This is a genomic window from Blastococcus haudaquaticus (genome assembly GCF_900230285.1).
Lineage (GTDB): Bacteria > Actinomycetota > Actinomycetes > Mycobacteriales > Geodermatophilaceae > Blastococcus_B > Blastococcus_B haudaquaticus.
On the sequence record NZ_OCNK01000001.1, the window covers coordinates 55345 to 284810 of the forward strand.

The 229466-nt window shown below is 73.2% G+C and carries 220 protein-coding genes and 5 tRNA genes (2 of these 225 only partly in view); 77 read left to right on the forward strand and 148 right to left on the reverse strand.

Annotated features, from left to right (window positions below; genetic code table 11):
* The 15 genes from rplS to CRP30_RS00365 form a co-directional block, all read right to left on the reverse strand.
* A protein-coding gene (gene rplS, locus CRP30_RS00300; protein ID WP_097181998.1) for a 50S ribosomal protein L19 crosses the window boundary here: on the reverse strand, positions 1 to 119 show its beginning. 238 nt of this gene lie to the left of the window's left edge; 119 of the gene's 357 nt are visible here — the first part of the coding sequence; its start codon is at positions 117 to 119; its stop codon lies off the left edge, out of view.
* A 144-nt stretch (positions 120 to 263) separates the two neighbouring features.
* Positions 264 to 776 carry an NUDIX hydrolase gene (locus CRP30_RS00305; RefSeq protein WP_097181999.1) on the reverse strand — a complete coding sequence of 171 codons (513 nt, stop codon included), beginning with the start codon at positions 774 to 776 and terminating at the stop codon, positions 264 to 266.
* Entirely contained in the window at positions 773 to 1519 is a 747-nt protein-coding gene (gene trmD, locus CRP30_RS00310) for a tRNA (guanosine(37)-N1)-methyltransferase TrmD (protein WP_097182000.1), read from the reverse strand. Before trmD ends, CRP30_RS00305 begins: the two co-directional genes overlap by 4 nt.
* Positions 1516 to 2061, reverse strand: a complete 546-nt coding sequence (gene rimM, locus CRP30_RS00315) for a ribosome maturation factor RimM (protein ID WP_097182001.1) — start codon at positions 2059 to 2061, stop codon at positions 1516 to 1518. Before rimM ends, trmD begins: the two co-directional genes overlap by 4 nt.
* 12 nt (positions 2062 to 2073) lie before the next feature.
* Positions 2074 to 2310, reverse strand: coding sequence for an RNA-binding protein (locus tag CRP30_RS00320; protein WP_089336030.1), 237 nt, complete (start codon positions 2308 to 2310; stop codon positions 2074 to 2076).
* A gap of 3 nt (positions 2311 to 2313) precedes the next feature.
* A complete protein-coding gene (gene rpsP, locus CRP30_RS00325) occupies positions 2314 to 2814 on the reverse strand; it encodes a 30S ribosomal protein S16 (protein WP_097182002.1) in 501 nt (166 codons plus the stop codon).
* Between the two features lie 270 nt (positions 2815 to 3084).
* Positions 3085 to 4833: a proline--tRNA ligase gene (locus CRP30_RS00330; RefSeq protein WP_097182003.1), complete on the reverse strand. Its 1749-nt coding sequence runs from the start codon at positions 4831 to 4833 to the stop codon at positions 3085 to 3087.
* Between the two features lie 58 nt (positions 4834 to 4891).
* Entirely contained in the window at positions 4892 to 5287 is a 396-nt protein-coding gene (locus CRP30_RS23180; RefSeq protein ID WP_200814571.1) for an SDR family NAD(P)-dependent oxidoreductase, read from the reverse strand.
* On the reverse strand, positions 5188 to 5688 hold the full coding sequence (locus CRP30_RS23185) for an SDR family NAD(P)-dependent oxidoreductase (protein WP_255407320.1): 501 nt from the start codon (positions 5686 to 5688) through the stop codon (positions 5188 to 5190). Before CRP30_RS23185 ends, CRP30_RS23180 begins: the two co-directional genes overlap by 100 nt.
* A 23-nt stretch (positions 5689 to 5711) precedes the next feature.
* A complete protein-coding gene (locus CRP30_RS00340; RefSeq protein ID WP_235003078.1) occupies positions 5712 to 6809 on the reverse strand; it encodes an amidohydrolase family protein in 1098 nt (365 codons plus the stop codon).
* The gene (ffh, locus tag CRP30_RS00345) at positions 6806 to 8380 is read right to left on the reverse strand and encodes a signal recognition particle protein (protein ID WP_097182004.1); all 1575 of its coding nucleotides are present in this window, start codon (positions 8378 to 8380) and stop codon (positions 6806 to 6808) included. Before ffh ends, CRP30_RS00340 begins: the two co-directional genes overlap by 4 nt.
* 69 nt (positions 8381 to 8449) lie before the next feature.
* Positions 8450 to 8641 carry a hypothetical protein gene (locus CRP30_RS00350; protein ID WP_097182005.1) on the reverse strand — a complete coding sequence of 64 codons (192 nt, stop codon included), beginning with the start codon at positions 8639 to 8641 and terminating at the stop codon, positions 8450 to 8452.
* 76 nt (positions 8642 to 8717) lie between these two features.
* A complete protein-coding gene (locus tag CRP30_RS00355) occupies positions 8718 to 11099 on the reverse strand; it encodes a [protein-PII] uridylyltransferase (RefSeq protein ID WP_097182006.1) in 2382 nt (793 codons plus the stop codon).
* A gap of 187 nt (positions 11100 to 11286) precedes the next feature.
* Entirely contained in the window at positions 11287 to 11625 is a 339-nt protein-coding gene (locus tag CRP30_RS00360) for a P-II family nitrogen regulator (RefSeq protein ID WP_091980408.1), read from the reverse strand.
* Positions 11622 to 12971, reverse strand: a complete 1350-nt coding sequence (locus CRP30_RS00365; protein ID WP_097182007.1) for an ammonium transporter — start codon at positions 12969 to 12971, stop codon at positions 11622 to 11624. The genes CRP30_RS00360 and CRP30_RS00365 overlap by 4 nt, the downstream gene beginning before the upstream one ends.
* Before the next feature lie 314 nt (positions 12972 to 13285).
* On the opposite strand from CRP30_RS00365, the gene CRP30_RS00370 reads away from it, so the two are divergent.
* Positions 13286 to 13777: an SRPBCC family protein gene (locus CRP30_RS00370; RefSeq protein ID WP_159961478.1), complete on the forward strand. Its 492-nt coding sequence runs from the start codon at positions 13286 to 13288 to the stop codon at positions 13775 to 13777.
* 12 nt (positions 13778 to 13789) lie between these two features.
* Here CRP30_RS00370 and ftsY read toward each other — a convergent pair whose 3' ends face one another.
* Positions 13790 to 14995: a signal recognition particle-docking protein FtsY gene (gene ftsY / locus CRP30_RS00375; RefSeq protein ID WP_097182009.1), complete on the reverse strand. Its 1206-nt coding sequence runs from the start codon at positions 14993 to 14995 to the stop codon at positions 13790 to 13792.
* 80 nt (positions 14996 to 15075) lie between these two features.
* On the opposite strand from ftsY, the gene CRP30_RS00380 reads away from it, so the two are divergent.
* Positions 15076 to 16764, forward strand: a complete 1689-nt coding sequence (locus CRP30_RS00380) for an alkaline phosphatase D family protein (RefSeq protein ID WP_097182010.1) — start codon at positions 15076 to 15078, stop codon at positions 16762 to 16764.
* A gap of 12 nt (positions 16765 to 16776) precedes the next feature.
* Positions 16777 to 17592 carry an endonuclease/exonuclease/phosphatase family protein gene (locus CRP30_RS00385; RefSeq protein WP_097182011.1) on the forward strand — a complete coding sequence of 272 codons (816 nt, stop codon included), beginning with the start codon at positions 16777 to 16779 and terminating at the stop codon, positions 17590 to 17592.
* A 2-nt stretch (positions 17593 to 17594) separates the two neighbouring features.
* Here the strand turns inward: CRP30_RS00385 and CRP30_RS00390 are convergent, their stop codons facing one another.
* The 13 genes from CRP30_RS00390 to CRP30_RS00450 all read right to left on the reverse strand — a co-directional run bounded on the left by CRP30_RS00390 (position 17595) and on the right by CRP30_RS00450 (position 30696).
* Positions 17595 to 18026: a hypothetical protein gene (locus tag CRP30_RS00390; RefSeq protein WP_097182012.1), complete on the reverse strand. Its 432-nt coding sequence runs from the start codon at positions 18024 to 18026 to the stop codon at positions 17595 to 17597.
* 58 nt (positions 18027 to 18084) lie between these two features.
* The gene (smc, locus tag CRP30_RS00395; protein WP_097182013.1) at positions 18085 to 21651 is read right to left on the reverse strand and encodes a chromosome segregation protein SMC; all 3567 of its coding nucleotides are present in this window, start codon (positions 21649 to 21651) and stop codon (positions 18085 to 18087) included.
* Between the two features lie 102 nt (positions 21652 to 21753).
* Positions 21754 to 21945 carry a hypothetical protein gene (locus CRP30_RS00400; RefSeq protein ID WP_097182014.1) on the reverse strand — a complete coding sequence of 64 codons (192 nt, stop codon included), beginning with the start codon at positions 21943 to 21945 and terminating at the stop codon, positions 21754 to 21756.
* Positions 21946 to 22094: 149 nt separating this feature from the next.
* Positions 22095 to 22361: an acylphosphatase gene (locus CRP30_RS00405; protein ID WP_097182015.1), complete on the reverse strand. Its 267-nt coding sequence runs from the start codon at positions 22359 to 22361 to the stop codon at positions 22095 to 22097.
* Positions 22358 to 23248, reverse strand: coding sequence for a bifunctional DNA-formamidopyrimidine glycosylase/DNA-(apurinic or apyrimidinic site) lyase (gene mutM, locus CRP30_RS00410; protein WP_097182016.1), 891 nt, complete (start codon positions 23246 to 23248; stop codon positions 22358 to 22360). The genes CRP30_RS00405 and mutM overlap by 4 nt, the downstream gene beginning before the upstream one ends.
* A gap of 3 nt (positions 23249 to 23251) precedes the next feature.
* Complete coding sequence (gene rnc / locus CRP30_RS00415) at positions 23252 to 23998, reverse strand: ribonuclease III (protein WP_097183037.1); 747 nt, start codon at positions 23996 to 23998, stop codon at positions 23252 to 23254.
* 50 nt (positions 23999 to 24048) lie between these two features.
* On the reverse strand, positions 24049 to 24228 hold the full coding sequence (rpmF, locus tag CRP30_RS00420) for a 50S ribosomal protein L32 (RefSeq protein WP_097182017.1): 180 nt from the start codon (positions 24226 to 24228) through the stop codon (positions 24049 to 24051).
* A gap of 2 nt (positions 24229 to 24230) precedes the next feature.
* The gene (locus tag CRP30_RS00425; protein ID WP_235003079.1) at positions 24231 to 24755 is read right to left on the reverse strand and encodes a YceD family protein; all 525 of its coding nucleotides are present in this window, start codon (positions 24753 to 24755) and stop codon (positions 24231 to 24233) included.
* 243 nt (positions 24756 to 24998) lie between these two features.
* Complete coding sequence (locus CRP30_RS00430) at positions 24999 to 25688, reverse strand: SPFH domain-containing protein (RefSeq protein WP_097182019.1); 690 nt, start codon at positions 25686 to 25688, stop codon at positions 24999 to 25001.
* 73 nt (positions 25689 to 25761) lie between these two features.
* Positions 25762 to 26250 (reverse strand): pantetheine-phosphate adenylyltransferase, encoded by a 489-nt coding sequence (gene coaD, locus CRP30_RS00435; RefSeq protein WP_097182020.1) that lies wholly within the window; start codon positions 26248 to 26250, stop codon positions 25762 to 25764.
* Complete coding sequence (rsmD, locus tag CRP30_RS00440; protein ID WP_097182021.1) at positions 26247 to 26801, reverse strand: 16S rRNA (guanine(966)-N(2))-methyltransferase RsmD; 555 nt, start codon at positions 26799 to 26801, stop codon at positions 26247 to 26249. Before rsmD ends, coaD begins: the two co-directional genes overlap by 4 nt.
* 58 nt (positions 26802 to 26859) lie before the next feature.
* Complete coding sequence (gene recG / locus CRP30_RS00445; protein WP_097182022.1) at positions 26860 to 29061, reverse strand: ATP-dependent DNA helicase RecG; 2202 nt, start codon at positions 29059 to 29061, stop codon at positions 26860 to 26862.
* Between the two features lie 21 nt (positions 29062 to 29082).
* A complete protein-coding gene (locus CRP30_RS00450; RefSeq protein ID WP_097182023.1) occupies positions 29083 to 30696 on the reverse strand; it encodes a DAK2 domain-containing protein in 1614 nt (537 codons plus the stop codon).
* A 191-nt stretch (positions 30697 to 30887) separates the two neighbouring features.
* On the opposite strand from CRP30_RS00450, the gene rpmB reads away from it, so the two are divergent.
* Together rpmB and CRP30_RS00460 are read left to right on the forward strand one after the other, a co-directional pair.
* Positions 30888 to 31070 carry a 50S ribosomal protein L28 gene (rpmB, locus tag CRP30_RS00455; protein WP_425427062.1) on the forward strand — a complete coding sequence of 61 codons (183 nt, stop codon included), beginning with the start codon at positions 30888 to 30890 and terminating at the stop codon, positions 31068 to 31070.
* A gap of 91 nt (positions 31071 to 31161) precedes the next feature.
* A complete protein-coding gene (locus CRP30_RS00460; RefSeq protein ID WP_097182024.1) occupies positions 31162 to 31692 on the forward strand; it encodes an MOSC domain-containing protein in 531 nt (176 codons plus the stop codon).
* Positions 31693 to 31718: 26 nt separating this feature from the next.
* Here the strand turns inward: CRP30_RS00460 and CRP30_RS00465 are convergent, their stop codons facing one another.
* From CRP30_RS00465 to CRP30_RS00475, 3 genes are read right to left on the reverse strand one after another with little or no spacing between them, the layout of a single operon-like run.
* Complete coding sequence (locus CRP30_RS00465) at positions 31719 to 32357, reverse strand: cytidylate kinase-like family protein (protein WP_097182025.1); 639 nt, start codon at positions 32355 to 32357, stop codon at positions 31719 to 31721.
* Positions 32345 to 32899, reverse strand: a complete 555-nt coding sequence (locus CRP30_RS00470; protein ID WP_097182026.1) for a GNAT family N-acetyltransferase — start codon at positions 32897 to 32899, stop codon at positions 32345 to 32347. Before CRP30_RS00470 ends, CRP30_RS00465 begins: the two co-directional genes overlap by 13 nt.
* Positions 32883 to 33920: a thiamine-phosphate kinase gene (locus CRP30_RS00475; protein WP_097182027.1), complete on the reverse strand. Its 1038-nt coding sequence runs from the start codon at positions 33918 to 33920 to the stop codon at positions 32883 to 32885. Before CRP30_RS00475 ends, CRP30_RS00470 begins: the two co-directional genes overlap by 17 nt.
* Before the next feature lie 92 nt (positions 33921 to 34012).
* On the opposite strand from CRP30_RS00475, the gene CRP30_RS00480 reads away from it, so the two are divergent.
* On the forward strand, positions 34013 to 34246 hold the full coding sequence (locus CRP30_RS00480) for an Lrp/AsnC family transcriptional regulator (RefSeq protein WP_097182028.1): 234 nt from the start codon (positions 34013 to 34015) through the stop codon (positions 34244 to 34246).
* Positions 34225 to 34863: a DUF3515 domain-containing protein gene (locus CRP30_RS00485; RefSeq protein ID WP_235003080.1), complete on the forward strand. Its 639-nt coding sequence runs from the start codon at positions 34225 to 34227 to the stop codon at positions 34861 to 34863. Before CRP30_RS00480 ends, CRP30_RS00485 begins: the two co-directional genes overlap by 22 nt.
* 8 nt (positions 34864 to 34871) lie before the next feature.
* Here CRP30_RS00485 and CRP30_RS00490 read toward each other — a convergent pair whose 3' ends face one another.
* Both CRP30_RS00490 and CRP30_RS00495 read right to left on the reverse strand, forming a co-directional pair.
* A complete protein-coding gene (locus tag CRP30_RS00490) occupies positions 34872 to 35537 on the reverse strand; it encodes a DUF7373 family lipoprotein (protein WP_097182029.1) in 666 nt (221 codons plus the stop codon).
* A complete protein-coding gene (locus CRP30_RS00495; protein WP_200814483.1) occupies positions 35534 to 36670 on the reverse strand; it encodes a D-alanine--D-alanine ligase family protein in 1137 nt (378 codons plus the stop codon). Before CRP30_RS00495 ends, CRP30_RS00490 begins: the two co-directional genes overlap by 4 nt.
* A 41-nt stretch (positions 36671 to 36711) precedes the next feature.
* Here CRP30_RS00495 and CRP30_RS00500 point away from each other — a divergent pair, with 41 nt between their 5' ends.
* Positions 36712 to 37500, forward strand: coding sequence for a CDP-alcohol phosphatidyltransferase family protein (locus CRP30_RS00500; RefSeq protein WP_200814484.1), 789 nt, complete (start codon positions 36712 to 36714; stop codon positions 37498 to 37500).
* Here CRP30_RS00500 and CRP30_RS00505 read toward each other — a convergent pair.
* From CRP30_RS00505 to CRP30_RS00515, 3 genes are read right to left on the reverse strand one after another with little or no spacing between them, the layout of a single operon-like run.
* Positions 37474 to 38610: a cystathionine gamma-lyase gene (locus CRP30_RS00505; RefSeq protein ID WP_097182031.1), complete on the reverse strand. Its 1137-nt coding sequence runs from the start codon at positions 38608 to 38610 to the stop codon at positions 37474 to 37476. The two genes, CRP30_RS00500 and CRP30_RS00505, sit on opposite strands and share 27 nt — an antisense overlap.
* On the reverse strand, positions 38607 to 39602 hold the full coding sequence (locus tag CRP30_RS00510) for an NAD(P)H-dependent glycerol-3-phosphate dehydrogenase (protein WP_097182032.1): 996 nt from the start codon (positions 39600 to 39602) through the stop codon (positions 38607 to 38609). Before CRP30_RS00510 ends, CRP30_RS00505 begins: the two co-directional genes overlap by 4 nt.
* On the reverse strand, positions 39599 to 40423 hold the full coding sequence (locus CRP30_RS00515) for a lysophospholipid acyltransferase family protein (RefSeq protein WP_097182033.1): 825 nt from the start codon (positions 40421 to 40423) through the stop codon (positions 39599 to 39601). The genes CRP30_RS00510 and CRP30_RS00515 overlap by 4 nt, the downstream gene beginning before the upstream one ends.
* Before the next feature lie 118 nt (positions 40424 to 40541).
* Here CRP30_RS00515 and cofC point away from each other — a divergent pair, with 118 nt between their 5' ends.
* From cofC to CRP30_RS00530, 3 genes are read left to right on the forward strand one after another with little or no spacing between them, the layout of a single operon-like run.
* Positions 40542 to 41171: a 2-phospho-L-lactate guanylyltransferase gene (cofC, locus tag CRP30_RS00520; RefSeq protein ID WP_235003081.1), complete on the forward strand. Its 630-nt coding sequence runs from the start codon at positions 40542 to 40544 to the stop codon at positions 41169 to 41171.
* A gap of 58 nt (positions 41172 to 41229) precedes the next feature.
* The gene (locus tag CRP30_RS00525) at positions 41230 to 43302 is read left to right on the forward strand and encodes an RNA degradosome polyphosphate kinase (protein ID WP_235003082.1); all 2073 of its coding nucleotides are present in this window, start codon (positions 41230 to 41232) and stop codon (positions 43300 to 43302) included.
* Complete coding sequence (locus tag CRP30_RS00530) at positions 43286 to 44215, forward strand: NUDIX hydrolase (RefSeq protein WP_235003083.1); 930 nt, start codon at positions 43286 to 43288, stop codon at positions 44213 to 44215. The genes CRP30_RS00525 and CRP30_RS00530 overlap by 17 nt, the downstream gene beginning before the upstream one ends.
* Positions 44216 to 44240: 25 nt before the next feature.
* Here the strand turns inward: CRP30_RS00530 and leuD are convergent, their stop codons facing one another.
* Both leuD and leuC read right to left on the reverse strand, forming a co-directional pair.
* Positions 44241 to 44846 carry a 3-isopropylmalate dehydratase small subunit gene (gene leuD, locus CRP30_RS00535; RefSeq protein ID WP_097182035.1) on the reverse strand — a complete coding sequence of 202 codons (606 nt, stop codon included), beginning with the start codon at positions 44844 to 44846 and terminating at the stop codon, positions 44241 to 44243.
* A 5-nt stretch (positions 44847 to 44851) separates the two neighbouring features.
* On the reverse strand, positions 44852 to 46264 hold the full coding sequence (leuC, locus tag CRP30_RS00540; RefSeq protein WP_200814485.1) for a 3-isopropylmalate dehydratase large subunit: 1413 nt from the start codon (positions 46262 to 46264) through the stop codon (positions 44852 to 44854).
* Positions 46265 to 46324: 60 nt separating this feature from the next.
* On the opposite strand from leuC, the gene CRP30_RS00545 reads away from it, so the two are divergent.
* The 3 genes from CRP30_RS00545 to CRP30_RS00555 are packed head-to-tail and all read left to right on the forward strand — an operon-like array spanning position 46325 to position 48387.
* Positions 46325 to 47026: an IclR family transcriptional regulator gene (locus CRP30_RS00545; RefSeq protein WP_097182037.1), complete on the forward strand. Its 702-nt coding sequence runs from the start codon at positions 46325 to 46327 to the stop codon at positions 47024 to 47026.
* A 54-nt stretch (positions 47027 to 47080) separates the two neighbouring features.
* On the forward strand, positions 47081 to 47587 hold the full coding sequence (locus CRP30_RS00550) for an ArsR/SmtB family transcription factor (protein WP_097182038.1): 507 nt from the start codon (positions 47081 to 47083) through the stop codon (positions 47585 to 47587).
* Complete coding sequence (locus CRP30_RS00555; protein ID WP_097182039.1) at positions 47584 to 48387, forward strand: M23 family metallopeptidase; 804 nt, start codon at positions 47584 to 47586, stop codon at positions 48385 to 48387. Before CRP30_RS00550 ends, CRP30_RS00555 begins: the two co-directional genes overlap by 4 nt.
* Before the next feature lie 7 nt (positions 48388 to 48394).
* Here the strand turns inward: CRP30_RS00555 and CRP30_RS00560 are convergent, their stop codons facing one another.
* The 10 genes from CRP30_RS00560 to CRP30_RS00605 all read right to left on the reverse strand — a co-directional run bounded on the left by CRP30_RS00560 (position 48395) and on the right by CRP30_RS00605 (position 56797).
* Positions 48395 to 48709 carry a hypothetical protein gene (locus CRP30_RS00560; RefSeq protein ID WP_097182040.1) on the reverse strand — a complete coding sequence of 105 codons (315 nt, stop codon included), beginning with the start codon at positions 48707 to 48709 and terminating at the stop codon, positions 48395 to 48397.
* Between the two features lie 17 nt (positions 48710 to 48726).
* The gene (locus CRP30_RS00565; protein WP_097182041.1) at positions 48727 to 50412 is read right to left on the reverse strand and encodes a sodium:solute symporter family protein; all 1686 of its coding nucleotides are present in this window, start codon (positions 50410 to 50412) and stop codon (positions 48727 to 48729) included.
* Positions 50413 to 50435: 23 nt separating this feature from the next.
* Positions 50436 to 51605: a galactokinase gene (gene galK, locus CRP30_RS00570; RefSeq protein ID WP_200814486.1), complete on the reverse strand. Its 1170-nt coding sequence runs from the start codon at positions 51603 to 51605 to the stop codon at positions 50436 to 50438.
* A complete protein-coding gene (gene galT, locus CRP30_RS00575; RefSeq protein ID WP_097182042.1) occupies positions 51602 to 52687 on the reverse strand; it encodes a galactose-1-phosphate uridylyltransferase in 1086 nt (361 codons plus the stop codon). The genes galK and galT overlap by 4 nt, the downstream gene beginning before the upstream one ends.
* Positions 52688 to 52838: 151 nt before the next feature.
* Positions 52839 to 52911, reverse strand: a tRNA-Glu gene (locus CRP30_RS00580).
* Between the two features lie 110 nt (positions 52912 to 53021).
* Positions 53022 to 53094: transfer RNA gene (locus CRP30_RS00585), tRNA-Glu, on the reverse strand.
* A 34-nt stretch (positions 53095 to 53128) separates the two neighbouring features.
* Positions 53129 to 53200 (reverse strand) — tRNA-Gln (locus CRP30_RS00590).
* Positions 53201 to 53277: 77 nt separating this feature from the next.
* The gene (locus CRP30_RS00595; RefSeq protein ID WP_099459135.1) at positions 53278 to 54309 is read right to left on the reverse strand and encodes a CPBP family intramembrane glutamic endopeptidase; all 1032 of its coding nucleotides are present in this window, start codon (positions 54307 to 54309) and stop codon (positions 53278 to 53280) included.
* 194 nt (positions 54310 to 54503) lie between these two features.
* Positions 54504 to 55988 carry a glutamate--tRNA ligase gene (gene gltX / locus CRP30_RS00600; protein WP_097182044.1) on the reverse strand — a complete coding sequence of 495 codons (1485 nt, stop codon included), beginning with the start codon at positions 55986 to 55988 and terminating at the stop codon, positions 54504 to 54506.
* Positions 55985 to 56797: a fumarylacetoacetate hydrolase family protein gene (locus tag CRP30_RS00605; RefSeq protein ID WP_097182045.1), complete on the reverse strand. Its 813-nt coding sequence runs from the start codon at positions 56795 to 56797 to the stop codon at positions 55985 to 55987. The genes gltX and CRP30_RS00605 overlap by 4 nt, the downstream gene beginning before the upstream one ends.
* A 45-nt stretch (positions 56798 to 56842) precedes the next feature.
* Between CRP30_RS00605 and CRP30_RS00610 the strand changes: the two genes are divergently transcribed.
* Both CRP30_RS00610 and CRP30_RS00615 read left to right on the forward strand, forming a co-directional pair.
* Complete coding sequence (locus CRP30_RS00610) at positions 56843 to 57223, forward strand: VOC family protein (RefSeq protein WP_097182046.1); 381 nt, start codon at positions 56843 to 56845, stop codon at positions 57221 to 57223.
* Between the two features lie 117 nt (positions 57224 to 57340).
* A complete protein-coding gene (locus CRP30_RS00615; protein WP_097182047.1) occupies positions 57341 to 57670 on the forward strand; it encodes a putative quinol monooxygenase in 330 nt (109 codons plus the stop codon).
* A gap of 4 nt (positions 57671 to 57674) precedes the next feature.
* Here the strand turns inward: CRP30_RS00615 and CRP30_RS00620 are convergent, their stop codons facing one another.
* From CRP30_RS00620 to serA, 5 genes are all read right to left on the reverse strand, one after another.
* Positions 57675 to 59309 (reverse strand): thiamine pyrophosphate-dependent enzyme, encoded by a 1635-nt coding sequence (locus CRP30_RS00620; protein ID WP_097182048.1) that lies wholly within the window; start codon positions 59307 to 59309, stop codon positions 57675 to 57677.
* Between the two features lie 3 nt (positions 59310 to 59312).
* Positions 59313 to 60293 (reverse strand): ABC transporter substrate-binding protein, encoded by a 981-nt coding sequence (locus tag CRP30_RS00625; protein WP_097182049.1) that lies wholly within the window; start codon positions 60291 to 60293, stop codon positions 59313 to 59315.
* Between the two features lie 154 nt (positions 60294 to 60447).
* Positions 60448 to 62049 carry a citramalate synthase gene (gene cimA, locus CRP30_RS00630; protein WP_097182050.1) on the reverse strand — a complete coding sequence of 534 codons (1602 nt, stop codon included), beginning with the start codon at positions 62047 to 62049 and terminating at the stop codon, positions 60448 to 60450.
* A gap of 205 nt (positions 62050 to 62254) precedes the next feature.
* A complete protein-coding gene (locus CRP30_RS00635) occupies positions 62255 to 63277 on the reverse strand; it encodes a 3-isopropylmalate dehydrogenase (protein ID WP_097182051.1) in 1023 nt (340 codons plus the stop codon).
* 34 nt (positions 63278 to 63311) lie between these two features.
* Positions 63312 to 64925, reverse strand: coding sequence for a phosphoglycerate dehydrogenase (serA, locus tag CRP30_RS00640; protein WP_235003084.1), 1614 nt, complete (start codon positions 64923 to 64925; stop codon positions 63312 to 63314).
* A gap of 132 nt (positions 64926 to 65057) precedes the next feature.
* Here serA and CRP30_RS22625 point away from each other — a divergent pair, with 132 nt between their 5' ends.
* Positions 65058 to 65873, forward strand: a complete 816-nt coding sequence (locus CRP30_RS22625; protein WP_200814487.1) for a hypothetical protein — start codon at positions 65058 to 65060, stop codon at positions 65871 to 65873.
* 302 nt (positions 65874 to 66175) lie between these two features.
* On the forward strand, positions 66176 to 66544 hold the full coding sequence (locus CRP30_RS00650; RefSeq protein WP_097182052.1) for a hypothetical protein: 369 nt from the start codon (positions 66176 to 66178) through the stop codon (positions 66542 to 66544).
* A 111-nt stretch (positions 66545 to 66655) separates the two neighbouring features.
* On the opposite strand, the gene ilvC is transcribed toward CRP30_RS00650, so the two are convergent.
* The 6 genes from ilvC to ilvD form a co-directional block, all read right to left on the reverse strand.
* Entirely contained in the window at positions 66656 to 67684 is a 1029-nt protein-coding gene (gene ilvC, locus CRP30_RS00655) for a ketol-acid reductoisomerase (protein WP_097182053.1), read from the reverse strand.
* Positions 67685 to 67729: 45 nt separating this feature from the next.
* Positions 67730 to 68257, reverse strand: coding sequence for an acetolactate synthase small subunit (gene ilvN / locus CRP30_RS00660; protein ID WP_097182054.1), 528 nt, complete (start codon positions 68255 to 68257; stop codon positions 67730 to 67732).
* A gap of 96 nt (positions 68258 to 68353) precedes the next feature.
* Complete coding sequence (locus CRP30_RS00665; RefSeq protein ID WP_097182055.1) at positions 68354 to 70252, reverse strand: acetolactate synthase large subunit; 1899 nt, start codon at positions 70250 to 70252, stop codon at positions 68354 to 68356.
* A gap of 186 nt (positions 70253 to 70438) precedes the next feature.
* Positions 70439 to 73183 (reverse strand): putative bifunctional diguanylate cyclase/phosphodiesterase, encoded by a 2745-nt coding sequence (locus tag CRP30_RS00670; protein ID WP_097182056.1) that lies wholly within the window; start codon positions 73181 to 73183, stop codon positions 70439 to 70441.
* Positions 73180 to 75822, reverse strand: coding sequence for a putative bifunctional diguanylate cyclase/phosphodiesterase (locus tag CRP30_RS00675; RefSeq protein ID WP_097182057.1), 2643 nt, complete (start codon positions 75820 to 75822; stop codon positions 73180 to 73182). The genes CRP30_RS00670 and CRP30_RS00675 overlap by 4 nt, the downstream gene beginning before the upstream one ends.
* A gap of 117 nt (positions 75823 to 75939) precedes the next feature.
* Positions 75940 to 77649 carry a dihydroxy-acid dehydratase gene (gene ilvD / locus CRP30_RS00680; RefSeq protein ID WP_097182058.1) on the reverse strand — a complete coding sequence of 570 codons (1710 nt, stop codon included), beginning with the start codon at positions 77647 to 77649 and terminating at the stop codon, positions 75940 to 75942.
* Positions 77650 to 77735: 86 nt separating this feature from the next.
* Between ilvD and CRP30_RS00685 the strand changes: the two genes are divergently transcribed.
* Together CRP30_RS00685 and CRP30_RS00690 are read left to right on the forward strand one after the other, a co-directional pair.
* Entirely contained in the window at positions 77736 to 78557 is an 822-nt protein-coding gene (locus CRP30_RS00685; protein ID WP_097182059.1) for a helix-turn-helix transcriptional regulator, read from the forward strand.
* 23 nt (positions 78558 to 78580) lie between these two features.
* Complete coding sequence (locus CRP30_RS00690) at positions 78581 to 78958, forward strand: PH domain-containing protein (protein WP_235003085.1); 378 nt, start codon at positions 78581 to 78583, stop codon at positions 78956 to 78958.
* A 4-nt stretch (positions 78959 to 78962) separates the two neighbouring features.
* Here the strand turns inward: CRP30_RS00690 and CRP30_RS00695 are convergent, their stop codons facing one another.
* The gene (locus CRP30_RS00695) at positions 78963 to 79910 is read right to left on the reverse strand and encodes a 2-hydroxyacid dehydrogenase (RefSeq protein ID WP_200814488.1); all 948 of its coding nucleotides are present in this window, start codon (positions 79908 to 79910) and stop codon (positions 78963 to 78965) included.
* A gap of 42 nt (positions 79911 to 79952) precedes the next feature.
* Here CRP30_RS00695 and CRP30_RS00700 point away from each other — a divergent pair, with 42 nt between their 5' ends.
* Positions 79953 to 81116, forward strand: a complete 1164-nt coding sequence (locus tag CRP30_RS00700) for a PQQ-dependent sugar dehydrogenase (protein WP_097182061.1) — start codon at positions 79953 to 79955, stop codon at positions 81114 to 81116.
* Positions 81117 to 81167: 51 nt separating this feature from the next.
* On the forward strand, positions 81168 to 82715 hold the full coding sequence (locus CRP30_RS00705) for an HNH endonuclease signature motif containing protein (protein ID WP_099459137.1): 1548 nt from the start codon (positions 81168 to 81170) through the stop codon (positions 82713 to 82715).
* 13 nt (positions 82716 to 82728) lie between these two features.
* On the opposite strand, the gene gatB is transcribed toward CRP30_RS00705, so the two are convergent.
* The 4 genes from gatB to gatC are packed head-to-tail and all read right to left on the reverse strand — an operon-like array spanning position 82729 to position 86256.
* Positions 82729 to 84231 carry an Asp-tRNA(Asn)/Glu-tRNA(Gln) amidotransferase subunit GatB gene (gatB, locus tag CRP30_RS00710; RefSeq protein WP_097182063.1) on the reverse strand — a complete coding sequence of 501 codons (1503 nt, stop codon included), beginning with the start codon at positions 84229 to 84231 and terminating at the stop codon, positions 82729 to 82731.
* The gene (locus CRP30_RS00715; RefSeq protein ID WP_097182064.1) at positions 84228 to 84422 is read right to left on the reverse strand and encodes a hypothetical protein; all 195 of its coding nucleotides are present in this window, start codon (positions 84420 to 84422) and stop codon (positions 84228 to 84230) included. The genes gatB and CRP30_RS00715 overlap by 4 nt, the downstream gene beginning before the upstream one ends.
* The gene (gene gatA / locus CRP30_RS00720) at positions 84419 to 85945 is read right to left on the reverse strand and encodes an Asp-tRNA(Asn)/Glu-tRNA(Gln) amidotransferase subunit GatA (protein ID WP_235003087.1); all 1527 of its coding nucleotides are present in this window, start codon (positions 85943 to 85945) and stop codon (positions 84419 to 84421) included. Before gatA ends, CRP30_RS00715 begins: the two co-directional genes overlap by 4 nt.
* The gene (gene gatC, locus CRP30_RS00725) at positions 85942 to 86256 is read right to left on the reverse strand and encodes an Asp-tRNA(Asn)/Glu-tRNA(Gln) amidotransferase subunit GatC (protein ID WP_097182065.1); all 315 of its coding nucleotides are present in this window, start codon (positions 86254 to 86256) and stop codon (positions 85942 to 85944) included. The genes gatA and gatC overlap by 4 nt, the downstream gene beginning before the upstream one ends.
* 183 nt (positions 86257 to 86439) lie before the next feature.
* Between gatC and CRP30_RS00730 the strand changes: the two genes are divergently transcribed.
* Positions 86440 to 87114 (forward strand): ACT domain-containing protein, encoded by a 675-nt coding sequence (locus tag CRP30_RS00730; protein ID WP_097182066.1) that lies wholly within the window; start codon positions 86440 to 86442, stop codon positions 87112 to 87114.
* Here CRP30_RS00730 and ligA read toward each other — a convergent pair.
* The 16 genes from ligA to CRP30_RS00810 form a co-directional block, all read right to left on the reverse strand.
* Positions 87111 to 89282 carry an NAD-dependent DNA ligase LigA gene (ligA, locus tag CRP30_RS00735; RefSeq protein ID WP_235003088.1) on the reverse strand — a complete coding sequence of 724 codons (2172 nt, stop codon included), beginning with the start codon at positions 89280 to 89282 and terminating at the stop codon, positions 87111 to 87113. The two genes, CRP30_RS00730 and ligA, sit on opposite strands and share 4 nt — an antisense overlap.
* Positions 89283 to 89338: 56 nt before the next feature.
* A complete protein-coding gene (locus CRP30_RS00740; protein WP_235003089.1) occupies positions 89339 to 90349 on the reverse strand; it encodes a methionine synthase in 1011 nt (336 codons plus the stop codon).
* Between the two features lie 10 nt (positions 90350 to 90359).
* Complete coding sequence (gene mnmA, locus CRP30_RS00745; RefSeq protein WP_097182068.1) at positions 90360 to 91457, reverse strand: tRNA 2-thiouridine(34) synthase MnmA; 1098 nt, start codon at positions 91455 to 91457, stop codon at positions 90360 to 90362.
* Between the two features lie 10 nt (positions 91458 to 91467).
* A complete protein-coding gene (locus CRP30_RS00750; protein ID WP_097182069.1) occupies positions 91468 to 92658 on the reverse strand; it encodes a cysteine desulfurase family protein in 1191 nt (396 codons plus the stop codon).
* Positions 92655 to 94052: an MFS transporter gene (locus CRP30_RS00755; RefSeq protein WP_235003091.1), complete on the reverse strand. Its 1398-nt coding sequence runs from the start codon at positions 94050 to 94052 to the stop codon at positions 92655 to 92657. The genes CRP30_RS00750 and CRP30_RS00755 overlap by 4 nt, the downstream gene beginning before the upstream one ends.
* 145 nt (positions 94053 to 94197) lie before the next feature.
* A complete protein-coding gene (locus CRP30_RS00760) occupies positions 94198 to 95160 on the reverse strand; it encodes an electron transfer flavoprotein subunit alpha/FixB family protein (RefSeq protein WP_097182071.1) in 963 nt (320 codons plus the stop codon).
* A 33-nt stretch (positions 95161 to 95193) separates the two neighbouring features.
* Positions 95194 to 95973 carry an electron transfer flavoprotein subunit beta/FixA family protein gene (locus CRP30_RS00765; protein WP_097182072.1) on the reverse strand — a complete coding sequence of 260 codons (780 nt, stop codon included), beginning with the start codon at positions 95971 to 95973 and terminating at the stop codon, positions 95194 to 95196.
* A gap of 116 nt (positions 95974 to 96089) precedes the next feature.
* Positions 96090 to 97103 (reverse strand): hemolysin family protein, encoded by a 1014-nt coding sequence (locus CRP30_RS00770; protein WP_097182073.1) that lies wholly within the window; start codon positions 97101 to 97103, stop codon positions 96090 to 96092.
* The gene (locus CRP30_RS00775; protein WP_097182074.1) at positions 97100 to 98482 is read right to left on the reverse strand and encodes a hemolysin family protein; all 1383 of its coding nucleotides are present in this window, start codon (positions 98480 to 98482) and stop codon (positions 97100 to 97102) included. Before CRP30_RS00775 ends, CRP30_RS00770 begins: the two co-directional genes overlap by 4 nt.
* 152 nt (positions 98483 to 98634) lie before the next feature.
* The gene (cds1, locus tag CRP30_RS00780; RefSeq protein WP_235003092.1) at positions 98635 to 99723 is read right to left on the reverse strand and encodes an L-cysteine desulfhydrase Cds1; all 1089 of its coding nucleotides are present in this window, start codon (positions 99721 to 99723) and stop codon (positions 98635 to 98637) included.
* Between the two features lie 29 nt (positions 99724 to 99752).
* Positions 99753 to 100847, reverse strand: coding sequence for an ABC transporter ATP-binding protein (locus CRP30_RS00785; protein ID WP_097182076.1), 1095 nt, complete (start codon positions 100845 to 100847; stop codon positions 99753 to 99755).
* A complete protein-coding gene (locus CRP30_RS00790; RefSeq protein WP_200814489.1) occupies positions 100844 to 101722 on the reverse strand; it encodes an ABC transporter permease in 879 nt (292 codons plus the stop codon). The genes CRP30_RS00785 and CRP30_RS00790 overlap by 4 nt, the downstream gene beginning before the upstream one ends.
* Entirely contained in the window at positions 101719 to 102567 is an 849-nt protein-coding gene (locus CRP30_RS00795) for an ABC transporter permease (RefSeq protein WP_097182077.1), read from the reverse strand. The genes CRP30_RS00790 and CRP30_RS00795 overlap by 4 nt, the downstream gene beginning before the upstream one ends.
* A 71-nt stretch (positions 102568 to 102638) precedes the next feature.
* Entirely contained in the window at positions 102639 to 103781 is a 1143-nt protein-coding gene (locus tag CRP30_RS00800) for an ABC transporter substrate-binding protein (protein WP_097182078.1), read from the reverse strand.
* 150 nt (positions 103782 to 103931) lie between these two features.
* Positions 103932 to 104711 carry an enoyl-CoA hydratase/isomerase family protein gene (locus CRP30_RS00805; RefSeq protein ID WP_097182079.1) on the reverse strand — a complete coding sequence of 260 codons (780 nt, stop codon included), beginning with the start codon at positions 104709 to 104711 and terminating at the stop codon, positions 103932 to 103934.
* 81 nt (positions 104712 to 104792) lie between these two features.
* Positions 104793 to 105605, reverse strand: coding sequence for an ABC transporter ATP-binding protein (locus CRP30_RS00810; protein ID WP_097182080.1), 813 nt, complete (start codon positions 105603 to 105605; stop codon positions 104793 to 104795).
* Positions 105606 to 105667: 62 nt separating this feature from the next.
* Here CRP30_RS00810 and glgX point away from each other — a divergent pair, with 62 nt between their 5' ends.
* Entirely contained in the window at positions 105668 to 107824 is a 2157-nt protein-coding gene (glgX, locus tag CRP30_RS00815) for a glycogen debranching protein GlgX (protein WP_200814490.1), read from the forward strand.
* Between the two features lie 69 nt (positions 107825 to 107893).
* Here the strand turns inward: glgX and CRP30_RS00820 are convergent, their stop codons facing one another.
* Complete coding sequence (locus CRP30_RS00820) at positions 107894 to 108856, reverse strand: FHA domain-containing protein (RefSeq protein ID WP_097182082.1); 963 nt, start codon at positions 108854 to 108856, stop codon at positions 107894 to 107896.
* Between the two features lie 122 nt (positions 108857 to 108978).
* Positions 108979 to 111528, reverse strand: a complete 2550-nt coding sequence (gene glgP / locus CRP30_RS00825) for an alpha-glucan family phosphorylase (RefSeq protein ID WP_097182083.1) — start codon at positions 111526 to 111528, stop codon at positions 108979 to 108981.
* Positions 111529 to 111677: 149 nt separating this feature from the next.
* On the opposite strand from glgP, the gene CRP30_RS00830 reads away from it, so the two are divergent.
* The 6 genes from CRP30_RS00830 to CRP30_RS00855 all read left to right on the forward strand — a co-directional run bounded on the left by CRP30_RS00830 (position 111678) and on the right by CRP30_RS00855 (position 122787).
* Entirely contained in the window at positions 111678 to 113711 is a 2034-nt protein-coding gene (locus CRP30_RS00830) for an alpha-1,4-glucan--maltose-1-phosphate maltosyltransferase (RefSeq protein WP_097182084.1), read from the forward strand.
* Positions 113712 to 113762: 51 nt separating this feature from the next.
* Positions 113763 to 115595 carry a maltose alpha-D-glucosyltransferase gene (gene treS / locus CRP30_RS00835; RefSeq protein WP_097182085.1) on the forward strand — a complete coding sequence of 611 codons (1833 nt, stop codon included), beginning with the start codon at positions 113763 to 113765 and terminating at the stop codon, positions 115593 to 115595.
* Positions 115592 to 116977 carry a maltokinase N-terminal cap-like domain-containing protein gene (locus tag CRP30_RS00840; protein ID WP_097182086.1) on the forward strand — a complete coding sequence of 462 codons (1386 nt, stop codon included), beginning with the start codon at positions 115592 to 115594 and terminating at the stop codon, positions 116975 to 116977. The genes treS and CRP30_RS00840 overlap by 4 nt, the downstream gene beginning before the upstream one ends.
* A 46-nt stretch (positions 116978 to 117023) precedes the next feature.
* Positions 117024 to 119840 (forward strand): 1,4-alpha-glucan branching protein GlgB, encoded by a 2817-nt coding sequence (gene glgB, locus CRP30_RS00845; protein WP_097182087.1) that lies wholly within the window; start codon positions 117024 to 117026, stop codon positions 119838 to 119840.
* Between the two features lie 149 nt (positions 119841 to 119989).
* The gene (locus CRP30_RS00850; RefSeq protein ID WP_097182088.1) at positions 119990 to 121375 is read left to right on the forward strand and encodes a neutral zinc metallopeptidase; all 1386 of its coding nucleotides are present in this window, start codon (positions 119990 to 119992) and stop codon (positions 121373 to 121375) included.
* A 38-nt stretch (positions 121376 to 121413) separates the two neighbouring features.
* Positions 121414 to 122787 carry a neutral zinc metallopeptidase gene (locus tag CRP30_RS00855; RefSeq protein WP_097182089.1) on the forward strand — a complete coding sequence of 458 codons (1374 nt, stop codon included), beginning with the start codon at positions 121414 to 121416 and terminating at the stop codon, positions 122785 to 122787.
* A 19-nt stretch (positions 122788 to 122806) separates the two neighbouring features.
* Here the strand turns inward: CRP30_RS00855 and CRP30_RS00860 are convergent, their stop codons facing one another.
* The 4 genes from CRP30_RS00860 to CRP30_RS00875 are packed head-to-tail and all read right to left on the reverse strand — an operon-like array spanning position 122807 to position 126437.
* The gene (locus CRP30_RS00860; protein WP_097183048.1) at positions 122807 to 123760 is read right to left on the reverse strand and encodes a tetratricopeptide repeat protein; all 954 of its coding nucleotides are present in this window, start codon (positions 123758 to 123760) and stop codon (positions 122807 to 122809) included.
* 47 nt (positions 123761 to 123807) lie between these two features.
* The gene (locus tag CRP30_RS00865) at positions 123808 to 124176 is read right to left on the reverse strand and encodes a VOC family protein (RefSeq protein ID WP_097183049.1); all 369 of its coding nucleotides are present in this window, start codon (positions 124174 to 124176) and stop codon (positions 123808 to 123810) included.
* 26 nt (positions 124177 to 124202) lie between these two features.
* Positions 124203 to 125882: a coenzyme B12-dependent isobutyryl-CoA mutase large subunit gene (gene icmA, locus CRP30_RS00870; protein WP_097182090.1), complete on the reverse strand. Its 1680-nt coding sequence runs from the start codon at positions 125880 to 125882 to the stop codon at positions 124203 to 124205.
* Between the two features lie 36 nt (positions 125883 to 125918).
* On the reverse strand, positions 125919 to 126437 hold the full coding sequence (locus CRP30_RS00875) for a MarR family winged helix-turn-helix transcriptional regulator (RefSeq protein ID WP_097182091.1): 519 nt from the start codon (positions 126435 to 126437) through the stop codon (positions 125919 to 125921).
* Positions 126438 to 126829: 392 nt separating this feature from the next.
* On the opposite strand from CRP30_RS00875, the gene CRP30_RS00880 reads away from it, so the two are divergent.
* Positions 126830 to 127540, forward strand: coding sequence for a DUF559 domain-containing protein (locus CRP30_RS00880; protein WP_235003093.1), 711 nt, complete (start codon positions 126830 to 126832; stop codon positions 127538 to 127540).
* 71 nt (positions 127541 to 127611) lie between these two features.
* Here CRP30_RS00880 and CRP30_RS00885 read toward each other — a convergent pair whose 3' ends face one another.
* From CRP30_RS00885 to CRP30_RS00895, 3 genes are read right to left on the reverse strand one after another with little or no spacing between them, the layout of a single operon-like run.
* A complete protein-coding gene (locus CRP30_RS00885; protein ID WP_097182093.1) occupies positions 127612 to 129081 on the reverse strand; it encodes a phytoene desaturase family protein in 1470 nt (489 codons plus the stop codon).
* A gap of 37 nt (positions 129082 to 129118) precedes the next feature.
* Positions 129119 to 130144, reverse strand: coding sequence for a methylmalonyl Co-A mutase-associated GTPase MeaB (gene meaB / locus CRP30_RS00890; RefSeq protein WP_097182094.1), 1026 nt, complete (start codon positions 130142 to 130144; stop codon positions 129119 to 129121).
* Positions 130141 to 131346 carry an acetyl-CoA C-acetyltransferase gene (locus tag CRP30_RS00895; protein ID WP_097182095.1) on the reverse strand — a complete coding sequence of 402 codons (1206 nt, stop codon included), beginning with the start codon at positions 131344 to 131346 and terminating at the stop codon, positions 130141 to 130143. The genes meaB and CRP30_RS00895 overlap by 4 nt, the downstream gene beginning before the upstream one ends.
* Positions 131347 to 131557: 211 nt before the next feature.
* Between CRP30_RS00895 and mce the strand changes: the two genes are divergently transcribed.
* The 4 genes from mce (at position 131558) to CRP30_RS00915 (ending at position 136289) form a co-directional block, all read left to right on the forward strand.
* Positions 131558 to 132016 (forward strand): methylmalonyl-CoA epimerase, encoded by a 459-nt coding sequence (gene mce, locus CRP30_RS00900; protein WP_200814491.1) that lies wholly within the window; start codon positions 131558 to 131560, stop codon positions 132014 to 132016.
* A 104-nt stretch (positions 132017 to 132120) separates the two neighbouring features.
* Positions 132121 to 133452, forward strand: coding sequence for a crotonyl-CoA carboxylase/reductase (gene ccrA / locus CRP30_RS00905; protein ID WP_097182097.1), 1332 nt, complete (start codon positions 132121 to 132123; stop codon positions 133450 to 133452).
* A gap of 147 nt (positions 133453 to 133599) precedes the next feature.
* Positions 133600 to 134868 carry a coiled-coil domain-containing protein gene (locus CRP30_RS00910; RefSeq protein ID WP_097182098.1) on the forward strand — a complete coding sequence of 423 codons (1269 nt, stop codon included), beginning with the start codon at positions 133600 to 133602 and terminating at the stop codon, positions 134866 to 134868.
* A gap of 77 nt (positions 134869 to 134945) precedes the next feature.
* Positions 134946 to 136289 (forward strand): class F sortase, encoded by a 1344-nt coding sequence (locus CRP30_RS00915; protein ID WP_097182099.1) that lies wholly within the window; start codon positions 134946 to 134948, stop codon positions 136287 to 136289.
* Here CRP30_RS00915 and CRP30_RS00920 read toward each other — a convergent pair.
* The 4 genes from CRP30_RS00920 to nucS form a co-directional block, all read right to left on the reverse strand.
* Positions 136286 to 136591 (reverse strand): Rv1322 family protein, encoded by a 306-nt coding sequence (locus tag CRP30_RS00920; RefSeq protein WP_097182100.1) that lies wholly within the window; start codon positions 136589 to 136591, stop codon positions 136286 to 136288. The genes CRP30_RS00915 and CRP30_RS00920 overlap by 4 nt on opposite strands.
* A gap of 3 nt (positions 136592 to 136594) precedes the next feature.
* Positions 136595 to 138376, reverse strand: coding sequence for a 3-hydroxyacyl-CoA dehydrogenase family protein (locus CRP30_RS00925; protein ID WP_097182101.1), 1782 nt, complete (start codon positions 138374 to 138376; stop codon positions 136595 to 136597).
* Between the two features lie 87 nt (positions 138377 to 138463).
* Complete coding sequence (locus tag CRP30_RS00930; RefSeq protein ID WP_097182102.1) at positions 138464 to 138904, reverse strand: hypothetical protein; 441 nt, start codon at positions 138902 to 138904, stop codon at positions 138464 to 138466.
* A 76-nt stretch (positions 138905 to 138980) separates the two neighbouring features.
* Entirely contained in the window at positions 138981 to 139652 is a 672-nt protein-coding gene (gene nucS / locus CRP30_RS00935; RefSeq protein ID WP_097182103.1) for an endonuclease NucS, read from the reverse strand.
* A 58-nt stretch (positions 139653 to 139710) separates the two neighbouring features.
* Between nucS and CRP30_RS00940 the strand changes: the two genes are divergently transcribed.
* Positions 139711 to 140568, forward strand: a complete 858-nt coding sequence (locus CRP30_RS00940) for a hypothetical protein (RefSeq protein WP_097182104.1) — start codon at positions 139711 to 139713, stop codon at positions 140566 to 140568.
* Positions 140569 to 140632: 64 nt separating this feature from the next.
* On the opposite strand, the gene CRP30_RS00945 is transcribed toward CRP30_RS00940, so the two are convergent.
* From CRP30_RS00945 to CRP30_RS00955, 3 genes are all read right to left on the reverse strand, one after another.
* Positions 140633 to 141997: a dicarboxylate/amino acid:cation symporter gene (locus CRP30_RS00945; protein WP_097182105.1), complete on the reverse strand. Its 1365-nt coding sequence runs from the start codon at positions 141995 to 141997 to the stop codon at positions 140633 to 140635.
* Between the two features lie 177 nt (positions 141998 to 142174).
* The gene (locus CRP30_RS00950; protein ID WP_097182106.1) at positions 142175 to 142945 is read right to left on the reverse strand and encodes an enoyl-CoA hydratase-related protein; all 771 of its coding nucleotides are present in this window, start codon (positions 142943 to 142945) and stop codon (positions 142175 to 142177) included.
* A 21-nt stretch (positions 142946 to 142966) separates the two neighbouring features.
* On the reverse strand, positions 142967 to 144997 hold the full coding sequence (locus tag CRP30_RS00955) for a protein meaA (RefSeq protein ID WP_097182107.1): 2031 nt from the start codon (positions 144995 to 144997) through the stop codon (positions 142967 to 142969).
* Between the two features lie 95 nt (positions 144998 to 145092).
* Between CRP30_RS00955 and CRP30_RS00960 the strand changes: the two genes are divergently transcribed.
* Entirely contained in the window at positions 145093 to 145422 is a 330-nt protein-coding gene (locus tag CRP30_RS00960) for a hypothetical protein (RefSeq protein WP_097182108.1), read from the forward strand.
* On the opposite strand, the gene murA is transcribed toward CRP30_RS00960, so the two are convergent.
* Positions 145419 to 146699, reverse strand: a complete 1281-nt coding sequence (gene murA, locus CRP30_RS00965) for a UDP-N-acetylglucosamine 1-carboxyvinyltransferase (protein WP_097182109.1) — start codon at positions 146697 to 146699, stop codon at positions 145419 to 145421. The two genes, CRP30_RS00960 and murA, sit on opposite strands and share 4 nt — an antisense overlap.
* Positions 146700 to 146769: 70 nt before the next feature.
* Between murA and CRP30_RS00970 the strand changes: the two genes are divergently transcribed.
* The gene (locus CRP30_RS00970; protein ID WP_097182110.1) at positions 146770 to 147375 is read left to right on the forward strand and encodes a cob(I)yrinic acid a,c-diamide adenosyltransferase; all 606 of its coding nucleotides are present in this window, start codon (positions 146770 to 146772) and stop codon (positions 147373 to 147375) included.
* Here the strand turns inward: CRP30_RS00970 and CRP30_RS00975 are convergent.
* From CRP30_RS00975 to argS, 23 genes are all read right to left on the reverse strand, one after another.
* Entirely contained in the window at positions 147372 to 147773 is a 402-nt protein-coding gene (locus CRP30_RS00975) for a DUF2550 domain-containing protein (RefSeq protein ID WP_097182111.1), read from the reverse strand. The genes CRP30_RS00970 and CRP30_RS00975 overlap by 4 nt on opposite strands.
* A 49-nt stretch (positions 147774 to 147822) precedes the next feature.
* Entirely contained in the window at positions 147823 to 148212 is a 390-nt protein-coding gene (locus tag CRP30_RS00980; protein ID WP_097182112.1) for a F0F1 ATP synthase subunit epsilon, read from the reverse strand.
* Between the two features lie 97 nt (positions 148213 to 148309).
* The gene (locus CRP30_RS00985; protein WP_097182113.1) at positions 148310 to 148492 is read right to left on the reverse strand and encodes a hypothetical protein; all 183 of its coding nucleotides are present in this window, start codon (positions 148490 to 148492) and stop codon (positions 148310 to 148312) included.
* 249 nt (positions 148493 to 148741) lie between these two features.
* Entirely contained in the window at positions 148742 to 150187 is a 1446-nt protein-coding gene (gene atpD, locus CRP30_RS00990; protein WP_097182114.1) for a F0F1 ATP synthase subunit beta, read from the reverse strand.
* Positions 150188 to 150256: 69 nt separating this feature from the next.
* A complete protein-coding gene (locus CRP30_RS00995; protein WP_097182115.1) occupies positions 150257 to 151228 on the reverse strand; it encodes a F0F1 ATP synthase subunit gamma in 972 nt (323 codons plus the stop codon).
* A 3-nt stretch (positions 151229 to 151231) separates the two neighbouring features.
* Complete coding sequence (gene atpA / locus CRP30_RS01000) at positions 151232 to 152869, reverse strand: F0F1 ATP synthase subunit alpha (protein WP_097182116.1); 1638 nt, start codon at positions 152867 to 152869, stop codon at positions 151232 to 151234.
* Positions 152870 to 152925: 56 nt separating this feature from the next.
* Entirely contained in the window at positions 152926 to 153801 is an 876-nt protein-coding gene (locus tag CRP30_RS01005) for a F0F1 ATP synthase subunit delta (RefSeq protein ID WP_097182117.1), read from the reverse strand.
* Positions 153801 to 154373, reverse strand: coding sequence for a F0F1 ATP synthase subunit B (locus tag CRP30_RS01010; RefSeq protein WP_097182118.1), 573 nt, complete (start codon positions 154371 to 154373; stop codon positions 153801 to 153803). The genes CRP30_RS01005 and CRP30_RS01010 overlap by 1 nt, the downstream gene beginning before the upstream one ends.
* A gap of 40 nt (positions 154374 to 154413) precedes the next feature.
* Positions 154414 to 154641 carry an ATP synthase F0 subunit C gene (gene atpE / locus CRP30_RS01015; protein WP_164704633.1) on the reverse strand — a complete coding sequence of 76 codons (228 nt, stop codon included), beginning with the start codon at positions 154639 to 154641 and terminating at the stop codon, positions 154414 to 154416.
* Between the two features lie 64 nt (positions 154642 to 154705).
* Positions 154706 to 155536, reverse strand: a complete 831-nt coding sequence (gene atpB / locus CRP30_RS01020) for a F0F1 ATP synthase subunit A (protein WP_097182119.1) — start codon at positions 155534 to 155536, stop codon at positions 154706 to 154708.
* Positions 155533 to 155757 (reverse strand): AtpZ/AtpI family protein, encoded by a 225-nt coding sequence (locus tag CRP30_RS01025; protein WP_235003094.1) that lies wholly within the window; start codon positions 155755 to 155757, stop codon positions 155533 to 155535. The genes atpB and CRP30_RS01025 overlap by 4 nt, the downstream gene beginning before the upstream one ends.
* A 130-nt stretch (positions 155758 to 155887) precedes the next feature.
* On the reverse strand, positions 155888 to 156403 hold the full coding sequence (locus tag CRP30_RS01030; protein ID WP_097182120.1) for a Cg1360 family ATP-synthase-associated protein: 516 nt from the start codon (positions 156401 to 156403) through the stop codon (positions 155888 to 155890).
* Positions 156400 to 157650 (reverse strand): glycosyltransferase family 4 protein, encoded by a 1251-nt coding sequence (locus CRP30_RS01035; RefSeq protein WP_097182121.1) that lies wholly within the window; start codon positions 157648 to 157650, stop codon positions 156400 to 156402. Before CRP30_RS01035 ends, CRP30_RS01030 begins: the two co-directional genes overlap by 4 nt.
* A gap of 223 nt (positions 157651 to 157873) precedes the next feature.
* Positions 157874 to 158515: an L-threonylcarbamoyladenylate synthase gene (locus CRP30_RS01040; RefSeq protein WP_097182122.1), complete on the reverse strand. Its 642-nt coding sequence runs from the start codon at positions 158513 to 158515 to the stop codon at positions 157874 to 157876.
* A gap of 27 nt (positions 158516 to 158542) precedes the next feature.
* Positions 158543 to 159379, reverse strand: coding sequence for a peptide chain release factor N(5)-glutamine methyltransferase (gene prmC, locus CRP30_RS01045; RefSeq protein WP_235003095.1), 837 nt, complete (start codon positions 159377 to 159379; stop codon positions 158543 to 158545).
* 14 nt (positions 159380 to 159393) lie between these two features.
* The gene (prfA, locus tag CRP30_RS01050; protein ID WP_097182124.1) at positions 159394 to 160458 is read right to left on the reverse strand and encodes a peptide chain release factor 1; all 1065 of its coding nucleotides are present in this window, start codon (positions 160456 to 160458) and stop codon (positions 159394 to 159396) included.
* 91 nt (positions 160459 to 160549) lie between these two features.
* Positions 160550 to 160798 carry a 50S ribosomal protein L31 gene (rpmE, locus tag CRP30_RS01055; protein ID WP_097182125.1) on the reverse strand — a complete coding sequence of 83 codons (249 nt, stop codon included), beginning with the start codon at positions 160796 to 160798 and terminating at the stop codon, positions 160550 to 160552.
* A 176-nt stretch (positions 160799 to 160974) separates the two neighbouring features.
* On the reverse strand, positions 160975 to 163176 hold the full coding sequence (gene rho, locus CRP30_RS01060) for a transcription termination factor Rho (RefSeq protein WP_097182126.1): 2202 nt from the start codon (positions 163174 to 163176) through the stop codon (positions 160975 to 160977).
* A gap of 245 nt (positions 163177 to 163421) precedes the next feature.
* A complete protein-coding gene (gene thrB, locus CRP30_RS01065) occupies positions 163422 to 164342 on the reverse strand; it encodes a homoserine kinase (protein WP_097182127.1) in 921 nt (306 codons plus the stop codon).
* Between the two features lie 71 nt (positions 164343 to 164413).
* Positions 164414 to 165505: a threonine synthase gene (gene thrC / locus CRP30_RS01070; protein ID WP_097182128.1), complete on the reverse strand. Its 1092-nt coding sequence runs from the start codon at positions 165503 to 165505 to the stop codon at positions 164414 to 164416.
* Complete coding sequence (locus tag CRP30_RS01075) at positions 165502 to 166806, reverse strand: homoserine dehydrogenase (RefSeq protein ID WP_235003096.1); 1305 nt, start codon at positions 166804 to 166806, stop codon at positions 165502 to 165504. Before CRP30_RS01075 ends, thrC begins: the two co-directional genes overlap by 4 nt.
* On the reverse strand, positions 166803 to 168296 hold the full coding sequence (gene lysA / locus CRP30_RS01080; RefSeq protein ID WP_097182129.1) for a diaminopimelate decarboxylase: 1494 nt from the start codon (positions 168294 to 168296) through the stop codon (positions 166803 to 166805). The genes CRP30_RS01075 and lysA overlap by 4 nt, the downstream gene beginning before the upstream one ends.
* On the reverse strand, positions 168293 to 169954 hold the full coding sequence (gene argS / locus CRP30_RS01085) for an arginine--tRNA ligase (protein ID WP_097183052.1): 1662 nt from the start codon (positions 169952 to 169954) through the stop codon (positions 168293 to 168295). Before argS ends, lysA begins: the two co-directional genes overlap by 4 nt.
* Positions 169955 to 170171: 217 nt before the next feature.
* On the opposite strand from argS, the gene CRP30_RS01090 reads away from it, so the two are divergent.
* The 4 genes from CRP30_RS01090 to CRP30_RS01105 all read left to right on the forward strand — a co-directional run bounded on the left by CRP30_RS01090 (position 170172) and on the right by CRP30_RS01105 (position 172765).
* Positions 170172 to 170975 carry a thioredoxin-like domain-containing protein gene (locus CRP30_RS01090; protein ID WP_097182130.1) on the forward strand — a complete coding sequence of 268 codons (804 nt, stop codon included), beginning with the start codon at positions 170172 to 170174 and terminating at the stop codon, positions 170973 to 170975.
* Between the two features lie 47 nt (positions 170976 to 171022).
* Complete coding sequence (locus CRP30_RS01095; RefSeq protein ID WP_235003097.1) at positions 171023 to 171682, forward strand: DUF305 domain-containing protein; 660 nt, start codon at positions 171023 to 171025, stop codon at positions 171680 to 171682.
* A 55-nt stretch (positions 171683 to 171737) separates the two neighbouring features.
* A tRNA-Arg gene (locus tag CRP30_RS01100) sits at positions 171738 to 171809 on the forward strand.
* Positions 171810 to 171877: 68 nt separating this feature from the next.
* Positions 171878 to 172765 (forward strand): alpha/beta fold hydrolase, encoded by an 888-nt coding sequence (locus tag CRP30_RS01105; RefSeq protein ID WP_097182132.1) that lies wholly within the window; start codon positions 171878 to 171880, stop codon positions 172763 to 172765.
* Positions 172766 to 172768: 3 nt separating this feature from the next.
* Here the strand turns inward: CRP30_RS01105 and CRP30_RS01110 are convergent, their stop codons facing one another.
* A complete protein-coding gene (locus CRP30_RS01110) occupies positions 172769 to 173539 on the reverse strand; it encodes an SDR family NAD(P)-dependent oxidoreductase (RefSeq protein WP_097182133.1) in 771 nt (256 codons plus the stop codon).
* A 117-nt stretch (positions 173540 to 173656) separates the two neighbouring features.
* Between CRP30_RS01110 and CRP30_RS01115 the strand changes: the two genes are divergently transcribed.
* The 4 genes from CRP30_RS01115 to CRP30_RS01130 are packed head-to-tail and all read left to right on the forward strand — an operon-like array spanning position 173657 to position 177200.
* On the forward strand, positions 173657 to 175156 hold the full coding sequence (locus CRP30_RS01115; RefSeq protein WP_097182134.1) for a long-chain-fatty-acid--CoA ligase: 1500 nt from the start codon (positions 173657 to 173659) through the stop codon (positions 175154 to 175156).
* Positions 175153 to 175593 (forward strand): hypothetical protein, encoded by a 441-nt coding sequence (locus CRP30_RS01120; protein ID WP_097182135.1) that lies wholly within the window; start codon positions 175153 to 175155, stop codon positions 175591 to 175593. Before CRP30_RS01115 ends, CRP30_RS01120 begins: the two co-directional genes overlap by 4 nt.
* Positions 175514 to 176632, forward strand: a complete 1119-nt coding sequence (locus tag CRP30_RS01125) for an alpha/beta fold hydrolase (protein ID WP_097182136.1) — start codon at positions 175514 to 175516, stop codon at positions 176630 to 176632. Before CRP30_RS01120 ends, CRP30_RS01125 begins: the two co-directional genes overlap by 80 nt.
* A gap of 1 nt (position 176633) precedes the next feature.
* The gene (locus tag CRP30_RS01130; RefSeq protein WP_097182137.1) at positions 176634 to 177200 is read left to right on the forward strand and encodes a GNAT family N-acetyltransferase; all 567 of its coding nucleotides are present in this window, start codon (positions 176634 to 176636) and stop codon (positions 177198 to 177200) included.
* A gap of 5 nt (positions 177201 to 177205) precedes the next feature.
* Here the strand turns inward: CRP30_RS01130 and CRP30_RS01135 are convergent, their stop codons facing one another.
* From CRP30_RS01135 to CRP30_RS01145, 3 genes are all read right to left on the reverse strand, one after another.
* Entirely contained in the window at positions 177206 to 178843 is a 1638-nt protein-coding gene (locus tag CRP30_RS01135; protein WP_097182138.1) for an ABC-F family ATP-binding cassette domain-containing protein, read from the reverse strand.
* Between the two features lie 96 nt (positions 178844 to 178939).
* Positions 178940 to 180043 carry an adenylate/guanylate cyclase domain-containing protein gene (locus CRP30_RS01140; RefSeq protein ID WP_097182139.1) on the reverse strand — a complete coding sequence of 368 codons (1104 nt, stop codon included), beginning with the start codon at positions 180041 to 180043 and terminating at the stop codon, positions 178940 to 178942.
* A 15-nt stretch (positions 180044 to 180058) separates the two neighbouring features.
* The gene (locus CRP30_RS01145) at positions 180059 to 180529 is read right to left on the reverse strand and encodes a universal stress protein (protein WP_097183053.1); all 471 of its coding nucleotides are present in this window, start codon (positions 180527 to 180529) and stop codon (positions 180059 to 180061) included.
* 207 nt (positions 180530 to 180736) lie between these two features.
* Here CRP30_RS01145 and CRP30_RS01150 point away from each other — a divergent pair, with 207 nt between their 5' ends.
* The 8 genes from CRP30_RS01150 (at position 180737) to CRP30_RS01185 (ending at position 191050) form a co-directional block, all read left to right on the forward strand.
* On the forward strand, positions 180737 to 181657 hold the full coding sequence (locus CRP30_RS01150; RefSeq protein WP_235003098.1) for an ABC transporter ATP-binding protein: 921 nt from the start codon (positions 180737 to 180739) through the stop codon (positions 181655 to 181657).
* A complete protein-coding gene (locus CRP30_RS01155; protein ID WP_097182141.1) occupies positions 181654 to 182409 on the forward strand; it encodes an ABC transporter permease in 756 nt (251 codons plus the stop codon). Before CRP30_RS01150 ends, CRP30_RS01155 begins: the two co-directional genes overlap by 4 nt.
* 28 nt (positions 182410 to 182437) lie before the next feature.
* A complete protein-coding gene (locus tag CRP30_RS01160) occupies positions 182438 to 183232 on the forward strand; it encodes an ankyrin repeat domain-containing protein (RefSeq protein WP_235003099.1) in 795 nt (264 codons plus the stop codon).
* Between the two features lie 179 nt (positions 183233 to 183411).
* A complete protein-coding gene (locus tag CRP30_RS01165; RefSeq protein WP_235003100.1) occupies positions 183412 to 187158 on the forward strand; it encodes a multifunctional oxoglutarate decarboxylase/oxoglutarate dehydrogenase thiamine pyrophosphate-binding subunit/dihydrolipoyllysine-residue succinyltransferase subunit in 3747 nt (1248 codons plus the stop codon).
* Between the two features lie 6 nt (positions 187159 to 187164).
* The gene (locus CRP30_RS01170) at positions 187165 to 187344 is read left to right on the forward strand and encodes a DUF6104 family protein (RefSeq protein WP_097182144.1); all 180 of its coding nucleotides are present in this window, start codon (positions 187165 to 187167) and stop codon (positions 187342 to 187344) included.
* 166 nt (positions 187345 to 187510) lie between these two features.
* Complete coding sequence (locus CRP30_RS01175; RefSeq protein ID WP_097182145.1) at positions 187511 to 188224, forward strand: metal-dependent hydrolase; 714 nt, start codon at positions 187511 to 187513, stop codon at positions 188222 to 188224.
* Between the two features lie 49 nt (positions 188225 to 188273).
* A complete protein-coding gene (locus CRP30_RS01180; RefSeq protein ID WP_097182146.1) occupies positions 188274 to 189614 on the forward strand; it encodes an MFS transporter in 1341 nt (446 codons plus the stop codon).
* Positions 189611 to 191050, forward strand: coding sequence for a pyridoxal phosphate-dependent decarboxylase family protein (locus CRP30_RS01185; RefSeq protein WP_097182147.1), 1440 nt, complete (start codon positions 189611 to 189613; stop codon positions 191048 to 191050). Before CRP30_RS01180 ends, CRP30_RS01185 begins: the two co-directional genes overlap by 4 nt.
* Here the strand turns inward: CRP30_RS01185 and CRP30_RS01190 are convergent.
* Both CRP30_RS01190 and CRP30_RS01195 read right to left on the reverse strand, forming a co-directional pair.
* Positions 191040 to 192230, reverse strand: coding sequence for an NAD(P)-dependent malic enzyme (locus CRP30_RS01190; protein WP_097182148.1), 1191 nt, complete (start codon positions 192228 to 192230; stop codon positions 191040 to 191042). The two genes, CRP30_RS01185 and CRP30_RS01190, sit on opposite strands and share 11 nt — an antisense overlap.
* A gap of 56 nt (positions 192231 to 192286) precedes the next feature.
* Positions 192287 to 192679 carry a S26 family signal peptidase gene (locus tag CRP30_RS01195; protein WP_097182149.1) on the reverse strand — a complete coding sequence of 131 codons (393 nt, stop codon included), beginning with the start codon at positions 192677 to 192679 and terminating at the stop codon, positions 192287 to 192289.
* 51 nt (positions 192680 to 192730) lie between these two features.
* Here CRP30_RS01195 and sodN point away from each other — a divergent pair, with 51 nt between their 5' ends.
* The 7 genes from sodN (at position 192731) to CRP30_RS01230 (ending at position 197744) form a co-directional block, all read left to right on the forward strand.
* Entirely contained in the window at positions 192731 to 193150 is a 420-nt protein-coding gene (sodN, locus tag CRP30_RS01200) for a superoxide dismutase, Ni (RefSeq protein ID WP_097182150.1), read from the forward strand.
* 108 nt (positions 193151 to 193258) lie between these two features.
* Positions 193259 to 194506, forward strand: a complete 1248-nt coding sequence (locus CRP30_RS01205; RefSeq protein ID WP_097182151.1) for a PP2C family protein-serine/threonine phosphatase — start codon at positions 193259 to 193261, stop codon at positions 194504 to 194506.
* 181 nt (positions 194507 to 194687) lie between these two features.
* Positions 194688 to 195200: a phosphatidylserine decarboxylase gene (locus CRP30_RS01210; protein WP_235003102.1), complete on the forward strand. Its 513-nt coding sequence runs from the start codon at positions 194688 to 194690 to the stop codon at positions 195198 to 195200.
* Positions 195201 to 195211: 11 nt separating this feature from the next.
* The gene (gene pssA / locus CRP30_RS01215) at positions 195212 to 196012 is read left to right on the forward strand and encodes a CDP-diacylglycerol--serine O-phosphatidyltransferase (RefSeq protein ID WP_097182152.1); all 801 of its coding nucleotides are present in this window, start codon (positions 195212 to 195214) and stop codon (positions 196010 to 196012) included.
* Entirely contained in the window at positions 196009 to 196488 is a 480-nt protein-coding gene (locus CRP30_RS01220; protein WP_097182153.1) for a GNAT family N-acetyltransferase, read from the forward strand. Before pssA ends, CRP30_RS01220 begins: the two co-directional genes overlap by 4 nt.
* Positions 196489 to 196491: 3 nt before the next feature.
* Positions 196492 to 196914 carry a hypothetical protein gene (locus CRP30_RS01225; protein ID WP_097182154.1) on the forward strand — a complete coding sequence of 141 codons (423 nt, stop codon included), beginning with the start codon at positions 196492 to 196494 and terminating at the stop codon, positions 196912 to 196914.
* Positions 196915 to 196961: 47 nt separating this feature from the next.
* Positions 196962 to 197744 (forward strand): HAD-IIA family hydrolase, encoded by a 783-nt coding sequence (locus CRP30_RS01230; RefSeq protein ID WP_097182155.1) that lies wholly within the window; start codon positions 196962 to 196964, stop codon positions 197742 to 197744.
* 69 nt (positions 197745 to 197813) lie between these two features.
* On the opposite strand, the gene CRP30_RS01235 is transcribed toward CRP30_RS01230, so the two are convergent.
* Positions 197814 to 198296, reverse strand: coding sequence for a hypothetical protein (locus CRP30_RS01235; RefSeq protein ID WP_235003103.1), 483 nt, complete (start codon positions 198294 to 198296; stop codon positions 197814 to 197816).
* Between the two features lie 70 nt (positions 198297 to 198366).
* Here CRP30_RS01235 and CRP30_RS01240 point away from each other — a divergent pair, with 70 nt between their 5' ends.
* Positions 198367 to 199389: a diacylglycerol/lipid kinase family protein gene (locus CRP30_RS01240; protein ID WP_097182157.1), complete on the forward strand. Its 1023-nt coding sequence runs from the start codon at positions 198367 to 198369 to the stop codon at positions 199387 to 199389.
* Between the two features lie 299 nt (positions 199390 to 199688).
* Complete coding sequence (locus tag CRP30_RS01245) at positions 199689 to 199940, forward strand: WhiB family transcriptional regulator (protein ID WP_097182158.1); 252 nt, start codon at positions 199689 to 199691, stop codon at positions 199938 to 199940.
* Positions 199941 to 200041: 101 nt separating this feature from the next.
* Here the strand turns inward: CRP30_RS01245 and CRP30_RS01250 are convergent, their stop codons facing one another.
* The gene (locus tag CRP30_RS01250) at positions 200042 to 201535 is read right to left on the reverse strand and encodes a sensor histidine kinase (protein WP_097182159.1); all 1494 of its coding nucleotides are present in this window, start codon (positions 201533 to 201535) and stop codon (positions 200042 to 200044) included.
* Positions 201536 to 201623: 88 nt separating this feature from the next.
* Between CRP30_RS01250 and CRP30_RS01255 the strand changes: the two genes are divergently transcribed.
* Positions 201624 to 202124, forward strand: coding sequence for a GNAT family N-acetyltransferase (locus tag CRP30_RS01255; RefSeq protein ID WP_097182160.1), 501 nt, complete (start codon positions 201624 to 201626; stop codon positions 202122 to 202124).
* Positions 202125 to 202181: 57 nt separating this feature from the next.
* Here the strand turns inward: CRP30_RS01255 and CRP30_RS01260 are convergent, their stop codons facing one another.
* Positions 202182 to 202406, reverse strand: a complete 225-nt coding sequence (locus tag CRP30_RS01260) for a biotin/lipoyl-binding carrier protein (protein WP_097182161.1) — start codon at positions 202404 to 202406, stop codon at positions 202182 to 202184.
* 53 nt (positions 202407 to 202459) lie between these two features.
* Complete coding sequence (locus CRP30_RS01265; protein WP_235003104.1) at positions 202460 to 203509, reverse strand: biotin carboxylase N-terminal domain-containing protein; 1050 nt, start codon at positions 203507 to 203509, stop codon at positions 202460 to 202462.
* 171 nt (positions 203510 to 203680) lie between these two features.
* On the opposite strand from CRP30_RS01265, the gene CRP30_RS23395 reads away from it, so the two are divergent.
* A complete protein-coding gene (locus tag CRP30_RS23395) occupies positions 203681 to 203755 on the forward strand; it encodes a 50S ribosomal protein bL37 (RefSeq protein WP_099459150.1) in 75 nt (24 codons plus the stop codon).
* 142 nt (positions 203756 to 203897) lie between these two features.
* Here the strand turns inward: CRP30_RS23395 and rsrA are convergent, their stop codons facing one another.
* Both rsrA and CRP30_RS01275 read right to left on the reverse strand, forming a co-directional pair.
* A complete protein-coding gene (gene rsrA, locus CRP30_RS01270; RefSeq protein ID WP_097182163.1) occupies positions 203898 to 204263 on the reverse strand; it encodes a mycothiol system anti-sigma-R factor in 366 nt (121 codons plus the stop codon).
* Entirely contained in the window at positions 204260 to 204946 is a 687-nt protein-coding gene (locus CRP30_RS01275) for a sigma-70 family RNA polymerase sigma factor (protein WP_097182164.1), read from the reverse strand. Before CRP30_RS01275 ends, rsrA begins: the two co-directional genes overlap by 4 nt.
* Positions 204947 to 205154: 208 nt before the next feature.
* Here CRP30_RS01275 and ybaK point away from each other — a divergent pair, with 208 nt between their 5' ends.
* Entirely contained in the window at positions 205155 to 205628 is a 474-nt protein-coding gene (ybaK, locus tag CRP30_RS01280) for a Cys-tRNA(Pro) deacylase (protein ID WP_097182165.1), read from the forward strand.
* A 3-nt stretch (positions 205629 to 205631) separates the two neighbouring features.
* Here ybaK and CRP30_RS01285 read toward each other — a convergent pair whose 3' ends face one another.
* Together CRP30_RS01285 and CRP30_RS01290 are read right to left on the reverse strand one after the other, a co-directional pair.
* Entirely contained in the window at positions 205632 to 207143 is a 1512-nt protein-coding gene (locus CRP30_RS01285) for a fused MFS/spermidine synthase (protein ID WP_235003105.1), read from the reverse strand.
* Between the two features lie 29 nt (positions 207144 to 207172).
* Entirely contained in the window at positions 207173 to 207919 is a 747-nt protein-coding gene (locus CRP30_RS01290) for an SOS response-associated peptidase (RefSeq protein WP_097182167.1), read from the reverse strand.
* Between the two features lie 191 nt (positions 207920 to 208110).
* Here CRP30_RS01290 and CRP30_RS01295 point away from each other — a divergent pair, with 191 nt between their 5' ends.
* The 3 genes from CRP30_RS01295 (at position 208111) to rsgA (ending at position 212051) form a co-directional block, all read left to right on the forward strand.
* Positions 208111 to 209574 (forward strand): NAD-dependent succinate-semialdehyde dehydrogenase, encoded by a 1464-nt coding sequence (locus tag CRP30_RS01295; protein ID WP_097182168.1) that lies wholly within the window; start codon positions 208111 to 208113, stop codon positions 209572 to 209574.
* 100 nt (positions 209575 to 209674) lie between these two features.
* Entirely contained in the window at positions 209675 to 210955 is a 1281-nt protein-coding gene (gene aroA, locus CRP30_RS01300) for a 3-phosphoshikimate 1-carboxyvinyltransferase (protein ID WP_097182169.1), read from the forward strand.
* Between the two features lie 79 nt (positions 210956 to 211034).
* The gene (gene rsgA / locus CRP30_RS01305) at positions 211035 to 212051 is read left to right on the forward strand and encodes a ribosome small subunit-dependent GTPase A (RefSeq protein ID WP_097182170.1); all 1017 of its coding nucleotides are present in this window, start codon (positions 211035 to 211037) and stop codon (positions 212049 to 212051) included.
* Between the two features lie 57 nt (positions 212052 to 212108).
* On the opposite strand, the gene CRP30_RS01310 is transcribed toward rsgA, so the two are convergent.
* Complete coding sequence (locus CRP30_RS01310) at positions 212109 to 212534, reverse strand: hypothetical protein (RefSeq protein WP_097182171.1); 426 nt, start codon at positions 212532 to 212534, stop codon at positions 212109 to 212111.
* Between the two features lie 14 nt (positions 212535 to 212548).
* Entirely contained in the window at positions 212549 to 213085 is a 537-nt protein-coding gene (locus CRP30_RS01315; RefSeq protein ID WP_097182172.1) for a DUF2087 domain-containing protein, read from the reverse strand.
* 75 nt (positions 213086 to 213160) lie between these two features.
* Here CRP30_RS01315 and hisN point away from each other — a divergent pair, with 75 nt between their 5' ends.
* Positions 213161 to 214000 (forward strand): histidinol-phosphatase, encoded by an 840-nt coding sequence (hisN, locus tag CRP30_RS01320; RefSeq protein ID WP_097182173.1) that lies wholly within the window; start codon positions 213161 to 213163, stop codon positions 213998 to 214000.
* A 31-nt stretch (positions 214001 to 214031) separates the two neighbouring features.
* Here hisN and CRP30_RS01325 read toward each other — a convergent pair whose 3' ends face one another.
* Genes CRP30_RS01325 through CRP30_RS01340 form a run of 4 tightly spaced genes read right to left on the reverse strand, consistent with a single transcriptional unit; the run spans position 214032 to position 217754 of the window.
* Positions 214032 to 215417 carry an FGGY family carbohydrate kinase gene (locus tag CRP30_RS01325; protein ID WP_097182174.1) on the reverse strand — a complete coding sequence of 462 codons (1386 nt, stop codon included), beginning with the start codon at positions 215415 to 215417 and terminating at the stop codon, positions 214032 to 214034.
* 7 nt (positions 215418 to 215424) lie between these two features.
* Positions 215425 to 215898: an XdhC family protein gene (locus tag CRP30_RS01330; protein ID WP_097182175.1), complete on the reverse strand. Its 474-nt coding sequence runs from the start codon at positions 215896 to 215898 to the stop codon at positions 215425 to 215427.
* Positions 215895 to 216902, reverse strand: a complete 1008-nt coding sequence (locus CRP30_RS01335; RefSeq protein ID WP_097182176.1) for an aldo/keto reductase — start codon at positions 216900 to 216902, stop codon at positions 215895 to 215897. Before CRP30_RS01335 ends, CRP30_RS01330 begins: the two co-directional genes overlap by 4 nt.
* Positions 216903 to 216947: 45 nt before the next feature.
* Positions 216948 to 217754, reverse strand: a complete 807-nt coding sequence (locus CRP30_RS01340) for an alpha/beta fold hydrolase (protein WP_200814492.1) — start codon at positions 217752 to 217754, stop codon at positions 216948 to 216950.
* Between the two features lie 90 nt (positions 217755 to 217844).
* Here CRP30_RS01340 and CRP30_RS01345 point away from each other — a divergent pair, with 90 nt between their 5' ends.
* Together CRP30_RS01345 and CRP30_RS01350 are read left to right on the forward strand one after the other, a co-directional pair.
* The gene (locus tag CRP30_RS01345) at positions 217845 to 219239 is read left to right on the forward strand and encodes a cystathionine beta-synthase (RefSeq protein ID WP_097182177.1); all 1395 of its coding nucleotides are present in this window, start codon (positions 217845 to 217847) and stop codon (positions 219237 to 219239) included.
* Complete coding sequence (locus CRP30_RS01350) at positions 219236 to 220381, forward strand: cystathionine gamma-synthase (RefSeq protein ID WP_097182178.1); 1146 nt, start codon at positions 219236 to 219238, stop codon at positions 220379 to 220381. The genes CRP30_RS01345 and CRP30_RS01350 overlap by 4 nt, the downstream gene beginning before the upstream one ends.
* 104 nt (positions 220382 to 220485) lie before the next feature.
* Here CRP30_RS01350 and map read toward each other — a convergent pair whose 3' ends face one another.
* The gene (map, locus tag CRP30_RS01355; protein WP_097182179.1) at positions 220486 to 221256 is read right to left on the reverse strand and encodes a type I methionyl aminopeptidase; all 771 of its coding nucleotides are present in this window, start codon (positions 221254 to 221256) and stop codon (positions 220486 to 220488) included.
* Positions 221257 to 221300: 44 nt separating this feature from the next.
* Between map and CRP30_RS01360 the strand changes: the two genes are divergently transcribed.
* The 3 genes from CRP30_RS01360 to CRP30_RS01370 all read left to right on the forward strand — a co-directional run bounded on the left by CRP30_RS01360 (position 221301) and on the right by CRP30_RS01370 (position 223039).
* A complete protein-coding gene (locus CRP30_RS01360) occupies positions 221301 to 221561 on the forward strand; it encodes a helix-turn-helix domain-containing protein (RefSeq protein ID WP_097182180.1) in 261 nt (86 codons plus the stop codon).
* A gap of 74 nt (positions 221562 to 221635) precedes the next feature.
* The gene (locus CRP30_RS01365; RefSeq protein WP_097182181.1) at positions 221636 to 222145 is read left to right on the forward strand and encodes a VOC family protein; all 510 of its coding nucleotides are present in this window, start codon (positions 221636 to 221638) and stop codon (positions 222143 to 222145) included.
* Positions 222146 to 222220: 75 nt separating this feature from the next.
* A complete protein-coding gene (locus CRP30_RS01370) occupies positions 222221 to 223039 on the forward strand; it encodes an IclR family transcriptional regulator (RefSeq protein WP_097182182.1) in 819 nt (272 codons plus the stop codon).
* A gap of 18 nt (positions 223040 to 223057) precedes the next feature.
* Here the strand turns inward: CRP30_RS01370 and CRP30_RS01375 are convergent, their stop codons facing one another.
* Positions 223058 to 224035 carry an ABC transporter substrate-binding protein gene (locus CRP30_RS01375; RefSeq protein WP_097182183.1) on the reverse strand — a complete coding sequence of 326 codons (978 nt, stop codon included), beginning with the start codon at positions 224033 to 224035 and terminating at the stop codon, positions 223058 to 223060.
* A gap of 184 nt (positions 224036 to 224219) precedes the next feature.
* On the opposite strand from CRP30_RS01375, the gene CRP30_RS01380 reads away from it, so the two are divergent.
* Complete coding sequence (locus tag CRP30_RS01380; RefSeq protein WP_097182184.1) at positions 224220 to 225809, forward strand: FAD-dependent monooxygenase; 1590 nt, start codon at positions 224220 to 224222, stop codon at positions 225807 to 225809.
* Between the two features lie 19 nt (positions 225810 to 225828).
* On the opposite strand, the gene CRP30_RS01385 is transcribed toward CRP30_RS01380, so the two are convergent.
* From CRP30_RS01385 to CRP30_RS01400, 4 genes are all read right to left on the reverse strand, one after another.
* Positions 225829 to 226107: a GNAT family N-acetyltransferase gene (locus CRP30_RS01385; protein ID WP_097182185.1), complete on the reverse strand. Its 279-nt coding sequence runs from the start codon at positions 226105 to 226107 to the stop codon at positions 225829 to 225831.
* A gap of 85 nt (positions 226108 to 226192) precedes the next feature.
* Positions 226193 to 226387, reverse strand: a complete 195-nt coding sequence (locus CRP30_RS01390; protein ID WP_097182186.1) for a ferredoxin — start codon at positions 226385 to 226387, stop codon at positions 226193 to 226195.
* Positions 226384 to 227700 carry a cytochrome P450 gene (locus CRP30_RS01395; protein ID WP_097182187.1) on the reverse strand — a complete coding sequence of 439 codons (1317 nt, stop codon included), beginning with the start codon at positions 227698 to 227700 and terminating at the stop codon, positions 226384 to 226386. The genes CRP30_RS01390 and CRP30_RS01395 overlap by 4 nt, the downstream gene beginning before the upstream one ends.
* Positions 227701 to 227836: 136 nt before the next feature.
* A tRNA-Met gene (locus CRP30_RS01400) sits at positions 227837 to 227910 on the reverse strand.
* Between the two features lie 130 nt (positions 227911 to 228040).
* On the opposite strand from CRP30_RS01400, the gene CRP30_RS01405 reads away from it, so the two are divergent.
* Entirely contained in the window at positions 228041 to 228529 is a 489-nt protein-coding gene (locus tag CRP30_RS01405) for a hypothetical protein (RefSeq protein ID WP_143278379.1), read from the forward strand.
* A gap of 21 nt (positions 228530 to 228550) precedes the next feature.
* Here CRP30_RS01405 and CRP30_RS01410 read toward each other — a convergent pair whose 3' ends face one another.
* On the reverse strand, positions 228551 to 229466 hold the end of the coding sequence (locus tag CRP30_RS01410; protein ID WP_097182189.1) for a DEAD/DEAH box helicase. The gene runs 1208 nt beyond the window's last position; 916 of the gene's 2124 nt are visible here — the last part of the coding sequence; the start codon falls outside the window, past its right edge; its stop codon occupies positions 228551 to 228553.

Here is a 229466-nt window from a genome sequence, read left to right on the forward strand (position 1 = left end):
TGGATGCGCGAGCGGTTGCCCTCGACCACGCGCACGTGCACCTTGACGGAGTCCCCGGGGCGGAAGTCGGGGATGTCATCACGCAACGAGTCGGCGTCGAGTGCGTCCAGGGTGTTCATCTCAGCAGTCCTCAGTTCTAGCGGCTCGATGCGGTCGGACAGCAGCGTGCGCCGGCCGTCCGTTCCGGGGTGGCTGCGCTCCCGTAGGGAGCCACCGTCAGCGATCACCGACGGCCTGCAGCAGCTCTCTACTGTGCCACATCTTCAGGCGACGATGCGCGGCGGCCCCGTCCACGGACCGCCGAGCAGCTCCGGCAGCCGGTCGGCGAGGTCGCCCGGGGCGAACGTCGCACCGCTCCCGGCGATCTCCGTGACCGACCACCAGCGGTGCGGCTCCTCCCCGAGCAGCTCCAGCTCCGTCCGGCCGGCCGGGTCGACCTCGTGCACGACGTCCCGGAGGACGAAGAACGTCTCGCGGGAGTCGATGTCCACGCCGGCGAAGGCGCCCACGTGACGGCGCAGCCACACCGGGCCCTCCAGGTCGGCCGGCCCGACCGCCAGGCCGATCTCCTCGGCGAGCTCGCGGACGGCGGCCTCGCGGACGCTCTCGCCGTCCTCCACTCCCCCGCCGGGCGTGTACCAGAACAGGACGTCGCCGGGCGGGACGGCCGGATCGGTCAACCGGGCGCCGAGCAGCAGGATGCGACCGGCCGGGTCGAGGACGACGACGCGGGCGGTCGGCCGGACCCATGGCTTCCCCCGCTCGCCCGGTGTCACGGCTGGTCCAGCACGGCCCGATCGGCGTCGGTCAGCCCGTCCTCGGGCAGCGCGGCCAGCAGGTCCGGACGACGGCCGGCGGTGCGCTGCAGCGACTGCGCCCGGCGCCAGCGGGCGATGGCCGCGTGGTCGCCGGACAGCAGCACCGGCGGCACCTCGTGCCCGCGCCAGGTCGCCGGACGGGTGTAGGACGGACCCTCGAGCAGGCCGTCGGCGTGCGAGTCGAACTCAACGGACTCCCGGTTGCCCACGACGCCGGGCAGGAGCCGGGTGACCGCCTCGACCATGACCAGGACGGCGGACTCGCCGCCGGCGAGGACGTAGTCGCCGATGGAGACCTCGGAGACGGGTCCGGAGTCGGCGGCCCAGTCGGCGACCCGCTGGTCGATGCCCTCGTAGCGGCCGCAGGCGAAGACCAGGCCGGGCTCGGCGGCCCACTCCGCGGCCATGGCCTGCGTGAACGGGCGCCCGGCCGGTGTCGGGACGACGAGCCGGGTGCCCTGCGGGCGGACGGCTTCCAGTGCCAGCGCCCACGGCTCGGGTTTCATGACCATCCCCGGACCACCCCCGTACGGGGCGTCGTCGACGGTCCGGTGGACGTCGTCGGTCCACTGCCGCAGGTCGTGCACGCCGACGGTGACCAGACCCCGCTCCGCGGCCTTGCCGAGCAGCGACTGGCCCAGCGGCGCCATGTACTCGGGGAAGATCGTGATGACCTGGATGTCGTAGGCCGTGGAGCTCACAGGTCGAGCAGCCCCTCGGGGGGATCGACCACCAGGAAGCCCCCGTCCAGGTCGACCGTGGGGACGATCACCGAGACGAAGGGGACCAGCGCCTCCCCGCCGTCGGTGCGGCGCAGGACCAGCAGGTCCTGGGCCTCGTGCCGGACCGCCGTCACCTCTCCCACGACCGAGCCGTCGGGCAGCCGTGCGGACAGGCCGACCAACTGGTGGTCGTAGTAGGAGTCGGGCTCCTCGATCTCCGGGAGATCGGCGACCGGGACCAGCAGGAGCGTGTTGCGGAGGGCGTCGACCTCCTCCCGGGTGCCGTAGACCTCACCCGAGGGGGCGGCGATCTGCAGCAGCAGCGTGCCGCTGTGCCATTTCTTGTCGACGATCGTCAGGGGTCCGCGCCGAGGCGGATCGGTGATCAGCGTCGTCCCGGGAGCGAACCGGAGGTCCGGGTCGTCGGTGCGGACCTCGACGGTCGCGAGACCACGGACACCGTGGGGTCGGCCGATGCGGCCGACCACCACGGTGTCGATGTCGTGCGAGGGCTCCGGCAACGTCAGCCGTGCTCAGCGCCCGTCGGTGTCGACGACGTCGACCCGGAGGCCCCGTCCACCGACACCGGTCATCACCTGGCGCAGCGCCTTGGCGGTGCGCCCCCCGCGGCCGATGACCTTGCCGAGATCGTCGGGGTGCACCCGGATCTCGAGGGTCTTGCCGCGGCGGTTGGTGAGCAGGTCGACGGTCACGTCTTCCGGGTGGTCGACGATCCCCTTGACCAGGTGCTCGAGCGCGTCTTCGAGCACGTCTTACTCGGTGGGCGTCTCGGCGGCGTCCGCGGCGGGAGCCTCGGGCGCTGCGTCAGCGGCGGGGGCCTCGGCAGCCGGAGCGTCGGCAGTCGGAGCGTCCGCGGTGGCCTTCTTCGGCGCGGCCTTCTTCTTGGCGGTCGTCGCCTCGGTGGTCGGCTCGTCCATGCCGGCGCGGACGGCGGCCTCGTAGAGGGCCTTCTTGTCCGGCTTGGGGGCCGCGACCTTCATCGGGGCCGGAGCCGGCTCGCCCTTGAACTTCTGCCAGTCGCCGGTGACCCGGAGGATGGCGGCGACGGCCTCGGTCGGCTGAGCGCCGACACCGAGCCAGTACTGCGCCCGCTCGGAGTCGACCTCGATGAAGGAGGGGTCCTCCTTGGGGTGGTACTTGCCGATCGTCTCGATCGAGCGGCCGTCACGCTTGGTCCGGGCGTCGGCGACGACGATGCGGTAGTACGGCGCGCGCATCTTGCCCAGGCGCATGAGCTTGATCTTGGTGGCCACGGTGGGTGGTGTACTCCTCGAACGCTGTGTGGTTGCTCGCCGGGACGGCGTGTGGGGTTACGCCGGAGCGGAGCGATGGACACGGCCGGGAACGGTGAGAGGGCCGCTACCGCCGTGTTCGACCGACCATGATGCCAGATCCCCGGAGGAGCGCTGTGGCCAGGCGTTGGTCCGGTGCACCACAGCGAACCGCGGTTGCCCGCCTCCGGCCGGCCCGCCGACCCGCAGGGTGCGGACGGATGCCAGGTGGAGCTGCGCGCCGGGCCCGGATCAGCCGCGGACGGCGGCCTGTACCCGGGCACCGACCTCGGCGACCGGCACCTCCTCGCGCACCCCGGTCCTGCGGTCGCGGACCTCGATGACCCCCTCGGCCAGCCCTCGGCCGACCGTGACGATCGTGGGCATGCCCAGCAGCTCGGCGTCCTTGAACTTCACGCCGGGAGACACCTTCGGCCGGTCGTCGAAGAGGACGGTGAGCCCGGCGGCGACCAGCTCGCCCGCCAGCGCCTCCGCGGCCTCGAACACGGCGGCGTCCTTGCCCGTGGCGACGAGGTGCACGTCCGCGGGCGCCACCTCGCGCGGCCAGACCAGGCCGAGCTCGTCGTGCGTCGACTCGGCGATCGCGGCCACCGCCCGGGAGACGCCGATGCCGTAGGAGCCCATGGTCACCGTGACCAGCTTGCCGTTCTCGTCGAGCACCTTGAGGTCCAGCGCCTCGGCGTACTTGCGGCCGAGCTGGAAGATGTGGCCCAGCTCCACGCCCCGGGCGAGCTCCAGCGGACCCGAGCCGTCGGGCGCCGGGTCACCGGCCAGCACCTCGGCCGCCTCGATGACGCCGTCCCAGGTGAAGTCGCGCCCGGCGACCAGGTCGAACACGTGCTTGCCGGGCTCGTTGGCCCCGGTGATCCAGCGGGTGCCGGGCACCACGCGGGGGTCGACCAGGTAGCGGATCCTCGACGCGCTCTCGGTGCCGAGGACCTGCGGCCCGATGTACCCCTTGACGAGCGCGGGGTTGCCGGCGAAGTCGGTGAACGCCTCCACCTCGGCCGGCGCGAGCTGGGCCTCCAGCCGCTTGGCGTCGACCTCGCGGTCACCGGGCAGGCCGATGACCAGCGGCTCACGCGTGCCGTCGGGGTGCGCCAGGGTGACGACGACGTTCTTCAGCGTCGAGGCTGCGGTGTAGCCGGCGTCGGGGAACAGCTGCTGCGCGACGGCGACCAGCGTCTCGATGGTGGGGGTGTCGGGGGTGTTCTCGACGTGGGCCTCGGGCAGTCCCTCCAGCGGGATCGCGTCCGGGACGACGGTCGAGACCGCCTCCACGTTGGCCGCGTAGCCGCCGGGCGAGCGGACGAAGGTGTCCTCGCCGATCGCGGTGGGGTGCAGGAACTCCTCGCTCCTCGAGCCGCCCATCGCACCGGACATCGCCGAGACGATCACGTAGTCCAGGCCGAGCCGGTCGAAGATCTTGATGTAGGCGGCGCGGTGTGCGGCGTACGAGCGGTCCAGACCGGCGTCGTCGACGTCGAAGGAGTAGCTGTCCTTCATGGTGAACTCGCGCCCGCGGAACAGCCCCGCCCGGGGTCGCGCCTCATCCCGGTACTTGGTCTGGATCTGGTAGAGCGAGAGCGGCAGGTCCTTGTAGGAGCCGTAGAGGTCCTTCACCAGGAGCGTGAACATCTCCTCGTGGGTGGGGCCGAGCAGGAAGTCGTTGCCGCGACGGTCCTGGAGGCGGAAGAGGTTGGGGCCGTACTCGGTCCACCGGCCGGTCGCCTCGTAGGGCTCGCGGGGCAGGAGCGCCGGGAAGTGCACCTCCTGCGCACCCATCGCGTCCATCTCCTCGCGGACGATGCGCTCGACGTTGCGGAACACGCGGAAGCCCAACGGCAGCCAGGTGAACCCGCCGGGGGCGGCCCGGCGGATGTACCCGCCGCGGGCCAGCAGGCGGTGGGAGGGGACCTCGGCGTCGGCCGGGTCGTCACGCAGGGTCCGCAGGAACAGGGTCGACATCCGCAACAGCACGGGGGAAGTCTCCCAGGAGGACGGAAGCAGGTATCCGGAGCCCCGGAAGCCGGGGCGGCTACGTCTCCTCCGGGTCGGCGCCTCGGGCGGCACGACCACCGTCCACGGGGATCACCGCACCGGTGACGTAGCTCGACGCGTCGGACAGCAACCACGTCACGACGGCGGCGACCTCGTACGCCTCGCCGACGCGACCGAGGGGATGGAGTCGCGCCATCTGGGCCCGGGTGCGGGCCGCCGCCTCCGGACCCTCCTGCTCCAGGAGACCGTCGTACCGCGCGGTGCGGATGGAGCCGAGAGCCACGGTGTTGACCCGGAGGCCGGCGTCGCCGTGATCGACCGCGACGGCCCGGGTCAGCCCCTCGACGGGGCCTTCGCGACGACGTAGGGAAGCGCCCCGCGGACGGCCCGCTGCGCCTGGTGGCTCGAGACGTTCACGATCGACCCGCCCGATCCGGCCGCGAGGAACCGCTTCACGGCGGTCGCGCAGCCGGTCAGCGCCGGGGCGAGGTTCAGCTCCACCAGGTCCAGGACCTCACGGGCGGACGCGGTGTCCAGCCCGGCATCGCGGAAGACCGCCGCGTTGTTCACCCACCCGACCAGCCGGCCGGCCTCCTCGGCACGGTCGGCGGCCTCCTCGGCGACGCGTTCCTCGGCCGCGCTGCCGGTCACGACGGCCAGTCTCGAGCCCGCCGCGTGCGACTCCGCCCATGGCACCGCGTCGGGATCCCGCTCCACCACCACGACGGAATCGCCCTCGTCGAGGAGCGCCTCGGTGACGGCGCGTCCGATGCCGCGTCCGCCACCGGTGACCACGTGCGCCCGCCCGGTGGCCGCTGTCCTGCGCGTCACCATCCCTGCGTCCTCCGGATCATCGATCAGGCGACGATGCGCCCGCGCAGGACGGTGAGCCCGGGGCGGGACAGCACCTCGAGGTCGGCACGGGGATCGGCGTCGAACACGACGACGTCCGCCGGTGCGCCCTCCTCGATGCAGGGCAGACCGAGCCAGGCCCGGGCACTCCAGGACGCCGCCGCCAGGGCCGCCTCGGCGGGGAGGCCGGCGGCGTGCAGTGCTCGGACCTCGTCGGCGATCCGGCCGTGCTCGATCCCGCCACCGGCGTCGGTGCCGGCGAACACCGGCACGCCCGCTTCGAACGCGGCCCGGACGACGGCACCCGAGTCGGCGTACAGCCGCCGCATCGTGCTCGCGTAGGCGGGGAACTTCCGCTCCCCCGCCTCCGCGAAGCCGGGGAAGTTCTCCACGTTCACCAGCGTCGGGACGACGGCCGTGCCCCGGGTCGCCATCTGGCCGATCAGCTCCTCGGTGAGCCCGGTGCCGTGCTCGATGCAGTCGATGCCCGCTGCGATCAACCCGGGCAGCGCATCGGTGCCGAAGGTGTGCGCCGTGACCCGGGCGCCCTCGGCGTGCGCGGCCGCGATGGCCGCCTCGAGCCGGTCCTGCGGCCACTCCGGGGCGAGGTCGCCGACGCTGCGGTCGATCCAGTCGCCGACCAGCTTGACCCACCCGTCGCCGCGTCCGGCCTGGACGCGGACCTCGTCCACGAGGGCGTCCGGCTCGAGCTCGACACCGAGACCGGGGATGTAGCGGCGGGTGCGGGCGATGTGCCGGCCCGCCCGGATGATCCGGGGCAGGTCCGGCTCGTCGTCGAGGGCCCGGGTGTCGACGGGCGAGCCGCAGTCGCGCAGCGCCAGCACGCCGGCGGCGCGCTCGGCGAGGGCCTGCTCGCGGAGCCCGTCGAGGTCGTCGACGTGGGCGCCGCCCATCCCGATGCCGACGTGGCAGTGGGCGTCGACCAGCCCCGGCAGGAGCCAGCCGCCGGTGCTGACGGTCTCCGCGCCGGGGACGGACTCGAAGGTGAACCGGCCGTCGCGCACCCAGACGTCGCGGTGCTCCCCCTCAGGGAGCACCACGCCGGACAGGTGCAGGCCGGAGAGGTGCAGCGGGGCGGTCACCGGCCGGGCCGGTCGTCCTTGAACTGGTCGAAGTTCAGCTTCGTAAGGTCGGGCAGGCCCTGGCCCATCCCGGGCGGCAGCTGAGGCATCCCGCCGGGCATGCCGCCACCGGGGAACCCGGCACCCGGCGGGAGGCCGGGAGCGCCGACGGGCCGCCGCGCGGGGCCGCCCTTCTTGCCGCCCTTCCCCTTCTTGCCCTTCTTCGACTGCGCCTGCATCTGGCGTCCGCGCTGCTTCTTCGACATGGGACCCATGCCCGGCAGACCCATGCTGCCGGCCATCTGGCCCATCATCTTCTGCGCCTGGACGAAGCGTTCCAGCAGCTGGTTGACGTCGGTGACGCTGACGCCCGACCCGTTGGCGATGCGCACCCGCCGCGACGCGTTGATGATCTTGGAGTTTGCCCGCTCGGCCGGTGTCATCGACTGGATGATCGCCGCGGTGCGGTCGAGGTCGCGGTCGTCGACCTGCTTGAGCTGCTCCTTCATCGCTCCCGCGCCGGGGAGCATGCCGAGGAGGTTGGCGATCGGGCCCATCTTCCGGATGGCCATCATCTGCTCGAGGAAGTCCTCGAGGGTGAAGCCCTCGCGGGAGGCCAGCTTGCCGGCCATGCGCTCGGCCTGGTCGGCGTCGAAGGTCTTCTCGGCCTGCTCGATCAGGGTGAGCACGTCGCCCATGCCGAGGATGCGCGAGGCCATGCGCTCGGGGTGGAAGACGTCGAAGTCGGTGAGCTTCTCGCCGGTGGAGGCGAACATGATCGGCTGGCCGGTCACGTGCCGGACCGAGAGCGCGGCACCACCACGGGCGTCGCCGTCGAGCTTGGTCAGCACGACCCCGCTGAAGCCGACGCCCTCCTGGAAGGCGGTCGCCGTCGTGACGGCGTCCTGACCGATCATCGCGTCGACGACGAACAGGGTCTCGTCGGGCTGGACGACGTCCCGGATCCCGGCGGCCTGGGCCATCAGCTCGGCGTCGATGCCGAGGCGTCCGGCGGTGTCGACGACGACGACGTCGTGCATCGTGCGCCGGGCGTGCTCGATGGAGTCGGCCGCCACGCGGATCGGGTCGCCGACGCCGTTGCCCGGCTCGGGGGCGTAGACGTCGACGCCGGCCTGGCCGGCCACGATGGACAGCTGGTTGACCGCGTTGGGGCGCTGCAGGTCGCAGGCCACCAGCAGCGGGGTGTGCCCCTGCTCCTTGAGCCAGCGGCCGAGCTTGCCGGCGAGGGTGGTCTTACCGGCGCCCTGCAGACCGGCGAGCATGATCACCGTGGGCGACTGCTTGGCCAGCCGGATGCGGCGGGTCTCGCCGCCGAGGATCCCGATGAGCTCCTCGTTGACGATCTTGATGACCTGCTGCGCCGGGTTCAGTGCCTGCGAGACGTCCGCCCCGCGGGCCCGCTGCTTGACCGCATCGATGAACGCGCGGACCACCGGCAGGGCGACGTCGGCCTCGAGCAGGGCGATGCGGATCTCCCGCGCCGTCGCGTCGATGTCGGCGTCGGTCAGCCGGCCCTTGCCACGCAGGCCGGTGAAGACCTTGTCCAGGCGGTCGGAGAGGGTCTCGAACACAGCACGTCCTCAGCAGTTGTCACGGGCGCGGGAGACCCGCGCCACCTGACCCCAGGGTATCGACTCGCCTCAGGCGGCGATGCGGGCGCGCACGACGTCGGCCACCGGGGACAGCTCACCCTTCACCACGGCCGAGCCGCACTCGACGCACGCCCACTCGGGGCACTCGCCGCCCGCGTCGGTGTGCCCGTCGGCGCAGGGCGGCTGGACGTGCTCGGTCGTCTCGCCGCACGGGGGGCAGGGCCACAGTCGGCTGTCCACGTGCACTCCTTCGCCAGGGGGACGGTTCCGTCCCGGTCGCTCGACCGTCGCACGCGCCACCGACAGTTCTCCGGAGCTAGCCCGGCGTGTCGGCCCCGCGGAGCTCCTCGGCCGAGGCGGCGCCGACGGTCGCCGCCACCAGGGCCACCTCGACCCGCCGGCGCTGGTCGGGCTCGACCGGCGAGCCGGAGGGGTTGCAGACGTAGAAGCAGTCGACGGCGTCGGCGCCGAGGGTCTCGATGCGGGCCGACGTCACGTCCAGCCCCTCCCCCGTGATCGCCGCCGTGAGCCGGTACAGGAGCCCCGCCCGGTCGGCGGCGCGCACCTCGACGATGCCGGTGGCGGCACCGCTGACCTCGCTGTTGTGCCAGGAGATGCGCGGCGGCACGGCCCGGCCGCCGTCCTGCCGGTAGTCGGCCTCGCGCTGCCGCAGCCGCTCGGCCAGCGGCAGGGTGCCCTCGAGGGCCGCCCGGACGGCGTCGGCGAGGATCTCGGGCACGGGCGCGCGACCGAACCGGGGACGCACGGCGAAGACGCCGGTCCCGTACCCGTCCTCGACGGACATCTTCGCGGCCCGGACATCGAGCTGGTTGAGGGCCAGGACACCTGCGCACGTGCTGAGCAGCCCAGGACGGTCCGGCGCGCGAACGGTGACCTGCTGGCCGTCGGCGACGTCCTCGATCCCCACCGTCACCGCGGCGGCGGTCTCGGCGGAGTCGGGCAGCGGGGCAATCACCTGGGCCCCGGACGGATGGAGCAACGGCTCCGGCGCGGAGACGGGTCCGCCGCCGAGCTTGCCCTGCACCCGTGCGACGAGCGCGGCCACGAGATGCGCCTTCCACGGCGACCAGGCCGAGGCGCTGGTCGCGGCCCCGTCAGCCTGCGCGAGCGCGTGCAGCAGCTGGAGGACCGCGGGGTCGGAACCGATCGTCGACGCCACCCGGTCGATGGTGGCGGGGTCGTCGATGTCCCGGCGGGTGGCCGTCGCCGGGAGCAGCAGGTGGTGCCGGACGAGGGTCGCCACCGTGGCGACGTCGGCCTCGCCGAAGCCCATCCGGGCGGCGATCCCCGCCGCGATCGGCTCCCCCACCTCGCTGTGGTCGCCGGGCCACCCCTTGCCGATGTCGTGCAGGAGCGCCGCCACGAGGAGGAGGTCGGGCCGGTCGACGTCGTGGGTGAGCTCCGCTGCTGCGGCGGCGGCCTCGACCAGGTGCCGGTCGACGGTGAACCGGTGCCACGGATGACGCTGCGGCAGCGACCGGATGCGGTCCCACTCCGGGATCAGCCGGGCGAGCAGCCCCTCCTGGTCCAGCTGCTCGAGCACCGGGACGGCGGACCGCCCGCTGGCCAGCAGCCGCAGGAACGACCAGCGCACCTCCGCGGGCCAGGGCTCGACCACCGGCGGGCTGTGCACGGCGAGCACCTTGAGCGTGTACGGCGACAGCAGCAGGTCCGCACGCGCGGCGGCCGCGGCCGCGCGCACCAGCAGCCCCGGGTCGGCGGCAGGCTTGGCGCCCTGGGCGAGCACCACCTCGTCGCCCTGCCGGACCACGCCCTCGGCCAGCGGCTCCCGGCGCACGCGCCGGTACCGGCCGCGGGGACGGCGGACGAGGGCTGCCTCCACCCGGCGCCACGTCTCGTCCGCGACGAAGGCCAGCCGCCGCCCGGCCAGGCTCACCTCGCGGAGCAGCGCGTCCTCGTCGGCGAGGCCGAGGGCGACCGACACCGGGCGCTGCTCCTGGCGGACCAGCACGTCGTTCGGCCGCCCGCTGCGCCGGCGCAGCTCGTCGCGCACGTCGAGCAGCAAGGCGTAGGCCCGCTCCACCTCGGCACCGGGCTCGTCGCCGAGCTGCGCGGCGGCGACCGCCCGCAGGACCTGCCCCTCCCGCAGGCCGCCGTAGGCCTCCTTGAGGTCGGGCTCGAGCAGGAACGCCAGCTCGCCCAGTTGCCGGGAGCGGTCACGGCGCAGGTCGCGGAGCTGCGGCAGGAGCCTCGATGCCGACTGGCGCCAGCTGGCCAGGGTGGCCGTGCGCAGGCGCGCGGCGAGCTCGGCGTCACCGGCCACGAAGCGGACGTCCAGCAGGCCCAGACCCGCCTTCACGTCGGTGGACGCCACCGCCACGGCCTCGCCGACGGTGCGCACGGAGTGGTCCAGCCGCAGTCCGGCGTCCCAGACGGGGTACCAGAGCGCGTCGGCGACGGCTGCGACCTCCGGACGGCCCTCGTGGACGAGGACGAGGTCCAGATCCCCGTGGGGCGGCAGTTCGCGCCGCCCGAGGCTGCCGACGGCGACCAGCGCCAGTCCGTCGGTGCCGCTGAGCGGCGGCGGTCCCCCGCGGCGCTGCTTCGGCGGCGGCGTGCCGCCGACGGCGTCGGCCAGCAGGCCGTCCAGCCAGGTGTCGAGCGCCTGGACGCGCTCGGCGCGGCTCAGTCCCGGCAGTGCCGCGAGGTCCAGCACGTCGTCCTCCTCGTGAACGGCACCGTCGTGGGAAGAGCGTCGGCCGGGGCGGTGGACCATCCCACCACCCCGGCCGACGTGCGGCCCCGTCCCCTCCCCCGGCCCCCTGCAGGGTCCCGCGGCGAGCGCGCGAGTCGTGGGGGGCAGGGGGTCCTTCAACGAGGGATGAGGAGGACGGGGTCCTTACTCAGAGCGCGTCGTCGCCGCGCTCGCCGGTGCGGACCCGGACGATCTCGTCGATCGTCGTCACCCACACCTTGCCGTCCCCGATCTGACCGGTCGAGGCGGCCTCCACGACCGCGTCGACGACGCGGGCGGCGTCCAGCTCGCTGACGACGACCTCGATGCGCACCTTGGGCACGAAGTCCACCTGGTACTCCGCACCGCGGTAGACCTCGGTGTGGCCGCGCTGGCGGCCGAAGCCCTGGACCTCGCTCACGGTCAGACCGGCGACGCCGATCAGCTCGAGGGCGTTCTTGACGTCGTCGAGCTTGAACGGCTTGACGATGGCGGTGACGAGCTTCATGCCCCGACCCCTTCGGTGCTACGGGCCTCGGCGCGAGCCTGGCCGGCCAGTGGTGCAGTGGAACCGCTGCTGCCGAGCGAGGCGAAGTCGTAACCGGACTCCGCGTGCACGACGTTGTCGATGCCGGTGACCTCGTCCTCCTCGGTGATCCGGAAGCCGATCGTCTTCTGGATGACGAAGCCGATGACCAGTGTGAGGACGAAGGAGAAGGCCAGCACGGCGAGCGCGCCGACGACCTGACGCCACAACTGGTCGACGCCACCACCGTAGAAGAGTCCGTCGACACCCGCCGGAGCGTCCGCGGTGGCGAGGAAGCCGATGATGATCGTGCCCACGAGCCCGCCGACCAGGTGCACGCCGACGACGTCGAGCGAGTCGTCGTAGCCGAACCGGTACTTCAGGCCGACGGCCAGGGCGCAGAGCACACCGGCGACGACACCGGTGATGATCGCGCCGATCGGCGAGACCGCGGCACAGGCCGGGGTGATCGCCACCAGGCCGGCGACGACGCCGGACGCGGCGCCGAGCGACGTCGAGTGCCCGTCCCGGATCTTCTCCACGAGCAGCCAGCCCAGGGTGGCGGCGGCGGTGGCGACGAGCGTGTTCACCCAGGCGACCGACGCGGTGTTGTTCGCCGCCAGCGCGGACCCGGCGTTGAAGCCGAACCAGCCGAACCAGAGCAGCCCGGCGCCGATCATGACCAGCGGCAGGTTGTGCGGCCGCATGGCCTCGCGCCCGAAGCCGCGGCGCTTGCCGAGCACGAGGGCGAGGGCGAGACCCGCCGCACCGGCGTTGATGTGCACCGCGGTGCCGCCGGCGAAGTCGAGGGCAGCGAGGTTGTTGGCGATCCAGCCACCGGTGTGGGTGACGGTGCCGTCGTCGTCGGTGAGCGTGAAGTCGAAGACCCAGTGCGCGACCGGGAAGTACACGATCGTCGCCCAGACGCCGGCGAAGACCATCCAGGACCCGAACTTGGCCCGGTCGGCGATGGCACCGGAGATCAGCGCGACGGTGATGATGGCGAAGACGGCCTGGAAGCCGACGAACGCCATGGCGGGCAGGCCACCCTCCTCGCCGGTGGTGTCCTCCATCAGGCCCTTGAGGCCGAAGAACTCGCCCGGGTCACCGAGGAGGCCGGCGCCCACGTCGTTGCCGAACGCGATCGAGTAGCCGTAGATGACCCAGAGGACGCTGATCAGTGCCAGCGCCCCGAAGCTCATCATCATCATGTTCAGCACGCTCTTGGCGCGGACCATGCCGCCGTAGAAGAGCGCGAGGCCTGGGGTCATCAGCAGCACGAGCGCCGCGCTGGTGAGGATCCAGGCGGTGTCGCCGGTGTTGACCACGGCAACCTCCTGAGTGGGTCGTCGGCCTGCGGCCGGTATCGGTGTGCCCCCGACGCTCGGGCGAGCGGCGACGTGGCGTTCACCGTGCCGTCCCCGTGTTTCCGCGGCGGTCGCCGCCGCGTTTCGGGGCCGTGAACTCCGCTCCGCGTGTCACCCCTCCGCATTGCGGTCGTGTTGCGGGGACCGGGACCGGTGACCGCGGTCACCGCGGTCACCGCCCGCCGTCCGGGCCGAGCCCGAGCCGGCGGGCTGCGATGAGTTCCTGGCGGGTCGGTCGTCCTACCGGCGGACCGACCGACCACGAGGAGACCCACATGACCGAGATCGGCACCCTGGACCTGAGCACCGGCCGCGTCCTGGACGCCCCGCCCGAGGAGGCGTGGCGGGCGTGGATCGAGCCGGAGCAGGTCGCCCGGTGGTGGGGTCCCGCCGGCTTCACCGTCCCCCTCGCCGACCTCGACGTCCGGGAGGGCGGCACCTCCCTGCTGTGCATGCGTGCGCCCGCGGAGTACGGCGGCACCGACCACTGGAACACCTGGACCTACCGGTCGATCACGCCCTACGAGCGCATCGAGTTCGACCTGGCCTTCACCGCGGCCGACCGCTCACCGGTCAGCCCGCCACCCGGCGTGCCGGAGCGGGTGCCGCACGTCGTCACGCTGTCCCCGCGGGCGGGCGGCCGCACGGAGCTGACCGTCACCGAGCGCGGCTACCGGACGGACGAGGCCCGCGCCCTGTCGCTCGCCGGCCTCGAGCAGTGCCTGGACAAGATGGCCGCCATGTTCCCGGCGCGGACCGCCGGCTGACCGCCCCGCCGGTCAGTCGGCGCCGCCGACCAGCGCCTCCGCGAAGGCGCGGGGCTCGAACGGCGCGAGGTCGTCCGGTCCCTCCCCCAGGCCGACGAGCTTGACCGGGATGCCCAGCTCCTGCTGGACGCGCACCACGATCCCGCCCTTGGCGGTGCCGTCCAGCTTGGTCAGCACCACGCCGGTGACGGTGACCGCCTCGGTGAACACGCGCGCCTGGACGACGCCGTTCTGGCCCGTCGTGGCGTCGAGGACCAACAGCACCTCGGTCACCGGCGACTGCTTCTCCACCACCCGCTTCACCTTGCCGAGCTCGTCCATCAGCCCGGACTTGGTGTGCAGCCGTCCCGCGGTGTCGACCAGTACCGCGTCCACCTCGCCCTCGACACCGGTCCGCACGGCCTCGAAGGCCACCGACGCAGGGTCGCCGCCCTCGCGCCCCCGCACGGTGAGCACGCCGACCCGCTCGCCCCAGGTCTCCAGCTGGTCGGCAGCGGCGGCCCGGAAGGTGTCCGCCGCGCCGAGGACGACGCTCTTCCCGTCCCCGACCAGCGCACGCGCGATCTTGCCGACCGTGGTCGTCTTCCCGGCTCCGTTGACCCCGACGACCAGGACCACTCCGGGCCGGCCCTCGTGGCGGGTGACGCCGAGCGTCCGGTCCATGTCGGGCCCGAGGACGGCGGTCAGCTCGCGGACCAGCAGCTCGCGCAGGTCGGCGCCCGATGCGGTGGCCAGCACCATCGACTGGGTGCGCAGCCGCTCGACGATCTGGGTGGTCGCGCCGATGCCGACGTCGGCGGCGAGGAGGGTCTCCTCGACCTCCTCCCAGTCGTCCTCGGTGAGCTTCTCCCGGGCCAGCACGGTGAGCAGGCCGCGGCCGAGCGAGGACTGCGAGCGCGCCAGCCGGGACCGCAGCCGCACCAGCCGACCGGCGGACGGCGGCGGCGTCTCGAAGACCAGGTCCGGCTCAGCCTCCGCGGGCGGCAGGTCGACCGGCGGCGCCTCGGCCGTCTCGGGGGGCAGACCCAGACCGGAGGCGGTCGAGCCGCTCGGTCGGGGCTGCTCGACGGGAGCCGGTGGCCGCGGGCGGGTCAGCGTCGTCCCCGGGAGGGCATCGTCGTCCAGGCGCGTGGTCCTGCGGCCCTTGCCCACCAGCAGCCCGACCCCGGCGATGAGGGCGACGACGAGGATCGCGATCGCGATGAGGACGAATTCCATGTGCCGAGTCTTCCAGTCCCGGGGACGGTGCTTCCGGGGACTCTGCGGCAGGACACAGGTTCGTGAGGGAGGCTGGACCGATGCCGCTGACCAGGAACCCCCACCCGGTCCTCATGCTGGGCCCGTTGCTGCGGCACGTGGACCCCGTCTCCGCCACCGTCTGGGTGGAGACCGACCGCCCGTGCACCGTCACCGTCCTCGGCCGGACGGCACGCACCTTCTGCGTCGGTGGCCACCACTACGCGCTCGTGGTCGTGGAGGACCTGGAGCCGGGCAGCACGACGCCCTACGAGGTGCACCTGGACGACGTCCGCGTGTGGCCGCCGGAGAACTCCACCTTCCCGCCCAGTCGCATCCGCACGGCCGGGGGTGACGGCAGCTTCCGCATCGCCTTCGGGTCCTGCCGGTACGCGACGCCGAGCACGGTGGCTGCGGACGAGGGCATCCCGGCCGACGCGATGGACGCCTACGCCGCCCGCATCGCCGCCCAGCCGGAGGACAAGTGGCCCGACGCCCTCGTCCTGCTCGGCGATCAGGTCTACGCCGACGAGCTGACCCACGGCACGAAGTCCTGGCTCGAGCTGCGCCGCGAGCGGCACGGCTCACGCCCGACGTCCGCGCCGGACGAGGAGGTTGCGGACTTCGAGGAGTACACGCGGCTCTATGCCGAGTCCTGGAGCGACCCCCAGGTCCGGTGGCTGCTGTCGACGATCCCGTCGTCGATGATCTTCGACGACCACGAGATGATCGACGACTGGAACACCTCGGCCGCCTGGCGGCGGGAGGTCACCGGTCAGGCCTGGTGGACCAATCGGATCAGCGGCGGGCTGGTGAGCTACTGGGTCTACCAGCACCTGGGCAACCTCAGCCCGCAGGAGCTGGACGGCAACAAGACCTGGCAGGCGATCCTCGGCATGCCGGAAGGCAGCGACGACGCCGAGCCGATGCTCCGCGAGATGGCGGCGCGGGCGGACGCGGAGCCGGCCAGCATCCGGTGGAGCTACGTCCGGCACTGGGGCGACAACCGGCTGATCATGATCGACAGCCGGGCCGGCCGGGTGCTCGACGAGCAGGACCGGAAGATGGTCGACGACGACGAGTTCAACTGGATCGAAGCGGCCATGCGCCGGGCGGTCGACGAGGGCGTCGAGCACCTGATCATCGGCACCTCGCTGCCGTGGCTGCTCCCCCACGCCATCCACGCCATCGAACGGTGGAACGAGACGCTCAACGTCCGCCACCACGGCCGGTGGCGGGGACGGCTCGCCGAGAAGGTGCGGCAGGCCGCGGACCTGGAGCACTGGGCCGCCTTCAGCGACTCCTTCGAACGCCTCGGCCGGGCCCTGACCTCGGTCGCCCGCGGCGAGCACGGCCGGGCGCCCGCGACGGCGCTGGTCCTCTCCGGCGACGTCCACCACGCCTACGCCGCCGAGCTCGTGCGACCCGGCGACCTCGACGCGCGGGTGCACCAGCTGACGGTCTCCCCGCTGCACAACCAGGCGCCGCACCCCATCCGCATCGGCTTCCGGATCGGCTGGAGCCGGTGGGCGCGCACGCTCATGGAGGCGCTGGCCCGCGCCGTCCGGGCCGAGCCCAGCTCGCTGTTGTGGGAGAAGCAGGCCGGCCCCTTCTTCGGCAACCAGATCGGCGAGCTCGTCCTCGACGGGCGCTCGGCCCGCTTCGTGCTCTCCGTCACCGAGCTCGGGCAGCCGGACCTCCGGCAGGTGCTCGACATGCCCCTGGCGCGGGACGGAGAGGGACCGGCCTGAGAGGCTGGGCCCATGACAGGTCCGCACGGGATCAAGCCGGCTCCTGGCCCCGACCAGCCGCCCGTCCCGGTGCGGCTGGTCACGTTCAACACCCACCACGGTGTGGGTGAGGACTCCCGGCACGACCTGCCGCGCCTGGCCAAGGTCCTGGCGTCGGTGGACGCCGACGTGATCTGCCTGCAGGAGGTCGACCGGTACTTCGGCGACCGCAGCGAGGACGTCGACCAGGCACTGCTGCTGTCCCGGGCCCTGGACATGCAGCTGGCCTGGGGGCCGGCGATCGACGAGCCGCGACCGGGTGACCTGCCCCCGCGTCAGTACGGCAACGCGCTGCTCTCCCGCCTGCCCATCCTGGTCAGCGACGTGCACCGGCTGCCCGGCGGCGGCGAGCCCCGCAGCGCGCTGCGGACGATGCTCGAGCTCGACGGCAGCACACTCTGGGTCACCGCCACGCACCTGACCACCCGGTCGGCGCAGGAACGGTCGGCCCAGGTGGCCGCGCTGGCGGCGCTGCACACCGAGGACATGGCGGCCGGCGTCCTCGTCGGCGACTTCAACGCGCCCCCCGCCGCCCCGGAACTCGGTCCGCTGCGGGAGCGGTTCACCGACGCCTGGGAGCTGGCTCCCGAGCGTGGTGACCAGGCAGGCTGGCGCTTCTGGCAGCGCGACGAGGGGCACACCCATCCGGCGCGCGCCCCGCACCGCCGCATCGACCAGGCGTGGGTGTCCGCCGGGGTGGGCGTCGCCGGTGCGCAGGTCCTCGACGCCGACGGGGCGTCGGACCACCTGCCCTTCATGGTGGATCTGCAGGTGCCCTCAGGCGTCTGACCTCAGGCCGACCGGGAGCGCAGGCGCTGCCAGAAGGACGGCCGGTCATCGGCCGGCGGGTCAGCCCAGCTCTCCCAACTGACCAGTTCCGGTGACGGGACGACCGGCACCGGCTCGTCGAGGGAATGGACCTCCAGGCCCGCCAGCCGACCGTCGGCGAGGAACACCTGGACGCCGCCGATCACCTCGCCCGCCGCGTCGACCACCGTGCCCTCGAGAGGCACAGGCCCGGCGGCGGCGGACACCGGGGCGTCCTCGGGCACGTGCAGGTCGATGGTTACGCAGCCGCACTCGCAGCCGGTCGACGCCGTCACCCGGAGCGCCTGCTCCCGGAGCTCGCTGACGCCGTCGAACTCATGGTCGAGCAGCGAGTCGAGCAGCGCCCGCTCCGTCGACGTCAGCGGACGCCGCCCCGAGCCCCCGTCAGAGCCCATGTCCCCCATCGTGGATCACCGCCGGCCGGTAGGCACGTCGACGCTCCCGCGGCTGTCGTCAGGCGGTCTCCAGCTCCCGGAGCCGCTGGCTGATCACGCCGGTGATGCCGTCGCCCCGCATGCTGACGCCGTACAGGGCGTCGGCGATCTCCATCGTCCGCTTCTGGTGGGTGATGACGATGAGCTGCGAGGTCGACCGGAGCTGCTCCACCAGAGTCAGCAGACGGCCGAGGTTGACGTCGTCCAGCGCCGCCTCGACCTCGTCGAGCACGTAGAACGGCGAAGGCCGCGCGCGGAAGATCGCCACCAGCAGGGCCACCGCGGTCAGCGAGCGCTCCCCGCCGGAGAGCAGCGAGAGCCGCTTGACCTTCTTGCCCGGCGGCCGGGCCTCGACCTCGATCCCAGTGGTGAGCATGCTGTCGGGCTCGGTGAGGACCAGTCGTCCCTGGCCGCCGGGGAAGAGCGTGGCGAAGACGCCCTCGAACTCCCGCTGCACGTCGGCGAAGGCGGCGGCGAAGACGTCGTGGATGCGCTCGTCCACCTCGCGCACCACGGTGAGCAGGTCCCGGCGGGTGCTCTTCAGGTCCTCGAGCTGGGTGGCGAGGAAGGCGTGCCGTTCCTCCAGCGCCGCGAACTCCTCCAGCGCCAGCGGGTTGACCTTGCCCAGGGTGGCCAGGTCGCGCTCGGCCTTCGCGGCCCGGCGCTCCTGCGCCGCCCGGTCGTAGGGCTCCGGGTCCGGCTCGGGCTCACCCGCCGCCTCCGCAGCGGCGACCTGCGCCGGCGTCGGCGGCACCGGGGCCCCCGGCCCGTACTCCCCCACCAGGGTCGGGAGGTCGACGCCGTACTCCTCCGCCGCACGCGCCTCCAGCGCCTCGATGCGATACCGCTGCTCGGCGCGCGCCACCTCGTCGCGGTGCACCTCGTCGGTCAGCCGGTCCAGGTCCGCCGTGGCCGTACGGACCCGGGCGCGGACCTCGAGAAGCTCGGCCTCCTGGCCGCTGCGCGCGGCGGCCAGCGCGTCCCGTTCCGTCGCGGCGCGGGTCAGCGACCGCCCCAGGGCCACGAGCGCGGCCTCCGCGTCGGCACGGACGACGGCGGCGACGGCTGCTCCCCGTTCCCGCGCGGCCCGGGCGGCGGCCGCCCGCTCGCGGGCCGCGCGTTCCTGCCGGGCCTGCCGACGCAGGGACTCGGCGCGGCCGTGCAGGGCCCGGGCGCGCTCCTCCGCCGTGCGCACGGCCAGCCGGGCCTCGGTCTCGGCCTGCCGTGCCGCGGCCACCTCGGCCCGCAACCGGTCACGGGCCTCCGTCGACGGTTCCTCCTCGACCGGCGCGGCCTCGGCCTCGGCCAGCCGCTGCTCCAGGGCGGCGAGGGTGGCGAGCACCTGCTCGAGCGCACCCTCGGCCCGGACCCGCGCCGCGAGCGACCGCTCGGCCTCGGCCTCCGCCGACCGCGCGGCAGCGCCCAGCTCGGCGAGCTCGGCGGCCACGGCCGATCGGGAGCGGTCCGATGCCTGCCGCGCCACCAGGGCGGCGTCGACGTCGGCCGACCGCTCTTGGGCCGCGGCCCGCGCCTCGGCCAGGCGACCGGCCAGGTCGGCAGCGCGCGCGACGGCGTCGGTCAGCTCGCCGTCGGCCTCGTCCACGCGGGCCCGGACGACGAGGTTGGAGGGGGCGTCGCTCTGACCGCCGACCGCCCAGTCCGCGCCGATCAGGTCGCCGGCGGCCGTGGCGGCACGCACCCGCGGATGGGTGCTGACCAGCGCCACGGCGGCATCGAGGTCGGGGACCAGGGCCACCCGCTCCAGCGCGCGGGCGAGCGCGGGCTGCAGGTCGCCGGGCGCCGTGACGGCGTCCAGTGCCCACCGCACGCCCTCGGGCAGGACCGGCCAGCCGTCGCGCGCCACCGGGGGCAGGCCACCGGTGACCAGCAGCCCGACCCGTCCGCCGTCGTCGTCCTTGAGGTGGGCGATCGCTGCCGCGGCCTCCGCGACGCCGGAGACGACGACGGCGTCGGCCATACCGCCCAGTGCCGCGGCCACCGCCACCTCGTCGCCGGCCCGCACGGTGAGCCGGTCGGCGACCGGGCCGAGCACCCCGGCGAGCCCCGACTGGAGGACGGCGGCCGCGCCGTCGACCGGGGTGAGGCCCTGGGCCAGGGCGTCGCGGCGGGCCTGCCAGGAGGCCCGGTCGCGTTCGGCCGCCCGTTCGGCCTCGGTCAGCTCGGCGACCAGCCGGGCCGCCTCGGCGTGGGCGGCCACCGCCTGCTCGTGGGCTGCGGTCAGCGCGACGTCGCCGTCCGCCTGGTCCGCGACCGACTCCCGTCGCTCGGCCAGCCGCTCGGCGGCGACCTCGGCGCGGTCGGCGGCCTCGCCGGCGGCCAGGGACAGTCGCTCGATCTCCGCCTGACCGGCTGTGACCCGGGACCGGGCCGCGGAGACCTCGCCAGAGAGCCGGGCGAGGCCTTCGCGACGATCGGCGAGCGCTCGGGCGGCGGCGACCCAGGCGCGCTCCTCGGCGGCCAGGGCGGTCTCGAGCTCACCCCGCTGGGCGACGACGGCCGCCAGCCGGGTGCGCTCGGCGTCCAGCCCGGACGCCAGCTCGGTCTCGGTCGCCTCCACCCGGTTCGCCTCGGCGTCGAGCTGGTCGGGATCCCGTCCGGCCGCAGCGGCGGGCGGGGCCGCGGCGAGGTGCCGGTGCCGCTCGCCGGCGAGCTGGGCAACGCCGCGGAACCGCTCCCCGAGCGCGGAGAGCCGGTACCAGGTGTCCGACGCCGCCTGCAGCCGCGGAGCACCGGCCGCGAGGGCCGCCTCCAGCTCGGACTCCCGCCGCGACACGACCGACAGCTCCCGCTCGACGACCGCTCGGCGCTCGCGAGCCGCGGTCTCGTCGGCCACGTCCTTCTCGAGGGAGTCGCGCAGCTGCACCAGGTCGTCGGCGAGCAGCCGCAGCCGGGCGTCCCGGAGATCGGCCTGCACGCCCGCGGCACGGCGGGCCACCTCTGCCTGGCGACCCAGCGGCTTGAGCTGGCGGCGGAGCTCGACGGTGAGATCGGCCAGCCGGTCGAGGTTGTGCGACATCCCCTCGAGCTTCCGCAGCGCCTTCTCCTTGCGCTTGCGGTGCTTCAGGACGCCGGCGGCCTCTTCGATGAACGCCCGCCGGTCCTCGGGGCGGCCGGAGAGGACGGCGTCGAGCTGGCCCTGGCCGACTATGACGTGCATCTCGCGGCCGATGCCGGAGTCGCTGAGCAGCTCCTGCACGTCGAGCAGGCGGACCTTGTCGCCGTTGATCTCGTACTCGCTCTCGCCGGAGCGGTACATGCGGCGGGTGATGGACACCTCGGTGTACTCGATCGGCAGCGCGCCGTCGGAGTTGTCGATCGTGAGGGTCACCTCGGCCCGGCCGAGGGCGGGGCGGCCGGCCGTGCCGGCGAAGATGACGTCCTCCATCTTGCCGCCGCGCAGGCTCTTGGCGCCCTGCTCGCCGAGGACCCAGGCGATGGCGTCGACGACGTTGGACTTGCCCGACCCGTTGGGGCCGACGACGGCGGTGATGCCGGGCTCCAGCCGGAGCGTGGTGGCGGACGCGAAGGACTTGAAGCCCTTGAGCGTCAGGCTGGAGAGGTGCACAGAACGGGGACCCTAGTCCAGGGAACACCCGGAACCCCGGATCTCCGGGGTTTTGGTACCGGTGTGACGGAAGGGTTCAGCCCACCCGTCCTGCCGGGCCGATCAGGCGAGCGCGGGCTCGGCGTTCTCGCCGGCCATCGACAGCAGCTCGTGGGCGATCACGGCGTCGCGCTGGGTGCGGAGCTCCTCGAGCTCCTCCTGCAGGCGGCGCACCTTGGCGCGCAGGACCGCGTTCTCCTCGACGAGGCGGAGCTCCGCGGGTGCTACGACGTGACCGAACAAAGCCTTGGCCATGACTGCGACGGCCTTTCCGAGCGAGAGGGAGTGCCCGGCGCCCCGGATGTCGGTCGGCGCGGGCTGTGGTATCCCCAGGGTGACAGGCCCCGACACGCAGGTCAACGCGGAGTCTGCCTACTCCCCGTGTCGGGGGGATGTCGTCTTCGTCACTCTGTGGTGAACCCCGACCCGCCCCGCACCGGCTCGTCCCGCGAGTCGACCGACGTCACGGCGCCGGGTGCGTCTTGTCCGTCCAGCGCGGCGAGCACCGCGGACACGGCGTCGTCCTCGCCCTCGAGCGCCACCTCGACACGGCGGTCGGAGAGGTTGCGCGCGTACCCGGTCAGGCCGGCCCGTCGCGCGAGCCCGCTGACGAACCAGCGGTACCCGACGCCCTGCACGTGACCCGACACGTGCGCGACGACGCGCCTCATGCCCGCTGTCGGCGGGTGGGCGACGTGCGCGGTCGTGGCTGGCACTGCGGGCAGCTGTAGCTCGAGCGGTTCATGAACGACTCCCGCCGGATCGGCGTCCCGCACCGGGGACAGGGGCGGTCCGCCTGTCCGTAGACGGCGAGGAAGCGGGAGAAGTAGCCGCTCTGACCGTTGACGTCGACGTAGAGCGAGTCGAACGACGTCCCGCCCTGCGCCAGGGCCTCCCCCAGCACGTCGCGGACGCCGTCGAGCACGTCGGAGACCTGTGCCCGGGTGAGCTTGTCGGTGGGCCGGGCGCCGTGCAGCCGCGCCCGCCACAGGGCCTCGTCGGCGTAGATGTTGCCCACCCCGCCGATGAGCGTCTGGTCGAGCAGCGCCCGCTTGACCTCCGTGCGCCGGCGCCGCAGCGCAGCGCTGAAGGCCGCCTCGTCGAAGGAGGCGTCCAGAGGGTCGATGGCGATGTGCGCCAGCCGCGGCGGGATGTCCTCCCCCGCGCTCTCCTCCACCGCCAGCCCTCCGAAGGTGCGCTGGTCGACGAAGCGCAGCTCCCGGCCGCCGTCGGTGAACGTGAACCGCGCGCGCAGGTGGGTCTCGTCCGGCTGGCTGGGCTTCTCCACGAGCAGCTGTCCGCTCATGCCCAGGTGACCGACCAGCGCCCGGCCCGACGGCGCCCCGTCGGGTTCTGCGAGCGGCAGCCAGAGGTACTTGCCGCGGCGGTGCGCGGCGGTCAGCGTGCGACCGGTCAGGGCTGCCACGAAGTGCTCGGTGCCCTCGAGGTGCCGGCGCACGGCGCGCGGGTGGTGGACCTCGACGGCGGCGACGGTGCGCCCCGCGACCCACTGCTCCAGGCCGCGCCGGACCACCTCGACCTCGGGAAGCTCCGGCACCGCTCAGCCGTCCTGCGCGGGCGCGTCCTGCGTGAGCGCGCGCCAGGCCGCCTCGGCAGCCTCCTGCTCGGCGGCCTTCTTCGTGCGTCCGCCGCCCTGCCCGTAGACGGTGCCGGCGAGGAGGACGGCGGCGGCGAACGTCTTGGCGTGGTCGGGGCCGTCGTCCACGACCTGGTAGACCGGGGCTCCCAGGCCGCGGGCAGCGCCCAGTTCCTGGAGGCTGGTCTTCCAGTCCAGGCCGGCGCCCCGCGTCGACGCCTCGACCAGCATGGGGTCGAAGAGCCGGTGGACGATCGAGGCCGCGGCGTCCAGGCCGCAGCCCAGGTGGATCGCGCCGATCAGCGCCTCGAGGGCGTCGGCCAGGATCGAGTCCTTCCCCCGGCCGCCGGTGGTTTCCTCACCGCGGCCGAGCAGGAGGTGGGGGCCGATGCCGCCGTCGCCGAGCCGCCGCGCCACGCCCGCAAGCGACGTCATGTTGACGACGGAGGCACGCAGCTTGGCCAGCTGGCCCTCGGGGAGGTCGGGTTGACTGCGGTAGAGCTCGTCGGTGACGACCAGACCGAGCACCGAGTCGCCCAGGAACTCCAGGCGCTCGTTGGTCGGCAGGCCGCCGTTCTCGTACGCGAAGGACCGGTGCGTGAGCGCGAGGCCGAGCAGGCCGTCGGGGAGCTCGACGCCGAGGGCGTCCCGCAGCCAGGCGGTCGACCGCTCGGCGTGCTCGGGACCGCCCGGTGGGCGGCCGTCAGCCACGCTCGCGGAGGAGCGCACGCCGGCGACCGGGCCCACCGTGGTACCGGCGATCAGACCGAGAGAACCTGGCGGCCGTCGTACTGGCCGCAGGTCGGACACGCCTGGTGCGGGGGCTTGAGCTCGCCGCAGGCGCGGTTCGGGCACGGCGACAGGGTCGGCGCGCTCGCCTTCCACATCGAACGGCGCGAACGGGTGTTGGCGCGGGACATCTTCCGCTTCGGGACAGCCACGGTCAGTTCTCCTCAGTGGTGGGGCTCTCGCCGGGGGCGCCCGGCGAGGAAGAAGGGGTGCCGAACTTGGCGGCGAGGCCGGCCCAGCGGGCGTCGACGATCTCGTGGGCGTGGTCGTCCGGCAGGTCGTCGAGGCGCTGGCCGCAGTCGACGCACAGGCCGGCGCAGTCGTCGCGGCAGACGGGGGCCAGCGGCAGGGCGAGCACGACCGTGTCGCGGGCGAGCGGCTCGAGATCGAGGTAGTCCCCCTCGATGCGGCGGACCTCGTCCTCCTCGCTCGTCGCCTCGGTCGTGCTGCCCTCGTAGGCGTAGAGCTCCTGCAGGTCGAGGGAGAGCGTGTCCTCGATCGACTCGAGGCAGCGCGCGCAGGAGCCGGTGAGGGGGGCCTCGATCTCGCCGCTGACGAGCACACCCTCCATGACCGACTCCAACCGCAGCCGGAGGTGCACCTCGGTGCCGGCGGGGACGCCGATCAGCTCGACGCGCCAGTCCTCGGGCGCCGGGGCGGTCCGGTCGAGTTCCTGCATCGATCCTGCGCGGCGGCCCAGCTCCCGGAGGTCGACGCGCCAGGGGTTGGCAGCGGGGCGCCGGGCGTCCTGCGGCCGAGAGCCGGAGGACGGGGCACCTGAGCGGAGCGGAGAAGCGGCAGACATGTCAGTACTCGCGGTAGGCAGTGGGGGAAGTCGGGACCACTCGGCGAAGAAGACACCGGCGGTCGGACCAGGAGTCGAGACTACCCGATCCCCGGAACCGACCGGCGGCCCCGCCGTCTACTGCTCGCGGAGGCTCGAGCGCGCCTGGTCGACGGAGAGCAGCATGTGCTCGAGCGTCGTCCCGAAGTCCGCGAGCCGGCTGTCGACGTACTGGTCGACCTCGGCCCGCATGCGGGCCACCTCCGCGGCCGTCTGGGCGCCGAGCTCGTCGGCGCGGGAGACGGCGCCGCGGTAGACCTCGGTCTCGGTGATCAGGCGCTCGTGCTCCACGCGCGCGGCCTCGAGCATCTCCGCCTGCTGTGCCTGCGCGTCGGCCAGCAGGGCCTCGCGGTGCGCGACGGCCTCCGCGATCAGCCGCTGGGCCTCGGCCTCCGCCTCGGCGAGGATGTCCTCGGCGTCGGCCTGCGCCTGGTCGAGCAGCTCGTCGCGCTGCCGCCGGGCCGTGCCGAGCAGCTCGTCGCGCTGCCGGCGCGAGGCGACGAGCAGCTGCTCGCTCTCGTCGCGGGTCCGGCCGGTGAGCCGTTCGGCCTCGGCCTGGGCCTGCTGGAGGATCTCGGTGCGCTGCTCGACGATCGCGCCGGCGGCCTGCACGTCCTCCGGCAGCGATTCCCGCAGGTCGTCGAGGAGGTCGAGCAGGTGGTCGCGAGGGACCATGCACGAGGCGGACATCGGGACGCTGCGCGCGTTCTCGATGACGGTGGTGAGTTCGTCGACCGTCTCGTAGAGGCGGTAGACGACCTCGGTCACGCGCACACCTCGCTGGCGCTCGGCATCCGCGTGCCCGACGGTGCCCTGTCTCCGCGTGACCTCGCAAGCTCGGTCACGACCGGCCCTCGCGCTGCGCCCGTTCCCGCAACCGGTCGTCGACCGCCTTGGGGACGAGGCGCGAGACGTCGCCGCCGAACTTCGCGATCTGCTTCACCAGGCTCGAGGAGAGGTGCCCGACCTGCGGGGCGGTCGGGACGAACAGGGTCTCGACCGCTGCCAGCTCCCGGTTCATCTGCGCCATCTGCAGCTCGTACTCGAAGTCGCTCACCGCGCGCAGACCCTTGACGATCACCGGGATCTCGTGGGTGCGGCAGTAGTCGACGAGGAGGCCCTCGAAGCTGTCCACGGTGACGTTCGGGAGGTCGGTGACCGCTTCGCGGAGCAGCTCCATGCGCTCCTCGACGGTGAACAGACCGGCCTTGCCCGGGTTCACCAGCACCGCGACGACGAGCTCGTCGTACAGCCCCGAGGCCCGGGTGATGACGTCGACGTGCCCGTTGGTCACCGGGTCGAAGGATCCCGGGCAGACGGCACGCCTCACGGGAAGCGACCGTACCGGAGCTGGGCCTCTCCGTAGCGCCGGTCGCGCAACCCGATCAGGGGTGTCGGCCAGTCCCAGGGGTCCTCGCGGCTGCTGCGCTCGACCACGAGCACGGCGTCCGGGGCCAGCCAGCCGCCGCCGGCCAGCGATCGCAGCACGGTCAGCACCTCGTCGACCGGGGTGTCGTAGGGCGGGTCGGCGAGGACGACGTCGAACGGCGCCGGCGGTGCGCCGCCCACCACCGTGGGCACCGAGCCCTTCACCACCCGGCCCCCGGGGAGCCCGACGGCGGCCAGGTTCTCCTTGAGGACCGGGAGGACCCCGGGCGCCGACTCGACGAAGACGACGGTGCTCGCCCCGCGGGAGAGCGCCTCGAGCCCGAGGGCCCCGGTCCCGGCGTAGAGGTCGAGCACGGCGGCGCCGTGGAGATCGGTGAGGTGGGTCAGGGCGTTGAAGAGCGCCTCGCGGGCCCGGTCACCGGTCGGGCGGACGCCCGCCCGCGGCACCTTGAGCCGGCGCCCACCGGCGGTCCCCGAGATCAGCCTCGTCATGGCCCCGTCCAGAGGCTCGTCCCGAGCTTGCGAGGGATGAGGGGGACGGGGTCCTTACTCACGCCTTCTCCAGGTAGTCGGCGCGCTCGTCGGTGGCCAGCCGCGCCACCTCGGCTGCCAGGCCCGGGTGGTCGGCCAGCCCGCGCTCGGTCTCGAGCAGAGCGGTGGCCTCGGCGCGGGCGGCCGCGATGAGCTCCTCGTCCTCCAGCAGCGACAGCATGCGGACGCCGGAGCGCTTGCCCGACTGCGCGGCGCCGAGGATGTCGCCCTCCCGCCGGGTCTCCAGGTCCAGGCGCGCCAGCTCGAAGCCGTCGGACGTCGCGGCCACGGCGGCCAGCCGCTGGCCGGTCGGCGAGGAGCTGGGTGCCTCGGTGACCAGGAGGCAGAGCCCGGGGTGCTTGCCGCGGGCGACCCGGCCGCGGAGCTGGTGCAGCTGGCTGACGCCGAAGCGGTCGGCGTCCATCACCACCATGACGGTGGCGTTGGGCACGTCGACCCCCACCTCGACGACCGTGGTGGCGACGAGGACGTCGATCTCCCGCTCGGCGAAGGCCCGCATGCGGGCGTCCTTCTCCTCGGGGGTCAGCCGGCCGTGCAGCACGTCGAGCCGCAGCCCGGCCAGCGGTCCGCTGCGCAGGAGCTCGGCGACGTCGAGGACGGCGAGGGGTGGGCGGCGGTCGCCCTGCGGCCCGTCCTCGGGGGCGCCGTCGACGTCCTCCGGCTCGTCCTCGGCGCCCGCCGCGTCCTCGGGGCTGTCCCCGATCCGCGGGCAGACGACGTAGGCCTGCCGGCCGGCGGCCACCTCCTCGCGCAGCCGTTCCCACGCGCGGTCGAGCCAGGCGCGCTTCTCCGTGACGGGGACGACGGAGCTCGACACCCCTCCCCGGCCGCTGGGGAGCTGCCGGAGCGTGGAGATCTCCAGGTCGCCGTAGACGGTCATGGCGACCGTCCGCGGGATCGGGGTGGCGGTCATGACGAGCACGTGGGGCGGCCGGTTCCCCTTGGCGCGCAACGCGTCCCGCTGCTCGACGCCGAACCGGTGCTGCTCGTCGACGACGACCAGGCCGAGGTCGGCGAACTCCACGCCCTCCTGGAGCAGCGCGTGCGTGCCGACGACGATGCCGGCCCGGCCCTCCGCGACCTCCGCCCGGGCCTCGCGCCTGGCGGCGGCCTTCAACGAGCCGGTGAGCAGCGTGACGCGGGTGCCGGTGGGGTCGCCGTCCAGCTCGCCGGCCCGGCCCAGCGGTCCGAGCAGCGCGCGGATGCCGCGGACGTGCTGGGCGGCCAGCACCTCGGTGGGTGCGAGGAGTGCGGCCTGCCCACCCGCATCGACGACCTGTGCCATCGCCCGCAGGGCGACGACGGTCTTGCCCGACCCGACCTCCCCCTGCAGCAGCCGGTGCATCGGCTGGTCGCGGTCGAGCTCGACGGCCAGCTCCTCCCCCACGGCCCGCTGCCCGTCGGTCAGCGCGAAGGGCAGCGCGGCGTCGACGGCGTCGAGCAGGCCGCCGGCGCGCCGGGGGCGTGCCGTGCCGGGTTCCAGGGCGGCGGCACGGCGCCGGGCGGCAAGGGTGAGCTGGAGGATCAGCGCCTCGTCCCACTTCAGCCGGTGCGCCGCGTGCTCGACGTCCTCCATCGTGGTCGGCCGGTGGATGTCGAGCAGGGCGGCGGCCAGCGGCAGGATCCCGTGCCGCGTCCGCATGTCCTCGGGCAGCGGGTCCTCGACGAGCCCGCCGAGGTTCCCCTCGGGACCGAGCAGCAGCTTCAGCGACTTCTGGATCACCCAGCTGGAGACGTCCTTGCTCGCCGGGTAGATCGGGACGAGAGCGCGGGCCCAGTCGTCGTCCCCGGTGTCGTTGTCGAGCATGTGGCAGTCGGGGTGGGTAAACTGCAGCTTCCCCTGGTAGCTGCCCACGCTGCCGGCGAACAGCCCCCACGCGCCCTGCCGCAGCGCCGCGTGCTTGTGGTTGAAGAAGACCAGGGTCATCGAGCCGGCGCCGTCGCCGACGGTCACCTCGGTGATGGTGCCGGAGCGCTGCCGCATGCGCCGGGTGCTCACGCTCCGGACCTGCGCCAGGATCGTGACGCGGTCGCCCTTCTGCAGGTCGTCCAGCCGGGCCATCTCGCCGCGGCTGGCGTAGCGCCGGGGGTAGTGGCGCAGCAGGTCGCGGACCGTGTGCAGGTTCAGCTGCTCGGCCATGCTCGTCGCCGTCTTCGGCCCCAGGACGCGGGCCAGCGGCGTCTCGAGGGTCACCGCCATGTCCTCACCTGCACGTGACCCTCACTCGACCCCGGCCTGCAGCGGGATGCCGCCGGGGCCCCCTCCGTACCGGCTGACCTCGATGGTCGGGTGGACGGTCGCGAGGTGCCGGCAGACCGTGTCGCCCAGCTCCTCGTCCTCGCCCACGAGCAGGGTGGCCATCTCGCCCCCCGCGGACAGCAGCCGGTCGAGCAGCTCGCACGCGACGGCGGCGAGGTCGCTGCCGATGACCACCACGTCACCCTCGGCGGATCCCAGCGCGTCACCCGGCTGGCACCGGCCGGCGGAGGTCAGGGCCTCCTGCTCGGCGACGGTGACCTCGGCCCAGCGGGTGGCGGCGGCGGCCTCGGCCATCGCGACCACGTCGTCGCCGAAGCGGCGGGTGGGGTCGGCGACGGCGATGGCCGCCAGACCCTGCACCGGGGACCGGGTGGGGACGACGCCGACCTCGCGGCCGACCTCGCGGGCGCGGGTGGCCGCCCGGGCGGCCACCGGCAGCAGCGAGGCGTCGTTGGGCAGCACGGCGACCTCGTGCGCCGTGGAGGCGAGGACCGCCTCCAGAACGTCGTCCTCGACGACGCCCTCGGGGCCGCAGGAGACCACGTGGACGCCCTCGCCCGCGAACAGCTGGGCGAGCCCGTCGCTGGAGACGACCGCCACCACCGCTCGGGTGCCGGGCACCGGGGCGGTGGGCAGGACGGGAGCCAGCGGGGTGACCGAGATCCGGTGCGGGCGGCCTGCCTCGATGCCGGCCTCGATGGCCGCACCCACGTCGGCGCAGTGCACGTGGACGTTCCACTCCCGGCCGGTCGGGGTGTCGACGCCGACCACCACGAGGCTGTCGCCCAGGGCGGCCAGGCGCTCGTGCAGTCGGGTGACGGACTCCTCGTCGGCGTCGGCGAGGAGGAACTGCACCTCGCTGCCCGGCCCGGCCGGCGGCGGGTGCGGGAGGTGCTCCCCCGAGTGCTTGTGTCCGTGCCCGCGCTCGCGGCGCGCCAGTGGCGGCCGGTCGGGCTCCACGCCGGTGACCGTGGTGACCAGGGAGTCGAGGACCAGGCACAGCCCGGCCCCTCCGGCGTCGACCACGCCGGCCTCCCGGAGCACGGCGAGCTGACCGGGCGTGGCCTCCAGGGCGACGCGCGCGCCGTCGGCAGCAGCCCGGACCACTGCCGCCAGCGTTCCCCGGTTCCCGTCGACGGAGGCGACGGCAGCCTCGCCGGCGGCCCGCGCGACCGTGAGGAAGGTGCCTTCCTCGGGATCGGCCACCGCGCCGTACGCCGTCTCCGCGGCCTTCTGGAGGGCGGAGGCGAAGGCGGGACCGTCGGCCGGCTGGTGGCCGGCGAGCTGGTCGGCCAGGCCGCGCAGCAGCTGGGCGAGGATCGTGCCGGAGTTGCCCCGGGCACCGAGGACCGCGCCCCGCGCCAGCACCGACCACGCGGACTCCGTCGTCCGGCGGCCCTCCGCGTCGAGCGCGGCGACGGCGGCCTGCGCGGTGAGCAGCAGGTTGGTCCCGGTGTCGCCGTCGGGCACGGGGAAGACGTTGAGATCGTCGAGCCGGCCGCGGGACTCGGACAGGACCTCGACCGCGGTCCGGTACCACTGCCCGACCGCGTCGTCGTCCAGCGCCTCCACCACGGCCGGAGGGTACCCAGATGAGCCGACAGGACAGGCGATCCGCGGGTCCGGACGCCCGTTCCGGGTACCGCTGGAGGGCCCCGGCGGCACCGCCGGCAGGGAACGGCTAGACTGGCCGACGGTCTTCTGCGGGTGCTGCCTGCCCCGCCGTCTGTGAACGATTCTCTGGGAGTGATTCAACCGTGGCTGCCGTGTGCGATGTGTGTGGCAAGGGGCCCGGTTTCGGTATGTCGGTGTCGCACTCGCACCGCCGCACGCCGCGCCGTTGGAACCCGAACATCCAGTCCGTGCGGGCGCTCATCGCCCCCGGCAACCGTCGCCGGATCAACGCGTGCACCTCGTGCATCCGCGCCGGCAAGGTCGTGCGCGCCTGACCCAGGCGTGCACCCGCACCAGGGAAGCCCGGAGGTCAACGACCTCCGGGCTTCTTCGCGTCCGCCGGAGCCGGCCCACGCTGAGCCGCGCGTGGCCGCGGTGTCCCGGGACGCCGCCCATCGCTTCAGCAAGCACCCCGTCGTCCAGGTCCGGCTCGTCGCCGGCCTCGGCGTGCAGGATGACGCGCACGCCGGCCCCACCGTCCAGCACCGCTCGCGGGTGGCGGTCGATCCGCTGCAGCCCAACCTGCGGCAGGTGCACCTCATCCCCGCGGAGCTGCTCAGCGGGCTGGCAGCGATCGGCTACGACATCGCGCCGGGTCAGCTCGGTGAGAACGTCCTGACCATCGGAGTCGATCTCATGTGCCTTCCACGCGCCACGCGCTTGGGTCTGGGCGAGCACGCCGTGGTCGAGCTGACCGGGCTGCGCAATCCCTGTCGGCAGATCGACGAGTTCCGCCCCGGCCTGCTGCGGGAGGTCGTGGGCCGTGCCGCCGACGGCAGCGTGGTGCGCAGGGCCGGTGTCATGGCGGTGGTGATCACGAGCGGGATCGTTCGTCCGGGCGACGCGGTCGCCGTCCAGCTGCCGACCGGCCCCCACGTCGCACTCGATCGCGTCTGACTCCGGGCCGGGCGCCCGAGCGGGCTCTATCGGTCGTCGTCCGAGCCGATCCCCCGGGCCCGGGCGGCGACCACCACGAGGTCGACGACGGTCTCCACCGGGAGCGCGGTGCCGTCGACCACGAGGTGGTAGTGCTTCGCGGCGGCCGGATCGCAGCGGTAGAAGTGCCGCACGTAGGCCTCGCGCGTGCGGTCGTTGGCCTCCATCTCGCGGCGCACCTCCTCGGCCGGGCGGCCGGACCGGCGCACCGCCGCCTCGAGTCGGCGCTCCCGCGGACCGTCGAGGCGCACGTGCAGCACGTCCGGCCGGTCGCGGAGGACCACCGCCCCGGCCCGACCGAGCACCACTCCCCCGGCCCCCGAGGCGATCTCGGCGAGGACGCGCTCGGTCTGCTCCCGGTAGGACCGCGCGTCCGGCAGCGCCGTCGCCGGTACGACGCCGCCCACGGGGTCGGGCATGGTGCCGAGGCTCGCCACAAGCCGCCACAGCCCCCGCACCACCGTCTCGTCGTTGGCCTCGGCCTCCTCGACCGGCACGCCCAGCCGCCCCGCGACCTGGGCCGGGATGGCGCGGTCGTGGAAGGGCAGGTGCAGTCGCCGGGCGACGGCCGGTGCGACCTCGGCCCCGCCGGCCCCGTAGGCCGCGGAGAACGTCACGACACCCACGAGGACTCCTCCTCCCGAGAGACCTCGGGCACGGACAGGGGCTTACCCAGGAAGACGGCGTCGGGCGCACAGGCGTACACGCCGTAGCCGCGGACGGGGCGGTACCCGAGTTCCGCGTACAGCGTCAGCGCCTCCGGCTGCTCCCGGCCGGAGTTGAGCACGACCTCCGCGTGCCCGGCGGCTGCCGCCCCCTGCTCGAGCGCAGCCACCACGAGCCGGGCCACGCCCTGGCGCCGGAACGCGGGCTCGACGTAGACCCGCTTGATCTCCGCCTGCCCCGACGGCAGCGCCCGCCAGGCCCCGCAGCCGGCCGGCACGCCGTCGACCTCGGCGACCAGGAACGCCCCCCGGGGAGGCAGGAACTCGGCGGGGTCGACCACCGCGGCGTCGCGCCCGCCGTAGCGCCGCACGTACTCCTGCTGCACCGCCTCGACGAGGTACTGCGCCAGCGGGTCGTCGTAGGGCAGCGCGCGCAGGCTCGCCGCCCTGCCGTCCCGCAGGACGCCCCGACCCCCGGGGCCCTGATCAGCCGAAGTGCACATGACCCGATCCTTCCGCGCCCACCGCCTGCACGACGTCGGCGGCCGGCTGTCCGTCCACCAGCACACCCGTCGTCCGCCCCTTGCGCACCCGGCCGATCGGCGTCCACCCCACCGGCAACGGGGTCCGCGCCGGGAAGGTGGCCACCAGCGCATGGTCCTCGCCGCCCGTCAGCACCCACGCCAGCGGATCGGTCCCCAGCGCCGAGCCCACCTGCTGCAGCGGACCGGCCGGCTCCAGGCACGCCCGCACGAGGGCCTCGCGGTCGAGGTCGGCCAGCACACCGCTGTCCCGGGCGATGTGCCCGAGGTCGGCGAGCAGGCCGTCGCTGACGTCGCACATCGCGGTGGCTCCCGCCTCGGCGGCGCCCGGTCCGGCCGCGTACGGCGGCGTCGGCCGGCGGTGCGCGGCCACCACGGCGATCGGGCTGCTGAACCCCCGCCGGAGGACCGACAGCCCGCAGGCCGACCAGCCCAGCCGGCCGGCGAGGGCCACCACGTCACCGGGCCGGGCGCCGGAGCGCAGCACCGGAGCCCGTCCACCCAGGTCGCCCAGGGCCGTCACCGAGAGGACGACGGACTCGCTGTCGGCCGCCGCGGCCACCAGGTCCCCGCCGACGACGGCGGCGCCCAGCGGCGCGCACTCGGCCGCCAGACCGGCGGCCACGCCCTCCAGCCAGGCGGTCTGGGTCGAGGCCGGGCAGGCCAGGCCCACCAGCAGCGCCGTGGCCACACCGCCCATCGCCGCGACGTCGGCGAGGTTGGCGGCCGCCGCCTTGTGCCCGATGTCCTCGGCCGAGGACCAGTCGCGCCGGAAGTGCCGGCCCTCCACCAGGACATCGGTGGTGGCGACCACGCGGCGGTCCGGCGTGCGGAGGACCGCGGCGTCGTCACCGGGGCCCACCTGGGCGGCGCGGGCCGTGCCCGCCTGGGCGAGCACCCGGTCGATCACGGCGAACTCCCCGACCACCTTCACGGTGTCGGCGGGATCGCCCCGCGGTACGAGCGGGCGAGGGCGAGTCATCGGTTGCCTTCCGGTGCTGAGGTAGGTTCGGCGAACTGACCGCCACCCGGCGGGGACGACGACCCGGCAGTGCTGCCCGAGAGAGGTTTCCCGTGGTCCACGCCTACATCCTCATCCAGACCGAAGTCGGCAAGGCCGCCCAGGTGGCGTCGACGATCAGCGAGATCGACGGGGTGACCAAGGCCGAGGATGTCACCGGCCCCTACGACGTCATCGTCCGGGCCGAGGCCGACTCCGTGGACGACCTCGGCCGCCTGGTCGTGGCCCGCGTGCAGTCCGTCGACGGGATCACCCGCACGCTCACGTGCCCGGTCGTCAACATCTGAGTGCCGACGAGGCCCCTCCGCTGACCGAGGACACCCCCGCCCCCCGGCCGCCCGAGGACCCGCTGCGGCGCATCGCGCTGATCGCGACCGCCGTCCTGGTCCCCGTGGTGCTCGCCGCGGTGATCCTGGTGAACGTCCTGGGCGGCCGCGAGGTCGACGACGACGGCCGTGGGCCCGCGGCGATCGACGGCAGCACGCCGTCCCAGCGGGAGGACCTGCCGGTGCTGCCCGTGGAGGTGCCGCCGGCGACCCCCGAGGCCGAGGCCTCCTGCCCCGGGCTGATGGGCAGGCTCCCGCTCGAGCTGGCCGGCGAGGCGTCGCGGCGGGTGCAGTCCGACACGCCCTACGCGTACGCCTGGGGCGAGCCGCCGATCGTGCTGATCTGCGGTGTGGACCGGCCGGCCGGCTTCGTCGTCGGCGTCTCGGCCATCCAGATCAACGGCGTCCAGTGGTACGTCGACACGTCGGACCCCGACGTCACGGTGTGGACCACGGTGGACCGCCCCGTCTACGTGCAGATGAGCCTGCCGCCGGAGGTCGACAGCGCCCCGGTCACCGCACTCACGCCCGAGATCGCCGCGGCCCTGGAGTACCGGGAGCCCGATCCCGGCGAGTGACGCCGGGCTCACCGCGGGGGCAGGCGGTCCAGCTGCTCGGTCAGGACGGCGCGGACCTCGTCCTCGGCGACGTCGACGGACGGGGCCACCGCGGTGACCCCGACGCTGAACACACCGGACCCGCACCACGCGATGACCGTCGGCCCGGTCAGGGCGCTGTCCGGGCCCGGATCGGCCACCGAGAGCAGATCGCAGCTCCCCGGCAGGTCGAGCGGGTCCTCGTCCAGGACGGCGTCGTAGTGCTCCGCGTCGTTGCGCGCCAGGTCGGTCGCGTAGGCGCCTGCCCCGGCCCGGGTCTCGAACTGGTCCACGAAGACGCCGGTCAGCACGGTCGGGCCGTCGCCCCAGAACCGCTCCCAGCCGAAGCGGTAGCCGTAGTCCTCCAGCACGTCCCGCTCGCGCGCCGGGTCCTCTGCGTAGGTGGCGACGTCCTCGATCCGCTTCTCGCCCGCCGGCGGATCCAGCTCCTCGTCGGGGAGACGGGGCAGCCCGGAGGGCACCGCCGTCACGACCAGCCGCTCGAGGTCCTGCGCGGACCCAGGGATGGCCGTGGGGGTCGCCGCCGAGGGGACGCCGTCCACGGCCACGGTGCACCCGGGCAGGCACCCGAGGACGGGCAGGGCGGCGACCAGGACGGCTCCCCGACGGGACCGGGGCAGCCGCCCGGAGCTCACCGAACGATCCGGGAGCCGCCGTCGAGCGCGGACGCGACGAGCCGGTCGACCAGTTCCGGGTAGCTGAGGCCGCTCGCGGCCCACATCCGCGGGAACATCGAGATCGGCGTGAACCCCGGCATGGTGTTCACCTCGTTGATGACCAGGCGGTCACGACCGTCCGGACCGGTGCCCAGGAAGAAGTCGACCCGGGCCAGGCCGCGGCAGTCCATCGCCTGGTAGGCCCGCACGGAGGCCGCCTGCACCGCAGCCACCTGCTCGGGCGAGAGGTCGGCCGGCACGTCGAAGTCGACGGAGTCGTCCAGGTACTTGGCCGAGAAGTCGTACCAGTCGACGCCCGGCCGCAGCCGGATCTCCGCCGGCAGGCTGGCTTCCGGCAGCGCCCCGCCGACGCCCGCCAGCACCCCGCACTCGATCTCCCGGCCGGGGACCGACGCCTCCACGATCACCTTCGGGTCGACGGCCGCGGCGGTGGCGACGGCCTCGGGGAACTGCGCCCAGTCGGTGACCTTGGTGATGCCGATGCTGGAGCCCGCGCGCGACGGCTTGACGAAGACCGGGAGGCCCAGCCGCTCCCGGGCCGCCTCGTCCAGCAGGTCGGGGTCGGCGCTGATCGCACCGGTCGCGTCCCGCAGGACGACGTGGTCGCCCTGCGGCAGCCCAGCGGCAGCGAGCAGCTTCTTGGTGAACTCCTTGTCCATCGAGGCGGCGCTGGCGAACACGCCCGACCCGACGTAGGGCAGCCCGGCCATCTCCAGCAGCCCCTGGATGGTCCCGTCCTCGCCGTAGGCGCCGTGCAGCACAGGGAAGACGACGTCCACGCCGGTGAACGCCGGCCCGATCGCGGCGCCCGGGTCCAGGACCGCGAGGCCCCGGCGCGCGGGATCGCCCACGAGGGACACGGCGGTGCCGCCGGAGACCTCGGGCAGCTTCCCGTCGGTGATGGCCAGCCGCTGGTCGGGCTCGGCCAGCACCCACCCGCCGTCGGGGGTGATGCCGACCTTCACGACCTCGTAGCGGTCGGGATCGAGGGCCGCGATCACGCTCCCCGCCGAGACGCAGGAGATGGCGTGCTCGGCGCTGCGGCCCCCGAACACGACCGCGATCCGCAGCTTGCCCGCCATACCGGTCATCACCGCAGACCCTAGTGGAGGGGATGTGACAACCTCTCCGCGTGCACGAGAACGCCGCGGCGACCGAGACCGACGCGCCGTCCCCTGCCTTCTCCCCCGGCATGCGCCTGGCCGGTGCGGCCGTGCACCTCTACACCGCCAGCGGCTCCGTCCTCGGCCTGCTCATCGTCTTCGCCGCCTTCGAGGGCGACGTGGAGGCCGCGCTCTGGCTGGTCCTTGCCACGCTCTTCATCGACGGCACCGACGGCATGCTGGCCCGCCGCTTCCGCGTGAAGGAGACGATCCCCTGGTTCGACGGCGCCCTGCTCGACAACATCGTCGACTACCTGACCTACGTGTTCGCGCCGCTCGTGCTGCTGTGGACGACCGGCTACCTGCCCGAGGGCGCGGTCGGCTGGATCGTGGCGGCGCTGCCCCTGCTCGCGTCCTGCTACCAGTTCTGCCGGGTCGACGCGAAGACGACCGACCACTTCTTCCTCGGCTTCCCGAGCTACTGGAACATCGTCGCGTTCTACGTGATCGTGCTCGACGTCAGCGAGCTGGTGACCAGCGTGACGCTCGTCGTCTTCGCGATCCTGGTCTTCATCCCGATCCGCTACCTCTACCCGTCGCGCACCCGGGCCCTGCAGGGGCTCACGCTGACGCTGAGCGCCGCCTGGGCGGTCCTGTACGGGGTCCTCGTCGTGCAGCTGCCCGATCCCAACCCGTGGGTGATCGCGGCGTCGCTGGTCTACATCGCCTACTACTGGGGTCTCAGCCTCTGGATGACGGCCCGCGGCGCGCACGCCCGGCGGGTCGCCCGATCAGTCGAGGGCAACCAGGGCGACTGACAGGTCCTCGACCAGGTCCGCGGTGTCCTCGATGCCGCAGGACAGCCGCACGAACCCGGGCGCGACGGCGTCCCCGCCCCACTGGGCGCGCCGGTCGATGGTGCTGTGCACGCCACCGAAGCTCGTGGCAGCGGTCCAGAGCCGGCTTCCGGCCAGCAGGCGCGCCACCGCGGCCTCGTCGGCGAGCTCGGCCGAGACCACGCCGTTGGGCCGCAGCATCTGCCGAGAGGCCAGCGCGAAGGACGGGTCCTCGGGCCGCCACGGCCACCGGACGCCGGTGACGGCGGGGCTGCTCGCGAGGAGTTCCGCCACCGCGGCGGCGTTCTGCGCCTGCCGCGCCAGCCGCAGGTCCAGGGTGCTCATCGAGCGGTGGCCGAGCCAGGCCTCGAACGGGCCGGGCGTGCTGCCGGTGCGGTCGCGGAATCCCTTGATCCGCGCCCAGAGCTCGTCGTCGGTGACGCTGACGTGCCCGAGCAGCAGGTCGCTGTGCCCGGTCAGCGCCTTGGTGTCGCTGCCGACGGTCATGTCGGCGCCGAGTTCCAGGGGCCGCTGGCCCAGCGGTGTCGCCGTCGTGTTGTCGACGGCGACCAGGGCACCGGCCGCCCGCGCGGCGCGGGCGACGGCGGCGATGTCGCAGACGTCGAGCTGGGGATTGCTGGGCGACTCCAGCAGCACCAGCCGGACGCCGTCCAGCCCGCCGTCGGCGGCGAACGCCTCGACGTCCGGTGTCGGCACGTAGGCGACCTCGATGCCGAACCGCTGCAGCTCCTCGGCCGCCAGCAGCCGCGTCGTGTAGTAGCCGTCCGAGGGCAGCACCACCCGGTCACCCGAGCCGGCGCAGGACAGGACAGCGGCGGTGAGCGCCGCCATCCCGGTGGCGAAGGACAGGCAGCGGCCCCCGTCGAGCTCGCCGACGGCGGACTCGAAGTCGCGCAGCGTCGGCTGCTCGGTCCGGGCGTAGGCGTCGGTCCCGCCGGCGCGCGGCGGGAGGTCGGCCAGGTGGAACGGGGCGGCGAAGACCGGCGACGGGCGCAGCGGTGCCCCGGCGACCGGAGCACCCTCCCCCGCGCGGACCGATCGCGTGCCGTCGCCCCACGAGCTCCCGCTCACTCCGGCTTCGCCTCGCGGCTCATGATCTCCCGCACCATCTGCGCCGGGGCCTCCCCCTCGTGGCACACCCGGACGACGGCCTCGGTGATCGGGACGTCGATGTCGTGGGCCCGGGCCAGGTCCAGGATCGACCGGCAGCTCTTCACGCCCTCCGCCGTCTGGCGGGTGCTCTCCTGCACCTCCTGGACCGACATGCCGCGGCCGAGCTTCTCGCCGAACGTCCGGTTGCGGGAGAGCGGCGAGCTGCAGGTGGCGACGAGGTCACCGAGGCCGGCCAGGCCCGCGAAGGTGGTGAGCTCGGCCCCGAGGGCCATGCCGAGGCGGGCCGTCTCGGCGAGCCCACGGGTGATCAGGGACGCGCGGGTGTTGTCGCCGAAGCCGAGCCCCTCGGCGATGCCGCAGGCCAGCGCGATGACGTTCTTGACCGCCCCACCCAGCTCGCAGCCGACCATGTCGGGGTTGGTGTACGGCCGGAAGTAGCGGGTGTGGCAGGCCGCCTGCAGAGCGGCCGCACGGTCGGCGTCGGTGCAGGCGATGACGGTGGCCGCCGGTTGCTGCTCGGCGATCTCCCGGGCCAGGTTGGGTCCGGAAAGGACCGCGACCCGGTCGGGGCCGGCGCCGGTCACCTCGCAGATGACCTCGCTCATCCGCTTCGTGGTGCCGAGCTCGATGCCCTTCATGAGCGAGAGCAGCGTGGCGTCGCCCGGGAGCAGCGGAGCCCACTCGGTGAGATTGTCCCGCAGCGACTGCGAGGGAACCGCCAGGACGACGACCTCGGCGTCCAGCAGTGCCTCCGCGGCGTCGGCCGTGGCGCGGACCGCCGCCGGCAACCGGACCCCGGGCAGGTAGTCGCGGTTCTCGCCGTCCTCGGTGATGGCCTTCGCCAGCTCCGGCCGGCGGGCGTGCAGCGTCACGTCGCAGCCGGCGTCGGCCAGGACCTTGGCGAAGGTCGTCCCCCACGAGCCGGCCCCCAGGACCGCCGCGCGGGTCATGCGGCGCTCCCCGACAGGTCGCCCGGCAGCTCGCGGCGCGGCCTCGGAGAGAAGGTCAGCGGCGCGGGCTCCCCCCGCAGCTCGGCCAGCTCGTTCCGCACACGGGTCATGATCAGGTCCGTCGTCTCCCTCAGCAGTGCGGCGGGGAGCGGCTGCCCGTCCCGCACGCGGGCCCGTTGCTCGGTGAGGTCCACCGGCTCTCCGACCTGGTACTCGGCGGGCGCGCGGAAGCGCAGCCGCAGCTTCTTCGTGTGGTAGTCGTGCACCCGCTGCGGTCCCCACTGGGCCACGGGGAGGACCACGGCGTCGGTGGTCAGGGCCAGTCGGGCGACGCCGGTCCGGGCCTGCATCGGCCACCACTCCGGATCGCGGGTCACCGAGCCCTCGGGGTAGATCACCACGACGTTGCCGGCGCGCAGGTCCGCCTGGGCCGCGTCCAGCGCCTCGTGCGCCGCGTCGGAGAACCGGGCGACGGGGATCTGCCCCGCACTGCGCAGCAGCGTGCCCGCGAATCCCCTGAACACCGACTCCTTGGCCAGGAAGTGCGGCAGCCGGCCGGCGTCGAACACCAGCCGGGCGCAGGCCAGCGGATCCAGGATCGAGACGTGGTTGGCCACCAGCAGGACCGGGCCGGTCGGCGGCAGCCGGTCGGCGTGCCGGTAGCGCAGGCGGAACAGGAGCGAGGAGACCGGGTGGACGACGACGATCGCGGCGACCATCCCGTAGGACAGGCGGCCCCGGGTGCGCCACTTCATCGGGCGCGGGGCGGCGGGCGGCGCGGCCGTCGAGCTCCGTGCCCCCGCGGGCGTCTGCTCCGCCATCGGATCACCTCCTCTCCTCGCTGTGATCCTGCCCATGATCGACCCTGGACGCGCTCCCGACGCGCACCGGGTCCCCCGTGGGCGTGGAGCCCGTGAGCGGGTGTGCTCACATGTGCCCGTGCGCAGCTGGTCGGTCGTCGTCCCCGCGAAGCGGCTGGGCGTGGCCAAGACCCGGCTCCGCCCGCTGACCGCCGCCCGTCCCGACGCCGAGGAGGCGCACCGCGAGCTGGTCCTCGCACTGCTGGCCGACACGGTGGCCGCTGCCCTCGCCTGCACCGTCGTGGACACGCTGGTGGTCGTCACCGACGATCCCGCCGCCGCGGCCGTCGTCACGGAGCTGGGCGCCCGGGTGGTCGCCGACGAGCCCGACCGCGGCCTCAATCCCGCCCTCGAGCACGGCGTGCGCAGCGCACCGGGCCCGGCCGTGGCCGCCCTGTCGTCCGACCTGCCCGCCGTGCGCGCCGACGAGCTCGCCGCGGCCCTGGATGCCGCCGCCGGGACCGCCCGCGCCTTCGTCGCGGATGCCCAGGGCACGGGGACGACGCTGCTCACCGCGGTGGACGTGCCGCTGCGGCCACGGTTCGGAGCCGGCTCCGCCGAGGCCCACCTGACCAGTGGCGCGGTGGCGCTCGCCGGCTCGTGGCCCGGGCTGGTGCGCGACGTGGACACGGAGGCCGACCTGCGCGCGGCGCTGCTGCTCGGCGGGGGCCCGCGCACGACCGCCGTGGTCGCCCGCCTGGCGGGCTGACCGGCCCCCGGGCAGAGTTGATCACTCGCCGTTCACCCAGGTGCGGCACGATGGACGAGTGCCCCCCGAGAACCCGTCGAGCACCCGCTCCCTGCCCGCCGACCGCTTCCTCAACCGGGAGCTGTCCTGGCTGGACTTCAACGCCCGGGTCCTCGAGCTCGCCGAGGACGAGAGCCTGCCACTGCTCGAACGCGCCAAGTTCCTGTCGATCTTCGCCAGCAACCTGGACGAGTTCTTCATGGTGCGCATCGCCGGCCTCAAGCGCCGTCAGACCACCGGCCTCACCGTCCGCTCGCCGGACGGCCTGACCATCCGCGAGCAGCTGGAGCGCATCACCGCGCGGACGCAGGAACTGGTCCAGCGGCACGCCGACGTCTTCATCAAGGACGTCGCACCCCGGCTGCAGGACGTCGGCATCCGGATCCTGCACTGGTCGGACCTCGCCGACGACGACGCCCGCCGGCTCCGCGAGTACTTCCGGGACCAGATCTTCCCCGTGCTCACCCCGCTCGCCGTGGACCCCGCGCATCCGTTCCCCTACATCAGCGGGCTGTCGCTGAACCTGGCCGTGTCGGTGCGCGACCCCGACACCGGTGCCCCGCGGTTCGCGCGGCTCAAGGTGCCCAACAACGTGCCGCGGTTCATCCCGATCGGCGCGCCCGGCAAGACGACGACGTTCCTGCTGCTCGAGGACCTCATCTCCGCGCACCTCCCGCAGCTGTTCCCGGGCCTCGAGGTGCTGGACCACCACCTGTTCCGGGTCACCCGGAACGCCGACCTGGAGGTCGAGGAGGACCGGGACGAGGACCTGCTGCAGGCGCTCGAGCGGGAGCTGGCGCGGCGCCGCTTCGGCCCGGCGGTGCGGCTGGAGGTCACCGACTCCATGGACCCGCAGATCCTCGAGGTCCTGGTGTCGGAACTGGAGATCAGCACGGCCGACGTCGTCACGGTCCCGGGCCCGCTGGACCTCGCGGCCCTGATGGCGCTCTACGACCTCGACCGGCCCGAGCTCAAGGACGACCCGTTCGTGCCGGCCACGCACCCCCGGCTGAGCGAGGGCGAGACCCCCAAGAGCGTGTTCGCGACGCTCCGCGAGGGCGACGTCCTGGTCCACCACCCCTACGATTCCTTCGCCACGAGCGTGCAGCGGTTCATCGAGCAGGCCGCCGTCGACCCCAACGTGCTGGCCATCAAGCAGACGCTCTACCGCACCTCGGGCGACTCCCCCATCGTCAACGCCCTCATCGACGCCGCGCAGGCGGGCAAGCAGGTCGTCGTCCTGGTCGAGATCAAGGCCCGGTTCGACGAGGAGGCCAACATCACCTGGGCCCGCTCGCTGGAGCGCGCCGGCTGCCACGTCGTCTACGGCCTGGTGGGGCTCAAGACGCACTGCAAGACGGCGCTCGTGGTCCGGCGGGAACAGGGCGTCCTGCGCCGGTACTGCCACATCGGGACCGGCAACTACAACCCGAAGACGGCGCGGATCTACGAGGACCTCGGCATCCTGACCGCCGACCCGCGCGTGGGCGCGGACCTCACCGATCTGTTCAACACCCTGACCGGGTACTCGCGCCAGACGAACTACCGCATGCTCATGGTCGCCCCGCACGGGATCCGCGCCGGCCTGCTGGAAAAGATCCGCAGGGAGGCCCGGCACGCCGCCGAGGGCAAGCCGTCGGGGATCCGGTTCAAGCTCAACTCGCTGGTCGACGAGAAGATCATCGACGCGCTCTACGAGGCGTCGGCGGCCGGCGTCCCGGTGGAGCTGTTCATCCGAGGCATCTGCGCCCTGCGTCCCGGCGTCCCCGGGCTGTCGGAGACCATCCGCGTCCGGTCGATCGTCGGGCGCTTCCTCGAGCACTCGCGGGTCATGGCGTTCGAGAACGACGGCGACCGCGAGTGGTGGATCGGCAGCAGCGACCTGATGCACCGCAACCTCGACCGGCGCGTCGAGGTGCTCCTGCGGGTGTGCGACGAGACGGCCCGCAAGCAGCTGGCCGGCATGTTCGACGCCGCGATGGCGCCCGACGTCCGCAGCTGGCAGCTGGGAGGCGACGGCAGCTGGGCCCGCTCCGGTGAGCTCGACTACCAGGCGCAGCGGCTCGAGGAGATGGGTGAGCGCGCTGGCTGAGCCGGTGACCGCGGCCGCGGGCGGGGTCGTCTGGCGGCCGTGCGAGGACGGCGGGCTGGAGGTCGCCGTCGCGCACCGCCCCCGCTACGACGACTGGTCCCTCCCCAAGGGCAAGCTCGACCGCGGCGAGCACGCGCTGACCGCCGCCGTCCGCGAGGTCGGTGAGGAGACCGGCCTCCGGGTGGTCGTCGGCCGGCGCAGCCTCCGCACGTGCTATCCGGTGGCCGACGGGCTCAAGCAGGTCGACTACTGGGTGATGCAGGCCGTCGGCGGGGCCTTCGAGGCCAACGACGAGGTGGACGACCTGCGCTGGCTGACGCCCGAGCAGGCCACCGACCGGTGCACGTACGAGCACGACCGGGCAGTGATCGCCGATCTGGTGCGCGCGGACGTGCCGCGCATGCCCACGCTCCTGCTCGTGCGGCACGCGCACGCGGGCAGCCGCCGCGACTGGGACGGCCCGGACGACCTGCGCCCCCTCGAGGGACGGGGCCGCCGCGAGGCCGCCCGGCTCGCCGCGGTGCTGCCGGCGTTCGCGCCGACGGCCGTCCTGTCGGCGCCCCCCACCCGGTGTCAGGAGACCGTGACACCGCTCGCCGAACGCCTCGGGCTCCCGGTGCAGCCACTGCCGGAGCTCGGCGAACAGGAGTTCTCCGCGGACCCGCAGGCGGGGCTGGCCGCGGTGGAGCGGCTGCTGGCCCCGCGGAGCGGACCGGGCGTGACCGTCGTCTGCAGCCAGGGCGGGGCGATCCCGTCGGTGCTCCTCGCCCTCGGCGTCCGCTGGGAAGGCGTGCCGGCCCGGCTGCACCCACCGGCCGCCAAGGGCAGTGTGTGGGTCCTCGGCGGGCGGCCGGGCGCGCTGAGCGCCGACTACCACCGGGACTTCGACGCCGACCCGGCCGCGCCCGCCTGACCTCCGGGGACCCGACCCCGAAGCTCTAGCCCTCGAGGACGGGAAGGGCCCGCGGCAGCCAGGCCGGGCGGCCGGCTTCGAAGGCCTCGACGTCGGCGAGGTTCCGCTCGGTCAGGCCCACGTCGTCCAGGCCCTCGAGCAGGCGCCAGCGCACGTAGTCGTCGATCTCGAAGGGCACCGTCGTCGCGCCGTAGGTGACCTGCTTCGCCTGCAGGTCCACCGTCACCGGCGTCGCGGGGTCCGCCTCGACCGCCGCCCACAACGCCTCGACCTGCTCCTGCGGCAGGACGACGGTGAGCAGCCCCGCCTTGGTCGAGTTGTTGCGGAAGATGTCGGCGAACCGGGAGCTGATGACGACGCGGAAGCCGCCGTCCAGCAGTGCCCAGTTGGCGTGCTCGCGCGAGGACCCGGTGCCGAAGTCCGGCCCCGCGACCAGGATCGACGCGGCGGCGTACTGCGGCTGGTTGAGCACGAAGTCGGGCTCGTTGGTGCGCCAGGCGATGAACAACCCGTCCTCGAAGCCGGTGCGGGTGATCCGCTTCAGGTACTCGGCCGGGATGATCTGGTCGGTGTCGACGTTCGACCGGCGCAGGGGGACCGCGGTGCCGGTGTGCGTGGTGAAGGCGTCCATCGGGGTCAGACTCCAGCGTTCTCGAGGTCGGCAGGGGCGGTCAGGCGCCCGGTGAGAGCGGTCGCGGCGGCGACCGACGGCGACACCAGGTGGGTGCGACCGCCCTTGCCCTGCCGGCCCTGGAAGTTGCGGTTGCTGGTCGAGGCCGACCGCTCGCCCGGCTTGAGCTGGTCGGGGTTCATGCCCAGGCACATCGAGCAGCCCGCGCCGCGCCACTCGGCACCGGCGTCCAGGAAGACCCGGTCCAGGCCCTCGGCCTCGGCCTGCGCCTTGACGCCGACCGAGCCGGGGACCACGAGCATCCGGGTGTCGGCGTCGATCCGCTTGCCGCGCAGCAGCTCGGCGGCGACCCGCAGGTCCTCGATGCGGCCGTTGGTGCAGGAGCCGAGGAAGACGGTGTCCACCTCGATCTCGCGCAGGGGCGTGCCGGGCTCCAGCCCCATGTAGGCCAGCGCCTGCTCGACGTCCCGGCGCTCGCCCTCGTCGGCGAAGTCCGCGGGGTCGGGGACCGCGCCGGCGATGGGCAGGCCCTGCCCGGGGTTCGTGCCCCAGGTGACGAAGGGAGTGAGCGTCGTGGCGTCGAGCACGACCTCGCGGTCGAAGACGGTCCCCTCGTCGGTGCGCAGCGTCGACCAGTACTCGACGGCGGCGTCCCAGTCCGCTCCCTGCGGCGCGTGCGGACGGCCCTGGAGGAAGTCGAACGTGGTCCGGTCGGGCGCGATGAGCCCGGCCTTGGCGCCCGCCTCGATCGACATGTTGCAGATCGTCATCCGAGCCTCCATGGACAGCGCCTCGATGGCACTCCCCCGGTACTCGATGACGTGCCCCTGGGCGCCGTTGGTCCCGATCTGGGCGATCACGGCCAGGATGATGTCCTTCGCCGAGACGCCCGGGGGGAGCTCCCCGTCCACGGTCACGGCCATCTGCCTGGGCTTGTACTGCGGCAGCGTCTGGGTCGCCAGCACGTGCTCGACCTCGCTGGTGCCGATGCCGAAGGCCAGCGCCCCGAACGCGCCGTGCGTGGAGGTGTGGCTGTCGCCGCACACGATCGTCATCCCCGGCTGGGTGAGCCCCAGCTGCGGACCGATCACGTGGACGATGCCCTGGTCGCGGTCGCCCATCGGGGCCAGCCGGATGCCGAACTCGGCCGCGTTCCTCCGCAGCGCCTCGATCTGCGCCCGGCTGACCGGGTCGGCGATCGGGCTGAGGATGTCGAGGGTCGGGACGTTGTGGTCCTCGGTCGCCATCGTCAGATCGGGACGGCGGACAGTGCGGCCGGCGGCGCGCAGACCGTCGAAGGCCTGCGGGCTGGTCACCTCGTGGACGAGGTGCAGGTCGATGTAGAGCAGGTCGGGCTCGCCCGCGGTGCTGCGCACCACGTGGGCCTCGTAGACCTTCTCCGCCAGGGTCTTCGGCACGGTTCGTCCTCTCGGAGGTCTCGCTGGCGTTCCCATGATGTGGGATGCGAGTATTGCTGTATGGGACAGCCTAACCCCGTCGCCGTCTTGGACAAAGCGGTGACCATCCTCCGCGCCGTCGCCGACGAGCCGGCGACGCTCGCCGAGCTGGTCAGCCGCACCGGACTGCCCCGCGCGACCGCCCACCGGCTGGCCGTCGCACTCGAGGGTCACCGGCTCGTGCGGCGCACCCCGGAGGGCGCCTGGACGCCCGGTCCCGCACTCGCCGAGCTCGGACGGGGCGGCGCGGACCTCGCGGACCTGGCCGGGCGCCACCTGGTCGTGCTGCGGGACGCGAGCGGGGAGAGCGCGCAGTTCTACGTGCGGGACGGGGCCACCCGCGTCTGCGTGGCCGCCGCCGAGCGGACCAGCGGGTTGCGCGACACGGTGCCCGTCGGCGCCCGGCTGCCCATGACAGCAGGGTCGGCCGCGCACGCCCTCCTGGCCTTCACCCCGGCCGACGAGGTCACCCGCCTGCTGCCGTCGGCGAGCTTCACCGCCCGGACGCTGCTGGACGTCCGCCGCCGCGGCTGGGCGCACAGCGTCGCCGAGCGCGAGCCCGGGGTCGCCTCCCTCTCCGCGCCCGTGCGCGACGGCGCCGGGACGGTCCTCGGCGCCGTCTCCATCTCCGGTCCGGTCGAGCGCCTGGGACGGCGTCCCAGCCCGGAGATCATCGGCGCCGTCCTCGACGCGGCCGCTGCCATCGCCCGCGCCGCCCGCTGACGACCCGCCCGTCGGACTTGCGACGGTTCTACGTATTTTCGTACTCTAGGACGCATGGACGACGCACGCCTGCGCGACATCGAGGAGCGGCTCGCCGCGCTCGAGCGCGCCGCCGGTGAGCCCCCGGAGCCCCCTGTCGGGCTCTCGCCACGGTTCTGGGTCCTCGAGGGGTTGGCGGAGGACGCCGGCACGCTTCCCGGCGGCGCGGTGGTCTACGCCGGCCGGGTCACCCTGCCGACCGGCGAGGAGTACTCCTGGCAGCGCACCCACGGCGCCGAACAGGCCCGGGGCGACGAGGCCGTCGACAGCGCCGCCGCACCGGTCCTGGGCGCGCTGTCGCATCCGGTGCGGCTCCGGCTGCTGCGCGAGGTGCTGGCCGGCTGCACCACCACGGCCGCGCTCGCCGCCCTGCCTGGCCTCGGCACCACCGGCCAGCTGCACCACCACCTCCGGCAGCTGACGTCGGCCGGCTGGCTCCGGACCACCGCCCGGGGGTCCTACGCCGTTCCCGCGGAGCGTGTCGTCCCGCTGCACGTCGTCCTCGCGGCGGTGTCGGCATGAACGCGCGGATCGCCGTCGCCCGCATCCGTCCCCCGCTGGTGCCGCTCGGCGTGTTCCTCGTCCTCGCCGGAGTGGTCGGCCTGCCCTTCGGGGAGCTCGTCGGTGTGGTGGCGCTCCTGGCCGGCATCGCACTCGACCGGGTGGCCCCGCCGCCGGCCGAGGTGCGCGTGGTCGAGCCGCCGGTGCTCGGCCCCTGGCGGGCGCTGAACTCGCCGACGATGGGCGTGCCGTCCCACGGCACCCACGGCTTCGGGCAGACCTGGGCCGTCGACCTGGTGGCCGAGCCGGCCGAGCGCGAGCGCCCGGCCTTCGGGTCCGGCGGCCAGTGGCGACCGGTGACGGACTACCCGGCCTTCGGCCTCCCGGTGCTCGCCCCCCTCGACGGCACCGTCGTGCGGGCACACGACCGGCGGCGCGACCACCGGGCCCGCAGCGGCTGGGCGTCGCTGATCTGGCTGATGGTGGTGGAGGGCTTCGTCCGCCAGGTGGGCGGTACCCGGTGGCTGCTCGGCAACCACCTCGTGCTGGACGACGGCGCCGGCACCTGCGTCGTGCTCGCCCACCTGCGCCGCGGCTCGGTGCGCGTGGCCGTCGGGGACCGGGTGGCGGCGGGCGAGCAGGTCGCCGACTGCGGCAACTCGGGCAACAGCAGCGAACCGCACCTGCACGTGCAGCTCACCGACTCGGCCTGGGTGCCCGGCGCCTGCGGCCGGCCCATGGCCGTCCGCGGCGGCGCTGCCGACGGTGGGGACGGGCTACCGGGCAACGGCGAGCTGATGCACGCCGGCCTCCCGGCGTGAGCCGCCCTCAGTGCGCCGGTGGCGCCGGTGCGTCGTCCCCGGTCTCCGGCGACGCGACCACGATCGGCCGCAGGCGCGTCCAGAGCGCGAACGCCAGCGCGAACACGATCATGGCCAGGCCGACCCAGAGGTTGGCATTGAACCCGTCGGTCTTCGCGAGCGCGTCCTCGTCGTTGTCGACGAGGCCGACCACGACCAGGACGACGCCGTAGAAGCCGATCAGTGCGGCGATGACGTTGCGGACGTCGAAGGCGCCGGCGGCGTGCTTCTCGCCCGAGCCCGTGCCCGCGTCACTGCCTGCGGAGCTCCCTGCTGTGCTCATCGGTCCAGTCCCCTGACTCAGCGGAAGATGACGTTCAGGATGATCACCATGACCAGCGAGATCCCGGCCAGCTTCGTCGGCGACCGGTACCACGGCAGCCGGGACGCCTCGGGATCGGTGCGCTGCTCCTTGGGCGTCTCGGAGTAGACCAGCCCGACCAGTTCGGACACCGGCTTCGGCTGCGTCACCTGGGTGACCAGGACGCTCACGACGATGTCGACGACGAACGCGGCGCCGGCGGCCACGAAGCTCGCCCCCTGCCCACCGAGCGGGATCACGCCGGTGGACAGCGCACCCAGGGCGTCCTCGCTCAGGAAGGCGACGGCGACGGCAGCGAGGGTGCCCGACACGAGGCCCGCCCACCCGGCGGTCGGCGTCATCCGCTTCCAGAACATGCCGAGGATGAACGTGGCGAACAGCGGCGCGTTGAAGAACCCGAACAGCGTCTGGAGGTAGTCCATCAGGTTCGTGTAGCCGGACGCGATGAGCGCCGTCCCGATGGCGGTGACGGTGGCGCCGACCGTCGCCCACCGGCCCACCTTCAGGTAGTAGTCGTCGGGCCGGTCCTTCCTCACGTACTGCTGCCACAGGTCGTAGCTGAAGACGGTGTTGAAGGCGGAGATGTTGGCCGCCATGCCGGCCATGAAGGCGGCCAGCAGACCGGCGAGCGCGACACCCAGCAGACCGTTGGGCAGCACGTCGCTGATCAGGTACAGGATCGAGTTGTTGTAGTCGAAGTCCGGGTCACCGCTCGCCTTCGCCTCCACGACCTCCGGGACGAGGACGGTGGCGATGAGGCCGGGGATGACCACGATGAACGGCACGAACATCTTCGGGAACGAACCGATGATCGGCGTCGCCCGCGCGGCCGAGATCGAGTGCGTGGCCATGGCCCGCTGCACCTCGACGAAGTTCGTCGTCCAGTAGCCGAAGGACAGCACGAACCCGAGGCCGAAGACGATGCCGACGACCGACCAGAACGGGCTCTCGAAGCCCGTGAGCTCCGTCGCGGGCCAGGACTGCAGCATCTCCTCGTTGCCCGCGTCGGTGACCTTGTCGATCAGCCCGCCGACACCACCCACCCGGTGCAGGCCGATCAGGGTCAGCGGCACGAGCGCGGCGACGATGACGAAGAACTGCAGGACCTCGTTGTAGATGGCTGCCGACAGCCCGCCGAGGGTGATGTAGCTGAGCACGACGACCGCGGCGACGATCAGCGACACCCACAGCGGCCAGCCGAGCAGCAGCTCGACGATGTGCGCCAGCAGGTAGAGGTTGATGCCCGCGATGAGCACCTGCGCGACGGCGAAGCTGATGGCGTTGACCAGGTGCGCCCCGGTGCCGAACCGCCGGCGCATGAACTCGGGGACGCTGCGGACCTTGGACCCGTAGTAGAAGGGCATCATCACGATGCCCAGGAACAGCATCGCGGGCACGGCGCCGATCCAGAAGTAGTGCATGGTCGCCATGCCGAACTGGGCCCCGTTGGCCGACATGCCGACGATCTCGACGGCGCCCAGGTTCGCGGAGATGAAGGCGAGGCCGGTCACCCACGCCGGCAGCGAACGGCCGGAGAGGAAGAAGTCGAGGCTGTCGGAGACCCGCCGGCGGGCGGCGAACCCGATCCCCAGCACGACGGCGAAGTAGGCAGCGACCAGCGCGTAGTCGACGAGGTTCGCGTCGAGCTGCAGGGCGTCGTCCATCGGGATCCTCTTCTCGGCGTCGGTCAGGACAGGCGGCGGGCGCCGGCGGACGGCACGGTGACGAACGTGCGGGGCGGGGCGGAGCCCTCCCGCTCGAAGCGGGCGGCCACGCCCCCGGTGACGGGGTCGACGGCATCGGCGTCCACCAGCGCGATGACGCTCCCGCCGAACCCGCCGCCCACCATCCGGGCGCCGTGGGCGCCGGCCTCGAGTGCGGACTCGACGCAGGCGTCGAGCAGCGGGATGGAGATCTCGAAGTCGTCGCGCAGGGACGCGTGGCCGGCGGTGAGGACGGGGCCGATGGCCCGCGGGTCGGCGTCCCCGGAGAGCGCGGCCACGACCTCCAGGACCCGGGCGTCCTCGGTGACGATGTGGCGGGCCCGCCGGAGCAGCACGTCGCCCTCGGGCGTGCCGTCGTCCAGCACGCCCAGGGACGCCTCGTCCTCGACCTCCCGCAGGAACTCCACCCCCAGCCGGGCGGCGGCCTGCTCGCACTCGCGCCGCCGGTCGCCGTAGCCGCCCTCGGCGTGGTCGTGCGTGGTGCCGGAGTCGATGACCAGCAGGGCCAGCCCGGTGGCGGACAGGTCGAAGGGCACCTGCCGGCTGGAACGGTCCCGGGTGTCGAGGAACAGGGCGTGCCCGCTGGTGCAGAGCAGCGACGCCGACTGGTCGAGGATGCCCGTGGGTGCGCCGACGAAGTCGTTCTCCGCCCGGCGGGCGACGTCGACCAGGTCCCCGGGGGCGAGGTCGAGACCGAGCAGGTCCCGCAGCGCCAGCGCGACGGAGCACGACAGCGCGGCCGACGACGACAGACCGGCGCCGGACGGGACGTCGCCGTCCACGAGGATGCTGAACCCGCCCGGGGCACGGTCCCTGAGCTCGTGCACCACGCCGGCGGGGTAGCCCGCCCAGCCGTCCGGACGGCCGGGCGCGAGGTCGGCGACGGCGACCTCCACCACCTGGTCGGGGTGCTGGAGCGAGGCGAGCACGACCGTGCCGTCGGTGCGGCGGGCCACCGCGGCCCGGGTGGTGTGCGGGAGGGCGATCGGCAGCACGAAGCCGCCGTTGTAGTCGGTGTGCTCCCCGATCACGTTCGCCCGGCCCGGCGCGGCCCAGACGCCCTCGGCAGCGGCGCCGAACCGGTCCTGGAACGCCTGCCGGGCGCGGACGGCCGCGTCCTCGTCGCTGATCACGGGAGGACGACCGCCCGGAGCTGCTCCGCGACGTCCTCCGGGTTCGTGTCGGTGATGAACGCGCCCATCCCCGACTCCGAGCCGGCGAGGTACTTCAGCTTCCCCGGGGCCCGCCGGAAGGAGAAGACCTGCAGGTGCAGCCACCAGTCCTCGCGCCCGGAGTGCACCGGGGCCTGGTTCCACGACGCGATGTAGGGCATCGGCGTGTCCATGCGGTGTGCGAACCGGCCCAGGACGTCGAGGTAGACGTCGACGAAGGCGTCGCGCTCGTCGTCGGTGAGCGACGGGATGTCGGGCACCCGCCGGGTCGGGAACAGCTGCACCTCGTAGGGCCAGCGGGTGGCGGCCGGGACGAACGCCGTCCAGTGCTCGTTGGCGGTGACCACCCGGGGCCCGGAGCGCTCGGCCGCCTCGACCTCGGCGAACAGGTCGCCGCCGGTGTTCTCCCGGTGGCGCTGCACCGAGGTCAGGATCCGCTCGATCCGCGGCGGCAGGTACGGATAGGCGTAGATCTGCCCGTGCGGGTGCGCCAGCGTCACCCCGATCTCCTCGCCGTGGTTCTCGAACGGGAAGACGTACTCGACGCCGTCCAGCGCACCCAGCGTCTCCGTCCGGTCGGCCCAGACGTCGACGACCAGCCGGGCCCGGTCGTGCCCGAGGTCGGCGAAGACCCGTTCGTGGTCATCGGTGAAGCACACGACCTCGGCGCGGCCGTAGCCCGGCCGCAGCTCGGCCAGCGGCGCACCGGGAGCGGTGGGCGGCACGTCGCGGTCGACACCGGTGGCCAGCGAGGGGAACCGGTTCTCGAAGACGACGACCTCGTACGCGCTCTCCGGGATCTCGGTCGGGCGTCCGGGGCTCGAGGCGTCGAGCGGGCACTCGTCGGCCGGGGGCAGGAAGGTGCGGGTCTGCCGGTGCGAGGCGATGGCCACCCATTCGCCGAGCAGTGCGTCGTAGCGGAGCTGGGACCGGTTGGCGACCTGCGGGAGGTCGCGGGTGTCGACGGCGTCGCGGGGTGTCGGCTCCCGGTCGAAGTACAGGATCTCCCGGCCGTCGGCCAGGCGCCGGCTCGTCCGGATCACCGCTGACCACCCCTCTTGTCGGCCGTGTCACCGAGCGTGAAGGGCCGGGTCGACGCTAGTCCGCCCGAGGATCACCCTGCCAGTCAGGGGGCCGGTTTCACCCGGAACGACGAGAGCCCCCGACCTGCAGGTCGGGGGCTCTCGTGCGGTGTAGCCCCGAAGGGATTCGAACCCTCGCTACCGCCGTGAGAGGGCGGCGTCCTAGGCCGCTAGACGACGGGGCCGTGCACCGTGAGTGCGCCGCCATTCTGCCACGGCGGCGGGAGCCGCCACGCGGGGCCCCCGAGAACCGCGAGAGCCCCCGGCCGGGAAGGCCGGGGGCTCTCGTGTGGTGTAGCCCCGAAGGGATTCGAACCCTCGCTACCGCCGTGAGAGGGCGGCGTCCTGGGCCGCTAGACGACGGGGCCGTGCGGTGCTGCGGAGGACAGAACTTCTTCCTCGCTGGGGTACCAGGACTCGAACCTAGACTAACGGAACCAGAAACCGTCGGGCTGCCAATTACCCCATACCCCATGGGTGGCACCTCGCGGCGCCGCAGAAGACGATACCCGACGCGTCCCGGCCGGGTCGCACCCACCCCCGGTGACGGCTCAGCGCCCGGGCACCGGCGCCGGGTGCGTCGGGGTCCGCAGGTCCAGTGCCCCGGTGAGCGTCTCGGGCCCCAGCCGCCCCCGGGTCCGGGCGACGACGGCGATGTAGGCGGCCATGGAGGTGAGGCTGAGCACGGCGAACGCGACGCCCAGCCCGGCAGGCACCTGGTCGGTCGCCACCCCTTCGCCGAGCGCACCGGCGAGCACGAAGACGAGGACGTTGTTGACGGCGTGCAGGACGATCGCTGCCTCCAGCCCACCGGTCAGCCAGACGACCGCCGACGCGGTCAGCCCGAAGGCGAAGCGGTCGAGGAACGTCAGGGTGTCCTGCTGGCCGTGCGCCGCGGCGAACAGGGCGGCGCTCAGCACCGCGGCGACCACCGCACCCACCTGCGGCGCGCGGATCCAGCCGGCGATCGCCTGGCTGAGGTAGCCGCGGAACACGTACTCCTCGGCGGCGGACTGCAGCGGTGTGGTGAGCAGCACGACCACGAGGAGCCATCCGTAGGAGGGCACCGGCCCGGTGACCTCCTCTCCCCCGGCGGTGAAGCCGAGCAGTACCGAGAGGCCGATCCCGACACCGAGCGTCGCCAGGGCGAACCCGATGTAGGGCACCAGCAAGCGCCGGCGCAGCCGTCCCAGGACCGACGAGGACCACCCCCGGCGCATCCCGTGCACGACGGCCCAGGCCATCCACACGCACGGGATGGCGACGATCAGCGAGGCGTTGAGGAAGAGGAGCACCCAGGGGTCGCTGAACTCGTCCAGCGCCAGGTCGGGAAGAGCGCCGGGGTCGGCGCCGGAGGCCAGGAGCCCCACGACACCGGCGACCGCGGTGACCACCGCCAGGGCGACGTACACGACCACGAGCAGCAGCAACCCGAGCGCCGGCCGCCACCAGGCCCAGTCCCGGGACCGCATGGCCAGCAGGAAGGACGTCGGCTCGTCGTGCGGCGGGGTGCCCGGCGGGGGCGCCCAGCGCACCACCGGCGGTGGCGGGAAGGCCGGCGCCCAGCCCGGTGGCGGGCCCATCGCGTACGGCTGCGGCGGCCACGGGGACTGCGGGGGCTGCGGTGGCCACGCGGACTGCGGCGGCCAGGGCGGTGGCGGACCCCAGGGCGCCGGAGCCCAGGGCGGCGTGACCGGTGCGCCCTGCCAGGGCGCGGGACGGCGCGTCGGCGGTGGGCCCTCGTACGGCTCGGCGGCCGGGTCGCCGCCCGCACCGGTCATCCGGCGGCGCCGCCCGTGAGGGTGCGGGCGGCGGCCAGTCGGGCCAGCGTGCGCTCCCGGCCCAGCAGCTCGATCGACTCGTACAGCGGCGGCGACACCGTGCGGCCGCTCACCGCCACCCGGACCGGGCCGAACGCCTGGCGGGGCTTGCGGCCCAGCCCGTCGACGAGGGCGCCCTTCAGCGCCGCCTCGATCGCGGGGGTCGACCAGTCCTCGAGCTGCGCCAGCGCCGAGGTGGCGGCGTCGAGCACCTCTGCGGCGTCGGCCCCGGACAGCTGCTTCTCCGCTGCCGACGGCTCGATCTCCACGTCCTCCACGAAGAGGAAGCGCAGGAGGCCCACGGCCTCGGAGAGCACGATCATGCGTTCCTGGGCCATCGGCGCGATCGCGGTCAGCAGCCGCTGCTGCTCGGGCGTCGGCGGCTCGGTCACCAGGCCCGCGCCCGCGAGGTACGGCGTCACCTGCTCGGTGAACTCCTCCACCGGCAGGGCGCGCAGATGGGTGGCGTTGATCGCCTCCGCCTTCTTGAGGTCGAAGCGGGCGGGGTTGGCGCTGACCCGCGTGACGTCGAAGGCCTCGACCATCTCCGCCATCGAGAAGATGTCGCGGTCCTCGGCGATCGACCAGCCCAGCAGCGCCAGGTAGTTGGCGAAGCCCTCGGGCAGGAAGCCGCGCTCGCGGTAGACGTCGAGGTTGGACTGCGGGTCGCGCTTCGAGAGCTTCTTGTTCCCCTCGCCGGTGACGTAGGGCAGGTGCCCGAACCGCGGAGTGGCGGAGGCGACGCCGATGTCGGTGAGCGCGGCGTAGAGGGCCAGCTGACGGGGCGTGGAGGGCAGCAGGTCCTCGCCGCGCAGCACGTCGGTGATGCCCATCAGCGCGTCGTCGACGGGGTTGACGAAGGGGTACAGCGGGGCGCCGTTGCCGCGCACCAGGACGAAGTCGGGGACGGAGCCCGCCGCGAAGCGGACCTCGCCGCGCACCAGGTCGGTCCAGACCAGGTCCTCGTCGGGCATGCGCAGCCGCAGAACGGGGTCGCGGCCCTCCGCGCGGAAGGCCGCCTTCTGGGCGTCGGTGAGGAAGCGGTCGTGGTTGTCGTAGCCGAGCTTGGGGTCCTGGCCGGCCGCCCGGCGGCGGGCGTCGACCTCCTCGTTGGTCGAGAACGACTCGTAGGCGTGCCCGGAGGCCAGCAGCGACGCTGCGACGTCGGCGTAGACCTCGCCCCGCTCCGACTGCCGGTAGGGCCCGTGCGGTCCGCCGACCTCCGGGCCCTCGTCCCACTCCAGGCCCAGCCAGCGCAGGCAGTCGAGCAGGTGCCGGTAGGACTCCTCGGAGTCGCGGGAGGCGTCGGTGTCCTCGATGCGGAAGACGAAGGTGCCACCGGTGTGCCGCGCGTGCGCCCAGTTGAACAGCGCGGTGCGCATCAGCCCGACGTGCACCGTGCCGGTGGGTGACGGGCAGAACCGGGTGCGCACCTCGCTCATCGGGCGCCACCGGCGGTCGACACGCCCTCGGCCGCCGCGACGCTGTTGGCCAGCGACCCCAGTCCCTGGATCGTCACCTCGACGCGCTGCCCGGGCTGGATCGGGCCGACACCGGACGGCGTGCCGGTGAGGACGACGTCGCCCGGCAGCAGCGTCATCACCTGCGAGATGTAGGAGATGAGGGTCGGCACGTCGAAGATCAGCTGGCTCGTGCGGCCCTGCTGGCGCGGCTCGCCGTCGACGGTGCAGGCGACCTCGAGGTCGGCCGGGTCCAGGCCCAGGCCGGGGAGGTCGGTCTCGATCCACGGGCCGATCGGGCAGAAGGAGTCGAATCCCTTGGCCCGGGTCCACTGCCCGTCGCTCTTCTGCATGTCCCGCTCGGTGACGTCGTTGCCGATCGTGTACCCGAAGATGCTGGCGGCCGCCTGGTCCGGCGTCACGTTGCGGGCACCGCGGGCGCCGATGACCACGGCGAGCTCCGCCTCGTGGTGCACGTTGGTGCTGCCCGGCGGGATGCGGATGGCGTCGCCCGGGCCGATCACCGACGTCGAGGGCTTGAGGAACAGCAGCGGCTCCTTCGGGGCGTCGCCGGTGTTCATCTCGGCGATGTGGGCGGCGTAGTTCTTGCCGACGCACACCACCTTGCTGGGCAGGATCGGCGAGAGCAGCCGGATGTCCGCCTGCGCGTAGCGCGCTCCCGTGAAGGAGATCCGGCCGAACGGGTGGCCCTCGATCTGGGCCACCTGGCCGTCTCCGTCGAGAACGCCGAAGGACATGCCCTGGGGGGAGGCGAAACGAACGATGCGCACGCCCCGAGGCTAGTCCGGCCGCTCCGCTGCCCTAGCGTGGCGCCCATGGCCTGCCGCTTCTCCGAGCTCGTCGTGGACTGCCACGACCCCGAGGCGCTCGCCGCCTTCTGGGCCGCCGTCCTGGACTACCGGGTCCTGGGCCGGGAGGAGGACGGCGCGGTGGAGATCGGCCCCGAGGCCGGTTTCGGTGGCGCGGCCCCCACCCTGGTGTTCGGCCGGGTCCCCGACCCCACGCCCGGCAAGCTGCGGATGCACATCGACGTGAACGCCACCGATCGCGACCAGGACGCCGAGCTCGAGCGGCTGCTCGCGCTGGGCGCCACGCGGGCCGACGTCGGCCAGACCGGCGACGAGGGGTGGCACGTGCTCGCCGACCCGGAGGGCAACGAGTTCTGCCTGCTGCGCCGTCGGCTCGACCCGCTGTGACACTGTCGGCCTCCGGCCGACACCGCGGCCAGGTGCCGTCCCCATCCCGCTGAGCCGTTGCGTCGTCGCTGCGCGGAGCCCTCCGGGCCCCACCCGCCACGACAGTCAGGAGTTCCCATGATCCTCATCGTCGTGAAGATGCCCGTCCGTCCCGAGCGCGAGCAGGAGTGGGCCGTCCTGGCCGCCGACTACGCCCGGGCCGTGAACGCGGAGGAGGGCAGCCTGTTCTTCGAGTGGTCGCGCAGCGTCGAGGAGCCGGGTACCTGGGTGTGCATCGAGGGCTTCCGCGACGCCGACGCCGGCGGGGCCCACGTCGGCACCCAAGCGTTCCGGGACTTCGTCGAGCAGGCCCCCGACCTCGTGTCCGCCCAGCCGCAGATCATCTACGTCGACGCCGCCGACGTCCCCGGGTGGGGACCGATGGGTGAGATCCAGCCTCGGGGCTGACCGATCAGGGGTTGAACTCCCGCTCCGGAGCGACGTCGATGTCCAGCAGCAGAGGCGCGTCCATCGTCCGCAGGCGGGGCAGGACGTCGTCGAGGACCTCGAGCAGCTGCTCGTAGCTGCTGATCCGCTGGGCCGGGCAGCCCAGGGCGGTGGCCAGGGCGGACAGCCGCACCTCGGGGAAGCCTGGCCAGGGGGCCTTGCCGCCGGCCCGCTCGGCCAGCTTGTCCATGATCGCGTAGCCCCCGTTGGCGAACACGATGAACAGGGCGCCGACGCCGTAGTTCGCCGCGGTCCACAGCGACTGGACGGCGTACATCGAGGAGCCGTCCCCGAGGAGCGCGATCACCGGGCGGTCGGGCCGGGCCATGCGGACCCCGATCGCGGCGGGCATGCCGAAGCCGAGCCCGCCCATGGCGACGCCGAGGTACCCCAGCGGCTCGCGCGAGGGGAGCATCTCCTCGAGGACCTGACGGGTGGACGGGGTCTCCTCCACGACCACGGTGTCCCGATCGGTGCGCTGGGCGAGCAGGGCGAACACGTGCGGCGCCCGCATCGGCTCGCCCGCTCCCGGCGGGGGCACGGTGGGCACCACCCGCCGCGCCCTGCCCGAGGGCTGCCGGCGCGCCACGCGCCCCGCAAGACCCGCGCAGAAGACCTCGGGGTCGGTGAGGACCGCCAGGTCGGCGGGGCTGCGGTGCACCTCGGCCGGGTCCTGGCTCACCTCGATCACGCGGACGCCGTCGGCCACGAAGGGCCCGTCCTCGTAGGGGTACTGGCGGAAGACCGGGGCGCCGACGACGAGGACCACGTCGTGCCCCTCGAGGGCGCCGCGCAGCCGCCCGCGGGACGCCGGGAGCAGCCCCTGGTAGTTCGGGTGGTCCTGCGGGAACCCCGCGCGCGCCCCGAAGGCCTCCTGGCGGACCGGTGCGTCGAGGGTCTCCGACAGCGCCACGAGCGCCGCCCGGGTGCCGGCGGTGTCGGCGCCGGCGCCCACCACGATCAGCGGGGACCGGGCCCCGTCGAGCAGCGTGGCCACCTCGTCGAGGGTCTGCTCGTCGACGCCGGCCGGGCGGCGCACCTCGCGCGGCGCGGCGGCGGGTCCCGCGCCGGCCATGGGCTGCGACCAGTCGTCCATCGGCACCACGACGATCGCGGGACCGCGGGCGGTCACCGCCTCGTGGTAGGCCCGGGCGATCGCGCCGGGGACGTCCTGCGCGGTCGCGGGGGTGTTGACCCAGACCGGGTAGTCGCCGGCCAGTCCCTCGAGCCGTCCGGTGAGGAACGGTTCCAGGGCCAGGTGCCGACGGTCCTGCTGGCCGACCACCACGACCAGGGGCGCCCGGTTGACGCGGGCGGTCGCGAGCGCGCCGACGGCGTTGCCCAGGCCGGCGGTGGTGTGCAGGTTGACCAGGGCCGGGCGCTCGGCGGCGATCGCCCAGCCGGTCGCGACGCCGACGACCGAGCCCTCGTGCAGGGCGAGGACGAACCGGATGTCGTCCGGCAGGCCGGTCAGGAAGGGCACCTCGGTGGAGCCCGGATTGGCGAAGATCGTCGTCAGACCCAGCCGCCGGAAGGTGTCCAGGGTGGCCTCCCGAACGGTCGGCGCCGCCCCCGTCCCGGTCGTCGTCGTGCCGCCCACGGGTCAGTCGGTCGCGAGCAGCGAGTCGACGTCGGCCTGCTCGGAGGTGATGCCGAACTCCTGCATCAGCTCGGCGACCGTCTCGACCGACTCCACGTCGATCTCGGCCGGGAAGGACGGCAGCGCGATCGCTTCGGCGGCCTCCGGCGGCACCTGTGTGTAGGTCAGGATGATGCGGCGGACCTCGTCGGGGTTCTCGTTCGCGTAGGTGAGGGACTCCTCCATGGCGGCCTGGAACTCGTCGACCAGCTCCGGGTCCTCCTGCAGCATCTGCTCGGTGGTGAAGTAGCAGGCCACCGTCAGGTTCTCGATGGGCTCGGCGAACGGCGCGAGGATCGATCGGCTCCCCTGGTTCTTCGACACCGTCAGGAACGGTTCGACGACCCACGCGGCATCGACGTCGCCGCCGGCCACCGCTGCGGGCATCTCCGGGAAGGGCAGCTCGACGAAGTTGACGTCGGAGGGGTCGCCACCGGCGTCCTCGATCGCCTTCCGGATCGTCACCTCGCCGATGTTCTTCAGGTTGTTCACCGCGACGGTCCGGCCCTGGAGTCCGGAGGCATCCTGGATGGCGCTGTCCCCGGGCACGACGACGCCGGAGAAGTCGGTCTCGGGGTCGCCGGTCGTCGCGACGCCGTTGGCCACGATGCGCAGCGGCAGACCCTCGGAGCCCGCCAGGAGCACCGACGTCACGTTGCCGAAGGAGAAGTCGTAGTCGCCCGACACGACGCCGGGGACGGCGGCGGCGCCACCTGACCCGGGGACCAGCTCGACGTCCATGCCGCGGTCCTCGAAGAAGCCCTGCTCCACACCGAGGTAGATGGGCGCGACGTCGACGATCGGGATGACGCCCACGCGGAGCTCGCGGACCTCCTGCGCATCGCCGCCCCCACCCCCGCCGTCCCCGGAGGAGTCGTCACCTCCGCAGGCAGCGAGCGGGATCAGCAGCGCCAGAGCCGCGACGGGGGTGAGCAGGCGACGCATGGGGACTCCTTCGGCCGGGGAAGGGCGAGCGGTGTTCGCATGGCGAACATCCGTTCCCTTCCTGAACCTATGGCGTGCCCCAGGTCACGTCAAACGGGGTCGCCGGGTCCCGTGCTGCAGGGCGGCGAGCCGTCCTCGGGCGAGCGCCGAGCCGTCACCCCTCGGTGGGCGTGCGGCGCACCACGGCATAGGTCAGGGCGTCCACGAGGGCGTGCCAGGAGGCCTCGACGATGTTGTCGTGGACGCCGACGGTGGTCCACTCGCCCACCCCGTCCGTGGTGGTGATCAGCACGCGGGTGGTGGCGCTGGTGCCGCCCTTCCAGCCGAGGATGCGGACCTTGTAGTCGGCCAGCGACACCCCGGCCAGCTGCGGGTACCGGCTCACCAGCGCCTGCCGGAGGGCGTTGTCGAGCGCGTTGACCGGCCCGTTCCCCTCGCCGGTGCTGATGACCCGCTCCCGCGTGCCGTCGGGGTTCACCAGGTGCACCTTCACCGTGGCCTCGCTGACGACGACGCCGTTCCCCCAGTGCTCCACGGAGGTGCGGTAGCTCTCCAGCTCGAACAGCGGCGCAGGCGCGTCGGGCAGCTGCCCGCGCAGGAGCAGCTCGAAGGACGCGTCGGCGGCCTCGAAGGACCAGCCGTCGGCCTCCAGCACCTTCACCTGGTCGACGACCCGGCCGATGGCGTCGCCCTGCCCGACGAGGTCGACGCCGAGTTCCCGGCCCTTGAGCTCGATCGAGGCACGACCGGCCATCTCGGTGACCAGGATGCGCATGTCGTTGCCCACGAGCGCGGGATCGAGGTGGTTGTAGAGCTCTGGCCGCACCTTGATGGCACTGGCGTGGAGGCCCGCCTTGTGGGCGAAGGCGGACGCGCCGACGAAGGGCTGGTGCTCGTCGGGGGCGATGTTCGCGAGCTCGGCGATCGCGTGGCTGACGCGCTGCAGCTCCGGCAGGCACTCCGCGGGCACGACCGGCAGGCCCATCTTGGTGACCAGGTTGCCGATGAGCGCGAACGTGTCGGCGTTGCCGGCCCGCTCGCCGTAGCCGTTGGCGGTCCCCTGCACGTGGGTGACGCCGGCCTCGACCGCTGCGAGCGTGTTGGCCACCGCGCAGCCGGTGTCGTCCTGGCAGTGGATCCCGAGCCTTCCCGCCGTCCGCGAGCGCACGTCGGCGACGACGCGCCCGACGCCCATGGGCAGCATCCCGCCGTTGGTGTCGCAGAGGACCCCGACCTCGGCACCCGCCGCGAACGCCGTCTCGAGAACCCGCACGCCGTAGTCCGGGTCGGTGGCGTAGCCGTCGAAGAAGTGCTCGCAGTCGAGGAACACCCGGCGGCCGTGGGCGACGAAGAAGGCCACCGTGTCGGCGACCATCGCCAGGTTCTCCTCGAGCGTCGTGCGCAGCGCCTCCCGGACGTGGCGGACGTCGGACTTGGCGACGAGGCAGACGACCGGCGCCTCCGCCTCGAGCAGCGCGCGGACCTGCGGGTCCTCCTCGACCCGGACGCCGGCCTTGCGGGTCGCCCCGAACGCCACCAGCTGCGCGTGCCGGAGCTTCAGCTCGGTGCGGGCGCGGGCGAAGAACTCGGTGTCCTTGGGCAGCGCCCCCGGCCAGCCCCCTTCGATGAAGCCCACGCCGATCTCGTCGAGCAGCCGCGCCACGGCGAGCTTGTCGGCCACGGAGTAGCTGACGCCCTCCCGCTGGGCGCCGTCGCGCAGGGTGGTGTCGAAGACGTGGAAGTCGGTGCTGGTCATGGGAACTCCTGGAGCGGTGATCCGGCCCGAACACGAAAAAGACCCCCCGGGTACGGGAGGTCTGCGCGCAGTCGGGGAGCTGACTGCGCGCTAGCTGATGATGATCGTGCCGACGGTGTGCATCGCCACCATGAAAGCACGCAGGCCGCCCCGCTGGTGCGGCCGGTGGGCCGGTGGCCGACCGCCAGTGGCGGCCGGCCCCGGATTATCCGCCGGCGAGCGCGGCGAGCCGGTCGCCGACGTCGGTCGTGCGCACGGGGCCCTGCGGTGAGCGGGTGGAGAGGTCGAAGGCGACCGCCGCGTGGACCTTCTTGGCCTGCTCCGTCCGGCCCAGGTGCTCCAGGAGCAGCGCCACCGACAGCACGGTGGCCGTGGGGTCGGCGATGCCCTGGCCCGCGATGTCGGGCGCCGATCCGTGCACCGGCTCGAACATGCTCGGGTTCGTGCCCGAGGCGTCGAGGTTGCCGCTGGCCGCCAGCCCGATGCCCCCGGTGACCGCGGCGGCGATGTCGGTGACGATGTCGCCGAAGAGGTTGTCGGTGACGATGACGTCGTACCGGCCCGGGTCGGTGATGAAGAACATCGAGGCGGCGTCGACGTGCTGGTAGGCGACGGTGACCTCGGGGAACTCCGCGGACACCTCCTCCACCGTGCGCGACCAGAGCCCGCCGGCATGGGTCAGCACGTTGGTCTTGTGGATCAGTGTGAGGTGCTTGCGCGGGCGGGCCACGGCCCGCTCGAACGCGTAGCGGACGACCCGCTCCACGCCGAAGGCCGTGTTCAGGCTGACCTCGGTGGCGACCTCGTGCGGGGTGTCCTTCCGCAGCACGCCGCCGTTGCCCACGTAGGGCCCCTCGGTGCCCTCGCGCACGCACAGCATGTCGATCGGTCCGGGGTCGGCCAACGGGCTCGTGACCCCGTCGAACAACCGGGCGGGACGCAGGTTGATGTGGTGGTCGAGCTCGAAGCGCAGCCGCAGCAGCAGACCGCGCTCGAGGATGCCCGGCGGGACGCTCGGGTCGCCGATCGCGCCGAGCAGGATCGCGTCGTGCCCGCGCAGCTCGTCGACGACCGTGTCGGGGAGCAGCTCACCGGTCCGCTGCCAGCGCATGGCACCGAGGTCGTAGTGGGTGGGCTCGACGTCGGGGGCGACCTCCCGCAGGACCTTCAGGCCCTCCGCGACGACCTCGGGACCGATGCCGTCACCGGCGATGACTGCCAAACGCATGGGGGACGACTCCTGAGGTCAGTGGGCGGTGAGGTCAGCGGGCGTTGAGGTCGGCGGAGCGGGCTTCGCGGGCGCCGATGCGCCCGGCGATGTCACCGAGCAGCTCGGCCGGCACGGGACTGTCGACGGTGACGGCCATGAGCGCCTCGCCGCCCCGCGTCGTGCGGCTCACCTGTGCCCCGGCGATGTTGATGCCGGCCTCGCCCAGGGCGGCGCCGACGGTCCCGACCACACCCGGGCGGTCGGTGTAGACGAAGAAGAGCAGGTAGCCGGAGAGGTCGAGGTCGATGTCGAACCCGTTCACCTCGGTCAGCTTCGGCACCTGGTTCTTGCCGAAGAGCGTGCCGGAGACCGTGACCTGCGTGCCGTCGGCCATCGCGCCCCGCACGGTGATCAGGTTGCGGTAGTCGGGGCTCTCGACGTCGCTGGCGAGCGACACCTCGAGGCCCCGCTGCTCGGCCAGCAGCGGGGCGTTCACGTAGGTCACCTGCTCCTCGACGACGTCGGAGAAGACGCCCTTGAGGACGGCGAGCTGCACCACCGAGACGTCGAACTCGGCGATCTTCCCGCGGACCTCGACGGCGACCGACTGCGCGAGCCCGCCGGCGACCGCGGTGAAGACCCGGCCGAGCCGCTCGCCCAGGGGCAGCCCCGGCCGCACGTCCTCGGCGACGATCCCCCCGGCCTGCACGTTGACCGCGTCCGGCACGAACTCGCCCTGCAGCGCCAGTCGCACCGACCGCGCGACCGCGGTGCCGGCCTTGTCCTGCGCCTCCGTGGTGGACGCCCCCAGGTGCGGGGTCACGACCGTGTTGGGCAGACCGAAGAGGGGGCTGTCGGTGGTCGGCTCCTGGGCGTACACGTCGAGGCCGGCGGCACCCACCTGGCCGGAGACGAGCGCGTCGGCCAGGGCGGCCTCGTCGACCAGGCCGCCGCGGGCGGCGTTGACGATGATCACGCCCTTCTTGGTGGTGGCCAGTTCCGCGGCCCCGATGAGGCCCAGCGTCTCGGGGGTCTTCGGCAGGTGGATGGTGATGAAGTCGGACTCGCGGAGCAGCTCCTCCAGCGACACCAGCCGAACGCCCAGCTGGGCGGCCCGGCCGGGCTGGATGTAGGGGTCGTAGGCGATGAGGGTGACGCCGAAGGCGGCGAGCCGCTGGGCCACCAGGACGCCGATCCGCCCCAGCCCGACGACGCCGACGGTCTTGTCGGTGACCTCGACGCCCATGAACTTCGAGCGCTTCCAGGCCCCTTCGCGCAGCGAGGCGTCGGCGGCCGGGATCTGCCGCGCCGCGGCGAGCAGCAGGGCGACGGCGTGCTCGGCAGCACTCACGATGTTCGACGTCGGCGCGTTCACCACCATGACGCCCCGCTCCGTGGCAGCCGGGACGTCCACGTTGTCGAGGCCGATGCCGGCCCGCGCGACGACCTTGAGGTGCGGTGCCGCCGCCAGCGCCTCGGCGTCGATCTGCGTGGCGCTGCGGATCATCACCGCCGCGGCGTCGGCCAGAGCCGGGAGGAGGGCACTGCGGTCCGCGCCGTCCACGTGGCGGATCTCGACGTCGGTCCCGAGCACCTCCAGCACGCTCGGCGCCAGTTCCTCGGCGATCAGGACGACGGGCGAGGTCCCCGGCACGATGGCAGTCACAGGGCGACAGCCTAGGAGCGTCCGCACAGTGGGACGACACCGCACCCGCGGGTGCGGTGCGCTTGTGCCTGCGCATCCGCCCCGACATCCTGGCCGCGGGAGTCGGGACGGCCGGCGCCGACGGAGGAGATCATGAGCCAGTCCGACGACCAGGGTCGTTCCGAGTCCACCACCCCCGGTTCGGGTGGCCAGCCCCCGTACGGACAGCCCCAGCACGGGCAACCCCAGTACGGACAGCCCGAGTACGGACAGCCCGAGTACGGACAGCCGCAGTACGGGCAGCCCCAGTACGGACAGCCCCAGTACGGGCAGCAGGACGCCGGCCAGCAGGACTACGGACAGCAGTACGGCCAGCCCCAGTACGGCCAGCAGCCGCAGCAGGCCTACGGTCAGCCCGGCTACGACCAGTCCGGGTACGGGCAGCAGTACCCGGCCGCCCAGGGCCAGCAGTACGGCCAGCCGCCGGCCTACGGGCAGTACGGCTCGGCCCAGCCGGCCAAGCCGGGCTCGGTGGTCACCGCCGCCGTCCTGGGGTTCGTCTTCGGCGCGCTCGGCGTCATCTTCACGCTGCTGCTCTTCGTCGCCGGCTCGGCCACCGCCTCGCTCTTCGGGGGCCTGTCCGACAACGACGACGTCGAGAACAGCATCTTCGCCGTCGTCGTCGTCTTCGGGGTGCTGATGGCCGCCTGGACCGCGGCGATCATCTGGGGCTCGGTCTGGGCCCTCACCGGGCGCAGCCGGGTGCTGTTGATCGTCACCGGCTCGATCGCGCTGGCGGTCACCCTGCTGGGACTGCTCGGCAGCGTCGCGGACCCCGACAACTCGGGTGCCGGCGGGATCCTGTGGAGCCTGCTGCTGTTCCTCGCCGCCCTGGCGATCGTCATCCTGCTGTCCATGAAGCCGGCGGCGCAGTTCTTCGCCGCCCACCGGGCCCGTCGGGGCCGCTGACCCACCGCCCGCCGGTATCCGCGTCGGGGGGCGGGAACTCCCCCCGTGGAGGTGGCGGGCCCTACACTCCGCCACCGACCGCCTGACCGGCGGATACGCCTAGGAGGAACCGCCCCATGTCCAGCCCCACCCCCGGATGGGACCAGCCCGGTTCCGACCCGAACCTTCCTTAGGGCGGTGCTCCGCAGGGCCAGCCCTGGGGTGCACCCCCGCCCCCGCCGCCCGCCCAGGGCTACGGCGCACCGGCGCCGGGCTGGTCCGGCGCTCCCGCGGGGTACGGCGCCGGCCAGCGGCCCGGCCAGGTGACCGCAGCCGCCGTCATCGGCATCGTCATCGGCGGACTGGGGGCCCTGTTCGGGCTCCTGGGCCTGTCGCTGGTCTTCGCCTTCAGCGCCGTGCTCGGCCTGCTGAGCCTGGTCTCCCTCGCCATCGCCGTGGTGGTCCTCATCGGCGGGATCCAGGTCCTCACCGGCAAGTCGCCGAAGCTGCTGCTCCTCGGCAGCTATGCCAGCCTGGCCATCACGGTGCTGTTCATGCTCTGGTCGGTGATCAGCGGCTACGGCTTCGTGGGCTCCAACCTGCTGAGCCTCGTGCTTCCGGCGCTGATCGTCTTCTTCCTGATGCAGCCGCAGTCCAAGCAGTACTTCGCGTCCCGTGGCCTGAGCTACTGAAAGGACCCCCTGCCCCCCACCGCTCGCAAGCTCGCGGCGGGCCCCTGCAGGGGGCCTGAAGCGACACGGCCCCCGCTGCATCACGCAGCGGGGGCCGTGTCGCGTCTCGGGTCAGCTGCGGGCGGCCGTGCCCGTGTAGTCGTCCGAGGCGGACACCCAGCTCATAAGACCGCGCAGCTTGCGGCCGGTCTCCTCGATCGGGTGCGCCTCGGCCGCCGCGCGCTTGGCCGTGAAGTCCGGCGCGCCGGCGTCCTGGTCGGCGATGAAGGCCGCGGCCCACGAGCCGTCCTTGATCGCGGCCAGGACCTCGCCCATGGACTCCTTGACCCGGGCGTCGATCACCTTCGGACCGGAGGTGTAGTCGCCGTACTCGGCGGTGTCCGACACCGACCAGCGCTGCTTGGCGATCCCGCCCTCGTACATGAGGTCGACGATCAGCTTGAGCTCGTGCAGGCACTCGAAGTACGCGACCTCCGGCTGGTAGCCGGCCTCGGTGAGGGTCTCGAACCCGGCGGTGATCAGCGCACTGGCGCCACCGCAGAGCACGGCCTGCTCACCGAAGAGGTCGGTCTCGGTCTCCTCGGCGAAGGTGGTCTTGATGACGCCGGCGCGGGTGCCGCCGATCCCCTTGGCGTAGGAGAGCGCGAGCTGCAGCGCGGAGCCGCTGGCGTCCTGCTCCACGGCGACCAGGCAGGGCACGCCCTTGCCGTCGGAGAACTCGCGGCGCACCAGGTGGCCGGGACCCTTGGGGGCGACCATCGCGACGTCCACACCGGCCGGGGGCTTGATGTAGCCGAAGCGGATGTTGAAGCCGTGGCCGAAGAACAGCGCGTCGCCGTCCTGCAGGTTCGGCTCGACCGACTCGGCGTAGAGGGTCCGCTGCACGTGGTCCGGCGCCAGGATCATGATCAGGTCGGCCTCGGCGGCCGCCTCGGCGGGGGTGACGACGCGCAGGCCCTCGGCCTCGGCCTTCGGCCGGCTCTTGCTGCCCTCGGGCAGGCCCACGCGGACGTCGACCCCGGAGTCGCGCAGGGACAGCGCGTGCGCGTGCCCCTGGCTGCCGTACCCGAGGACGGCGACGGTGCGCCCCTGGATGATCGAGAGGTCGGCGTCGTCGTCGTAGAAGATCTCGGCGGCCATGCTGTGGTTGTTCCCTTCGGTTGGTCTGTGCGAGTGCGGTGAGGGTTAAGCGGAGCGCTCGACGGGGCGCAAGGTACCGGCGCCCGACATCGATCGAGGACCCCGGCCCAGGGCCACGGTCCCGGACTGCGCCATCTCCTTGATCCCCAGGGGGGCGAGGACGGCGAGCAGCGCCTGCAGCTTGTCCGGCGTACCGGTCGCCTCGAGGGTGACGGTGTCGGGGTTGACGTCGACCACCCGGGCGCGGAACAGCTCGGCGGTCTGGAGCACCTGGGTGCGCTCGGCCAGCGGCGCGCGCACCTTGACCAGCAGCAGCTCGCGCTGCACCGCGGCCCCGGAGTCCAGCTCGACGATCTTGATGATCTCGATCAGCTTGTTGAGCTGCTTGGTGATCTGCTCGAGCGGCTGGCTCTCGGCGTCGACGACGATCGTCATCCGGGACAGGTCGGGGTTCTCCGTCGGCCCGACGGCGAGCGACTCGATGTTGAAACCGCGGCGGCTGAACAGCGCCGAGACGCGGGCCAGGACACCGGACTTGTTCTCGACCAGCACGGAGAGCGTGTGGCGTGACATGCGCACGTTTCCTTCCAAGGGGGGCGGACGACCGATGGCCCCGTCCAGAGGCTCGCCCCGAGCGGAGCGAGGGGTGAGGGGGACGGGGTCCTTCCGCTATACCTGTCCGTCGCCGAAGACCGGTCGCAGACCGCGCGCGGCCAGGATGTCGTCGTTGCTGGCACCCGCGGCCACCATCGGCCACACCTGGGCGTCGTGACCGACGACGAAGTCGATGACCACCGGGGCGTCGTTGATCGACATGGCCTTCTCGATGACCGCGTCGACGTCGTCCTTGCTCTCGCAGCGCAGGCCCACGCAGCCCAGCGCCTCGGCGAGCAGCACGAAGTCGGGGATGCGCACCGCCTTCGGGGTGCCGTCGGCGTTGCGGGCGTGCAGCTTCGTGTTGGAGTAGCGACCCTCGTAGAAGAGGGTCTGCCACTGCCGCACCATGCCGAGGTTGCCGTTGTTGATGACGGCGACCTTGACCGGGATCCCCTCCATCGCGCAGGTGGCGAGCTCCTGGTTGGTCATCTGGAAGCAGCCGTCGCCGTCGATCGCCCAGACGGTGGTGTCGGGACGGCCGTACTTGGCACCCATGGCCGCCGGCACGGCGTAGCCCATGGTGCCCAGGCCGCCGCTGTTGAGCCAGGTGCCCGGCTTCTCGTACTTGACGAACTGCGCGGCCCACATCTGGTGCTGGCCGACGCCCGCGGCGTAGATCGCGTCCGGCCCGGCGATGGCACCGAGGCGCTCGATCACGTACTGCGGGGACAGCGAGCCGTCCTCGGGCCAGTCGTAGCCCAGGGGGTAGCGCCGACGCCACTCGTCCAGCTGTGCCCACCAGGCGCTCAGGTCGGGGGCCTCCCCCGCCCCGCGCTCGCTGCGGAGGATCTCGACCAGCTGGGCGATGGTCTCCTTGGCGTCGCCCACGATGGGGACGTCGGCCTTGCGGTTCTTGCCGATCTCGGCGGGGTCGATGTCGGCGTGCACCACGAGCGCGCCAGGAGCGAAGCTGGCGAGGTCGCCGGTCACCCGGTCGTCGAAGCGCGCACCGAGGGCGACGAGCAGGTCGGCCTTCTGCAGCGCGGTGACGGCGGTGACGTTGCCGTGCATGCCCGGCATGCCGAGGTTCTGCGGGTGGCTGTCGGGGAACGCGCCGCGGGCCATGAGGGTGGTCACGACCGGTGCGCCGGTCAGCTCGGCCAGCTCGGCCAGCTCGTCGGTGGCGCCGGCCTTGAGCACCCCGCCGCCGACGTAGAGGACCGGCCGGCGCGCGCCGGCGATCATCGCCGCCGCCTCGCGGACCTGCTTGCCGTGCGGCCGGGTGGTCGGCTTGTACCCGGGCAGGTCCAGCCGCGGCGGCCAGGAGAAGTCGGTGGTCGCCTGCAGCACGTCCTTGGGGATGTCCACGAGGACCGGGCCGGGCCGGCCGGTGCTGGCCAGGTGGAACGCCTCGGCGATGCGCTGCGGGATCTCGCGGGCGTCGGTGACCAGGAAGTTGTGCTTCGTCACCGGCATCGTGATGCCGCGGATGTCGGCCTCCTGGAAGGCGTCGGTGCCGATCGCGGCGCTGGGCACCTGCCCGGTGATGGCGACGACGGGCACCGAGTCCATGTGCGCGTCCGCCAGCGGGGTGACCAGGTTGGTCGCCCCGGGGCCGGAGGTCGCCATGCAGACGCCGACCTTGCCGGTGGCCTGGGCGTAGCCGGTCGCGGCGTGCCCCGCGCCCTGCTCGTGGCGCACGAGCACGTGCCGCACCCGGGAGTCGAAGAGCGGGTCGTACGCCGGGAGGATCGCGCCGCCGGGGATGCCGAAGATGACCTCGACGCCGACGGCCTCGAGCGAACGGACGAGGCTCTGCGCCCCGGTGATGCCGGTCGCCGGCTCGGCGGCGGCCTCGGCGATGGAACGGGCCGTCGTCTCGACACCGGTGAGGGCGGCGGCCGCCTCACGGGTGGCCGCATCGCGGGCGGTGTGGTCCCGGGACGCGTGCTCGCTCGGGGTGGTGGTCATCTCGGCGTTCTCCTGGCCTTGCAAGGCGGGTGGGGCGGGCGGAACGAGCTCGGGCAACAAAAAACCCCTCGTGCCACAGGCACGGAGGGGTCAGCGCGTCGGTCGCAGGACCGACGCGCTAGGCGACTACGAGAATCAGGGAGGCGCGAGGCACCTGCACACTGTGCGCCTCACCGGCGCCGGTCGTCAACCAGCCCGTCCCACCACGTGGACACTGGTGTCCATTTCCAACGGGCCGGAGCTGAACACCTCCGGGTCGAAGTCGTCGAGGAAGGCGGGCAGGTCCGCCATGGCCATCGGCCGGCCGATCAGCCATCCCTGGACGAACCGGCACTGCATGGACCGCAGTGCCTGCAGCTGTCCGGGGGTCTCGACCCCCTCGGCGACGACGTCCATGCCGAGGGTGCGACCGAGGTCGACGACCGCCGCCACGAGCACCGCCCCCCGCGGGTCGGTCTCGATCTGGCCGATGAACTCGCGGTCCATCTTCAGGACGTCGACCGGCAGGCGGGCGAGGTAGGCCAGCGACGAGTAGCCGCGGCCGAAGTCGTCAAGGGAGATGATGCAGCCCATCTCCCGGAGGGTGGCCAGATCGCTCTGCAGCCGGTCCTCCGCGTCGAGCATGATCGACTCGGTCACCTCGATCATCAGCCGGTTCGGCGGGACGCCCGACTCGGCGAGGGCCTGGGCGACGTCGGGGGCCAGGCACCCGGCCTGCAGGTGGCGGACGGAGATGTTGATCCCAAGCTTGAGGTCCCGGTCCTCGGCGAGCAGACCGGCGAAGTCCGCCGTCGCCGTGCGCAGGACCCACTGCTGCAGCGGCACGATGAGGCCGTCGGCCTCGGCCAGCTCGATGAACTCGTCCGGTGACACCGTGCCGAGCACCGGGTGGTCCCAGCGGACCAGGGCCTCCAGGCCCAGGATGCGGCGCTCCTCGATGCCGGCCACGGGCTGGTAGACCATGCGGAACTGCTCCAGCTCGATCGCGGCCGCGAGGTCGCGGGCGAGGCGGGTGCGCCGGCCCAGGGCGCTGTCGATGGCGTGCCCCGCCGTCCGGACGCAGCTCTTCCCCGCGCCCTTGGCAGCCCGCAGGGCCAGGTCCGCGCGCCGGATCGTCGTGGAGATGTCGTCGGCCGGGTCGAGCTCGGTGACGCCGATGCTGCCCGAGATCTCGAAGACGACCCCGGCGGCGACGGCCCCCGCGGTCCCGCCGTCGGCGACCGGGCGCACCGTGCGCAGATCGGCGACGATCCGCTCGGCGAGCGCCGTCGCCTCCTCGATGCCGTCGTCGACCAGGACGGCGAACTCGTCGCCGCCGAGGCGGCCGACCAGGTCCCCGTCGCGCACGGTCGCCCGCAGCCGCTCGGCGACCTGGATGAGCAGGTGGTCGCCGGCCTCGTGCCCGGCGATGTCGTTGACCGGCTTGAAGCCGTCGAGGTCCAGGAGCAGGAAGCTGGCGGGCTGTCCCTTCGCCGCCCGCGTGCGGGCCGCGGCCAGGGCGGCCATCAGGCGGGCCCGGTTGGGCAGCCCCGTCAGGTAGTCGGTGTAGGCCAGCCGCTCCAGCTCGCGCTCGGTGCTGCGCCGGCCGGCGACGTCGCGCAGGTGCAGCACCACGCCGTCGCGGCTCCGCTGCCCGGGCCCGGCGCCACCGGGCAGGCCCGCGGACGATGCGGTCCGGACGGTCTCGAACTCGCGCCAGGACCCGTCGCGGCCGATCAGCCGGAACACCGGGTCCCGGTCGTCGCCGCCGGCGTCCGGGTCGAGCGCACGGTGCAGCTCGTAGCGGTCGTCGTCGTGGACCAGGTCGCGCAGGACCCGGCCCTCGAGGTCCCGGACCGGCCAGGACGACGCCGTCGAGGTCCCCGCGGAGGCCCACGTGACCTGGCCACGGGCGTCGAGCACCACGGTCAGGTCGGCCGACCGGTGCACCAGCGTGCGGAAGTAGGCCTCGGTGCGCAGCACCTGCCGGGTCAGGCGGGCGCCGTCGGCAACCCAGACCAGCGTCCGCAGCAGCGTCAGGGCGGTCAGGACGGCGACCGTGACCGCCTCGGCGGGGCCGATCGGGCGCCCGGCGGCCAGCCCGCCGAGGAGCAGCAGGAGCACCCCCGAGCCGAGGCAGTAGCTGACGACGATGCCGGCCAGGGGCACCCCCACCGTCGGCTCGTCCGTGCGGGCCCGCGGCCCGGGGTCGTCGGCCAGCGCACGCGTCACCGCGGCGACCATGGCCAGGTAGGCGGTCGATGTCACCGCGTCGAGAACCGCGGACGGACTGCCGACCGCGAAGGCGCCGCTGGCCATCGTGACCGCCAGCGAGGCGAACGCGATCAGCAACCAGGCGGCGGCGGGCCGGCGCGGGGCGGAGACCCCCGAGAAGGTGACCAGCCCGGCGGCGACCAGGACCCCGCTGATCGCCGGGTAGCCCAGCGTGAGCAGGGGGTCCCTTCCGGGGCCGCTCGCCAGCGGCACCAGGAGACCGAGAAGGAGCCCCAGGGAGATCAGCGCGACCGCGGCGTCCAGGACGACCTGGACGCGCAGCCGCCCGCCCGCCGAGCGCACGAGGCGCACGCACAGGAGGACGGCGATCGGGCCCGTGGCGACCAGCGGGAGGTCCGAGAGCCCCGCTGCCGTCGGGTTGACGCCGACGCCGGCGATGGCCCGGGCGAGGTGGCCGAGCCCGAGGAGCCCGGCGATGGCGGCGAAGGCCCGCCAGATGCCGGCGACCTGCGGGTCCAGGCCCCGGCTGTGCCGCAGGACGAGAGCGCCGACGACGAAGGTGACGACCGCCAGGACAGCCGGGGCGCTGCGCGCATTCGCGGCCGGGTGGGTGAGCAGCTGCACGACCAGTGCGGCGGCCACCGCGGCGAGCCAGCCGGCGACCGCGGCCCACGGCCACGTGGGTGTCCGGGGATCCCCCGTCCCGGGACGGCTCACCGGGTGCCGGCCGACCCGGGCAGCAGCACGCCGTCCCCGTCGGCGAGCGACTCGACGAACTGCGTGAGCGGCGCGGGACGGGCGATCACGAACCCCTGGGCGAAGCCGCAGCCGAAAGCGGTGAGCGCGGCCAGTTGGGCCGCGGTCTCCACGCCCTCGGCGACGGTGTGGAGCCCCAGCGCCCGGCCGATGCCGATCACGGACTCGCACAGCGCGCGGCTCTGCGGATCGCGGTCGATACGGGTGATCAGCGAGCGGTCGAGCTTGACGATGTCGATGGGCAGGCGCGTGAGGTTCGCCAGGGCGGACGAGCCGCTGCCGAAGCCGTACAGGGCCACGTGCACGCCCATGAGCCGGAGGCTGGCGACGTCCTGGCCCAGTCGCTCCCCGTCGGACATCACGGCCGGGGCGTCGATCTCCAGCACCAGCCGCTCCGGCGCCAGGCCGGAGCGCAGCAGCGCCGCCTCGACGTCGGTGACCACGCTGCCGCCGGCCAGGTAGCCGGCCGGGACCTTGATGCCGAGCTGGAGGGGCTTGCCGCATTCCGGCATCCCGACGGCGGCGACGGCGGCCGCCTCCAGCGACCAGCGCACGAGCTCACCGATCAGACCGGCCCGCTCGGCGACGGGCGCGAACTCCGACGGGGAGATCTCCCCGAGGGTGCCGTGCCGCCAGCGCAGCTGGGCCTCGACGCCCGTGACGCGCTGCTCCTCGAGGGAGACGGTCGGCTGGAAGACCAGGAACAGCTCACCCCTGGCGGCGGCACCCTGCAGGTCGTGGCGGAGCCGGGTCCGCCGTGCGGCGGCGTCCCCGAGGGCCGCGTCGTAGCGGCGGGCGGAACCGGGGCCGGCCTCGTGGGCGGCCCGTACGGCGAGGTCGGCGCGCTCGAGGACGACGTCCACGCCAGCTCCGGGGTCCATCCCGGCGAGTCCGACCGCGGCGGTCAGCTCGAGGATCCCCGCGGAGGTCGCGATCGGCTGCTCGACGACGGCGAGGCAGCGGTGGGCCAGCCGGTCGGCGTCGCCGTCGTCGCCGTGGGCCAGGACGGCGAAGGCTCCGCCGCCCATCCGGGCCACGGTGTCCTCGCCGCGCACCGTCGCGCGCAGGCGCCGGCCGACCTCGGCCACGGCGCTGCTGACGGTCTCCCGGCCGGCGTTGTCGCGCGCGGCGTTCAGGCCGATCAGCTCGATCAGGAGCAGCGTCGCCGGCTCCCCCGGGGACCCGGAGACCTCGCCCTGGAGGGCGCGGAGGATCCCGGCGTTGTTGGGCAGCCCCGTCATCGGGTCGGTGTAGGCGATCGCCTGGAGTGCCTGCTCGCGGGCGTGCCGCTCGGTCATGTCGCGGCAGTGCAGCACCACCGCGCCGACGTCGGCGTCCCGGCGCAGGTCGGACACCCCTGCCTCGAGGTAGTGCCACTCCCCCGCGCCGTCGGGCAGCCGGAGGGTGAGCAGGCCGCTGCCCGCGGGGACGGGGACAGGTGCTCCGCCGTCGACGGGCAGCGCCGCCCTCAGCCCGGGGACGTCGTCGGGGTGCACCGCGGTGAGCAGCTCCGTGCCGACGAGCGAGCCCGCTGCGTCCCCGAGGGCGCGATCCAGTGCCGGGGAGGCCCAGCTGATCCGCAGGGCGTCGTCGAGCACGACGACGGCGTCCCCCGCGGACCGCACCACGGAGCGGAAGTAGGCCTCGCTGCGCCGCAGGCGGGCGGCGAGCTGCTGCTCCTCGCGGGCGGTCAGCCACCGGTGCACCGCGGTCAGCACGACGCAGAAGAACAGCCCGACGATCATGCCCTCCGTCGGCCGGCCGCCGGTCAGGGCGACCCCGCCGACGGTGGCCACGGCGGACAGCAGCGCGAGGTGCGGGAGGACCTGCGCGAGGTCGAACGACCACCGCCCCTGTCCAGCGGAGTCCGCACCGACCTGCCGGGTGTCCAGCAGGACCGCGAGGGCCAGCAGGAACAGGCCGGTGGAGACCGAGAAGCGAGCGGCGATCAGCGGCACCGACGCGCCGGACAGCATCGCCGACGTGCCCAGGCCCCGGCCGGCGGTGAGCAGGGCGGTGCCGGCGAGGAGGACGACGACCATGCGGCGGCGGCTCGGCTCGGCGAGGCCGAGCGCGGTGAGCGCGGCCGCCATGGTGGCGGACGTGGTGACCACGGCGGCGCCCAGGACCACCCGTTCGTCCATGGCGAGCTCCGCCCAGCGACCGGCCGGACCCACGACGAGCAGGCTGACCATGATCAGCGACGCGAAGAGGAAGAGGGCGACCTCCACGGCGACCCGGGGGCGCACGCGCAGTCGCCGGCAGTCGACGAGGCTGAGGATCGCGATGATCGCGATGACGTATCCGGGCACCGTGGGGAGCCAGCGGTAGACCGCGAGCTGTACCGGCTCGACGGGGGCGGCCACCAGGGCGACCAGCGCACCGGTGGCGGGGAGCAGCGGCGCGACGGCGAAGAGCCGCCAGGCGCGTGGGCGGGCGGTCCGTGACGCGGAGGTCCACAGGACCGCGGAGGCCATCAGACCGGCGGCCACGACGGCGACCTCGCCGACAGCGCGCAGGGCAGGCTCCACCGCGGCCACCAGGCACCCGAGGGCGACCGGGACCGCGGCGGCGAGCAGCCACCATCGACGGGAGTCCACACCGTTCTCTCGGCACCCCCGGGAACGGAGACGAGCCGGCGCGTGGCGACCTCACCCGTCGGGGTTAAGGCTCCCTCGCACGGCCCCGCCGCGAGTGGGGGGGCGAGGGGTCCTTGCTCAGCCGCAGATCGCCCCCTGCGCGGCCGAGCCCACGAGCTTGGCGTACTTGCCCAGGACACCGGTCGTGTAGCGGGGCGGGAGCGGGCTCCAGCCCTCCCGGCGCCGGGCCAGCTCCTCGTCGTCGACGAGCAGGTCGAGGGTGCGGGCGGCCAGGTCCAGCCGGATGGGGTCGCCGTCGCGCACGAAGGCGATCGGGCCGCCGTCGGTGGCCTCGGGCGCCACGTGCCCGATGCAGAGACCCGTCGTGCCGCCGGAGAACCGGCCGTCGGTGAGCAGCAGGACGTCCTTGCCGAGACCGGCACCCTTGATCGCGCCGGTGACGGCGAGCATCTCGCGCATCCCGGGTCCGCCCCTCGGGCCCTCGTACCGGATGACGACGACGTCGCCCGGCTTCAGGGTGCCCTCGGTGACGGCGTCCATCGCGCCCTGCTCGCCGTCGAAGACGCGGGCGGTGCCCTCGAAGACCTCGGTGTCGAAGCCGGCCGACTTCACCACGGCCCCCTCGGGAGAGAGCGAGCCGCGCAGCACCGAGAGCCCGCCGGTCTTGTGGATCGGGTCGCTCATCGCGTGGATGATCGCGCCGTCGGGGTCCGGCGGGGCGATTTCGGCGAGGTTCTCCGCCATCGTCTTCCCGGTCACGGTGAGGACGTCGCCGTGCAGGAGCCCGGCGTCGAGCAGCGCGCGCAGCACCACCGGGACGCCGCCGATGCGGTCGACGTCGGTCATCACGAAGCGGCCGAACGGCTTCACGTCGGCGAGGAGCGGAGTGCGGTCGCCGATCCGGTTGAAGTCCTCGAGCTCGAGGTCCACCTGTGCTTCGTGCGCGATCGCCATGAGGTGCAGGACGGCGTTGGTGGAGCCGCCCAGCGCCATGACGACGGTGATCGCGTTCTCGAACGCCTCCCGCGTCATGATCTGGCGCGCGGTGATGCCCTTCCGGAGCAGGTTCACGACCGCCTCCCCCGAGGCGACGGCGAACGCGTCGCGGCGGCTGTCGGGGGCCGGCGGAGCGGCACTTCCGGGCAGGGCCATGCCCAGGGCCTCGGCGACGCTGGCCATGGTGTTGGCGGTGTACATGCCGCCGCAGGAACCCTGACCGGGGCAGGCCGCCTTCTCGATCGCGGTCAGCTCGTCACGGGAGATGAGCCCGCGCGCGCACGCCCCGACGGCCTCGAAGACGTCGATGATCGTGAGGTCGCGGTCCCCGAGCTTGCCGGGCATCGTCGAGCCCGAGTACAGGAAGACGCTGGCGAGGTCGAGGCGCGCGGCGGCCATGAGCATGCCGGGCAGCGACTTGTCGCAGCCGGCCAGCAGCACCGAGCCGTCCAGCCGCTCGGCGAACATGACCGTCTCGACCGAGTCGGCGATGACCTCGCGGGAGACCAGTGAGGCGCGCATGCCCTCGTGTCCCATGGAGATGCCGTCGGAGACCGAGATCGTGCCGAACTCGAGCGGGAAGCCGCCGGCGGCGCGGACGCCGTCCTTGGCGCGCTTGGCGAGCCGGTCCAGGGAGAGGTTGCAGGGGGTGATCTCGTTCCAGGACGACGCGACGCCGATCTGCGGCTTGGCGAAGTCGTCATCGCCCATGCCCACCGCGCGGAGCATGGCGCGGGCGGGGGCCTTGGCGTCCCCGTCGGTCACCTCGAAGCTGCGCGGCTTGAGGTTGGCGGTCTCGCTGCCTGCGGGGCGGTCCTCGGTGGTCGTCACGAGCGCCGATGCTAGGCCGCCCGGCGGCTTACTCCGAGACGGCGTTGATGCTAGTACTGGTACCACCACCGACCTGAGGAGGTCGCATGACCGCCAGCACCCGGCGTGAGCTCGCCGAGTTCCTCGGTTCCCGGCGCCGTCAGCTGTCCCCGGCTGCGGTCGGCCTGCCCGCGGGTGGGAGCCGCCGGACACCGGGTCTGCGCCGGGAGGAGGTCGCGCTGCTCGCCGGGGTGAGCCACACCTGGTACACGTGGCTCGAGCAGGGGCGCGACATCCGCCCCTCGCGCCAGGTGATGGACGCCCTCGCCCGCACGCTGCACCTGTCCACCGCCGAGCACGAGTACCTGCTGCGGCTCTCCGGTCACGGCGGCGCGCAGACCTCCGGAGCGTTCGACGGGGTGCCGGCCCACCTGCAGCGGCTGATGGATGCCCTCGGCTCCTCCCCCGCGTACGCGATCACCTCGAGCTGGTCCATCGTGGGCTGGAACCGGGCCTACGAGCGGCTCTACCCGGGGGTGGCCGCGCTGCCGGCCGCCGACCGGAACCTGCTGTGGGTGGTCTTCACCGATCCCGCCGTCCGCACGCTGCTGGGCGACTGGGCCGGCGACAGCCGGCGTTTCCTCACCCAGTTCCGCGCCGAGGCCGGCCCACGGCTCGGCGATCCGGAGGTGGTCGACCTGGTCACGCGGCTGCAGGCCGCCAGTCCCTCCTTCCGCGAGGGCTGGGCGAGCCATGACGTCGACCGGTTCAGCTCGACGGAACGGCGCTTCGAGCACGCGGTCGTCGGCACGCTCGTGCTGGAGCACCACCAGGTCACCCCCTCGGACGCCCCCGGCCTCCAGCTGGTGGTCTACACCGCCGCCGTCGGCACGGACGCCGCCGAGAAGCTGGCCCGGCTCACGGGATGAGCGGTCTGGGAGGATCGGAAGTCGTGGACTCCCCCGCCCGCCTGCGGATGAGCCGGACCGCGCTGTTCCCCGTCGGTCTGCTGGCGCTGTGCGTCATCCCGCTGGCCTTCTCCGCGCCGTGGACCCCCGTACTGCTGCTGATCCCCCTGGTCGTCGCGCTGTGGGTGCTCCGGGTCGGCGTCGACGTCTCCGACGACGGCCTGACGATCCGGGCCGCGTTCGGTCAGCGACGGGTGCCGTGGACGTCGGTCGCGGGGATCCGCGTCGCGCAGCGCGGCGACCTGTGGCTGGTCACCACCGCCGGCACCGAGCTCAAGCTGCCGGTCATGCGGGCGCGCGACCTCCCGCAGCTGGCCGCCCTCTCCGGCGGGCGGATCGAGGTCCCGCCGCCCCCGGCCTGACGGCTCAGTACCGGTCGACGACGTTGACCAGCGGCTCGCCGGCCAGCACCCGCGACAGCTGGTCGGTCACCGCGGCGGCCGCGCGGGCGTTCGTGTCGGGCACCGCCCCGCCCACGTGCGGGGTGAGCAGCAGGCCGGGCGCCGACCACAGCGGGTGCCCCGGCGGCAGCGGCTCGGGGTCGGTGACGTCGAGCGCGGCACGCAACCGGCCGCTCGACAGCTCGGCGAGCAGGGCGTCGGTGTCGACGACCACCCCGCGGGCCGCGTTGACCAGGAGGGCGCCGTCGGGCATGGCGGCCAGGAAGGCCGCGTCGACCATGCCCGTGGTCTCCGGTGTCACCGGCACGATGAGGACGACGACGTCGGCGTCCGGGAGCAGGTCGGGCAGCTCGTCCATGCCGTGCACGCCCTCCCGCGCGGTCCGGGCGACGTAGGTGGGCTCGACGTCGAAGCCGGACAGCATCCGTCCGATCGTGCGGCCGATGTCGCCCGCGCCGACGACGAGGACGCGGGCGCCGACGAGGGAGCGGTGGGTCGTCGGCGACCACCGCCCGGCGTCCTGCTCGCGCACGAAGAAGGGGATCCCGCGCTGGGCGGCGAGGGTCGCCGTCACCGCCCATTCCGCCGTCGACGGCGTGTGCGCGCCGCGTGCGTTGCAGAGGAGCAGGTGCTCGGGCAGCCGGTCGACGAACCGCTCCGCCCCGGCGCTGAGCAACTGGACCAGGCGCAGCTGCGGCAGCGCCTCGAAGAACTCCGGGCCCGGCAGGTCCGCGCCGCTGGACCGCGGGACCCAGACCTGGGCGAGCGCCGCCTCCGCGGTGGGTGCGGCCTCCGCCGGATCGATGCGGTGCGCCCGGACGCGGGGGGACAGCGCCTCGACGGCGGCCCCCAGCGCGCGGGAGGGCACGAGCACGTGCAGGGTCTCGTCCGGTTCCAGGGGCACCTTCGGCACGCCCGGACTCTAGGCGGCGACGGCGCGGGCGCACGTACTGTGATGCGGGTGGGACGACGGCCGGCGCGCAGGACCTCACGGCTGCTCGCCGTGACGCTGGCCGCCGCCGTGCTGACCGCGTGCGGCAGCGACGGGTACGAACCCGACGGGCCGTTCCGGCCGCTCCCGGAGGGTGCGCCGCCGGAGGTGGGCCCGCCGTCGTCGAGTGCCCCGGTCCCCGGTGAGCCCGCGCAGCCCGGAGCCGGCGAGGAGGGCGGCGACCCGAACGTCGTGGCCTCCGGGTTGAGCGTCCCGACCGGCCTGGTGCTCCTGCCCGACGGCAGCGCGATCGTCGGTGAGCGGGACACCGGCCGGCTGGTGCAGGTGTTCCCCGACCGCTCCCCCGCCCGCGAGCTCATGACGGTGCCGGGCATCGACACCGCCGGCGACGGCGGGCTGCTGGGCCTGGCGCTGTCGCCGACCTACGTCGAGGACGGCCTGCTCTACGCCTACGTCTCCACGGCGACGGACAACCGGGTGGTGCGCTTCCCGCTCGGCGGCACCCCCAACCCGGTGCTGACCGGCATCCCCCGCGGTGAACGGCACAACGGCGGCGGGCTGGTGTTCGGGCTCGAGGGCAACCTGTTCGTGGGTACGGGCGACGTCGGCGACCCGGCCCTCGCAGCGGACCCGAACTCGCTCGCCGGCAAGGTCCTGCAGATCGACGTGTTCGGCCGGCCGGTCGGCGCCGGCCCGGTGCACAGCCTCGGCCACCGCGACGTCACGGCGCTGTGCCAGTCGGTGGTCCCCGACCCCGAGGAGCCGACCGCCACCCTCTACGCCACCGACGACGCGGCCGAGGGCCCGGATGCGCTGGACCGGGTGACCGAGGGGGCCGACTACGGCACGGTGGCTCCCCTGGTCGAGGTGCCGGCCGAGGAGGGTGGCCTCGGCGGGTGCGCCGCCGCGGGCAGTGCGATCTTCCTCGGCGCACTGGACGGCCAGCGGGTGCACGCCTTCACCCTGGACGGCACCGGGGCCGTCGTCGGCGAGCCCGAGGAGTTCCTGGGCGGCGAGTACGGCCGGCTGCGGACCGTCGTCATCGACGCCGAGGGCGCGCTGTGGATCACCACGTCGAACCGCGACGGCATCGGGACGCCGGCCGAGGACGACGACCGCGTACTCCGGATCCTCCCGCCGTCCGCGGCCGGCAACTCTCCGCTCTGACCTGCGGCCGCACGTCGGAAACTGTCGGACCCCGTCCGTATCGTCGCTCATGTGTTCGAGGGCGGTGGGTTCGGCGTCGGGGTGACGGTCAACACCCTCGACGAGTCGCCGTGGCCGCCGTCGGTCCTGCCACCCGGGGTGGTCGAGCGGCCGACGCGGCTGGGTGAGCTGCTGCCGGTCGCCGCGCGCACCGACGCCGAGATCGCCGTGGAGCTGCAGCGGATCGATCAGGTGGAGGCCCGGCTGGCCGCCTACCGGGCCGAGTTGGTCGCGGAGCTGGCCGGGCGGCGGCCGGACTCCCGGGATCGGCAGATCGGTGAGCCCGGTGCGGCGTCACCGGGCTGGCTGCCCGGCCCCGGTCGGGAAGCAGCACCCGGGGTGAGTGAGTTCTTCGCTGACGAGCTGGCGATGATCTCCTGCTGCTCGCGGACCGCGGCGACCAGGCAGGCCGACCTATCGGTGCTGCTGGTCGAGAAGCTGTCCGGCACGTGGGCGGCGATGGCCGACGGCCAGCTGGACCGGCCGCGCGGCATGGCGCTGGCCGCCGAGCTGCTGGAACCCTCCCGTGATCTGGAGCCGCAGATCCTTGCCGCGGTCGAGGCGGCGGTGCTGCCCGGGGCGCGGGAGCTGTCCATCCGCCGGCTGCAGGCCGCGGTGCGCGCCGAACTGCTGCGCCACGACCCGGCGGCGGCCGACCGGCGGCGGGAGCAGGCCGCCCGCGCCGCCGACGTCACCGTCCGGCCGATGCGCGACGGGATGGCGCAGCTGTCGGTGTTCCTGCCCCAGGACATGGCGGACACCATCAGCCGCACCCTGGACGGCTACGCACGTATGGCCAAAGCCGACGGCGACTCGCACGGCATCGGGCAGCTGCGGGTCGGGGTGCTCTACGACCTGGTCACCCGCCCCTGGGACACCAGCCGGCCACCGGTCACCGCCCACCTCACCGTCCTGGCACCCCTGGGCGCCCTCCGGGACCCCGCCTCGGCGCCCACGGCGGAGCTGGGCGGGGAGCCGATCACCGCCGCCCACCTGCGCTCCCTGCTCGAAGAGCTCGACGCGCTGTGCCCCGGCGGGCTGCAGGCCCCGGCCGGCGGCACCCTGCACCTGGCCCTCACCGACCCGGTCACCGGCGCCCTGCGCGCCGTCGTCGCCCGGGCCGAACTCGAACGCCTGGCCCGCCGCGGCTGCGCACGCCACCCCGACAGCGACGCCCATGAGAACTGCGGCTGCCCGGTGCTGGACCGGCCACCGCCGGTCGACCGCTACCGGCCCAGCGCCGCCCTGCGCCGCTTCGTCACCACCCGCGACCGCACCTGCCGGCATCCCGGCTGCCGCAACACCGCCGGCTGGGCCGACCTCGACCACACCCTCGCCCACGCCGACGGCGGCGCCACCGACTGCGAGAACCTCTGCTGCCTGTGCCGCCGCCACCACCGACTCAAGACCCACGCCCCCGGCTGGACCTTCACCATGACCGACGACGGCGTCCTCACCGTCACCACACCCAGCGGCGTCACCCGCATCACCCGACCACCCGGCTACGACGACGAAACCGCCCGCGCAGCACAGCCCGAGAACGAACCGGCGCCCTTCTGAGGGACGCCGGCGATCAGGACGCGGTCAGGCGCTCCTCGAGCATGCGCTTGACCGTGGCCGCGTCGGCCTTGCCGCGCGTGGTCTTCATGACGGCACCCACCAGCGCGCCGATGGCCTGCACCTTGCCTCCGCGGACCTTCTCGGCGACGTCGGGGTTGGCCTCGATGGCGGCGTCGACGGCGGCGACCAGTTCGTCGGAGTCGCCCATGACGGCCAGCCCGCGGGCCTCCACGACGGCGGCGGGACCGCCCTCACCGGCCAGGACGCCGTCCAGGGCCTGACGGGCCAGCTGGTCGTTGATCGTCCCGGCGGAGATGAGCCCGATCAGCTCGGCCACCTGCGCCGGCGTGACGGCGAGGTCGGACAGGTCGGTGCCGGCGTCGTTCGCCCGGCGGGCCAGCTCACCGAGCCACCACTTGCGCGCGTCCGACGGCGAGGCGCCGGCCGCCACCGTGTCGCTGACCAGCTCGACGGCGCCGGCGTTGACCAGCCACGCCATCTCGGTCGGCGTGATGCCCCACTCGTCGGACAGCCGCGACCGGCGGGCGGCGGGCAGCTCCGGGAGCATCGCGGCGAGCTTGGCGACCCACTCCTCGTCCGGTGCCACCGGTACGAGGTCGGGCTCGGGGAAGTACCGGTAGTCGGTGGCCTCCTCCTTGCTGCGCCCCGGCGAGGTGGTGCCGGTGTCCTCGTGGAAGTGCCGGGTCTCCTGCAGGATCCGCGTTCCCTCGTCGAGGAGCGCGGCCTGGCGACGCATCTCGAAGCGCACGGCGCGCTCCACGGACCGCAGCGAGTTGACGTTCTTCGTCTCCGTGCGGGTGCCCCACTCCAGGCTGCCGATCGGGGCCAGGGAGGTGTTGACGTCGCAGCGCAGGTTGCCCTGCTCCATCCGAACCTCGGAGACCCCGAGCGCGAGCAGGATCTCGCGCAGCTCGGTGACGTAGGCCTTGGCCACCTCGGGGGCCTTCGCGCCGGCGCCCGGGATGGGCCGGGTGACGATCTCCACCAGCGGGATGCCCGCGCGGTTGTAGTCGATCAGCGAGTGGTCCGCGCCGTGGATCCGGCCGGTGGCGCCGCCGACGTGCAGGTTCTTGCCGGTGTCCTCCTCGAGGTGCACGCGCTCGATCTCCACGCGGTAGGTCTCGCCGTCGACCTCGACGTCCAGGTGCCCGGCGGTGCAGAGCGGCTCGTCGTACTGCGTGGTCTGGAAGCCCTTGGGGATGTCCGGGTAGAAGTAGTTCTTGCGGGCGAACCGCGACCAGGTGGCGATCCGGCAGCCCAGCGCCAGGCCGATGCGGATGGTCGACTCGATCGCCATCGCGTTGGCCACCGGCAGCGAGCCGGGGAGGCCGAGGCAGACCGGGCAGGTCTGGGTGTTCGGCTCGGCGCCGAACGTGGTCGAGCAGCCGCAGAACATCTTGGAGGCGGTGCCGAGCTCGACGTGCGTCTCGAGGCCGATCACCGGTTCGTAGCGGGTGAGGACCTGGTCGTAGTCGACCAGCGTGTCGGTGCTCATGGAGCGGGGTCCTCCTTGCGGACGGGAGCGCCCGGGGCGGTGCGGAGGGCAAAAGCGGCCCCGACACCGGTCAGCACCCCGAGGAAGACGAACACGGCGAAGGCGGCACGGTCGGTGACGATCCAGCCCACGACGCCGGCGACGATGACGAACGCGGTGAGCGCCCAGGCGGCCTTGAGTGCCCCGTTCACGCGGCACCACCCACGGGCTCGGCGTCGCGTCGCGGCAGCTGGTCGAGGAACCGGGACCCGCGGGCGGCGTCCTGGGCGGCCTCGAGGGCCGCGGCCACCTGGTAGCAGCGCTCGTCGGCGAGCGCGGGCGCCATGACCTGGAAGCCGACCGGCAGGCCGTCGGAGAGCCCGCACGGCACCGAGATCGCCGGCACCCCGGCCAGGCTGGCCGGCAGCGTGCAGAGATCCGCGGCATACATGGCGACCGGGTCGTCCACGCGGGAGCCGAGCGGGAACGCGACGGTCGGCGTCGTGGGGCTGACCAGGACGTCGACGTCGGCGTAGGCGGCCGAGAAGTCGCGGGAGATCAGCGTCCGCACCTTCTGCGCCTGGCCGTAGTAGGCCTCGTAGTACCCGCTCGACAACGCGTAGGTGCCCAGGATGATCCGGCGCTTCACCTCGGCGCCGAAACCCTGCTCACGGGTCAGCGCCATGACCTCGTCGAGGTCGTGGTTGCCGTCGTCGCCGACACGGAGGCCGTACCGGACGCCGTCGAAGCGGGACAGGTTGGACGACGCCTCGCTCGGTGCGATCAGGTAGTAGGCCGGCAGGGCGAGGTCGAACGCGGGGCAGGACACCTCGCGCACCTCCGCGCCCATGCTCTCCAGCAGGGCGACGGCCTCGGTGAAGCGGTCGAGGACGCCCTGCTCGTAGCCGTCGGTGTGGCCCTGGCCCCCGAGCTCGCGGACGACGCCGACCTTCAGGCCGGACAGGTCGCCCTCGGCGCCGCGGCGGGCGCACTCGGCCAGCACCGGCACCGGGACGTCGATGCTCGTGGAGTCGAGCGGGTCGTGCCCGCCGATCGCCTCGTGCAGCAGCGCGGCGTCCAGGACCGTGCGGGCCATGGGGCCGGCCTGGTCGAGGCTGGAGGAGAAGGCGATGAGGCCGTACCGGGAGACCGAGCCGTAGGTCGGCTTGTGGCCGACCAGGCCGGTGAGTGCGGCCGGCTGACGGATCGAGCCACCGGTGTCGGTGCCGATCGCCCACGGGGCCAGCCCACCGGCGACCGCGGCGGACGAGCCGCCCGAGGACCCACCGGGGATCCGCTCGGGGTTCCACGGGTTGCGGGTGACGCCGTAGGCGGAGTTCTCGGTGGACGAGCCCATCGCGAACTCATCCATGTTGGTCTTGCCGAGCAGCACCGTGCCCGCGGCGGCCAGCCGGGCGGCGACTGTCGCGTCGTAGGGCGGCTTCCAGCCCTCGAGGATGCGCGAGCCACTGGTGGTGGGGATGCCTTCGGTGACGACGACGTCCTTGAGCGCCACCGGGATGCCCGCCAGGCCGGTGCCCGCCTTCCCGGACGCGTCGACGGCGGCGGCGCGCTCGAGAGCGGCCTCCGGGTCGACGTGCAGGTAGGCGCCGAGCACGCCGTCCTCGGCCTCGATGCGGTCGAGGTAGGTGCGGGTGACGTCGGCCGACGTGGCGCCGTCGGCGAGCGCGGCCTGCAGCTCGGAGACGGTCATGGAGGTGAAGGAGGTGCTCACGCCTCCTCCTGGAGGATGCGGGGCACGCGGAAACGGTCGTCCTCGGCGGCGGGCGCGCCCGCGAGGACGGTCTCGCGGGGCAGGCTCGGCCGGACGACGTCCTCGCGCATGACGTTGGTCATCGGGACGGCGTGGGTGGTCGGCGGGACGTCCTCGACGCCGGCCTTGCCGACCTGCGCCACGGCGTCGAGCACGGCGGCCAGCTGACCGGCGAAGAGGACGAGCTCCTCGTCGGTCACCGCCAGCCGGGCGAGGCGCGCGAGGTGCGCCACCTCGTCGCGGGACAGTTGACCCTGGGACGGCGTGCTCATGCTGGGGTGGAACTCCACTTCGCAGTGCGTGACGACGAGCGCGGCCCCGGGTCTCGGCCGCGTGGGTGACCCGACCACTCTACGTGGGACAGCACGGGGCTCTCCGGCCAACAGCGCGTGAGAGGCTGACCCCCTCGCGATCGACGGAGATCGGCCCACCTCGAGGACGACCCCGGAGGAACCGTGTCCTATCTCCTGCGCCTGGTGGTGCCCGACAGGCCCGGCGCCCTGGGTGCCCTCGCGACCGCCCTCGGCACCGCCGGGATCGACATCGTGTCCCTCGACGTCCTCGAGCGCGGCCACGGCGTGGCCGTCGACGACGTCGTGGTGGAGCTCCCCCGGGGCGGGCTCCCGGACAGCCTGATCACGGCCGCCCAGGAGGTGCCGGGGGTCTCGGTCGAGAGCCTGCGACCGTTCGCGGGGCCGCTGGACACCCACCGGGAACTGGAACTGCTCGACGCCCTGGCCCGGGCCGCCGAGGGCACTTCCGCCAAGCTGCTCGCGGCGGAGCTCCCCCGCGTCTTCCACAGCGGCTGGGCCGTCGTCCTGTCGGCGGTCGACTCCCCCGACGAGGCGTGGGAGGTCGCTGCCGCGTCGGAGGCCGCCCCGACGTTCGACGGGCTCCTGCTGCCGTGGATGCCGCTGGCCGGTCCGCGGTTGCTGCCGAGCGAGGACGAGTGGCTGCCCGAGCGCTGGCGGGAGATGGCCATCGAGATGATGGCCGCCCCCTACGGCGGCCCGGGCTGCGCCGTCGTCCTGGGCCGGTCGGGCGGTCCGGCGTTCCGGCGCTCGGAGCTGCTCCGCCTGGCCCACCTCACCGGTATCGCGACCACCGTGGCGTCGCTCCCGCCGGCCTAGCTCTCCGCCGGCGCCTCGTCGGTGCCGTCGCCGATCGTGGCGACCTCGCGTGCGGCCTCGGGTCCGTCGGCGAGCAGCACCGCGAACCCGTCGTCGTCGAGGACGGGGGCCTTGACCTGCACGGCCTTGTCGTACTTGCTCCCGGGGTCGGCGCCGACGACGACGAAGCCGGTCTTCTTCGACACCGAGCCGGTCACCTTGCCGCCGCGCTCCTGGATGGCGGCGATCGCCTGGTCGCGGCTGTAGTCGCGCAGCGACCCGGTGACGACGACGGTGACGCCGGTGAGCGGGCCGGGACCGGTGTCGCTGCCCTCGTCGACCATGCGCACCCCGGCCTGACGCCACTTCTCGACCACGTCGCGGTGCCAGTCGACCTCGAACCAGTCGCGGACGGACGTCGCGATGGTGGGCCCGACGCCGTCGGCGGCAGCGAGCTCCTCCTCCGACGCCGCCATGATCCGGTCGAGCGAGCGGAAGTCACGGGCCAGCGCCTGGGCGGCGGTCGGGCCGACGTGCCGGATGGAGAGCGCCACCAGCACCCGCCACAGCGGCACGTCCTTGCGGCTCTGCAGGTTGGTGAGGAGCTTCGCCCCGTTGGCGCTCAGGGTGCCGTCCTTCTTCGTGAAGAACGACGACCGCTGCAGCTGGTCGGCGTCGAGGAAGAAGACGTCGCCCTCGTCCTGCAGCAGGTGGCTCTGCAGCAGGGCGATCGCCGCCTCGTAGCCCAGGTTCTCGATGTCGAACGCACCACGGCCCGCGACGTGGAACACCCGCTCCCGCAGCTGGGCCGGGCACGACCGGGCGTTCGGGCAGCGGATGTCGGCGTCGCCCTCCTTCTCCGGCCGGAGCTCCGTGCCGCACTCGGGGCAGTGCGTGGGCATGACGAACGGGCGCTCGTCGCCGGTCCGGGCGGCGACGACCGGGCCCAGCACCTCGGGGATGACGTCCCCGGCCTTGCGGATCACGACCGTGTCGCCGATAAGCACGCCCTTGCGGACCACCTCGGACGCGTTGTGCAGCGTGGCGAGCTGCACCGTCGACCCGGCGACCTTGACCGGCTCCATGTACGCGAACGGCGTCACCCGGCCGGTGCGGCCGACGTTCACCTTGATGTCGAGGAGCGTGGTCGTCGCCTCCTCCGGCGGGTACTTGAAGGCGATCGCCCAGCGCGGGGCCCGCGACGTCGACCCGAGCCGGCGCTGCAGCGAGTACTGGTCGACCTTGACGACGACGCCGTCGATCTCGTGCTCGACCGAGTGCCGCTGCTCCTGGGTCTGCTCGATGAAGGCCCAGACGGCCTCCAGGTCGTCGACCACCCGGGACCGGTCGCTCACCGGCAACCCGAGACCGCGCAGCCGCTCGTAGGCGGCCGACTGCCGGTCGACGTCGAAGCCGCGGTGCGCGCCGACGCCGTGCACGACGAGGCGCAGCGGCCGGGAGGCGGTGACCTTCGCGTCCTTCTGGCGGAGGGACCCCGCTGCGGCGTTGCGCGGATTGGCGAAGGGGGCCTTGCCCGCCTCGACCATGCCGGCGTTGACGTCGGCGAACGCAGCGACCGGGAAGTAGATCTCGCCGCGGACCTCGAGCAGCTCGGGGATGTCCGCACCGGTGAGCTGCTGCGGGACGTTGGCCATGGTGCGGACGTTCGCGGTGACGTCCTCCCCCGTCGTCCCGTCGCCCCGCGTCGCGGCCCGGACCATCCGGCCGTTCTCGTACACGATGGCTACGGCGACGCCGTCGACCTTGAGCTCGCACAGGTAGCTCGCCGCGGCGGCTCCCTCGCGCTCGACGCGGGCCGCCCAGGCGGAGAGCTCGTCGCTGGAGAAGGCGTTGTCCAGGCTCTGCATCCGCTCGAGGTGCTGGACGGGTGCGAAGGTCGCGGTGAACCCGCCGTTGACCTTCTGGCTCGGGCTGTCGGGGGTCACGAGCGCCGGGTGCGCGACCTCGATGGTCTTCAGCTCGCCCATCAGCTCGTCGTACTGCCCGTCGCTGACCAGCGGCTCGTCGCGCACGTAGTACGCGAACGCGTAGCGGTCGAGCTCCTCGGACAGGTCCCGGTGGCGCGTCCGCGCGTCCTCGGGGACCTCGGTGACGTCCTCCCGGTCGGTGGCGGCCACCACCGCAGGGGCGTCGAGTTCGGCCGCGTCGTCGATGGGCGTCGTGCTCACGCGACGACGGTATCCGGCGGCTGTGACAGCGAACCGCCGTTCCCCCGGACGGGGTGTCACTCCGGCCGGAGGTACTTCGCCGCCTCGCGCACGTGTTCCATGGCGGCGCGCGCGTAGGTCGGGGTCGCGCCCGCCAGGCCGCAGGACGGCGTGAGCGTGACCGCCGAGGCCAGGTCCTCGAGGGGGAAGCCGAGCTCGTTCCACCACGCGCGGACCCGGGAACCGGTCGCCTTCGCGGCGGGCAGCGTCGTGTCGGTGCCGGGCACGACCCCCGGGAGGAGGTGGGTGCCGGCCTCGATGGCGGTGCCGACGGCGTCGAGGTCCTGCACCAGTCCCAGGTCGAAGGACAGGCCGGCGGCACCGGCGGAGCGGAACAGGTCGAGGGGTGCCCGGGGGGCGCAGCAGTGCACGACGACGGGGACGGGCAACCGCCCCACGAGGTCGGCGAGCTCCAGCTCGACGACCGTCGCCTCGACGGCCGCGAGCTTTCCGAAGCCGCTGACGGTGGGCAGCCCGCCCTGGAGGACGGCGGGCACGGACGGCTCGTCCAGCTGGACGACGACCCGGGCGCCGGGCATCCGCGCCTCCACCGCGGCGACCTGCGTGGCCAGCCCCTCCGCCAGCGACTGCGCCAGGTCGCGCCGCGCGCCGCTGTCCACGACCGCGCGATCACCCCGGGTCCGCTCGAGGCCGGCGGCGAGGGTCCAGGGACCTGCGGCCTGGAGCTTGAACGGGCCCACCCAGCGGTCCGCGACGTCGTGCAGGGCGTCGAGGTCGCGCTCGAGGAACTCCCGCGCCCGGCGCTGGTCGATGCCCGGCCGCGGGACCAGCCGCCAGCCGCCCGGCGTCAGGTCGAACGCGAGGTCGACGAGGAGGGCTGCGCTGCGGCCGATCAGGTCGGCGCCGGCACCCCGGCCGGGCAGCTCGGGCAGGTGCGCGAAGTCCGGCAGCTCCCCGACCACCAGCCGCGTCGCCTCGGCCGGGTCGGTACCGGGCAGCGACCCGACGCCGGTGGCCGGACCCCAGGCGGTGGTGTCCGACGTCGGGTCGGTGTTCTCGGCGGTCACGGCGCCGACGCTACTGACCCACCGCTCCGGACCGTTCCACCGCCATCGCCACGGCGGCCTGCCCGAGGACACGGTCGCCGCGTACGGGATCGGCCTCATAGAGCACCGCGGACTGCCCCGGCGCGACGCCGCGCTGCTCCTCGGCGAACTCGACCAGCAGCCCCCCGCCGTCGCCTGCGTGCACGCGGCAGTCCACCGGTGCCGCGTGGGCGCGCACCTGCACCTGTGCGGCGAACGGGAGCTCCGGGACGGCGCCGGTCCACGTGGGCACGCCCGTGCGCACGGCCGGCACCCCGGCCAGGTCCGCCGTCCCGACGGTCACCGTCCGCGTGACCGGCTCGATGCCGAGGACGTACCGCGGCCGCTGGTCCCCCACGGAGACGCCCAGGCCCTTGCGCTGGCCGACGGTGAACCCGTACGTCCCGTCGTGCTCCCCGACCTGCTGCCCCGTCCCCGCGTCGACGACCGGCCCCGGCAGGCTGCCCAGGCGTCGCGCGAGGAACCCGCGGGTGTCGCCGTCGGGGATGAAGCAGATGTCGTGCGAGTCGGGCTTGGCGGCGACGGCGAAGCCGCGCTCGGCCGCGATCTCGCGCACCCGGTCCTTGGTCATCGAGCCCAGGGGGAACATCGCCGCGGCCAGCTGCTCCGGCGTGAGCACGCCGAGCACGTAGGACTGGTCCTTGGCCGCGTCGACCGAGCGCCGCAGCTCGCCGTCCTCGAGCCGCGCGTGGTGGCCGGTGACGACCGCGTCGAACCCGAGGGCCATGGCGCGGTCCAGGACCGCGGAGAACTTGATCTTCTCGTTGCAGCGCAGGCACGGGTTGGGCGTCCGGCCCGCGGCGTACTCGGCGACGAAGTCGTCCACGACGTCCTCGGTGAACCGGTCGGCCAGGTCCCAGACGTAGAACGGGATCCCGAGCTCGTCGGCGACCCGGCGGGCGTCGTGGGAGTCCTCGACGCTGCAGCAACCGCGGGAACCGCTGCGCAGGGTCTGCCGGTTCTGCGACAGCGCCAGGTGGACACCGGTCACGTCGTGCCCCGCGTCGACGGCGAGCGCGGCCGCGACCGCGGAGTCCACTCCTCCGCTCATCGCGGCGAGCACCCTCATGCGGCGGCCCTCATCGCCGGCCCATCCCGGCCATGCGCGCGCGCTCCACGACGGGGGCGATCACGTCGAGGACGGCGTCGACGTCGGCGTCGGTCGACGTGTGACCGAGGGAGAAGCGCAGGGAGCTGCGGGCCCGGTCGGCCTCGGCGCCGGTGGCCAGCAGGACGTGGCTGGGGCGGGCGACGCCGGCGCTGCAGGCGGAACCGGTCGAGCACTCGATGCCGCGGGCGTCGAGCAGCATGAGGAGGGCGTCGCCCTCGGCGCCGGGGAACGACAGGTGGGCGTTACCGGGCAGCCGCCCGGGCCCGCCGTTGACGCGGTCGCCCAGCGGAGCGCCGTTCAGCTGCGCGTCCGGGATCTGCGCCACGATCCCGTCGACCAGCCGGTCGCGCAGGCCGGCCAGCCGGGCAGCGCGGTCCGCACGCGAGCCGACGGCCGCGACGGTGGCGACGGCGAGCCCGACGATGGCCGCGACGTCGAGCGTGCCGCTCCGCACGTCGCGCTCCTGACCGCCGCCGTGCAGCAGGGGTGTGCACTCGGCGTCGCGCCGCAGCAGCAGGGCTCCGGCGCCCATCGGGCCGCCGAGCTTGTGACCGGTCATGGTCAGGGCGTCGGCACCGCTGGTCTCGAAGTCGACCGGCACCTGGCCCACGGCCTGGACGGCGTCGGTGTGCAGCGGGACGCCGACCTCGTGGGCGACGTCGGCCAGGGCGGGGACGTCGCTGATCGTGCCGATCTCGTTGTTCGCCCACATCACGCTGACCAGGGCGACGTCGGACCCGTCCCCCAGCGCCTCGGCCAGGGCGTGCGGCAGCACCCGGCCACTGGGCTCGACCGGCAGCCAGGTGATCTCCGCACCGTCGTGCCGGGCCAGCCACTCGACGCTGTCGAGCACGGCGTGGTGCTCGGCGGGGCTGACGACGATGCGGCGACGACGCGGGTCGGACTCCCGGCGAGCCCAGAACAGGCCCTTGACCGCGAGGTTGTCGCTCTCGGTGCCGCCGCCGGTGAAGAGGACCTCGGACGGGCGCGCGCCCAGCGCCTCGGCGAACCGCTCGCGGGACTGCTCGGCGGCGCGGCGCGCGGCCCGCCCGCTCGCGTGCAGCGACGAGGCGTTCCCCACCCGGCCGAGCTGCTCGGTCATCGCAGCCAGGACCTCGGGAAGCACCGGCGTGGTAGCCGCATGGTCCAGGTAAGTCATGACGTAGCCAATGTAGTCGCGCTCGACGGAGCGCCCTGATCGACGGCGACGGTCCGCCCGGCCACGCCCGCGCCGAGGATCGCCGGGACGGTCAGCACGGCCACCGCGACGAGCACCGCCGGCCAGAGCGCGCCGCCGCTGTCGGCCGCGCCGGCCACGAGGAGCCCGGAGAGACCGACGCAGAGGGCCGACGCGGTGACGTCGGAGATCTGCAGCGCCGCCGAGTTGGCCCCCCGCTCCGCCTCCGGCGACTGGTCGAGCAGCAGCACCCCGACGCTGGGCATGGCCAGACCCATACCGACGCCGGCCAGGCCCCACGTCAGGTAGGCGGGCCACCCGCCCAGGGCCGGGATCGCGGAGGTGGCGGTGGCCGCGAGGCCGGCCGCGAGCAGCAGGCACCCGGCTCGAAGCACCTTCTGCCGGGGCACGTCGGGCCGTCGTCCCTGCAGCTGCGCGGCGAGCACCCAGCCGACGGCGCCGGCGGTCAGCGGCAGCCCGGCGGTGGCCGCGCTCCATCCGTGCGCCTCGGTCAGCACGAAGGGCAGGAGCGCGTCCATGCCGAAGAAGGCGCCGGCGAGCAGTCCCCGGGAGGCGACGACGGCCGGGATCCCCTGCCGGGCTCGGATGGTGCCGGTCGGGAGCAGCCGGCGCAGACCGAGCGCCAGGCCCGCGGCGCCCAGGACGGCGAGCGCGAGGGCGGCCAGGTCGAGCCGCTGGGCGGCGTACTGCAGCGCGGCGATGCCCGCCCCGGCCAGCAGGGCCCACGGGGCGTTGCTCCGCCGGTGCGACGGGGTGTCGCGGACCGGCGCTCGCCCGGCGCCCGCGCTGAGCAGCAGCGCGAGCCCGGCGCCGACGAGCGGCAGCAGTCCGAGGAACACCCCCCGCCAGCCGAGGTGCGTCGTGACCAGGCCGGCGGCCAGCGGACCCACCAGCGCGGGCAGCACCCATCCCGCGGCGAAGGCGCCGAAGAGCCGCGGGCGGAGCTCGGACGAGTAGGCCTGCCCGGCGATGACGTAGAGCAGCACGATGACGACGCCGGCCCCGAGCCCCTGGACAGCGCGTCCGACGACGAGGACCGCCATGTGTTCGGCCACCCCGGCGACCAGCAGGCCCGCGGCGAACACGACCACGCCCGCGAGGACGCCCGGCCGCGGCGACCGCCGGTCGCCGACCTCACCGCCGACGACCATCCCGACGACCGAGGTGACGAGGAAGGCGCTGAACGGCCACGCGTACCAGGCCACGCCGTCGAGCTCGTCGACCGCGCTCGGCATCGCCGTCCCCACGGCCATCGCCTCGAAGGCGATCAGGGTGACGAGGGTCAGCAGCCCGACCGTCGTCCGCCGGTGGCCGGCGTCCCAGATGCTCGCCCGGCCGTCCACGTCCGGCGTCAACTCCCTGCAGCTGCGTCTGCTTCCCCGAAGACACGCCGAGCGCCGGCCCCCCATGGGGGACCGGCGCCACTGGTGACGTGCTGGAACGGCCTCGCTGCAGGGGCCCGCGCCGAGCGGAGCGAGGCGTGGGGGGCAGCGAGGTCCTTTACTTGCGGGCGGTGATCTGCTCCGTGGCGGCGGGGACGACCGTGTTCAGGTCGCCGACGACGCCGAAGTCGGCCAGCTCGAAGATCGGGGCCTCGGGGTCCTTGTTGATGGCCACGATGGTCTTCGAAGTCTGCATGCCGGCGCGGTGCTGGATGGCACCGGAGATGCCGACGGCGACGTAGAGCTGCGGCGAGACGGTCTTGCCGGTCTGGCCCACCTGGAAGCTGTGGGGGTAGAAGCCGGAGTCCACCGCGGCACGCGAGGCGCCGACGGCCGCACCGAGCGAGTCGGCGAGGCCCTCGATGACGGCGAAGTTCTCGGCGCTGGCCACACCGCGGCCACCGGAGACGACGATCGAGGCCTCGGTCAGCTCGGGCCGGCTGCTCTTCTGCTCCACCACGCGGTCGACGACCCGGGCCAGCTTGGCCTGGTCGCTGACCGACACGGACACCGGCTCCTCGGCGGCGGCCGCGGGGGCCGGCTCCGGGGTGACCGAGTTGCCCCGCAGGGTGTAGATCGGGGTGCCGACCGTCACCTGGGAGTGCACGATCGTCGCCCCGGCGAACGCGGCCTGGGTCGCGGTGCCGTCGGCGGCGATCTCGGTGACGTCGGTCAGGAAGCCGCTGCCGGTCTTGATCGCGAGGCGGCCGGCGATCTCCTTGCCCTCCGGGGAGGACGGGATGATCACCGCGGACGGGGACTTCTCGGCGACCAGCTGCGCGAGGACCTCGGCCTTGGGGGCGACGAGGTAGGCGTCGATGTCGTCGGACTCGGCGACGTAGACCTTCGCCGCGCCGTACTCGGCCAGCGCGTCCTTCACGCCGGCGGCCGTGCCGGGTGCACCGAGGACGACGGCCGACGGCTCACCGAGCGCCCGGGCCGCGGTCAGGGCCTCGAGGGTGGTCTTGCGGACGCCACCGCCGGCCGGGTTCAGCTCGGCCAGGACCAGGATTTCTGCCACGATTCTGTCTCTCTTCCTTCAGTCCGGGCCGGGTCAGACGATCTTCTGGCTGGCGAGGAAGTCGACGAACTTCTGCGCGCCGTCGCCCTCGTCGACGACCTTCACGCCCTCGCCCTTGGGCGGGCGGCCGGCGAAGTCGAGCACCTTGCTGGTGGCGTTGGCCAGGCCGACGCTGCCGGCGTCGAGGCCGAGGTCGGCCAGCGTCTTGGTCTCCACCGGCTTCTTCTTCGCGGCCATGATCCCCTTGAACGAGGGGTAGCGCGGCTCGTTGATGGTGTCCCAGGTGGACACGATCGCCGGCAGCGGCGCCTCGACGGCCCAGTAACCGCCGTCGGTCTGCCGCTCGATCTTCGCCATGCCGCCCTCGACGGTGAGCTTCCGCGCGCCAGAGAGCTGCGGGATGTTCAGCCGCTCTGCGACCAGCGCGGGCATCACGCTGAGCTGGGCGTCGGTCGCCTCCGCACCGCAGAGGACGAGGTCGTACTCCAGCTGCTGCAGGGCAGCGGCGATGACGCCGGAGGTCTGCACCGCGCACGAGCCGTGGATGGCGTCGTCGACGACGTGCACAGCCTTGTCGGCGCCCATGGACAGGGCCTTGCGGATGGCGTCGGTGGCCGAGTCGGGCCCGACGGTGAGGACGGTGACCTCGCCGCCCTCCCGGTCACGCACGAGCAGCGCCTCCTCGATGGCGTACTCGTCCATCTCGTTGATGACGTTGTCGGCCGAGGCGCGGGCGACGGTGTTGTCCGCCGGGTCCAGCTTGCGCTCACTGCCGGAGTCCGGGACCTGCTTCACAAGAACGACGATGTTCATCGCGCTGACCTTCCTCAGGACGCGTTCAGGACGCGGGCACGCGGGCCCGCCTGGCTCCGATCATCGAGGTTACTGGCTGGTAACGCGGCGGCGGTACGAGGGGCGGGTGACGACGGTCACGCCTCCGCCCTCTCCGGGAAAAGCCGGCGCAGGACGTCGGCCAGGGTCACCACCCCGACGACGCCTGATGCGTCGGTGACCAGCGCCAGGTGGTTACGGGTCTCCCGCATGGCGGTCAGCGCCGCGTGCACGGTGGTGCCGGCGTCGAGGCCGAAGACCGGCCGAGCGAATCGCGCGGCCGGTGCGTCCTCCGTTGCCGCGAGGGTGTCCCGGACGTGCACGACGCCGCTGATGCGTCCGCCGTCGTCGATCAGGATCCGCAGGTGCCCGGTGGACCGGGTCCGTTCGCGCACCTCTCCGGCCGTCGCGCCCGCTGGCACCGCCACCAGCGGGGCGCCCGTCCGGACGAGGTCGCGGACCGTGAGCCGCTCCAGCTCGAGGGCGCTGTTGAGCTGTGCCGAGAACCGGGCGTCGAGGGCACCGACGTTGACCGAGTGCTCCACCAGGTGTCGCAGCGCGGCGGGGCTGTGCCCGGCGGCGACCTCGTTGGCCGGCTCCACCCCGACCCGGCGGACCAGGACGTTGGCCGCGGCGTTGAGGACCCGCAGCAGCGGACGGAAGACGGTCAGGAACGCACGCATGGGCAGCGCGAGCAGGGTCGCGGAGCGCTCCGGATGGGCGATCGCCCACGACTTGGGGGCCATCTCCCCGACCACCAGGTGCACGAAGGTGACCACGATCAGCGCCAGGACGAAGCCGACGACGTCGGCAGCGACGAGCGGGAGCCCCCATGCCTCGAACTGCGGGGTCAGCCAGTGGTGCACGGCGGGCTTGCTGATCGCGCCCAGCGCGAGGGTGGCGGCGGTGATGCCCAGCTGCGAACCGGCGAGCAGCAGGGTCAGCTCCGAGGAGCTGCGCAGGGCGGCCCGGGCGGAGCGGCTGCTGGCGGCCGCGTCCTCCAGCCGGTGACGTTTGGCCGCGAGTGCGGCGAACTCCACCGCGACGAAGAACGCGCTGAGCGCGACGATGACCACCGTCGCGGGCAGCACGACCCACGGGCTGTCGCTCATCGGTCGGTCTTCTGGGACGTGGCGCCACTGCGGTCGGGCAGCTCCAGGCGCACCCGCGACGGGACGTGGCGGTCGACGGCGAGCACCTCGATCCGCAGGTACCGGGGGCCGGGTTCGCCCTCGGCGACGAGGTCGGCGAGGTCCGGCGGCAGCTCGACCTCCAGCCGGGTGCCCTCCTCCGGCAGCGCCCCGTGGACGGCGATGACCAGGCCGGCGATCGTCTCGAAGTCGCCCCGGGGCAGGTCGGCGCCCAGGGCGCGCTCGACCTCGTCGACGTGCACGTCGCCCGGCATCTCCCAGACACCGTCCCCCGCGACCGGGACGAACTCGGGGTGCTCGGTGTCATGCTCGTCGGTGATCTCGCCTACGAGCTCCTCGGCGAGGTCCTCGACGGTGATGACGCCGGCGAAGCCTCCGTACTCGTCGATGACGCAGGCGAGCTGATTGTCGGTCTCCGTCAGCCGGCGCAGGGTGTCCGGCAGCGGGCTGAAGGTGGAGACGGCGAGCGGCGGACGGGCGATCGTCGTGACCGCCGCGCTGTCCGGCGCCGGCGTCGTCAGCAGGTCGACCAGGTGCACGACGCCGACGACGTCGTAGGTGTCGGTCGCCAGCACCGGGTACCGCGAGTGCCCCTGCGCCATGAGCGCGCGCAGGTCGCCGAGGGTGTCGGTGTCGGCCACGGTGTCCACCCGCGGCCGCGGGATCATCGCGTGCCCGACGTCCCGGTTCGGGAAGTCCAGGATGCGGTCGAGCATCATCGACAGGTCCGCCGGCAGATCCCCGCTCTCCCGGGAGTCCTCGACGATGTGCTCGAGGTCGCGCGCCGTCGCGGCCTGCTCCACGTCGTGCACCGGCTCGATCCGCAGCGCCTTGAGCAGCAGGTTCGACGCCGCGTCGAAGACGCGGATCAGCCAACCGAACAGCGCCAGGTAGACGACCGTGGACCGCGCCATCCACCGGGCGACGGGCTGCGGCCGGGCGATGGCGAGGTTCTTGGGGAACAGCTCGCCGAAGAGCATCTGGACGACGGTGGAGAACAGCAGGGCCAGCACAGCGCCGACCACGACCGAGATCGCGGTGGGGATGCCGATGCCCCCGAGGAGCGTGCCCAGGGAGTCACCGATCAGCGGCTCGGCGACGTAACCGACGAGCAGCCCGGTGACGGTGATGCCGAGCTGGGCGCCCGACAACATGAAGGAGGTGCGGCGGGTCACGGACAGCGCCCGCTCGGCGGCGGCGTCGCCTTCCTCCGCCCGGGCGCTGAGCTCCGACCGGTCCACCGCCATGAAGGCGAACTCCTGGGCCACGAAGTAGCCCGTCACGACGGTGATGCCCGAGACCACGAGCACACCGGTCAGGAGCGTGAGCACTTCGGTCACCGGCCGCGCACCCCCTCGACGGATCCGGGGGGCACGGCCATGCGTATGTGACTGGTACTCATGTCTCTCTTCGTCGGAACCGGCGGGGGCGGGCAACGCCTCCGCGACGGGTCAACGCCCGACCGGGTTGCGTCGTTCCGCCCGCGCCGGGATCAGGCGGGGTGGGCCCACTCCCCCGTCGCGGCGAAGTGCGCCAGGGTGGCCGTGTGCGGCGCGAGGTCCAGGCGCTGCTGGGCCACCCACTCGTCGGAGTAGTACGTGTGCGCGTACCGCTCTCCCCCGTCGCACAGCAGCGTGACGACGCTGCCGCTGCGTCCGGCCGCCACCATCTCGGCGACCAGCTGGAACGCGCCCCACAGGTTGGTGCCGGTCGAGCCGCCGGCCCGCCGTCCGGTGGCCCGCTCCAGCTCCCGCATCGCCGCCAGCGACGCCGCGTCGGGGACGCAGACCATCCGGTCGACGATCGTCGGCACGAACGACGGCTCCACCCGCGGTCGGCCGATCCCCTCGATCCGCGAGGACAGCCCGGTCGCCGTCGTCAGGTCCCGGTCACGCCAGCCGGGGAAGAACGACGAGCCCTCCGGGTCGACGACGGCGAGCCGGGTGGGCAACCGGCGGTAGCGCAGGTAGCGGCCGATCGTGGCGCTCGTGCCACCGGTCCCCGCACCGACCACGACCCACTCCGGCACCGGGTGGTTCTCCAGCGCGAGCTGGCTGAAGATCGACTCGGCGATGTTGTTGTTGCCCCGCCAGTCGGTCGCCCGCTCGGCGTTGGTGAACTGGTCGAGGTAGTGGCCGCCGCACTCGGCCGCGAGGCGGCGGGCCTCCTCGTAGATGTCCGACGGACGGTCGACGAAGTGGCAGCGGCCGCCGTGGAACTCGATCAGCTCGACCTTCTCCGGGCTGGTCGAGGCCGGCATCACCGCGACGAACGGGAGTCCGAGCATCCGGGCGAAGTAGGCCTCGCTGACCGCCGTCGACCCGCTGGAGGACTCCACGACGGTGGTGCCCTCGGAGATCTGCCCGGAGCACAGGCCGTAGAGGAACAGCGACCGGGCCAGCCGGTGCTTGAGGCTGCCGGTCGGGTGGGTGGACTCGTCCTTGAGGTACAGCTCGACGCCCCACTCGGGCGGCAGCGGGTAGACGAGCAGGTGGGTGTCGGCGCTGCGGCGGGCGTCGGCCTCCACGATCGCCACCGCGCGGTCGACCCAGGCACGGCCACCGGGATCGGAGCGGTCCACGTCCGAGGCGGTGGGAGCCCCCGAGGACGTCACTGCGGCTCCTGCGGGACCACCAGGACGGGGCGCTCCGCGGGGGTGACGGTCACCGCCGCCCCCGGGGTGAGGTCGCCACTGGTGGCGCTGGCCACGTCGACCCGGACCTCCACCCCGTCGGGGAGCGCGACGAGCACCCGGGTCGAGGCTCCGGAGAACGTGCGGGTCACGATCCGCGCCACGCCCGCGGGATCCGCCGTCACGACCAGCGCCTCCGGACGCACGAGCGCGACGACGTCCCGCGACGCGGGGGCCGCACCGGTGACCGGGCGCCGGACGCCGAGCAGGTGCACCTCCCCGCCGGAGAGCTCGGCCGGCACCCGGTTCATCGTGCCGACGAACTCCGCGACGAAGCCCGTCGCCGGCCGCTCGTAGAGCTCGTCGGGGCTCGCCACCTGCTCGAGCCGGCCGCCGCGCATGACCCCGACCCGGTCGGCGACCGACAGGGCCTCGGCCTGGTCGTGGGTGACGAAGACGGTCGTGATCCCGAGTTCGAGCTGGATGCGGCGGATCTCCTCCCGGAGCTGCACCCGCACCTGGGCGTCGAGCGCCGACAACGGCTCGTCGAGCAGCAGCACCTGCGGCGCGACGGCCAGGGCACGGGCGAGCGCCACCCGCTGCTGCTGACCGCCGGAGAGCTGATGGGGATAGCGCGCCGCGCGGTCGGCCAGACCCACCAGCTCGAGGAGCTCGGCCGCGCGTGCGGCCTGCTCCGCCTTCGGGCGCCGCCGGATCCGCAGGCCGAAGCCGACGTTCTCGGCCACGGTCAGGTTCGGGAAGAGGCTGTAGGCCTGGAAGACCATGCCCATGTCGCGTTTGCTCGCCGGAACGCCGGTGATGTCGCGGCCGTCGAGGAGTACCCGCCCGGCATCGGGTGAGTCGAAGCCGGCGATGGCGCGCAGCGCCGTGGTCTTGCCGCAGCCCGAGGGCCCGAGCAGGGCCAGGAACTCGCCGCCGGCGATGTCGAGGTCCAGCCCGTCGAGCGCCACCACGGCGCCGTACCGGCGGGTCAGCCCCTCCAGGCGGATGGGCACCCCCGGGCGTTCACGGAGGTCGGCCGGTCCGGCGGGCCGGGTGGACACGGCAGTCATGAGCTCTCCTTCGTGCCGCGCCGGCGGTCCAGCGCGGAGATCATCAGCAGCAGCACCCAGGTCACGACGAGCGACAGCACCGACACGGCGACCGACAGCTGCGGCTGCGAGCCCGAGATCCGCACGATCCACGTCGGGAACGTCTCGAAGCCCAGGATCGCGGCGATCGTGTACTCCCCCAGGACGAGGGCGAGGGTGAGGAACGAGGCGTTGAGCACCGACGTCCGCAACGCGGGGAGCACCACCGAGACCAGCACCCGGGGCCAGGAGGCACCGAGGTTGCGGGCGGCCTCGGTCAGGGTGCGCAGGTCCGCCCCACGGACACCGGCGTCGAGCGCTCGGTAGACGAACGGCAGCGCGAGGATCACGTAGACGAAGACCAGGATCCAGGGCAGCGCCGGCTCCTGGAGGGCGAAGAAGGCCTCCGCGAGCGGCGTCCCGAAGAAGTAGTCCGGCGCCCAGGCCAGCACGCTGCGGACGCCGACGACCAGGGCGATCGGCGGCAGGACCAGCGGCATGAGCGTGAGCAGCTCGACCGTCGTCCGCAGCCGGGGCAGGCGGAGGTTCACCAGCACGACGGTCGGGACCATGAGCAGCAGGGCGATGGCCACCGTCAGGCCGGCGATGGCCAGGGACCGCGTGAACGCCTCGGCGAAGCCCTCGGCGCCCGGGATCTCGGCATAGGTCCCCAGCGAGACGCCGTCGCGCTCCCGGATGGTGAACCACACCGACGCCGCGATCGGCACCAGGAAGTACAGGCCGAGGACGGCGAGGACGGCGTAGCGCCACGCACCAGAGCCCCGTCGTCCCGACCGGACCGGGGTCTCCGGGGCGACGCTGCCGGCGCCGGCCACCCCTTCGGCGAGGGCCGTCATGCCAGCCACCGCTGCGTGCGGCGCTGGACCCAGGCGTAGAAGACCATCACCAGGCCGACGAGCACGACCATGCCCAGGGCGAGGGCCTTGCCGCGGTTCTCCGAGCCGACGACGACGTCACCGGACAGTGCGTTCGCGATCTGCAGCGTGACCAGCGGGACGCTGCTGCCCACGAGCGCCTTGGCGGTGGCATAGGCGGCGAAGGCCGAGGCGAACAGCAGCATGGTGGCGCCGATGACCGGTGGGGCGAGCACCGGACCGCCGACGTGCCGCCAGTACTGCCACCCCGTGGCCCCGAGGTTGTCCGACGCCTCCCGCCACTGGGGCCGCAGCGCCTCCAGCGCCGGGATGATGGTGAGCACCATCAGCGGGATCAGGAAGTACAGGTAGACCAGCGCTAGTCCGGTCATCGAGAACAGGGTGAAACCGCCCAGCCCGAGCCCGAGCGTGTCGGTCAGCAACGCGGTGACCACGCCGGCGTTGCCGATGGTGGCGAGGAACGCGAACGCCAGGGGGATCCCGCCGAAGTTGGCGAGGACACCGGAGGCGGTGAGCACCAGGCGGCGGAGCAGCCGGCCCCGCCGCGCCCGGAGGACGGCTACGGCCAGCGCCAGGCCGAGCACGGCGCCGAGCACGGCGGTGATCGCCGACAGCTGGAGGCTGCCCACGTAGGCGCGCCGGTAGGGACCCTCGGTGATCGCCTGGATGGAGGCGGTCGACCAGGTCTCCTCGAAGGTGACCGGGTCGGTGGCGCGGAATGCCTCGACCGCCAGGACTCCGATCGGGAGCAGCAGGAAGACCGCGACGTAGAGGAAGAAAGGGAGCGCGCCCAGGACGACGAGCACGCGGCCGCGCCGGCCTCCCCTGCGGGAGACCGGCGCGACGGCGTCCGGGGTGCGATCCGGGGCTGCGGTACTCAGCCGGAGATCTCCGCGTTCCAGCGCTCGGCGACGACCGCCTGGGCCGCGGTCTGCTGCTCGTCGGTCGGGAACTCGACCTCACCGTCGACCTGGGGCAGCGCCGCGAGCGCGTCGGCGTCCGCGGTCCCCGCCTCCTCCATGGCCGGCAGCCGGACCGGGCGGGATCCGCCCTTCAGCCAGATGTTCTGGCCCTCGTCGCTGTACAGGAACTCCTGCCAGAGCCGGGCGGCCGCCGGGTGCGGGGCGAACTTGCTGATGGCCTGGCTGTAGTAGCTGCCGAAGACGCCGTCGGACGGGACGGCGACCTGCCACTCCACGCCGTCGGCGGCGAAGTCCTCGGTGAACGAGGCGTTGAGGTAGTCCCAGTCGATGGAGATCGGGGTCTCGCCGCTCTGGATGGTGGCGGGGGTGATCTCGACCGGGTTGAAGTTCCCGGCGTCCTTGATCTGCTTGAAGAAGTCGATCCCCGGGCCGATGTCGTCGAGGTCCCCGCCGTTGGCCAGGGAGGCCGCCCACACGCCGCTGAACGCCGCGGCGGCCTGCGTCGGGTCACCGTTGAGGGCGACCTGGCCGGCGTACTGCGGGTCGAGCAGGTCCTCGAAGGTGGTCGGGCACTGCGCGATCACCGACGCGTTGCAGCCGATGGAGATGAAGCCGCCGTAGTCGTTGAACCAGTGGCCGTCCGGGTCCTTCTGGTTCTCCGGGATCTCGTCCCAGGTCTCGACCTTGTACGGCGCGAGGAGGTCCTGCGCCTGCGCCTGCCGGGCGAAGGCGGTGCCGAGGTCGAGGACGTCGGGGGCGCGGTCCTGGCCCTTCTGGCTCTCGACGGCGTTGAGCTCGTCCTGGCTGGAGCCGTCGGGGGTGGCGCTGTTGATCTCGATGTCGTACTTCTCGCTGAAGGTGTCGAGCATCTCGCCGTAGTTCGCCCAGTCCGGGGGCAGCGCGATGACGTTGAGCGTCCCCTCCTCCTGCGCGGCCTCGATGAGGGCGTCCATGCCGCCGAAGTCCTCGGCGGAGGTCGCGGTGGCTGCGTCGGAGCCGCCGCCGCCCGAGGATCCGCCGTCGTCGGAGCCGCAGGCGGTGAGCACGAGTCCGGTCGACACGACGACGACCGCGGCTCGCAGGGTGGTTCCTCGCACAGGTCCTCCAGGTAGTGGCGCCGCGCCCGCCCAGTGCCCCGTTGACGCTGGACGGCCGGCGTCGAGATTGTGACGGACCCGAGCGGTTCCGGGGCGGTTACGGCTCGCGAACGTCGGGTGAACCCTCGGCGCAGGTCAGCGCGGCCGGGGTCAGCGGCCGGTGAAGGTCGCCTTGCCGGGACCGCTCTCGAGGAAGGAGCTCATGCCCGTCCGCTGGTCCTCGGTGTCGAACAACTCGGCGAACAGACGCGTCTCCAGCGCCAGGCCCTCGTCGAGGGTGCCCTCCAGGCCCTCCTCGATGGCCCGCTTGGCCGCGGCCAGCGCCAGCGGGGGGCCGGCGGCGAACTTCTTCGCCATCGCCACCGCGGTGGAGTACACCTCGTCGTCGGGGACGACGGCGTCGGCGAGGCCGATCTCGAGGGCCTCTTCCGCACCGACGTGGCGACCGGTGAAGACGAGGTCCTTGGCCTTGGCGGGGCCGACCAGGCGGGCCAGCCGCTGCGTGCCGCCGGCCCCCGGGATGATGCCGAGCTGGATCTCCGGCTGGCCGATCTTGGCGCCGGCGCCGAGCACCCGGAAGTCGGCGCAGAGGGCGAGCTCGTAGCCGCCGCCGAGCGCGTAGCCGGTGATGGCGGCGATGACGGGCTTGGGGATGTGGGCGACCGTCCGGAAGGAGTTCTGCAGCTCGCGTCCCCAGGCGGTCATGCTGCCCGCGTCCAGCTGTGCCATGGCCTTGATGTCGGCGCCGGCGGCGAACACCCGCTCGCCGCCGTAGAGGACGACGGCGCGCACGTCGGCGCGCTCGGACGCCTCCATGGCGGCGGCCCGCACCTCCTGGTGCAGCTGCTCGTTGATCGCGTTCATCTTCGGCCGGTCGAGGCGGATCGTGCCGACCCCGTCCTCGACCTGCAGGCTCACGAACTCAGGCATGGCCGCACCATAGAAGGACCCCGCTGCCCCCCGCACCTCGCTCGCTCGGCGCGGCCCCCGCAGCGGCGCCGTTCCAGCCCGTCACCGTGCGCGGCGGGCGGCGAAGCGGCCGTCGGTGCGGGTCAGCGAGAGCGACAGCCCGAACGTCTCCGACAGCGCCTCGGCGGTGAGGACGTCGCCCGCGGCGCCGGCGGCGACCACCTCTCCCCCGCGCAGCAGCAGCGCGTGGGTGTACCCCGGCGGGATCTCCTCGACGTGGTGGGTGACCAGCACCTGGGCCGGCGCGTAGTGGTACTTCGCGAGATCCGAGAGCCGCGCGACGAGGTCCTCGCGACCACCCAGGTCCAGGCCGGCGCCCGGCTCGTCGAGCAGCAGCAGCTCCGGGTCCGGCATGAGCGCCCGGGCGATCTGGGCGCGCTTGCGCTCCCCCTCGCTGAGCGTGCCGAACGGGCGGTGCGCGTACTGGGCCACACCCCACTGCTCCATGAGCATCCCGGCCCGGGTGAGGTCGTGGACGTCGTACCGCTCGCGCCAGCGGCCCACGACGGCATAGCCCGCCGACACCACGATGTCGCCGGTCGTCTCCGACGGCGGGATGCGCTGCGCGAGCGCCGCGCTCGTGATGCCGATGCGGGGACGCAGCTCGAAGACGTCCACCGCGCCGAGGGTCTCGCCGAGCAGCCGCACCTCGCCACGGGTGGGATGCATCTGCGCCGACGCCAGCTGCAGCAGGGTGGTCTTGCCGGCGCCGTTCGGGCCGAGGATCACCCACCGGTGGTCGGCCTCGACGGTCCAGTCGACGCCACGGAGGAGGAAGTTGTCCCCCCGTACGACGTCGACCCCGGTCATCCGGACGACCGCCTCGTCAGCGGCTGCACTCGACACGCCCCCCATCCAACCAACACGGCACGTCGACCCTGCGCGTGCAGGGGCTCCGGACTTGGCACGATCGCTGCGTGACCGGACACAGCTGGAGCGGACCAGGCAGCGACCCCGGCCGTGAGGTGCTGCCCGGCAGCCCCGCGCCGCTCGGCGCGCTCTGGGACGGGACCGGCACGAACTTCGCGCTCTGGTCCGCGGGCGCACACGCGGTGGACCTCTGCCTGTTCGACCCCGACGGCACCGAGCACCGGCACCGCCTCGAGGAGACCACCCACCAGGTGTGGCACGGCCGGCTGCCCGGCGTCGGCCCGGGGCAGCGCTACGGCTACCGCGTGCACGGCCCCTACGACCCCGCCGCCGGCCTCCGGCACAACCCGGCCAAGCTGCTCCTGGACCCCTACACCCGCGCCGTCGACGGCGACCTGTCGCTGCACCCGTCGCTCTTCGGCTACACCGGGGAGGGTGGCGACGGCGGTCCGTGCGACCAGGACTCGGCTCCGCACGTGCCCCGCGGCGTCGTCGTCCACGACCCGTTCCCGTGGGACGGCGACCGTCCGCTGCGCACCCCGTGGTCGGACACCGTCATCTACGAGGTGCACGTCAAGGGGGCGACGGCGGCGCACCCGGACGTGCCGCCGCACCTGCGCGGCACCTACGCCGGCCTCGCCCACCCGGCGTTCGTGCAGCACCTGCAGTCCCTCGGCGTCACGGCGGTGGAGCTGCTCCCGGTGCACCACTTCGTCAGCGAGCCGCACCTGCTCCGCCGCGGGCTGACCAACTACTGGGGCTACAACACCCTCGGCTACTTCGCGCCGCACGCCGCCTACAGCTCCTCGGGCAGCGGCGGCGGCCAGGTCCTCGAGTTCAAGACCATGGTCAAGGAGCTGCACGCGGCGGGCATCGAGGTCATCCTCGACGTCGTCTACAACCACACCGCCGAGGGCGACCACACCGGCCCGACGCTGTCCTTCAAGGGCATCGACAACCCCGGCTACTACCGGCTCGACGGCGCCAACCGGGCGCGGTACACCGACTACACCGGCTGCGGGAACACCCTCGACGTCCGCCGCCCGTCGGTGCTCGGGCTGCTCATGGACTCGCTGCGGTACTGGGTCACCGAGATGCACGTCGACGGGTTCCGGTTCGACCTCGCCTCGGCGCTCGCCCGCTCGATGCACGACGTCGACCGGCTGTCGGCCTTCTTCGACGTCGTCCACCAGGACCCCGTCGTCAGCACCGTGAAGCTCATCGCCGAGCCGTGGGACGTCGGTCCCGGTGGCTACCAGGTGGGCAACTTCCCGCCGCCGTGGACGGAGTGGAACGGCAAGTACCGCGACACCGTCCGCGACGTCTGGTCCGGTGCGCACGTCGGCGTCCGGGACCTCGCCTACCGGCTGACCGGTTCCTCGGACCTCTACCGCTCCGACGGCCGGCGGCCCTTCGCGAGCATCAACTTCATCACCGCCCACGACGGGTTCACGATGGCCGACCTGGTCACGTACGAGCACAAGCGCAACGAGGCCAACGGCGAGGACAACCGGGACGGCGAGAGCCACAACCGGAACTGGAACTGCGGCGTCGAGGGCCCGAGCACCGATCCGGAGATCGAGAGCCTGCGGGCCCGGCAGGTCCGGAACCTGCTGACCACCCTCCTGCTCTCCACCGGCGTGCCGATGCTGACGGCAGGCGACGAGCTGGGCCGCACGCAGCAGGGCAACAACAACGCCTACTGCCAGGACAACGAGCTGTCCTGGATCGACTGGAAGGACGTCGACGAGGACCTGCGCGCCTTCGTCACACGGCTGGTCCGGCTGCGGCGGTCGGCGCCGGTGCTCCGGCAGGAGGCCTTCTTCGAGGGGCACGAGATCCCGGGGTCCGGCGGCACCCGCGACCTCGCGTGGTTCGCCCCGGACGGCGGTCAGCTGACGACGCAGGACTGGTTCGACACCGGCCTGCAGACGCTCGGCATGTACCTGGACGGCCGGGGCATCCGGCACCGCGACGAGCACGGCCGGCCCGTCGTCGACGACTCCTACCTGGTGCAGCTGCACGCCGGCCCCGAGCCGGTGACGGTGCAGCTGCCGGACGCGCCCTGGGCCGACGGCTACGAGCTCGTCGTCTCCACGGAGTACGCGACCGGCGCCCCGCCCGAGACGACGATCATCGCCCCCGGCCCGGTGGAGCTCCCCGGCCGCTGCGTCTGGGTGCTCCGCGTCGTCCGGAGGCCATGAGGGCAGAGCGCACTGAGGCCCCGTTCCAGGGCTCGGAACGGGGCCTCAGCGCACTTCGTCTGGGTGCTGCTACTCGGTGGGCTGCTCGAAGGTGATGACGGTCCAGCCGAGGAGCAGGCGGTCGCCGTCGGAGAGCGGGTGGGCGACGCCCGGCTCGAGCTGGGTCCACTCGGTGGCCTCGGGACCGGCGACGTGCGTGCCGTTGAGCGAGCCGAGGTCGACGAGGGCCACCTCGCTGCCCGAGCGCTGCAGTGCGGCGTGCGCCGACGACAGCACGTTCTGGGTGTCGGCGATCGGCACCGGGCGGGCGCCGCCGTTGGTGACCATCTCGTGGTTGTCGGGGCGACGGCCCAGCACGATGTCCTCGTCGACGGTCACGACCATGCCGTCGTCGAAGCGCAGCACCGGGGCGGCCGCCTTGTCCGGCCGCCAGAACGCGGTCTGCTCGCCGGAGTCAGGAGCGGCCGACATCCGGCTGGACCCCGAACCGAAGCCGGCGTCGGACCCGGCGGTGAAGGACGAGGGGCTCGCGGTGGCCGGCGGCACGGCCGACGAGGACGACGGCGCGGGCGCGGCCAGCTGCAGCATCGCACCGGACCCCGGGACGGTGCCGTCGACGAGGTCGAAGGCGACACCCGGCGGCATCTGCGGTGCGGCCTGGCCGGGACCGACGTACAGGGTCTGGCCGAGCTGGAACCCGGAGGCGAGCGTGCCGCCCTCCACGGCAGAGCCGGACACGGGGACCCCGTCGACGGCCGGCTGCCCCTTGCCCGACCAGAGGGCGACGCCGGTGCCGGTGCCACCCGTCGTGTCGGCGATCACGAGGGCGAAGGACGCGGAGCCGTGGGCGAGCGAGCTCACCTGGCCGGCGACGGCGGCGAGTACCCGGTCCGCCCCGGGACCCGACACGCCCAGGCAGGCGTGGAGGGCCGCGACGAGGGCGGGTGAGCCCGGGGCGTCGACCCAGAGCAGTCCGCCGCCGCGACGCGCGACGACGGAGTCTCCAGGGAGTACTTCACAGCGGTCTGGCATGGCGTCCAGCCTAGTGATCGACACAGGATCCGCGCGGCCTGGCGATGCCGCCACGCCGGGGTGTCACCACGTTCTGCGAGGTAGATGGGACGTACGAGGTTCGAGTGTCTGGTGCACAACGTTCATGCGCTGCTCACCACACCGAGCTCCGCCGGGTCTGCCATGCGCGCCGAGTGCGGGAGTACACGCACCGTGTAACCGAAAGCGCCCGTCCGCTCCAGTGGGACGGTGGCCGTGAACCAGTGCCGCGAGCCGTCGGTCTGCTCGTGGGCCATGGGGACGCTCGTCACGTCGTGCAGACCGTCGGCGTCGTCCACGCGGCCGTAGGCCGCCTGCACCTCGACGTCGCCCGGGGTGAGGCCCGGCAGCTCGACCTCGGCCCGCAGGGCCAGGGTCGTGCCGATCTCCGGGGTGTCCCCCGCGCCGGTGGCCTCGACGTGCGCCACCCGCACCGTCTGCCAGTTCCCGAGCAGGTGCGACCGCCAGGCGGCCTCCTCCCGCGCGGGCGTGTAGCCGTCCCCGGCCATGGCCCGCGCCGAGCCGGCGGCCGGGACGTAGAGCCCCTGCACGTAGTCGCGCACCATGCGGGTGGCGAGCACCTTGGGGCCGGTCTCCCGGAGCGTGTGCCGGACCATCTCCACCCAGCGCGCCGGGACGCCGTTGGCGTCCCGCTCGTAGAACCGCGGCTGGACCTGGTTCTCGAGCAGGTCGTAGATGGCCCGCGCCTCGACCTCGTCGCGCCGGTCGGGGTCGCTGACGCCGTCGGCGGTCGGGATCGCCCACCCGTTCTGGCCGTCGAACCACTCGTCCCACCACCCGTCCCGGATGGACAGGTTCAGCCCGCCGTTGAGCGCGGCCTTCATGCCGGACGTGCCGCACGCCTCGAGCGGGCGCAGCGGGTTGTTCAGCCAGACGTCGCAGCCCCAGTAGAGGTAGCGCGCCATCCCGATGTCGTAGCCGGGCAGGAACGCGATGCGGTGCCGGATCTCCGGGTCGTCGGCGAAGTCGACCATCTCCTGGATGAGCTTCTTGCCGCCGTCGTCCGCCGGGTGGCTCTTGCCGGCGATGATCAGCTGGATCGGCCGCTCGGGGTCCAGCAGCAGTGCCTTGAGCCGGGCGGGGTCGCGCAGCATCAGCGTCAGCCGCTTGTAGGACGGCACCCGGCGCGCGAAGCCGATCGTCAGGACGTCGGGGTCGAACGCGGTGTCGGTCCAGCCCACCTCGCCCTCGGTGGCGCCGCGGGAGAGGGCCGTCTCGCGGATCCGCCGGCGGACCTCGTCGACCAGCCGCGAGCGCAGCGTCCGCCGGATGCTCCACAGGTCGGCGGCCGCGATCTTGTCCACGCCGTCGAAGTGGACGGGCCCGTCGACGTCCACCGGGTCACCCTGGCTGGAGGTCTGGGTGCCCATCTCGACCAGCTCGCGGGCGGTCCACGTCGGCGCGTGCACACCGTTGGTGATCGAGCCGATCGGCACGTCGCCCTCGTCGAAGCCCGGCCACAGGTCGGAGAACATCCCCCGGCTGACGTGCCCGTGCAGCCGGCTCACGCCGTTGGCCCGCTGGCCCAGCCGCAGGCCCATGTGGGCCATGTTGAACTTCGACGGGTCCTCCTCGGCGCCGAGGACGAGCAGGTCGTGCATCGGCACGCCGAAGCCGGCGAAGTAGCGCTCGATCAGCGCCTTCGGGAAGCGGTCGATACCGGCCGGGACCGGCGTGTGGGTGGTGAACACCGTGCCGGCGCGCACCGCCTGCAGCGCCTCCGGGAAGGACAGCCCGTGGGCCTCGGAGAGCTCGCGGATGCGCTCGATGCCCTGGAAGCCGGCGTGGCCCTCGTTGGCGTGGAACACCTCGGGCAGAGGGGTGCCGGTCAGCCCGCAGTAGGCGCGGACGGCCCGCACGCCACCGATGCCCAGCAGCATCTCCTGCCGGAGGCGGTGGTCCTCGTCGCCGCCGTACAGCCGGTCGGTGACCAGCCGCTCGCCGGGTGCGTTCTCCTCGATGTCGCTGTCGAGCAGCAGCAGCGTCACCCGGCCCACCTGGGCCCGCCAGACGTGGGCGTAGAGGGTCCGGCCCTCGGGCAGCGGCACGGTGATGACGGCGGCAGAGCCGTCGGGCTCGCGGAGCAGCTTCACCGGCAGGCCGTGCGGGTCCAGCGAGGGGTAGTGCTCGAGCTGCCAGCCGTCGGCCGACAGGCCCTGCGTGAAGTAGCCGGCCCGGTAGAGCAGCCCGACGCCGATCAGCGGGACGCCGAGGTCGGAGGCGGCCTTGAGGTGGTCACCCGCCAGGATGCCGAGGCCACCGGAGTACTGCGGCAGCACCTCGGTGATACCGAACTCCGCGGAGAAGTAGGCGATGCTCTTCGGCGCCTCGGCACCCAGCGACTGGTACCAGCGCGGCGTCGACAGGTACTCGTCGAGGTCGTCGACGGCGTCCTGCAGCCGGCGGACGAAGCGGCGGTCCTTGGCGAGCGCAGCGAGCCGCTCGGCCGACACCTCCCCCAGCGCCCGTACCGGGTCGCCGCCGCAGCTCTGCCAGAGCCCCGGGTCCAGGGTCTCGAAGAGGTCGCGGGTCTCCGGGTGCCAGGACCACCGGAGATTCATCACGAGCTGGGACAGGGGCGTCAGGGGTTCGGGCAGCGCCGCACGGACGGTGAACCGACGAAGAGCACGCACCGGCCGAGACTAACCAGCCGACGGCGTACCGCCAGGGGAACGGCAGAACAATCCCGAGCACCTGCGTCACCGCCCCGACGGGTGAGGTCCGTGGGACGCGAGGGGAGCCGAGGTGCTCGTGGGACGGGACCTCAGTAGCGTGGTGGGTGATGACTGGCCGCGCTGACCTCCGCCTCGGCATCTCCGATGTCGCCCCCGTCGTGTCCTGCGGGTCCTTCTCCGCCCGAGCCGTGGTGGGTGAGCACCTGCCCATCACGGCAACCGTCTTCCGCGAGGGCCACGACGCCGTCGCCGCGAACGTCGTGTGGACCGCGCCCGGCGAGGACGACGCGAAGAGCCCGTTCGTCCGGATGGCGAAGCTGCCGCCCGAGCCGGACCGCTGGATCGCCGGCGTCGTCCCCGACCGCGAGGGCCGGTGGACGTTCCGCATCGAGGCGTGGAGCGACCCGCTGGAGACGTGGAAGCACGCCGTCGAGGTGAAGGTGGAGGCCGGCCAGGGCGCCGAGGAGCTCGCCAACGACCTCGAGGAGGGCGCCCGCCTGCTCGACCGGGTCGCGGCGGATGCGGACCCCGACTGGCGCGACCGGGTCACCGCCGCTGCCGCCGCCCTGCGCGACGAGGCCCAGGAGCTGACCGTGCGCATCGCCCCGGCTCTCGCCGCGGGCCTGCAGAAGTACCTGCGGGAGCACCCGGTGCGCGAGCTGGTCACCCGCTCGCAGGAGTACGAGATCTGGGTCGACCGCCGCGAGGCGCTCTACGGCTCCTGGTACGAGTTCTTCCCCCGGTCGGAGGGCCCGGTCGTCGGGGGCAAGCCGACGCACGGCACGTTCGCCACCGCGGCCGACCGGCTCCCCGCCATCGCCGACATGGGCTTCGACATCGTCTACCTGCCGCCGATCCACCCGATCGGCACGGTGAACCGCAAGGGACCCAACTCGTCGCAGTTCCCGGGCGGCAACCCGCACGAGATCGGGCCGGACGACGTCGGCTCGCCCTGGGCCATCGGCAGCGCCGAGGGCGGCCACGACGCCGTGCATCCGCAGCTGGGCACCATGGCCGACTTCCGGGCCTTCGTGGCCCGTACCCGCGAACTCGGCATGGAGATCGCGCTGGACTTCGCGCTGCAGGCGGCCCCGGACCACCCGTGGGTCGAGGCCCACCCGGAGTGGTTCACCACCAAGCCCGACGGCACGATCGCCTACGCCGAGAACCCGCCGAAGAAGTACCAGGACATCTACCCGGTCAACTTCGACAACGACCCCGAGGGCTTCTACGCCGAGTGCCTGCGGGTTGTCCGGGTGTGGATCGAGGCCGGCGTCAAGATCTTCCGCGTCGACAACCCGCACACCAAGCCGCTGAACTTCTGGCACTGGCTGATCTGGGAGGTCAAGAAGACCGATCCCGACGTGCTGTTCCTGGCCGAGGCGTTCACCCGGCCGGCGATGATGCACCAGCTGGCGCGCATCGGGTTCACCCAGTCCTACACGTACTTCACGTGGCGGACCGAGCGCGACGAGCTCGAGGACTACGGCCGCGAGCTCGCCACGAACAGCCACTACATGCGGCCGAACTTCTTCGTCAACACCCCGGACATCCTCCACGAGTCGCTGCAGTTCGGCGGCCCGCCGATGTTCAAGATCCGGGCCGTCCTCGCGGCGATGATGAGCCCCACCTGGGGCGTCTACTCCGGGTTCGAGCTCTTCGAGCACGTCGCGGTCAAGCCCGGCAGCGAGGAGTACCTCGACAGCGAGAAGTACTCGCTGCGCCCGCGCGACTGGGAGGCGGCCGAGGCCTCCGGTCGGAGCCTCGCGCCCTACCTGCGCCGGCTCAACGGGATCCGGCGCGCGCACCCGGCCCTGCAGCAGTTGCGCACGCTGCGCTTCCACTCGGTCGACAACCCGAACCTGCTCTGCTTCTCCAAGACCGACCCCGGGTCGCAGGACGCGGTGATCGTCGTGGTGAACCTGTCCAGCCACAACGCCCAGATCGGGACGACGTCGCTGGATCTGCCCACGCTGGGGCTGGACTGGCACGAGCGGTTCGGCGTGACGGACGAGATCACCGGCGCCCACTACGACTGGGGCCAGTTCAACTACCTGGAGCTGGACCCCTACCGGGAGCCGGCCCACGTCTTCGCGGTCTCCCTCCCGCGTCCGGTGCAGTTCCCGCCGCCGGTCGCATAGCTCCTCCTCCCCGACCGCACCTGCTATCCCGAACGAGGTCTGTCCCTCCCGATGACCGTTCCCGTCCCCGACTTCCCCGAGTCCCGGTCCGCTCTCCCCCCGCCCGGCACGGACCCCGAGTGGTTCAAACGTGCGGTCTTCTACGAGGTCCTGGTGCGGGGCTTCGCCGACAGCAACGCCGACGGCGTCGGCGACATCCGCGGCATGATCGACAAGCTCGACTACCTGCAGTGGCTCGGGGTGGACTGCCTGTGGCTCCCGCCCTTCTTCGCCTCCCCACTGCGCGACGGCGGCTACGACGTCAGCGACTACACCGCCGTCCTGCCGGAGTTCGGCGACATCGAGGACTTCCGCGAGTTCCTCACCGAGGCCCACGCCCGCGGCATGCGCGTGATCATCGACTTCGTCATGAACCACACCTCGGACCAGCACCCGTGGTTCCAGGCCAGCCGCAGCGATCCCGACGGCCCCTACGGCGACTTCTACGTCTGGGCCGACGACGACACCGGCTACGCCGACGCCCGCATCATCTTCGTCGACACCGAGAGCTCGAACTGGACGTTCGACCCGGTGCGCAAGCAGTACTTCTGGCACCGCTTCTTCTCCCACCAGCCCGACCTCAACTTCGAGAATCCGGCGGTGCAGGAGGCGATCATCGACGCCCTGCGCTTCTGGCTGGACCTGGGCATCGACGGCTTCCGCCTCGACGCCGTCCCCTACCTCTTCGAGGAGGAGGGGACCAACTGCGAGAACCTGCCGCGGACCCACGAGTTCCTCAAGCACGTGCGCAAGGTCGTCGACGCCGACTACCCCGACACCGTGCTGCTCTGCGAGGCCAACCAGTGGCCGGCCGACGTCGTCGAGTACTTCGGTGAGAACGGCGACGAGTGCCAGATGGCGTTCCACTTCCCGGTGATGCCGCGCCTGTTCATGGCCGTGCGCCGCGAACAGCGCTTCCCGATCTCGGAGATCATGGCGCAGACGCCGGACATCCCCGACAACTGCCAGTGGGGCGTCTTCCTCCGCAACCACGACGAGCTCACGCTCGAGATGGTCACCGACGAGGAACGCGACTACATGTGGGACGAGTACGCCAAGGACCCCCGCATGAAGGCCAACATCGGCATCCGCCGCCGGTTGGCCCCGCTACTGGACAACGACACCAACACCCTGGAGCTGTTCAACGCGCTCCTGCTGTCGCTGCCGGGGTCGCCGGTCCTCTACTACGGCGACGAGATCGGCATGGGGGACAACATCTGGCTCGGTGACCGGGACGGCGTCCGGACCCCGATGCAGTGGACGCCCGACCGCAACGGCGGCTTCTCCACCGCCGACCCGCAGCGGATGTACCTGCCGCTCAACCAGGACCCGGTCTACGGCTACCAGGTCACCAACGTCGAATCGCAGCTGCGCAACACCAACTCGCTGCTGCAGTGGCTGCGCCGGATGATCCAGGTCCGCAACGAGCACCCGACGTTCGGCCTGGGCACGTTCGAGGAGATCGGCTCGCGCAACCCGACGGTGCTGTCGTTCGTGCGCCGCTTCGGCGACGACGTCGTCCTCTGCGTGAACAACCTGTCCCGCTTCCCGCAGCCGGTGGAGCTGGACCTGCGCCAGTTCGAGGGCTACACGCCGATCGAGCTGACCGGCCGGGTGGAGTTCCCGCAGATCGGCGTCCTGCCCTACATGCTCACCCTCGCCGGCCACGGCTTCTACTGGTTCGAGCTGTCGAAGCCGGCACCGGAGGCCACCGAGGACCACGAGGAGTGGGAGAACGCCACCTCCAGCTCCGTGGCCGACTCCCTCCTGGCAGCCGGGCTCGTGTCCGCTGCCGAGGAGACGCCGGGCGACACCACCGACCGCGACTCGGGAGACGACCGATGAAGGCACTCACCGACCTGTTCCGCGAATGGATGCCGCACCAGCGGTGGTTCGGCAGCAAGGGCCGCGAGTGGGCCGACGTCACCGAGGACGGCTTCTTCCTGGACCGGGGCAACCCGGTGGTGTCCGTCCACCGGGTGCGGGTCGCCTATGCCGACGGCGGCAAGGAGACCTACCTGGTCCCCCTGTCCTGGCGCGACCATCCCGTCGAGGAGCTGGAGTCGGCGCTCGTCGGCGCGGTGGCCAACGACGGCCGGGAGACCTACGCCTACGACGCGCTGCGCGACCGGGAGGCCACGACGCCCTGGCTGATCCACCTGGTCAACGCGTCGACCGTCGGCCCCATGCACTTCCACCCCGCCGGCGTCGCCTACATCCCCGAGGGTCTGCCCGGCGACATCGTGTCCGGCGAGCAGAGCAACACCTCGCTGATCTACGGGCAGGAGGCCATCCTCAAGGTCTTCCGGCGGCTCGAGCCCGGCCTCAACCCCGACGTCGAGGTGCACGACGCGCTGCGTCAGGCGGAGAACAAGCACATCGCCCCGCTGTTGGGCCACATCGCGATCGACGACCCCGACCCCGCCAACGCGCAGGCGACCGTGGCGATGCTGCAGACGTTCGTGCCCAACGCCAGCGACGGCTGGCGGCTGGCCACGGCGAGCGTCCGCGACCTGTACGCCGAGGGCGACCTGCACGCCGACGAGGTCGGCGGCGACTTCGCCGGCGAGAGCGAACGGCTGGGGGCGGCCACCGCGTCGGTGCACGCCGACATGGCGAAGGTGCTCCCGACCGAGCCGGCCGACGAGAGCTGGTACGCGGCGGTCGCCGCGCAGATGGACGAGCGGCTGACCGCGGCGATCGAGATCGTCCCGCAGCTGGCCGAGCACGCCGAGGGCCTGCGCGCGCTCTACGCCTCGGTGGCCGACAGCCGGGAGCCGGTCCTCCGGCAGCGGGTGCACGGCGACCTCCACCTCGGTCAGGTGCTCCGCACCGCGACCGGCTGGATCGTGCTCGACTTCGAGGGCGAACCGGCCCGGCCCCTGGCCGCCCGGCGCGAGCTGGACAGCCCGCTGCGCGACGTGGCCGGCATGCTGCGCAGCTTCGACTACGCCGCGCGGCACATGCTCGTCGAGCAGCCCGACGACGCGCAGCGCGCCTACCGCGCGCAAGAATGGGCGGCCCGCAACCGGGCGGCCTACTGCACCGGCTACTCCACCGCCAGCGGCCTGGACCCGTGCGGCGAATCACCACTCCTTCGGGCGTTCGAGGCGGACAAAGCGGTTTACGAGTGCGTCTACGAGGCACGGAACCGTCCGCACTGGCTGATGATCCCGCTGAACTCCCTGTCCCGACTGACCGGGCCGCGGTCGACCAGCAGCGAGTGACGCCCGCTCACGCAGGACCCCGAGCACTACAGAGGACGGCGAGACGATGACGAGCGACGAGCGAGGCACCGCCGACAACGGCCAGGTGGCCGACAAGGACGACCTGCAGCGGGCCGTCGAGGAGCGGGTCGCCGCGGCGGAGGCCGCCGCCGGCACCGAGCCGGTCGTGAACGCGTCACCGGCCAAGAAGGCCGCCAAGCGGACGACGACGAAGAAGGCGCCGGCCGCCAAGAAGGCCGCAGCCACGACCGACAAGGCGCCGGCGAAGAAGGCACCTGCGAAGCGGGCGCCGGCCAAGCGCGCGGTCACGCGGGCGACCCCGCAGCCCGCCGACGAGGACAGCCCGGTCACCGCCAACCCGGTGGTCGCCCCGGCGCCGATCGCCGAGCCGGGCGACCCGGCCGGCGCAGCTGCCCCGCAGCCCGAGGCGCCGAGCGCCGACCCGGCGCAGCCCGACAACCCGCAGGCGCCGGGCCAGGGCGAGAGCCGGGACGCAGCAGCGGCTCCGGGGGCGACCGTCGAGCCGGCCGCGGACGCACCCGGAGGGGCAGCCGCCCAGGACCCGACCCCCGCGGACGTCTCCGCGGGCGACGTCACCTCCGCCGCCCCCTCCCCGGAGGGCGGCACGGGCCCCGCGACGACGAGCCGCGAGGTCACCGACGAGGAGCTGCAGGCGATCGTCGACGGGTGGTCCCGCGATCCCCACGGCATCCTCGGCGCGCACGAGGTCGGCCAGGAGTGGGTCGTGCGGACGCTGCGTCCCGACGCGGTCTCGGTCGCCGTCGTCGACGAGGACGGCAGCCGGTACGACGCCCGGCGGCTCCACGAGGGCGGCATCCACGAGGCGACGCTGCCCCGCCAGCCCGGTGACTACCGGATCGAGGTCGTCTACCCCGACGGTCAGGGCGGGACGAGCACCCACACGGTGGACGACCCCTATCGCTGGATGCCGACCCTCGGGCCGGTCGACGAGCACCTCATCCGCGAGGGCCGGCACGAACGGCTGTGGGAGGTGCTGGGCGCACACGTCCGGAGCTACGACACCCCCCGGGGCGCCGTCGAGGGCGTCTCCTTCGCCGTGTGGGCGCCCAATGCCCGCGGTGTGAAGGTGACCGGCGACTTCGACTACTGGGAGGCCCGCGCCTACCCCCTGCGGTCGCTGGGCTCCTCCGGCGTCTGGGAGATCTTCATCCCCGGCGTGCAGGTCGGGAGCCGGTACCGCTTCCACATCCTGGGCGCCGACGGCACCTGGCGGGAGAAGTCCGACCCCATGGCGTTCGCCACGGAGGTGCCCCCGCTGAACGCCTCCGTCGTCACCCGGTCCACCTACGAGTGGGCCGACGACGCCTGGCTGGAGCAGCGCGCCGAGGTGGGCTGGCACGAGCGTCCGATGAGCGTGTACGAGGTGCACGTCGGGTCCTGGCGGCAGGGGTTGTCCTACCGCGAACTGGCCGACGAGCTCATCGAGTACGTGGTGTCGGCCGGGTTCACCCACATCGAGTTCATGCCGCTGGCCGAGCACCCGTTCGGCGGGTCGTGGGGGTACCAGGTCACTTCCTACTACGCCCCGACGTCGCGGTACGGCAGCCCGGACGACCTCCGCTACCTGATCGACCGGGCCCACCAGGCCGGCGTCGGCGTCATCGTGGACTGGGTGCCGGCGCACTTCCCGAAGGACGAGTGGGCGCTCGCCCGCTTCGACGGCACCCCGCTCTACGAGCACGGTGACCCGCGCCGCGGCGAGCAGCTGGACTGGGGCACGCTCGTCTTCGACTTCGGTCGCTCCGAGGTGCGCAACTTCCTGGTCGCCAACGCCCTGTACTGGTGCAAGGAGTTCCACATCGACGGCATCCGCGTCGACGCGGTCGCCTCGATGCTCTACCTGGACTACTCGCGCACCGAGTGGCTGCCCAACGAGTTCGGCGGCCGGGAGAACCTCGAGGCGGTCGCGTTCCTGCAGGAGATGAACGCGACGGTCTACCGCGAGGTGCCGGGCGTGATGACCATCGCCGAGGAGTCGACGTCGTGGCCGGGCGTCACCCGCCCGACCCACCTCGGGGGCCTGGGCTTCGGCTTCAAGTGGAACATGGGCTGGATGCACGACTCCCTCGACTACGTCGAGCGCGAGCCGGTGTACCGCAACTACCACCACGGCCAGCTGACGTTCTCGATGATGTACGCGTACTCGGAGAACTTCGTCCTGCCGATCAGCCACGACGAGGTCGTCTACGGCAAGGGCTCCATGCTCCGGAAGATGCCCGGCGACCGCTGGCAGCAGCTGGCCAACCTGCGCGCCTACCTGGCCTACATGTGGGCGCACCCCGGCAAGCAGCTGCTGTTCATGGGGTCGGAGTTCGCCCAGGACTCCGAGTGGGCCGAGAGCCGGTCGCTGGACTGGTGGCACCTCGACGACCCCGCCCACCGCGGGATCCTGCAGCTGGTGACCGATCTCAACAGCCGCTACAAGGAGGTCGACGCCCTCTGGTCGCTCGACGTCGACCCGAGCGGCTTCCAGTGGATCGACGCCAACGACGCCACCGGCAACGTGCTGTCGTTCCTCCGCTACGGCAAGCCCGCCAAGGAGGGCGCCCAGCCGGGTGGAGGCGACGAGCCGGCCGCCGGCTCCGCGCTCGCCTGCGTCGTGAACTTCTCCGGCTCGGCACACCACGGCTACCGCATCGGGCTCCCCCGCCCGGGCCACTGGCGAGAGGTGCTCAACACCGACGCCGAGGGCTACGGCGGCTCGGGGGTCGGCAACCTCGGGGGGATCCAGGCCGAGGACGAGCCCTGGCACGGCCAGCCCTACTCGGCGACCGTGGCCGCTCCCCCGCTGGGCACCGTCTGGTTCCTGCACGAAGGCTGAGGCGAGGTCGGTCCCGCGAGGGTCCCCGGCGCCGTCGAGGCGCCGGGGACTCCCGCCGGGGCCCGCCACCAGGCATCCTGTGGCGGCAGCCGTTCGCGCGGGCCGCCCAGTGCGGGCCGGGCCCCTCAGACAGGGAGAACCAGTCGCAGATGAGGTCGGTCCTGCGCCGCGCCGTGCCCGCCGTCCTCGTGGGACTGCTGCTCACGGCCTGCTCCACCGAGGTCGTTGCCGGGCAGGCGTCCCCCGGAGCCGGCGAACCCGTCGACGTGACCGCCGACGAGTTCCCCATCACGGGGTCGACCGACGAGCCGATCGACCAGTTCGCCCGCAACGCGCTCGCCGACGTGGAGACCTTCTGGACGGAGGGCTACCCGGAGTTCTTCGGGGAGGACTACACCCCCCTCGAGGGCGGCTACTTCTCCGTCGACGCCGACGCCGTCGACGAATCGGCGTACCCCGAGACCGGCATCGGCTGCGAAGGGTCGCCCACCGCACCGGAGGACGTCGCGGGCAACGCCTTCTACGACCCCACCTGCGACGTCATCGCCTACGACCGGACCCTGCTGGAGGAGCTCGCCGGCGACTACGGGCGGTTCCTGGTGCCGGTGGTCATGGCGCACGAGTTCGGCCACGCGATGCAGGGCCGGTTCGGCTTCGCCGAGCGCGGCATCCAGGACGAGACGCAGGCCGACTGCTTCGCCGGCGCCTGGACGGCCTGGGTCGCCGCCGGCGAGGCCCAGCACGTCTCCATCCGCACTCCGGAGCTGGACGACGTCATCCGCGGGTTCCTGCTGCTGCGCGACGACGTCGGCAGCGATCCGGACGACGTCCAGGCGCACGGCTCCTACTTCGACCGGGTGTCGGCCTTCTACGAGGGGTTCGACGGCGGACTGGGCCCGTGCCGAGACGCCTACGGTCCCGACCGCCTGTTCACGGCCGCGGAGTTCGACGACGACCGGGACTCCCTCAACCAGGGCAACGCGCCGTTCGACCAGGCGGTGGGCTTCGTCAGCGACACCCTGCCGGTCTTCTACGGCGAGGTCTTCCCCGCCGCGTTCGGCACCGACTTCGAGCCGCCGACGATCGAGGGCTTCCAGGGCACTGCTCCCGAGTGCGAGGGCCTGGAGGACCGCGACCTCGGCTACTGCGCCGAGGACAACACCGTCTACGTGGACGAGACCGACCTGGTCACGCCGGCCTACGACGACATCGGCGACTTCGCGCTGACGACGGCCGTCTCGCTCCCGTACTCCCTGGCCGTCCGCGACCAGGCGGGGCTGTCGATCGACGACGGGGCGGCCACGCGGTCCGCCGTCTGCCTGACCGGCTGGTACCAGGCCCAGTGGTTCAACGGCGCGTTCGACGACTACGCCCTGATCAGCCCCGGTGACATCGACGAGGCCGTGCAGTTCCTGCTGACCTACGGCGTCGACCCCCAGGTGTTCCCGAACCTGGACGCCTCCGGCTTCGAGCTCGTCGGCGCGTTCCGCACCGGTTTCCTCCAGGGCGGAGAGGCCTGCGAGCTCGAGCGGTAGAGGGTTTGGCGGCGACCCGGAACGCCGATGCACCGGGGATGTCCCGTCTTCCGCGGCGCCGGCTGCTGGCCGCGCTGCTGGCCGTCACGACCCTCGGCCTGACCGGCTGCGCCACGATCGTGATCGGCGAGCCGGAGGTCCAGCGCGACCGCCCGCCGGGCAGCGACCCCGGCGTGGTGGTGGGCGCCGACGGCGACGAGATCGACCAGCTCGCCGGCGACGCGCTCGCCGACCTGGAGGACTACTGGTCGCAGCAGCTGCCCGAGGTCTTCGGCACGGAGTTCCTGCCGCTGCAGGGTGGCTACTTCAGCGTCGACCCCGGGGCCATCGACCCCGCGCAGTACCCGCAGGGCGTCGGCTGCGGTTCCGACCCGGCCGAGGTGGAGAACAACGCGTTCTACTGCCAGGCGCAGGACGCGCCGAACAGCGACTCCATCACCTACGACCGGGCGTTCCTGGGCGAGCTGGCCGGGGAGTTCGGCCGCTTCATCCCGGCGCTGGTGATGGCGCACGAGTTCGGGCACGCGGTGCAGGCCCGGGTGGGCTCGCCCGAGGCCTCCATCGCCGTCGAGACGCAGGCCGACTGCCTCGCGGGCAGCTGGACGCGCTGGGTGGCCGACGGTGACGCCGAGCGGTCGCAGCTGCGGGAGCCGGAGCTCGACGAACTCCTGCTGGGCTACTTCCAGCTGCGCGACCCGGTGGGCACCAGCTCGGCCGCGGAGTCGGCGCACGGCTCCTACTTCGACCGGGCCTCGGCGTTCCAGGAAGGGTTCGACGACGGGCCCACCGCCTGCCGGGACGAGTTCGGTCCGGAGCGGGTCTTCACCCAGGGCCGCTTCGTCAGCGACGAGGACTTCCGGCAACAGGGCAACGCCCCGTACGCGGACCTGATCGGCCTCGTCGAGCGGGCGCTGCCCGCGTTCTGGGAGCGGGTCTTCACCGAGTCCCTCGACGAGAGGTTCGACCCGCCGTCGATCGAGGCGTTCGACGGCACCGCCCCCGACTGCGCCCCGGACGACCGCGACCTCGTGTACTGCGAGGAGGGCAACCTCGTCGGCTACGACGAGCAGGACCTGACGCCCGAGGTGTACGAGCTCGGCGACTACGCCGTCGCCACCGGGATCGCCGTGCCCTATGCCCTGGCCGCGCGCAGCCAGCTGGGCCTGGACCCCGCCGACCCGGACGCGCTGCGCTCGGCGGTCTGCCTGGCCGGCTGGTTCAGCGCGGCGGTCACGGCCGGCGAGGTGCCGGGCGTGGTGATCTCGCCCGGGGACCTGGACGAGAGCGTGCTGTTCCTGCTCGTCTACGGCGTCGAGGAGGACGTGCTGGGCGCCGCCGACCTCTCCGGCTTCCAGCTCGTCGACCTCTTCCGGGCCGGGTTCGTGCAGGGCGGCGGCGCCTGCGGGCTCTGAGCGATCAGAAGAGGAGCGATCAGAAGAGGGCGGCCATCAGCTGGCGCCGGGCGACGCCGACGCGCGGGTCCTCGTCACCGACGACGGCGAACAGCTCCACCAGGTGGGTGCGCGCCCGGTCGCGGTCCTCCCCCGCCGTGCGCCGGACGACGTCGAGCAGGCGCTCGAACGCCTCCTCGATGTTCCCGGTGCCGAGCAGGAAGTCCGCGGCGCGGGTCTGCGCCTCGACGTCGTCGGGTGCGGCGTCCGCGGCGGCGAGGGCGTCGGGACCCGCCTCGTCGGCCCGGCGGAAGAGCTGCACCTGCCGGAGCGCGAGCGACGCCTCGGGGTGGTCGGGCTCGGCGTCGAGGATGGACCGGTAGGCCGCCTCGGCCGCCTCGAGGTCACCGCGCTCGAGCGCTGCCTCGGCCGCATCCAGCCGCGGGTCCTCCGGCCCCTGCTCGGCCGACTCACCTCCGGGGAGCGCGCCCCCGGTCGTGGCCTGCACGAGCTCGGTGACGAACTGCCGGGCCTGCTCCTCCGGGATGGCGCCGCTGAACTCCGCGACCAGCTGCCCCTGCCACACCGCCTTGACCGCCGGGATGCCCTGCACCCGCAGCCCCTGGGCCAGTGCCGGGTTGGCGTCGACGTCGACCTTGGCCAGCACCCAGCTGCCGGCACCCTCGGCGGCCAGCCGCTCCAGCACCGGAGACAGCTGCTTGCACGGCCCGCACCACTCGGCCCACAGGTCGAGGACCACCGGCACCTGGAAGGACCGGTCGAGAACCTCGGCCTGGAACGTGGCCTCGGTGACGTCGACGACGGCGGCGCCCGGGCTGCCTGCCGGCGCTTCCGCACTGGGCGGCGGCGCGGCGGCCGCACGGGCGGCGGCCTCGGAGCGGGCCTTGACGGCGGCCAGATCGACGGCGCCGGACATGGCGGCCGCCAGCTGGGCCTGCCGCGGGTCGGGACGTCCGGGACGGGTGGGCTGCATGGACGCCATGATCCCACCGCGTCGCCGGGCGTGTCGGAGGGGTCGGGTCAGCCCTCCGACCACACCCCCAGCTCGTTGCCGCTGGGGTCGCGGAAGTGGAAGCGCCGCCCGCCGGGGAACTCGTACGGACCCTTCACGATCCGCCCGCCCGCGGCCCCGACCGCCGCGACGGTCGCGTGGAGGTCGGCCGAGAAGAGGAGCACCAGCGGACCGCCTCGCCCGGCAGCCTCCGTGTCCAGGCGGAGGCCGCCGACCTCGCCGTCGCCGGTCGCGTTCCGGATGCCGGCGTAGGCCGGGCCGTAGTCGGTGAACTCCCAGTCGAACGCTCCGCGGTAGAACCGCTTCGCCTCGGCGAGGTCGGTCACGGTCAGCTCGACGTAGTCGATCGCGTGGTGCAGGTGGGTGGGATCAGCCATGTCGGGCATCGTGCCCGGTGGGTGTGTCAGAACCGGGCGGGCTCCGTGTAGCTCCCCCACTCGGCGCGGAGCGCGTCGCAGATCTCGCCCAGCGTCGCGTCCGCGCGGACGGCGTCCAGCATGGCCGGGACCATGTTCTGCTCCGTCCGGCTCACCTCGACCATCCGCGCGACGGCGGCACGGGCGGCGTCGTCGTCCCTGGCCCGGCGGCGAGCGGCGAGCTCGGCCTTCTGGTCGATCTCGACCTGGTGGCCGACCCGGAGGATGTCGAGCTTGTCGTGCGCGTCGACCGAGCCGGCCAGGGTGTTGACGCCGACGACCTTCTTCTCGCCCTTCTCCAGGGCCCGCTGGTAGACGAAGGCCGCCTCGGCGATCTCGCCGGTGAACCAGCCGTCCTCGATGCCGCGCAGGATGCCGCTGGTCATGGTGCCGTCGGACCCCATGTCCCTGATCCGGGCGAAGATCTCCTCGGCCTGGCGCTCGAGCTCGTCGGTGAGCGCCTCGACGTACCAGGAGCCGCCCAGCGGGTCGGCCACGTTCAGCACGCCGGTCTCCTCGGCGATCACCTGCTGGGTGCGCAGCGCGATCTGGGCTGCCTTGGCGCTCGGCAGCGCGAGCACCTCGTCGAGGGCGTTGGTGTGCAGGCTCTGGGTGCCGCCGAGCACCGCCGACAGCGCCTCGATCGCCGTCCGGACGATGTTGTTGTCGGGCTGCTGCGCGGTCAGCGACACCCCGGCGGTCTGGGTGTGGAAGCGCAGCTGCTGCGCCTTCTCCGTCGTCGCGCCGTAGACGTCGCGCAGCCAGCGGGCCCAGATCCGGCGGGCGGCGCGGAACTTGGCGATCTCCTCGAAGAAGTCGATGTGCGCGTCGAAGAAGAAGGACAGCCCGGGGGCGAACTGCTCGATGTCCAGCCCGCGGGACAGGCCGAGTTCCACGTAGGCGAAGCCGTCGGCCAGCGTGTAGGCCAGCTCCTGCGCGGCGGTCGAGCCGGCCTCGCGGATGTGGTATCCGGAGACGCTGATCGGCTTGTAGGCCGGGATGTTCTCGGCGCAGTACTCCATGAGGTCGCCGATCAGGCGCAGGTGCGGCTCGGGCGCGAACAGCCACTCCTTCTGCGCGATGTACTCCTTGAAGATGTCGGTCTGCAGGGTGCCGTTGAGCTTCCCGACGTCGACGCCCTGTCGTTCAGCTGCCACCAGGTACATGCAGAACACCGGGACGGCGGGGCCGCTGATCGTCATCGACGTCGTCGTGTCCCCGAGCGGGATGCCGTCGAACAGGACGTCCATGTCGGCGACGGTGTCGATCGCGACGCCGCAGTGGCCGACCTCGCCCAGCGCGCGCGGGTCGTCGGAGTCGCGGCCCATGAGGGTCGGCATGTCGAAGGCGACGGAGAGGCCTCCCCCGCCCTCGGCCAGGATCATCCGGTAGCGCTCGTTCGTCTGCTGCGCGTTGCCGAAGCCGGCGAACTGGCGGATGGTCCACGCCCGCCCGCGGTACCCGGTGGCGTGCAGGCCGCGGGTGAACGGGAACTCGCCCGGATAGCCGATCCGCTCGAAGCCCTCCACGGTCGACTCGTCAGCCGGCCCGTAGACCGGTGCCACCTCGACGCCGGAGAGCGTCGTGAAGTCGGCGTCGCGCACCTTGCCGCCCGCCAGTGCCGCGTCGTACCGCTGCTGCCACCGCTGACCGGCGTCCTGTCCCATGACGAGATAGTAGGACGTCCGACTATCTCGCGTGGATCAACCGCCCGGGGTGTCCTGAACGTCCCCGGCGCCGAGCCGGACCCGGCGGAGGATGTCGAAGAGGGCGGCCCGCTCGTCCTCGGGGAGGTCGGCCAGGCCGAAGTCGAGCTCGGTGAGCGCCGCCGTCGCCGTCGTCACCACGGCCCGGCCCTCGTCGGTGATGCCCGCGAGGACTCCGCGACCGTCCTCGGGATTGGGCCGCCGTCGCACGTAGCCGGCCGCCACCAGCCGGTCGATCGCGTTGGTGACGCTGGTCGGGTGCACCATCAGCCGGCTGCCGATGACCTTGAGCGGCAACTCGCCCGTGCGGCTGAAGGTGAGCAGGACCAGCACCTCGTAGCGGGCGAAGGTCAGCGCGTGCGGCCGGAGCGCCTCGTCGAACCGGGCGAGCAGGATCTGCTGGACGCGGAAGACGGACGTGGCGGCCCGCATCGCCGACGCCGGCCCGAACCGCTCCTCCCACGTCTGCCCCGCCCGCTCGATCGGGTCGAAGGGCAGCCCCAGCGGTCGGACCATGAGCGGAACGCTACCGGCGGCGCTCGGGGCAGTTCGCGATCGTCCCCTGTTCGGGTTCCCGCCGATCTGCGGCAGACGGCAGCTACGGGCGCCGCGATGGGTACCCGGATGCGTATGCGGGCGCACACGGCGTCGCTGGCGAGCGACGGGTCGACTCGTCGACCTGTGGACACGTCGACCTCCACTCGGGCCCCAACGGGCAGGGTGCGACGGTGCCTCGTCCTCCGTCCCGCCCCGAAGAGCTCCGCGGAAAGGTCTTCCGCGGCTCGCAGGTGCTCCGATCCGGCCGACTCACGCGCGGTCAGTTGCGGAGTTCGGCCTGGCGCCGGCTCCTCCCGGACGTGTACGCCTGTGCATCCCTCACTCCCGACCACCGACTCCGCGCCCGAGCCGTGGCCCGCCTGCTCCTGCCCGAGGCCGTACTCAGCGGCCGCAGTGCGGCGGTGCTCTGGGGCGTCGACCTCGCCGGAGCCGACGACGACGTCGAGTGCACTGCACCGCTCGCCTGCCGCGCCGGCGCCGTCCGTGGCGTACGGGTGAGCCGTCGAGCCCTGGCTCGGGACGCCGTCACGCGCCGCGGCGGCGGCCGGGTCACGACTCCCCTGCGCACCGCCCTCGATCTCGCGCGACTGGACCCCCTCGAGGAGGCGGTGGTCGCACTGGATCGTTTCCTCCGCGCCGGCCTCGTGACGCCGATCGAGCTGGCCGAGGCGGCGACGGAGGTGGTGGGCCCTGGCTGCCGCCGGATCCGGCGAGCGGTCTCCCTCGCCGACGGCCTGACGGAAAGCCCTCAGGAGACCCGGCTGCGGCTGATCCTGTGGGCCTCATCCCTGCCCAGGCCGGCCGCGCAGTACACGGTGCGCTCCGCCGACCGGGCGTTCGTGGCGCGCGTGGACTTCGCCTGGCCGGAGCACAAGGTGGCCGTCGAGTACGAGGGGATCTGGCACGGGAAGCGGCAGAACGTCGCGAAGGACAGGCGGCGCCTCACCGAACTGCGCGCTGCCGGGTGGACCGTCGTCTTCGTGACCGCCGCCGACCTGCACGACCGGGCGACGCTGGTGGCCCGGATCGCCGCAGCGCTGAGGGCACCGCGCTCCGCCTGACGGCGGCTACCGGTGGGCCGATAGCCGCCGTCATGCGCACGAGGGCGGTTCTCGCCTCCCCCCGGGCGTGGTCAGCGCAGGGCGGGGCGCAGCGGCGGGACGCCGCGGACGCCGAACACCTCGCGCAGGGCCACCTGCGCGGCGTTGTCCCCGCACGCCCCGTGCACCGCGGGCCCCGGCGGCGTCGCCGACGACGCGAGGTAGACGCCCGTCACCGGCGTCTTGTAGGTGTTCCAGCGGGGCACGGGCCGGGCCAGCATCTGCCGCAGGGTCGCCTGGCCGTTGGAGATGTCCCCACCGAGGTAGCTGGGGTTCCACTGCTCCATCTGGACGGCGTTCTTCGTGTACCGCTCCACGACGGTGTCCTTGAAGCCGGGCGCGAACCGCTCGATCTGGTTCTCGATCGCGTCGGTCATGTCGACCTCGGCGCCGTGCGGCACGTGCACGTACGCCCAGAAGATGTGCCCGCCGTCGGGCGCCCGGGTCGGATCGGGAACCGTGGGCTGCACCGCCAGCACGTAGGGCTTGTCGGTGAGGCGGCCCTGGTTCGGCGCCCGCTCCCCCGCGATCGTCTCCTCCAGGTTTCCCGCGACGTGGATCGTCCCGGCCCGGCGGACGTCGGGGTTGGTCCAGGGCACCGGCTCGGAGAGGATCCAGTCGATCTTGAAGACGCCGGCGCCGTGGTGGTACCGCGACACCCAGCGGCGGTAGCCCTCGTGCACCCGGTCCCCGGCCATCGCGACGAACGCCTCGGGCGTGGTGTCCAGCAGCACGGCCGGGACGCCGTCGAACTCGCGCAGGTCGGTCACGTGGTGGCCGGTCACCACCTCACCGCCCTGCTCCTCGAGCGCGGTGACCATCGCGTCGGCGAGCTTCTGCGACCCGCCCTCGATCAGCGGCCACCCGACGTGGTGGGACAGCATCGTGAGCAGCATCCCGAGCGCCGAGGTCAGCGGCTGGCTGAGATCGAGCATCCCGTGCGCCGCGGCGCCCCCGAGCAGGGCCTGCGCCTCCTCGGTGTCGAAGTACCGGTGGGCCAGCCAGCTCACGTTCGGCAGGCCGAGGAGCCCGAACTGGGCGATCTGCAGCGGGCTGCGGGTGGGCAACCGCCGCAGCCGGCTGGTCAGGAAGAAGTCCACGACGTCCGTGCCGTGCTCGACCAGCGGCTCGAACAGGCGGCGGTAGGCAGCGGCGTCCTCCCCCAGGCCGGCCGCCGTCAGCTCCAGCGAGCGGTGCGAGAGCGAGGCGCGTCCGCCGTCGAGGGGATGGGCGTAGTTGATCTCGGGGTGCACGAGGCGCACGCCCCGGCTCTCGGCGTCGAACTCGCGGAAGAACGGTGCCGCCGCGGCCATCGGCTGCACGATCGAGCAGACGTCGTGGTGGTAGCCGGGGCGCATCAGCTCCTCGGTGCGCATCCCGCCGCCGGGCTTCTCCGCCGCCTCGACGACCCGCACCCGCAACCCGGCAGCCGACAGCCGGAGAGCGGCGGCCAGCCCGTTGGGCCCTGCTCCGACGACGACGGCGTCCGGGGTGCCATTCACCCGCCCATCCTCGCGGCGCGGGACCGGACCTGCCCGTTCAGAGCTCGTCGAGGAGCTCGTCAGCAGCGCGGTAGGGGTCCGATTCGCCGGCGACGACCCGGCCGGCGAGGGTGCCCAGGGCGGCTGAACCGTGCACGTCGCCCATGCGCTCGCGCAGCGTGGCCAGCGCGATCGCCTCGATCTCGCGGGCGGCGCGCTCGCTGCGGCGGCGCTGCCCCTCGCCGGACGCCGCCAGCCACTCCCGGTGCGTCTCGATCTTCTCGAGCACCTGGTCGATCCCGTTGTCGGCGTCCCGGCTGGCCACCGTCTTCACGATCGGCGGGCGCCACTGCCCGGCCTCCGAGTGCCGGCCACCCAGGGACAGCATGTAGCGGAGGTCGCGGACTGTGGTGTCGGCGCCGTCCCGGTCGGCCTTGTTGACGACGAAGACGTCGGCGACCTCGAGGATGCCGGCCTTCGCCGCCTGGATCCCGTCGCCCATGCCCGGAGCGACCAGCACCAGGGTGGTGTCGGCCAGCGAGGCGATCTCCAGCTCTGACTGGCCCACACCGACGGTCTCGATCAGCACGACGTCGCACCCCGCGGCGTCGAGGACCCGGAGTGCCTGCGGCGTGGACCAGGACAGCCCGCCCAGGTGCCCGCGGGAGGCCATCGAGCGGATGTAGACGCCGCTGTCGCCGGCGTGGTCCTGCATCCGCACCCGGTCACCCAGCAGGGCACCACCGGAGAAGGGGGACGACGGGTCCACGGCGAGCACGCCCACCCGCTTGCCGGTCGCCCGCAGTGCCCGGACCAGGGCCGTCGTCGTCGTGGACTTGCCCACCCCGGGCGACCCGGTCAGGCCGAGCACCTGCGCGTGGCCGGTGTGCGGCGCCAGTGCCGCGGCCACCTCGCGCAGGGCGGGGCTGGCATCCTCCACCAGGGAGATCAGTCGCGCGACCGACCGGGCGTCACCCTCGCGGGCGCGCTCGACCAGCGTCGGGACGTCGGCAGCACGGCGCCCCCGCCTGCCCGTGGGGCCGGCGGGGGCATCCGCCTGGACCGCGAGTCCCTCCGAGGTCACGCCGGGGCGGGCACGTGCAGGATCAAGGCGTCGCCCTGACCGCCGCCGCCGCACAGCGCGGCGGCACCGACCCCGCCGCCGCGACGGCGCAGCTCCAGCGCGACGTCGAGCACGACGCGGGCACCGCTCATGCCGACCGGGTGACCCAGGGCGATGGCGCCGCCGTTGGGGTTGACCTTCTCCGGGTCGATGCCCAGCTCACGGGTCGAGACGATGCCGACCGCGGCGAACGCCTCGTTGAACTCGACGACGTCGAGCTCCTTCGGGTCGATGCCCTCGCGCGCGCAGGCCTTCTGGACGGCCCGGGAGGGCTGGGTCTGGAGCGTCGCGTCCGGACCGGCGACGACTCCGTGCGCCCCGATCTCGGCGATCGGCGTGATGCCCAGCTCGGCGGCCTTCGCAGCGCTCATGACCACGACCGCGCAGGCACCGTCGGAGATCTGCGAGGCGCTGCCGGCGGTGATGGTGCCGTCCTTGGCGAAGGCCGGCTTGAGCTTGGCCAGGGACGCCGCGGTGGTGTCGGGGCGGATGCCCTCGTCGTCGGTGAACTCGATCGGGTCGCCCTTGCGCTGCGGGATCAGGACCGGGGTGATGGCCTCGGCGAAGATGCCGTCCTTGTGGGCGCGAGCAGCCTTCTGGTGGCTGGCCGCGGCGAACTCGTCCTGCTCCTCGCGGGTCAGGTCGTAGCGGCTGTTGGCCTTCTCGGTCAGCTCACCCATCGCCACCTGGTCGAAGGTGTCGGAGAGGCCGTCGTGGGCCATCGAGTCGACGAGCTTCGTGTCGCCGAACTTCGTGCCGGTGCGCGAGTTGGCCAGCAGGTGCGGAGCCTGCGTCATCGACTCCATGCCCCCGGCGACGACGACGTCGAACTCGCCGGCGCGGATGAGCTGGTCGGCCATCGCGATGGCGCTGAGGCCGGAGAGGCAGACCTTGTTGATGGTCAGCGAGGGCACCGACATGGGGATGCCACCGGCGACCGCGGCGGGGCGGGCCGGGTTCTGCCCGGCGCCGGCCTGGATGACCTGACCCATGATCACGTAGTCGACCTGGTCGCCGGAGATGCCGGCGCGCTCCAGCGCCGCCTTGATGGCGACGCCACCGAGGTCGGCCGCCGAGAAGTCCTTCAGCGAGCCGAGGAGCCGGCCCATCGGGGTACGGGCGCCGCTGACGATGACGGAGCGGGGTCGGTTGCTCTGGCTCACGGGGGCCTCCAGTGCCGGGTCGCCGACGCTGGCGACCGTCTCAACAGGGCAGAACACGCTGACCGCGCAGGGTCCTACTGCCCGACAAGGATAGGACTGCGCTCTTCTCCGGGTCACAACGAGCCACCCGGTCCGGGAGCACGGTCACCCGGGCGTGAACCGTGCCACATCGATGTGACGTCTGAGACGTCTTGACGGCAGGATGCCCCGCGTGACCACTGACGCGCACACCGGGCTGCCCGGGGAGCTGTTCACCACGATCGACCACGTCGGCATCGCCGTCCCCGACCTGGACGAGGCGATCGCCTTCTACGCCCAGGCCTTCGGGGTGCACTCCGTGCACGAGGAGACCAACGAGGAGCAGGGCGTACGCGAGGCGATGCTGGCCGTCGGGAACGGTGACACCCGCATCCAGCTGCTGGCTCCGCTCACCCCCGAGTCCACGATCGCCAAGTTCATCGGGCGCTCCGGGCCGGGGCTGCAGCAACTCGCGTTCCGCGTCGCCGACGTCGAGGCGGTCAGCGCGACGCTGCGCGAGCGCGGACTGCGACTGCTCTACGACGTCCCCAAGCGCGGGACCGCCGACAGCCGCGTCAACTTCATCCACCCCAAGGACGCCGGCGGGGTGCTGGTCGAGCTGGTCCAGCCGGCCGATCACCCGGCTCACTGACCCGACTCGACCACAGGGTTACCCATCGGTAACATCGCGCCACCCGCACCGCCGAGCACCGCCCCCCGCAACGCCACCGAGCCGACGAAGACCCGGGAGAACGCGTGAACGAGATCAGGGACGCCATCCTCAGCGACCAGCTGGACGCCGTGGCCGGGCTGGCCGTGCCCGAGTCCTACCGCGCCGTGCTGGTGCGCAAGGACGAGCAGGACATGTTCGAGGGCCTCACCACCAAGGACAAGGACCCGCGCAAGTCCCTCCACGTGGAGGAGGTCCCGACCCCCGAGCTCGGCCCGGGCGAGGCGATCGTGGCGGTGATGGCGTCGTCGGTGAACTACAACACCGTCTGGACGTCGATCTTCGAGCCGGTCTCGACCTTCGGATTCCTCGAGCGGTACGGCCGTGTCTCCGAGCTGACGAAGAAGCACGACCTGCCGTACCACGTGGTCGGCTCCGACCTCGCCGGCGTCGTCCTCAAGGTCGGCCCGGGCGTCAACAAGTGGAAGCCCGGCGACGAGGTCGTCGCGCACTGCCTGTCCGTCGAGCTCGAGGACCCGGCCGGCCACGACGACACGATGATGGACCCGCAGCAGCGGATCTGGGGCTTCGAGACCAACTTCGGCGGCCTCGCCGAGTTGGCCCTGGTCAAGAGCAACCAGCTGATGCCCAAGCCCGGCCACCTCTCCTGGGAGGAGGCCGCCGCCCCCGGCCTCGTGAACTCCACCGCCTACCGCCAGCTGGTCAGCCGCAACGGCGCCAACATGAAGCAGGGCGACACCGTGCTCATCTGGGGCGCCTCGGGCGGTCTGGGCTCCTACGCCACCCAGATGGCGCTCAACGGCGGTGCGATCCCGGTCTGCGTCGTCAGCAGCCCGGAGAAGGCCGAGATCGTCCGCAAGATGGGCGCCGAGCTGGTCATCGACCGCTCCGCCGAGCAGTACGCGTTCTGGAAGGACGAGAACACCCAGGACGTCAAGGAGTGGCAGCGCCTGGGCAAGAAGATCCGCGAGCTGACGGGTGGCGAGGACGTCGACATCGTCTTCGAGCACCCCGGCCGGGAGACCTTCGGCGCCAGCGTCTACGTGGCCAAGAAGGGCGGGACGATCGTCACCTGCGCCTCGACCACCGGCTACATGCACCAGTACGACAACCGGTACCTGTGGATGAACCTGAAGAAGATCCTCAGCTCCCACTTCGCCAACTACAAGGAGGCGTGGGAGGCCAACCGGCTCATCGACAAGGGCCTCATCCACCCGACCCTGTCGAAGGTCTACCCGATGGAGGAGGTCGGCCAGGCCGCCCTCGACGTCCACCGCAACGCCCACCAGGGCAAGGTCGGCGTCCTCACCCTCGCCCCCGAGGAAGGCCTCGGCGTCCGCAACCAGGAGAAGCGCGAGCAGCACCTCGAGGCGATCAACCGCTTCCGCGGGGTCTGACGCCGCACCCCCGTGCCCGCATCGACCCTGGCTCAGGGGCCGGCCCCGAGCGTGCGAGGGGTGGGGGCACGGGGGTCCTGGTGCCACCGGCGCCGGATATCTCGGCGACACGCTGACGAGCGTTTGACCTTCTGCGAGGATGGAGACATGAGCGACCCGCGCCGCGACCTGCTAGCGCACCACGAGGCCCAGCACTCGTTCGACGTGCAACTACGGGGTTACGACCGCAACCAGGTGGCCGAGGCGATCGAGCGGCTCGAGGCCGACTTCCGCATCGCCCTCGCCGACCGCGACGCGGCCGTCAGCCGCTCCGCGGACCTGGCCGGGCAGCTGTCCGCGCTGCACAACGAGATCGAGTCGCTGCGCCGCAAGGCGGCGTCGGCGTCGGCTCCCACCTTCGAGAACATCAGCGAGCGCATCCAGCACATGCTGCAGCTCGCCGAGGAGGAGGCCGGCGAGATCCGCCACGCGGCGGCGCTCGACGCGCAGGCCGTGCGCGAGCAGACCGCTGCCGAGGAGCGGGCACTGCTCGAGCGGCACGCCGCGGGTCAGGCCGAGGTGGAGCGGATGCTCGCCGAGGCCCGACAGAACGCCGAGCAGATCATGCAGAAGGCGCAGCAGCGCGCCGACGAGCTCGTCGCCATGGCGCAGGAGCGCGTGGCCCGCCTCGACGCCGAGTCCCAGGCACGCCGGGCCAAGGTCGAGGAGGACTTCGACATCGCCCAGCGCGCCCGCCGCGCGGAGGCGGCGGCGGCGGAGGAGGAGCGCGAGCGCGTCTCCACCCAGGCGGCTCGGCAGCGCATCGCCGGCGCCGAGCAGCACGCCGCGCAGCTCGTCGCCGAGGCGGAGGCCAAGGCCGAGGCCATCCGCGACGTCCGCGACGAGCTCACCAATCGACTGCTCCAGGCCCGTCAGCTGCTCAGCAGCCTGCCCGACCTCGGCGACCGCCCGCAGCAGTCCGCGCCCCAGCAGTCCACGAGCCAGCCGTCCGCGCCTCAGCAGTCGGCACCCCAGCAACAGGCGCCCCAGCAGTCGGCACCCCAGCACTCGGCACCCGCGCCGCAGCAGACGCCGACGAAGGCGGCTCCCGCCGCACAGGGCGCCACCGCCACCGGCGCCCAGAACGCCGGACCGGCGTCGAGCGGCACTCCTGCGCAGGCCGCACCGGCCCGCGAGCCCGAGCGCCGTCCGCAGCCCACGCCGCACACCGCGTCCGCCACGCCCAGCGGCCCGTCCACGAACCCGCAGACCGCCCCGCGAGGTGAGGGCGAGGCGGCCGCTGCCCGCCAGCCGACGCGTCAGGACCCGGTCACCCGCCAGCTGCCCATGCCGCCGCGGCCCGGCGCGACTCCGGCTCCGGTGCAGGGCCCGCCCACCCAGGCCATCGACCAGCCGGTCGGCCAGGGGCGTTCGTAATCCCACCCGCTCGACCGACAGCCCGCGCGCCGCGCGACCTCCGGGTCCGCACGGCACGTGGGCTGTTCGTCGTCCTGGTGGCGCTGCTGCTCGCTGCTCCGGCGGCGCCGGCGGCCGGCGCCGCCGAGACGGGGCAGCTGCGGATCGCCCACCTCTCCCCCGACAGCCCGGCGGTCGACGTCGCGCTCGCACCTCTCCCACCGGGCACGACCGACCCGCTGACCGATCCGGGCGAGGACCTGGCGACGGGGCTGGCCTACGGGACCGTGAGCGACCCGGTCCCGCTCGCGCCCGGTAGCTACGCGGTGAGCGTGCGCGCGGCCGGTGCCGACCGCACGGTTCCACCGGTGGTCTCCACCCGGATCGACCTGACGTCCGGCGAGGCCCGCACAGTGACCCTCGGCGGCGCCTTCGCCGACCTGGCCCTGCAGACGCTCACCGACGACCTCTCCGCTCCCCCGGCCGGCTCGGCCCGCGTGCGCGTCGTCGCAGCGGCCGGGGCGGTGCCCGCGCTGGACGTGGCGGTGCGGGGCGGACCGTCGCTGGTGGCCGACCTGCCCCTGGGCGCGGCCGGCGAGCCGGGGACGGTGCCCGAGGGGCCGGCCCTGCTCGTCGTCAGCGGCGGAACCGGGCCGGCGACCGAGGTGCCGATCTCCTTCGCGGCGGCCTCGGTCGTGACGCTGCTCGTCCTCGACTCCCCCGCCGGCGGGCTGCTCGTGCGGCCGGTGGTGGATGCCGCCGCGCCCGCGGTCGTCCCGGTCGGTGGCGTCGAGGCAGGGACGGGACCACTGCTCCCCGGCAGCCTGCTGCCCGCGGGGGTCCTCCTCGCCGGGCTCGCGGCGGCCCGCCGGGGCCGCGTGCTGCTCGCCGCCACCGGCGTGGCCGTCGCCCTCCTCGCCGGGACGCCGGGCACCGCCGGCGCCGTTCCGGTGGCACTCCGCGGCCCCGCCCCACCCGAGGTCGAGGTGGTCGCCGGTGCGCCCGCGCCCGATCGCCTCGTCGTCCCGTCGGCCGGGGTGGACGCCGCGCTGATCGGGGCCGGGCCCGACGCCGAAGGGGCGCTCGTCCCACCGGCGGACCCGGCGGTCGCCGGCTGGTACACCGAGGGACCGGCCCCCGGGGAGACCGGCCCGGCGGTGGTCACCGGTCACGTCGACTGGGCCGGGGCGCCGGGCGTCTTCGCCGGGCTGGCCGCGGTCGACGCGGGCGCGGAGATCCGGGTGGTCCGTGCCGACGGCAGCACGGCGCTGTTCACGGTCACCAGGGTGGAGCGCGCTCCCAAGACGGCGTTCCCGACCACCGAGGTCTACGGCCCGACGTCGGGGGCCGAGCTGCGGCTGATCACCTGCGGCGGCGTCTTCGACCGCAGTCGTGGCAGCTACGAGGACAACGTCGTCGTCTTCGCCCGGGCCGTCGGCTAGCGACGGCGGTCGCGCGCCCGCCAGCAGGTCGTGTGCCAGTGCCGGCGCAGGTCGGCGGCCGACTCGGTGTCCCAGGGGTCGAGGTCGGAATCGCGGGCGTAGGCGGCCCAGGTCACCACGTGCGGGGTTCCCGGCCGGATCTCCTGGTCGCAGCCGGGGCACCGGTAGGTCTTGCCCGTCGCCGAACCGGTGACCGGCCGCACCACCCAGTCGCCGTCACCGGCCTGCTCGACGGCGTCGACGCGACGGACGGGCTCCCGGCCCGAAGGCCTCGAGCCCGCCCGTGGACGGCGTCGGGGCACGCGTCAGCGGCTGGCGTAGTCCCGGAACCCGCGACCGGTCTTGCGGCCCAGGTAGCCGGCGGTCACCAGGTGCTCGAGCAGGGGCGCGGGCGCGAACCCCGGCTCGCGGAACTCGGTGTAGAGCTCGCGCTCGATGGCCAGCGACACGTCCAGCCCGACGACGTCGAGCAGCTCGAAGGGGCCCATCGGGTAGCCGCAGCCGACCTTCATCGCGGCGTCGATGTCGTCGGCGGTCGCGTAGTGCGCCTCGAGCATCTTCACCGCGTCGTTCAGGTACGGGAAGAGCAGCGCGTTGACGATGAAGCCGGCGCGATCGGTGCAGGACACCGCGTGCTTGCCCAGCTGCGCGCTGACGGCGTGCGCGGTGGCCGCGACGTCCGGCGCCGTCGAGATGGTGGAGACGACCTCGACGAGCTTCATGACCTGGGCAGGGTTGAAGAAGTGCATCCCGACGACGTCGTCGGGGCGGCCGCTGGCCTTGGCGCACTCGATGACCGGCAGGCTGGACGTGGTGGTCGCGAGGACGGCGCCGGGCTTGGCGATCTCGCCGAGGTTGGCGAACAGCGCCTCCTTGACCGACAGCGACTCGACGACCGCCTCGATGATCAGGTCCGAGTCGGCGAGCTCGTCGAGCGACGTCGTCCCGGCGACGCGGGTCAGGATCTCGGCCTTGGCGCCCTCCTCCAGGCGCCCGCGCACGACCTGCTTGTCCAGGGACTTGGTGAGCGCCGTGGTCACGGCCTCGACCTTCTCGGGGCTGCGGGCCACGAAGCGGACGTCATAGCCGCCCTTGGCGACGACCTCGATGATGCCGGTCGCCATGGTCCCGGAGCCGATGACGCCCACCGTCCGCACCGGGCGCGCACCCTCGGCCGCGCCACCGGCGGCGGGGGTCGCGGCGTCGTCGACGACCTCGGCGGAGCCGGGCTCGGCGTAGGTGTAGAAGCCGCGACCGGACTTACGGCCGAGCAGGCCGGCGGTCATCATCTGCTTGATCACCGGGCTGGGGGCGTGCAGCCGGTTGCGCGACTGCTTGTACATCGTGTCGAGGATCTCGTAGGCGGTGTCGATGCCGATGAGGTCCATCAGCGCCAGCGGGCCCATCGGCAGGCCGCACCCCAGCCGCATGGCGGCGTCGATGTCCTCGCGGGTGGCGTAGCGGTTCTCGTACATGGAGACCGCGTGGTTGAGGTAGCCGAAGAGCAGCGCGTTGGCGATGAAGCCCGCGCGGTCGCCGATGGTGACGTCGACTTTGCCGAGCCGCTCGGCCAGCGCCTCGACGTCCTCGACGACGGAGGGCTCGGTGACGACCGTCTGCACGACCTCGACCAGCTTCATGACCGGCGCCGGGTTGAAGAAGTGCATGCCGATCACCTTGCTCGGCCGGCCGGTGACCACGGAGAGCTCGGTGACCGAGAGGCTCGAGGTGTTGGTCGCCAGGATCGTGTCCGGCGCGCAGATCTTGTCCAGCCGCGCGAAGACGTCGGCCTTGAGCTCCATGCGCTCGGGCACGGCCTCGATGACCAGTTCGGCGCTCGCCAGGTCCTCCAGCGAGTTGCTGAAGCGGATCCGCTCGAAGATGGCGTCGCGGTCGGCGGGGTCGAGCTTGCCGCGGCTGACGGCCCGGTCGGTCGACTGCTCCACGTGCCCGCGGCCGCGCGCCAGCGCCTCGTCGGTGACCTCGACAGCGGTGACCGACAGGCCCGCCCGCGCGAGCACCTCCGCGATGCCGGCACCCATGGTGCCCAGCCCCACGACGCCGACCTCGTTCAGTTCCCTGGCCACGTTGCCATCTCCTCCCACCGCCGGTGATCGCGCGCAGTCTCTCACCCCCCGAGCGCCGCCGCTCCGCGGGCCTACCGGTGGGTAACTTCAGCCGCGGTCCAGGCGCAGGTCCATCCAGGGCAGCCACCGGTCGTCGACCAGCCGCTCCCAGCGCGCGGTCAGGTGGTCGCCGTCCACCCCGACGCGGAACCAGCTCCGGACACCGTCGCCGTGCAGCAGGAGCACTCCCGGCTCCTCGAGCGTCAGGCGCATGACGCCGGGCTGCTCGGCATCGTCGAAGGCGTGCATCTGCCAGCCGCCGTCGCCGTGCACGCCGCCGATGACCTCGTGCAGGACGACGCGTTCTCCACCGATGCGCACGTCGACGTCGTGGGCGATCCAGTGCCCTCCCGGCAGGAGTGCGTAGACATCGGTACCGGCGATGGACGCGGTGGCCTCTCCCGCGTCGTCCAGGACGCTGCCGGACGTCCTCCACCGGCCCAGGACCGGGGTCAGCGGTTCGAGACGGCTCGCGGGTTCCGTGGGCATCGCGGTCCTCTCCTCGGGTGACGAGAGCTACGACGTCCCGGGGAGCTCGCGCTCATCGGCGGCGGGCCGCCGGTCCTCAGAAGAGGCGCTGGGTGGGGTCGTCGGTGCCCTTGAGGACGGCGTAGTCGACGGTGAGGCAGTCGATCCCGCGATCCTGAGCGAGCACCCGCGCCTGCGGCTTGATCTCCTGCGCGGCGAAGACGCCCTTGACCGGCGCCAGCAGGGGGTCGCGGTTGAGCAGCTCGAGGTAGCGGGTGAGCTGCTCGACGCCGTCGATCTCCCCCCGCCGCTTGATCTCCACGGCCACCACGGCACCGGAGGCGTCGCGGCAGAGCAGGTCGACCGGGCCGATCGCCGTCGGGTACTCCCGGCGGACCAGCGACCATCCCGCGCCGAAGGTCTCCACGTGCAACGCCAGCAGCCGCTGCAGCTCGGCCTCGACGCCGTCCTTCTGCAGGCCGGGGTCGACGCCGAGGTCCTGGGAGTGGTCGTGGTCGACGCTCTCGATCGTGATGATCAGCTGCTCGCCGGTCTTGTTGGTGACCGTCCACGTCCCCGAGCCGTCGACCAGCTCGTCCTTGAGCGTGCAGGGCGGACTCATCCAGTTCAGCGGCTTGTAGGCGCGGTCGTCGGCGTGGATGGACACCGAGCCGTCGGCCTTCACCAGCAGCAGGCGGGTCGCCATGGGGAGGTGGGCGGTGAGCCGCCCGATGTAATCGACGGAGCAACGGGCGAGGACCAGGCGCACGGGCAGCGACGCTACCGGGCGCGGGAACCCAGCCCGCGCCCCCGTCGTGGGAGGGGGCATGACGATCATGCGGGCGGTCCGGCCGGCGGTGGCGCTCGCGCTGGCCCTGGGCCTCGCGGCCTGCGCGGAGCGCGATGCCACCGGCGGTCCCGGGGAGTTGCCGGAGTCCTCGGAGGCCGCCGTGGGCGAGGGACTCGTCCTCCGGGTGGAGCAGACCGGCGGGTTCGTGACCCCCTCGATGCTGGCCGGCCGGCTGCCGATGGTCAGCGTCTACGCCGACGGCCGGGTGATCACCGAGGGGCCGGTGATCGCCATCCATCCGGGGCCCGCCCTGCCGAACCTGCAGGTGGCCCAGCTGGACCCGGCCGGCGTGCAGGACCTCGTGGACCGCGCCCTCGCCGCCGGGGTGGACGAGACCACCGACCTCGGCTCACCGCCCGTGGCCGATGCGACGTCGACCCGGTTCACCGTCGTGACCACCGAGGACACCTACGTGCGGGAGGTCTACGCCCTCTGGGAGACCACGGAGGGCGACGGCCTGACCGACGACCAGGTGGCGGCCCGGGAAGAGCTCTCGGGGCTCCTGGACGCGCTGACCACCCCCGGTGACGCGGCCACCTCGTCGTTCGAGCCGGAGGCCGTCGCGGCGATCGCCTCGCCGTGGGTCGACCCCGGCGACGGGCTGGTGCAGGCGGAGCAGCCGTGGCCGGGGCCGGCACTGCCGGGTGAGCCCACCGGCGGGCCGCCGGACGTCACCTGCGTGACCGCCACCGGCGCGCAGGCGCAGGCGGTGCTCGACGCGGCGGGGGCGGGCAACGCCGCCACCCCGTGGGTGACCGGCGACGGGTCCCGGTGGTCGGTCACCTTCCGCCCGCTGCTGCCGGACGAGACCGGCTGCGCCGACCTCGGGGACTAGCCCCGGACAGGCGAACGGCCCGGGCCTCCACAGAGAGGACCGGGCCGTTCGTGTGCGGTGCGGACTAGGCGTTGACGGGCTCCGGACGACGCAGGTCGGTGTCCACTCCCCCGCGCTCCTCGACCCGCGCGAGCGGGTCGATGGTCGACGTCGACCGGTAACGCTCGACGTCGAGGATGCCCTCGCGCTTGGCCACGATCGTCGGCACCAGCGCCTGCCCGGCGACGTTCACCGCGGTGCGGCCCATGTCGAGGATCGGGTCGATCGCCAGCAGCAGCCCGACGCCGGCCAGGGGCAGACCCAGGGTGGACAGCGTGAGGGTCAGCATGACCACCGCGCCGGTGACTCCCGCGGTGGCCGCCGAGCCGATGACGGAGACCAGGGCGATGAGCAGGTAGTCGGTGAGGGAGAGGTCCACGCCGAAGAACTGCGCCACGAAGATCGCCGCCAGCGCCGGGTAGATCGCGGCGCAGCCGTCCATCTTCGTCGTCGCCCCGAGCGGGACGGCGAAGGAGGCATAGGACCGCGGGACACCCAGGTTCTGCTCGGTCACCCGCTCGGTCACCGGCAGCGTGCCGATCGAGGAGCGGGAGACGAATGCCAGCTGGATGGCCGGCCAGGCACCCGCGAAGTACCGCAGCGGCGAGAGGCCGTGCAGGCGCAGCAGGACCGGGTAGACGACGAACAGCACGATCGCGAGCCCGGCGTAGACGGCGCCGGCGAACACGCCGAGCGAGCTGAGGGACTCCCAGCCGTAGCTGGCCACGGCGTTGCCGATCAGTCCGACGGTGCCCAGCGGCGCGAGCAGGATGACCCACCACAGCACCTTCTGGACGATCGCCAGGGCGGCGCGGACGAAGCCGACGAACGGCTCGGCCGCCTCGCCGACCTTCAGCGCGGCGATGCCGATGGCGGCCGAGATGACGATGAGCTGGAGGACGTTGAACGACAGGCCGACCGAGCCGTCAGCACCCGCCGACGCCTGCAGGCCGAAGACGTTGCCGGGCACGATGCCGGTGAGGAAGTCGAACCAGGAGCCGGTGCTCTCCGGGGCGGCCTGAGCGGCGGTGTCGACGGAGCTGTTCCGGCCCGGCTCGGTGAGCAGGCCCAGTCCGATGCCGATGCCGACCGCGATGAGCGCGGTGATGGCGAACCACAGCAGGGTCTGGCCGGCCAGGCGGGCCGCGTTGGAGACCTGCTTGAGGTTGGCGATGCTGACGATCACGGCGGTGACGATCAGCGGGGGGACGAGCGTCTTCAGCAGCGTCACGAACGTGCCGCCGATGGTCTGCAGGGTGCTGGTCAGCCAGTTGGGCGAGCCGTCGGAGACGGTGCCCATCTCACGGGCGACGAAGCCGAGGGCCACGCCCACGACGAGGGCGAGGAGTACCTGCGCCGCGAAGGGCACGCGGCGGAGACGAGCGAGCACGGGGATGGAGCCTTTCGGGGATTCGGGAGGGGACGACGAGCACGGCCGGCGTCAACAGCCGGCGGTCGTCATCCGTCCGAAGTCCAGGGCACGCCGACGCGTGAGCCCCCACAGGTTCTGCACGGACAGGTCAAGGCGCGCAGCGGCGCTGCCATGCCCGGCTGTGCCCGGACTCACTCAGTCGGTCCAGACCGGGGGCCGCTTGTCCAGGAAGGCGGCCATGCCCTCGCGGGCGCCGTCGAGCTGGCTCGCGGCTGCCATGACCTCGACGGCGGTCGTGTAGGCGTCCCGCTCCGGGCGGTCCAGCTGGGCGTACATCGTCTGCTTGCCCCACGCCTTGCTCGCCCGCGAGCCGCGGGTGGCCCGTCCCATCAGGTCGTCGACCGCCGCGTCCAGCTCGACGTCGGGGACGACGCGGTTCACCAGGCCCCAGTCCAGCGCCGTCGGCGCGTCGATGACGTCGCCGGTCAGCGCCAGCTCCATCGCGCGCTTGCGACCCACGTTGCGGGCGATCGCCACCATCGGCGTGTGGCAGAACCAGCCACCCTTGCCGCCCGGTGCGGCGAACCCGGCCGACTCCGCGGCGACGGCCAGGTCGCAGGACGCCACCAGTTGGCAGCCGGCGGCCGTGGCGAGGGCGTGCACGCGGGCCAGGACGACCTGGGGCACGTCCTGGAGGGTCTGCATCAGCTCGGTGCACAGGAGCAGCAGGCTGCGTACCTCGGCCACCGGCTTCCCGGCGACGTCGGCGAAGTCGTGCCCCGCGCTGAACACCGGGCCCTCGGCGGCCAGCACGATGCCGGTCGCGTCGGTCGAGCCTGCCTCGGTCACCGCGGCCAGCAGCTGCGTCAGGTGCTCACGGGAGAGCGCGTTGCGGCGCGCCGCCCGCACCATCGTGATGCGGACGACGTCGCCGTCGCGTTCGACCCGGGGTGCGCCGTCAGCCATGCGACCGACGCTAGCCGAGGATCAGGCCGGCTCGGGCACCTTCTGCTCGGGATGGGCGGGGAGGTCATTGGCCTCGCGGACGACGTCCACGACCTGGCCCATGATCTCGGTGAGCCCGAAGTCCTTGGGCGTGAAGACCCGTGCGACGCCCTGCTCGCGGAGCCGGCGCGCGTCGCTGTCGGGGATGATCCCGCCGACGACCACGGGGACGTCGTCCAGGCCGGCCTCCTTGAGCCCGCGCAGCACGGCCGGCACCACCTGCAGGTGGGAGCCGGACAGCACGGACAGGCCGACGACGTGCACGTCCTCCTCGACCGCGGCCGAGACGATCTGCGCGGGCGTCAGCCGGATGCCCTGGTAGATCACCTCGAAGCCGGCGTCCCGTGCGCGGACGGCGATCTGCTCCGCGCCGTTGGAGTGCCCGTCCAGACCGGGCTTGCCCACGAGGAAGCGCAGCCGGCCGCCGAGCTCGTCACCGGTCGCGCGCACCCGCTCGCGGATGTCGACGAGCGTCTCGTCGGCCTCGCCGCCGCCGGTCGCCGCGGCCACCCCGGTGGGCGCGCGGTACTCGCCGAAGACCTCGCGCAGCACCCCGGCCCACTCCCCTGTCGTCACGCCGGCGCGGGCGCAGTCGAGGGTGGCGGCCATGAGGTTGACGTCGGAGGCCGCGGCCTCGCGCAGCGCGTCGAGCGCCCTGTCGGCCGCGGCCTGGTCCCGCTCGGCCCGCCACGTCCGGACCGCTTCCTGCGCCGCGTTCTCCACGGCCGGGTCGACGACCATGATCGCGGTGTCGAGGTCGGCGGTGAGCGGGTTGGGCTCGGTGGTCTCGAACTTGTTGACGCCGACGACGACGTCCTCGCCGCTCTCGATCCGCCGGCGGCGCTCGGCCAGCGACCCGACCATCGCGCTCTTCATGTAACCGGACTCCACGGCGGCGACGGCGCCGCCCATCTCCTCGACGCGCGCCATCTCGGCCTTGGCGCCCTGGACGAGCTCCGCGACCTTCTTCTCGACGACGACGGAGCCGGTGAAGAGGTCCTCGTACTCGAGCAGGTCGGTCTCGTAGGCCAGCACCTGCTGCAGCCGCAGGGACCACTGCTGGTCCCACGGCCGGGGCAGACCGAGGGCCTCGTTCCAGGCCGGCAGCTGCACGGCGCGGGCGCGGGAGTCCCGGGACAGGGTGACCGCGAGCATCTCCAGCACGATCCGCTGGACGTTGTTCTCCGGCTGCGCCTCGGTCAGGCCCAGGGAGTTGACCTGGACGCCGTAGCGGAAGCGGCGGTGCTTGGGGTCCTGCACGCCGTAGCGCTCCGCCGTCAGCTCGTCCCAGAGCTGGGTGAAGGCGCGCATCTTGCACATCTCCTCCACGAAGCGGACGCCCGCGTTCACGAAGAAGGAGATGCGCGCGACGACCTCGCCGAACTTCTCCTGCGGCACCTGCCCGGAGTCGCGGACGGAGTCCAGGACGGCGATCGCGGTGCTGATGGCGTAGGCGATCTCCTGCTCCGGCGTGGCTCCCGCCTCCTGCAGGTGGTAGCTGCAGATGTTGATCGGATTCCACTTCGGCATGGTCGTCACCGTGTAGGCGACCATGTCGGTGATCAGGCGCATCGACGGAGCCGGCGGGAAGACGTAGGTCCCCCGCGACAGGTACTCCTTGATGATGTCGTTCTGCGTGGTCCCGGCCAGCTTGCTGACGTCGTGGCCGTGCTCCTCGGCGACCGCCTGGTAGAGCGCCAGCAGCCACATCGCGGTCGCGTTGATCGTCATCGACGTGTTCATCTCGTCGAGCGGGATGCCGTCGAAGAGGGCGCGCATGTCACCGATGTGCGTGACGGGGACGCCTACCTTGCCGACCTCACCGACGGCGAGCTCGTCGTCGGGGTCGTAGCCGGTCTGCGTGGGCAGGTCGAAGGCGACCGAGAGACCGGTCTGCCCCTTGGCGAGGTTCCGCCGGTACAGGGCGTTGGACTCGGCCGGCGACGAGTGGCCGGCATAGGTGCGCATGACCCAGGGACGGTCGCGCTCCTTCGGCGCTGAAGGGAACGGCATACCGGCGGAGTGTAGGGCGGTTACTCGCCGGTAGCAGCCTCGGCCGGGGACCGTGACCGGTGGCACACTCGAACGTGTCCGGACAGAGGAGGGTCATGCCGATCGGGGCCGGGAGCAGCCTGCACTTCCTCGTGGGGCCGACGATCGCCTTCGTCGCCCTCGCGCTGCTGGCGCTCTTCATGCGCTGGGCCTTCGGCACCGGCTACGGCCGGTCGAAACCTGCCCAGGAGGCCGACGACGGCCTGCTCACCCGGGTGGCCACGCTGTCCCGCCGGGAGTCCGCGCTGGCGCTCCGGGCCGTGCTCTCCGACGCGGGCATCCGGTCGACCGTGCGCTGTCCGGCCCCGCACCGGGCCGACGTCCTGGTCTTCCCGGAGGACGCCCAGCGGGCCCGGTCCCTCGCCGCGACCTTCCCCGGCGGCTAGCCGGGTCGCTCGGTGCGCTCCACGGTGACGCCGAGACCGCGCAGCTGCTCGACGAAGTCGGGGTAGCCGCGGTCGACGTGGTAGGCGTCCTGCACCTCGGTGACGCCGTCGGAGACCAGCCCGGCGAGCACCAGTCCCGCCCCGGCCCGGATGTCGGTGGCCACGACGGGCGCGCTGGACAGCCGCTCCCGTCCCCGGACGACGGCGTGATGGCCGTCGATGCGGATGTCGGCGCCCAGCCGGACGAGCTCGTTGACGAACATGAACCGGCCGTCGTAGACGTTCTCGGTGATGAGGGCAGTGCCCGTCGACACGGCGGCCAGTGCCACCGCCATCGGCTGCAGGTCGGTCGGGAACCCCGGGAACGGCAGGGTGACCACGTCGATGCAGCGGGGCCGGTCGGCCATGGCCACGCGGAGCCCCTCGGGCAGCACCTCGACGGTGGCCCCGGCGTCGGTCAGCTTGTCGAGCGCCACCGTGAGGTGCGCGGCCACCGCCCGCTCGACGACGACGTCGCCCCGGGTCATCACCGCCCCGATGGCCCAGGTGCCGGCGACGATCCGGTCGGGAACGGTCGTGTACGTGACCGGCGACAGGGACTCGACGCCCTCCACGGTGATCGTGGACGTGCCCGCGCCGTCGATGGAGGCACCCATCGCGACGAGCATCGCGCAGAGGTCGACGATCTCGGGCTCGCGGGCGGCGTTGTCGATGACCGTGGTGCCACGGGCGAGCACCGCCGCGGTGACCAGGTTCTCCGTGGCGCCCACCGACGGGAAGTCGAGCCAGATCGCCGTGCCGGACAGCCGTGGCGCCGTCGCCACGAGGAACCCGTGCTCGCTCACGATCGTGGCGCCCAGCCGCTCCAGGCCCGAGATGTGCATGTCCAGCCCGCGGGAGCCGATGGCGTCGCCGCCGGGCAGGGCCACGCGCGCGCTGCCGCAGCGGGCCACGAGCGGCCCGAGCACGTTGATGGAGGCACGCATCTTGCGGACCAGGTCGTAGTCGGTCTCCGTGGACGGCTTCTCCGGCACGTCGATGCGCACCCGCCCGCCGCCACCGCCGTCGCCCGCGCGCTCGTACTCCACGTCGCAGCCCAGCCGGCGCAGGACCTCGCTCATGATGGCGACGTCGAGGATGTCGGGGACCTCGTCGATGACCGTCTGGCCCTGGGCCAGCAGGGCGGCCGCCATCAGCTTCAGCGCGCTGTTCTTGGCACCCGTGACCCGCACCCGGCCGGTCAGGGCCGTGCCGCCGGTCACCTCGAAGCACTCCACCGTTCCACCCTACGGTGGCTCCCCTCCCGCGCCCGGCCGGAGCGTCGAGCTGAGGTCATAGGCTCCGGTCATGACCGTCCGGCTGACCCGCATCTACACGAAGACCGGCGACGCCGGCCAGACGCACCTCGGCGACATGAGCCGCGTGTCGAAGACCGATCCGCGCCTGGTGGCCTACGCCGATGTGGACGAGGCCAACAGCGTGATCGGGACGGCGCTGGCACTGGGGGCGCCGGACCCGGCCGTCGCCGACCTGCTGCGCAGCATCCAGAACGACCTGTTCGACGTCGGCGCCGACCTGTGCACGCCGATCGCCCCCGACCCCCAGTACCCGCCGCTGCGGATCACCGCTGCCTACACCGAGCGGCTCGAGGCGGCCTGCGACGAGTTCAACGCGTCGCTGCCGAAGCTGGAGAGCTTCATCCTGCCCGGCGGCACTCCCGCTGCCGCCCTGCTGCACCAGGCTCGGGTGGTGGCCCGGCGTGCCGAGCGCAGCGTGTGGGCCCTGCTCGAGGTGGACGCGGAGCACACGAACGCGGAGACCGCCCGCTACCTCAATCGGCTCTCGGACCTGCTGTTCATCCTCTCGCGGGTGACCAACCCCGATGGCGACATCCTGTGGGAGCCCGGGGCGCACAGCGGTGCCCACGCGCAGCGCGGCACGACCTCGTCCTAGCTCCCCGGCGGGGCCGACTCCACCCAGGACAGGAAGCCGGTCACCGTCGAGCCGTCCATGGCCAGCTCCCGGGTCCCCTCCGGGGTGGCGATGGCGAGGACGACGACGTCCGAGGGCAGCGCGAGGTCGTCGCGCCCAGCACTGCGGCGCGAGCCCACCCGCAGCTCGGCCCGGCTGAGGCGCTCGTGGGGCCGGACGGCCAGCGACAGGCCGCGGTACCAGAGCAGCATGTCCCCGCCGTACCAGGCGACGCCCACCGACCACCGGGGAGAACCGGCCGGACGCAGCCACATCGTGACGGCACCGAGACCGGAGAGCAGGAACCGGCGGCGGATCAGGAAGGCGACCGCCAGCACGACGACCAGGACCCCGAGCAGGACCAGCAGGACCGTGGTCACGATGCGTCCTGGCTCGGCGGAACTGTCCTGACGGGAACGGACCGGTGGTTCAGGCGCTCTCGCCGGCTGCCCGCAGGCGGGACTGGGCGCGCCGGGCGGCCTCGAGCGCCTCGGGGTCGTCGCCGTTGCCCTCGGCGCGGCGCAGGGCCTCGCGGGCGCGCTCCACGTCGATCTCGCCGGCGATCTCCGCCGTCTCGGCGAGGATGGAGACCCCGCTCTCGGTGACCGAGAGGAAGCCACCGTGGGCCGCGACGACGACGTCGTCCCCGGACTCGGTGCGGATGGTGACCACGCCACCGCCGGCGAGCTCGCCCAGCAGCGGTGCGTGCCCGGGCAGCACGCCCAGCTCGCCCTCGGTCGTGCGGGCGATGACCATCGTCGCCTCGCCGGACCAGATCTTCCGCTCGACGGCCACCAACTCGACCTGCAGGGTCGCCACGACTCTCCTCGGGATCCACGGGACGGAGCTGTCACTCTATAAGGACCCCCTGCACCCCACCCCTCGCGGGCTCGGGGCGGTGCCCGGCCGGGGGCCTTCAGGCGGAGCGGCGGTAGAGCAGCGTCCAGCGCCCCACGCGCACCCAGGGGTGGCGGACGGTGGAGGCCGGTGCCCAGTCGTCGATGCCGAAGGGCTCCCCGTCGACGGGCTCCCATGGTGCGTACGGGGGCCAGGTCCAGCCGGGTTCGGCCGCACCGGGCATCGCGTCGTTCGCGTCCACGTTCGTTCCTCGTCCATCGCCCGGAATCGGGCTCCTGCGTCGGATGGTCGGCACCGACGGCGCCGGCCAGGAGCGACGGTAGTCCTGTTCCACCCGTCCGGGTGACCCCCGGTCACCCGATCGTGCGCGGCGGGCCGCCGTCGGCGCACCCGGCCCCGGAACGCCGACGGCCGGGCCCTCCGTGAGGGACCCGGCCGTCGGTGGCCCCGCTGCAGGGTCCCGCGCTGAGCGCGGGGGGCAGCGGGGTCCTTACGCCTTCTTGAGGCGCTCCGCGTTCTTCTCGAGGTCCTCGAGGCCGCCCTGCATGAAGAAGGCCTGCTCGGGGAGGTGGTCGTAGGTGCCCTCGGTCAGCGCCTTGAACGCCTCCAGCGTCTCCGACAGCGGCACGAAGGACCCCGGCTGCCCGGTGAACGCCTCGGCCACGAACATGTTCTGCGAGAGGAAGCGCTCGATGCGCCGGGCCCGGTTGACCGTGACCTTGTCCTCTTCGCCGAGCTCGTCGATGCCGAGGATGGCGATGATGTCCTGCAGCTCCTGGTAGCGCTGCAGGATCCGCTTCACCGTCTGGGCGATCTGGTAGTGCTCCTCGCCCACGTACTGCGGGTCGAGGATCCGGCTGGTCGAGTCCAGCGGGTCGACAGCCGGGTAGATGCCCTTCTCCGAGATGGGCCGGGAGAGCACGGTCGTCGCGTCGAGGTGGGCGAACGTGGTGTGCGGCGCCGGGTCGGTGATGTCGTCGGCGGGCACGTAGATCGCCTGCAGCGAGGTGATCGACCGGCCACGCGTCGAGGTGATCCGCTCCTGCAGCTCCCCCATCTCGTCGGCGAGGGTCGGCTGGTAACCCACGGCCGAGGGCATGCGGCCCAGCAGCGTGGAGACCTCGGAGCCGGCCTGGGTGAACCGGAAGATGTTGTCGATGAAGAGCAGCACGTCCTGGTTCTGCTCGTCCCGGAAGTACTCCGCCATCGTCAGCGCCGACAGGGCGACCCGGAGGCGCGTGCCCGGCGGCTCGTCCATCTGGCCGAAGACCAGCGCGGTGGCCTCGATGACGCCGGACTCGGTCATCTCCGTGATGAGGTCGTTGCCCTCGCGGGTGCGCTCGCCGACCCCGGCGAACACCGAGACGCCACCGAACTCCTGGGCGACCCGGCGGATCATCTCCTGGATCAGCACGGTCTTGCCGACACCGGCGCCACCGAACAGACCGATCTTGCCGCCGGCCACGTAGGGGGTCAGCAGGTCGATGACCTTGATGCCCGTCTCGAGCAGCTCGGTGCGGCCCTCGAGCTGGTCGAACCGCGGGGCGTGCCGGTGGATCGACCAGCGCGTGGCGTCCGCGCCGTAGCCCGGCTCGTCCAGGCACTCGCCCAGGGTGTTCCACACATGGCCCTTGGTGACGTCGCCGACCGGGACGGTGATGGACTCCCCGGTGTCGCGCACCTCGGCGCCGCGGACCAGGCCGTCGGTCGGCGCCATCGAGATGGTGCGCACGACGCCCTCGCCCAGGTGCTGGGCGACCTCGAGGGTCAGCGTCTTGCCCAGGTCGGCCAGGGTGACATCGACCTTCAGGGCGTTGAACAGGTCGGGCATCGCGTCGCGGGGGAACTCGACGTCGACGACCGGTCCGGTGACCCGCACGACCCGGCCGGCGGCCGTGGTCTGCGAGCTGGTCGAACGGTCCTCGGTGACGGTCATCTGTACTGCTCTCCTGCCCTCGGGCTGCGTGCTGTGTGGGGTTCGTCTCGCGCGTTCCGGTGGAACATGTCAGTCGCCGGATCCCGCCGAGACCAGCGCGTCGGAGCCACCGACGATCTCGCTGATCTCCTGGGTGATCTCGGCCTGGCGGGCCTGGTTGGCCTGCCGGGAGAGGTTCTTCGCCAGTTCCTCGGCGTTGTCGGACGCCGACTTCATCGCCCGGCGCCGCGAGGCCGACTCGGAGGCGGCCGCCTCGAGCATCGCCGCGTAGATCCGGGTGGTGACGTACTTCGGCAGCAGGGCGTCGAGGAGACCCTCGGCGGACGGCTCGAACTCGTAGGACGTCGGGACCCCGGAGTCACCGGCCGCACCGCGCTCGCGGTCCTCGCGCTCGTAGTCGAACTCCTCGACCTCCTCGACCTCCAGCGGAGCCATCCGCTTGGCGACGGGGACCTGCGAGAGCAGCGAGCGGAACTCCGTGTAGACGATGTGCAGCTCGTCGACGCCGAAGATGCCGTCGGCACCGGCGCCGCCGTCCTCGTCGTCCTCACCGGCGGTGAAGACGTCGATCAGCGAGGAGCCGACCTTCTGCGCGTCCTCGTAGCCGGGCTGCTCCGAGAAGCCCGTGAAGGTCTCGGCCATCTCGCGGTCGCGGAAGGAGTAGTAGGTCTCCCCCTTGCGGCCGACGACGTAGAGGACCGGCTCCTTGCCCTCCTTGCGGAGCAGGGAGAGCAGCTCCTCTGTGCGACGGAGCACGTTGACGTTGTACGAGCCGGCGAACCCGCGGTCGGAGGTGATCACGAGGACCGCCGCCCGCTGCGGGTTCTGCCGCTCGGTCAGCAACGGGTGGTCCAGCGAGGCCGACGACGCCAGCGCCGACAGCACCCGCGTGATCTCCCGGGCGTAGGGCTTGGACGCCTCGACCCGGGCCTGGGCACGCACGATGCGGGCACCGGCGATCAGCTCCTGGGCCGAGAAGATCTTCTTCGTCGACTGGGTGGAGCGGATGCGGCGCCGCAGCGCGCGGAGGGAGGCGGCCACGGGTCAGGCCTTCTTCTTGACCTGGACGCGCTCCTGGCCACGCTCCGACGCGTCCATGGCCTCTGCCTCGGCCTCGTTCACCTTGAGGGACTCGCCCTCGCCGGTGGTGAACTGGCCGTAGAACGCCTCGACCGCCTTCTCCAGGTTCTGCACAGTGTCGTCCTCGAGCTTCTTCGACGTCCGGATGGTGTCGAAGATGCCGTTGTCGCCCCGCGAGATGTAGTCCAGGAACTCCGACTCGAAGCGGCGCACGTCGGAGACCGGCACGACGTCGAGCTTTCCGGTGGTACCCAGCCACAGCGAGACGACCTCCCGCTCGACCGGGTACGGCGAGTACTGACCCTGCTTCAGCAGCTCGACGAGGCGCTGACCGCGGTCCAGCGTCGCGCGGCTGGAGGCGTCCAGGTCCGAGGAGAAGGAGGCGAAGGCCTCCAGCTCGCGGAACTGGGCGAGGTCCAGGCGCAGCCGGCCGGCGACCGACTTCATCGCCTTGATCTGCGCCGAGCCACCGACGCGGGACACCGAGATGCCGACGTTGATGGCCGGGCGGACACCGGAGTTGAACAGGCCCGTCTCGAGGAAGATCTGGCCGTCGGTGATCGAGATGACGTTGGTCGGGATGTAGGCCGACACGTCGTTGCCCTTGGTCTCCACCAGCGGAAGCCCGGTCATCGAGCCCGCACCCAGCTCGTCCGAGAGCTTCGCGCAGCGCTCGAGCAGGCGGGAGTGCAGGTAGAAGACGTCGCCCGGGTAGGCCTCGCGGCCCGGCGGGCGGCGCAGCAGCAGCGAGACCGCGCGGTAGGCCTCGGCCTGCTTGGACAGGTCGTCGAACACGATGAGGACGTGCTTGCCCTCGTACATCCAGTGCTGGCCGATGGCCGAGCCGGCGTAGGGGGCGATGTACTTGAACCCCGCGGCCTCGGACGCCGGCGCGGCGACGATGGTCGTGTACTCCATCGCGCCGGCCTCCTCGAGGGCCGAGCGGATCGCCGCGATCGTCGAGCCCTTCTGGCCGACGGCGACGTAGATGCAGCGGACCTGCTGGGCCGGGTCGCCGGTCGCCCAGGCTTCCTTCTGGTTGATGATCGTGTCGGTGACGATCGCCGTCTTGCCGGTCTGGCGGTCACCGATGACGAGCTGGCGCTGACCGCGGCCGATCGGCGTCATGGCGTCGATGGCCTTGATGCCGGTCTGCATCGGCTCGTGCACCGACTGGCGCTGCACGACGGTGGGCGCCTGCAGCTCGAGCGCGCGGCGGCCGGTGGTGGCGATCTCCCCGCCGCCGTCGATCGGGTTGCCCAGCGGGTCGACGACGCGGCCGAGGTAGCCGTCGCCGACTGGCACCGAGAGCACCTCGCCGGTCCGGCGGACCTGCTGGCCCTCCTCGATCCCGGAGAAGTCACCGAGGATGACGACACCGACCTCGCGCACGTCGAGGTTCAGCGCCAGACCACGCACACCGCTCTCGAACTCGAGCAGCTCGTTGGTCATGACCGACGGCAGACCCTCGACACGTGCGATGCCGTCGCCGGCCTCGGTGACCGTGCCGACCTCCTCGCGGGAGATGTCGGGGCTGTACTCGGTGACGTAGTTCTGGATGGCACTGCGGATCTCGTCTGCGGAGATCGTCAGCTCGGCCATGGGTCGCGTCCTCTTCCCTGCGGTGGTGTCTGGGGTGGGTCGGTCGGTGGGGGCGGTCAGCCGGCCAGTCGCCGTTCGGCGGCTTCCAGGCGGTGGGCGATGCTGCCGTCGATGACCTCGTCGCCCACCTGCACGACGAGGCCGCCGAGCACGCTCGGGTCGACGGTGACCTGCAGGCCGACGGTGCGCCCGTAGATCCGCCGGAGGACGTCGGAGAGACGCTGCTCCTGCGCGGCGGTCAGCGCCACGGCCGTGGTCACGCGTGCGACGGACTGCCCGCGGCGCCGGCTGGCCACCTCCGAGAGCCGCTCCACGGCGTTCTCGGCGGTGCCGACGTGCGGTCCGGTGAGCACGTTGCGCAGCAGTTGCTCGGTGACCGGGCTGACCCGGCCGGACAGCAGCCGGTCCAGCAGCGCCCGCTTGCCCTCGGTCGAGGCCTTGCGGTCGCTCAGGATCCGGCCCAGCTCACGATCGCCGCCGACGATGCGTCCGAACCGGAAGAGCTCGTCCTCGACGCCGTCCAGCTCGCCGCGGGCGTCCGCGGCGTCCAGCGACGCCTCGGTCGCCAGTGCGGAGAAGGCGTCCACCAGGTCGATCGGGTGCGACCAGCGCAGCCGCGCGACCGTCTCGATGAGGTCGAGCGCCGTGTCGGAGACCTTCGCGCCGAAGAGGCGCTGGGCCAGGGCGGCCCGGTCATCGGGCCGGCCCGCCGGATCCGACAGCGCCCGGCGCAGCGAGAGCTGACCGTTGAGCAACCGGCCGACGGAGAAGAGCTCGTCGGCGAGGGCCAGCAGCTCGGGGCCGGTCGCGGCGCGCGACGGCTGCCGGGTCAGGCGGTCCTTCGCCTTCTCCAGCATCCCGGAAGCAGGCCGGCTGAGCTGGTCCAGGCGCTCGCGCGCCTCGACCAGCGACGCCCGGCTCGAGGCCTCCATCAACGGTTGCTCCCGCCTACGCGGGTCGCGCCGCCGGCACCGTCGCCGGCTGCCGCCATGCCGTCGAGCTCGGAGAGGAAACGGTCCACCGTGCCGCTGCGCCGGGCGTCCTCGGCGAGGGACTCGCCCACGACCTGGCCGGCCAGCTGCACGGCGAGCGTGCCGATCTGACCCCGCAGCTCGTTGACCACCTGCTGACGCGCGGTGGCCAGCTGCTCCTCGCCGCGAGCGACGATGCGCTTCTGCTCCTCCTGCGCCTGGGTCCGCAGCTCCTCGAGGATCTGCTGACCCTCGGCACGGGCCTGGTCGCGGATCTGCGCGGCCTCGCTGCGGGCCTCGGCCAGCTGCGCGCGGTACTGCTCCAGCGCCGCCTTGGCCTCGGCCTGCATGGCCTCGGCGCGCTCGATCCCGCCCTCGATCGCCTCGCGACGGGCGACGAAGACCTGCTCGAAGCGAGGCACCACGTACTTGATCATCACGAAGCAGAGGATCGCGAACGTGATCGTGCCGACGACGATCTCGCCCACGGGCGGGATCAGCGGATTGTGCGACTCCGCAGCGAGGATGTTCATGCTCTGCACTCCCTGAGTCAGCTGGACAGGACCGGCTGGCTCAGCCGTAGATGAAGGGCGCGACCAGGCCGATGAGCGCCAGCGCCTCGGAGAGCGCGGCACCGAGGAAGGCGTAGGTGCGGGTGAGGCCGGCCGACTCGGGCTGGCGGGCGGTCGCCTGGATGTAGGCGGCCCACACGATGCCGACACCGATGCCGGGGCCGATGGCGGCGAGGCCGTAGCCGACAGCGCCGATGTTGCCCTCGAGCTCTGCGAGAACCTCGATCATTGGGGGGTCTTCCTCCTGTGTCGGTCACCCGGGGTCGTCCCGGATGGCTGGCGGGGTGGAGCGGTCAGTGGGCGGGTTCGACGGCGCCGTTGAGGTAGGTGGCCGTCAGGACGGTGAACACGTAGGCCTGGAGGACGATCACGAGCAGCTCGAAGAACGTCATGGCCAGGGCCATGGCGAACGCTCCGACGCTGAAGATCGCCGAGAAGTTGCCGACCTGGAGCAGGTAGACGGTGCCGAGCGAGAACACCGCCAGCAGCATGTGGCCGGCGAACATGTTGGCGAAGAGTCGCACGGCCAGCGTGAACGGCCGGATGACGAACACCTGCAGCAGCTCGATCGGCGTCACCAGGATGAGCGCGCCGATGGGCACGCCCGGGGGGATCGCGGCGTCCTTGAAGTAGCGGCCGGCCCCCTGCTCGCGGATGCCCACCCAGTTGTAGATGACCCAGACGATCACCGCGAGGACCAGCGGGAACGCGAACTTCGACATCGGGGAGATCTGCGCCAGCGGCACGATCGACATCGCGTTGTTCGCGAGGATGAAGAAGAAGAGCGAGGCGAGGAACGGCGCGAACGGCAGACCCTTGGGGCCGATGACGTCGCGGGCCATCCCGTCGCGGATGAGGGAGTAGCCGCTCTCACCGATGAACTGCATCTTGCCCGGCACGATGGAGGGCTTGCGCACGGCGGCGACCATGAGGCCGATCATCACCGCGGTCGCGAGCCACATGATCAACGTGATGCGGGTGATCTCGAAGGCGACCCCGAAGAGATCGAACTCCGCGATCGGCTCCGGGTAGAACTCCTCGACGGTCGGAGCCTGGAAGCCGTCGTCCCCGCCGGATCCTTCGGCTGCGAGCACGCTGGCGAGCGCTGAGGCGCTGGAGGTCACCGTCGTCCCTTCTGCGTCTTGCGGTACTCCGGTGGCCGGCTCCGCTGCCCGCCCCGGGTCGTGCTGGTGGGCCGCCCTCCCGGAGGTGGTTCGACGGCCCCGTACTTGACGACCACCAGGTAGATGGCCACTCCCAGACCGAGGAGGACGCCGACCAGGGTGAAGACCCGCGTCTCCAGCCAGCGGTCGAGCAGCCACCCGACCCCGCCCCAGACGATCATCCCCGAGAGCATGGTCCCGGTGATGCCCCAGCCGACGTCCGCTCCACTGGGTGGACGGGCTGGTTCGTCAGGTCGCGGTCGAGCATCCCCGCGAGCAGGGCTGTTCTCGGCCATCGGCCCGGACACTATCTCAGCCGCGTGACGCGGGCTTTTCCGGGTCCGGCCGCGGCACCCCACCGGCTCCTGCGGCGGACGCCGACGGTGCCGCGGAGGGGGGTGACGGAGGGGGTGCGTAGTAGAGCTGGCGGGTCCATACCCACCGGGCCTGGACGCCACTCCAGAGGAACGTCGCCGCGATCACGGTCCACGCCAGAGCGAGCCGGTCCAGCCAGCCGTCCTCGGGGATCGACCCGAGGACGAGGAACAGCACCAGCGCCTTGACCAGGAACGTGCCGAGAGCCGCCGGCAGGGCCAGGCTGTCGTCGATCCGGCCGGCGCGGGCGATCACCACGGCGGAGACGCAGAAGAAGACCGCCACCGTGGCCGCACCGGCCAGCACGGCGACCGCGCTCCCCCAGCCGCCGACCACACCGGCGACCGGTGCCGCCACGACCGCTGCAGCGGCAGTGGCCAGCAGGCCCGGCCGCAGGAAGGAGATGTCCCACGCGGCGTCGCCGCCGGTCGAGCCGCCCGGAGGGCGCGTCACCGGAGCACCTGCCCGGCGCCGGCCGGCCGCTGCTCCGACCCGGGGCGCGCACCGGCCTGCGGCCGGGCACGCACGGCCCGGGCGGTCGGGTGCTCCGCGCGGCTGCGCTCGCGCTGCGCGGCGAGCTCGGCGGCCCGCGCCTCGCGGGCGGCCCGCCGCGCGCGGGGGCTGAGCACCACCACGACGCCCACCACCAGGAGGACGGCGATGGCCACGAGGAGCTCCGCCTGGCCGCCGGTGATGGACAGCCCGACGGCGCCGAAGGAGAGCAGCGCGGCCCAGAAGTACATGACCAGCACGGCCCGGCGGTGGGAGTGGCCGATCGAGAGCAGCCGGTGGTGCAAATGCATCTTGTCCGGCGAGAACGGCGACTGGCCCTTGCGGGTGCGCCGGATCACCGCCATCAGCAGGTCGACGAAGGGGATGAAGAGGATCGCGATCGGCACCAGCAGCGGCAGCGTGAGCGGGAGCAGGCTCGCGGCGGAGTCGAAGGACTGGGGGTCCACTCCCCCGGTGGCCGTGACCGCACCGGCCGACAGCATCAGGCCGACCAGCATGGAGCCGGAGTCGCCCATGAAGATGCGGGCCGGGCTGAAGTTGTGCGGCAGGAACCCGATGCAGGCGCCGGCCAGGACGGCGGTGATGAGCGCCGGTGCGCTGGCCACGTCGTCGTAGCCGACCACGCCGAGGTGGTAGCTGTAGGCGAAGAAGGCCAGCGCCGCGATGGCCGACACCCCGGCTGCGAGGCCGTCCAGCCCGTCGATGAAGTTCAGCGCGTTGACCGCCGCGACGGTCAGCAGGATGGTCAGCGGGACGCCGATGTCGGGACCCAGCGAGATGGTGCCGATGTCGGCGACCGGCAGGAACAGGAACGCCAGCTGCACCCCGAGCAGCACCATGACGCCGGCGGCGGCGATCTGCCCGGTCAGCTTGGTCAGGGCGTCCAGGCCCCAGCGGTCGTCGAGGACCCCGAGGAGGCAGATCAACCCGCCGGCGACGAGCACGGCGATGGTCTGCGAGTCGTCGAAGGTGCGCTGCAGCGCCGGGAGACGGGTGGCGACGAGGATCGCCGCGGCCACCCCCAGGTACATCGCCACCCCTCCGCCGCGGGGGGTGGGGATGACGTGCACGTCGCGCTCGCGGGGTGCCGCCATCATCCGCGCCCGGATGGCGACCATCCGCACCACCGGGGTGGTCAGGAAGGTGACCAGCGCGGCGGTGAGCAGGACGACGGCGTACTCGCGCACGGGTCAGACCCCCACTCGATCGACTCGTTGCGGCTACCCGCGACGCCCGGGCGAGCGCGTGGGGATGCAGCAACTATGACACTGCGGTCCTCCCGGACCGCACCGCCGCCACGTGCCGTCCCTGCTCGTCGGAGGTCGTGCGGTCCCCTCCTCGGGATCTCTGCCCGGCGGCAGCCGACGCCACGAGCCCCCCGCGCGGACCCCGGAGGCCTGCTCGTCGGGCTCAGTCGATGATGTCGGGAACGACGTCCCGGAGCTGCTCGACGGACAGGGCGCCCACCCGCAGCACCCGCGGGACAGGGCCGGTGCAGTCGACGATGGTGCTGGCGGCCGAGCCCTCGCGGGGCCCGCCGTCCAGGACCACGGCCGCGTGGTCACCGAGCTGCTCGACAGCCTGCTGGGCCGTGGTCGCGGCCGGCCGGCCGGACCGGTTGGCGCTGGACACGGCGAGCGGCCCCGTCCGGCGCAGCAGATCACGGGCGACCTCGTCGTCGGGCAGCCGGACGGCGACCGTGCCCTCGGCGTCACCGAGGTCCCAGGCGAGGGACGGCGCGTGCTCGAGCACGAGGGTGAGCCCGCCCGGCCAGAACGCCTGCGCCAGCTCCTGGGCGACCCGGGGCAGGTTCACCACGAGACCGGCCAGGGTGGACGCCTCGCCGATCAGGACCGGGACCGGCATGGTGCGCCCCCGGTTCTTCGCGGCGAGCAGCCCGGTGACGGCGGCAGGGGTGAAGGCGTCGGCCGCCACGCCGTAGACCGTGTCGGTGGGCAGCAGCACCAGCTCGCCCCGCGCGATCGCGGCGCCCGCGGCGTCGATGCCGGCGGCGCGCTCCTCCGGGTCGGTGCAGTCGAAGAGGTCAGCCACGGGGAGGGAGTCTCCCCCACCGCGGGTTCAGACCCGTCGGGCGGTGGTGAACCGGGGGCGCCCGGCCAGGTCCGGGTGGTCCTCGACGTCGGTGAAGCCGCCGTGCGCCCGGACGACGGCGGGGACCGCGCCGCCCTGCTGGTCGGCGTGCTCGATGCCGAGCCAACCACCGGGGTGCAGGAGGCGCGCGGCCACCGACAGCATCCCGCGGACGACGTCCAGCCCGTCGGGACCGCCCCACAGCGCCAGCGGCGGGTCGTGCTCGGCGACCTCGCGGGGCAGCACGGCGTCGTCGGGGACGTAGGGCGGGTTGGACACGACGACGGTCACCCGGCGGTCGAGCTCCGGCAGCAGAGCAGGATCGGTCATGTCGCCCTCGACCACGCCGACCGGCGTGTCCCCGGCTGCCACACGTGCCATGGCGTTGTGCCGGGTCCAGGCGATGGCGCCCGGGTCACGCTCGACCGCGGTCACGCGGGCGCCGGGATGCTCCTGCGCGATGGACAGTGCGAGCGCGCCGGAGCCGCTGCCCAGGTCGACGACGATCGGCCCGTCGGTCCCGGCCAGCCGGTCGAGCGCCCAGCCCGCCATGAGCTCGGTCTCCGGCCGCGGGACGAAGACGCCCGGGCCGACCGCCAGCTCCAGGTGGCGGAACGGCGCCCGGCCGGTGAGGTGCTGCAGCGGCACCCGGTCGGCCCGCTGCTCGACGAGCGCCCCGAAGCGGGCGGCGTCGTCGTCGGCCACCTCGTCGAGGGTGAGCAGCCGCGCACGCGGGACGCCGAGGACGTGGGCGAGCAGGAGCTCGGCGTCCACGCGGGCGGACTCGACGCCGCCGTCGGTGAGCCGGCGGACGGCGTCGGTCACCAGGGGCCTGACGTTCAGGAGCCGGCCGCCAGCAGCTCGGCGGTGTGCGCGCCGACCAGCGCGTCGATGACGGCGTCCAGGTCGCCGTCGATCACCTGGTCGAGGTTGTGCGCCTTGTACCCGACGCGGTGGTCGGCGATCCGGTTCTCCGGGAAGTTGTAGGTGCGCACCCGCTCGCTGCGGTCCATCGTCCGCACCTGGCTGCGCCGCTGGTCGCTCGCGGTGGCCTCGGCCTCCTCGCGGGCGGCGGCCAGCAGCCGCGAGCGGAGCACCCGCAGCGCGGACTCCTTGTTCTGCAGCTGGCTCTTCTCGTTCTGCGAGCTGACCACGATGCCGCTGGGCAGATGGGTGATGCGGACGGCGGAGTCGGTGGTGTTCACGCTCTGCCCGCCCGGGCCCGACGACCGGAACACGTCGATGCGCAGGTCGTTGGGGTCGACGGTGACGTCGACCTCCTCGGCCTCCGGCAGCACCAGCACGCCGGCCGCCGAGGTGTGGATCCGGCCCTGGCTCTCGGTGACCGGCACCCGCTGCACGCGGTGCACACCGCCCTCGAACTTCAGCCGCGACCAGATCCCCTCGTCGGTGCGCGACTTCACCGCGACCGCGACGTCCTTGTACCCACCGAGCTCTGCGTCGACGGCCTCGAGGATCTCGGTCGACCAGCCGCGGCGCTCGGCGTAGCGCAGGTACATGCGCAGCAGGTCGCCGGCGAAGAGCGCCGACTCCGCACCGCCCTCCCCCGCCTTGATCTCGAGGATGACGTCCTTGTCGTCGTCGGGGTCGCGCGGCAGCAGCTGCTCGTGCAGCCGCGCCTCGAGCTCCTCGACCCGCTGCCCGAGCGTGGTCGCCTCGGCGGCGAAGGACGCGTCCTCGCCGGCCAGCTCGCGCGCGGTGCCCAGGTCGCCCCGGGCCTCGTCCAGCGCCCGCGCCGTCTCGACGAGCGGGGCGAGCTGGGCGTACCGCCGGCTCAGCCGGCGGGCCCGTGACTGGTCGGCGTGCACGGAGGGGTCGGCGAGCTCGCGCTCCAGCGACGCGTGCTCGTCGAGCAGGACCGACAGGCGGTCAGGGGTGCTCATCGGGAGGCTCCTCTCGGACGAGCGGGCGGCGGACATGACGACGGCGCCCGTCCCGCCCCGGGAAGGGGCGGCACGGGCGCCGTCGGAGGAGCTACTTGCCGGCGGTCTCGGACCCGGTGGCGGCACCGGCGGGGGTGCGCTTGCCGAACCGCTTCTCGAAGCGGGCGACGCGGCCACCGGTGTCCAGGATCTTCTGCTTGCCGGTGTAGAAGGGGTGGCACGCCGAGCAGACCTCGACGGTCAGCTGACCGGTCGCGGACGTGCTGCGGGTCTGGAACGTGTTGCCACAACCACAGGTCACCGTGGTGACGTTGTAGGCCGGGTGGATGTCGCTCTTCATGGCTGGCGCCTCTTCCGAGAAGTCTCTGGTGTTCGTGTGGTGGAACGCCTGCGGGCGGGTGGTATTCCGTGCGGTGACGGACGCCGTCGGCGGGGCTCGATCGGCAAGTATCCCCGATGGCCGGGACTAGTCGTCGCTCGGGCCCGGAGCGCTAGTCGCCGCTCGGGCCCGGAGCGCTAGTCGTTGCCCGGCCCCAGCGTCGTCTTCTGGATCTGCATGAGGAACTCGACGTTGTTGCGCGTCTTCTTCAGCTTGTCCAGGAGCAGTTCCAGCGCCTGCTGCGGCTCGAGCGCGGCCAGCACCCGGCGCAGCTTGATGACGATGGCCAGCTCGTCGGGGTTCATCAGGATCTCTTCCTTGCGGGTGCCCGACGCGTTCACGTCGACCGCCGGGAAGACCCGCTTGTCCGCCAGGCGGCGGTCGAGCTTGATCTCCGCGTTACCCGTGCCCTTGAACTCCTCGAAGATGACCGTGTCCATCGTGGACCCGGTCTCGACCAGCGCCGAGGCGATGATCGTGAGCGAGCCGCCGTTCTCGATGTTGCGGGCCGCACCGAGGAAGCGCTTGGGCGGGTAGAGAGCAGTGGAGTCGACACCACCGGAGAGGATGCGCCCGCTGGCAGGGGCCGCCAGGTTGTAGGCGCGGCCCAGGCGGGTGATCGAGTCCAGGAGGACGACGACGTCGTGACCCATCTCGACCAGGCGCTTGGCCCGCTCGATGGAGAGTTCCGCGACCGTCGTGTGGTCCGCCGGCGGCCGGTCGAAGGTCGAGGCGATGACCTCGCCCTTCACCGAGCGCTGCATGTCGGTGACCTCCTCCGGACGCTCGTCGACCAGGACGACCATCAGGTGGCACTCGGGGTTGTTCGTCGTGATCGCGTTCGCCAGCGACTGCAGCACCATCGTCTTGCCGGCCTTGGGGGGCGACACGATGAGCGCGCGCTGCCCCTTGCCGATCGGCATGACCAGGTCGATGACCCGCGTGGTGAGCAGGTGCGGCTCGGTCTCCAGCCGCAGGCGGTCCTGCGGGTAGAGCGGCGTCAGCTTGGTGAACTCGGGCCGGTCCCGGGCCTGCTCGGGGTCGAGGCCGTTCACCGTGTCCAGGCGGACCAGCGCGTTGTACTTGTCCTTGCGCTCGCCCTCCCGGGGCTGGCGGACGGCGCCGGTGATGGCGTCGCCGCGGCGCAGCCCGTAACGGCGCACCTGGGACAGCGACACGTAGACGTCGTTCGGGCCGGTGAGGTAACCCGAGGTCCGGACGAACGCGTAGTTGTCGAGGACGTCGAGGATGCCGGCGACGGGCAGGAGGACGTCGTCGTCGCTGACCGTCGGCTCGCCCTGCTCGTAGCGGTCCCGGCTGCCCGGCGCGTTGCCGCCGCGCTTGTTGCGGTCGCGGTAGCGGCGACCGCGGCGACCGCGGCCACCCTCGAAGTCGTCGTCCTCGTCGTCGTTGGGGCCGGCGCCACGACCGCCCTCGGCGCGGTTGTCGTTCCGGTTGTCCGGACGCCCACCGCGATCGTTGCGGTCGCCGCGGTCGGGACCCCGGTTGCCGTCGCGGTTGGCACCGTCACGGGCGTTGCCGTCGCGGGCGCCGCCGTCGCGGGCGCCACTGTCACGGGTGCTGCCGTCGCGGGTGTTGCCGCCGTCCCGGCTGCCCCGGTCGTTCGCGGGGCGGTCGTTCGCGGGGCGGTCGTTCGCGGGCCGGTCGGTGCCGCCGTCGCGGTCCCGGTCACCGCGGCTGCGGTTCCGGTCGCGGTTGCGCTGCGGGCGGTCACCGTCGGTGCGCTGGTCGCCGTCGGGCGCGGTCTCGGTGTCGGTGGAGGCGCCGGAGGTCGTGTCCCCTGCCGGCCCCTCGGTCCGGGCCTCGGTCCGGGCCTCCGTGGTGTCGGCCTCGCGGGGCCCGTCGGTGGACGGGGTCTCGACCGCCGGGGAGCCGGCCGGGCGGCTCGCGCCACGGCGGGAACGCACCGGGCGCGTGGGCGCCGCGGTCTCGGGCTGACCGGTCAGCGGACCGCCGTTGGCGCCACCGCTGATCGGGGCCTCGAGCGGCGCGGAGGAGGCAGCAACGCCGCGGGCCACGGGGGCGCCGTCGTCGGTGCCGGTGGTCGGCGCGGCCGGGGCGGCGGCCGGGGAGGACGCGCCCTCGGAGCCGCCGACCTGGCGGGCGGAGATGGCGGCGACGAGGTCGCCCTTGCGCATCCGGCCGGTGCCGGAGATGCCCAGCTCACCGGCGAGCCGCTGCAGCTCGGGCAGCAGCATCCCGGAGAGCCCGTTGCCGCGGCGACGGGGGCTTGCCGTCGTCCCAGAAGCGGCAGGTGCCTCGCCCGGAGCGGCAGCGTCCTGCGTGCCGTTCACGGAGAGGTCGGTGGTTTCACTCACGTACAGGTCCTTCCCTGCGGTGACCTGCGCCTACCGGCACAGGGGTCCCCCGTCCCCTGGCGGTCCGGCCCGGAGGCGGGTACGCACGGAGGAACAGGTCGAAAAGATGCGAGGCGGATCAGCGGCGAAGAGAGATCGTCGGCTTCGGCCCCGCGCGAGGCTCGCCCGAGTGGGCGGCTACGCCGTGAGCCTAGTCGCAGCTCACGGACTCAGACAACACCGGTGGGTGCGGCGTGTGTTCCTCGTTACCGAGAAGATACCTGAGTCCTCGCCTCGAGCACCCGGGCTCCGTCGACGTCCACGTCGAGTGCGAGCACCGTCCAGCCGGTCCCGGCCAGCTGCGTGATGCGGTCGACTGCGCCGGGCTCCCGGGTGAGCACGAGCACGCTCGGCCCCGCCCCCGAGACGACGGCGGCGTGCCCGTCCGCCCGCAGCTCGTCCAGCAGGGTGGCGGACGCCGGCATGGCGGCGGCGCGCTGCCGCTGGTGGAGGCGGTCGTCCGTGGCGTCGAGCAGCCGCTCCGGCGCCGCGGTCAGGGCGTGCGTCAGCAGCGCGGCGCGGGCGGCGTTGAAGGCGGCGTCCGCGTGCGGCACCAGCTCGGGCAGCAGCCCGCGGGCCACGTGGGTGGACAGCGTGGTCTCCGGCACCAGGACGACCGGACGCACGTCGGGATGCACCCCCAGCCGCTCGGCCCGGGCACCGTCGGCGGCCGTCCAGGAGAGCGTCGCCCCGCCCAGCAGGCAGGGCGCGACGTTGTCGGGGTGCCCTTCGAGCTCCGTGGTCAGCCGCAGCACGGCCTCGAGGTCGATGTCCCCGACGTCCGGGCACAGCGCCCAGGCGCCCACCACCCCCGCGACGACGGCGGCCGCCGAGGAGCCCATCCCCCGGCCCTGCGGGATGCCGTTCTCCGCCAGGACGCGCAGACCGGGCGGCGTCCAGCCCAGGTGCTCGCACGCAGCCCGGAAGGCCCGGACGACCAGATGCGACTCGTCCGTGGGCAGCTCCCCCGCCCCGACACCGGACACCTCGACGGTCAGGCCGGCGGGGGCGACGGCGAACTCGAGGACGTCGTACCGGGTGAGGGCGAGGCCCGCGCAGTCGAACGCGGGACCGAGGTTCGCGCTGGTAGCGGGGACGCGGACCCGGACGGCGTCGCCGCTCACCATGCCGTCATCGCTCCCGCGGGACGCTCCGCTCCTCGCTCGTTCCTCGCTGCGATGCTCACGTCCCTGTCCGCTCACAAGCCGAGCTGGGCGGCCGCGGCGGCCGCGTCGACCGGGATCGTCAGGGGCGCCGGTGCCCCCGAGATCGCCCACTCCGGGTCCTTGAGCCCGTTGCCGGTGACCGTGCAGACGACCCGCTGTCCCGGCTCGAGCTCACCGGCCTCGGCGACCTGCAGCAGCCCGGCGACGGACGCGGCCGACGCGGGCTCGACGAACACCGCCTCGTGCCGGGCCAGCAGCCGGTAGGCGGCCAGGATCGCCCGGTCGGTGACCGCGTCGATGCGCCCGCCCGACTCGTCGCGAGCGGCGAGCGCCTTGGTCCAGGACGCCGGGTTGCCGATGCGTATGGCGGTCGCGATCGTGCTGGGGTTCTCCACGACCTGGCCGGTGACGATCGGTGCGGCACCGGCGGCCTGGAAGCCCCACATGCGTGGTGTGCGGGTGGCGGGCCCGGGATCCTCCGACGTGGTGCAGTACTCGCGGTAGCCCTGCCAGTAGGCGGTGATGTTGCCCGCGTTGCCGACCGGGAGGCAGTGGATGTCGGGTGCGTCACCGAGGACGTCCACGATCTCGAAGGACGCCGTCTTCTGACCCTCGATGCGGAACTGGTTGACGCTGTTGACCAGGCTGACCGGGTAGTCGATCGCCAGCTTGCTGGCCAGCGCGAGGCAGTCGTCGAAGTTGCCCTCGACCTGCAGCAGTTGTGCGCCGTGGACCAGCGCCTGGGCGAGCTTGCCCATGGCAATCTTTCCCTGCGGCACGAGCACGGCGCAGGTGAGCCCGGCGCGGGCGGCGTAGGCCGCGGCGCTCGCGCTCGTGTTGCCGGTCGAGGCGCAGATGACCGCCTTCGACCCCTCCTCGACGGCCTTGGTGATGGCCATCGTCATGCCGCGGTCCTTGAAGGACCCGGTGGGGTTGGCGCCCTCGACCTTGAGGAACACCTCGCAGCCCGTCCTGCGGGAGAGCTCGGGCGCCGGCAGCAGCGGCGTCGCCCCCTCCTGGAGCGTCACGACCGGGGTGTCGGCGGTGACCGGCAGGCGCGAGCGGTAGGCCTCGATCAGGCCGGGCCAGCGCGGGGACACGGTTCCCTGCAGCCCAGCGCTCATGACAGTCCCTCCACGCGCAGGACGCTGGTGACGCCCCGGACGGCGGGCATGTCCCGCAGCGCGGCGATCGTGGCAGACAGGGAGGCGTCGGGGGCGCTGTGGGTGACGATGACCAGGGTGGCGGCGTCGCCGCGGCCGTTCTGGCGCACCGTCGAGATGCTCACCCCGTGCTCGGCGAACGCGTGCGCCACGGTCGCCAGGACGCCCGGCTTGTCCGCGACGTCGAGGCTGACGTGGTACCGGGTCGGCGTCTCGGCCATCGGCCGGACGGCGAGGTCCGCGTAGCCCGAGGGCCCCTGGCCTGCGGCACCGGCCAGCCGGTTGCGCGCCACCGCCACCAGGTCGCCGAGGACCGCGCTGGCGGTGGGCTCTCCCCCGGCACCCTGGCCGTAGAACATCAGCTGCCCGGCCGCCTCTGCCTCGACGAAGACCGCGTTGAAGGCGCCGCCGACGGATGCGAGGGGGTGGGCGGTCGGGATCATCGCGGGGTGGACCCGCACCGCGACGGAGTCCCCGTCGCCGTTGGGCACCCGCTCGCAGATGGCCAGCAGCTTGACGGTGCAGCCGATCTCGGCGGCCCGGGCGACGTCGGTGGCCGAGACCGAGGAGATGCCCTCGCGGTGCACGTCCGCCGCGGTCACCGGGGTGTGGAACGCCAGCGAGGCGAGGATCGCCGCCTTGGCGGCCGCGTCGAAGCCGTCCACGTCGGCGGTGGGATCGGCCTCGGCGTACCCGAGGTCGGTGGCCTCGGCGAGCGCCTCCGCGAAGCCGGCGCCGGTCTCGGCCATGCGCGACAGGATGTAGTTGGTCGTCCCGTTGACGATGCCGACGACGCGGCGCAGCTGGTCGCCGGCCAGCGACTCGCGGAGCGGGCGCAGCAGCGGGATGGCACCGGCCACCGCCGCCTCGTAGTAGAGGTCGACGCCGGACTTGGCGGCCGCGGCGTGCAGCGCGACGCCGTCGTCGGCCAGCAGCGCCTTGTTGGCGCTGACCACCGACTTGCCGGCCTCGAAGGCGGCCAGGATCAGCGTCCGGGCCGGCTCGATCCCGCCGATCACCTCGACGACGAGATCGACGTCGTCGCGGGTGACCAGCGCGTGGGCGTCGGTGGTGAGCAGGTGCTGCGGGACGTCGGGGTGGTGGGCCGGCCGGCGCACCGCGATACCCGCGACCTCGACCGGGCGCCCGATGCGGGCGGTCAGATCGTGCGCCTGCTCGGAGATCAGCCGCAGGACGGCGCCGCCGACGGTGCCGCAGCCGAGCAGCGCGACCCTCAGCGGCCGGATCTCGGAAGCGCTCACGACTGGGCTCCAACCGGGTGCTCGGGCGCGGGCTGGGACGGCGCCGGCGACGGTGCGGGCGAGCCGGCGAGGACGGCGTCGAGGGCGAACACGTCCGACAGTGTCTGACGGCGGACGATCTCCGTCGCCACACCCTCCCGCACGGCCACCACCGGCGGCTTGAGCAGGTAGTTGTAGTTGCTGGCCATCGACCAGCAGTAGGCACCCGTGGCCGCGACCGCCAGCAGGTCACCCGGCTGCACGTCGGACGGCAGCCACAGGTCGCGCACCAGGATGTCACCGCTCTCGCAGTGCTTGCCGACGACCCGGCACAGGGCCGGCGCGGCCTCGGAGGTGCGGTTGGCCAGCACGCAGGTGTAACTCGCGTCGTAGAGGGCGGTACGGATGTTGTCGCTCATCCCGCCGTCGACCGAGACGTAGTTGCGCACCAGCGGGGTGCCGGGCGCACCGCTGGCGCCCAGCCGCACCGGCTTGATGGTGCCGATCTCGTAGAGCGTCACCGTCCCCGGGCCGGCGATCGCGCGGCCCGGCTCCACGGCCAGCCGGGGCACGGGCAGCCCGAGCGCCGCGCACTCGGAGGCGACGACGGCGCGTATGCGCTCCGCGACGTCGGCGGGAGGGGTGGGGTCGTCCTCCGGCAGGTACGCGATGCCGAAGCCGCCGCCGAGGTTCAGCTCGGGCAGGACCTCCCCGGTGGCCTGGTGCACCTGGCCGAGCAGCCCGACCACCCGGTGGGCGGCGGCGAGGAACCCCTCGGAGTCGAAGATCTGCGAGCCGATGTGGCTGTGCAGCCCGGTGAGCTGCAGTGCCGGCTCGCGGATGACGCGCACGGCGGCGGTCAACGCGTCGCCGGTGGACAGGGAGAAGCCGAACTTCTGGTCCTCGTGCGCGGTGGCGATGAACTCGTGGGTGTGGGCCTCGATGCCCACCGTCGCGCGGATGAGCACGGGCACGGGGGCGCCCCCCGCGGCCACCCGGGCCTCGCCCAGCGGGACGAGCCGGTCGATCTCGTCGAAGGAGTCCAGCACGACGTGCCCGATCCCCGCGTCGACCGCCAGCTGCAGCTCGACCAGCGACTTGTTGTTGCCGTGCAGTGCGATCCGCTCGGCGGGGAAGCCGGCCGCCAGGGCGAGTGAGAGCTCGTTGCCGCTGCAGGCGTCCAGGTGCAGGCCGTCGTCGGCGATCCACCGGGCCACCTGACCGCAGAGGAACGCCTTCGACGCGTAGTGCACGTCCGCGTCGGTGAAGGCGTCCGCGAAGTCCGCCGCCCGGCCGCGGAAGTCGCCCTCGTCCAGGACGAACAGCGGCGTCCCGTGGTCGCGGGCCAGCTCGGTGACCGCGCGACCGCCCAGGTGCAGCACGCCGTCGACCCGCTCGGCCGACCGCGGCCACACCTGCGGGTCCAGGACGCCGAGGTCGCTGGGCGGTGCCCCGGCGGCGGTCGGCTGCTGGATGTTCCCGTGGAGGGGGCCGGCCGGGTGCGCTCTCACATCCGCTCCGGTGCGGTCACGCCGAGGACGTCGAGGCCGTTGCGCAGCACCTGAGCGGTCGCGGCGCAGAGCCACAGCCGCGCGGTGGTCAGCGCCGTCGCCTCCTCGTCACCGCGCGGCAGGACGCGGCACGAGTCGTAGAAGCGGTGGTAGGTCCCGGCCAGCTCCTCCAGGTACCGCGCGACGCGGTGCGGCGCCCGCAGCTCGGCGGCGGCCGTCAGCACCCGCGGGAACTCGCCGATCGCCCGGAGCAGGTCGCTCTCCCGCTCGTGCGCCAGCTGCGTCACGTCCACGCCGTCGGCCTCGCCCAGGGACAACCCCAGGTCGGCCGCGTTGCGCAGCACCGAGGAGATGCGGGCGTGCGCGTACTGGACGTAGAAGACCGGGTTGTCGTTGGTCTGCCGGCTCCACAGATCGGCGTCGATGTCGATCTGCTGGTCGACCGACGCCCGCGCCAGGGCGTAGCGCGCCGCGTCGTTCCCGACGGCGTCGACGAGGTCGGTGAGCAGCACGAAGTTGCCCTTCCGCTTGCTCATCCGGACCTGCTCGCCGTTGCGCACCAGGTTCACCAGCTGGCCGATCTGGATCTCCAGGTGCGTGGCGGGGTCGTCGCCGGCCGCGGCGACCAGCGCCTTGTAGCGGCCGACGTAGCCGGAGTGGTCGGCGCCCAGCAGGATGACGACCCGGTCGAACCCGCGGGCCCGCTTGTCCAGGTAGTAGGCGCAGTCGGCGGCGAAGTAGGTCGGCTCGCCGTCGGCCTTGACCAGCACCCGGTCCTTGTCGTCGCCGAAGTCGGTGGTCCGCAGCCAGACCGCACCCTCGGTCTCGAAGACGTGCCCCTGTTCGCGCAGCGTCGCGACGGCCTTCTCCAGGGCGCCGGACTCGTGCAGGGTCCGCTCGGAGAAGAACGTGTCGAAGTGGACGCCGAAACCGTCCAGGGTGCTGCGGATGTCGGCGACCATCGCGCCCACGCCGCGCTCGGCGAAGACGGCGAGCTGCTCCTCCTCCGGCTGCTCCAGGAGCCCGGGGACCTCGGCCACCACCTGCTGCGCGACCGTCTCCACGTAGTCGCCCTGGTACCCGTCCTCCGGGACCGGCCGCCCGAGCGCGACGGCCTGCAGGCTGCGGCCGAACCGCTCGATCTGCGCCCCGGCATCGTTGACGTAGTACTCGCGGCTGACGTCCGCGCCGCTCGCCTCGAGCAGCCGGGCCAGCGCGTCGCCGACCGCGGCCCAGCGCGTCGACCCGAGGGTGACCGGACCGGTCGGGTTGGCCGACACGAACTCGAGGTTGAGCTTCTGGCCGGCGAGCACGTCGGTCCGCCCGTAGGTGGCGCCGGCGGTCACCGCCCGGACGGCGATCTGCCCGAGCGCGCCCTGGGCCAGGGTGATGTTGAGGAAGCCGGGACCCGCGACGTCGACGCTCGCGATGCCGGGCTGCGCCGCGAGGTCGGTGGCCAGCAGGCCGGCGATCTCGCGCGGCGGGCGACCCGCGGCCTTGGCGAGCCGGAGCGCGACGTTCGTGGCGTAGTCGCCGTGCGCCCGGTTCTTCGGGCGTTCGATCACGACGTCGTCGGGCACCTCGACCGTGAGCGCGCCGCGGCCGACGGCCGCGGCCACGACGGTCCGGACGACGTCACGCAGCTGCTCAGGTGTCACCGCACGAGCGTACTGACCGGTCTCCCGGGCCTCGCCGGCCCGTTGCGCGACCAGCAGCGGCCATCCACGGGGCGCGCTCACAGGGACCGCACAGGCGGCCGACCTAGACTCGCACGGCGGGGGCATGCCCGCGCCCGCGCCGGCGCTGCACCCGCCACAGAGCACCTGCCACAGAGCACCGCCCACGAGCACCCGTACCCCAGCATGAGGAGAGGCCTTGGCCAAGGACCGCAAGCCCGCGAGCGGCAACGGCAGGCCTGCCGGCAAGGGCGGTTCGACCAGCGCGGGCCGGGCCTCGGGCACCGGCGGTCGCACCCGCCCCGCGGTCAACGTCGTCGCGCCCGCGCGTCCGTGGGGCCTCATCGCCGCCGCGGTGGCCGTGGTCGTCTTCGCCGCCGCCGTCATCACCTACGCGGTGGTCCAGGTCAACGCGTCCAACGCCGACAAGGTCGAGTCGATCGACGAGATCTCCGGCGCCGAGAGCTTCGACTACGCGGCCGGCCAGGACCACGTCACCACGCCGGTCCAGTACGAGGAGTCCCCCCCGGTCGGCGGTCCGCACGACGGCAACTGGGCCGACTGCACCGGCACGGTCTACGACGTCGACATCCGGCACGAGAACGCGGTGCACAGCCTCGAGCACGGCGCGGTGTGGATCACGTACAACCCCGACGAGGTCAGCGACGCCGACATCGCCACGCTCGCCGAACTGGTGGACGGCGAGTCCGGCCGGCTGCTCTCCCCGTACGTGGGGCTCGACTCGCCGATCAGCCTGCAGTCGTGGAACCACCAGCTCAAGGTGGACAGCGCCGACGACATCCGCGTGAAGCAGTTCGCGGACCTCATGACCTACAAGAGCGGCGAGTTCCCCGAGCCGGGCGCCAGCTGCGAGAACCCCGCGTTCGCCGCCGCCCCGCTCGTCGCCGGCGACGCGAGCACCCCGATCGGCCCGAGCGACATGCCGACCACCGAGGGCGCGACCGGTACCGAGAGCCAGCCGACGGAGACCGGCGCCCCCTGATGGGCGCTCCCGTCACCGCGCGCGCACCCGAGGTGGAGGAGGCCGGCGTGACCGTTCCCGCGGGCGACCGGCAGCGTCCCCTGCGCGTGGTGCTGCTGGCCGTCATCGCGGTCGGTCTGGTGCTGCTCGGTGGCGGGCTGGCGGTGGCGCTCGGGATCGGCCGGACGGAGACCCCGTCCGCGGACTCCGTGGACGCCGGTTTCTCGCGGGACATGGCCCGCCACCACCTCCAGGGGGTGGAGATGGCCAACCTCGTCGCCGAGCGGAGCACCGATCCGGAGGTGCGTCAGCTGGCGTTCGACATCTCGGCGACGCAGACCAACCAGGCCGGCCGGATGCAGGGCTGGCTGGCGCTCTGGGGAGTGCCGCAGAGCGGCGGCGAGACCATGGCCTGGATGTCCGGGGACGGCGGTCATTCCGGGCACGGCACGTCCACGACCGGTTCGCTGATGCCGGGCATGGCGACCGAGGAGGAGCTCGCCGCGCTGCGCGATCTGCGCGGCACCGCCTTCGACGTCGAGTTCCTGCGCCTGATGATCAGGCACCACCAGGGCGGCCTGGAGATGGCGGAGCACGCCGCCGAGCACGCCGGCGAGACCGCCGTCAGCCAGCTGGCCGACACGATCGCCCAGACCCAGACCGCCGAGACCGGGACGATGTCGGACATGCTCGCCGCCCGCGGCGGAACCCCCCTCCCGGCACCGTGAGGGGCTCCCTCCGGACGCGGTCCGGCGGCTGATAGCGTTCTCCTCGTACGGACGAGCCCCCGTAGCTCAGGGGATAGAGCACTGCCCTCCGGAGGCAGGGGCGCAGGTTCGAATCCTGCCGGGGGCACTCGTCCGATCCGCCGCGAGCGGGTCCACCGACATCCGTGCGGGAGTGACCGGCTAGCGTCCCGGCGCATGACGGACGAGGCGATCCAGCGGGTGCAGGTCGGCGACATCGAGATCGCCTACGAGACCTTCGGCCGGCGCGAGGACCCGCCGGTGCTGCTGGTCATGGGGCTGGCCACGCAGATGATCGGCTGGCCGGACGAGTTCTGCCGGCAGCTGGCCGACCGCGGCCACTTCGTCGTCCGCTTCGACAACCGCGACATCGGGCTCTCCACGCACCTGGACGCCGCGGGCGCTCCGGACGTGCTGGCGATCATGGGCGGGGACGTGTCGTCGGTCGCCTACGGGCTCCCCGACCTGGCCACGGACACGGTCGGCCTGCTCGACGCGCTCGGGCTGGACCGCGTCCACCTGGTCGGCGCCTCCATGGGCGGGATGGTCGCCCAGCTCGTCGCCGTGCAGGCGCCGGAGCGGGTCCGCAGCCTCACGTCGATCATGTCGACGACCGGCGCGCCCGGCGTCGGCGCCCCGGCCGACGTCGCCGTCCCCGTCCTGCTGGCCCCGGCCGCCACCGACCGGGAGGGCGCGATCCAGCGGGTCATCGACACCTACCGGGTCATCGGCTCCCCCGGATTCGAGTTCGACGAGGCCGCGCTGCGCGACCGCGCCGGGCTGTCCTTCGACCGCGCCCACGACCCGGCCGGGGTCGCCCGGCAGCTCGCGGCCATCCTCACCACGCACGACCGGACGCCGGACCTGGCGCAGCTCGACGTCCCGACGCTGGTGATCCACGGGTCGCAGGACACGCTGGTCGACGTCAGCGGCGGCCGGGCCACCGCGGCCGCGATCCCCGGCGCGGAGCTGCTCGTCGTCGACGGCATGGGCCACGACCTCCCGCGCGAGATGTGGCCGGAGATCCTCGACCGGATCAGCGCCCTGATCGCCCGGGCGGGCTGATCCTCAGCTGGTCAGCATCCCGCCCTCGACGGGGATGGTGGTGCCGGTGACGTAGCCGCCGGCGTCGCTGACCAGGAAGATCAGCGCCGCGGCGAGCTCCTCCGGGTCGCCCTTGCGGCCGACGAGCACCCGGGCCAGCTGGGACTCCAGGTAGCCCTCGGGGTACTGGTCGGTCATCTCCGAGGTGAAGAAGCCGGGCGCCAGGGCGTTGACCCGGATGCCCTTGCGGCCGGTCCACTGCTGGGCGAGGTCACGGGTCAGGCCGATCAGCCCGGCCTTGCTCGCCGCGTACGCCGCCTGCGGGAGGCCGGCCGTGGTCAGGCCGAGGACGCTGGAGATGTTGACGATGGAACTGCCCGGCTGCATGACCCGGCCGCAGGCCTGGGCCATCCAGTAGCAGCCGTTGAGGTTCACGTCGATGACCTGGCGGAACTGGTCCGGCGCCTCACGGGTGGCCGGTGCGGCCGTCCCGATCCCGGCGTTGTTCACCAGGATGTCGACCCGGCCGAACTCCGCCATCGTCGCGTCCACGAGCGCCTGGCATGCCTCCGGCTGCGACACGTCGGTCGGGACCGCGATGGCCCGCCGGCCGGCGGCCTCCACGGCCTGCTGGGTCTCGACCATCCGGTCGGCGCGCCGGGCGCCGAGTGCGACGTCGGCGCCGGCCTCGGCCAGCGTGCGGGCGAAGACCGCCCCCAGCCCGGAGGACGCCCCTGTCACGACGGCCACCCGTCCGTCCAGTCGGAACATGTCCAGGATCGTGCGGTCGGCCATCGTCGGTGCTCCCCATCGCTGTCGCCGGTCTGTCCAGCGACCGTAGCCGCGGTGTGGGGTAGGCCACCTCCCGGGCGGGTAGGGCGCTCACCCGGAGCTCGACGAGAGGCGCAGCACATGCAGAACCTGGCCCAGAACCTCATCGACTCGGCGAGCGCGGCCCCGGACCACCCGGCGCTGCGGATGGACGACGCCGTCCTCACGTACGGCGAGTTCCGCGACGCGGCACTGAAGGTCGCGGGCTCGCTCACCGCCCGCGGCATCGCCCCGGGCGACCGGGTCGGCCTGGTCCTGCCGAACGTCCTGTCCTTCCCCGTCGTCTTCTACGGGGCGCTGCTGGCCGGCGCCGCCGTCGTGCCGATGAACCCGCTGCTCAAGGCGCGGGAGGTCGAGTACTACCTGCGCGACTCCGGTGCCCGGCTGGTGGTGGCGCTCGAGCCGGCCGAACCGGTGGTCGAGGCCGCGGGCACCGTCGGCGTCGAGGCCATCACCGTCGGGCCCGCGTCGCCGGACGCGCTCATGGACGCCGCCCCCCTCGACGGCCCCGTCGAGCGGTCGGCCGAGGACCTCGCGGTCATCCTCTACACGTCCGGCACGACCGGTCAGCCCAAGGGCGCCGAGCTCACCCACGCCAACCTGACCGGCAACTGCCGGACGACGGCCGAGACGCTCGCGGAGAACACCGCCGACGACGTGATCATGGGCTGCCTGCCGCTGTTCCACGTCTTCGGTCTCACCTGTGGCCTCAACACCGCCGTCCTCAAGGGCTCCCTGCTCACCCTCATCCCCCGGTTCGACGGCGCGAAGGCGCTGTCGGTCATCGAGCGGGACGGGGTGACGATCTTCGAAGGCGTCCCGACCATGTTCGCCGGGATGCTGCACTCGCCCGGCGCGACCGACCCCGACGTGTCCAGCCTCCGGCTGTGCGTCTCCGGCGGCTCGGCGATGCCGGTCGAGGTCATGCGGTCGTTCGAGGAGACCTTCGGCTGCATCATCCTCGAGGGCTACGGGCTCAGCGAGACCTCCCCGGTCGCCTCGTTCAACCACCCGCACGCCGAGCGCAAGCCCGGGTCGATCGGCACGCCGATCGCCGGCGTGGAGATGCGCCTCGTCGACGACGACGGCAAGGACGTCGCGGGCGGCGAGGTCGGGGAGATCGCCATCCGCGGGGAGAACGTCATGCGGGGCTACTGGCAGCGGCCGGAGGAGACCGCGAAGGCGATCCCGGACGGCTGGTTCCTCACCGGCGACCTCGCCCGCCTGGACGAGGACGGCTACTTCTTCATCGTCGACCGCAAGAAGGAGATGATCATCCGCGGCGGCTACAACGTCTACCCGCGGGAGATCGAGGAGGCGCTCTACGAGCACCCCGCCGTCGCCGAGGTCGCCTGCGTCGGCATCGCCCACCCCGAGCTGGGCGAGGAGGTCGCCGCCGCGGTCGCGCTCAAGCCCGGCGCCACCGCCGAGGTCGAGGAGCTGCGCGAGTTCGTGAAGTCCCGGGTCGCCGCCTACAAGTACCCACGGCACGTGTGGCTGGTCGACGCCCTGCCGAAGGGCCCCACGGGGAAGATCCTGCGCCGCTCCGTGGAGGTGCCCGAGCAGGTGGGCACGCGATGACTCCCCCGGCCCGCAAGCCCGCCCCCTCGCCGCCACTGTGGCGCCAGGCGTTCGACGCCGCCGAACGCGCCGTCGCACCGCGCGCGGAGGACCTGGTGCGCAGCGAGTACTTCGCGCTGGCCACCGCCCTCGTGCGGCGCGCGCAGACCGTCGCCGGCGAGTCGGTCCAGGGGCTCTCGGCGCGCGTCTGGCACCTGGTCAACCTGCCCGCGGGCAGCGACATCACCCGGCTCCGGACCCAGATCGGGTCGCTGGACCGCGAGGTGCGGCGACTGACCCTGCAGCTGGAGTCCGAGCGCCGCCGCGCGTCCACCACCCCGCCCGCCCCCACCACGTCGACGACGACGGAGGACAGCGATGCCGACCGTGCCCAGCCCGCAGACGGTGCTCGACCGCGTCCGGCGAGACGTCGAGCGCAACGCCCTGCGCGCCCGTAACGGCATCAAGCTGGTCGCCGGGGTCGACCGCCCCGGCGTCGGCCAGACACCCAAGGACGTCGTCTGGCAGCGCGGGCGCACGCAGCTCTGGCACTACCGCAACGACCCGGAGACCTACGCCGGGGTCCGTTACGGCCCGCCGCTGCTGATCGTCTTCAGCCTGATCAGCAAGAGCTACATCCTCGACCTGACCCCGGGCAACAGCTTCGTCGAGCAGCTCCTGAAGGCCGGCTTCGACGTCTACCTGCTCGACTGGGGGGAGCCCGACGAGCGGGACGCGGAGAACCGGCTCGAGGACTACGCCGACGACTACATCCCGGCCGGCATCGACCGGATCCTGGAGCTCTCCGGCGCCGACGAGGTCAACCTCTTCGGCTACTGCTTCGGCGGGAACCTCGCACTGCTCTACGCCGCCCACCATCCCGACGCACCGCTGCGCAGCCTCACGGTCCTGGCCACCCCGGTCGACTTCCGGCACATGGGGCCGCTCGCCGACATCTTCTCCGTGGGCGGGATGGACGTCCGCTCGGTCCTCGGGTCGGACGGCAACGTGCCGCCGTCGGTCGTCGTCCAGGGGTTCCGATCGCTCACGCCGACGGCCGAGGTGACCCGCTACGTCACCCTGTGGGAACGGCTCTGGAACGACGAGTACGTCGCGTCGTACCAGGCGATGACCGGCTGGTCGGACGACCACGTCCCCTTCCCGGGCGCCGCGGCCCAGGAGACCGCCGACATGCTCGTCCGCAACAACGGCATGCTGACCGACCGGCTCACGGTCGGTGGGGACCCGGTGCACCTGGCCGACATCCAGGTCCCGTTCCTCACCGTCCGCGCCAACCGCGACCACATCGTCCCGCCGGACGCGACCTCTCCCCTGATCGACCTCGTCGGGTCCCCGGACAAGCACGAGCTGTGCCTGGACGCCGGTCACATGGGTCTCGTCGTCGGGCGGACCGCGGCGAAGACGACGGTGCCCACGATCATCGACTTCGTCCGCCGGCGCAGCGACGCGCTGCCCGATGACGCCCAGGAGGCCTGACATGCCGGTGGTGCAGCTCGGCCCCGAGCGGTGCGACGCGCTGCTCGCCTTCTTCGGCTCGCTCCCCGAGGGTGACCGGACGTTCATCAAGGAGGAGGTGACCGATCCCGACACCGTCCGCTCCTGGGCCACCGACTCCTCCCCCGGCGGCCGCTGGGTGGCCGTCGACACCGGCGGGGAGGGTGGGGACGGCACCGGCGACGTGATCGGCTACGTCGCCGTCCGGCCGTTGCCCGGCTGGTCCGACCACGTCGGCGAGCTGCGCCTGGTCGTCTCCCCGACGCGGCGCGGGAGCGGGCTCGGACGCGAGCTCGCCCGGCGGGCCGTCGTGGAGGGGGTGTCGGCCGGCCTGTCGAAACTCGTGGTCGAGGTCGTCGCCGAGCAGGGCGCGGCGCTGGCCCTGTTCACCGACCTGGGGTTCAGCGGCGAGGCGCTGCTGCGCGACCACATCCGCGACCGCAGCGGTGAGCTCCGCGACCTGATGGTGCTGGCCCACCACGTGTCCGACACGTGGTCGCAGATGGACGCGGTCGGCATCGGCGACGAGCTCGACGCGTCCGCGACCTGAGCGGCTCAGCGCTCGGTGACCTGCCCGTCGACGACCTCGAGCCGGCGGGTGGTCGCGACCGCCTCCAGCATCCGGCGGTCGTGCGTGACCAGCAGCAGGGTGCCGGGGTAGCCGGCCAGCGCCTGCTCGAGCTGCTCGATCGCCGGGAGGTCCAGGTGGTTGGTGGGCTCGTCCAGCACCAGGACGTTGATCCCCCGGGCCTGCAGCAGCGCCAGGCCTGCGCGGGTGCGCTCACCGGGTGAGAGCGTCGCCGCCGGCCGCAGCACGTGCTCGGCAGTGAGCCCGAACTTCGCCAGCAGTGTGCGCACCTCCGCGGTCGGCCAGTCGGGCACCTCGGCGGAGAACGCGTCGAGCAGCTGCTCGCTGCCGAAGAACCGGCTGCGCGCCTGCTCGATCTCACCGACCTGCACCGCCGGCCTGAGGGACGCGCTCCCCTCGTCCAGCGGCACCCGACCCAGCAGCGCCCCGAGCAGGGTGGACTTGCCCGACCCGTTCGCGCCGGTGATGGCGACCCGGTCACCCCAGTCGACCTGCAGGTCCAGCGGACCCAGCTGGAAGCTCCCGCGCCTGACGACGGCACCGCGGAGGGTGGCGACCACGGCGCCGGCCCGGGGCGCGGCGGCGATCTCCATCCGCAGCTCCCACTCCTTGCGGGGCTCCTCGACCACCTCCAGACGCTCGATCCGCCGGTCGGTCTGCTTGGCCTTGGCCCCTTGCTTCTCCGAGGTGGCGCGGTGGTGGTTCTTGACGTGCTTGTCGCCGTCGGACGCCTTCTTGATCGAGTCGCGCACGCCCTTGGCGAGCCAGTTGCGCTGCATGCGTGCCCGCGCCTCGAGCCCGGCCTTGGTGTCGGCGTACTCCTCGTACTCCTCGCGCGCGTGCCGTCGAGCGACCTCGCGCTCGGCCAGGTAAGCCTCGTAGCCGCCGTCGACCACCCGGACCAGCTGCTGCGCGAGGTCCAGCTCGACGACCCGCGTGACCGTCCGGGCCAGGAACTCGCGGTCGTGGCTCACGACGACGATGCCGGCCCGCGCACCCGTCACGAACCGCTCGAGCTGGTCCAGGCCGGCCAGGTCGAGGTCGTTGGTCGGCTCGTCGAGCAGCAGGACGTCGTAGCGCGACAGCAGCAGTCCGGCCAGGCCGACGCGGGCCGCCTGCCCCCCGGAGAGGCCGGCGGTGGAGGCGTCGAGCGCGACGCCGGGCGCCACCTCCGAGACAACCTCGACGGCGCGGTCCTCGAGGTCGGCGCCCCCGAGGGCCAGCCACTGCTCGAGCGCGTCGGCGTAGTCGTCGTCGGCGCCCGGGCGGCCGGCGGTGAGGTCGTCGGTGGCCGCGTCGAGGGTGGCCTGCGCTGCGGCCACGCCGGTGCGCCGGGCCAGCGCGGCCAGGACGGTCTCCCCCTCGCGGCGCTCGTGCTCCTGCGGGAGGTAGCCCAGGGTGGCGGTCGGCGGGCTGACGACGATCGAGCCGGCCTCGGCCGCCAGCTCCCCGGCCAGCGTGCGCAGCAGGGTCGACTTGCCGGCGCCGTTGACGCCGACGAGGCCGACGACGTCACCGGGGGCGACGACGAGGTCGAGACCGGAGAAGAGGACGCGGGCGCCGTGACCTGCGGAGAGGCCGCGCGCGACGAGGGTGGCGCTCATGGGGAGATGCTCCTGGTGCGGTGCGAGAGGGCCGGGCGAGGACGGCGATCACTGCAGCGGGAGCACGGACCGACGATAGCCGACGGCTGCGTGGCCTCACACCGGCTTTCCGTCGTCCGGCCCGTCCTGGTCGGCCGAGCCGTCGTCGACGGAGTCCTCGTCGAAGGCGTCCTCGTCGTAGACGTCCGGCGCCGCCGGGTCGTCCCCCGTCGGGCGGCGTCGCACCAACCACGGCTGGAGGTGGTCGTACCCACGGACCGACACCCGGCGCAGCGGCCGGACCCGGTAGGCGGGGTGCCCCCGGAGCCACTCGGCGAGGTCGCGGTCGACGAGCACCGTCCCGGGGCGCGCCAGCGACGTCAGCCGGCTCGCCAGGTTCACGACCGGCGAGTAGACGTCCCCGAGCCGGGTCAGGACCGCTCCGTACGCGGCGCCCACCCGCAGCGGCGGCCGCTCGTCGGTGTCCCACGCGACCGGCAGCGCCAGCCCGATCTCGACGGCGTCGAGCGCGCTGCCGGCCGTGAACAGGACGCCGTCGCCCACCGTCTTCACGACCCGGCCGTGGTGGCGGGCGATGACCTCGGCGGCGGTGCTCTCGAAGTCCTCGACCATGGCGCCGAGCTCCCGGCCACCCATCCCCCGGCTCCGCGAGGTGTAGCCGACCAGGTCGGCGAAGCCGACCGCGAGTTCCCGGCGGTCCCCCGGGCCGGTCGCGGCCATCAACCGGTCGGCGTTGGCCGCGAGGTGCCGCCGCCAGACGTAGTCCTGCACCTTGCGGAGACTCGGCAGCAGGAGGCGTGCGGCGTCGACGGCCTCGTCCACGGACGCCGTCGGCCGGTCGTCCCGCCCCCCGGCGCGGGCGAGCGCGTCCGCGAGCAGGTCGGTCTGCCAGTCGGCGAGCCGGGACAGCGACTGCCCCATCGCACGGGCGATCGAGGCCTCTGTCTCGGGTCCGACGAAGCCGGACTCGATCAGCGACGAGAGGACGCCCAGTGCCTCGACGTCGGCGTCGGTGAACGTGGGGTCGTCGTCGGCGGCGTCCGGGAAGCCGAGCGCCCGCCAGAGCCGTTGGGTGCGCTCCGGCGCCATGCCCGCGAGTTCGGCGACCTGCAGCCGGGTGTACCGGCGGGGCCCGTCGAGCAGCAGGCGCTCGAGCGCCTCACGGGCGTCCGGGCCGGCCACCTCCCCCCGGTGGTCCATGCGCGTGCAGCGACCTCAGCCGGTGGTGTGCACGACGAGCACGTCGACCTGCGAGCGGCGGGTCGCGTCCGCCGGGACCGAGCCCAGCAGCCTGCCCTTGATCCCGGCCAGCCCCCGGTTGCCGACGACGAGCAGGTCGGCGTCCTCCCGGCGGACCACGTCGAGCAGCGCTTCCACGGGCGACCCCTCGACGGCCACCGTCCGCACCTTCCGGGCACCCGCGGCGCCCGCCCGCTCGGCCGCCGTCCGCACCGTGTCCTCGGCGGGGTGCGAGCCGACGACCTGGTAGGCGTCCTCACCGAGGGCGTCCTGGGCCCGGGCGAACTCGCGGTCGTCGTCCACCGACGGCAGGTAGGCGCACGCGATGACCAGCGTGGCGTCCGACGCGCCGGCGACGGCGCCCGCCCGCGCGACGGCGCGGAGGGAGGACTCCGAACCGTCGGTCCCGACGACGACCGTCCGGTAGGCGCTCGAGGTGTCGCTCACGGCGCGCACTCTATGTGACCCCTGTGCCAGGGGTCATCCCGAGATCAACCTGGGGTTCGCCGTCCGCGGACAGGACGCGCCCACCGTCGTAAAGGGCTCCCTCGCGCACCCCCTGGTGCGCTTGGATGGGGACGACCCGCAGGCCCACGACGAGGAGACATCATTTCCATCGCCAGCACTGCGACGGCCGACCCCGTCCGGGTCGAGGTGCGCGGACTCAGCAAGTCCTTCGGCCAGGTACGTGCCGTGTCGGACCTCGGCTTCACCGTCGAGCCGGGATCGGTGACCGGCTTCCTCGGCCCCAACGGCGCCGGCAAGACCACCACGTTGCGCATGCTGCTCGGGCTGATGCAGCCCGACGCGGGAACGGCGACGTTCAACGGCGCTCCCTACACCTCACTGCCCGAGCCGCTTCGGACCGTCGGTGCCGTGCTCGAGACGGCCTTCCACCCGGCCCGATCGGGTCGCAACCACCTCCGCGTCTACTGCCGGGCCGCGGGCTTCCCCCTGTCCCGTGCCGACGAGGTCCTCGTGCAGGTCGGGCTGGCCGACGCCGGCGACCGCCGGGCCGGCGGCTACTCCCTCGGCATGCGGCAGCGGCTGGCCCTGGCCACCGCCCTGCTGGGCAACCCCGGCGTCCTCGTCCTCGACGAGCCGGCGAACGGCCTGGACCCCGAGGGCATCCAGTGGCTGCGCGGCTTCCTGCGGCACATGGCCCACGACCAGGGCCGCACGGTCCTGGTCTCGAGCCACCTGCTGTCGGAGGTCGAGCAGACCGTCGACCGGGTCGTCATCGTCGGCGCCGGCCGGCTGGTCCGGGAGGGCTCCATGGAGCAGCTGCGCTCGGGTGCCGACGGCGCCGGGACCGTGCTCGTACGAGGCCCGGACGTCGCGCGGTTCGCGGAGGTGCTGCGCGCCGACGGCGCCCAGGTCGTCCAGGAGGACGGCACCCTCACCGTGCACGGGTCCACACCCGCCGACGTGGGCCGCCGTGCGTTCGCCACCGGGGTCGAGCTGCACGAGCTGCGCTCCCGCACGAGCGGCCTCGAGGAGATCTACTTCCAGCTCACCAGCGGGTCCGAGCAGTTCGCCGCCCCCTCTCCCACCGTTCAGGAGGCCACCCGATGATCCGCCTGGTGCGCGCCGAGTGGACCAAGCTGTTCACCACCAAGGTGTGGCTCGGGCTCCTGCTCGGCGCCTGCGTGATGGTGATCGGCTTCTCGGTCCTGTTCACCTCGTTCGCGGGCAACGCCGAGAGCGGCATCCCCGCGGTCGGCACGCCGCTCTACGAGAAGCTGGCCCTGGCGACCGGCGCCAACGCCAACATCCTCTTCCTCATCCTGGGCATCATCGGGATGACGCAGGAGTACCGGCACCGCACGGCCACGCCCACGTTCCTGACCACTCCCCGCCGCGGTCAGGTGGTGGTGGCGAAGCTGCTGGCGTACGCGCTGGTCTCCGTCGTGTTCGCATTGATCGTCGTCGCGGTCAACTACGTCACCGTGGTCATCCACGCCGGCGCCCGCGGAGCCGCCCCGTCGCTGAACGGGGACAACCTCGAGGTCCTGCTCAGCTCCGCGCTCGCGCTGGTCATCTACGCCGTCATCGGCGTCGGTCTCGGAGCGCTGCTGAAGAACCAGGTCGGGGCGATCGTCGGAGGGCTGGTCTACCTGTTCGTCGTCGAGCCGGTGATCCGCTCGATCCCCGCGACGTCGGGGGCCTACAAGTGGATGCCGGGCGGCGGCCTCGAGGCGCTGACGGCGACCTTCGAGGGGCCGGAGCTGCTCGGGGCCTGGCAGGGCGCGCTCCTGCTGCTCGGCTACGGCCTGCTGGCCGCGCTCCTGGGCACGCTGCTGGCGGTGCGCCGCGACGTCGTCTGATGGAGGACGATCAGGTGTGACCACACGCATGACGGTCCAGCGACTGGGCCGGCTGATCGCCGACGGCGACACCGGCGCCGTCCGGACCGCGGTCGAGTCCTCTCCGCGGCTGCTCGACCGCACCGTCGAACGGGACGGGCAGGGCGGCTGGACTCCGCTGCACCTCGCCGTCGCCGAGGGCAGGACCGACGTCGTCCGGGTCCTCGTCGGTGCGGGCGCCGACGTGGGCGCCCGCACCGAGCACCACCGCACCCCGCTGCACGTGGCGCTCGAGCACTGCCCCGACCTGGTGCCGGTGCTGCTCGAGCTGGGCGCCGGGCTCGACGCCCCGAGCGCCGCCTACCTGGGGCGCCGGGACGAGCTGGCCGCCCGGCTCGACGACGGCGCACCGCTCCGCGATCCCGGGTCGGGCGTGGACCTGCTCTCCTGGGCCGCGATGGGCGGTGCACGCAGCACGGCCCAGCTGTTGCTCGAGCGCGGAGCGGACGCCGACAGCGGCGCCCTCCACGCGGCCGCATCGGCCGGGCGGCTGGAACTCGTCCGCCTGCTGCTCGACGCGGGCGCCGATGCCGACCGCCGGGACCCCGACACCGGCCGGGCGCCGCTGCACGCCGCCGTCGCGGCGGGGGCGGACGACGCGCCCGGGATCGTGCGGGTGCTCCTGGAGGCCGGTGCTGACGTCGACGCCACGACCAGCGACGGCGCCAGCGCGCTGGACATCAGCCGGGTGGCCGCGGCCCGGCACCGGCGAGGGGACGCCGGCCGGGCGACGGCCAACGACGCCCTCGTCGATCTGCTCGTCGCGCACGGTGCCGGCGACTAGCACGTCATGCCCGGTCGGCACTGCACACCCGGCGTAGACTCGACACCCGGTCCAGCCGTGCCCTCAGGTTCCGCAGTCCCGGCCTGCGGCCACGCCGCAGCCGAGACGACGACAGCACCAGACGGCAGCATCCCGACAGCCGCCCACAGACGAAGAAGGCACTCGACCCCGTGGCAAGCGTGAGCTCATCCCGGTCCTCCTCCGCATCCGCCTCCCCGGTGAACGGATTCGGCACCAACGAGTGGCTGGTCGAGGAGATGTACCAGCAGTACCTCGCCGACCCGGCCAGCGTGGACCAGGCCTGGCACGAGTTCTTCGCCGACTACCGGCCGGGCAGCCCCGTCGGCGGCGGCGAGCAGACCGCGCCGTCCAACGGCGCTGCGGCCGCCGCTCCGGCGCCCGCGCCGAAGCCCGCGGCCCCGGCTCCCGCTCCCGCGAAGCCCGCCGCCCCGGCCCAGGCCCCGGAGGCGAAGGCTCCTGCCCCGAAGCCCGCCGACCCGGCGCCTGCAGCCAAGCCCGCGGACAAGCCCGCGGACAAGCCGGCCGCCAAGACCCCGGTCGCCGCCGGTTCGCAGTCGCCCCTGCGCGGCGCGGCCGCCGCCGTCGTCAAGAACATGAACCTGTCGCTGACGGTGCCGACGGCGACCAGCGTCCGTGCGGTGCCGGCGAAGCTGCTGGCCGACAACCGGATCGTCATCAACAACCACCTGGCGCGCTCCCGCGGCGGGAAGATCTCGTTCACGCACCTCATCGGCTACGCGCTGGTCCGGGCGCTCGACGACTTCCCGAACATGAACAGCGCCTACGCCGAGGTCGACGGCAAGCCGGTGCTGGTCCAGCCCGAGCACGTCAACTTCGGCCTGGCGATCGACCTCCCGAAGCCCGACGGGTCGCGGTCGCTCGTCGTCGCCTCCATCAAGGGCGCCGAGGAGATGGACTTCGCCGGCTTCTGGGCCGCCTACGAGGACATCATCCGTCGCGCCCGCGCCAACAAGCTGACGATGGAGGACTTCACCGGCACCACGATCAGCCTGACGAACCCGGGCACGATCGGGACGAACCACTCGGTGCCGCGGCTCACCGCCGGCCAGGGCGCGATCATCGGCGTGGGCGCGATGGAGTACCCCGCCGAGTTCCAGGGGATGAACCCCGACGCGCTGACCGAGATGGCCGTCTCGAAGATCATCACGCTGACCTCGACGTACGACCACCGGATCATCCAGGGCGCCGAGTCCGGCGACTTCCTCCGTCGCCTGCACGCCCTGCTGCTGGGCGAGGACGGCTTCTACGACAAGGTCTTCCGGTCCCTGCGCATCCCCTACGAGCCGGTGCGCTGGATGCCGGACGTGCGGATCACGCGCGAGGGGCAGATCGACAAGGAAGCCCGGGTCATCGAGGTCATCGAGTCCTACCGGCGCAACGGCCACCTCATGGCCGACACCGACCCGCTCGAGTTCAAGGTCCGCACCCACCCCGACCTGGACATCCTCCAGCACGGGCTCACGCTGTGGGACCTCGACCGCAAGTTCCCGGTCGGCGGCTTCGCGGGCGAGCGGTTGATGGCCCTGCGCGACATCCTCGGCGTGCTGCGCAACTCCTACTGCCGCACCGTCGGCGTGGAGTACATGCACATCACCGACCCCGAGGAGCGCGAGTGGCTCCAGAAGCGGGTCGAGGTCAAGCACGAGCAGCCCGACCGCGAGAAGCAGAAGCACGTCCTCGGCCGGCTCAACGCCGCCGAGGCGTTCGAGACGTTCCTGCAGACGAAGTACGTCGGGCAGAAGCGGTTCAGCCTCGAGGGCGGCGAGTCGCTCATCCCGGTCCTGGACGAGGTGCTCCTCGCGGGGACCGACCACGGCCTCGACGAAGTTGCCATCGGCATGCCGCACCGTGGCCGGCTCAACGTCCTGGCCAACGTGCTCGGCAAGAGCTACGCCAAGATCTTCGGTGAGTTCGAGGGCAACATCGACCCCGGCACCGTGCAGGGCTCCGGCGACGTGAAGTACCACCTGGGCGCCACCGGCAGGTTCCGCAACCCGTTCAAGCCCGAGGCCGAGATCGCCGTCTCGCTGGCCAGCAACCCGAGCCACCTGGAGACGGTCAACCCCGTCCTCGAGGGCATCGTCCGCGCCAAGCAGGACATGATCGACAAGGGCGAGCAGGGCTTCACGGTGCTGCCGGTGCTGCTGCACGGCGACTCGTCGTTCGCCGGCCAGGGCGTGGTCCAGGAGACGCTGAACCTCTCGCAGCTGCGCGGCTACCGCACCGGCGGCACCGTGCACGTCGTCGTCAACAACCAGGTCGGCTTCACCACCAGCCCCACGGCGGCCCGGTCGAGCCTCTACTCGACCGACGTCGCGCGGATGGTCAACGCGCCGGTCTTCCACGTGAACGGCGACGACCCGGAGGCCTGCGTCCGGGTGGCGCGGCTGGCGGTCGAGTACCGGCAGGAGTTCCGCAAGGACGTCGTCATCGACCTCGTCTGCTACCGCCGCCGCGGCCACAACGAGGGCGACGACCCGTCGATGACGCAGCCGCTGATGTACGACATCATCGACCGCAAGCGCTCGGTCCGGAAGCTGTACACCGAGGCGCTGGTCGGCCGCGGCGACATCACGCTCCAGGAGGCCGAGGAGGCTCTCAAGGACTACCGCGGGCAGCTCGAGCGCGCGTTCGCCGAGACCCACGACGCCCAGGAGACCTCCAAGCCCGAGCCGGTGATGGACCCGCGGACGCCGCAGGAGTCGCAGGTCGACACGGCGATCACGCCGGAGGTCCTCAAGACCATCGGTGACGCCCACGTCTCCTTCCCGCCGGACTTCACGCCGCACCCCAAGCTCCAGAAGATGCTGGAGAAGCGGGCCGCGATGGCCAGCGAGGGCGGCATCGACTGGGCGATGGGTGAGCTGCTGGCCTTCGGCTCGCTGCTCATGCAGGGCGTCCCGGTCCGGCTCGCCGGCCAGGACTCCCGCCGCGGCACGTTCGTGCAGCGCCACTCGGTGCTCATCGACCGGGAGAACGCCGCCGAGTACACGCCGCTGCTGAACCTCACCGAGGACCAGGCGAAGTTCTTCGTCTACGACTCGCTGCTCAGCGAGTACGCGGCGCTGGGCTTCGAGTACGGCTACTCGGTGGCCAACCCGAAGGCGCTGGTGCTGTGGGAGGCGCAGTTCGGCGACTTCGTCGACGGCGCCCAGATGGTCATCGACGAGTTCATCAGCTCCGGCGAGGCCAAGTGGGGCCAGCGCTCCGGCGTCGTCATGCTGCTGCCGCACGGCCTGGAGGGCCAGGGCCCTGACCACTCCAGCGGCCGGATCGAGCGGTTCCTGCAGCTGTCGGCGGAGAACAACATGACCGTCGCCAACTGCTCCACCCCCAGCAACTACTTCCACCTGCTCCGCCGCCAGGCGCTGTCGGACGTGCACCGCCCCCTGGTGGTCTTCACGCCCAAGTCGCTGCTGCGGGCCAAGGCGGCGGTCAGCCCGGTGGAGGACTTCACCGAGCAGAACTTCCGCCCGGTGCTGCCCGACACCGGCGTGGGTGGCGAGCCGCTCGACGGGTCCGCCGTGCGCCGGGTCCTGCTGTGCAGCGGCAAGGTCGCCTACGACCTGATGGCGCAGCGGGAGTCCGAGGGCACCGCCGACACCGCGGTCGTGCGCGTCGAGCAGCTCTACCCGCTGCCCGCCGAGCAGATCCGGGCGCAGCTGGAGCGCTACCCGAACGCGAACGACGTGGTGTGGGTGCAGGAGGAGCCGGCCAACATGGGCGCCTGGCAGTTCATGGCGGTCAACCTCCCCGAGCACCTGCCGGAGGGCCGGACCTTCCGCCGGGTCAGCCGTCGCGCGTCGGCCAGCCCCGCGGTCGGCTCTGCCAAGGTCCACGACGTCGAGCAGCGCCAGCTCGTCGCCGAGGCCTTCGCGGACTGAGGGTCGATGTACTTCACCGACCGAGGTCTGGAGGAGCTCACCGACCGGCGGGGCGAGGAGCAGGTCAGCCTCGCCTGGCTGGCCGGTCAGATGCAGGCGTTCGTCGACCAGAACCCGGAGTTCGAGGTGCCCGTCGAGCGGCTGGCCACCTGGCTGGCCCGCGGCGGCACGGACGACGACGAATGACCCTGCGATCCTCCGGACCGCACCGCCGCCAGGTGCCGTTCCCCCGCTGAACTGAGCCGTGCCGCGGATCGCAGTGAGGACCCTCCGGGCCCGTCACTGCCATCCGCCGCGCGAGGGGCCGGTGCGCCTACCGAACGTTGCTCCCCTGAGGCGTCACCCTGAGCGCGTGCTCGGTCACTCCCACGCCCTGTCGGGGCTCGCCGTCGGCGCCGCGACGCTGCCCTGGGCGCCGGTGCACGGCACCGTCGCGCAGGTCGCCTGGATCTCGGCGGCGGGCGGGTTCGCGATGCTGCCCGACCTGGACCAGCAGGGCTCCACGATCTCGCGGATGTGGGGCCCGGCCACCGACGCGCCCTCGGGGCTGGTGGGCGCGATCGCCCGCGGCCACCGCTGGGGCACGCACGACGCGATCCTCGGACCCGTCGTCCTGGGCCTCCTCGCCTACCTGGCCGCCGGGGCGTACTGGTCGAGCCTGCTGGTCATGGCGCTCGCGATCGGGCTGGCCCTGCGGGCGCTGCACTTCGTGATCCCCGGCCGGGCCGAGAACACGGTCATCGGGAACCTGGTCCTGTCGTGGGGCGGGGCGTACCTCCTGCTCGAGCACAGCCCCAGCCCTGCCTGGCTGCCCTACGCGGTGGCCGTCGGGGTGCTGACTCACATCGCGGGCGACTTCCTCACCAAGGAGGGCGTGCCCGTCCCGCTGTTCTGGCTGATCCGCCGCAGCCGCCTGGCACCGATCCACCTACGCACGGGCGCGTTCGTGGAGCAGGCGATCCTGGTGCCGGCGTTCCTGATCGCCATCGCCGTCTTCGTCTACCTCAACACCTCGGCCGGCACCGCCATCGACCCGCTCGTGGAGCGCATCCTCAGCCTCGGCTGAGGCGTACCCTTCGTCCCCCGAGGCGACCGACCGGTACGGTGCCGAACCTGTGACCGCCGTCTCCCCCGCCGCGCGCCTCACCCGCGGCACGCACGTGGGCTACGCGCTGGGCTCGATCGGGACGGCGGCGTTCGGCACCGTGCCCGGACTGCTGCTCCTCTACTACCTGACCGACGTCCTCGGTGTGGCCGCGGGCATCGCGGGTCTCGTGGTGTTCCTGCCGAAGGCCTGGGACGTCGTGCTGAACCCGTGGATCGGCAGCCGCTCCGACCGCACGGCGAGCCGGTGGGGGCCCCGCCGACCCTGGATGCTGGCCGGCGGGCTCAGCCTGCCGCCGCTGTTCGTGCTGATCTTCGCGGGACCCGGCGCTCCCCCGCCCCTCGCCGCCGGCTGGGTCGCGGTCACCTTCCTGCTGGCGGCCACCGCGTACGGGTGCTTCCAGGTGCCCTACGTCGCCCAGCCGGCCGAGATCACCGACGACCCGGGCGAGCGCTCGACGCTGATGTCCTGGCGGGTCGCGGCCCTCGCCCTGGGCATCCTGCTGGCGGGTGCCGGGGCGCCCGCCGTCGTCGACGCCTTCGGGGACGGGCGCAGCGGCTACCTGGCGATGGCCGTCTTCGTCGCCGCACTGCTGGCCCTCGGCATGCTCGGCGCCGTCGCCGGCACCCGGCGGGCGCCGACGCTGACCCGGGTGCGCAGCGAGGGCCGGCTGCTGGAGACCCTGCGGCTGGCCTGGGCGTCACGGGCGTTCCGGGTGCTGCTCGTCGGCTTCGTCGTCCAGGCGCTCGGGATCGGCGTGATGCTCGCCGGGGTCCCCTACTTCTCGCGCCAGGTGCTCGGCGACGAGGCGGCCGGCACGCTGCTGTTCGGCGCACTGGTCGGACCGGCGATCCTGGTCATGCCGCTGTGGCTGCGGGTCGGCCGCAGGCTCGGCAAGCGCACCGGTCTGCTCGTGTCCTCGGCGCTGTTCGCGATCGGCGCGGGCCTGCTCGCGCTGGTGCCGGCCGGCGGGACCGGCGTCGCCGTGGCCCTCGTCGTGCTCGTCGGCACCGGCTACGCGGGCATGCAGATGTTCCCGCTGTCGATGCTCCCCGACGTCATCGCCGCCGACGAGTCGGCGAGCGGCGAACGCCGCGCGGGGGTCTTCACCGGTGTCTGGACGGCGGCGGAGACCCTCGGCCTGGCCGTCGGCCCGGGCCTCCTCGGCGGCCTGCTCGCCGTCGCCGGGTACGTGTCGTCCACCGGCGAGGAGGTGGTCGCCCAGTCCGACGCCGCCGTCCTGGCCGTGCGGCTCGGCTTCACCGTCCTGCCCGCGCTGCTCGTCCTCGTCAGCCTGCCCGTGCTGGCCCGCTACCGGCTCGACCCGCTTTCCCAGGAGACCGCCGCATGACCCCCGACCAGGTCCTCGCCGAGCTCACCGCGCTCCAGACCGGGGACGTGCCCACGCACGGCGGCGCCACGATGGCCTACGTCTACGACTCCGGTCGCCCGGAGGTCGAGGACCTCGCCGCCCGGGCACAGGCGGCCTTCCAGTGGACGAACGCGCTCGACCCGACGGCGTTCCCCAGCGTGGCCAGCATCGAGAACGACCTGGTGGGGGCAGCGATCGGTCTCCTCGGTGGCGACGCGGCGACCGTCGGGACGCTGACCAGCGGTGGCACCGAGAGCTGCCTGCTCGCCGTCCTCGCCGCCCGGGAGCGGTGGCGCCGGCGCGGTGGGACGGGCCGCCCGCGGCTGCTGCTCCCGGTCACCGCGCACGCCGCGTTCCGCAAGGCCGCCCACCTGTTCGACCTGGAGGTCGCCGACGTCCCGGTGGACCCGGACACCTGCCGGGCCGGGCCGGCAGCCGTCGCGGACCTGCTCGACGACCGGACGGCGCTGGTCGTGGTCAGCGCGCCGTCGTACCCGCACGGGGTGCTCGACCCGGTCGGCGAGGTGGCCGCGCTGGCCGCCGCGGCCGGCGTCCCCTGCCACGTCGACGCCTGCATCGGGGGCTGGATCCTGCCCTTCCTCGACGACGTCCCCGAGCCGTTCGACCTCTCCGTCCCGGGGGTCACCTCCCTCTCGGTCGACCTGCACAAGTACGGCTACGCACCCAAGGGCGTCTCCGTGCTGCTGACCGCCGACCCGGAGCTGCGCCAGGAACACTGGTTCGCCACCGCCGGATGGCCCGGCTATCCCGTCGTCAACCCCACCCTGGCCGGCACCCGCCCGGCCGGGGCCATGGCCGCGGCCTGGGCGGTTCACCGCTGGCTCGGCACCGACGGCTACCGGGCGCTCGCTCGTCAGGCGCACGAGGCCACCCGTGCACTGGCGACGGGGATCGCGCGCATCGACGGGCTCCGCGTGGTGGGCGACCCGGTCACCACGCTGGTCGCGGTGGCGCAGGACGGACCCGAGGGGGTCGACGTGCTGAACCTCGCGGACGAGATGACCGCCCGCGGCTGGCTGCTGCAGCCCCAGCCGCCCTTCGCCCAGCCCGGCGGCGACCTGCCCGCCACGCTGCACCTGACGGTCACCGGTGCGACGGCGGACCGGGTGGACGCGCTCCTGTCCGACCTCGCCGAGGCGGCCCGGACCGCGGCCGCGCTCCCCCGCCCGGTCGCCGACCCCGACCTGGTCGCGGCGGCGGCGACGATCGACCCGGGGACCCTCACCGTGGCCGAGGTCGACGGGCTGCTCGAGCTCGCCGGGGTCGGCGGCGGCCGGCTGCCCGAGCGCATGGCGCCGGTGCACGCCCTCGTCGCCGCGCTGCCGCGGCCGGTGGCCGAACGGCTGCTGGCCGGCGTCCTCGACCTGGTCTACCGGCCCGCGCCTAGCGGGTGATGCCCTGCTCCCGCGCGCAGGAGGCGACGGCAGCCGCCACGGCCTCAGCAACCCGACGGTCGAGGGGGCTCGGGACGATGTAGTCGGCGCGCACCTCGTCGCCGACGACGTCGGCGATCGCGGCGGCCGCGGCCAGCTTCATGTCCTCGGTGATGGCCCGGGCGCCCGCGTCGATGGCGCCGCGGAAGATGCCCGGGAAGGCCAGCACGTTGTTGATCTGGTTGGCCAGGTCGCTGCGGCCGGTGGCGACGACGGCGGCGTACTTCGCCGCCATCTCCGGGTCGACCTCCGGCGTGGGATTGGCCAGGGAGAACACGATGCAGCCGGGCGCCATGGAGGCGATCGCCGCCTCCGGGACCGAGCCGCCCGACAGACCCAGGTAGACGTCGGCGCCCTCGAGCGCGCCCACCATCGTCCCGGCGTACCCGGCCCGATTGGTGTTCTCCACCAGCCACTGCTTGATCGGGGTCAGGTCCGCGCGCCCGGCGTGCAGCACGCCCTTCGAGTCGGCCACCGCGATGTCGCCGACGCCGGCCTCGAGCAGGATCTTGGTGCAGGCGACGCCCGCCGCCCCGGCCCCGGCGACCACCACCCGCAGGTCACCGATCGGCCGGCCGACCACCTTCGCCGCGTTCCGCAGCGCGGCCAGGACGACGATCGCCGTCCCGTGCTGGTCGTCGTGCATGACCGGGATGTCCAGGCGCTCGCGCAGGCGGGCCTCGATCTCGAAGCAACGCGGGGCGCTGATGTCCTCGAGGTTGATGCCGCCGAACGACGGCGCGATCGCGGCCACGGTCTCGACGATGGTGTCCACGTCCGTCGTCGAGAGCACCACCGGGACGGCGGAGAGGCCGGCGAACTCCGTGAAGAGGCAGGCCTTGCCCTCCATGACCGGGAGCGACGCCGTCGGTCCGATGTCCCCGAGCCCGAGCACCGCCGTCCCGTCGGAGACGACGGCCACCACGCGCGGGGCCCAGGTGAACCGGCGCGCGAGCTCCGGCTCGGCGGCGATGGCGCTGGAGACGCGGGCCACGCCGGGCGTGTAGGTGAGGGCGAGGTCGGCGATGGTCTCGATGGCGCGGGTGGAGGTCACCGAGAGCTTCCCGCCCTCGTGGACCGCGAACGCCGGGTCGTCGGCGAAGCGGTCGGTCGTCGGCTCGCCGATGGAGTTGCCACCCATGGACACCGAGCGTAATCGGGGGTCGGTCGTCCCAGCTCGGTCAGGGCCCTCGGCCCTCAGATCGGCTGCTCCCAGATCGGTGGCGCAGCGGGGAGCCGCCCGGGCCGCGGCCAGAGGCGAATCACGACCCGGCCCACGACGACGGCAGGTCCGAAGGACCGGCTGTCGTCGGTGGCGAACTCGTTGTCCCCCTCCAGCCAGTGTCCGCCCGGGACCGCCCGGCGCACGCGCTTGACGACCAGCAGCTCCGGCCGGGACGGGAACCGGGCGAGGACGACGTCCCCCGGTGCGACGCGGCCCGACGGCCGGACACGTCGGACGAGCAGCCGGTCACCGTGCCGCACGGTCGGCGACATGGACGGGCCGGTCACCCGGGCCACCTTCCACGGGGCGTCGAGACCGTGAACGGGCACGTGAGCCCCGTCTCCCGCCCTGTCGCCGTGGATCACCGCGAGTAGGGTTCCAGACGACACAACCCCACGACATCCGGAGGCACCTCCATGCGTCTCACCCGCATGTTCTCCGCCCGCGTCGTCCAGGTGCTGGAGGCCACCGCTCACTGCGACCTCCCCTGCGGCGTGTACGACCCGGCACAGGCCCGCATCGAGGCGGAGTCGGTCAAGGCCATCCAGGAGAAGTACCAGGGCAACGAGGACCCGGTCTTCCGCACCCGCGCCATCCTGATCAAGGAGCAGCGGTCGGACCTGGTCAAGCACCACCTGTGGGTGCTCTGGACCGACTACTTCAAGCCCCCGCACTTCGAGAAGTACCCGCAGCTGCACGAGCTGTTCAACAAGGCCACCAAGCAGGCCGGCGCGGCCGGCGGCAAGGGCAGCATGGACCCGGCCGAGGGGCAGAAGCTCCTCGACTACATCGCCGAGATCGACAAGATCTTCTGGGAGACCAAGGCTGCCGCCTAGTCTCCTCAGTTGCACCCGCGCTGCCGGGTCGTCCTCCGGGACGGCCCGGCAGCGCCGTGCTGTGACAGCACCTCCCACGGCGTCCGCGCATGCGCCTAGGGTCTGCCAATGCGCGGCTCGGAGGACCTCATGATCGACGTCGGCGCACTCTTGGAGAAGGTCGAGGCGGCCGCCCCCATCGACGCCGTGGGCGCGGTGGCCGCCGAGCTCGGCCGGATGGTCGACGCCACGGCGGTGACGCTGCTCATCGCCGACTTCAGCGGCCGGGCCGTGGTCCGCCTGACCTCGACGGACTTCGTCGAGGGGGCCCGGACGCACGGTCCGGAACGGGCGGAGACCCTGCCGCTCCCCGGCACGCTCTACGAGCGGGTCCTGCGCACCCAGCAGGCCGACGTCGAGCCGGTCGATGACGGCGCCCGCATGGTCGTCCCGGTCACCGACCGCGGTGACGCCATCGGCCTCCTCGAGCTCGACCTCCCCCGCTTCCCCTCCGACGACGAGGTCACCGACATCAGCAGCGCCGCGCACGCGCTCGCCTACGTGATCATCGCGGCCCGCCGGCACACCGACGTCTTCGAGTGGGGGCAGCGCTCGGCGCCGTTCGAGCTCGCGGCCGAGATCCAGCGCCGGCTGCTGCCCACCTCCTACACCTGCGAGGCCGGCCAGTTCACCCTCGCCGGCTGGCTGGAGCCGGCCGCCTCCGTGGGTGGCGACACCTTCGACTACTCCCTGGACCGGGACACGCTGCTCATCTCCATCACCGACGCCGTCGGCCACCAGGTCCCCGCGGCGCTCGTCGCCACCCTGCTCGTCGGCGCGCTCCGCAACGCGCGCCGGCGGGGCCTGAGCCTGGCCGAGCAGGCGAAGTACGCCAACGAGTCGCTGCTGGAGAACGCCGAGGCCGGCCAGTTCGTCACCGGGCAGCTGCTGCAGGTCGACCTGCGCGCCGGAACGGCAGCGATCATCAACGCCGGCCACACCTGGCCGCTGCGCCTGCGCGACGGCCGGGTCGAGGAGATCGAGCTGGTCGTCGAGCCGCCGTTCGGCGTCATCCCTGGGCGGTCCTTCCAGGTGCAGACTTTCCCTTTGGAGCCGGGCGACCGACTCATCTTCCTCACCGACGGCATGCTCGAGCGCAACGCCGCCGCACTCGACGTCGCGGCCGCCCTGGCCGACAGTTCAGAGCTGCACCCGCGCGAGGTCGTCCACGAGCTGGGCTCGGCGGTGCTCCGGGCCACCGGCGGCGACCTGAAGGACGACGCCACGATGGTCTGCCTGGACTGGTACGGCGGCCCTCGCCGCGACCGGGTCACCGAGTTCGGCGCCGACACCGACCGCGCGTCCGCGCCGGTCTGATCCACCCGTCGGACGTCCTCCGGCCGGGCCGGTACCGTTCGGCACACCATGCGCATCGACCGGGCCGGGTGGCCTTTCATCACCGGACCGCTGGCCCCCGCGGCCGTGGCAGCCGTCGCCGGACGCCGGTGGGCGGCGTGGCCGTTCCTCGGCCTGTCCGCCTACATGGCCCTCTTCTTCCGTGACCCCGACCGGCGGTGCGACCGCGTCCCCCCCCGGTCCCGACGAGGTGCTCTCCCCCGCGGACGGCGTCGTCATGGTGGCCGGGGCACCACAGGACGGTGTCGCCCCCGACGGCGACTGGCAGCAGGTCAGCGTCTTCCTGTCCGTGGTCGACGTGCACGTCAACCGGTCGCCGTACCGGGGCGAGGTCGTGGAGAGCTCCTACCGCAAGGGCAGCTTCCTGGCCGCCTACCGCAAGGAGTCCGCGCACCGGAACGAGCGCAGCGAGCTCTGGCTGCGCGACGGCGACCGCACGGTGGTCTTTCGGCAGATCGTCGGGGTCCTGGCCCGCCGCATCGTCACGCGCACCGGCCCGGGGCAGCAGCTGGCGACCGGCGAGCGCATGGGCCTGATGAAGTTCGGCTCGCGGATGGACGTGTTCGTCCCACCGGAGTGCACGGTCACCGTGACCAAGGGACAGCGGGTGCGAGGCGGCGAGACCGTCATCGCACGCTGGCCCGCCGCGGGCTGAGGGGTCGCGCCATGGCACCGACGCGACGCACGGCCACCGTCGAGTTCGTCCGCGGCTCCGTCCGGGGCACCCGCCGCCGGGCGCTCGCGACGCTGCCCAGCCTGTTCACGCTGGCCAACATGTTCTGCGGGTTCTTCGCGATCCTGCTGTCGATCCGCGGGCAGTACGACCTCGCCGCCGTCCTGATCGGGTTCTCGGTGGTCTTCGACATCGCCGACGGCGCCGTCGCCCGGCTGGTCGGCGCCGTCACCCCGTTCGGCCTGCAGTTCGACTCCCTGGCCGACCTCGTGTCGTTCGGTCTCGCGCCGGCCCTGCTGGCCTTCACCCTCTTCTCGCAGGGACAGGACGAGTGGGACCCGCTCGGGTGGGTCGCCTGCTTCGTCTGGGTGGCCTGTGCGGCCATCCGGCTGGCCCGGTTCAACACCACCATCGACCCGACCGCCGACAAGCGGTACTTCATCGGCATGCCCAGCCCCGGGGCCGCCGGCGTCGTCCTGGCCTCGGTGTTCGCCTTCGGTGACCACATGCAGGGCCGCGACCGGCTGTGGGTGCTGCTGGTCGTCCTCGTGCCCGCCGTGCTGATGGTCACGAACATCCGCTTCCGGTCGTTCCGGTCGCTGGTGAGCCCGAAGAGCGGCCGTCCCTACGGGCTGGTCGCCACCGCCATCCTGCTCGTGGTGGGCTTCGCCCTCGTCCCCGTGGTCACCGGCATCGTGCTGGCCTACGGCTACCTCTTCGCGCCAATCCTCGTCCCGATCCTCGCTCCGCTGGCCAGGCTGCTGCCGGACAAGTTCACGGAGGCCTTCTCATGAGCGTCCGCCCCATCCGGCCGGACGACGTCCCCGCCGTCGTCGGCCTCGTCCGCGAGCTCGCCGACTACGAGAAGGCGCTGGACGAGGTCCGCCTCACCGAGCCCCAGCTCACCGACTGCCTCTTCGGCGACTCCCCCGCGCTGTTCGGCCACGTCGCCACCGCTGACGACGGCGCGGTCGTGGGCGTCGCCCTCTGGTTCCTGAACTTCTCCACCTGGCGCGGCACGCACGGCGTCTACCTGGAGGACCTGTACGTCCAGCCGCAGCACCGGGGCACGGGGCTCGGCAAGGAGCTGCTGCGCAGCCTCGCGGCCGTGTGCGTCGAGCGCGGCTACTCGCGACTGGAGTGGTCGGTGCTGGACTGGAACACCCCGTCGATCGACTTCTACCGCGCTGCCGGCGCCGTCCCCATGGACGAGTGGACCGTCTTCCGGCTCACCGACGACGCGCTGACCGCCTTCGCCACCACCGGCTGACGCGTGGACCCACGTGTCGTCACCGTCCTGCGCCGGCTCGCCGAGATCGAGTCCGGCACCAGCATCGGGACGACCTTCCTCGGGGGTGGCCGCTCCGAGACGGTCACCCGGCAGCACGCCGAGGTGACCGAGCTGCTGCCGGAGCAGGGCATCGTCGAGATCCGGCACGGCGACGAGGTCGCGCGGCTGCACTTCGACGAGGCGGTCCTCCTGGAGTTCATCGCAGCTGCCGCCGAGAGCGGGGAGGACGCCTGGGGTGAGCCGCTTCCCGCCGAGGAGTCCGCCGCCCGGTTCCTGTCCGTGCACCTGGACGAGTCCCTCGGCACGCGGGAGCCGCACGAGTCCGGCTGGTGGACCTATCGGGCCGGTGGCTTCGACCCGCTCCCGCCGTGGGAGGCCCACGCGCGCCGCCGGCACCAGGCGTAACAGGGGACCGTCGACGGCGCCGCGTTCGGCCCGGCAGACTCCGTCCCATGACGACCGAGCGCGTGGCCCCCGAGTGCTGGCTCACCGACATGGACGGCGTGCTGGTCCACGAGGAGAAGGCGCTGCCCGGCGCGGCCGAGTTCCTCGAGCGGCTGGTCGAGAAGCAGCGGCGCTTCCTCGTGCTGACCAACAACTCGATCTTCACCCCGCGCGACCTCGCCGCCCGGCTGGCGCGGACCGGCCTGCACGTGCCCGAGGAGTCGATCTGGACCTCCGCCCTGGCGACGGCCGACTTCCTCACCACCCAGCTGCCCGGCGGCTCGGCCTACGTCATCGGCGAGGCCGGCCTGACGACGGCGCTGCACGAGGTGGGCTACGTCATGACCGACTCCGACCCGGACTACGTCGTCCTCGGCGAGACGCGCACGTACTCCTTCGAGGCGATCACGCGGGCGATCCGCCTGATCGGCCGCGGGGCGCGCTTCATCGCCACCAACCCCGACGTCACCGGCCCCTCCCCCGAGGGACCGCTCCCGGCTACCGGGTCGGTCGCGGCGATGATCACCCGCGCCACCGGTGCCGAGCCGTACTTCGTGGGCAAGCCGAACCCGATGATGTTCCGCAGCGCGATGAACCGCATCGAGGCGCACTCGGAGTCGACGATCATGATCGGTGACCGGATGGACACCGACGTCGTCGCCGGCATCGAGGCCGGGCTGGAGACGGTGCTCGTGCTGTCCGGCTCCACCGCGGCGGCCGACGTGGCCCGGTTCCCGTTCCGCCCCAGCCGGATCCTCGACTCGATCGCCGACGTCATCGACCTCGTGTGAAGAAGGACCCCCCTTCCCCCACCCCTCGCAAGCTCAGGGCGGGCTCCTGAAGGGAGGCCGAAGGGGGGCCTACCGTTCGACGTAGGCCAGGCGGGACTCGGGCGTGGCCAGCAGGTACAGCTCCGTGGCCACCACCAGCAGGATCGGCAGGCCGATCAGCGGGCGCTCGGCCTCGAACGCGGCCACGAACCCGGACAGCCCGAGGAAGATCTGCGCCGCGACGACCGGCCCGCGTGCCCAGGGGGCCACCCGGGCGAGGCCCCGGGCGGCCGCAGCCAGGCCCACGGCGACGAGGGCGATGATGACCACCTCGGCGATCGCGCGCCCCACGCTGTCCGGGGTGCTCGTCAGGGTCAGCCACAGCCACGCGACGGCCCCGACGCCGATGGCAGCGGCCTCCACGCCGACGACGACGGCCGCCCAGCGCAGCGAGGGCGGCACCTCGACCCGCTCCCGTGCCGGGCGCGGTGCCGGCGAGTCGGCGGCGGCGCCGAACAACCGGTCCAACCCCCGGCGAGGCGGCTGGGGCGGCGACCCGCTGGACTCCCTCACGACCGCGAGATTACGCGGACGGCGACTGCTCCTCCCGGCCGATCGTCCCGCCCATGGTTAGCCTGGCGGCATGCGTGCGCTCGTGGTGGTCAACCCCGCGGCGACCAGCACCAGCGCCACGATGCGCGACGTCCTGGTCGGCGCCCTCGCCAGCGAGCTCAAGCTCGACGTCGTCGAGACCACCCGCCGCGGCCACGGCCGCGAACTGGGGCAGCAGGCCGCCGCCGAGGGCGTGGACCTGGTGGTGTCCGTCGGTGGCGACGGCACGGTCAACGAGGTCGTCAACGGCATGCTCACCGACGGCCCGTCCCCGCACCTGCCCATGCTGGCCGTCGTCCCGGGTGGATCGACGAACGTCTTCTCCCGGGCCCTGGGTCGCTCCCGTGACCCGGTCGAGGCGACCGGGGAGATCCTGCGCTCGCTGCGCGCGGGCCGGACCCGGTTGGTGTCCCTCGGCACCGCCAGCGCCACCGGCACCAGCACCGCCCCCGTGCGCGGCACCGCGCCCGGCGCCGCCGCGGTGGTGGCCGCCGCCGATGCCGTGGCGCACGACGGGTGGACCACCCCCCGCTGGTTCGTCTTCGCCGCCGGGCTCGGGTTCGACGCGGAGGTCATCGCCCGCGTCGAGTCCCGGCGCGCAGCGGGTCGCCGATCCACCGGCGCCCTGTACGTCAAGGAGGCGACCAACGCCTTCCTGCTCGGACGGGAGCGCCGTCGCCCGGCCATGACGCTGCACCTGCCCGGCGAACCAGATCTGGAGGAGCTCTTCCTCTGCCTGGTCTCCAACGTGAGCCCGTGGACCTACCTGGGTGCCCGGCCGGTGAACCCGTCGCCCGAGGCGTCGTTCGACGCGGGCCTGGACGTCTTCGCGATGGGCCGCATGGGCGCGGTGCGGATGCTGCACACCCTGCGCCAGGCGCTGGCCCGCGAACCGGACGCGCGGGGCCGGGGCGTGCACCGCCGGCACGACCTCGAGGAGCTGTCCCTGACCGCCACCCGCCCGCAGGGTTGGCAGGTCGACGGCGACCACCTCGGCACCGCGACCGGACTGAGGGTGCGCCACGTCCCGGCCGCCCTGCGCGTCGTGGCCTGAGACAGGACCCTCACGCATGCCGGAGCGGCCTTGTCAACGGCCGCGTGCGGCGTGTGGTTCCGTCGAGTGGCGGGCCTAGCACGAGCGTGGTGAGGTTGCTCACGAGGGGTCGAACGACGACCTCGATCTGCTTGACAGGCGTCTTTCACGTGAAAACATCACCTGAGAACGCAACTTGCCGGTAACAAAGCAAGTAGTCGCTGGGCCACAGCGCTGGGCAACCGGTGTCGGCTCTAGAACGCGGTCCGAGGCCGGCGACTGAAGTAGCAACCGTAGACGACACCAAGGAGTACACCGCCATGGACTGGCGCCACCGCGCGCTCTGCCGGGACGAGGATCCGGAGCTGTTCTTCCCCATCGGGACGACCGGCCCGGCAGTCGTGCAGATCGAGCAGGCCAAGGCCGTGTGCCGCCGCTGCCCCGTCGTGGCGGGGTGCCTGGACTGGGCACTGCGCTCGGGCCAGGACTCCGGCGTCTGGGGTGGGCTCTCCGAGGACGAGCGGCGTGCGCTGAAGCGCCGCCAGGCCCGTACCCGGGTGCCCACCGCCTGAGCCGGAGCACCACCGGCACCGGGGGTCATCCCTGCGGCGCACGCACGACCAGAGATCGCCCCGAGGCCGGTCCGGAACCCTCCGGACCGGCCTCGGTGCGTTCAGCGGCGCGGCAGGCCCGCACCGGGGATCGTGAGCACGGCCTCGGTCCCTCGTCGTCCGTCGGCGTCCGGGGCGTGCGGGCTGGTCATCGACAGGGCCCCACCGAGCTCGCTGGTGACGAGGGTCCGGACGATCTGCAGGCCGAGCCCGTCGCTGCCGGCGGGATCGAACCCCTCCGGTAGCCCCTGCCCGTTGTCCCGGACCCGGACCACCAGGTCGTCGCCGTCGCGCTCGGCGACCAGTTCGATGCTGCCCGGTCCGTCCGGGAAGGCGTGCTCGGCCGCGTTGTGCAGCAGCTCGGTGACCGCCAGGACGAGCGGCGTGGCCGCGGCCGCGGGCAGCTCGCCGAACGAGCCGGTGCGCCGGGTGCGGGCGGCGGGTCCGACCGACGTCAGGTCGCCCAGCATCGGCAGCACCTGGTCGAGGACGTCGTCGACGTCCACGACGTCCTCGCGGCTGCCGGCCAGTGTCTCGTGCACGACGGCGATCGACGCCACCCGTCGCACGGACTCCTCGAGCGCGGCACGGGCGGCGGGCTCGGTCATCCGCCGGGCCTGCAGGCGGAGCAGGGCCGCGACGGTCTGGAGGTTGTTCTTCACCCGGTGGTGGATCTCCCGGATGGTGGCGTCCTTGGTCAGCAGCGCTCGGTCCCGGCGGCGGACGTCGGTGACGTCGCGGACGAGGACGAGCGCGCCGGCCTCGCCCCCCGGCGCCTGCAGCGGGAGCGCGCGGACGAGCATGGTGGCCGTGGAGCCCTCGACGTCCATGGGGTCGGGGAAGCGCCCCGTGACGGCGGCGCAGATGCCCGCGGCGGCCGCCTCACCGGCGACGCGGTCGGCCGCCGCCCCGCGGGTCAGCTCGGCGAGGTCGGCACCCACGACGTCGCCCGCCACCCCGATGCGGCGGTAGGCCGACAACGCGTTCGGGCTGGCGTAGATCGCCCGCCCCGCGCCGTCCAGGCGGACCAGCCCGTCGCCGACCCGGGGACTCATCTCGGCGTCCTGCAGCTTCTGCGGCGGGAACGTGCCCGCCGACACCATGAGGCAGAGGTCCGCGGCGATGTCGAGGTAGGTCAGCTCCAGCGTGGACGGCGACCGGGTCACGGCCAGGTTGGTGTCCTTCGCCAGCACCGCCACCGTCACGCCGTCGTGCCGGACCGGGATGATCTCGCGACGGCGCGGTGCGGTGCCCGTCCAGTACGGTTCCCCCTCCGTCACCGGGCGACCCTCGCGGTGCGCGGTGCGGAACGGCTCGGCGTCCTCGCCGGACACCTCGGCGCCCACCAGGTCCTCCGGTCGGCTCGTCGGCGCCGTCAGCGGTCGCACCTGCGCCACGCACCACCACGTCCCGCCGGGCAGCGGAACCCACAGCGTGAGATCGGCGAACGCCAGGTCGGCCAGCAGCTGCCAGTCGGCCACCAGCCGCCGCGCGTGCTCGACCTGGGAGGGGCTCGATGCCGACCCGCGGGTGAGGCGCTCCGAGAGGCTGCTCATGATGCCCAGAGCCTATGGCCCCGTCCCGAGGCTCAAGCCGAGCGTGCGGGGTGTGAGGAGGACGGGGTCCTTTCTCTAGGGTGCTGGCGTGGTCCGACACGCTCCCGCCCTGTCCGTGCAGGCCGCCGCTCCCGGGGACCACGGCGCGATCGCCGAGCTGACCGTGCGGGTGTACGTCGACGGTGGCCTCGCCTCCGCCGACTACGCCACGGAGCTGGCCGACGTCGCCGGCCGCGCCGACCGGTCGGACCTCCTGGTGGTGCGCGACCAGGACCACCGGGTGGTCGGCAGCGTGGCGCTGGTGCTCGCCGGCGACTTCGGCGAGATCACCAGGTCCGACGACGAGGCCGCGTTCCGGATGCTCGTGGTCGATCCCGCCGCCCGGGGCAGGGGCATCGGCGAACTGCTCGTCACCACCTGCCTGGACCGCGCGCGTGCGGCCGGCAAGCGGCGGATGGTGCTCTCGACGGATCCGCGGATGACCGCCGCGCACCGGCTCTACGGTCGGCTCGGATTCACCCGGTTGCCGGAGCGGGACTGGTCCCCCGTCCCCGGGGTCGACCTGCTCGTCTACGCCCGCGAGCTCTGAAGGCCCCTCCAGGGCACCGCCCCGAGCCTGCGAGGGGTGAGGGAGGAGGGGGTCCTCTCAGGCGTTCGTGACCGTGGCGATGAGGTCGCCCTCCTGGAGGACCTCGCCCTCCACCACGTGCATCTCCTGGACGACTCCGGCGTGCTCGGTCAGGACCGGGATCTCCATCTTCATCGACTCGAGGATGACCAGCGTGTCACCGGCGGCGACCGGCGCACCGGGCTGCACGAGGACCTTCCAGACGCTGGAGACCATCTCCGCGTGGATCTCCTCGACCGCCACCGTGCCTCCTCATGAGCGCGCGCCTTCCGGGCGCAGTCATCCAAGCACGCCGGTCAGCCCGCCGGGACGCCGCTGCCGACGGCCAGTCGGTCGAGGACGGCGGAGGTGTCCGCGCCGTCGTGCGGCACCCCGACGTCCGGCACCGCTCCCAGCACCGCCAACACGGCGGCCGCCGCCGCGCGCGTGTCCGGGCCGGCCGCGCTGACGGTGGCGAGGAGCGCGTCGTACCAGCCGTCCAGGCGGTCCCCCGGGTCGAAGCCGCTGACGGACACCACGTCGACGTCAGTGCCCGCCCCGGGCCGTGATCCGGACGGAAGTCGCCCCCTGATCCGGCCGGCCGTCCCCGGCGCCAGCGTCGCCCGCAGCTGGGCGGCGACCGCCGCCCGCGGGGTCGGTCCGCCGGGCAGCGCGCTCCCCGTGGTCTCGGTGCTCGACAGGGCGAGCTCGACGGCGTCCACGCCGTGCGCCCGCTCGAGGACGGCGATGTCCAGCGAGAACCCGGCGGCGACCTCGGCGAGCTCACCGTCCGGCGCGATCCCCACGGTGACCAGCCCGCGCCAGCCGACCTCGGCCAGGCGCCGCGCCGACACGGGCAGGTCCAGGGTCCCGCCGGCCGCCCAGTCCTCCGGCGTCCACGACACCCGTGCGATGCCGGCCGCGCGGTCCCGCACGACGGGGGTGACGTAGCGCAGGCCCTCGGCGGTCACCCACGCCAGGAAGCCGCTCTCGCTGGCCGGCTCCACGCCGTCCCCGCCCAGGCGCTCGAGCACCTCGGCGTCGGGTCCCACCCAGAGCAGGCCCGCGGCGGCCACCGCGGCCGCCAGCCGGGCGTTGCCCGCGAGCGCCGGTGTGACCGGCAGGACGGCGCGCACGCCGCTGCGCCGGGCGGCCTCGACGATGCGGTCGACGGCCAGGTAGGACTCGCTGGCCGCAGCAGGTCCGAGGAGCACCGCGTCGTCGGCCAGCCGGACGTGGCGCGCGGAGCGCTCGGTCTCCGAGTGCACCGCCACGGCCTTCACCCCGAGCCGGGTGCACGCCGACACCACCGCGCACGCCGCCGGTCCGCGGCCCGCCACGAGCACGCTCTCGATCTCCAGTGCCACCACTGCCCCCTCAGCAATCCCCCCGCCCGGCACGCAGCCGGAACACCCCGTGAGAGGCTTGCAGCGTCAGCTTGGCGGTTCCGGCGACGCCGCGCACGATACGTGCAGCGGAGCTCCGGCCCGCGAGAACGAGGGTCCGCCGGGCCCACCGGCAGCGAGAGGAGGGCAGCGATGTCCAAGCGTGGACGCAAGCGTCGCTCCCGCAAGGGAAGCAAGGCCAACCACGGCAAGCGGCCCAACGCTTGATGACAGGCCCGGGAGCATCGCAGCGAGGAGCGACCGGGCCGCGGGATCAAGCCATGGGCTCCGCCTGAACCAGGCCGGGCCGGAACGCAGGAACGCCTCGATCCCCACGGGGACCGAGGCGTTCGTGCGTCTGCGGTACCGACTAGGCCGGGCTGTCGCCCGATCGCTCGGTCAGCGTCTGGGTGGTGATCCGCTCGACGCTCACCTGGGTGCCGTCCTCCTCGAAGGAGACGGTCGTCAGCTGGATCTTGATGCGCTCGCGCAGGCCTGACGGCGGGGCGTCACCTCCGCACCGACGGCGGACCAGGGCCTTGAACTCCTGCTCGATGCCGAACTCGCGCAGACAGGACGAGCAGTCCTCGAGGTGCTCGGCGATCAGCGCGCGCCGCTCGTCGCCGGTCTCGTGGTCCAGGAACTCGAACACGTGGGACAGGACGTCGTCGCAGGAGTGGATCTCGATCGGCTCGCCCTGCTCCCGACCGGCCTGGCCATGCACGTCGTCGGTCATGACCGGCTCGCCTCCTCACCGGCTCCGGCGCGGACGAAGCCGCGCTCGCGGGCGTAATCGGCCAGCAGCTTCTGCAGGCCCCGCCGGCCACGGTGCAGCCGCGACATCACCGTGCCGATGGGCGTGCCCATGATCTCGGCGATCTCCTTGTAGGCGAAGCCCTCGACGTCGGCCAGGTAGACCGCGAGCCGGAAGTCCTCCGGCAGCTGCTGGAGGGCCTCCTTGATGTCGGAATCCGGCAGGTGGTCCAGCGCCTCGATCTCCGCCGACCGCAGGCCGCTGGAGGTGTGCTCCTCCGCGGCGTAGAGCTGCCAGTCCTGCACCTGCTCGGTGGGGTACTGCTGCGGCTGGCGCTGCTTCTTGCGGTAGCTGTTGATGTAGGTGTTCGTCAGGATCCGGTACAGCCACGCCTTGAGGTTGGTGCCCTCGGCGAACTGGTGGAAGGCCGAGTAGGCCTTGACGAACGTCTCCTGGACGAGGTCCTCGGCGTCCGCGGGGTTGCGGGTCATCCGCAGGGCCGCCGGGTACAGCTGGTCCAGGAAGGGCAGCGCGTCGCGCTCGAAGCGCGCGTCCCGCTCGGCGCGGGTCTCGGCCACCTCGGCCCTGCTGCCGTCCGCTCGCGCTTCGGGCGTCTCCACCGGGGCCGTCACCTCGGGGGTCTGATCTGCGGTCTGCTCAGGCACCGACCGTCCTCTCTGGGGCCCCCGGATGCGGGGCGCCGCATCGGTCGATCCTAGCCGCGCGGCGTCGGGACGGCCTGGGGGCCGCCGGTGCGCGGCCCTCGGGCGGGCGCTGGAGAGGGTGCTGCTCACGGCCGGTGCAACCGTCGGGGTGGGGGGACGATTCCCGCGTGGTCCGAGTCGGAGGGAACGCTCGCTAGGCTGCGGCGCCGTGGCGGCGACTCCCGCGGTGCGGGCCCTCGAACAGGGCCGCGTGGCGCACACCCTGCACCCCTACGACCCCGAGCACCCTGCCGACCAGGGGCACGGGGAGGCGGCGGTCGCCGCCCTCGGCGCCGATCCGCACCAGGTCTTCAAGACGCTGGTGGCGCGGGTGGACGGGGCGCTCACCGTGGCCGTCGTGCCGGTGGCGGGCACCCTGGACCTCAAGGCACTGGCCGCCGCTGCCGGCGGCCGCAAGGCGGTCATGGCCGATCCGGCGGACGCCGAGCGGGCCACCGGGTACGTGCTGGGCGGCATCAGCCCGCTGGGCCAGAAGAAGGCGTTGCCGACCGTCGTGGACGAGTCGGCGCTCGGCTTCGCGACCGTCATGGTGAGCGCCGGCCGGCGCGGCCTGCAGGTGGAGCTGCCGCCGGGTGACCTCGTCCGGCTCACGAAGGCGCGGACCGCACCGATCGGTCGATGAGGCTCAGCCGTAGGGGGTGAGCAGCTGGTCGACCGGCGCGAAGTCGTCGGTGAGCACCGCGGCGTCGCCGATGAAGGCATCCAGCTCGGCACCCTCGGCGACCCGCCAGTCCAGCTCCCGGTCGGTCAGCCACCCCGCGATCTCACCCACCGGGATGGGCGCGCGGGATGCGACGGCCACGACGTTCCCGCCGTCGTCCCCGGCCAGCACCGGCGTGCGGGCCAGCAGAGCGACGTGCGGGAAGACGTCGCGGAGGGTGGCCAGCTCGGCGCGCACGAACCCCAGCGGCGGGTGGTCGATGAGGTTGATGGCGTAGACGCCGTCGTCGGCCAGTGCGCGATCGACCAGCTCCACGGCCTCGCGGGTGGTGAGCTGCCACGGCACCGACAGACCGCCGAAGGCGTCACCCACGACGAGGTCCCGCGTGCCGGCAGCCTCGGCCGCGAGCCCGACCCGGCCGTCGGTCACCTCCACCCGGAGGTCGCCGGAGGTCGTGAGCGCCAGCTGCTCGCGATCGATCGTCACGACGCCGGGATCCACCTCGAGCACGAGGCTCGACGTGCCCGGCCGGACCTCCGCCAGGTACCGCGGGAGCGTCAGCCCGCCCCCGCCGACGTGCAGCGCCGAGAGCGCGTCCCCGTCGCTACCGAGCGCATCCGTGACCGAGGCGATGGCACGGACGTACTCGAACTCCAGGTGGGTGGGGTCCTCGAGGTCGACGTAGGAGTGCCGGGCCGTGTCGAGGTAGAGCACCCGGCCGGAGTCCCGCTCCGGATCGGCCTCCACCCGCGCGCAGTGGTAGCCGGTCTCGATCTCGCACGGGGTGGGCGCGACGGCGGCGAGCCCGCCACCGACCAGGGCGAGGACGAGCAGACCGGCCGGCACGTTCCCGGCACCGCCGCCGGTCCGGCGGCGCAGGAGCACGCCCACCGCGATGCCGACGACCGCGGTGAGCACGCCGGTCCCCACGAGGATCACGCTGCTGGGCAGGATCGCGATCAGCAGGAAGCCGGTGGCGAAGGTGGCGGCGATCCCGCCGAGCGTGCCGATCCCCGAGAGCCGGCCGACGACCGCGCCGGTCTCGTCGAGGCTGGCCAGCTGCAGCTTCACGACCATGGGCGGCACGGCCGACAGCAGTGCTGCCGGGCCGATGACGGCGACGGCCGCCAGCAGCAGGACCGCCCCGGCGTCGGGCCCGGTGAGCAGGGAACCGGTGAACCGCACCAGTGGCAGCACGGCGATCACGAGCGCGCCGCCGGCGACGAGCAGAGGGGCGATCAGCCGACGGGGGTCCGTCCGGTCGGCGACGACGCCGCCGGTCCACGCGCCCAGCGCGATCGCCGTCAAGGCGTACCCGATGATCGCCGTGCTGGTCTGCAGCGTCACCCCGACGTAGGGCGCGATCAGCCGCAGCCCGACGATCTCCAGCACCAGGACCGCGCCGGAGCTGAGGAAGGTGACGACCGCGGCGACCCAGGTGGGCAGCGCGGCCCCGCCCGGAGGACGGTCGATCACGGGGGTCTCCCCCGTCGCGGACGACACCGTCAGAACAGGGCGGGCTGGTCGGCCGGGGCGCTGACCGACTCCGCGCGCGCCACCAGCTCGCGGCCGTTGTTGGCCACGTTGTTGACCGTGGTGCTCACCGGCCGCAGCTCCAGGGCGTGCACGAGCTCGAGCGGCGTCGGTGCCGACAGTTCCTCGACGTCCTCCCGCGCCGGGTCCAGCCAGGCGGCCCAGCGGTCGGGCGGCAGGACCAGCGGCATGCGGTCGTGGATCTCGGTCAGCTCGCCGATGGCCGGTGACGTGACGATCGTGCAGGTGTACAGCCTGTCCTCCCCGCGCCCCCAGACCTCCCAGAGGCCGGCGAAGGCGAGCACCGACCCGTCCTGCGGGGTGATGAAGTAGGGCTGCTTCGTCGGGGAGTCCAGGCGCTTCGCCCACTCGTACCAGCCGTCGGCCGGCACCAGGCACCGCCGCGTGGCGGCGGCCTTGCGGAAGGCCGGCTTCTCGGTCAGCGACTCGACGCGGGCGTTGAGGAGCCGGTTGCCCACCGACGCGTCCTTGGCCCACGACGGGACCAGGCCCCAGCGGACCGACCGCAGCTCGCGGTGACCGCCGCCGGTCGGAGCGCCCTCGGGGTCGCGCTCCTTCTTGTGCCGGACGACGTACACGTCCTTGGTCGGGGCGACGTTGTAGTCCGCGGGCAGCGGCTTCTGCTCCTCGGCGAGGACCGCCTCGAACTCGACGACGAGGTCGTCGGGGTTGCGGCTGGCCGCGTAGCGACCGCACATGGGCGCTTCCTCCCTGTCGGCTGTCGACCCGACTTCCTGCCGACCACAACTCCCTGCCGACCAGACTCTAGGTGCGGCCTGCGACAACCCGCCGTGCGTGCAGGTGCCGGGCAGGGGTAGACCTCGTACGGACATCGATGTCGATCGGCCGTACCCAGAGACTCGGCCGTACCCAGAGACGAGGATCAGGCGTGACCGCGACGCAGAGCCCCACGAACGAGCAGCCGAAGACCGCCAGCGACAGCGCCGAGCGGCGCTACGCGACGGTCAACCCGTTCACCGGCGAGACGGAGAAGGAGTTCCCCTTCACCGAGACCTCGGAGATCGACGGCATCATCGAGCGTGCCCACGCCGCCTACCAGGAGTGGCAGGCCCGGCCGGTCGAGGAGCGCGCCGCCGTCGTCCGACGGGCCGCCGAGCTGATGGACGAGCGCCGCGACGACCTCGCCGCCCTCATCACCACGGAGATGGGCAAGCGCCGCGAGGAGGCGACGGGCGAGCTCTACCTCTGCTCGATGATCCTGAAGTACTACGCCGACAACGGCCCCGGCTTCCTCGAGCCCACCTCGATCACCCCGCTCATGGGCAAGGGCGAGGCCGTCGTCGAGACCAGGCCGGTCGGCGTCCTGCTGGCCATCGAGCCGTGGAACTTCCCCTTCTACCAGGTGGTCCGCGTGGCGGGCCCGAACCTGGTGCTCGGCAACACGGTCGTCCTGAAGCACTCCGAGATCACCCCGCAGTGCGCCGTGGCGATCGAGCAGCTGTTCGCCGATGCCGGCGCCCCGGCGGGCGTCCTCACCAACACCTTCCTGCGCATCGCCGACGTCGAGCAGGTCATCGCCGACCGCCGCATCCAGGGCGTGACCCTGACCGGCAGCGAGCGGGCCGGCTCGTCGGTCGCCGCGCTCGCCGGCAAGCACCTCAAGAAGTCGGTGCTCGAGCTGGGCGGCAGCGACCCGTTCATCGTGCTCGACGCCGACGACCTCGGCGCCACGGTCAAGGCCGCGACGATGGGCCGGATGCAGAACACCGGCCAGGCCTGCACCGCGTCCAAGCGGCTGATCGTCACCGAGGACGTCTACGAGCCCTTCGTCGAGGGTCTCAAGCAGGCGTTCTCCACCTTCTCCCCCGGCGACCCGGCCGACCCGTCGACGTCGCTGGCCCCGCTCTCCAGCGAGCGGGCCGCGCAGGACCTGCACGCGCAGATCCAGGACGCGATCGACAAGGGCGCCACCGTCGTCGCCGGCGGCAAGCGCCCCGACCACGCGGGTGCGTTCGTCGAGGCGACGATCCTCACCGACGTCACGCCGGAGATGCGGGCCTTCCGCGAGGAGCTGTTCGGTCCCGCCGCCGTCGTCTACAAGGTCAAGGACGCCGACGAGGCGGTCGCGCTGGCGAACGACAGCGACTACGGCCTGGGCGCCACCGTCATGTCCAGCGACCTCGACCGCGCGCGGGCGGTGGCCGAGCAGCTGGAAGCCGGAATGGTGTGGATCAACCAGCCCACCGGCTCCTCCCCCGAGCTGCCCTTCGGCGGCGTGAAGAGGTCCGGCTACGGCCGCGAGCTGTCCGAACTGGCCATGTTCGAGTTCGCCAACCGGCGGCTCGTCCGCACCGTCCCGGTGAAGAAGGCCAGCAAGCCGCAGGCCGGCTAGCGGTAGGCGTGACGGTGCGGCCCAAGGCCCCGTCCCGAGGCTCGTGCCGAGCTTGCGGGGCGGGAGAAGGACGGGGTCCTTTCTCGGGCAGAATGAGCGCGTGAACCCGGTCTGGACGACGCCGCACCGCACGGCACCGGTCGACGCCGTCGTCGGGTTGCCCGGCTCCAAGTCGATCACCGCCCGGGCACTGATCCTCGCTGCCATCGCGGACGGACCGAGCCGGCTGATCCGTGCGCTCCGCGCCCGGGACACCGACCTGATGGCCGACGGCCTCCGGGCGCTCGGTGTCGGGATCGACGTCGCCGGCGAGGATCTGCTCGTCCGCCCGATGCCCCTGCGGGGCCCGGCCGACGTCGACGCGGGCCTGGCCGGGACCGTGCTGCGCTTCCTCCCCTCCGTCGCCGCGCTCGCCGACGGGGCCGTGCGCTTCGACGGCGACCCGCGGCTGCGCGACCGCCCCAACGCTGGCCTGATCGCCGGTCTGCGCGGCGCGGGGGTGCGCATCGACGACGACGGCCGCGGCCGGGCGCCGTTCACGGTGCACGGCACCGGCCGGGTGCGCGGCGGTGCGGTCACCGTCGACGCGAGCGAGTCCTCGCAGGTCGTCTCCGGGCTCCTGCTGGCCGCCGCGCGCTTCGACGAGGGGCTCGACCTGACCCTCAGCGGCGGCGTCCCCTCGATGCCGCACGTGGACATGACGGTGACGACGCTGCGCGCTCAGGGGGTCGACGTCACCGCCACGGCGGGCGGCTGGCGGGTCGTGCCCGGCCCGATCGCCGCACGCGACGTCGTCGTCGAGCCCGACCTCTCCAACGCCGCCCCGTTCCTGGGTGCCGCCCTGGTCACCGGCGGCCGGGTGACGGTGCGCGACTGGCCGCAGAGCACGACCCAGCCCGGCGCCCAGCTCGACCGGCTGCTGGCCGACATGGGCGCGGACGTCGAGCGGACGCCGGACGGCCTGCAGGTCACCGGGCACGGCTCGATCCGGCCACTCGTCGCCGACCTGGGCGACGTGGGTGAGCTGACCCCGGTGCTCGCCGCACTGTGCGCCCTGGCCGAGGGCACCTCTCGGCTGACCGGGATCGCGCACCTGCGCGGGCACGAGACCGACCGGTTGCAGGCCCTCGACGAGGTGCTCACCGCCGTCGGCGCCCGCGTCGAGCAACTGCCCGACGGCCTGGTCATCGAGCCCGGGCCGCGCCGGGCGGCGCAGCTGGACTCCTACGCCGACCACCGGATGGTCATGGCGGCCGCCGTCCTGGGGCTGGCGATCGAGGGCGTGCAGGTGGCCGACCCCGGCGCGGTGACCAAGACGCTGCCGGACTTCGTGGAGCGCTGGGCGGGTCTGCTGGGCGAGCCGATCGGAGCCGGGCGCTGAGCGGGGCGATGGCGACGGGCGAGCGAGCATCGCAGGGAGCGCCAGCGACCGAGGAGCGGAACGAGTCCGGAGCAGAGCAGTGAGCGGCCGCAAGCACGACAGCCGCTCGGACGAGGACGACGTCCGGGTCCGGCCCAGCCGTCGCGGTTCGCGTCCCCGCACCCGCACCCGGCCCACCCACGCCGACGCCGTCCCCGGTCTCGTCGTCGCGGTGGACCGCGGCCGGATGACCGTGCGGGTCGACGGCCCCGAGGGCGCCGTCGACGTGACCACCATGCGGGCCCGGGAGCTGGGCAAGCACGGCGTCGTCGTCGGCGACCGCGTGCGGGTCGTCGGCGACACCAGCGGTCGGACCGACAGCCTCGCCCGGATCGTCACCATCGAGGAGCGGACGACGTCGCTGCGGCGCACCGCCGACGACACCGACCCCACCGAACGCGTCGTGGTCGCCAACGCCGACCTGCTGGTGATCGTCACCGCCGTCGTCGATCCCGAGCCCGCGCTCGGCTTCCTCGACCGCTGTCTCGTCGCCGCCTATGCCGGCGGGCTGGAGCCGCTGCTCTGCCTCACGAAGACCGACCTCGGCAGCCCGCAGCCGCTGCTGGACCGCTACGCCGGCCTCGGGCTGGACGCGGTCGCCCTCTCCCGGGACCTGCCGCTGGAACCCCTTCTCGACCGGATCACCGACCGGATGAGCGTCTTCGTCGGGCAGTCGGGTGTCGGCAAGTCGACCCTGGTGAACCGGCTCGTCCCCGACGCCTTCCGGGCGACCGGTGACGTCAGCAAGATCGGGAAGGGCCGGCACACGTCGTCCTCCGCCGTCCTCTTCGACCTGCCCGGCGGGGGCATGGTCATCGACACCCCGGGGATCCGGTCCTTCGGCCTGGCCCACGTCACCGCCGACGACGTCCTCGCCGCCTTCGACGAGATCGCGGAGATCGCCGTGGACTGCCCGCCGGGCTGCGGCCACACCGCCGACGACCCGGGGTGCGCCCTCGACCCCTGGGCGGCGGCCGGGCCGCCCGCGCGGCAGCAGCAGCTCGCCGGCCTGCGCGTGCTGCTCGCCGCCGTCGGTCAGGTCGGCCCCGGCTGGTAGGACCCCCTCGCCCCCCACCGCTCGCCCGCTCGCCGCGGGATCGTGCGAGGGGGCCGGTCAGCGGAAGAAGCCGGAGCGGGGCTGTTCGAAGAGTTCGTCGGCCATCGGCTCGTCGACCGCTTCGATCCGCAGGTCGTGGCCGGCACCGTCGATCGCACCGCCGATCGCTTCGGTGAGGACGCAGACCCCCGTCCCCACGTCCAGCCGCACGCGGTAGGCATCCGGGTACACGTCGAGGAGGTCGTCGGAGTCCGCTCCCCACTCCTGCTCGTCCGCCACGGGCGATCGCAGCAGCGGGCAGCACCCGCACCGGGGCTCGTACTCGGGAGTGGCGTCGACGATGGCTTCCCACGCCGTGCGGCCGCCGTGCTCCAGCTCGGCGACGCTCCGGATGGACAGCGCCGCGAGCGGGCCGTCCTCGGGGCCGGACCCGTCGGCGAGCTCCACCGGGGGTGCGGGACCGTCGAGCCGATTCGTCGACACGTCGACCTGTCGACCTAGACGTCGACCCAGCCGCCGCTGCGCCAGTACACGCCGGCCTCGCGGGTGAGCAGCCCTTCGTCCACCAGGTACCGCCGCAGCGCCGCGACGTCGCCGTGCCAGACGGCGAGCAGCGCGTTGACCTCGCGCTCGGGGTACCGCACGCCCGGCTCGAACACCCGCACGAGGTGCTCGAGCACCACCCGGCGCTTGCCGTGGTGGGCCGGGATCGACATCAGCCGGCCGTCCCGGACGAAGGCCGACAGGACGGCGTCCTCGGCCGGGTCCGGTGACAGCGGTTGCGGCGGGGGCGCGGACTCCGCCGCCGCCCGGGCGGCCGCGCCGAACCGGTCGGTGTGCAGCGCCAGCGAGTGCCCGTCGCGGTGCACCAGCCCGGCGCGCGCCAGCCTGCGGGCGGCCAGCGCGACGTCCTTGAGCGGCAGCCCCGCGGCGGCGGACACCTCCTCGATCGTGCCGGCGCCCAGGGCCAGCGCCGCGACGACCTTCAGCCGCGCCGGGTCGGCGAGCAGCCCGGCGATCGTCGCGGCGTCCACGGAGGCGACCGTATCGGCGCCCCCCGAGGGGTGCTTCAGGGTGCCGGACGGCGACCCCGGCTAGGTTCGGTGTCCATGACGTCGGCACGGGGCTTTTCCGAGGACATGCGGCTGGCACACGTGCTGGCCGATCAGGCCGACTCGATCAGCCTGGACCGGTTCAAGGCGCAGGACCTCACGGTCGACACGAAGCCGGACCTCACGCCGGTCACCGACGCCGACCGGGCGGTCGAGGAGATGCTGCGGATCACGCTGAGCCGCGCCCGGACCCGGGACGCGGTCATGGGCGAGGAGTTCGGCACGACCGGACACGGCCCGCGCCGGTGGGTGCTCGACCCCATCGACGGCACGAAGAACTTCGTCCGCGGCGTGCCCGTGTGGGCCACCCTGATCGCCCTGTTCGACGGGGACGAGCCGGTGGTCGGCCTGGTCTCCGCACCGGCCCTCAACCGTCGCTGGTGGGCGGCGAAGGACGTCGGCGCCTGGACCGGCCGCCGGCTGGAGAGCGCCACCCGCTGCCACGTCTCGGAGGTCACCGAGCTCAGCGACGCGAGCCTGTCCTACTCGAGCCTGTCGGGCTGGGAGGAGCGTGGCGTCCTCGACGGCTTCCTCGACCTCACCCGGTCGGTCTGGCGGACCCGCGCGTACGGCGACTTCTGGAGCTACTGCCTGCTGGCCGAGGGCGCCGTCGACATCGCCTGCGAGCCCGAGGTGTCGGTGTGGGACCTCGCTGCCCTGGACGTGATCGTGCGCGAGGCCGGCGGCCGCTTCACCGACCTGACCGGAGCGCCCGGCCCCTCGGGCGGACACGCGATCGCCACCAACGGCGCCCTGCACGACGCGGCGCTGGCCCACGTCCGGCTGCCCGACCCGGTCAACCCGCTGCAGTCCGTCCCTCCGGTGCCGCCCGGCTGATCAGCGGCGCCGCCGGCCCGGCCGACGGGCCTCAGACCGCCGACCATCGGGCGAAGGCCGCCTCCAGATCGGTGTCGCCGCGCGGCTCCACGAGCGGTCCCGCCTCCCTCTCCGGGTCGACCTCCAGGCCGACTCCCCTGCCGGCGAGCAGCGCCGCACCCACCGCCGACGCGCTCCGCAGACCCAGCGGGCGGACCGGCCGGCCGAGCACGTCGGCGAGGACCTGGGGGACGACGCCGGACCGGGTCGCCCCTCCGGTGACCAGCAGCGGGTCGTCCGCGGCGACGTCGAGCAGCGCCAGCGCCGCGCGCACCGCGAAGGCCACGCCCTCCAGCGCCGCGCGGGCCAGGTCCGCGCGCGTCGTCCCCGCATGCAGGCCGGACCAGCCGCCCCGCTCCAGCGGCCCGGCCACTCCCCCGCGTTCGCCCGTGAGAAACGGCCGGAAGACCGCCCCGCCTGCGCCGGCCGGGGCAGAAGCGGCCGCCTCGACGAACTCCGGCCACGACAGCGCGAGGACGTCGCAGGCCCATTCCCAGGCCGAGCCGCCGTTCTGCAGGGCCGCCATGGCGTACCAGCCGTCGCCGGTGTCGGCGTAGGTGTGCACGACCGGGTCGGCGACCGCCAGAGGGCGGAGGCCCGGCCGCAGCAGCTGGGCGCCGGTCCCCAGGTTGAGCTGGGCACCCGAGGTGGCCCCCGCGGCGAGCAGCGCCAGGGGCGTGTCCGCGCCGCCCACGACGACGGGCACCTCCCCCACCGGCAACCGGGCGACGCCGACCACCTCGTCCGACGGCAGCACCGCCGGCCGCAGATGCCGCCCCGCGCCCGCGGCGCTCCACGCGCTCTCCGACCAGCCGTCGGCCACGACGTCCCACAGCAGGGTCGCCGACGCGTCGCTGCGGTCGGTCACCGCCGAGTCGGCACCCGGCAGGAGGGTTGCGCGGAGGGCGTCCTTGGGCAGCAGCAGCGCCGAGGCACGGGCCACCGTGGCCGGGTCGTGCCGGGTCAGCCAGGCCAGCAGCGGGCCGGTCATCCCGGGGACGAGCGGGTTGGCCAGCGCAGCCCGCTGGTCGTCGGTCAGCGCCCGCCACCGGTCCAGCTCCTCGGCCGCCCGCTGGTCCGGCCACAGCAGCGCCGGGGACAGCGCGGTCCCGGCGGCGTCGACGAGGACCGCGCCGTGCATCTGCCCCGAGATCCCCAGCCCGCGGACCGGGGCACCGGTCAGCCGCGGACCCAGCTCGGCGAGGGCGTCGTCGAGCGCCACCCGCCAGGTCCGCACGTCGATCTGGGCGCGTCCCGGACCCGGTCGGTCGTAGGCGTAGGCGCGCTCGGCCTGCGCGACCACCGCGCCGTCCGGATCGAGGGCGACCAGCTTGAGCCCGGAGGTGCCGAGATCGGCACCGAGCAGCAGGTCGGGCACGGCGCTGTCAGCCGCCGTGCGCGAAGCCGCCGCTGCGGCCGTTGCGGTCGGCCAGCAGCCCGGCCAGCGTGGAGACGGCGATCTCCGCGGGCTGCCGGGAGCCGATGTCGAGGCCGATCGGCCGGTGCACCCGCGCGATGTCCTCCGGCGGCACCCCGAGCGCGGTGAGGGCCGCGACGTGCGGTCCCTCGTGTCGCGGATTGCCCATGACGCCGATCCAGCGCGCGGGATGGGCGAGTGCGTCCCGGAGCAGCTCGCCCAGCTCGTCGCGGTGGTGGTCGGTGACGACGACGTCCGCGGTGCCGTCGGCCAGCTCGTCCGCGATCTCGGCGAAGCCCTGCGCCCGGCGGTCGGCAGGCACGCCCACCCTGCCGGCGCCCGGCTCGACGAGCAGCGTCCGGAAGCCGAGCTCCGCCGCCCACCGCACCAGGACGTCGGACACCGGCGAGGCGAACACCGCGACCAGCAGGCGGTCGGTCACGGCCGCTCGGGGCTGTCGCCGTAGGCGTAGGCGCTGTTGGCGTACCGGCCGCCGACGGCGACTCCCGGCGGCGCGATGTCGTCGAGCCGGGCGAGGTCGTCCGCGGTCAGCTCGACGGCCGCGCCGCCCACGTTCTCCTCGAGGTAGCTGCGCCGCTTCGTGCCCGGGATCGGGACGACGTCCTCCCCCTGCGCCAGCACCCAGGCCAGTGCCAGCTGGCCGGGCGTCGCGCCCTTCTCGGCGGCCAGCTCCCGCACCGCCTCGACGAGGCGCAGGTTGGCGTCGAACGCCTCCCCCTGGAACCGGGGATGGGTGCGCCGCCAGTCGTCCTCCTCGAAGTCCGCCGGGCTGGTGATGGCCCCGGTGAGGAAGCCGCGGCCCAGCGGGCTGAAGGGGACGAGTCCGATGCCGTGCTCGCGGGCGGTGGCCAGCACGGACTCCTCCAGGTCGCGGGTCCACAGCGACCACTCGCTCTGCAGCGCCGCGATCGGGTGCACGGCGACCGCCCGCCGGATGGACGCGGCGCTGGCCTCCGAGAGCCCGAGGTACCGGACCTTGCCCTGCTGCACGAGCTCGGCCATGGCGCCCACGGTGTCCTCGATCGGGACCTTCGGGTCGACGCGGTGCTGGTAGTAGAGGTCGATGACGTCGACGCCCAGCCGGCGCAGGCTGGCCTCGGCGCAGGCGCGCACGTTCTCCGGCCGCCCGTCGATCGTCATGCCGGAGCCGGTGTCGTGCTTCAGGGAGAACTTGGTGGCCAGCTGGACCTCGTCCCGGCGTCCGGCGATCGCCTCGCCGACCAGCTCCTCGTTGTGCCCCTCGCCGTAGACGTCGGAGGTGTCGAGGAACGTGACGCCCAGGTCGAGCGCCCGGTGGATGGTCGCGATCGACTCCTGCCGGTCGGCCGCGCCGTACATCTGGCTCATGCCCATGCAGCCGAGGCCGAGGGCGGAGACGGTCAGGCCGTCGCGGCCGAGTGTGCGGGTGCCGACGGGAGAAGTCATGCCCGCATCCTCGCCCCCGCCCGTCCCGGCCCGCCACCGTGCCCGTCAGGCCAGGAAGTCGGCGACCATCCCAGGCAGCTCGGGCGCCTGGACGACGTCGTAGTGGGTACGCCCCGGCAGGACGGCCAGCCGCGACTCGGGCCGCTGGGCGCCGTCCCACCCGGCGTCGCGCAGCCCCCCGCCGAGCAGGGCGAAGAACTCGGCCATGTGCGACGGAGGGATGCCGTCGGCGTCCGCGAAGACCAGCAGCGTCGGAACCCGGAGCGCACGGACGTCCTCGGTCCAGTCGTAGCCGCGCGCGAGGAGCGCACCGGTCTTGTCCATCAGGACCGGGAAGGCATCGACGTCCGGGGCCACCGCGGCGTAGGCCGCGTAGGGCGGCGAGTGGCGGAACTGCTCGAACAGCCCGCTGTTCACGTGCGCCTTGGCCTCGAGCACCTCCGGGAACCACCCGTCGCGCCGGAAGGCGCCGGACACCGAGACGAGCCGCCGGACGCGGTCCGGGTGCTGGATCGCGGCACGCAACGACGCCTGGGCGCCGAGCGAGTAGCCGAGGAGGTCGGCCTGCCCGAGGCCGAGCTCACCGATCAGGGCGGCCAGGTCGTCCCCGAACGCCTCGGAGCTGAACGGCCGGTCGACGTCGGCGGTGCGGCCGTGGCCCTGCAGCTCCACGGCGATCACGCGACGTCCCCCGGCCAGCTGTCCCGCGAGGTCGTCGAGATTGTCCGCGAGGCCGAACCCGCCGTGGACGAGGACGAGTGGCGTGCCGCCCTCCCCCACGCTGCGCCAGTACATCTGCACGCCGTTCGCCGCTGCGTAACCCTCGGTCGTCTCCCGCTGCATGACGCTCATGGGGGGTGTGACGGTCCGGCGCCAGGGAACTCATCGCCCGTCTGGTGGGATGGCAGTGAGGCGGACCCGTCGTCCGCAAGAGGAGGCCCCGTGCAGTACGCCGAGTCCGTCGTGGACCTGGTCGGCAACACCCCGCTCGTGCGCCTGAACTCGGTGACCCGCCACCTGGGTCCCGACGCGCCGCTGGTGCTGGCCAAGGTCGAGTACCTCAACCCCGGCGGCTCGGTGAAGGACCGGATCGCCGTGCGGATGGTCGACGCCGCCGAGGCCAGCGGGGCCCTGCAGCCGGGCGGCACCATCGTCGAGCCGACCAGCGGCAACACCGGCATCGGCCTCGCCCTGGTCGCTCAGCAGCGCGGCTACAAGTGCATCTTCATCTGCCCCGACAAGGTCGGGCAGGAGAAGATCAACGTGCTGAAGGCCTACGGCGCCGAGGTCGTCGTCTGCCCCACGGCGGTCGACCCGTCCGACCCGCGCTCGTACTACTCCGTCTCCGACCGGCTGGCCCGGGAGACGCCGGGCGGCTGGAAGCCCGACCAGTACTCCAACCCGGCCAACCCGCAGTCGCACTACGAGACGACCGGTCCGGAGGTCTGGGCACAGACCGAGGGCCGGATCACCACGTTCGTCACGGGCATGGGGACCGGCGGCACGATCAGCGGCATCGGCCGCTATCTCAAGGAGGTCTCGGGCGGGAAGGTCCGCATCGTGGGCGCCGACCCCGAGGGCTCGGTCTACTCCGGCGGCACCGGCCGCCCGTACCTGGTCGAGGGCGTGGGCGAGGACTTCTGGCCGTCCACCTACGACCGCGAGATCGCCGACGAGATCATCCCGGTCTCCGACGGTGACTCCTTCGCCATGACCCGTCGGCTGGCGCGCGAGGAGGGCATGCTCGTCGGTGGCTCGTGCGGGATGGCGGTCGTCGCCGCCCTGAAGGCCGCCGAGAAGCTCACCAAGGACGACGTCCTCGTCGTCCTGCTGCCCGACGGCGGGCGCGGCTACCTGAACAAGATCTTCAGCGACACCTGGATGGCCGACTACGGCTTCCTGGAGTCGGCGACCGGCGAGACGGTCGGGGAACTGCTGCACACCAAGTCCGGCGAGACCCCGACCCTCGTGCACACCCATCCGAACGAGACCGTGCGCGACGCCATCGACATCCTGCGGGAGTACGGCGTCAGCCAGCTCCCGGTCGTCCGCGCCGAGCCCCCGGTGACCGCCGGCGAGGTCGTCGGCTCGGTCGACGAGAAGACGCTGCTGGACGCCCTCTTCGCCGGGAGGGCCAGCCTCGCCGACCGGGTGGAGAAGCACATGTCCCCGCCGCTGCCGATCATCGGGTCCGGCGAGCCGGTGACCGAGGCGGTCAGCGCTCTCGGGTCCGCGGACGCGCTGCTCGTCCACGTCGACGGCAAGCCGGCCGGCGTCGTGACGCGGCAGGACGTCCTGGGGCACCTCGTCGGTCTGCCGCATACGGTCGGGGCATGACCTCCCCCGGCTTCAACACCCGCGCGATCCACGCCGGCCAGGAGCCCGACCCGGCGACCGGCGCCGTCATCCTCCCGGTCCACCTGACGACGACGTACAAGCAGGACGGCGTCGGCGGGCTGCGCGGCGGCTACGAGTACAGCCGCAGCGGGAACCCGACCCGCGACGCGCTGCACACGGCGCTGGCCGCGTTGGAGGAGGGCTCGACGGCGCTGGCCTTCGCATCCGGGCTCGCGGCGGAGGACACGCTGCTGCGCACCGTCTGCCGGCCCGGGGACCACGTCGTCCTGGGCGGGGACGCGTACGGCGGCACGTTCCGGCTGCTGTCCCGCGTGCTGTCGGAGTGGGGACTCGAGTACACGCCCGTCCACCTCGACGACCCGGATCAGGTGCGGGCGGCGATGCGGCCGACGACCCGCGTGATCTGGTGCGAGACGCCGAGCAACCCACTGCTCAACATCACCGACATCGAGACCACCGCCGCCGTGGCGCACGAGGGCGGTGCGTTGCTGGTCGTCGACAACACCTTCGCCTCGCCCTACCTGCAGCGGCCGCTGACGCTCGGGGCCGACGTCGTCGTCCACTCCACGACGAAGTACCTGGGCGGGCACTCCGACGTCGTCGGCGGCGCCCTCGTCGCGCGCGACCCCGGGTTGGGCGAGCAGCTGGCCTACAACCACAACGCGATGGGCGCGGTCGCCTCGCCGTTCGACTCCTGGCTGGTCCTGCGCAGCCTCAAGACCCTCGGCGTCCGGATGGACCGGCACTCGGCCAACGCGGCGCGGGTCGTCGCGTTCCTGGTCGACCACCCGGCGGTGGCCTCGGTCCTGTACCCGGGCCTGCCCTCGCACCCCGGCCACGAGATCGCGGCGAAGCAGATGTCGGGCTTCGGCGGGATGGTGTCCTTCCGGCTCCGGGACGGCGAGGACGCCGCGCTCCGGGTCTGCGAGCGGACCCACTTGTTCACGCTTGCCGAGTCGCTGGGCGGGGTCGAGTCGCTGATCGAGCACCCGGGCCGGATGACCCACGCCAGCGCCGCCGGCTCACCGCTCGAGGTGCCGAACGACCTCGTCCGGCTCTCGGTCGGGATCGAGGACGTCGACGACCTGCTCGCCGACCTCGACCAGGCGATGACACTGTGATCCTCCGGATCACACCGCGGCCAGGTGTCGTCCCCCTGCAGCGCTGAGCCGCTGCGTCGTGCCTGCGCGGACCCCTCCGGGGCCCACTCGGCGCGACCGAGTTCTTACCGCGGGGCGGTGAGGATGCGGGGGCCGTCGGCGGTGACGGCGACGGTGTGCTCGACGTGCGCGGCGCGGCTGCCGTCGGCGCTGCGCAGCGTCCAGCCGTCGGCGTCGACCCGGTAGTCGTCGCTGCCGCCGCCCAGGAACCACGGCTCGATCGCGATCACCAGCCCCGGCTTCAGCGGCACCCCACGGCCCGCCCGCCCCTCGTTCGGGACGCTCGGCGCCTCGTGCATCGACCGGCCCACACCGTGCCCGCCCTGGTCGGTGTTGATCCCGACGCCACCGGCCCGCCCCACGGCGCCGATGGCCGCGGAGATGTCGCCGATGCGGTTGCCCACGACCGCCGCCGCGATGCCGGCCGCCAGGGCCCGCTCGGTCGTCTCCACGAGCCGGAGGTCGTCCGGGTGGGCCGTCCCCACCGAAAACGTGATGGCGGCGTCACCCACCCAGCCGTCGAGCGTGGCACCGGCGTCCACGCTGAGCAGGTCGCCGTCGCTCAGCACGTCGGCGGTCGGGATGCCGTGCAGCGCGACGTCGTTGACCGACAGGCAGACCACGCCGGGGAACGGTGGCGTGGTCGACAGCGGGGCGTACCCGAGGAACGGTGAGTCGGCCCCCGCGTCGGCGAGGACGTCGCGCGCCACCGAATCGAGCTGCGACAGCCGGACGCCAGGAGCGGCGGTCGCCCGCACGGCGGCCAGCATGTCGGCCACGACGGCGCCGGCCGCCCGCATCGCGTCCAGCTCGCCAGGGGTCCGCAGTTCGATCATCTCTCCGCCTTCCGGTATGACTATCCCGGTATTAGTATCACGCCATGGTCCGACCACCGCTGACGCCTGCCGAGCGCGACCGGGGACGGCGGCTCGGGGCGCTGCTGCGTGCAGCACGCGGCGACCGGAGCCCGGCAGAGGTCGCCGCCGCGTCCGGTGTCAGCCAGGAGGCGCTGCGCAAGATCGAGACCGGCCGGGTGCCCACCCCGGCGTTCTTCACCGTCGCGGCGCTCGCCGGCGCGCTCGACGTGCCCCTGGACCGTCTCCTCGCCGACCTGGCGCCGGACACCGCGCTCACCGCCTGACACCGGCCGCGGGAAGCAGTTCCACCGCGTCACGGTTGGGTGCGACAGACGGCCCGACCCAGGAGGATCCGAGCGTGAGCACCACGGACGACACCCGCGACCCGACCGCCCTCGAGGAGGAGCGCGCCCGAATCCGCGATGCGCACCTGAAACCGGCCGGTGAGCGCCCCGCCTCGACCGCGCGGGGGCTGCACCACACGGCCCTGATCAGCTCCGACGTCGAACGGACCGTCCGCTTCTACCAGGACGTCCTGGGCTTCCCGCTGACCGAGCTGATCGAGAACCGCGACTACCCCGGCTCGTCCCACTTCTTCTTCGACATCGGCAACGGCAACCTGCTGGCCTTCTTCGACTTCCCAGGCCTCGACGTCGGCCCGTACGCCGAGGTGCTCGGCGGGCTGCACCACATGGCCATCAGCGTCGACCCCGAGCGCTGGGCGACGCTCGTCGAGCGGCTCACCGACGCCGGGGTGGAGCACGAGGTGCACAGCGGGGTCTCGGTCTACTTCCGCGACCCCGACGGCGCACGCATCGAGCTCATCGCCGACCCGCTCGGAGAGATGTACGGCCAGCACGTTCTCTGAGGAGGGCGGCAGGCCCCCGGCCGACGGGCGACGACAGTTCCCGGCCCGCGACTCGATCGGCTCTACCATTCCGCCATGTCGAACGATCCGCGCGGTCGCCCGGCCGCCGACGAGGTCCCTGCGGAGGCGTCGCCCGCCTCGGCGACGTCCGTGGACAACGCGCTGCGCCTGCTCCGGCTGGTCGGCGAACGCCCGGCCCTGCGGGTCGCCGAGGCCGCTGACGTACTCGGGGTCGCCCGGTCGACCGCCCACCGGCTCCTGGCGGCCCTCCGGCGGCGAGGCTTCGTCATCCAGGACCGACCGAACGGCGCGTACCGGCCCGGTCCGGCTCTGCAGGAGATCGGGCTGGCAGCGGTCAACCGGATCGACATCCGGCGGGTGGCCCGCCCGGTCCTCGAGCAGCTCCGCGAGGAGACCCAGGAGACCGTCAGCCTGGCGCTCCTGGAGGGCACGAACATCCGGTTCGTGGACGGCGTCGAGAGCCCCCGTTCCGTCCGGGTCGGCAACCGGACCGGGGTCGTCCGGCCGGCACATGCCGCGGCGGTCGGCAAGGCCATCCTGGCCGGTCTCCCGGATCGAGAGCTGACCCGCCTCTACCCCGACGACCGTCTCCCCGGGTCGGCGACCGGTGCCGCCCCGACCGACCTGGCCACCCTGCGTGCAGAGCTCGACGAGGTCCGCGCCCAGGGCTACGCGGTCAACTGGGAGGAGACCACCGAGGGGGTCTGCGCGGTCGCCGCCGCCCTGCGGGACACCGTCGGACAGCCGCTGGCCGGGCTGGGCATCGCCGCCCCGATCAGCCGGATGAAGGACGTGGCCGCCATCCGCGCCCTGGCGCCGGCCGTGCTCCGCGGAGCCGAGTCCGTGCTCGAACGGCTGCCCCGGCCGCAGTGAGCCAGGTGTGGCGCCCGGTCAGCCGATGACGACCTCGTCGAGGTCCACCGGCTCCTCGAGCAGCCCGTAGTCGACCATCAGGTCCTGCACCAGCTCCAGCGACTCCTCGTCGGACCCGCCCTGCCACAGGTTGATCCGCACCTTCTCCGCCAGCGCCGGCTCGAGGTCACCGATCTCGGGCAGCGCGGCGCGGAAGGCGTCGGGGTCCTCCCGGATCGAGTCGGCGGCAGCCTGCACGCACCCCTGGAAGGCCTCGACGGCCTCGGGGTTCTCCTGCGCGAACTGCTCGGTCACCACGTAGGTGCCGATCTGGAGGCCCGGTTTCACCGCCGTGTAGGGGCGGCCGATGATCTTCAGCCCGCCGTCCTCGGCCAACGACACGAACGGCTCGATCATGAGCGCCGCGGCCACGTCCCCGTTGTCCACGGCCGCAGCCATGTCCGGGAAGGGCAGCTCCACGAACTGCACGCTGTCGTAGGACAGGCCCGCTTCCTCGAGCATCGAGCCCAGCACGATGTCGTTGATGTTGCGCAGCGTGTTGACCGCGATCCGCTGGCCCTCGAGCTGGCCGATGTCCGTGACCGCGCTGTCGGGCGCCACCATGAGGGCGGAGAAGTCCTGTTCCGGATCCTCGGAGGTGCTGGTACCGCCGGCGACCATGCGCAGCGGCAGCCCCTGGGAGGCGCCGATGAGGACCGACACCACGTTCGACCCCGCGACGTCCAGGTCACCGCTGACCAACTGCGGGATGACGGTGGCACCGCCGCTGGACGCGGTGATGTCCAGGTTCACGCCCGCCTCCTCGCAGAGGCCTTCCTGCTGCGCATAGGTCAGGAAGTACAGCGGCGCACCGTTGGTGTCGGCGACGGAGAGGGTCGGGATCTCGCCACCCTCGCCGCCGGCGTCGGACCCGGACTCGGAGTCGCCGCCTCCGCAGGCCGTCATCAGCAGGGCAGCGGCGCTCATGGCGGCAGCAGTGCGGAACCCGATCTTCACGCGGGGCGTCCTTTCCAGGGCGGTGTGGCGCTCGACACGTCGTCGTCCGGCTGAAGCTAGCGGCTGTTGCGGTCAGCGGACAGCAAACGGGCAAAGGTTCCAGACTGCGGAATCTCTCGGCGTTTGAGGGCGTGCACCCTTACGGTCGGCGGGTGACCTCCGGAGCGCGTTCGGCAGCAGCCCGATGACCGACCGGCAGGCCCGGGCCCAGGTCGCCATCGTCGGCGGCGGCCCCGTCGGGATGGGGCTGGCCATCGGGCTCGGCCAGCTGGGCGTCAGCTGCGCCGTGATCGAGCGCCGCCCCGAGCCGCAGCCCGTGCCGAAGGGGCAGAACCTCACCCAGCGGACGATGGAGCACATGCGCGCCTGGGGCGTGGAGGACCGCGTGCGCGCCGGTCGGCTGATCCCGCGCGAGTACGGCATCGTCGGGTACACCGCCTACGGGTCACTCCTCGGCCGGTACTCCTACGAGTGGCAACGTCGCGCCGCGGTCCGCCGCTTCTACGCGACCGACAACGAGCGCCTCCCCCAGTACGCCACCGAGCGGGCGCTCCGGCAGCGCGTGGCCGAGGTGCCGGCCACCTCGGTCCACTACGGCTGGCGCGTCGAGCAGGTCACCCAGGACGACGAGGGCGCCCGCGTCCGTGCACGCACCGAGTCGGGCGACGTGCTGGAGGTCGAGGCCGACTACGTCGTCGGCTGCGACGGCAGCCGGTCCGTCGTCCGCTCCGCCGCCGGGATCACCGAGACCGGGACCGACCACGACCAGATGATGGTGCTGCTCGTCTTCCGCTCCCGGCAGCTCGACGACCTGCTGCTGGACCGCTTCCCGGGCACGTCCTACTTCAACGTCCTGGACCCCGCCCTCGAGGGCTACTGGAAGTTCCTCGGCCGCGTCGACGCCGACCGGACGTGGTTCTTCCACGCACCCGTCGACCGGGCGGACGCCGGCGGCGGCACCGACTTCCGCCCGCTGGTCCGGGGCGCGGTCGGGGCGGAGATCGACGTCGACGTCCAGCACGTCGGCTTCTGGGACATGCGGTTCGCGCTCGCCGACAGCTACCGCGCGGGTCGCCTCCTCATCGCCGGCGACGCCGCGCACAGCCATCCGCCGTACGGCGGCTACGGCATCAACACCGGGTTCGAGGACGCCGCCAACCTCGCCTGGAAGCTCGCCGCCACGGTGCAGGGATGGGGTGGACCCGGCCTCCTGGACTCCTACGACGCGGAGCGCCGGCCGGTCTTCGCCTCGACCCGGGACGACTTCATCGCGCGCTCGATCGAGGTGGACCGGGACTTCCTCGCGACGCACGACCCGGAGATCGACCGACCCGCGTTCGAGGCCGCATGGCGGGAGCGCGCGACGGGGTCGCCGGCCGAGGTGGACGCGTTCGAACCGAACTACGAGGGTTCACCCATCCTCGCCACGCGGGGCGGGGGACGGCCCAGTGCCCGCGGGCGCCACGAGACCCGCGCTCGCCCCGGGCACCACCTGGCACCCCAGCCGGAGGGCACGGACGTCGACCTGTTCGACCGGCTGACCGAGGGCGGGTTCGTGCTGCTGCGCGCCGGGGCAGCGGGCGGGGATCTCGTCGCGTCAGCGGAGCGGGCCTCGGTGCCGCTGCGGATCGTGGACGTCGACCGGGCGGTCCGGGACGCCTACGGCGCGGACCTCGTCCTCGTGCGTCCCGATCAGTACGTCGCCTGGGTCGGAGACAGGTGCGAGGACGCCGATGCGGTGCTGGCCACCGTCATCGGCCGCGCCGCTCGATGACCAGCGTCCCGCACTGCGGCTAGGCCACCAGGTCGGCGTACTCGTCGTGCTTCTCGATGTACCCGCGGACGAACGAGCACTGCGGGACCACGTGCTCGCCCCGGGCGCGCACGTCGTCGAGGGCGGCGCGGACCAGCGTGCTGCCGAGGCCCGTGCGGCCGGAGTCCTGGTCGACCTCGGTGTGGGTGAAGACCACGGTGTCGCCGCGTCGCTGGTAGTCGGCATGCCCGAGCAGCTGCTCGCCGTCGCGGATCTCGTACCGGTTCGCCTCCGGGGCGTCCTTCACAGTGGGCTCCATGCCAGGGGCCCTACCCCGTCGGCGCCGTTCCGATCACTTCGCCGTCCAGATCACCGTGCCGACCAGATCACCGTGCCGAGCAGGGTCACTCGGCCAGCGACAACGCCCGCGTAGGGCAGGACCGCACGGCGTCCGTGACGTCGCGCATGTCGTCCTCCCCCGGTTCGGGACGGTGCACCACCAGCACGCCGTCGTCGTCGACCTCGAAGACGTCCGGCGCGAGGGCCTCGCACGCCCCCGACCCGACGCAGAGGTCGGCATCCACCTGCACCCGGCTCATCGCTCGCCCGTCAGACGGGCCGGCAGCCGCTTGAGGCCGTTCACGAACGAGGACCGCAGCCGCGCCGGCTCCCCCGCCACCTCCAGGTCCGGCAGCTGCTCGAACAGCTGACGGAAGGTCACCGCGATCTCCCGCCGCGCCAGGTGCGCACCCAGGCAGAAGTGCGGACCGTGCCCACCGAAGCCGACGTGCGGGTTGGGGTCGCGGGCCAGGTCGAAGACGTGCGGGTCGGCGAACAACTCGGGGTCGCGGTTGGCCGCCGCGTAGAACAACAGGAACTTGTCGCCGGCGGTGAACCGGTGGCCGTTGACCTCGCCGACCCGGGTGGCGGTGCGCCGCATCCAGGTGATCGGGCTGGTCCACCGCACGAGCTCCTCGACCGCCGTCTTGTCGAGGGAGGGGTCGGCCATCCATCGGTCCCGCTGCGCGGGGTGGTCAGACAGCGCCAGGATGCCCTGCGAGATGGCGTTCCGGGTCGTCTCGTTGCCGGCCACGAGCAGCAGGATGAAGAAGGAACCGATCTCCTGGTGGGTCAGCTTCTCGCCGTCCACCTCGGTGGTCACCAGCGCCGTCGTCAGGTCGTCGGTGGGCCGCTCCAGCCGCTCGACGGCCAGCCGCTCCATGATCCCGGCCAGGTCGATCCCCGCCTGGAAGAGGGCCGTGAGCGGCTCGTCCTGGTCCTCGATGAGCTCCGGGTCCCCACCGGAGAGGATCACGTTGGAAGCCGCGAGGACCTGGGCGCGGTCCCCGGCCGGCACGCCCATCATGTCGCAGATGACCCGCAGCGGGATGGGGGCGGCGATGTCGGCGACCACGTCGAGGCGGCCGTCGTCCGCCTCCGCCGTGCGGCGGGCCTCCTCGAGGACGTCCTCGACGATGCCGCGCACGGAGTCCACGACCCGCTCCAGCATCCGCGGGGTGAAGGTCTTGGAGACGATGCGCCGGATCCGCGCGTGCCGGGGGTCGTCCATGCTGATCATGGAGCCGTAGAACTCGTGCAGGTCGGCCGGGATGTCCTGGATCGACACGGCCCCCTTGCCCGAGCAGAAGACCGAGGGCTGGGAGCTGATGGCGTCCAGGTCCGCGTGCCGGGTGACCGCGTAGTAGCCCGGTCCGACCGCCATGCCCGGGATCTCCGGCTCGGCGAAGAACGCGAAGGGCCGCTCCGCGCGCAGCCGGTCGAACACCGCGTGCCGGACGGCCGGCGGCTCCAGCCAGAAGTCGCGGTCGGACAGGTCGATGTCCTCCAGGCGGATGGCCCCGAGATGGCCGCCCTCGACGTCGGAGAGTCCGGATGCGGCGTCCACGGCCATGGGCAGGCCTCCTGCGCTAACGGTCAACGGTGACTGGACCGCTGACGTTAGGGAGTCGGTGTGGTGATGCACAACACACGGACGGGATCACGGCACGAAAAAGGCCCGGCCACCGAGGTGACCGGGCCCTTCGTCGTAGCGGGGACAGGATTCGAACCTGTGACCTCTGGGTTATGAGCCCAGCGAGCTACCGAGCTGCTCCACCCCGCGGCGGTGCGTGCAACGGTACACGCGCCCCCGCAGCCGCCCTCCACACCCCTCCCGGAACACTCCGTCACACGGGTCCCAGTGGCGCGCGTCGTCCCTCCGGTGCGTCCCCGATCCGCTTACAGTCCGCTACGTGGCAAGCACCGAGGCGGCGAGCATGTTCGCCGGACGGCCACAGCCGGTCGAGATCCACCACCGCGGCATCTGGTACTCCGGCGAGCTGATCGGCTGGCGGCACGAGAGCGACGGCCGGGTCTCGGCCCGCGTGCGCTGCCGGGTGGACGGCCTGCGGCACTCCGCCTGGATGGACCTGACCGACCTGCGACTGCCCGACCCGAAGCGCCCTCCGCGCAAGGAGCCCTTCCCCGCCGTCGTCCGCCGGTCCAGGACCCAGCCCGCCGGCATGGACGGGGACGCCACGCGCCCGCACGTGCTGCCCCTCGGGCAGCTCACCCGACCGCTCAAGCCGCCCCACGCGGTGCACCCGCCCGCCCCGCGGGACGACGCGGCCGCCCAGCCGCACCACGCTGCCCTGGAGCAGGCGAAGGAGCAGCCCCAGGAGGCGGCGGGACGCCGCAACCAGTACCTGCGCAAGCGCGAGGCGTACGCCGGCGTCGTCTGACCGGTCCGCGCCGGACGGGGCCTACGCCGCCAGCGCGTCCGTCAGCAGTGCGACGAGCGCCTCGAGCTGCACGTCGGCCGACGACGAGATCTCCTCGTCGGACCCGTCGAGCGCCCGGGCGGCGAGGCCCGCCTTGCTGTCGATCAGCTCGGCGATGCGGGCGTCGATGGTCTGCGCGGCGATGATCCGCCAGGCGGTGACCGGCTCGGTCTGACCGATCCGGTGACTGCGGTCGATGGCCTGGGTCTGCTCCGCGTCGGTCCAGGACAGCTCGGCCAGCACGATGTTGGACGCCACCTGCAGGTTGATGCCCACCCCGGCCGCGGTGAGGGAGCACACCGCGATCGCGACGTCCGGGTCGTTGACGAAGGCGTCGATGTTCTTCTGCCGCACGCCGGGCGTCTGGTCCCCGCGGATCGACGAGAACCGGACCCCACCCCCGGCGAAGGCCTCCTCGGCGGCGTCCATCACGTCGACGTGCTTGGCGAAGAAGACGACCTTGCCCGCGCTGCGCGCCAGCTGCGCCGCGTAGTCGGCGGCCAGCCCGGCCTTCGCGCGGCCGATGCGCCGCATCATGCTGAAGACGTTCTCGCCCGCCTCGCCCGTGGTCGCGTCCTTGAGCTCCGCCCGGGCCACCCGGCGGACGAGATCGGTGTCGATGCCGTCCACCTCGGTGCCGGACGAGCGGTTGGCCATCGCGGTCTCGTACCGGGCCACCATGCGGCGGGCGAGCTCCTGCTCCGCCGCCCGGATCGACCGTCCGGCGGCCCCGTCGAGCTCGACGGGCAGGTCGGCGATCCGGCGGGCCGGGATGTCGGCCGCGACGTCGACCTTGCGACGACGCACGATGCCCATGTCCACCACGCAGCGGCGCGCGGCGGCGTAGAAGCCGGGGTCGGCGGGCGTCAGGCCGGTCGCCTCGAGGGCGTCCATCAGC

Coding starts and splice junctions, on each gene's coding strand:
- CRP30_RS00390 (WP_097182012.1), bottom strand. CDS start 18,026: ATGGGCTCTGACGGGGGCTCGGGGCGGCGTCCGCTGACGTCGACGGAG.
- CRP30_RS00970 (WP_097182110.1), top strand. CDS start 146,770: ATGACCGTCCGGCTGACCCGCATCTACACGAAGACCGGCGACGCCGGC.
- CRP30_RS00950 (WP_097182106.1), bottom strand. CDS start 142,945: ATGGCTGACGGCGCACCCCGGGTCGAACGCGACGGCGACGTCGTCCGC.
- CRP30_RS00565 (WP_097182041.1), bottom strand. CDS start 50,412: ATGGACGACGCCCTGCAGCTCGACGCGAACCTCGTCGACTACGCGCTG.
- CRP30_RS01135 (WP_097182138.1), bottom strand. CDS start 178,843: ATGAGCGCCACCCTCGTCGCGCGCGGCCTCTCCGCAGGTCACGGCGCC.
- CRP30_RS01125 (WP_097182136.1), top strand. CDS start 175,514: ATGCCGACCGTGCCCAGCCCGCAGACGGTGCTCGACCGCGTCCGGCGA.
- CRP30_RS00495 (WP_200814483.1), bottom strand. CDS start 36,670: ATGACCGGTATGGCGGGCAAGCTGCGGATCGCGGTCGTGTTCGGGGGC.
- cimA (WP_097182050.1), bottom strand. CDS start 62,049: ATGACCAGCACCGACTTCCACGTCTTCGACACCACCCTGCGCGACGGC.
- CRP30_RS01220 (WP_097182153.1), top strand. CDS start 196,009: ATGAGCGTCCGCCCCATCCGGCCGGACGACGTCCCCGCCGTCGTCGGC.
- CRP30_RS00865 (WP_097183049.1), bottom strand. CDS start 124,176: ATGGCTGATCCCACCCACCTGCACCACGCGATCGACTACGTCGAGCTG.
- CRP30_RS00850 (WP_097182088.1), top strand. CDS start 119,990: ATGAGGTCGGTCCTGCGCCGCGCCGTGCCCGCCGTCCTCGTGGGACTG.
- mnmA (WP_097182068.1), bottom strand. CDS start 91,457: ATGAGGGTGCTCGCCGCGATGAGCGGAGGAGTGGACTCCGCGGTCGCG.
- CRP30_RS00750 (WP_097182069.1), bottom strand. CDS start 92,658: ATGACTTACCTGGACCATGCGGCTACCACGCCGGTGCTTCCCGAGGTC.
- CRP30_RS00840 (WP_097182086.1), top strand. CDS start 115,592: ATGAAGGCACTCACCGACCTGTTCCGCGAATGGATGCCGCACCAGCGG.
- CRP30_RS01120 (WP_097182135.1), top strand. CDS start 175,153: ATGACTCCCCCGGCCCGCAAGCCCGCCCCCTCGCCGCCACTGTGGCGC.
- CRP30_RS01005 (WP_097182117.1), bottom strand. CDS start 153,801: ATGGAGGCCTCGAGCCGGGCGTCGCTGGTCGAGGCGCGCGAGCGCCTG.
- hisN (WP_097182173.1), top strand. CDS start 213,161: ATGACGTCGGCACGGGGCTTTTCCGAGGACATGCGGCTGGCACACGTG.
- CRP30_RS00560 (WP_097182040.1), bottom strand. CDS start 48,709: ATGAGCACAGCAGGGAGCTCCGCAGGCAGTGACGCGGGCACGGGCTCG.
- CRP30_RS01250 (WP_097182159.1), bottom strand. CDS start 201,535: ATGAGCAGCCTCTCGGAGCGCCTCACCCGCGGGTCGGCATCGAGCCCC.
- treS (WP_097182085.1), top strand. CDS start 113,763: ATGACCGTTCCCGTCCCCGACTTCCCCGAGTCCCGGTCCGCTCTCCCC.
- CRP30_RS01155 (WP_097182141.1), top strand. CDS start 181,654: ATGATCCGCCTGGTGCGCGCCGAGTGGACCAAGCTGTTCACCACCAAG.
- CRP30_RS01380 (WP_097182184.1), top strand. CDS start 224,220: ATGACCGACCGGCAGGCCCGGGCCCAGGTCGCCATCGTCGGCGGCGGC.
- rsrA (WP_097182163.1), bottom strand. CDS start 204,263: ATGACCGACGACGTGCATGGCCAGGCCGGTCGGGAGCAGGGCGAGCCG.
- CRP30_RS00805 (WP_097182079.1), bottom strand. CDS start 104,711: ATGCCTGAGTTCGTGAGCCTGCAGGTCGAGGACGGGGTCGGCACGATC.
- CRP30_RS00470 (WP_097182026.1), bottom strand. CDS start 32,899: ATGTGCACTTCGGCTGATCAGGGCCCCGGGGGTCGGGGCGTCCTGCGG.
- CRP30_RS01360 (WP_097182180.1), top strand. CDS start 221,301: ATGGTCCGACCACCGCTGACGCCTGCCGAGCGCGACCGGGGACGGCGG.
- recG (WP_097182022.1), bottom strand. CDS start 29,061: ATGGCGGTGACCCTCGAGACGCCGCTGGCCCGCGTCCTGGGGCCGAAG.
- CRP30_RS00610 (WP_097182046.1), top strand. CDS start 56,843: ATGGCCTGCCGCTTCTCCGAGCTCGTCGTGGACTGCCACGACCCCGAG.
- CRP30_RS00665 (WP_097182055.1), bottom strand. CDS start 70,252: ATGACCACCACCCCGAGCGAGCACGCGTCCCGGGACCACACCGCCCGC.
- CRP30_RS01350 (WP_097182178.1), top strand. CDS start 219,236: ATGACCTCCCCCGGCTTCAACACCCGCGCGATCCACGCCGGCCAGGAG.
- CRP30_RS01190 (WP_097182148.1), bottom strand. CDS start 192,230: ATGGGTGGCAACTCCATCGGCGAGCCGACGACCGACCGCTTCGCCGAC.
- CRP30_RS01130 (WP_097182137.1), top strand. CDS start 176,634: ATGCCGGTGGTGCAGCTCGGCCCCGAGCGGTGCGACGCGCTGCTCGCC.
- CRP30_RS00625 (WP_097182049.1), bottom strand. CDS start 60,293: ATGCGTCGCCTGCTCACCCCCGTCGCGGCTCTGGCGCTGCTGATCCCG.
- CRP30_RS00785 (WP_097182076.1), bottom strand. CDS start 100,847: ATGACTGCCGTGTCCACCCGGCCCGCCGGACCGGCCGACCTCCGTGAA.
- CRP30_RS00545 (WP_097182037.1), top strand. CDS start 46,325: ATGGGACAGCCTAACCCCGTCGCCGTCTTGGACAAAGCGGTGACCATC.
- map (WP_097182179.1), bottom strand. CDS start 221,256: ATGATCGAACTGCGGACCCCTGGCGAGCTGGACGCGATGCGGGCGGCC.
- CRP30_RS00385 (WP_097182011.1), top strand. CDS start 16,777: ATGACAGGTCCGCACGGGATCAAGCCGGCTCCTGGCCCCGACCAGCCG.
- rsmD (WP_097182021.1), bottom strand. CDS start 26,801: ATGACGAGGCTGATCTCGGGGACCGCCGGTGGGCGCCGGCTCAAGGTG.
- CRP30_RS00940 (WP_097182104.1), top strand. CDS start 139,711: ATGACGATCATGCGGGCGGTCCGGCCGGCGGTGGCGCTCGCGCTGGCC.
- CRP30_RS01390 (WP_097182186.1), bottom strand. CDS start 226,387: ATGAGCCGGGTGCAGGTGGATGCCGACCTCTGCGTCGGGTCGGGGGCG.
- CRP30_RS00360 (WP_091980408.1), bottom strand. CDS start 11,625: ATGAAGCTCGTCACCGCCATCGTCAAGCCGTTCAAGCTCGACGACGTC.
- atpE (WP_164704633.1), bottom strand. CDS start 154,641: ATGATCGAGGTTCTCGCAGAGCTCGAGGGCAACATCGGCGCTGTCGGC.
- CRP30_RS00830 (WP_097182084.1), top strand. CDS start 111,678: ATGACTGGCCGCGCTGACCTCCGCCTCGGCATCTCCGATGTCGCCCCC.
- CRP30_RS01140 (WP_097182139.1), bottom strand. CDS start 180,043: ATGGACCACCGGGGGGAGGTGGCCGGCCCGGACGCCCGTGAGGCGCTC.
- CRP30_RS00930 (WP_097182102.1), bottom strand. CDS start 138,904: ATGCCCACGGAACCCGCGAGCCGTCTCGAACCGCTGACCCCGGTCCTG.
- CRP30_RS00910 (WP_097182098.1), top strand. CDS start 133,600: ATGAGCGACCCGCGCCGCGACCTGCTAGCGCACCACGAGGCCCAGCAC.
- CRP30_RS00770 (WP_097182073.1), bottom strand. CDS start 97,103: ATGAGCGACAGCCCGTGGGTCGTGCTGCCCGCGACGGTGGTCATCGTC.
- CRP30_RS01240 (WP_097182157.1), top strand. CDS start 198,367: ATGCGTGCGCTCGTGGTGGTCAACCCCGCGGCGACCAGCACCAGCGCC.
- CRP30_RS01340 (WP_200814492.1), bottom strand. CDS start 217,754: ATGAGCGTCATGCAGCGGGAGACGACCGAGGGTTACGCAGCGGCGAAC.
- CRP30_RS00765 (WP_097182072.1), bottom strand. CDS start 95,973: ATGAACATCGTCGTTCTTGTGAAGCAGGTCCCGGACTCCGGCAGTGAG.
- CRP30_RS00685 (WP_097182059.1), top strand. CDS start 77,736: ATGACCGCCAGCACCCGGCGTGAGCTCGCCGAGTTCCTCGGTTCCCGG.
- CRP30_RS01160 (WP_235003099.1), top strand. CDS start 182,438: ATGACGGTCCAGCGACTGGGCCGGCTGATCGCCGACGGCGACACCGGC.
- CRP30_RS01245 (WP_097182158.1), top strand. CDS start 199,689: ATGGACTGGCGCCACCGCGCGCTCTGCCGGGACGAGGATCCGGAGCTG.
- CRP30_RS23185 (WP_255407320.1), bottom strand. CDS start 5,688: ATGGTGACGCGCAGGACAGCGGCCACCGGGCGGGCGCACGTGGTCACC.
- ilvN (WP_097182054.1), bottom strand. CDS start 68,257: ATGTCACGCCACACGCTCTCCGTGCTGGTCGAGAACAAGTCCGGTGTC.
- thrC (WP_097182128.1), bottom strand. CDS start 165,505: ATGAGCGCTGGGCTGCAGGGAACCGTGTCCCCGCGCTGGCCCGGCCTG.
- CRP30_RS01110 (WP_097182133.1), bottom strand. CDS start 173,539: ATGGCCGACCGCACGATCCTGGACATGTTCCGACTGGACGGACGGGTG.
- CRP30_RS00955 (WP_097182107.1), bottom strand. CDS start 144,997: ATGCCGTTCCCTTCAGCGCCGAAGGAGCGCGACCGTCCCTGGGTCATG.
- CRP30_RS00370 (WP_159961478.1), top strand. CDS start 13,286: ATGACCGAGATCGGCACCCTGGACCTGAGCACCGGCCGCGTCCTGGAC.
- CRP30_RS00615 (WP_097182047.1), top strand. CDS start 57,341: ATGATCCTCATCGTCGTGAAGATGCCCGTCCGTCCCGAGCGCGAGCAG.
- CRP30_RS00635 (WP_097182051.1), bottom strand. CDS start 63,277: ATGCGTTTGGCAGTCATCGCCGGTGACGGCATCGGTCCCGAGGTCGTC.
- glgB (WP_097182087.1), top strand. CDS start 117,024: ATGACGAGCGACGAGCGAGGCACCGCCGACAACGGCCAGGTGGCCGAC.
- ilvC (WP_097182053.1), bottom strand. CDS start 67,684: ATGGCCGCCGAGATCTTCTACGACGACGACGCCGACCTCTCGATCATC.
- CRP30_RS00555 (WP_097182039.1), top strand. CDS start 47,584: ATGAACGCGCGGATCGCCGTCGCCCGCATCCGTCCCCCGCTGGTGCCG.
- CRP30_RS00425 (WP_235003079.1), bottom strand. CDS start 24,755: ATGCAGGAACTCGACCGGACCGCCCCGGCGCCCGAGGACTGGCGCGTC.
- CRP30_RS01025 (WP_235003094.1), bottom strand. CDS start 155,757: ATGATCGTCTGGGGCGGGGTCGGGTGGCTGCTCGACCGCTGGCTGGAG.
- CRP30_RS00405 (WP_097182015.1), bottom strand. CDS start 22,361: ATGAGGCGCGTCGTCGCGCACGTGTCGGGTCACGTGCAGGGCGTCGGG.
- CRP30_RS00515 (WP_097182033.1), bottom strand. CDS start 40,423: ATGGCGGAGCAGACGCCCGCGGGGGCACGGAGCTCGACGGCCGCGCCG.
- CRP30_RS01385 (WP_097182185.1), bottom strand. CDS start 226,107: ATGGAGCCCACTGTGAAGGACGCCCCGGAGGCGAACCGGTACGAGATC.
- rpmE (WP_097182125.1), bottom strand. CDS start 160,798: ATGAAGAGCGACATCCACCCGGCCTACAACGTCACCACGGTGACCTGT.
- CRP30_RS00595 (WP_099459135.1), bottom strand. CDS start 54,309: ATGGGCCCGCCACCGGGCTGGGCGCCGGCCTTCCCGCCACCGCCGGTG.
- gltX (WP_097182044.1), bottom strand. CDS start 55,988: ATGAGCGAGGTGCGCACCCGGTTCTGCCCGTCACCCACCGGCACGGTG.
- CRP30_RS00400 (WP_097182014.1), bottom strand. CDS start 21,945: ATGGCCAAGGCTTTGTTCGGTCACGTCGTAGCACCCGCGGAGCTCCGC.
- prfA (WP_097182124.1), bottom strand. CDS start 160,458: ATGAGCACCCCTGACCGCCTGTCGGTCCTGCTCGACGAGCACGCGTCG.
- atpA (WP_097182116.1), bottom strand. CDS start 152,869: ATGGCCGAGCTGACGATCTCCGCAGACGAGATCCGCAGTGCCATCCAG.
- CRP30_RS00960 (WP_097182108.1), top strand. CDS start 145,093: ATGCCGATCGGGGCCGGGAGCAGCCTGCACTTCCTCGTGGGGCCGACG.
- CRP30_RS01335 (WP_097182176.1), bottom strand. CDS start 216,902: ATGACTTCTCCCGTCGGCACCCGCACACTCGGCCGCGACGGCCTGACC.
- icmA (WP_097182090.1), bottom strand. CDS start 125,882: ATGGGACAGGACGCCGGTCAGCGGTGGCAGCAGCGGTACGACGCGGCA.
- CRP30_RS01105 (WP_097182132.1), top strand. CDS start 171,878: ATGACGGACGAGGCGATCCAGCGGGTGCAGGTCGGCGACATCGAGATC.
- CRP30_RS01290 (WP_097182167.1), bottom strand. CDS start 207,919: ATGTGCGGTCGCTACGCGGCCAGCCGCAACCCCGACGACCTCGTCGTC.
- CRP30_RS01115 (WP_097182134.1), top strand. CDS start 173,657: ATGCAGAACCTGGCCCAGAACCTCATCGACTCGGCGAGCGCGGCCCCG.
- CRP30_RS01395 (WP_097182187.1), bottom strand. CDS start 227,700: ATGGCCGTGGACGCCGCATCCGGACTCTCCGACGTCGAGGGCGGCCAT.
- CRP30_RS00700 (WP_097182061.1), top strand. CDS start 79,953: ATGCGGGTGGGACGACGGCCGGCGCGCAGGACCTCACGGCTGCTCGCC.
- CRP30_RS01230 (WP_097182155.1), top strand. CDS start 196,962: ATGACGACCGAGCGCGTGGCCCCCGAGTGCTGGCTCACCGACATGGAC.
- sodN (WP_097182150.1), top strand. CDS start 192,731: ATGCGTCTCACCCGCATGTTCTCCGCCCGCGTCGTCCAGGTGCTGGAG.
- atpD (WP_097182114.1), bottom strand. CDS start 150,187: ATGACCGTCACCGAGGACCGTTCGACCAGCTCGCAGACCACGGCCGCC.
- gatB (WP_097182063.1), bottom strand. CDS start 84,231: ATGAGCACCGACACGCTGGTCGACTACGACCAGGTCCTCACCCGCTAC.
- CRP30_RS01370 (WP_097182182.1), top strand. CDS start 222,221: ATGTCGAACGATCCGCGCGGTCGCCCGGCCGCCGACGAGGTCCCTGCG.
- CRP30_RS00380 (WP_097182010.1), top strand. CDS start 15,076: ATGCCGCTGACCAGGAACCCCCACCCGGTCCTCATGCTGGGCCCGTTG.
- gatC (WP_097182065.1), bottom strand. CDS start 86,256: ATGAGCACGCCGTCCCAGGGTCAACTGTCCCGCGACGAGGTGGCGCAC.
- CRP30_RS00820 (WP_097182082.1), bottom strand. CDS start 108,856: ATGCCAGACCGCTGTGAAGTACTCCCTGGAGACTCCGTCGTCGCGCGT.
- CRP30_RS00810 (WP_097182080.1), bottom strand. CDS start 105,605: ATGGGGGGCGTGTCGAGTGCAGCCGCTGACGAGGCGGTCGTCCGGATG.
- CRP30_RS00875 (WP_097182091.1), bottom strand. CDS start 126,437: ATGGTCCGACCGCTGGGGCTGCCCTTCGACCCGATCGAGCGGGCGGGG.
- CRP30_RS01185 (WP_097182147.1), top strand. CDS start 189,611: ATGACCCCCGACCAGGTCCTCGCCGAGCTCACCGCGCTCCAGACCGGG.
- CRP30_RS22625 (WP_200814487.1), top strand. CDS start 65,058: ATGAGCCAGTCCGACGACCAGGGTCGTTCCGAGTCCACCACCCCCGGT.
- leuD (WP_097182035.1), bottom strand. CDS start 44,846: ATGGACGCCTTCACCACGCACACCGGCACCGCGGTCCCCCTGCGCCGG.
- ftsY (WP_097182009.1), bottom strand. CDS start 14,995: ATGGAATTCGTCCTCATCGCGATCGCGATCCTCGTCGTCGCCCTCATC.
- CRP30_RS01170 (WP_097182144.1), top strand. CDS start 187,165: ATGTACTTCACCGACCGAGGTCTGGAGGAGCTCACCGACCGGCGGGGC.
- CRP30_RS00510 (WP_097182032.1), bottom strand. CDS start 39,602: ATGACCCGCGCGGCGGTCCTGGGGGCCGGCTCGTGGGGGACGACCTTC.
- CRP30_RS01010 (WP_097182118.1), bottom strand. CDS start 154,373: ATGAACATCCTCGCTGCGGAGTCGCACAATCCGCTGATCCCGCCCGTG.
- CRP30_RS00790 (WP_200814489.1), bottom strand. CDS start 101,722: ATGACGGCCCTCGCCGAAGGGGTGGCCGGCGCCGGCAGCGTCGCCCCG.
- CRP30_RS00475 (WP_097182027.1), bottom strand. CDS start 33,920: ATGACTCGCCCTCGCCCGCTCGTACCGCGGGGCGATCCCGCCGACACC.
- CRP30_RS01205 (WP_097182151.1), top strand. CDS start 193,259: ATGCGCGGCTCGGAGGACCTCATGATCGACGTCGGCGCACTCTTGGAG.
- thrB (WP_097182127.1), bottom strand. CDS start 164,342: ATGGTGAGCGGCGACGCCGTCCGGGTCCGCGTCCCCGCTACCAGCGCG.
- CRP30_RS00855 (WP_097182089.1), top strand. CDS start 121,414: ATGTCCCGTCTTCCGCGGCGCCGGCTGCTGGCCGCGCTGCTGGCCGTC.
- CRP30_RS00550 (WP_097182038.1), top strand. CDS start 47,081: ATGGACGACGCACGCCTGCGCGACATCGAGGAGCGGCTCGCCGCGCTC.
- pssA (WP_097182152.1), top strand. CDS start 195,212: ATGGCACCGACGCGACGCACGGCCACCGTCGAGTTCGTCCGCGGCTCC.
- CRP30_RS00860 (WP_097183048.1), bottom strand. CDS start 123,760: ATGCAGCCCACCCGTCCCGGACGTCCCGACCCGCGGCAGGCCCAGCTG.